Genomic DNA, 230,164 nt, shown 5'->3' with positions numbered 1-230,164 from the left:
AGAATCTTGAATTAACCGGTGCAACAATGAGCCATAGCCTTGAAGCCTCGCTGGTTTTCAACGATTCGCTGGCGGCCAATGAAACGCTTGCAGCCCTGGGTAAACAGGGCCAGTTTGCCGTGGCTGAGGTTACCAACGCCCATAAAAAGCGGTTTGCTTACTGGTCCTGGAACCCGGAGGATAATAACGACACGCTGGGCGCACTGGTCAGTCGCTGGCTTTTCCCCGTACCGGTTGCGCAGCCCATCATGCATAACGGCGCGATGATCGGCGAAATTCACCTTACCGCGCGCGACAGTCTCATCAGTCATTTTATCTGGATGTCGTTTGCCGTTCTGACCGGCTGCATTCTTTTTGCTACCGTCGTCGCGCTCACCATTACCCAGTCCTTGCATCACGGCATGGTAACGGCTCTGCAAAACATTACCGACGTCGTGCATGATGTTCGCACTAACCGCAACTTCTCCCGACGGGTGAAAGACGGCCGTATCGAAGAATTTCACCAGTTTGGTGAAGACTTCAACAGTCTTCTGGACGAGATGGAAGAGTGGCAGCTGAAACTCCAGGCGAAAAACGCCCAGCTGTTGCGTACCGCCATGCACGACCCGCTCACCGGCCTTGCCAACCGTGCTGCGTTTCGTAACAGCATTGCGGCCTTAATGAACGACCCCTCTGCCAAAACAAACTCGGCCCTGCTTTTCCTCGACGGTGACAACTTTAAGTTTATCAACGACACCTGGGGACACGCGGCAGGAGACTGCGTGCTGATTGAAGTCGCCAGCAGGATGACGGAGTTTGGCGACAAACGTCATCAGTCATACCGCCTTGGCGGTGACGAGTTTGCCATGGTGCTCTACGGCGTGCACTCCGAGCTTGAGGTTCAACACATTTGTGCTGCGCTATCGCAGCAGTTTATCCGTCCGTTTGATCTTCATAACGGACAAAAAGCATCAATGTCACTCAGCATTGGCTTTGCTCTGGCATGGGAAAATGCTTCCGTGGAAGCATTACTGGAGAGGGCTGACCGCAATATGTACCAGGTTAAAAACCAGCGTACCAAAACAATAAGTTAGAAAGGATACACTATGTTAAAACGATACTTCGCGCCGTTAGTACTGGCCTCACTGGTTCTGGCAGGCTGTCAGTCGCCGCCTGAAGGCAAATTCACTCCAGAGCAAATTGCGGCGATGAAGTCTTACGGTTTTAACGAACTGAACGGTGACTGGTCACTTGGTATGTCAGACACCATCCTCTTTGATAAAAATGACGCCAGACTGCGCCCGCAAAGTGACACACAGATCCAGTCCATGGCCTCTCGCCTGGCGAAAACCGGCCTGAACCACGCGCGAATGGACGGTCACACGGATAATTACGGTGAAGAAAGCTACAACGAAGCGCTGTCGTTAAAACGCGCGAATGCCGTGGCCGACGCCTGGGCGAAGGGAGCGAATATCCCGCGCAGCAATCTCACCACGCAGGGATTAGGTCAAAAATACCCGGTTGCGAGCAACAGTACCCCACAAGGGCGCGCTGAAAACCGCCGCGTCGCAGTGGTTATCAGCACGCCATAGGGTTATTTAGCGGAGGATTCGGCGAGCGCCATCCTGGTTGCCGCTCGCCAGCGCAGCCAGTCCACCAGAACAAACAGCGCCAGACTCACGCCCATAACAGGCAAGGCCAGCCCCAGCAACAGGCTAATCATCGCCGTCACGCCCCTTCCCCATCCCGAAAGCGCCAGCCAGCTCTGGCAAAGCGTCTGCACCGGATTCACTGCCGACTGCGCCGGACGACGCATCCACCACATCCGGTACCCCCAGATGATAAGCACGCACAGGGCAAGTCCGAAGGCCACGAGCAGAAGCTGATTCACCAGCCCAAATAAGATCCCCATATGGAAATCCACGCCCCAGCGGGTCAGTTTTGCCATTAACGGGAAATCCTCGAATCGGGTTCTGTCCAGAACCTGCATCGTAGAGGGATCAACCGCAACGGCATCCACCTGGGTCGGCCAGCTGCGATCGATTTCCGTCACGGTCCAGGCGCGATCCGCCGTTTTCGCCGGGCGGATCTCCAGCTTGTTGGCATCAATTCCCGCTTTGCGTGCCGCGCTTAACACCCCATCAAACCGCGTCAAATCCATCACCATTTCAGGCATCACCATTCCACCGTGATGGCCACGGTGTTCGGCATGTTCATCCACGATCTCGTGTTGACCGGAAAGCGTCGTGTTCACCTGCGGGGTTAGCCAGTCCATCTCTGCCCGCAGCTTATCAACGTTCCCCCCAGCCCACTGGGACCAGGTCAGGCCGGTTGCTGAGAACAGCAGCATTCCACCCAGCAGAGACCAGCCCAACGTCACATGCACGCGACGTCGGTTCTGGAAGCGATTGTTGATCCGCCGTTTGGGTCGGGTATAAAACCACAGGGCAATGCCCCCCAGCGCGGCGACCCACATCCAGGAGGCGGCCAGTTCGCTATACAGTCGACCAGCGTCGCCCAGCATCAGAGACGTATGCAGGTAATCAATGATCTGACGCAGCGGTAAAATCCCGCTGGTGCCGTATACCGTCATATCCCCCAGCACCGCCAGGCTTACCGGATCCACAAAGATAGCCCGGTTTTCCGATGGCCCAAGCGCCGGGTCAGCAAACATCACGCGGGTGGTTTCACCATCAACCAGCCCTGGACGGACGGCGTGCAAACGCAAATCGGTACCAATGGTTTTTTCCGCCACGGCGATTTGCTCCGCCAGAGGCTGCGGCACGCCCACGGAATCCGTGTGGAGCGCATGCCGGTAGAGCGCATTTTCCAGCTGCGGGGTCGCCACATACAGCGTACCGGTCAGCGCGGCAAAGAATATAAACGGGCCGACAAACAGCCCAATGTAGAAATGAAGGCGACGCAGCAGGTTTCCCCATGCCGCGCGCGGAGTGCAGGTAGTCATACTTTTCCTTTTTAAGGCAAAAAGTTATCGATTTTTTTAAAGGGAAAAAGCAGACTGCCGCGGCGGCGCGCGAGTATCAGGGTAAAGCCAGGGGAAAAAGTGCCAGTGGCTGACCACCTGACGCGGCGGTTTGACACGAAGTCTTTGCAGTACCACGCTGAGCAGGACGATCAGCGCCAGCATCACGCCTGGAACATGGGCTAACAGCACACAGTAGCCGCACGCTTCCGCATGGTCGACAGGCATCGTGTGAGGCATATCACCCTGATGCTCATCCATCGACATCATGCTCATGTCATGATGCATGCCCGGCATGGCGCTCATGGGATCTTTCTGCAGCGAGACGGAGATAAGCGGCGCCACCACGATCAGCAGGATCGCAAACAGCGCGGTCAAGGCCGCTGTGCGTTTCCGGTTATACTGATGCAGTACGTTATCCACTTCCCCTCCACTCAAGAGGCAAGCATTGTAAATGATTTATGACAAAAGGGTTAACGTGAGAGGTGCGCAGAGATAAAAAAAGGGCCAGCCTTTCGGCCAGCCCTTTCTAACAGGATGTCGCTTAAGCGAATCTTAGTTCAGACGCTCTTTAATACGAGCAGACTTACCAGTACGCTCACGCAGGTAGTACAGTTTAGCTTTACGTACAGCACCACGACGTTTAACAGCAATGCTGTCAACTACCGGAGAGTGAGTCTGGAAGACACGCTCAACGCCTTCGCCGTTGGAAATTTTACGAACAGTGAATGCAGAGTGCAGACCGCGGTTACGAATAGCGATAACCACGCCCTCGAATGCCTGCAGACGTTTTTTGGAACCTTCAACAACCCATACTTTCACTTCCACGGTGTCACCTGGACGGAAGGAAGGTACGTCCTGCTTCATCTGCTCTTGTTCAATTTGTTTAATGATGTTGCTCATAATTTAATCTCTTATCCTGGGTAAACTGATATTCGGGAGCGTATTACGCATTCCCATCATGTTCATGCTGCTGGTGCGCGTGTTCAGTTTTGAACTCGGCCAGCAACTTTGCTTGCTCTTCAGTCAGAGCCAGGTTTTCCAGAAGTTCAGGTCTTCTAAGCCAGGTTCGGCCCAGCGACTGCTTCAAACGCCAGCGACGTATCTCGGCATGGTTTCCAGACAGTAACACTGCCGGTACTTCCATCCCTTCTAACACTTCAGGACGAGTATAGTGTGGACAGTCCAGCAACCCATCGGCAAAAGAATCTTCTGTTGCCGAAGCTTCATGGCCCAGAACACCCGGAATGAACCGGGCGACGGAGTCAATCAGCGTCATCGCTGGTAACTCACCACCGCTGAGAACGTAATCGCCGATAGACCATTCTTCGTCAATCTCGGTTTGAATTACGCGCTCATCTATCCCTTCGTAGCGACCACAGACCAGAATCAGCTTTTGATTCGTCGCCAGTTCGCTGACGCCCGCTTGATCAAGCTTGCGTCCCTGAGGTGACAGATAAATCACCTTTGCGCCTTCACCTGCCGCGGCTTTTGCTGTGTGAATGGCGTCCCGTAAGGGTTGCACCATCATTAACATCCCCGGTCCGCCGCCGTAAGGACGTTCGTCCACGGTACGGTGCCGGTCATGCGTGAAGTCACGAGGACTCCAGCTCTGGATGCTCAGCAGGCCATTCTTTACTGCCCGGCCAGTTACCCCGTAATCGGTAATCGCGCGGAACATTTCAGGAAACAGGCTAATTATGCCAATCCACATAGCGCCGTCTTTTACCGTTTATCCGGAGAATTTAAAAACCAGGATCCCAATCTACTTCAATGGTTTGAGTAGCGAGATCGACTTTCTTGATAACCTGTCCATCGAGGAACGGAACCAACCGCTCCTTGATGCCAAATGCATCTTTCAGGTTTGCCTTAATGACGAGAACGTCATTTGACCCGGTTTCCATCATATCGATGACTTTCCCCAGGCTGTAGCCGTCGGTAGTGACCACCTGGCAACCCATAAGGTCTTTCCAGTAGTAGTCACCCGCTTCCAGCTGTGGCAACTGCGACGAATCCACGACAATTTCACAATTCGTCAGCGCATTCGCGGCATCGCGATCGTCAACGCCTTTCAGCTTGATGACGATATCCTGATTGTGGTGACGCCAGCTTTCCAGCTCGACCTCTTCCCACTTACCGGCCTTCTGGATAAACCAGGGCTGATAATTAAAAATGCTTTCAGCGTCTTCAGTGGAGGAAAACACTCTGAGCCAACCACGGATCCCGTAGCAAGAACCCATTTTTCCCAATACGATCGGTTCAACAGGTGCTTTATTGCTCATCATGACCACCGTGACAGATTAAGCTGCTTTGTTTGCTGCTTTGATCAGCGTAGCAACGCGATCGGAAACAGTAGCGCCCTGGCCAACCCAGTGAGCGATACGATCCAGATCCAGACGAGTTTCTTCTTCTGCGCCAGAGGCCAGTGGGTTGAAGAAACCAACGCGCTCGATGAAGCGACCGTTGCGTGCATTACGGCTGTCAGTAACAACAACCTGGTAGAACGGACGCTTTTTAGCGCCGTGACGAGCTAAACGAATAGTAACCATAACATCCTCTTGTGTGAATAAAACAACCGGGCCCCATCGAGGAACGGAGCCCGGGTGTCATATTAAAAGCCCGAAAATTTTACTGATTTCTGGGGAAAATGCAATCAGCATCTTGGATACTGAGCATTAAACACGGTTTATCGGCCAGGGAACCCTGGCGGCATCATGCCTTTCATGCCGCGCATCATCTTCGCCATGCCACCTTTCTTCATTTTCTTCATCATGCGCTGCATGTCGTCGAATTGTTTCAGAAGGCGGTTAACGTCCTGCACCTGCATGCCGCAACCGGCTGCGATACGGCGTTTACGGGAACCTTTGATGATTTCTGGCTTCGCACGTTCCTTCAGCGTCATCGAGTTGATGATCGCTTCCATACGCACCAGCACTTTGTCATCCATTTGCGATTTAACGTTGTCAGGGATCTGGCCCATGCCCGGCAATTTGCCCATCAGGCTCGCCATGCCGCCCATGTTTTTCATCTGACGCAGCTGCTCAAGGAAGTCGGTCAGATCGAAACCGTCGCCTTTTTTCAGCTTGCTGGCCAGCTTCTCGGCCTGCGCGCGGTCAACCTTGCTCTCGATATCTTCGATCAGCGACAGCACATCGCCCATGCCGAGGATACGGGAGGCAATACGATCCGGGTGGAACGGCTCCAGCGCTTCAGTTTTTTCACCCACGCCGAGGAATTTGATCGGCTTACCGGTGATGTGACGAATGGAGAGCGCCGCACCGCCGCGGGCGTCACCGTCCACTTTAGTCAGCACCACGCCGGTTAACGGCAGCGCTTCGTTAAACGCTTTCGCGGTATTCGCCGCATCCTGACCGGTCATGGCATCGACAACAAACAGGGTCTCTACCGGGTTGATAGAGGCATGCACCTGCTTGATCTCGTCCATCATCGCTTCGTCAACGTGCAAACGACCGGCGGTATCCACCAGCAGCACGTCGTAGAACTTCAGCTTCGCCTCTTTCAGCGCCGCGTTAACGATGTCGACAGGTTTCTGGGCCACGTCTGACGGGAAGAAATCCACGCCGACCTGCTCTGCCAGCGTTTCCAGCTGTTTGATCGCCGCCGGGCGATAAACGTCCGCAGACACCACCAGCACTTTTTTCTTGTGCTTCTCGCGCAGGAATTTACCCAGCTTACCGACGCTGGTGGTTTTACCCGCACCCTGCAGGCCCGCCATCAGCACCACGGCCGGCGGCTGAGCCACCAGGTTAAGCACCTGGTTCTCTTCGCCCATCGCCGAAACCAGTTCGTTACGAACGATTTTGACGAACTCCTGACCCGGGGTCAGGCTCTTGTTAACTTCATGACCAACCGCCTTCTCTTTTACGCGGTTGATAAAATCACGAACAACCGGCAACGCCACGTCTGCTTCCAGCAGCGCCATGCGCACTTCGCGCAGCGTTTCCTTGATGTTCTCTTCAGTAAGGCGTCCGCGGCCGCTGATGTTGCGCAGCGTGCGCGACAAACGATCGGTTAAATTATCAAACATTGTCTCTCGCCTGAGTAGAAACGTTGGGCCGCCATGGGCGACACATACACAGAATTTTGCCGGAGTATAACATGAAGGCGCCTTTGTTGTTATGCAACGGTTGGAGCAGGCGTCACGTAACGTTATACTGCTTCTCTTTCTTATTAAGACAACTGTCGATGCCTATATGCCTGTTTTCGCACTGATCGCCCTTGTTGCCTACTCTGTCAGCCTCGCGCTGATCGTTCCCGGACTGCTGCAAAAAAACAGCGGCTGGCGGCGCATGGCTATTCTTTCTGCGGTGATCGCACTGATTAGCCACGCGTTTGCGCTGGAATCACGCATCATCCCCGGCGACGGCAGCGTGCAAAACCTGAGCGTCCTCAACGTCGGCTCGCTGGTCAGCCTGATGATCTGCACGGTGATGACCATCGTGGCCTCTAAAAATCGCGGCTGGCTGCTGCTGCCGATTGTGTACGCCTTCGCGCTGATCAATCTGGCCTTAGCCACCTTTATGCCCAATGAGTTTATTACGCATCTGGAGGCCACCCCGGGGATGCTGGTGCATATCGGCCTGTCGCTCTTTGCCTACGCGACGCTGATCATCGCCGCCCTTTACGCCATGCAGCTCGCCTGGATTGACTACCAGCTGAAAAACAAAAAGCTGGCGTTTAACCATGAGATGCCGCCGCTGATGGTCATTGAGCGTAAGATGTTCCACATCACCCAGGTGGGCGTGGTGCTGCTGACGCTCACGCTCTGCACGGGTCTGTTTTATATGAAGAACCTGTTCAGCGTGGAGAATATCGATAAAGCGGTGCTCTCTATCATCGCGTGGTTTGTCTATATTGTCCTGTTATGGGGCCATTATCATGAAGGCTGGCGCGGTCGCCGCGTGGTCTGGTTCAACGTCGCGGGGGCGGGCATTCTCACCCTTGCCTATTTTGGCAGCCGCTTCATACAGCAATTTGCTGGCTAAGAAACAAAGGAGTTCCCCCTGGAACACATCTCTACCACCACGCTGATCGTTACGCTGATCGTCATGGTGGTCATCTCCGCCTATTTCTCAGGCTCGGAAACCGGCATGATGACCTTAAACCGCTACCGGTTACGTCATCGTGCTAAACAGGGTAACCGTGCCGCACGTCGCGTTGAAAAACTGCTCCGCAAGCCGGATCGCCTGATAAGCCTGGTGCTCATCGGCAATAACCTCGTCAACATTCTGGCCTCTGCCCTCGGAACCATCGTCGGGATGCGCCTGTACGGCAACGCCGGGGTGGCGATTGCCACCGGCGTGCTGACGTTCGTGGTGCTGGTGTTTGCCGAAGTGCTGCCGAAAACCATCGCTGCGCTTTACCCTGAGAAAGTCGCCTACCCGAGCAGCTTTCTGCTGGCACCGCTGCAGATCCTGATGATGCCGCTGGTCTGGCTGCTGAATATGGTGACGCGCTTACTGATGCGGATGGTGGGAATCAAAGCCGATGTCACCATCAGCAGCGCGCTCAGCAAAGACGAGCTTCGCACCATCGTGAACGAATCCCGCTCGCAGATCTCCCGACGTAATCAGGACATGCTCCTGTCGGTGTTGGATCTGGAAAAGGTGAGCGTGAACGACATCATGGTGCCACGTAACGAAATCGTGGGTATCGACATCAATGACGACTGGAAAGCCATCGTTCGCCAGCTGACGCACTCCCCGCACGGGCGCATTGTGCTATACCGCGACTCGCTGGATGACGCCATCAGCATGCTGCGCGTGCGTGAAGCGTACCGTCTGATGACCGAGAAAAAAGAGTTCACCAAAGAGGTGATGCTGCGCGCCGCCGACGAGATTTACTACGTGCCAGAAGGAACCCCGCTCAGCACGCAGCTGGTGAAATTCCAGCGCAACAAGAAGAAAGTCGGCCTGGTGGTTAACGAGTATGGCGATATTCAGGGCCTGGTGACGGTCGAAGATATTCTGGAAGAGATTGTCGGGGACTTTACCACCTCAATGTCTCCTTCCCTCGCGGAAGAGGTCACCCCGCAAAACGACGGTTCGGTGCTGATTGACGGAAGCGCGAACATTCGTGAACTCAACAAAGCGTTTAACTGGCATTTGCCGGAAGATGAAGCTCGCACGATTAACGGGATGATTCTGGAAGCGCTGGAAGAGATCCCGGCGGCGGGCACGCGAGTGCGTATTGAGCAGTACGATATTGATATCCTGGACGTGCAGGACAATATGATTAAGCAGGTCAAAGTCCTGCCCGTGAAACCACTGCGCGAAAGTATCGCTGAGTAAGGCTGTAGGCCGGGTGAGGCGAACGCCGCCACCCGGCACTACGAAAGGCAAATTACGCTTTCGCTTTCGCCACGGTCACCATTGCAGCACGAATGGTACGGCCGTTCAGGGTGTAACCTTTCTGCATTACGCCCAGCACTTTGCCGGCTTCCACTTCTTCTGACTCCACCATTGCAATCGCCTGGTGAACGTTTGGATCCAGCGGAACGTTGGTATCAGCAATCACTTCCACGCCAAACTTACGCACCACGTCGAGCATGGATTTCAGCGTCAGTTCGATACCTTCGATCATTGCCGCGTTGTCCGGATTCGCTTTGTCAGCCACTTCCAGCGCGCGATCGAGGCTATCAATCACCGGCAGCAGTTCGTTGACGAATTTCTCCAGCGCAAATTTATGCGCCTTCTCAACGTCCTGCTCGGTGCGACGACGCAGGTTTTCCATTTCCGCCTTAATACGCAGAACACCGTCACGTTCGCGATTCTGTGCTTCTACCAGTTGAGCTTCCAGATTCGCAATTTTTTCATCGCGCGGGTCCACCTGCTCAGCAGATGCGTCTGGCTCTACAGCCTCAACTTCATCGTGCTGTTCCGTGATAATTTCTTCAGGGGCTTGCCCCTCAGGCGTTTTCTGTTCTTTACTACTCATGAATTTCTCCGCGTTTTTCTGCATTCATCTCGCTAACTTCGCTTATTATGGGGATCAGTTTCCGGGATTCAAGGGAACAAGACAGATTGTCATCATTCATCAGGCACAAGGACCTCCAGAAAATGAATAATCATTTCAGGTGTATTGGGATCGTCGGGCATCCGCGTCACCCTACCGCATTGACGACACATGAAATGTTGTATCGCTGGTTGTGTAGCAAAGGCTATGAAGTGATGGTCGAGCAGCAGATTGCTCAGGAGCTGCAGCTGAAGAGCGTCAAAACCGGCACGCTGGCGGAAATAGGCCAACAGGCCGATCTCGCCGTGGTGGTGGGCGGCGACGGCAACATGCTCGGCGCGGCCCGAACGCTGGCGCGATATGACATCAAGGTCATCGGCATCAACCGTGGCAACCTCGGTTTTTTAACCGACCTCGACCCGGACAATGCGCAACAGCAGCTGGCCGACGTGCTGGAAGGTCATTATATCAGTGAAAAACGCTTTCTACTGGAAGCGCAGGTGTGCCAGCAGGACTGCCAGAAACGCATCAGCACCGCGATTAACGAGGTAGTGCTGCACCCCGGTAAAGTAGCGCACATGATCGAGTTCGAAGTCTATATCGACGAAATTTTTGCCTTCTCCCAGCGTTCCGACGGGCTGATTATCTCCACCCCGACCGGCTCAACTGCCTATTCGCTTTCTGCCGGCGGCCCGATCCTGACCCCCTCTCTGGACGCCATTACCCTGGTGCCGATGTTCCCGCACACGCTCTCCGCTCGCCCGCTGGTTATTAACGGCGACAGCACGATACGTCTGCGCTTCTCGCACCGCCGTAACGACCTGGAGATCAGCTGCGACAGCCAGATAGCGCTGCCGATTCAGGAAGGGGAAGATGTCCTGATTCGCCGGTGTGATTACCACCTGAATCTTATTCACCCGAAAGATTACAGCTATTTCAACACATTAAGCTCGAAGCTTGGCTGGTCAAAAAAATTGTTCTGATTTTGCATCCAGGACTTTACTGTATATAAAACCAGTTTATACTGTATGAAAACACAGTTATGGTTTTTCATACAGGAAAACAATTATGCTGGCACAACTGACCATCAGCAACTTTGCCATTGTTCGTGAGCTTGAGATCGATTTCCACAGCGGCATGACGGCGATCACCGGGGAAACCGGTGCAGGTAAATCCATTGCCATTGATGCCCTCGGCTTGTGCCTTGGCGGCCGTGCAGAGGGCGATATGGTGCGCATGGGCGCAAACCGTGCCGACCTGTGCGCCCGCTTCTCCCTGAAAGACACCCCTGCTGCCCAGCGCTGGCTGGAACAGAACCAGCTCGAAGATGGTCGTGAGTGTTTACTTCGTCGCGTGATCAGCAGCGACGGTCGTTCACGTGGCTTCATCAACGGCACGGCGGTCCCGCTCTCCCAGCTGCGCGAACTCGGCCAGCTGCTTATCCAGATCCACGGTCAGCATGCGCATCAGCAACTCGTCAAACCTGAACAGCAAAAAGCGCTGCTTGATGGCTATGCGGGTGAGTATGCGCTTACTCAGCTTATGGCAGAGCACTATCGCCAGTGGCATCAGAGCTGCCGCGAGCTCGCCCAGCACCAGCAGCAGAGCCAGGAGCGCGCCGCACGCGCGGAGCTGCTGGAGTACCAGCTTAAAGAGCTGAACGAATTTAACCCGCAGGCGGGTGAGTTTGAGCAAATTGACGAAGAGTACAAGCGCCTGGCGAACAGCGGACACCTGCTCTCAACCAGCCAGCATGCGCTCAACCTGCTGGCGGATGGCGAAGACGTGAACCTGCAGAGCCAGCTGTATAGCGTTCGTCAGCTGATTTCCGAGCTGACCGGCATGGACAGCAAACTCTCTGGCGTCCTGGATATGCTGGAAGAAGCGGCTATTCAGATCTCCGAAGCCGGCGACGAACTGCGCCACTACTGTGAACGTCTCGATCTCGACCCGAACCGCCTGTTTGAGCTGGAACAACGCATTTCCCGTCAGATTTCGCTGGCGCGCAAGCACCACGTCACACCGGAAGAGCTGCCGGGCTACTATCAGTCTCTGCTGGAAGAACAGCAGCTGCTTGACGACCAGGCTGACTCGCTGGAAACCCTCTCTCTGGCGGTGAACCTGCACCATGAACAGGCGCTGGCGACAGCGCAAAAGCTGCATCAAATCCGTCAGCATTACGCTCTGGAGTTAAGCCAACACATCACTGACAGCATGCATACGCTGGCGATGCCGCACGGCGTATTCACCATTGATGTTCGCTTTGAAGAGAACCACCTGACGGCAGAAGGTGCGGATCGCATAGAGTTCCGCGTTACCACCAACCCGGGTCAGCCGCTGCAGGCGATCTCCAAAGTGGCATCCGGCGGTGAGCTGTCGCGTATTGCGCTGGCGATTCAGGTGATCACCGCGCGTAAAATGGAAACTCCGGCGCTGATTTTCGATGAAGTGGATGTTGGGATCAGCGGCCCGACGGCGGCGGTAGTGGGTAAACTGCTGCGCCAGCTAGGCGAATCAACGCAGGTGATGTGTGTGACTCACCTGCCTCAGGTCGCGGGCTGTGGCCATCATCACTTTATCGTCAGCAAAGAAACCGACGGTGAAATGACCGAAACGCACATGAAGCCGCTGGATAAACGCGCGCGTCTGCAGGAGCTGGCACGCCTGCTCGGCGGCAGCGAAGTCACGCGTAACACGCTTGCGAACGCGAAAGAACTGCTGGCGGCATAAACTTTTTCGGGATCTCAGGGTCATACAGAACAACAAAAACGCCGCCAGACCGGTTTCAAAGTGGGGCAAGGTCTATTATCATCGGCATATTACATATGAGCCGCGTTCTGCTCGGGCCCGAAAAGGAATCAAATCATTATGCGTTGTAAAATGCTGACCGCTGCCGCAGCGGTTCTTCTGATGTTGACCGCAGGCTGTTCCACTCTGGAGAAAGTGGTTTACCGTCCTGACATCAACCAGGGGAACTACCTTACCCCTAACGATGTGTCCAAAATCCGTGTGGGGATGACACAACAGCAGGTCGCTTATACACTGGGAACCCCGATGATGTCCGATCCGTTCGGCACTAACACCTGGTTCTATGTATTCCGTCAGAAGCCGGGCCATGAAGATGCGACCCAGCAAACCCTGACGCTGACCTTCAGCAGCGCCGGCGTGTTGACCAACATCGACAACAAACCTGCCCTGACCAAATAATCAGGCGTCAGAAATGCAAAAAGGTGCTCATTGAGCACCTTTTTTGTGTCTGAACTCTTGCGCAGAATCGTAGCCCCAGTAAGCGCAGCGCCACCGGGGAAAGAAAGCGCTACTTACCCGCTTTCTCCGCACGCTGACGACGCAGCTCTTTCGGGTCGGCAATCAGCGGACGATAAATCTCCACCCGGTCACCCTCTTTCAGCACATCACCCAGCTTCACCGGACGGCTGTAAATCCCGACCTTATTCTTCGCAAGGTCGATATCGCTGCGAAGCTCAAGCATGCCGGAAGCGCGGATAGCCGCCTCGACGGTCGCGCCCTCTTCCAGCATCACGCGCTGCAGGTACTGCTTCTCCGGCAGCGCGTACACCACTTCTACAGCTATCTTATGCGACACTGTAAACCTCTTTGGCGCGGGTGGTGAACGCCTGAACCATATTCGACGCCAGCTCTTTAAAGATGCGCCCAAACGCCAGCTCAATCAGCTTATTGGTAAATTCAAAGTCCAGCTGGAACTCAATGCGACAGGCGTCTGCGCTCAGCGGCGTAAACTTCCAGCCCCCCATCAGGGTTTTAAACGGACCATCCACCAGATGCATCAAAATACTCTGATTGCTGGTCAGCGTATTGCGGGTGGTGAACGTCTTGCTGATCCCCGCTTTGGAGACATCCACCGCCGCAGTCATCTGCGTCGGGCCAGACTCCAGAACGCGGCTCCCGGTGCACCCCGGAATAAACTCTGGATAAGACTGAACATCGTTCACTAACTGATACATTTGTTCCGCGCTGTAAGGCACAAGCGCAGTACGGCTAATCTGAGGCATAGCATTTCCCATGGTCACACAACGGACAAATAATAACATTTATCACCTGTTAAAAAAACGCTAAGCCTCATCTCGTGCTAAGATAGCGCGTTAGACCTCACAGGACGCAATGAGGTGACTTTTTGAAATCAGATTACCGACGGCTTTACGACACTTATGACGAAGAAAAAAGCACATAAACCAGGCTCGGCGACCATTGCGCTCAACAAGCGTGCTCGCCACGAGTATTTCATTGAAGAAGAATTCGAAGCAGGCCTTGCGCTGCAGGGCTGGGAAGTAAAATCGCTGCGCGCGGGTAAAGCCAACATCGGCGATAGCTACGTGATCCTGAAAGATGGCGAAGCCTTCCTGTTCGGCGCGAACTTTACGCCGCTGACCGTTGCCTCTTCGCACTACGTTTGCGACCCAACGCGCACCCGTAAGCTGCTGCTGAACAAGCGTGAGCTTGAATCTCTTTACGGGCGTATCAACCGTGAAGGCTTTACCGTTGTTGCGCTCTCTATGTACTGGAAAAATGCCTGGTGCAAAGTGAAAATCGGCGTCGCGAAAGGTAAAAAACAGCACGACAAACGTACCGATCTTAAAGAGCGCGAGTGGCAGCTTGATAAAGCGCGTATCATGAAAAACGCAGGACGTTGATTCTGCACACTTATTGTACTATTCAATAAGTTAGCGTTTCGGGCTGGTATCCAGGAAGTGAAATCTGGTATACTCAGTTCAACACTATTGGGGCTGATTCTGGATTCGACGGGATTTGCGAAACCCAAGGTGCATGCCGAGGGGCGGTTTGCCTCGTAAAAAGCCGCAAAAAAATAGTCGCAAACGACGAAAACTACGCTTTAGCAGCTTAATAACCTGCTAAGAGCCCTCTCTCCCTAGCTTCCGCTCTTAAGACGGGGATCAAAGAGAGGTCAAACCCAAAAGAGATCGCGTGGAAGCCCTGCCTGGGGTTGAAGCGTTAAAACTAATCAGGCTAGTTCGTTAGTGGCGTGTTTGTCCGCAGCTGGCGTGCGAATGTAAAGACAAACTAAGCATGTAGTACCGAGGATGTAGAAATTTCGGACGCGGGTTCAACTCCCGCCAGCTCCACCAATTTTTGATATATTGAAGTTCAGTGAAGTCTATCAAGCCCGCATGGAACCAGCCTTGCGGGCTTTTTTATGTCTATAGTAGTCTACCGAGAATTGCTAGAATCTACTCGTTATGGCACCCTTTTTGGGACCCAACACAAAGGGTCCAAACATGAGGGTCCCAAACATGGCAAAAATTGCTAAGAAGCTCACTGACACTGAAATCAAAAGCACCAAACCTGCCGAGAAAGAGGTTAACCTTTTTGACGGCGATGGTTTGCTCCTGCGAATCGCCCCCTTGGCGAAGGGAGGAAAGAAAAATTGGTATTTCAGATATGCAGTGCCTGTGACCAAAAAGCGAACTAAGGTAAGCTTAGGAACCTATCCTTACCTTACACTTGCGAAGGCACGAGCTTTACGTGATGAGTACTTGTCGTTGCTTGCAAATGGTATAGACCCACAAGTTCATAACACCCACAAAGCCAATGCCCTTAAGGATGCCACGGAACATACATTTCAAGCAGTAGCCAAGAAGTGGCTTGATGAGAAAGTCAAAACGTCAGGCATCTCCCAGGATCATGCTAACGACATCTGGCGAAGCCTAGAGAGAAATATCTTTCCAACGTTGGGTGATACCCCCATTAAGGAGATTCGCCCTAAAATGCTTAAACAGCATTTAGAACCCATAGAAAAACGAGGTGTCCTTGAAACACTTCGCCGCATCATATCCCGCCTGAATGAAATTTTCCGCTATGCAGCAACAGAAGAACTCATAGAATTCAATCCGGCTGACAACCTGGGGCAACGGTTCAGCAAGCCAAAAAAACAGAATATGCCAGCATTACCCCCTTCCGAACTCCCCCGCTTTCTGGTTGCTTTAAACAATGCTTCTGTCCGTTTAGAAACAAGGCTACTGATTGAGTGGCAACTTCTCACATGGGTTCGCCCTGGTGAAGCTGTTCGCACAAGATGGTCAGATATTGATATAGAAACCGGCATGTGGAACATCCCGGCGGAGTTTATGAAAATGAAGAAACCTCACAAAGTTCCACTGAGCAAAGAAGCTTTGCGAGTCTTGGATTCAATGAAAGCCATCAGCGGGCATAGAGAGTGGGTTTTTCCCAGTATCAAAGCTCCACTCAATCACATGCATGAACAAACAGCTAATGCGGCTATAATCCGTATGGGCTTCGGAGGTGAGCTTGTAGCTCATGGTATGCGATCAATCGCCAGAACGGCTGCTGAGGAGTGTGGTAAGTTTAGAACTGATGTCTTAGAAGCCGCCCTTGCCCACTCGAAAAAAGATGAAATAATTGCAGCCTACAATCGTGCAGAGTATCTCACAGAACGTGTGGTTCTCATGCAATGGTGGAGTGACTATGTTTCGTCTCAAAAATACAAAGTTATTGCCGCATAACTCTTCCATGATGGGTTAACTATCTTGATTTATTTGAAGAATTAATGATCACACCATTAACCTATGTGGACTAAGCATAGCCATTTACGAATGGGTACCTTGAGGCCAAATAACGAAAACTGTCGGTCATATCAGCTAAATAATTCACATCTCTTCTCGATTATCATACACCTCGAAGATCTACCAAATTCGCTCTAATCAATGATAAAACAGTTGAATTCGGTTAAAATTTGATCAATTTTATCCTCTACATTGTATTGAATCATCCATGAGGTTTCGTGCATGGCTAGCGAAAATGACAAAAATCATAGAGTTAGGGTCGCACAGTACTTGAGGATGTCGACCGACCATCAGCAATATTCTTTACATAATCAGTCCGAATATATCAAAGATTATGCTGAAAAGAACAATATGGAAATCGCTTATACCTACGATGATGCAGGTAAGAGCGGAGTCAGTATCGTAGGCAGGCATTCTTTGCAGCAGTTACTTAGCGATGTAGAACAAAAGAAAATAGATATACAGGCTGTATTATTTTATGATGTGAGCCGTTTTGGTCGTTTTCAAAATAGTGATGAAGCGGCATATTATTCCTTTCTATTTGAGAGAAATGGTGTAGATCTTATATATTGTTCCGAACCTATACCCACTAAAGATTTCCCTTTAGAGTCCTCTGTTATACTGAATATAAAAAGATCTAGTGCTGCATATCACAGCAGGAATTTATCTGAAAAGGTATTTATAGGGCAAGTAAATTTAATAAAGCTTGGTTATCATCAAGGCGGTATGGCTGGTTATGGGCTGAGACGTCTTTTAGTAGACGAAAATGGCATAGCTAAAGAAATATTGAGTTTCCGTAAAAGAAAGAGTATTCAAACAGATAGGGTAATATTAATTCCGGGACCAAAAAATGAAATAAAAATTGTAAATAGAATATATGATCTCTTTATAGATAATAACGTCCCAGAATTCATTATTGCTGAGAGATTAAATGAACAGAACATACCTGCAGAAAATGGAACATTATGGACTCGTGCAAAAATACATCAAATTTTGACAAATGAAAAATATATTGGAAACAACATATATAACAAAACCTCATCTAAACTAAAAAGTAGGCTTGTAAAAAACCCCAAACATGAATGGGTTAGATGTGACAAGGCATATAAACCTATTATTTCAAAGAAAAAATACAATAAAGCTCAAGAAATAATTCAGCTCCGATCCATTCATTTGACTAATGAAGATTTATTAGAAAAACTAAAACAAAAATTAGAATCTAATGGAAAACTATCAGGCTTTATCATTGATGAAGATGATACAGGCCCTTCATCTTCTGTTTATAGAACCCGATTTGGTGGTCTTTTAAGAGCATATACTTTGATTGGTTATAAGCCAGAACATGATTACAGCTATCTCAAAATAAATGAAGCACTAAGATCATTTTACTCAGAGATAATTGAGGATTTTAAGGGTGAAATTTTAAAAAGTAACTGTCATATAGACGAGTATAAATATGCCCCAATGCTTTACATCAATGATGAGTTTTTAATTTCCGTCCTTGTTACTAAATGCATACATATGAAATCAGGTAAACTTAGATGGAAAGTCCGGTTTGATAACTCACAGAAAGCAGATATAACAATTGTTATACGAATGAATTCACAAAATATCTCACCTCTTGATTTTTATATCATACCAAAGATTGAAAACGAATATAATAAAATGTGCATGACGGAAACAAACAACATTCGATTAGATCTCTATAGATTTGATAATCTTGATAAACTTCTACAAATTATTACTCGCATGAAAGTGAGGGAACTATATGCTGCCTGAAAAAAATGAATTCCCAATAATTCAAATTGAGATTGCAAAAATAAAATTTCTTAACCCACGAACAAGAAATAAGGTAGTGCATGAAGAAATAAAGGAAAGCATAAAAAAAAGAGGATTAAGCAAGCCTATAAGCGTAAGAGCTATTGATGAAGGCGATTTCAAATATGCTTTAATTTGTGGTCAAGGGAGAATAGAGGCTCTCGTTGCATTAGGTGAAACTATTATTCCAGCAATTATAAGAGATGTATCAGAAGAAGATGCTTACGTTATGAGTTTAGTTGAAAACATTGCAAGGAGAAGACCACGTTCTAATGAGTTATTACAGGTGATTAAAGACATGAAAATCAGAGGACTTTCAGACTCCGAAATAAGTGAGATTACTGGATATTCATCGAACTGGGTGAGCAGTATTAATATGCTACTTGATAAGGGAGAGCATAAACTTCTCTCAGCAGTCGAACGGGGTAATTTGCCTCTGTATCTCGCAGTGCAATTTGCAAGATGTGAAACTGAGGAAGCACAAGATATTCTTACCGAAGCATATGATAAAAAATTAATAAAAAGTCGGGACATTATAAAGATAAAACACATTCTAAATCAAAGAACAGTTGGGAATAAAGGTGCAAAAGCAGCCGGATTTTATTATCACAAACCATCAAAAAGGATGACTGCAGAGGAGTTGATTGAGCTTTATGAAAATAGTATCGCTGAACATAAATCTGTTTATAACAACTCAAAATTCATAAAAACCAACCTACTAATAGTAAATGAGATTTTTAACATCATAATGATGAATAAAAGCTTTCAACATATACTTGAACAAGAGAATCTTTCAGAACTACCATCTCAGATATTAACCCCAGTAAACAAAGAGGTATTAAAATGATTCAGATACGTTTTGGCGATAATTTTATTTACCTGGAAACTAATAAGTTAATTCCATCTAAGGAATTATTAGAAAACGTAAAGCGAAGCCATAAATATCATCAAATAGTTACCTCTATCGAAAGCTTAGGTATTATTGAACCAATAATAGTATTCTATGACAAAGATAAAGATGTCACTAAGATACTTGATGGCCATTTAAGGGTTGAGGCTTTAAAAGACTTAGGTATAGAAAAAGCTCCATGTATACTTTCGAGCATAGATGATGCTTTCACTCCTAACAAACAAGTGAATCATATAAATGTAGTTGAAGAACATAGAATGATAATTAAGTCTCTGGCAAAAGTATCAATTGAAAAACTTAGTGCTGCTTTGGGCATATCTGTTGATGCCATAAAAGATAAAGCGAATGTGATGAACGGCATAGATCCAAGTGTAATTGCGAAACTTTCTGATAAACCTATACCTAAGGCTACATTTGACGTTTTGAGGAAAATGAAGCCAATTCGCCAAATTGAAGCAGTCGGTACAATGATTAATTTTGATAATTATAGTAAAAAATTTGCAATGAGCATCTTGGATGCAACACCGGCATCGATGATAGTAAATAAAGGGAAAAACACTCCCTATAAAAAGGACATAAAAAAAACCATACTTCGTCTGGAACAAGAAATGGCAACAACTTCGGAAGAAACGAAAAAGCTTCAAACCGAGTATGGTTCAGATATGTTGAAATTCGTTATAATCCAGTCATATATTAATAAATTACTTGGCAACTCTAAAGTTCTTCATTGGTTCTTAGAAAACGAGGTTGATTATCTTAATGAGTTAAAAAGAATTTCTAGAATAAATTCTTTGGATGATAAGACTCTTACTGAAAACAGCAAGTCATAGTCATGGTTTTATATAGCCTAAATAAACCAAGAAGTATACTTACACAACGACCTTCACGCCGAAGAAGCTGTCAGATACGCCAGCAACCAATGCATTACGTTTAAGTGTCAGTCATTGATACGAAGGGATAACTGCGTATCAGCAGCCGGACATTGAGTCGAATAAAGGCTGGTAGAGAGGGACAGTTCTGTGTCACCGGGAGATTAGTCAGAAACATCAGAGGCAGAACAGATGAACCAGCAATTGGTAGTGCACAGAAAACTCTCCAGTATTTAATTATTCAACTTAACACTAAAAAAAATCACATAGTTAATATCATAATTTTTCTTTGGTCTACGTATGCGAGAGATATTGTGGCTTTAACCGGGTATTAGGAGTCGTTTCAGATAAAAGATGTTCTTCGATTCGACTGGACTTGGTAATAGCAATAAGTAATCGTTAATATTGAAGGACGAAAGGCTACTTCAAAACAAAGTAACCTTTCCAATATTCCCATATATGGGACAAGTGGTACATTAACTGCACATAGTGCAGGATACATATGACATAAAACTTTTTATTTATGGCATACATTATAAATAACTTGTATTTTATGAATGTCAATAGGTTCTTGTTTAATACTTTTAAAATAATTAATTGATTGTTTTTATTATAGCTTCGCTTGTACAAGCGAAGATCCTATTGTTCTTTAATGAATAATGCCAATTATAAGAGAAGCAAGGGCTAACTCTACGAAGCCGCTGCGCTTGCTTCTCCGAGTTCCCCTTGCTTTTCAGCCCTTCGGTTAGAAAAGAACAGCCAGACCCAGTAAGCACATATCCATTGAACTGCGGCCAATGTTTTGCGACACATTACTATAGAAAGGTCGACTTTGGCACAGAGCGTTCAAGCTAAATGAGCTGAAGGTCCACTGTGAGCGAAAAGCGGACATCTTAAGTCGGTTTTTTTTATTTATACTATTACCTCTATGTAGCCATGTTATATGGCTACATTTATACAGCAGTAAGGATTAGTCTTTTCCTGGACCATAATTGAATTTTGTACCTTTACCAATGGCGTAAAACTGTCCGCCGGCTACGTAATGGACAGTACGTAATTCATCAGGCGCATCATCAAAAATCCAATGCCCATTTCTGAAAACACGGTCATCACTCCATGCTCCGACAATTTCCCCCATGAACAAGTTGTGCTGTTTTTCATTTTCTACATTGGGTATGACCTTACAGACTAGCCAGCCAGCGCAACCTTTAACTAAAGGAAGATCAAACTCTTTCTGATAAAATAGTGGGATTTTACTGTTTTTATCGGGTGTGTCAGAATAACTGTGGCCTCCAGCATATAAAACCATTTCCATCTGTTTTACTACTGGGATCTGGACAACGTAATATCCACTTTTTTCTACAAGTCCGCGAGTAAATGCCTGTGGACCTATAAAAGCCATCACTTTGTTATTACCTACTAACCCCACCCAGGCCGCTGCCATGACATTTTCAATGCCATCATTTTTAGCCGATATCATCGTCGTTGGCCCGACCTGCAATAAACGATAGGCTTTGTTTAACTCTACTGGTTGAATTGACATAATTTTCTCTTTTGAGTTCTGATAAAAATTAAGACAGGTTACTTATTTGATTGTTCGATTATATGACTGGAATAGTTGCAAATTAATTGCTAATATTAAAATACATTATTGCAATTTCCACAACAATCATGAACAAACTTGATGCTCTAAAGTTTTTTATTATCGCCTCTGAAACCCTGAACTTCCGCGAAGCAGCCGTCAAGCTGTCGGTTTCACCATCAGTAGTAACCCGAACAGTCGCTGAGTTGGAGAAACAGCTTGGTGAACCTCTTTTCAAACGTAATACTCGGTCGATCTTTCTCACCAGTTTCGGTGAGTTATTTTTACCCCAAGCGAAGCGACTGCTGGAAGATTCTGAAAAGTTATTTCTGATGGCGAAAGATGATAATGAAATGAAAGGTATTGTTCGCATCACATTACTTCGATTTCCAAATCATGAGCAAATCTTGTATGAACTGTTGACTGCACTGCGTCCATATCCTGAGTTATTTATCGACTGGCGTTTAGATATGATGAAACTTGATACTATCGAGCATCGTATCGATATAGGCATACGCGTAGGGCGAGAGCCTAATCCAAACTTTATCATTAAAAATATCGGGCAAGTTGAACATATTTTGGTTGCATCCCCTGAACTCATTGCGCGCCTGGGAGCACCAACTGATTTAGAAGATCTTCGACAGCGTTATCCATTTAGTGGTTTAATTAATCCTGAAACGGGGAAATCATTTGAGTTTATGAGTGACGCAGTGAATACTTTTGTCCCTCGTCATATTGAGTTTTATACTACAGATCCATACGCCGAAATTCAGGCTGCATTGGCCGGAAAAACGGTTGTACAATCCAGCGATTTTATCTGTAGGGAGTACTTAGCAAGCGGCCAACTTGTTCCCCCACTGCCAGAACTGCGACAGGAGAAATGGCAATTTTATTTATATCGACCTTACCAGCTGATTACTCCCAAAAGGGTCACGGTCGTTTTCTCGCTATTAGAAAAAATATTACGCAAATATTTCTCATCAAAATAATATTTTCCTCAACGTCCGCTCCTGGCACAAAGCGGACCTCCAGAAGCATTGCAAGGTCAGCTATGAGAGATATGCAACATTACTAACAGCATTCTATGTGAAACAACGGGGAGCAGTCACCGCTTCCCAACCCGTTATTTCAACGTGCCGAACTGTTTGTTCTTCAGTGCATATAGTCGGTCGAACTCAGCATAGGGCTCTCCCGTTTCAGCGGCGTGCCGGGTTTTAGCGTCCAGAAGGTCGGGTAAAGGGATCCCATGACTCAGTGAGTGGTAAAGATCATAACCACTGACACAGATAACACGCTTCCCTTTACCAAAAGCCGTCAGACCTTCAGGCGTAAACCCCATCCAGCTGATAAAAACGCCGCGTGTCCAGGTTGCCTTGGTACTGAGCTTTCCTTCAAATACATGGAGATCGGCAGCCGACGTTCTTTTCTGATGCCACTTTGCCTCCATCAGGTAAAATTCATCATTCAGTCGGAAACTTCCGTCAATCTGTTCGCCTGTATTTCGGAAAGCCGAACGGGGAGCAAGCGTAAAGATACTGAACAGTTCAGCAAGCCAGGCTTCAAACCGAAAACCACGTGGATGTGGCGGCAGAGATTTCATCTCGTTCATTTCAGCGATAAGTGAAGGCCAATCTACACCATGCCATGCCTGGACAGGCTTTACGCCTTTGGCTTCATCGGTGTCAGCGTTTTCTAAGCGGGAAATCAGTGCAAGATAGTCATTACGGCTTTGTTCAGCCTGTTCAGGCATGGATTCTGTTTTATACTGCCAGAGAGCGCCAAGAACCCGCAGAACGGTCTCTCGATCAGCCTGTTTCAGCAAGCATCTAACTCGTTTGGCTTTTGACGTCCCCTCTTCCTGATAACGTTCATCATCAATATCAATGTTCAGTTCTTCATCAAAAAAAGCAGACAAGGTGCGGTTAGAGAAATCCAGTATCCAGCCAGGATCGCTCTCAAACACGAGATTAAACAGCCTCAAATCCTGCATTTTCAGTTTCACGCCTACCTCCTTTTTTTTCACAGTATAACGGGATGAAAGTGGAGGAGGAAATGAGTCAGCACTTGTACACCAGCATTAGTGTGTTCCGCTATTGGCACAGAGTGGACGAGCTAACTGAGCAGAAGGTCCGCTCTGAGCGAGGAGCGGACGTTTTTATCTGAGCTGCTCATGCGCATTTGATAGCGACTAGATGTGATCGCTTCCATCTATTGTTCATTGCCGGAGTTTAGGTAACAGTTGCTGCAAAGTTGTTGGTGTCACCCACCATCGATGCGCCAGTAGAGCCGCAGAACTGCTGGAAGAGCAGGCTCTAAACCTATAATATGGTTTTCCTTCCCTCATTTACATAGGTATGTGTATATGGCTGAATTACTCACAAAAGAAGATATTATTGCTTTGGTTCAGAATGGATTGGAAATCTATAAAGAAAAGGAATTTCTAGAAGCCTACGGCATCTTTATGGGCAAAGCGCAATTGCTTGAATTTGGTCTAAAGAAAGTGCTTTTATCAATGCCAGGCGTTACTATTACCTCTGATAAACTGGAAAAATACACCCTGGGTCGCACACGTGCTGCATTAGAAGACAATAATTTACGTTCTGATTACATTCATTTATTAAAAATATTCGTCGAAAAGCGCAACAATATGGCGCATGATTTCTTGGCAGACTTTGCTCTCACACAACATATTCTTCAGCAGACAGGATTGCAGCATATGTTCATGGGTGATTTGTTCAGAGCCGCATATGAATTAGAACAACTCATAGTGCTATTTGATTACATCAATGAAGCAAATGATATTACTGCGTGGCTCGAACCAGAAGCGCAGTAATACCTTCACAGCCAATCACAGCGGCGTTCGTGATGCTCCCATCGGGAGCGGAATGTCGTAACGGCCATGCTCGCTATCATATCGACGGATGAAGACGTTCACCTGTCTGTCCAGTAGGTCAAACAGTGAGGTAAGCTCAGCGATAAGCTCTGCCACATAGCCCCCATCAATGACGATACGGTGTCGGATCAACCTAATACTTTTTTTTTGCTTACAGTAGTTTTCTATATCAGCTAGCCGCTCTGCCCTGTGTTTCTCAATCTCACCTTCGGAGTGAACCAGAACATGCCTGATTTGTTCCACTTTCAGCATATCCTCCCATCGTTTCCACAATAAATTTCCCTGATTCATATCAAAACAGGCTTCACGCCTCAAAAATTGACGATACTTTTTAATGCTTACATCATTGAATTTATACTTAGCACTCATATCCTGCGGAAGCAGCATGTTTATTTCGGTGCATAACGTTTTAATCTGATGCTCGAAGAAGTTGTACAGCGTTATCACCATTGCCTTGCGATGTATAGGGGGATAAATATCACCAAACTCCTGAATCGCCTGACTGTAACTATCAACAATATCCTCATGATACTCTTCACTGTTCTTTTTCAGTCGTTTGTTTATTTCATCACAAAGCATATCATTGCTTTTTTCAATATTATTTTCTAAGTATTTATTATATGCAGCGTAATTATGAAGATCTAATGTTGTGAAATGACAAAGATGAAAAAGGGTCGTGCCGAAGAAATCGATAACATTGGGGTAGCGAAATTCAGTTTCCAGTTCCATGCACATCCTTCATCGTATGACAGCCTTAAGCTGTTGCCGGTCGCATCGTTAAAGTAAGCATTTATCATAATTCCCGCCCGGATTGGACGTACAGCACTTTCTGTCCACTGCAGGCATTCCGTCACCAGCAGCTGCACGACCATCTGAATTACTGCTGACACAATCCGCCATCGAGACGCCGCTGCGGTGGCTGAACTGCTGGCAAACCTTCCCGTTTACTCAAAATTAGCTCTTCCTGGACGTACAGCGTATTCAGCTCAGACATGCAGAACTGCTACCGATACACCTTCGGAGTTCAAAGTTTCTGACTTGCAGCTTTGAGCGAGGAGCGGACGTTGAATTTGACGACTACATGCTCTCTGCCTCAGGTGTTCCCTGATGGAATACCAATTTCCATTGCCCGTTCTCAGAGATTTCCCAGCATGAAGAACGAAGGGATGCACGACTACCATCTGGATGGACAGTTCTGTAATGCAATATTGCGAAATTATCTCTAATGATGATAAGCCGGAAATCACTACTAAGAATATCTGGAACGCTGTCTTCCCTCGAAAGGGCTTCAATAGTCTGTGCACGATCAACTAATACTCCTGAGCGCGTTATTTCGCTAAATCTCTCATGGAGTATCTGTTCAAGCCATTTCCGATCTTTCCGCCTGCTGCCATGAAGAAAACATTCGAGTCTTTTTAACGTATCCAGTAGCATAGTATTTTTCTCTCATCACAATCGAACATTAACTCTTAAGGTGATAATCGGTGGAATGCAACGTCCGTCCCCGGCACAGATCTAATGTGAAATGCGGCGATGTGGATCTGCTATGAGCGGGTTAATCATCAAAATTACACTGTATCATCAATGGTATAATACGATGAATATAAGGACAAGATTAGCTCTACCCTCTGATATAGAGGGTATTTTTGACGTCAGGACTTCGGTAAAAGAAAATCATCTCAGTCGAGAAGAAATGGAGCGGATGGGAATTAGCGAGAGCGTTGTCACCGATATGATTGAAAAAAGTCTTTGCGCATGGGTTGCTGAAGATGATGGAAAAGTGACTGGTTTTTCAATGATTTTGCCTGATGAAGCATGCCTTTTTGCGGCATTTGTTCTACCTAAATATGAAGGCCGAGGTTTAGGCCGCAGACTTGTTGGACTAGCAGAGCAGGAATTATTCAAACATCATGAGGTTGCCTGGCTTGAAACCGACAAAAACAGTCGTGCGGCAGAATTTTATAGGCGGCTGGGCTGGATTGAGAAAGGAAATGTTAGCGAATCCGATATTAGATTAGAGAAAATTCGCTGCGTTTGAGCAAAGACCTCTTTCGTAAACGTCCACTCCTGGCACTAAGCGGACGAGCTTAGTGAGCTGAAGGTCTGCTGTGAGCGGGATAGGGTCATTCGCACCCTGAGAATTAGACTTTGAAGTGATTCAGGGTATGCGCTTACTGGTTACGAATATTGAGCGAGAATCACGTGAGGATCGCCGCTTTTCATTCGAGCAGTAGGTGCTCTGAACCTACCCACATGATGTGTACGCGGACTAAAGCGAGGTTCTGGTTTTCAAACTATTCCTGGCTGAGACCGATCCTACCTGCGAATATTGGACACGCGACTAAGAGAGTAGACCCTTTGCCAGTGCGCCGAAAATACCGCCCTTTTAATAGGAACGATTGTCCCTGAAGATCAACTATCGATCAGAGCAGTGGAGAAAGCAGACCATAAATGTTTTCTCAGATATGAATTTCTTAGCTTTATTGATACACCTATGAAAAATAGTTTGATTCGAATTAAAGGTTATACATGAGCACAGAATAATTGAGATGATATAAGCCAGTTTTTCTCCTCACTCTAACAATCACACCATGGATAGAGTTGAAGCAATTTTTATTGATGGAACAATGTTACTGAAAAACCTTCCTGATATATAAAATTTCGAAAAAAAACCCTGCCTGCTCGCTGAATAGTATATACCCCAATTTATACTCCTATCAACACCTGATATTTCCAGCCTCTACTCCTGACAATCATGTAATTTTCCCTATAAACAAACAAGCTCAGTGATGATCAATAAAAAATAGCACTTTTTGATAAATATTATATTACCTATATAAAACATCAAATTAAATTAATAAAATAAAAAGAAAACGCTTGCTTATTTTTATCATTAAAAATAAATTTGATTTTTACTTAATTAATAATATATATTCATTTCATTCAAACAATAAAGGAGAATAAAACAATGAAAAAACAAAATCACTCGACACTAACAAACTATCTTGCTAAAACAAATAAAAATGCAGATCTCTACAGGTTATATAATCCACAACATTCTGTATTTAGCAAAACAGCCAATGAAGAACAGGATTTTTATTTCCGCTACTTCTCCAGGCATATGATTACTCAGAGAAATATCTTAACCCTCTTTTCTATTCATACCTTTCTCTCTTACAACATAAGCAAGAAAGAGACAATTAAATCATTTGTTCATTTTCTCAGAAACGTCAACCGTGATACCTTCAACAATGCATTCCAGTTTCGCGGGTGTAATATCATTTACCAAAACAAGAAAAGAGAAGTAAAAGAGATCTCATGGTTTTCATTTTCACGAGTCTATGACGATATCGTAAAAATAAAAGAGTATGAAACCAACAACAACACTTACAACAAACTTGTAGCATAACAAAGGAGAATAACCATGAAAAAATACACAACAGACATATTATTTAACAGTCAATCCAGAGAGGACGTGCTGAAATGTATTAAAGCAGGAATAGATATTAATGAAATAAATGAATACGGTATGAATGCTCTTTTCTTTTGCCGCCATATGAATGCTGTAAAAGCAATGATTGAAGCAGGCATAGAGGTAAATCATACAGACTATGATGGTAATAATGCATTGTTTAGCAATCACAATCCACAAGTGCTTGAATTACTGATCCATTCAGGCGTTAATATTCAGCATAAAAATAATAAAGGCCAGTCCTGTCTTCACTGGCAGCGCTACGACATAGATTGTGCGGAACTCCTCATTAACGCGGGCGTTGATATCCACAGTACTGATAACGAAGGACAAACGCTTCTTTACAACCTCCACGATCATAACATTTTTGATTACTGGGTAAATAAAGGGTGTGACATAAACCACAGAGATTATAATAGCAAAGCGGTGCTGGAGCTTCCGACTGACGACGAGTGGTGGATATATGATTTCAGTATTAATGCCCTCAAACGCCATGTTGATAGAATAGACAGCACGCCAGTTTTATTTAAACATATTTCATCTGCGGCGTTGCCTCTGATTGCTTTGCTTCATGAAAAAGGGCGTAATATCCTTATCGCTGAACACTGTACCTTCGCATTATATGTCAAAAACATGAAGTCCTTCTTTACCTCACTGAAAAAACATACCGATATCAGTCATGTTCAGTTTTATAATTGTTATCATGACAGACATGTTGGTGCGTATACTGGTATTGAGACAGTAAAATGGCTTATTCGAAATGGTATCCGAGTGGACGACGATATACTGAGACAGCGTGCTGACTCTGATAAAGTTTTTGACTATATAACCGGAAGAGAGAAAAAAAATTTTCTCAAAATCATGAAACCAGAAATCATCCATGCACCGAAGAGAAAAAGAATGTGATAATTTAGCCATTTATTCAACCTGAGCAAATTTCATTTCATGATAACTAACCTGATAAATCCTGATAAGTAAGCCATTCAGCAAATGACTTACTCATTTTATTTTCTCTCATCAAATGCATTATATTTCACATGACGCATTGACTTATTTATATCATCCGTTATCTGTAGTAATAAATACACAATACAAGGATGACTATGAATAATGAAATAAATAATCATAATGACATAACAAGGTTATCAAGGCGTGGAAAATTCCATACTGACAAACTTCCACCTGATGAAATACGAAGCCACTGTGTCAGTGTCAGATTAAATGAAGAAGAATTAACTATTCTCGACAGTAAAAGAGGCCAGTATAAAAAAGGGGAATGGCTAAGAATGTCTTCCCTGGATAAACTCCCATCGATTCTGCCCGAAATAAATCGCGAAGCATGGATTAAACTCGGCATCCTTTCCCAAGATTTAAATTACCTGCTGAATCATCTTGACAAGAAAAGTCCTGACAGCGAACTAACCCGTACAGAGCTCTTTGCCCTGCGCAGACAAATCAAAACTCTTCGGGATCACCTTATTCCCTCAACATTTCTGGAGCCAGACCGATGAAAGGCATGCAGAAAATAAAGAGGGGTAAACAGTTTGCAGGCGTGGTGCTTTACAGCCTCAAATCCGGCCCACACCACAACGTTATGCCTTATGTCATCGGTGGTAATATGACCGGAAGTTCGGTGGCTGAGCTTATCAGTGGGTTTGAAAGTTCTAAACAATTGCGTCACGATGTCACCAAGCCCGTCTGGCATAATTCACTTCGCCTGCCAAATGGAGAAACACTGTCAGCCAGACAGTGGGCAGCATTCGCTGACGATTATATGACCCGGATGGGGTTCACTGAAACGCACCTTCGCTGTTATATCCTTCACGACGATGCCGACGGGCAGCATATCCATATCATTGCAAGTCGCATTAACATGGTCGGTGGAAAGCTGTACCTGGGGAAAAATGAAAATCTCATCAGCACCCGCATTATCAGCGAACTGGAGCGAATACACGGACTCACTGAAACAACACCTGCAACCAGTGGTCGCCCTCAGGCTAAAAGAAAACCCTCACGCAATGAGCTGATGATGGCAGAACGAACAGCAGCTCCCTGCCCTAAGTCTCAGTTGCAGACCCTGATTGATAATGTCTTAACGCATCGTCCCGATTTACTGACTTTTATCGACATGCTGGAACAGAAAGGTGTGACCTGTAAACCCAATATCGCGTCGACCGGAAAAATGAATGGATTTTCATTTCAGTACCAGGGCATTGCCTTTAAAGCATCTCAGCTTGGAAAAAAGTATGGCTGGTCTTCTCTGCAAACGCAGATTGATTTTACACCAGAGCGACTGGCGTTACTGAAAAAAGAGCAACAGCAGACTGTGCCAGTGCCAGTGCCAGTGCCAGTGCCAGTGCCAGTGCCAGTGCCAGTGCCAGTGCCAGTGCCATCATGCGAGCCTGAAGAACAGGTTGCAAACCGGGAAACGATTCTGGAGAAAATCCTTCAGCTTGAAGAAAAAATTCGCCTGGAAAGACAACAGGAAACAGTGAGAGTCATTCAACTCAGGAGCAAACTGCACAATACAGCTCGTCAGATACCCCGCCAGCGTCGGCTGTATTCGTGGCTTGCATTGCTTGGCCATATTGTGGCACTTCTCAGGCGCAGGGGTATGTCACTGTTACATGCCACTGCACATCCTTTCCACCAAATCCTGCACCTGCATCTTCTTAAACCCTGTCATTCCATGACAACAAATCCCATTAAAGAACAATTAGTTAAAAATAACTCCCATCCTGCACTATAAGTTACCTAGTCCATACTTTAGTCATAGTCAATAAAATATTGATCGTTTATATAGATCGATAATCTGGTTATAATAGCTATAACCTATCAACAGAGATCCATCGATCGGTACAAGCAATTTTACTAAAGCGGAGCATTCATCGAAAATGTTCAAAAATACATCACCTTAAATCAGGCCACGGAGTCATGATGGAAAATAAAACGATTAGCTGCCCCTTCTGCTTTACACAAAGCCCGCACGGCGTGCGGATTTGCAAAGGCTGCCATGCAAAAGTCGCCTACGGTGAGAGTCCGGTTAGTGTGGCATTCCTGTTTCAATTCGTGGCATTAGCTCTCGCCTGGTTAGTATTTTCATTGACTGGCAGCACTCCTGTCTCAGTCATTACGTTTTTTGCCAGCGCCATTATTCTTATCTGCATTATTAAAAAGAAATATGCAGACAGAGTTGTTTTTATACGGTGATATTAATTTCATACCACCGCAAACATAAAAAATTAATATGAGAGAACTTATGAACAGATTCATGATTTCTGTGTTTTTTATTTCTTCTTTACTTATTTCTGGCTGTTCAACATCAGGCAACCAGCATCTAAAAAAAGAAACATCACAAAGTCTGCAGTCGAAAATCATCAAAAATAAAACAACGAAATCAGAAATCATTACCGCATTCGGTCAGCCCGAAACCAAAACTACACTTGATAGTGGCAATGAAGAATGGACTTACTCGATGGACAACAATCAGTTTGATGCCACCACATTCATTCCCGTGATTGGACTGCTGACAGGGGGTTCACAGACGCAGGTCAAAACGCTGGAAATCGAATTTAAAGGCGAAACGGTCAGCAAGTGGACGTTCTCTGAAAACAGCAGCAAGATGAAAACCGGTCTTATTCAATAACGTACTCTACAGTCTGGGATTATTTTATGAAAACATATGCATTTACCACACTCATCGCTTCCATTTTTTTGCTGAGCGGCTGTACCGGTGAACCGTCTGAGCAGGATATTTACACTGCGATGAATAAGGTCGTGGAGCAGACGAATGCCATCGTTAAATCCATAGCGAGAAACGATATCACGCCTGACATGCTGCGGACGTTAAAATCAGTCAAAAAACACGACTGCGAAAAACTATCGGATAAAAGCTATAAATGCAATGTAACAGCTGTTGTCGATAACGAAAAACGCACAGCGGCTGTCACGCTGGTCAAAACGGATGATGGCTGGCAGGTCGTTGATAAGTAAGACCACAGTAAAACAATCCCGCTAGGCAGGACACCAAGTCGGTGGCTCCTGCCTTTTTAATGCCCGGTAATGTCTTGCGGGAAACGACTGCTTTTATGTCACTCTGCCTACTCTACCTTGTCCGGCGCATTTCCTCTGCCTCACAGCCTTTTCCTGATCACGGTTCCTGGTGGTGTATAAGCCAGAGAACGTGCAATGCGTTTCTTTTCATACTGTGCCAGTAAATCAGCATAAATGTGCTCTGCTTCATCCAGATTGCCTGAAATATAATTCACGAGCGAATTCAGGCAAAGCAGCAATGTGTCACTGTTTGCGAGTTGCCTGAGCAGAGGGGTCTTCAGGGTAGAAACGACACCCATAAACATCTGCATGATATTATCAACGTGATAACACGAATTGCGATATTGCGCCCGTGAATAAAAATACTTCAGATGGTATCCAGCGAAAAGCACATAAAGCTTTCTGTAAAAATTATTGTTATTAACACTGTCGCGATAGTGTGTTATATATTTATCAACAACAAATATAAACTTTTCTTCTTGTGATAAAACACAAATATTACTCATAACCCTCTCCTTTTTTGTTTTTATAATTAAGTACTATCAGCTTTAAAATTTAAATCAATGAAAAATTGAAAATTATTTATTTTAAAATGACAACTATTTATTTTGTTAATACTGGAAACAGCTTTCGCTGCTGCAATGTTGAGTCCGATCGATTGCATTACCGCTTTCTTTTTTCAAAAACCGGGTTGTTTCCAGATTTCAGATAAAACCCCCTCAGGAATTTTTTTGAGAGAGTGCTACGCACTGGCTCACGCCCCCGACGACAGATATATGTTGATTATTTTTACCCGTCAGATGAAAACCCAACGTTTAATCCCTCTTGCAGCGCCGCTGAGTGCCCACAGCACTCACTCGCTGAAGCAGAAATGATTTTTCCGAAAGGGTCCCGGCGTGAGCCGTATTAAGTAAACGGGTAAATCATGTAGTCGGGTCCGCTCTTCCGCTAAACTCAGCTTTCTGACATTTTGCGCGAAGCTTATTCATACTGACGGCTATCTGCCATGCTACGCGAAGCGTATTTCTACTGACAGTTAAACACTATAGAATGTTCTGAAGCCCAGTGGCGCAACACACAGGTGCGCAGGCTTAACTTCAGGAATAATATTACGAAGAAAAATCAGCAATGGCAGTGTTTATCAAACTGTGTACAAAGTAATTTTGTGTCAGTCTAAAGCAAAATTTCGGTTTCTTGTTTCTTTATCACTCTTTTATCTTGCAAATCCACAACGAAAATTAATAAATTATATCAACAAGTTAAGATGACATCTGGTTATATCTTTCAGAACCAAAAATTATTAATAACATAACAGGTGATGGTGAAATTTAGCACCCTTCGTAATAACTCTGACAACCATCAATATTCCACCCCAAAAAAAACACAGAGTAATATATAATATTTTTTGAATTTTTATTACTAATAATATTGACAAACAAATTTAATATGCCATATCTGTTATCACAATAATAAAAAAGGAGCCATTATGTCAAACACAAGTGTTATGTTAACTAAAGAACAAAAAGCAATTATTGCAGAAGCATTAAATGTTATGCCAGAAGATCTGGAAGAAATAAAAGTTAAAGCAAGTGCCTGTAAAAAGACATCCTTTCGTGACGATTTTTCGATGGTCTTTAAAGATAATACAGCCACACTCGCCAGAATGGTTCTGACACCGACGGCATTCAGAATTGTTATTTATCTCTTCTCAGTCATTGATTATGGAAATATTATCCCTGACTTTTCACAGTCACGTACTGCCAGAGAGTTAGGACTGAATAAATCTAATGTTTCACGTGCATTCAGAGAATTATTTGAGAGGAAAATACTGATCCGTAACGCTGAAGACGGTCAGGTTTACCTGAATTCTAATTTATGTGTAAAAGGCATCCCTCATCGTTTCAATGAAGATCTGATGGATAAATTCAGTAAATCCAGACTTGAGACTGAAGATTTTGCCACTTCATTCAACTTTTATCGCGCAGGGCGCAAAACAAAGCCTGTAAAAAAATCCAGAAACAGATATCCAACTGACGGCATTCCCTTTTAAAAGACATAACAGCGCTTGTGATTTTATGCCCCACGCCAGCGAAAAATTTAACAAAATAAAGGATATCTTTATGAAGAAAAGACTCCCTGCTTACCTTTACCAGTATAAATTATCAGATGAACAACGCAATCTGAACAATACTGCTCACAATGCATTTTGGCTTCTCACTTTAATCTCTTCATACACACCAGATAAAAGCACTGTTTACCTGAGTTTTCACCGTGCAACATCCATCGCACAACAGGAAGAGATACATATCACACCAGCCCGATTTTATCAGGCTATCGATAAACTGATTAATACAAATATTATTATGTGTACTGATTTTAAATACCAGTAGCGTTTAAACCCTGAATTTTTTCAGTTTTCCTAAATAAAACAATTTGGAAAACATTAAAACTATCTTTCCCAAAAACACTTTCCATAGCAAAATCCGCATATCCACTATAAATTACTATCAAAAGTATATCCATTCATTTTTACATCCCATTACCAGTAGAGTTAAAATAAAAAGGTACAGACTTATACTGTCTGTACCCATGATAATTCGTTGCAAATTTCACGAATTATTACATCCATTATTTTTTCTGATAATATTTTTTTCATTAATAATGTGCTCAATACATTTCTGCACTTCGTCATTAATGGAAACCTCAGCACCACCTACTTCAAGTATAGCATACAGCATAAAGATAAGGACACGATGAAACTCTATCTCTCCGATTGGATCCACATAATTACGATAACTTTCAATAGCCTCATAAAAACTATCCGGTGAGGTTACAAACGCACATACAAAATCTTTATCTTCCGGCACTCTGATTGAATTATTCATTTTAACTCTCCTGTACTTATTAATCTTGGATGTCATGGTAAAAAAGTCACCATGATTCTTACTACTAACTATTGCTAATACTGTCTAATACTAAAATTTGACCTGCTAATACTTATTAAGTATCAGGGGGGGCCTCTGCCCATTGCTGAATAGTACCATTTATTTTTAAACCCTGAATTTAACATTTTCATTATTAACTCCGTAATCAGGCTGCATTTTTACGTGAACGTTCAATTGCAGAAGCGATCCATTCATCAACTTCGCTTTCGACAAATGCAATTGCACGCGTGCCAATTTTTATCGGTTTTGGAAATAAGCCTTCACTAATCAAGCGATAAATCCATGCTTTGCCATAGCCGGTTCTGTTCATAACTTCTGGCAAGCGAATTAGGCGGGTATTTTGATTGTTCATTTTATTTTCCCTTTGTCGTTGTGATGGGATCACTATACGAACAGTGGGGAAAAGAAAGGAGCGAGCTTCCTAACTGCAGGGTTACGATCTGCCCTGCAGTAGTAGACTTCGGGAATTCGGGATCAGTTAGAATCAGAGAGTTTCATCACATCTGAAACTCTCATATTTTTCAGGTGGGGATTTCGGTTCATGAAAAAATTGAACTGCCTAATGAAGTCTATCGTTGCAGCTTTCATCGCAAGCGGTCGATCCGAGTCTTTAATGTGATATCCTAAACGGGTAGTTGTTTCTTCATCTTCATCAGTATAAAGAAGCCGGGAGAGGCGATCATCTGAGATTCTTAGTTCTTTCCTTTTTGCCCAAAGTAAAATGTCCAGCATCGCAACCAACCTGTAATTTATGATTTTTTTAATGGTTCCATAGCCGAAACGAACGATACCGGTTTCATTAACTTCCACTCCTTTTACCGATCTCCATTGTGGCAGGGCCGCTTTTATCGATTCAGCTATTTCATCGTCAGTACCACTACTAAGATCGATTTCAAGCAACACCGTTTTCTCACATAAGGGGGACAAGAGTTGGGACACATAAGCTTCGTGATGAGGCGCATTAACACAATATTCATCGTTTCCTTCCTCCCAAGTGAAAAGATTCACACTAAGGGCCATCACACTAAGTTCAGCAAGCCTGGTGATATCCGTGATAAAAATGTGTGGAGGACTGTAGAGAGTATCGTTAACTGTTGGATAATCGAGTTGCTTCCCTTTGAAAAGATGGGGGTTCCCACTGAAAATTTCAGTCATGTACACCCATAGCCCTTTCTTTTCTTCGTCTGTAGGCCCTGGCTTGAACAGAAGTGCTCTTGCCCAAAGTTCGTGATACAAGGCATTTAAACTGATGTATTCGAGCTTGCGATAGTTATCTATGTCAAGCCAAGCTTTGATTTCTTTAGTATGCTCTGGTGACCAGTTTTTCAAAATTCAAATCTCCTGCCTTCTTAAAGATTTAAGTCATACGAATAGAGTTCAGTTAGTTTGAAAAAACTACCGTATTCACTTATCGATGAAAAGCAGTTCCTGCCTGCAAGTTCACCTGTCAGAAGGAAGTTGAACGGAAAAATTTGTTATCGTTTAATGCACCTCGCCTGAGTGCACGCCCGGTTCTGAGAGAAGAGGCCGGGAAATAGTCCGACTACACTCTGCCTCTTACTCTGCTCTGGGCGCGAAAACACTGGGCGTATCTGCCGTTGTTCTCGACCTGTTCGTCAGAAAACCGGTGGGGGAGCAATGTCATTCTCACCTGATAGCAAACTCACCATCAAAGCACTGGAAATGGCCAGAAAGCGCCGGGGATCAACAACAGGAAACTTACTGCTTCCACCAACGACCTAATATCGATCCTGCTTGTTAACTCAGCAATAACACCGGATTTCCGTTTTTACTTCAGTCGATAGCTTTCTCCTTTTATTTGTACGACGTGTCAGTGATGTAAGGTCCGGTCCAACATTGCTGATGTAAGAACAGCATTTCCTGTGAAGGTTTGGTCCCATTGTCCGAATGGCAGGTTGCAGGCGTAAATTTACTGCAGGTGTTTCTGATGTATCCAAGAGTGGTTTGTTAAAATTTTACTCCCTTAAATCAGAAACGCCTGTCCCCGCTGTTGCATTTCACAGAATTTCTGATATCTAATAACTTAAAACATTTTTTCATGGGGGTGTTTATGGACTTATTAAAGTACTTATCAGAAAAGGGATTAACCGAAAGGGCTCTCGACTTTGTCACATCACAATTATTCTTCAATGCAGAGTCGCCTGATAACCTAAAGTACGCTTTAAAAGCGGGTTATGATATTAATACTGTTGATAGTAGCGGCAACAATGCTATTTTTGGCTGCAGGACACTGGAAGCACTTGATTTTCTACTTAACAATGAAGTCAATATACACCATATCAACAAGGAGGGACAAAATGCGCTCTTTCATCAAAAAAATCCAGAAATTCTGAAGAAACTGATTGAACTGGGTTTAGACACCTCGCATACAGATACTAAGGGCTGTACCTGCATTTTTGCACATTACAGGGACCCTGAAGGACTACAAGTATTACTTAATGCAGGTTGTGATATAAATCACGTCGATAACAAAGAAAGAAATATTCTCTTCCTGCCCCTCTCCCCGGAAGTTTTATCCATAGCAATAGATTCCGGATGCAATGTCAATCATATTAATCATGCAGGAAAAGGTTTTATTGAAGAGGAATATGACGATGAGTTGCATAATATTATCCTCTGCCATATTAATAAATTTGAAAGAAGAACGTTGCATGTCGATTTTTGCAATACCAACTCAGTATTATTTTTATATAAACTCTCTGAATTTGGATTCAAAATAGAGCTCAATAAAGACCGTTTCGTAATTAACAGTTACATTAGCGATTACAAAGATATTTTAAGCACTCTTGATTGTATCAGTGACATTCAAAATGTTAATTTCTATAATTGTGACGATATTCCTCTTTACAAAGATATAGATAAGCGAATTGTAAAGTGGATGATAAGAAATAATTTCCTCATTGATCTTACAAAAATTTCTGATGATAAAAATCATGAACATATATTAAAATACAAAACCAGTTACGAGCAAAAAGAAATATCCAGAAATTTAAAACATGCTGCAAATAAAATTGCAAAAGTCAAAAACGGTGGAAGGCTGTGATATTTATTCGCAGAGTGTTGTCTGAACCACCGAATTGAAGGCGTTGAGGGTATCCAGATCCGTTGTTAAGTCTTTATACATGTGGTCATACCTTTATCATTGATGGTGAAATATACAATTACCCTCCGAACATAAAGGGATGGGCATCATGACAAAACCCGGTGAAACAGATGATGATCTACTCACTCCAGACGAGGTATGCGAGCTCCTACGGATAACCCAAAAGACACTTTGTGAACGGAGCAATATGCACCGGCAACGCCAATTGCTGGCACCGTTCCGGTTTTCTGCGAAGGGGATGCGCTATGAACGGCGCAATCTGAAAGCGTTTATCGATAAATACCGCCGTAAGTATTAAATTTATTCTGGGGATGGGATTTTCCATCCCATAACTTCGAGTTCTCTACAAATGAATTGGTATGCAGGTAGTATCTCTTCCAGATTCGCATGTTTTTGTACGAAGATTGAAAAAGCCAGAACCGCACTCATTTTTTCTTTAAAGAAAAAGTATTGTCTTAGTGGATGTTTATCTTCGCCATATGCTGGAAATTCGATCCCAGTATACTTATCCCCCATATTTTTATAGAATTGGTCCAAGGTAAGATCATAGATCTTTGAATCAACCTCTACCCAAAAATGATGATATAGCCTATTACGAGTAGAGCCATGTACTACTTTTATGATATCGCGGGTAAAAAAGTGGCTAAGAAGCATCCCAAGAAATACAGATGCACCTTGGCAACAATTCTCAGGAAACATGCCGAAGAATGGCACACCCGACTCATCAAAATAATCGAAATTTTCTTCAAAGACACTCCGCAGGTCCTTGGCAAGCTTTGTAACTAATCCGTCCATGATTGTTTCTACTATAAAGAAGCCATGCATTTAACATGCATGGCTACGTGAACCTTAAGAATTAGAGCGCTTAGGTGGTCTCGTAAATTGTACCAAAGCTCCTTTATGCTCGTTAGCCTGCTCTTCACGCCGCTCGGCCAGCATAGATTTTAATTTTGCCAGATGCACAACAGCAGCCTTCTTGCCGGTCAGATAGCCCTCTGGTAAACCAACCATCATTTCGACATCGATAGCAGACAATCCCGCAAAGGCAGCAAGCCGTTCAACTGAAATAATTCCAGAAGACGCCAACAATTCAATAGTACGTTTCAACAAACGCGGTTTTTCAGGCTCACGATAATCATCTCCCGGCTCTGATTTCACTCCCCAACGTGCTGAACGGCGTTTATAAAGATTTTGTTTCTCTTCTTCAGTAATAATATTCAGCACATGCAAACGCATGATGCTTGCCGCGACAGAAATACCGTAGCGTTGTTTAATTAAAAGCAAGCTATCTAATGTGACCGGGGTTCTAATTTCTTCGGCAAACGTCTCGGCAGGAAGCAGCAGCGCCCCCGCAAATTTATGAGCCTGGCTTTCCTTCAGCTTATAACGTTCAGCTTCGAGCTCGTTGCCAACGTAGCGGTGAAGGATTAGATGTCCAATTTCGTGAGCAAGGTCAAATCTGCTGCGAAAAGCATTACCTTTATCCGAAGATAGGAGAACAAAAGGAACACTTAGAGTCTCACTCCAGGCGGAAAGCCCTTCAATCTGCGCGACACCTGTTTCCTCTCTGACAACAATAATACCGTTACTCTCTGCGGCTAAAGTAAGGTCTGGTATTTCCTTTGTACCAAGATTCCAAAGGGCACGGCACTCACTAGCGGCATCTTCGATATCTGCATCACTAATTTCATCGATGTTTGTAAAACTACGGTGCGGTAATTTTAGCTCCGGCAGATCTACAAACTCAGTCAGCTTAGTAACGAACTCATTAGCCCAATGGATTCGAGTTTCTAACATTGCTCGTGCTGCTACATGAGCTGATGCATTACTTCTGAACAGGGGCTTTGACATACCCGGCAACAGAGGGCGCGTAAACCATTCAGGAGTAACATTTACGACTGTAGCCAAGCGTTCTAAGGCCTCGGATTCTGGAGCCTGCTGGCCAGAACGCCATTTACTGATGGTAGCTGGCGATACGCCAACCATCGTAGCTAATTGAGTTTGGGATAGCCGCCGGGCGGCTAGTACTTGCACTAACCTATCCGGTTGAAATTCAGCGATGCCTCGGCTCATACTTCATCTTCCTCGGTTCCATCTTTTTTGATAATGCCCTTTTTGAGTGCAGAGAATGCATTATCTTCTTGGAATGGAACTACATCATATCGGGTTAAAAAAAGTTCAAGTGGCTCATGGAAAACCCAGCTCTTCCCGTCAGAACTTGGAACGACAAGCTCTATAGACATCGGGGCTTCGGGTTGATTCTGCAATGAACCGGAAAAACGGCATACTACGAACAGTGTAGCTTTCGGTACATCAGAACCATCGGAGAATAAATCCGGTTGTACCACTTTTTCCACAGAAACGTTTTCGGCAATGAGCTCTTGCTTACGTTTGCTGCGAAATAGTCTCTTCCACTGGTTATCATTGTAGCTTTCACGAACAATCGTGAAAATACCGCTATGGCCTTCTACAATACGGTTACCACGCAGCTTGCCGGGATTACAACCGTTGGCCTCAAACACCTCATAAATAGTTTCATTCAGGTTTAAATGACGATCATAACCAAGCGCGGTCGCTCTGTGGTCTAGCTTCTTCTTTTGCGCATAATCGTAAGAACGCTTTGATGCCGCGTAAATCGCGTCAGAAAGGGCCATGAAGAGTTGTTTTTGAACATGCTGAACAATGAGATCTGCCACTTTTGATTTTTTCACGACCATTTCCTATCACTGTCACTGATAGGCGTGATTTTACACCCATATTTTTTCGCGTGTCCACAAAAAAATATCAAAAAATTTCCTTTACGCGGAAAATGATATTGATGATGGTATTTATTTTATCGACCCGATAGTACCGAAGTTGTACTTTTGCTCTGAAATAAAGCGGTATAATAAGGGAATTGAGTCTATCCCGACGGGGAGAAAAGTGCTCACGCCTTGCAGCTTGCCTCACCTATTTTCTCAAGGTGGTGACGTGTAAGGCGAACATGCATGAGTGCTCTAGAAAACCTGTTGGAATACTATCCTCTGTCTCTTGCTGCTCAACTGCAATGAGTTTGCTTTTCTTCCTCAGTTTGTCGGTCCCACCCCGGATCCTGTCTGGCTGGAATTGTTTCCCTGAGGTCAGTCGTGAAGGCATCAGGAACATTTGAAAACTGGCTAGGTAAACACCCAGGCGTTGTCATGATAAGCCTCGGTATCCGCATGTTGTTTAGCGGGTCTGGTGTCGTATCGATATCTGCCAGTTAAGTTTTGCCGAAACGGTAAACCCAGTGTCCGCACCTAGCTCATAGCAGACATGACTACACTGGCATGTTATTTTGATTTCACTTGGCGTACTGGAACCATTCAACGTGCTATGGTTATATTTTAAGGTTCCTTTTTGGAACCCTCTACCAAATGAATTTAAATTTAAATATTAAATATCAACAAGATAAAACCCAAAGCACAGAGACGCCAGCCCACCAAAATTCTCCATCGGTGATTACCAGAGTCATCCGATGAAGTCCTAAGAGCCCGCACGGCGCAAGCCCTGCGGGCTTTTTTGTGCCTCCAGTTTCCGAAAGAATCACCAGCAAAATCACATCCCTACCAACTCTGGTTTCTTGTCATCCAGGTTAAAAATCATTATTGTTTTCAGGTACCTGATACAGCGGAATGTGGCGATGTATTCGATAAGTTTGCAGCCAGTGAAAACCTCAAATCCGCAGCCCGGGATGTCAACGTGGGCATTTAATCCTGATGAAGAGATATTTTCAGCCTCGCAAGAAATCCAATGCCTATCAGGAGTCCGGACAAAACTACAAAGCCCCAGCCTGTGGATGATCGCAAAAGTATGCCTCGCTACCGGCGCGCGCTGGAGTGAAGCTGACAATCTTCAAGGCCATCAGTTATCAAAATACCGGATCACCTATACCAAAACCAAAGGCAAGAAAAACCGAACTGTACCGATATCTCAGGAGCTGTATGACGAACTTCCCAAAAACAGGGGGAAGCTATTCACGCCATGCAGAAAAGCTTTTGAGCGCGCAGTAAAGCGGGCTGGTATCTCTCTTCCAGATGGACAATGTACTCATGTGCTGCGCCATACATTCGCCAGTCACTTCATGATGAATGGAGGAAACATACTGGTTCTTAAAGAAATTTTGGGGCATGCCGATATAAAGATGACAATGATTTATGCTCATTTTTCTCCGGCCCATTTGGAAGATGCCGTCCTGAAAAATCCTTTAACTAGTTTAAGGTATTAACTCAATGGTTATCGAAACTAAAAACAAGAAAATATCAAAAATCGCCTTAAAAAAACTTTTTAACACAATATTAAAAAAATCTTCAATTCGTCCTCCGATAGAAGTCAGTAAAAACAATGATCTCATTACTGATTTTTCTACAAAATGTGAAAGATTTAAAGATTGCTTGAAAGAATACATCGATAATAATAATGATGATATCTTAGCTAGTAGAGTTAAGAGTAGATTAAAAGTTATTGATTCCGTGCAAGAAGGCATCATAAATTGTTTAGAGTGCTATCTCTCCGGAGATATCAAGTCAGCCTATGATTCTTTTGAGGAAATGCTCGAACCAGATTTTGTATCAAGGCATATTAAAAATATCTGCATACACTTATCAGAGATATGTGGTAATGAAAAGCGTCTATTTAGAGTTAGGAAATCTGAACGTCCTTTATCAACAAGAAAAGATATCTTTCACATACCTTTCAATCAACGCCATCTGGTTAATGCACAACGCTACTCAGTTGCAGGTCTACCGTGCCTTTATTTAGGCACCTCATTATATATCTGTTGGCGCGAAATGGACAAACCCGATTTTGATAAGTTGTACATATCATCATTTACTACAAGCTCAGAGAGTGATGATTCGCTATTGTTAGATTTCAGTGCTGATTTCCTTTATAGAACAAAGCTATTCTTTACAACTAAAAAGGACTCTTCATCGGCAAAAGAGTTTTCTTCTGTTACCATGTTATCGTACCTAGCGTTATGGCCTTTAATAATTGCTTGCAACTATTTAAAAAAATATAGCAATGCATCTTTCATTCAGGAATATATAATACCAAACTTACTTATGCAGTGGATAAGCAGAGATATTAACGATTACAATATAGTAGGTATTGCTTATCGTTCAACAAAACTCCCTGCAAATGCTGATAGTGAGAGAGGGGTCAATGTCGTTCTTCCTCCAAAAGTTCGTTACGAAGACATGAAGGTTAACGAATTCTGCCCAGAGCTCTCCGCCTTATTTCACTGTCCCCCACCAGTATCATGGCAGGTTCTAAAAACTCTTGAATATGTACCATTGCGTCAATCCTTCTCTGATAGAGAGAGATTGAGTGATAGCCTCAGGAGCAAAAAGGACTGGGATGTAATGGGCAATCTTGATGACGAAATTTTGAGCATTTATAAATTATCAGACTTTTACAAGCTTGAAGTGTGTATGGATGAAATTCAGGTCTATGATGATATAAACGCATAAAGGATTGGCGACAATTTGGCGACAGAGTATTAAAAATACATAAAACCCATAAACACAACGTAACACTAATACATTGTTTTTCAACGCAAATTATTGTTTTACCTATGATATAAATGGTATGTAGAAATTTCGAACGCGGGTTCAACTCCCGCCAGCCCCACCAAATATAACGGTCTGATTCTCTTAGAGTTTCAGGCCGTTTTTCTTTGGGCGTGTGGCACAACTGTGACTCAGGATTGTACCATATGCCATCAAACAACATCCCCCATTAGGGAGTTGAATTCGCGTCCTAATTATCCCCTTCATCATCGCTCACATTTTGAAACAAATCTATTACCGCTCTATTGCTAGCTGCATGAATATGATCATAAAATGTCCCTGCTAGTACCTAGGAGAGAATTTCTCGCAAAAGCTTGATGGTCTGCTTGTCAGCCATCGTGGAGGTTTCGGCCTCTAATCTCTCCCCCACACGACGCATGCCAGGCTTGCTCTATGTTCCAACGTTACGATGCTACGCATCACCGACGCTCTGGTTCTTACCGGGACAGCTAGGATTGCTGGATTTGTGGCGAGAGGACGTCACTCTGTGACGTCGAAAACTGGGGTTAATTGCTGAACATCTCTTATTCCTGTCAGTTCAGGCGAGACTGGTGACCATGTTGGTCATCGGGAACTGAAAGGGAGATGTAATATGGGTCGTAAGACACGTAAAAGTCGAAAGACGCATACAAGTCGAAAGACACGTAAGAAATACCAGGCTAGTGTTCAGCAAACGTTTTGTGTGAAAGAGAAACTAAAGAAATACTCCAAAGATACCGGTAAGTACATCCTTGCCTTGGTTTTCAGCGAAGTGTTTTCTACGGTTTTTCATTCTGAAGCTGTTACCTCCTTCTTTGCATCCATCAAGGGATTCCTGTAATGGAGGCTATAATGGATTGGAGCAACGACGATGAAAAGCACAAAACGTACCCCTAGTCTTCAAAGATCCCCTAAGATTTACCCCTTGAATCAATCCCCTCTATTCAAACTTAAAACTAGAAAAAAGTTATTCGAGATCATAGGTCTATCAAAGAAGCAGGCTGATAAACTTATGCTTGACTCTGCGTACAAAGAATTCAAAAACGACGCAGGAAGGAAGATTCAGGAACCGATTGCCCAGCTCAAAGCGATTCATAGGAGGCTCGGCGTTTTATTAAGCAGAATCGAATTACCTCTATATCTTCACTCCGGTAGGAAGAAACATTCAACACTAACTAATGCAGAATCACATAAGCAGGCAACTGAACTTCTGAAGCTCGACATTCACAAGTTTTTTCCCTCGACTAGCGCTGCGAAGGTCTATAAAGCATTTGTTGAGAAATTTGAGATGTCACCTGATGTGGCTTATGTAATGACCAATCTAGCAACCTTTGCAGGAAAAGTGCCCACAGGCAGCCCGATAAGCATGGCTATGGCGTTTTGGGCCAATAAAGATATGTTCGACGAACTTAGCAACCTTGCAGCCTCAAACAGCCTAGTATTTACGGCATATGTTGACGATGTAGCGTTCTCTGGTTCGAAAATCCCAAAAGGATTTGCCGCCCAAGCTAAAAAATGTATTCGTTCTCATGGCCTCACCTCTAAAGACAAGAAAGAGCGATTTTATCCGTCTTCAGAGGGAAAACTGCTTACAGGGATAGTGATTCAGGATGGGGAACTTAAGGTTCGTTGGGCACACTATGATTCAATCGGAAAAGAATTCGCTACTTTGGCTGATGCAAAAGACAACGCTGCAAAAATAATCCATCTAGAAAAGCTTGCAGGTAAGCTGCATGCGGCCGGTCAAGTTGACTTCAGACAGAAAGATAGAGCTCGCTTCTTCACTCAGCAACTCAGAGCAGCCAAAAAGCAATCAACTCAGGGCAGTTAGGGCTATCGATCGTAACTAGTTGGATGTGCCATACTGCTGTGACATTGATTCCCGCTACATTGCTTAAAGAATCAGACAGTTAGTATTTGGTGTCGCTTTAAGCCAGCTCCACCAAAATTCTCCATCGGTGATTACCAGAGTCATCCGATGAAGTCCTAAGAGCCCACCCGGTGCAAACCTTGCGGGCTTTTTTGTACCCTCAACATGTCCTGCGAAGCCCATAAAATTCCCAGCCATACTGGAGCATCACGCTATAAAACGTTATTTCTCTCATGCTCAATGAGCCATTCTTTTCGAGAAATACCCCCTCCGTAACCTGTCATCGCGCCATCTTTCCCAATTATCCTGTGACAGGGGATCACAATCGCAATCCTGTTTGCACCATTAGCGGCAGCGACGGCGCGCACAGCATTTGGCTTATTAAGCCGTAGCGAAATGGCCTGATAATGTGAAGTATGTCCATAGGGAACGGCACGCAGCTCGTGCCAGACGGATTGTTGAAAATCACTCCCCGGGGCATCTACAGAGAGATCAAACTGTCGGCGCGCTCCGGCAAAATACTCGCTGATTTCTTTTACTGTCTGCCGGGTATGGCTGTTTTCTCCGGTGACAATTCTGGCGTTAAATAAACGCTGAATATCGCGAAATTCTGTTTCTAACATCCGGCGATCGGTAAACTCCAGCAGGCAGACTCCCCGCTCTGTTGCGCAGACAAACATAGGCCCAAGCGTGGTGGTAAATCGGTGAATGACAATCACCTGGGTTGTCTGAGTCGGCGCTGCGCCAGTAAGCCGCTTGTAGGTATAACCAAACCCGCTCAGGGATTCATAGCCATTGTCCAGCGCAACGTCAGTCGCAGTTCGTCCGCTTTTCAGCTCCTGCAGGGCAACGTTCACCCGCTGCATTCGCTGGAAAGCCTGAAAAGTAATGCCGTGATGTTGCAGGAACCAGCGCCTTACCCGCTCCGGACTGATTCCATGCTGACGAAGCTCCGCGTCTGCTACACGGGATTTAATATCGTGCCTGACAAGCGCAAGCGCCTGTTCAACAAATAATGGCGCGCTATGCGCATTTTCAGCAGGCCTGCAGACCTTACAGGGACGAAAGCCGGCCGCAAGGGCAGATTTGGCATCTTTATAAAATTCGACATTTTCACGTTTAGGCTTTCGTGCCCGGCATACCGAAATACAGAATACGCCAGTGGTTTTGACGCCAACAAAAAACACGCCAGTATATTCTGAAGCACGTTCCAGTAATGCCTGATACCAGATATCACATAAATTCTTATCGGTTATTTTCATCACCAAAAAGTCCTTCAAACGTCTGACGAGATCGGATCGCATGCATGACATCAGTCAGCGTTGACTGCATGGCTGAATGAACAAAATTGCCCATTGAAATGCGGCTTACCCCGGCCCGTTTCAGCCTGTCGAACGACGGAAGATCGGGCATACACATGACATTCAGAGGCAGGCCCGTTGCCTCTGCAATGAGGCTGATGTCTTTCTCTGACGTCAGGCAGGGAACAAAAAGGCCGTCAGCACCTGCAGCTTTATAGCTCTGACCCCGTAATATCGTCTCCTGCAACGCGTCTTCATGCCCGAGCAGGTAAGTATCAGTCCGAATGTTCAGAAACAGGCAATGATTTTCGCTTTTCAACGCATCGCATACTGTTTTCAGGGTACAGGAAAAATCAGAGGCATCGTCAAGCTGACGCACCCCGTTTATGACTCTGCTGTCTTCAATGTTAACGCCTGCTACGCCTGTATGAGTAAGGCGCCTGAGATTGGCTGTTATCTCTTCGGCTGAATCACCATACCCTGCTTCCATGTCAACGCTCAATGGCAGGTTGCTGACTGCCCGGATACGGGTGACCATATAAAATAACTCATCAAACGGCATTCCCTGCCCGTCTTCATATCCCAGTGTGGACGCAATTGCTGCGCTGGACGTTCCCAGTGCCTGATAACCTGCTTCTTGCGCTGCGACAGCACTGGCGGCATCCCAGACGTTAGCGATAAGAAGAGGTTCATACTGGTTGTGGAGTTCTGCAAAGTTCATATTCATATCCTCTCGATAGATTGAAAATGAATCTAAGCATTCCGTAAGACCGTCACAACCGAAATTCAGACGACCATTTTTAAGCAAATGTCGTCTGAACTCGGGGACGAACCAGACCGAAATCTTTCAGGTTCGGGTTCCAGCTTTCAGCATGGCAAGAACCGCCCAACGTGCCGCATCGTCTGCGATATTTTCCGGCAGCGCATCAGCTCGCAGATTGATATAAGCGTCAACAGCCTTTCTGATGGCCATGCTGACGGAGTCACTATCGTGCGTTGCCAGCGTGGAAGTCAGCAGATCATCAGGATCAATGCCATGGAATTCAATGCGGCGAACACCACGTTGCGGAAGATTTGCACGACGGAACAGCATAGGTCCCAGAACTTGCTCCCGGAAGAACGACAGCATGCCAATCGCTTCAAAGAGTTCGCCCCTTCCCAGTTTCACCACCGCATAATGAAGCCAAATCCAGGCTCGCGACTCAAACCACTCCGGCGTCATGTCAGGCCACTGAGCCTTAAATTTTGCCAGTTGGCACTCCAGAGCCAGGCTATCACGGGTAAACAGCACTGCTGGCTCTTCAACGCGTTGAGTAAGCATGTCCAGGGTGACAAATTTCAGATCGACGTGAAGGAGTTCGGGGCCATACAGGCAGATAAGCAGACGCGGCTCTCCGACATGTTCTCCGGTGAAAGCATGGAGCAGATGGCCCAGCGTTCCGGCGATCACAATACGCTGTGCCATGATGTTGTCATAGTAGTGAGGGTCTACCACAACGACAAAATCGAGATCGGAGTATTTATCGAACCCGCCATGAACAAGCGAGCCGCCAGCGAGAAGAGAGTGAATCCGCGAGTCAGACTGAAACTTAAGCTTGAATTGCTCTGCAAAACTTCTGTGTAAATCGGGTAACGTACTTAGCATACTTTTTCCTGTTCACAAAAAAGACAAAGCATTACAGAGTATCGAGCAATTTATATTAGGGCCAGGTATTTTTGATGGGGCAGTAATATCCCTGGGGGGTTTCTCCCGAAGCGATGAATTTCCCTTTAACCTACTGAATATTATATCTATGTAGGAAATCACCTCAACGCATTCCAGGGTACGAAAGGTCGCGGAGCACTCAATATCCACGCGGTGTGGAATAATGTATTTCACGTTCTTTGACAGATAATCACTGATAATAAAGACGTTTAAACTTGTTATGCCGAACTGCAGTAAAACATGAGTTTACCTACACTTTGGACAAACCTCTTTAGCTAGTTTTTGGATACGAGTTGTTCACTGACTGGCTACCAAAGAACGCTGAACCACTAAAGTGATTCCCTTTGACAACTGTTCATTCTTTTTTCTCCACCGATCGTGCATATTGAAAGCCGCGAAACCTCGTTCGTACCATATTGAAAACACACATAAAAATATTAAATTACAAGCTTAACTAATAAATATTAAAAAGACCTTTTGCCGATAATGTGCTAGAAATTTGTTCAACGCATCTCAGAGCCAATGACAGGAACAATGAGAGTATGGATACGACGTTGCTGAGCGCATTAGATACCGATGGACGCAATAAATTCGAAAGCGCTATGAATGCCTTGCAGGGCGATGTTTCCGCTGCGGCCGCGAGGTTGTCAGTTGATCCACGCTTACGCCTTGAGTACTCAAAAAGAATCAAAGAAATGTCCGCAGACTTACGCGCAAAGGCCAATGCTGGTGTGATCTCCTGGGACAAGGCTGCACGAGAGGCTCAGGAAACGAGAAATTTAATCATGGAGATGGTGCGATCACGCAGCACTCCACTCGGACGTGCGATGGCCGAACGGATAAAAAGCGAGGGTAAGACGCTTAATGAGTTGGTAGCGAAAAAAGCAAAAGCTTTATTCGGCCCGCAGGCTAATTTTAACAGCCTTTCGGAAGTACAAAAAAATCATATATATGCAGGTATCGTTGAATCCGCAGGCAAGTCTAACCCACAAGTAAACATGAAAATGATGCAGCTCTCGCGCATTGGACGGGGGTTAATAGTCCTTTCGATTGCGATTTCTGTTTACGAAATTTATACCGCTGATGATAAGTTTTCTGAATCAGGCAGGCAGATAGCGATTAATGGTGCAGGTATTGCCGGTGCTGCCGCAGGTGGCGCAATGGCGGGATTAATGTGTGGGCCAGGTGCACCTGTTTGCGTGCTTATCGGTGGCTTCGTCGGCGGCGCTCTTGCCGCATGGGAAATGGGACGTTTGTGGAATTGATTATGCAGCAGGTTAATTCAATAGCATTGGTTAAGGTTCGCGAAGCTACCGATGTATCCCAGGCTCAATCTGATGTTTTGCTCAATGGTAAAAGCACAGGCATTATTGTACCGGGACAAGTGCTTGAAGCCGCGGTCCAGGTTAATGAGCAGCGTTACATCCTGTTTCTGACTGATGACATTATTTTCGAGGAATCCCTGACGATTGCCCTTATTGACGTTCATGAAGGGCTTAAAGAAATTGTTCGTTTAGGAAATGAGTACTCGACCGGGAGTTTTGCGGATCTCAAGGTTACTGACAATAGCGTGGATTTCAGGTTTATTGGGGATTATATCTGGACATTGAAAGTGTCCGATTCACCTCGCCTGCGGCTTCCTTTTGCTTCCGATCCAAAAGGGGTTAAACGGGAGTCTGGTCTGAAAAAGTACATAACGATATCTGCCGCACCGGCGTCGGAAAACGTAAGCTGAAGTCATTATTAACAGAATGAAAAGGCTTTCCACTGAGCTGGATAAATGCTCCTGAAAGTCATGCAGACCCAGATCGCCAACCAGAATCTCCATCGGCAATATCCCTGTTCATCTGATGAAATACTGAAAGCCCACACGGTGCAACCCCCGTGGGCTTTTCAATATCATCACCACACCGTTCCCCATCCCTTTGACAAACATCAACACCCTTCCCCCTCTCCTGTGGAAAATAACCCACACCACCCAGCGCTACGGATTAGCCACCCCAACCCGGAAGGAACCCCAACATGTACAAACCCATAACCGTCATAATCTTCATTCTCCTGACCCTTGCCGCCCTCGCTGAAACAGGTATTTTATCCTTTGGATAATCCTCAGGCGAAATATCCCTCATCAGGGCACATTGATCTCATTACAGTTTTTTCCTAAAGCCACCCCGCTTCGTCTGTGCCATGCTGAATCACGCTCATAACCGATAACGTTAAATGAGGATATTATGAAAAAAACAATTATCGCATTATCTGCCGTTCTGCTGGCTTCCCCAGTATTTGCTGCGACCACACATGCAACTGACGATACCGTCGCGGCGGCGAACGCAAACGCCAACGAGGCGAAGCAAAAACTGCATGAAGAGCAGAACAAAGGCGAAGAGCTGAAGCTGAAACAAAAGCACGCTGCGGAAGGTAAAAGCGAAAGCTTTGGCAGCAAGGTCAGCGAAGATTCCCAGAAAGCCTGGCATAAAACCAAACAAGGCACCGAGAAAGGGTGGGATGCCACCAAGGAAGGCGCTGAGAAAGGCTGGAACAAAACCAAAGAAGGTGCCAGCGAGCTGGAAAAGAAAGTCACTGAGTAATACCTTCGAAAGGCCGCGCAAGCGGCCTTTTTTATTCCCTCCCGCTCTGCTTCCTGAAGGCTAAACTTGTCTCAGGAGGGCACCATCATGAGCCACGAAGAAACCGCACCAGCTACTCAGGGCGTTACCGTTGAATTACTTTCCATTGTCGATCTCGGCCCGGAGATCGCAGGCATGGACGGACGTCAGCTTCGTATGCGCAGGGTAACGCTCGCCCCCGGCGCGGTCTTTGGTCCGGTGCACGATCATATCGATCGCCCCGGTACCGTTTTTATCCTTGAAGGCACAATTACCGATCATCGTAACGGTATCGCCACCGACTACGGCCCTGGCGTCGGCTGGCCGGAAGACCATAACACGGTCCACTGGCTGGAAAACCGGGGGCCGGTTACCGCCGTCGAAATCTCGGTGGATATCGTTAACACAGCCTGTCGCAGAAAAGCCGAATAGATCCCGGGGGTGACGCGTTTACTCCCTGCCCTAAAAGAGATCCTGAGATGCTACGACGCCTGGTGATATTGCTGATTTTGGTTTGTCCGTGGGCGTTTGCCACCCCGAAAAGCTACATTATCGACACCGATAACACTGCCATTCGGCTATCGTGGCATGCCTTCGGCGGCATCCTCTCCTGGGCGACATTTAGCGGCGTAACGGGTGCCGTGACGCTCAACCCGGATAACGACGTTGACGACCACATCCACGTCACCATCCCCGTGGCAACCCTGGTGGCCTCAAACAAGCTGCTCACCTGGCAGCTGAAAAGCGACATGTTTTTTGAATCTGAACGCTACCCAACTATCGAGTTCATAAGCTCTCGCGTGGTCGACGTGGGCGCCGGACGGTTCAGGGTGTTCGGCACGCTGACCGTACGCAACATTGCCCGCCCGGTGATCCTGGAGGCCACCGTGAAAGACCCGCATGCGCTGGCCCTCACGCTTGATGCCACCACGGCGATTTCACGCTCGGCCTATGGGATGGATAAATTTGCGCTGGTCGTTGACGATCGTATTGCCATCGCCATTGCGATTCAGGCTCACGGCGTGCCCTCATCCTGAGATCAGGCGCTGTAGCTGCTCCGCGCTTCCCCGCAGGTGAGACGGCGGGTTGCGGCCAATCAGCACAAACTGATAGCCCGCATCGTGCCACCACGCCAGGTTCATGCTGTGCCGCTGCTCCTGGCGCAGAGAGGCCGTCGTCTTCTCATCAACAGGAGAGATACAGAGCGCCATTGGGCCATAGTCGGCATTGATCCACGCAACTTGCGCGATCGAGGTGGTTTCATAGCGCAGCATTCGCACCATTTTAAGCTCTGCGCCCTGCAGGGTAAGTTGCGACATGTTCAGCTTCATGCCGATATCCTGCGCAACCCGTTCCAACCCGCGCTGCAGCACAGGCGCTGCGCTGTCCATATCCAGCAGCGTCTCGACGCTATAGAGGGACATGTATTGCGCCTCGAGGTCGCGAATATGGGCATTCTCATCGTCAGGTGCCGAAGCGGGCCGCAGAAGATACCCCAACCCGGAACCGACCATCAAAAAACTGACCGAGGCCGCAATCAGCGACCGTCTGCTGACCCCAACCGACGTGGAGACATGCGGATCGGGAAGTGTCGCGAGACGCGCCTGCATCGCCCCGAGGGGAGCGTCATCCAGCAGAGAGGCAAACGCTCCGGCGTAATCCTGGCTGCTTTTCATCAGCTCGTCGGTTCGCCCGGCGAGGCGTTCGCCACGTTTCAACTGTTCTTCAAACTGCTGCGCGTCGGCGCGGCACATCTCGCCATCTATCCATGCCACGATAGCATCGTCGTTATAGGGCGGTGTAAAACGGTGCGAGTTCAAGAGCGTTTCTCCTTTACCGGAGGCAATGCGTCGACGGACCTGGCAAGCGTTGCCCGCGCCGTCGCCAGTCGGCTCATCACGGTACCGATCGGCACCGCCAGAGTCTCCGCCGCCTCCTGGTAGGTAAAGCCTTCGACATAAACCAAAAATACCGCGTTGCGCTGGGCTTCAGGCAGCGCATTGACGCGCTGCATCACCTTCAGGTAATGCAGACGCGTTTCATCCTGTTCACGGGTGTCCGGTGCCAGAAGCTCGTCGCTGGCCACAAACCCCTGCCCCTGACGAACGTGTCGTGCCCGAAGCTCAGAGATCCAGATGGAGTGCAGGATCGCGAACAGCCACCTGTCGATGCGCGTGCCCGGCGTATACTGGCTACTTCTTTCAAGCGCACGCACGCAGGTGGACTGAACCAGCTCTTCGGCGATATCCCTGTTTCGCGACAACACCAGCCCATAGCGCCAAAGACGCGGCAGATGTTCGGCTAACTGTTGACGAACCTCACGGGTAGCGATGTGTTTTCCCTCCACGAGAAAATCAGGATTCCGGATGTCCGTTGATGGCGGCCTGCAGGTCACGGTACTCCTCGCAGGACTGGCCACAAATACCGGCAATCACCTTCAGCTGTTCTTTCGCGAGGTCAGGTCGTCCTTTCACCATCCACGCTTCACCAAGATATTCCCGGGCTTTGGCATAATCCGGAGCGATAGCCAGCGCGCGCTGGTAGTAACCAATGCCTTCGTCCGTGCGGCCAAGCTTGCGCGTGGCGAACCCGCGATAGTTCCACGCTTCAGCCGTATTGCCATTTTTCAGCGAATCAAGCAGATTCAGCGCCGACTGGTACTCCCCTTTCTTCGCGAGATGGTACGCATAGTTGGTTTTGTCCTGGTCGCTGAGGCTGCTGCTCTTGTCCGGCACGCATTTCTGGGTTGCGCTGTCATACACCTGTCCGGAAGGACAGTCAGGCGTTTTGCTCTCGGTACTATTATTGCCCATGGCCAGCGCCAGTGGAGAGAGCAGGGAAAAAATCAGCACCGGAATCAAACGAAGCGAGGTCGTGTTCATATAAAACTCCAGGGTAAAAGGAAGTGACGTCAGTAAACGCCCGACTGATGATTTTTATTCGTTCTCCGGTGAAGTTTTTGCAGTGCAAAAATCATGCTTATGTCGTAATCACATTGAAAAAGAATGAAGTTATTTTATCCTTGCCTGCTCGTTGTTATTATCTCTCGCGTGATAGCAGAGTTTTAATCCTGCATAAGAATATATTTCACTTCACAAGTAACATAATATATCTTACATCAAAAACGTTACCCTAACTTAAATACGTATTAAGCACGCATAAACAATACCATTTTAAATTATATTCAAAGTGGCCCCTACCAATTATCACACTGCATCAATAGCATTAATACGCAGCCGTGAAAGGTAAAAAACAACACCATTCAAAACAACAAGATAAGAAAACAAAATTATAAACCACCTCAATTCATTAATGCCCTCTTCATTGTTTACCTCTCTATTTAAGAAAGCTTAAGTTGCACAACCAGAGTTTTCTGTCTATATCATTTTTATATCCTCAAAAACTAATTCCTCCATTAATTACAGGGTTTTATAAGACACAAAACACAAATAAAAACTGTTCTCTTTCATATGTAATTAGATTCGCTCTGATGTTGCCACTCTGAATCCTGGCGGGCATCGTGCGCGCTAAAAATAACGGTCAGTGCTGCGTTATAACAGCAACTGCGCCGGGGGCGCCCTTTACCTTCTGCAGAGATGGCTCGTCTTGCTCGCCGTTCATGACACTTCTGCTGGAGTAATGCCTAAATGAGCCAAATCTCTGTTATATCGAAACTTACTGGCGTGGAAACGACCACGGAAGGCACACAGGTTACCCTGAGCCATTCCTCTATCGTTGAGCTACATGTCGAGCGAGCGAGCGTCTCCCACTTCGCGCGAAGTGGTAACGATCTGGTCGTCACGCTGCACTCCGGCGAGGTGATTACCCTTAAAAATTTCTACGTGACTGACGCGCAGGGCGTGAGCCAGCTGGTTCTGCAGGACAGCGACGGTGCATTATGGTGGATTGAAGATCCTACCGGGGCCGCCACGTATGAATCGATTGCCTCTACGGACGTGTTGCTTGCCGCGTCAGGGAGTGATGCCGGTGGCGCGGCCATCTGGCCATGGGCGCTGGGAGGCATTGTCGCCGCGGGCGGGATCGCGGCTGCGGCGAGTGGCGGCGGAGGAGGTGGTGGTGGCGGCAATGACGATAATAACAACGGCACTAACCCCAACACGCCTACAGACCCTACCGATCCGGATACGACACCGCCGAATGCCCCAACTGGTCTTCAGTTCTCTTCGGATGGCAAAACCGTCTCCGGTACCGCCGAACCCGGCAGTACCATCACGCTGAAAGACACAAACGGCAATGTCATTGGTACGGGGAAAACCGGCAGCGACGGCAATTTTACCGTCTCTCTCGAAACACCGTTGACCAACGGCGAGCAGGTGACTGCCACCGCGACGGATAACGCCGGGAATACCAGCCCGGGCACAAACCTTACCGCGCCGGACACCACCGCGCCCGATGCGCCGGCAATCACCAGCGTAACGGACGATATTGACCCGCAGACGGGAACAGTCAGTAACGGCGGCAGCACCAACGATCAGCGTCCGCAGCTTACCGGTACCGGCGAAGCGGGCTCGACCGTGACAATTTATGACGGCGGAGTCGCCATTGGTACGGCGGTCGTCGCCAGCAACGGCACCTGGACCTTTACCCCGACAGTCGATCTGAGTGAAAGCAGTCACCAGATTACCGTGCGGGCAACCGACACCGCCGGCAATACCGGGCCAGCCTCACCGGTGTTCACCCTTACGGTGGATCTTACCCCGCCAGACGCGCCGACCGCGATTGTACTTACCGACGATACGGGCCAAGTCAGGGGGACCATTACGTCGGGTATGCCTACCGATGCTTCACTGCCGCTCCTGGCGGGAACCGGCGAGCCCGGCGGAACCATCACCATTTACGATAACGGCGTGGTAGTTGGCACAACGACGGTGCAGCCCAACGGCACCTGGAGCGTCACACCGAACGGCCCGCTCCCGGACGGGGCACACTCGATAACCGTCACTGAAACCGATGCTGCCGGAAACCAGAGCGCGGCATCAGAGCCTGTTAATTTCACCGTGGACACCACGCCGCCGACTGCCCCCGGTAATCTCGTCGTATCGAATGATGGCGGCACCATCAGCGGCACCGCGGAGCCGGGCAGCACGGTGACTATCCGTGAAGGCGACGTTATCCTTGGTACGCCCGTTGCCGATAGCCAGGGTAACTTCAGCCTGACGCTGACCCCACCGAAGCTCAACGGCGAAGTCCTGACCGCAGACGCCACCGATGCGGCAGGCAACACGGGACCCGCAACCGCCGCTGCGGCTCCGGACATTACCCCGCCGCAGACCCCAGTCATCGTTGCGGTTATTGATGACGTGCAGGCCACCACCGGACCGGTGGGCCAGAACGGGCTCACCAACGACCGGGCCCCGACCCTGAACGGTACAGGCGAGGCGGGTTCAACCATCACGATTTCTAACGGCAGCGATATCCTTGGTACGGTAGTTGTTCCCTCCTCCGGCCTGTGGAGCTTTACGCCGCCCTCACCGCTGGGCGATGGCACCTGGGTGCTGACCGCAAGGGCGGCTGATCCCGCCGGTAACCAGAGCGGCATCTCCAGCGCGTGGACGATCAACGTTGACGGAACCGCGCCTGCCGCTCCGGTGATTTCGCAGGTCGTGGATGATGTTCCCGGGCGCACCGGCTCGCTCGACATTAATGAAACCACCAATGATTCCACCCCGACGCTCAGCGGTACCGCTGAAGCAAACGCGACGGTCACCCTCCGAGTGGACGGCGTTGATATTGGTACGACCGTCGCCAATGGCCTTGGCGTATGGATCTTTACGCCTTCCTCACCGATTGGTGAGGGTCCCCATGCCCTGACCGCCGTCGCGACCGACGCGGCAGGTAACACCAGCGGCGTCTCCAACACCTGGACTCTGACGATTGACAGCGTCGCGCCTGCTGCCCCGGTTATTACCCAGGTGGTGGATGATGTGCCGGAGCGCCTCGGTGCGCTCAACCCTAACGACAGCACCAACGACACCCTTCCAACGGTCAACGGCACCGCTGAACCGGGCTCAATGGTCACCATTCGCCTGGATGGCACCGATCTTGTTACGCTCCCGGTCGACAGCAGCGGCACGTGGACATATACCCTCACCGCACCGCTTGGTGAAGGTCCTCATAGCTTTACCGCCGTCGCCACCGACGCGGCGGGTAACACCAGCCTACCGTCAACCGGCTTCACCCTGACAGTCGATACCACACCGCCAACAGCAGCAACCATCGCCACCGTCACCGATGATGTCGGCGGCGTTCAGGGCACGCTCAGCAGCGGTGATACCACGGATGACACCCAACCGCTGCTGCAGGGCTCCGCCCCGGCTGATGCGGTGATCACCATTTATGACGGTGCCACCCTGCTCGGCACCGCCACCCTTGACGGCAGCGGCGGCTGGCAGTTTACACCAGCGACCCCGCTCACCGACGGCCCGCATTCGCTGACGGTTCACGCCACGGATGCCGCCGGCAATACCACCATCTCCAGCCCGTTTAACCTGACGATAGATACCGTCGCGCCGGCCACGCCGGATATCCCGGCAATCACCGTCAATCCTGATGGCACAGTAACCTCGCTGAATCCGGGAGAAACCACCCGCGACACCACGCCGACCCTGAGCGGCACCGGCAATCCGGGCGATACCGTGACGATCTACAACGGCGGCGCCAAACTTGATGATGTCGTCGTGGACGGCACCGGCAACTGGAGCTGGACGCCAGCCACCCCGTTACCCAACGGCACCTATGACATCACCCTGACCGTCACCAACACGGACGGCACGGGTAACGAAAGCGCCCCGTCGCAGCCGGTAACCATCACCATTGATACCGACGCGCCGGCTACGCCTGCGGCACCGGTTATTACCGACAGCGTCACCCAGATCACCGGCCCCGTTCCCGATGGCGGAACCACCAACGATCCGCGCCCGGTCCTGAGCGGCACCGGCACGCCGAACGACGTAATCAACATCACTGACACCGTCAACGGCGGCACACCGTCCATCGTTGGCACCGTCACGGTGGACAGCAACGGCAACTGGAGCTGGCGCCCTGGCAGCGACATTGCGGAGGGCAGCCACGTCTATACCGCCACCGCCACCGATGAGGCGGGTAACGTCTCTGACCCGTCGCCGGCGATTACGATTACCGTCGATACTGTGGCACCGGCTACGCCGGTGATTAGCGCCGTGGGCGGCGAGCCAAACGGTGGCTACACCACGGATACCACGCCAACAGTGGGCGGAACCGGCGTCAATGGCGAGACGGTGATCGTCTATAACAACGGCGTCGCGCTGGGGCGTGTCGATGTGGTTAACGGCGAATGGAGCCTCATCCTGCCGACACAAACGGACGGCCCGCTGAACATCACCGTAGCGGGCGTGGACGCGGCGGGCAACGTCAGTGCGCCGAGTTCGGTCTTTACCGTCACACTGGATACCGTTGCGCCTGAGATCCCGCAGATCGACTCCATCACCCCCAGCACGCTTTCAGGCAATGTGCTCTACACGAAGGACAACACGCCGACCCTTACCGGGACCAGCGAACCCGGCACCAGCGTTATCGTCTCCGTCGACGGCACCCCGTCCGTGGTGCCGGTCACGATACAGCCGGACGGCAGCTGGAGCTGGACGGCCGGCACAACGCTGTCGGATGGCCCGCATACCTTCACCGTCTCGTCTGTCGATCCTGCCGGTAACACGTCAGGAAGTTCAGCACCGCTGAGCGTGACGGTGGATACCGCCGCGCCGGCTGACCCGATCAATATGGCCCTGGCTCAGGAAGGGACACCGCTGACCGGTACCGCCGAGGCAGGAAGTACCATTACCGTGAAAGACGGTAGCGTCGTCATTGGTACCGGCGTTGTCGCCAGCGACGGCAGTTTCTCTATTGCGCTGAGTCCGGCGCAGCTGGATCCGACCACGCTGACCGTGACCGCCACCGATGCCGCAGGCAATACCAGCCCTGGCGCGACGTTTAACGTTACCGATTCACCGCTCGACCTGCCGCAGGTGCCCGTTATCACGTCGATCGTTGATGACGTCGCTCCGATCACCGGCGATGTGAAAGACAAAACCACCAACGACACCACCCCTACCCTCACCGGCACGGCTCAGGCGGGAAGCCTGATCACCATCTATCAGGACGGTGGCGTGACGCCCGTGTCGACGGTCACCGCCGACGGCAGTGGCAACTGGAGTTATACGCCAGCCGCCCTTGGCGAAGGGCTGCACACCTTTGAGGTCACCGCGACCCTCAATAGCCAGACCAGCGGCCGCTCTCCGGCGGCCAGCGTCACCGTCGACCTCACCGCGCCGGGCACGCCGTCCATTGGCGCGGTGATTGACGACGTCGGCCCCGGTACCGGTCCGCTGACCAGCGGCCAGACCACCAACGACAACCAACCGACCCTTACCGGCACCGGCGCGGTGGGCGATACCATTTCCGTCTACAGCAACGGGACGCTGCTGGGCAGCGTGGTCGTCGGCAATACCGGTAACTGGAGCTACACAACGTCCGCCCTGGCAGAAGGCAATAATGTCCTGACCATCCGCGAGACCGATCCGGCGGGGAATCAGAGCGGTCCTTCAGCGGACTTCACTATTGTTGTAGATACAATTTCCACCACGCCGGTCATCACCAGCGTAACGGATAATGTGGGTAATGCCGCCACTACGGTCGTCAGCGGTGGCCCAACCAACGACGCCACGCCAACCCTTTCAGGGACAGCGGACGCAAACAGCGTGGTGACCATTTTCGACGGCGGCACGCAGATTGCCGTGGTGACGGCTGATAGCTCCGGCGCGTGGACGTTTACCCCTGACACCGCCCTCGGCGAAGGCCCGCACAGCTTTACCGTGCAGGCGACCGATCCGCAGGGCAACGTCAGCCTGGCGTCAAACGCCTGGAGCGTAGTGGTTGACCTGACGGCACCGACGGTTCCAACCCTGGATACGGTGAATGACAACGTCCCTGGCGGCGTCACAGGCAACCTCACCAGCGGGCAGGTGACCAACGACAATACCCCAACGATCGGCGGTACCGGACAGGCAGGCAGCACTATCCACATCATGAATAACGGGACGGAGATTGGTCTTGCGACCGTTGACGGAAGCGGGAACTGGTCCTTTATCCCAACCACGCCGCTGGGCGACGGGAGCTATACCCTTCGCGCTTATGCAACGGATGCGGCAGGCAACGCCTCGGCTAACTCGTCGGTCTTCGCCTTTACCGTCGATACCGCAGCCCCTGCAGTGCCGGTCGTCACCAGCGTGATTGACGATGTCGGTCCAGTGACCGGGACGCTCGCGTCGGGCAATACCACTAACGACGCGCGTCCGACCTTCAACGGTACGGGCGACGTAGGTGCCACGGTGCATGTCATTGTCGACGGCAGCGAAATCGGTACTACAGTGGTAAATGCCCTGGGCAGCTGGACCTTCACCCCGGCTACCGATCTGGGCGAAGGGCCGCACGCTATCACCTTCAACGCCACCGACGCGGCTGGCAATACCGGCAGCACGACGACGCCGTTTAACCTGACGGTGGATACGGTCGCGCCGTCAGCACCCGTCATTTCGACCGCGGGTGATAACGCGGGCAGCATTCAAACCCCGCTATCTTCCGGGCAGAGCACCGACGACACCACCCCGACGCTGAACGGCACCGCAACGGCCAACGCCACGGTTACCGTATATGAGAACGGGCAGCCTGTAGGAACCGTTCAGGCGGACGGCAGCGGTGCATGGAGCTTTACGCCGTCAACGCCGCTGGCGAGTGGCAGCCATACCTGGACCGCCACGGTCACCGATGCAGCGGGCAACGTCAGCCCGACCTCGCCGAACTTTACCCTGGTTGTTGATACCACGGCGCCAAACGCGCCGGTCATCAGCCAGGCAATAGACGACGTGGGCAGCATCACCGGCCCGCTCACGTCAGGGCAGACAACCGACGACACCGTACCGCGGCTTGTCGGAACCAGCGAACCGTTTGCCACCGTGAAGATCTATGAAGGAACCACGCTTGTCGGAACGGGCACCGCGGACGGCAGCGGGAGCTGGAGTATATTGCTCACCACCACGCTGGCGAGTGGTCCGCACAGCTTCACCGCGCAGGCCACGGATGCAGCAGGGAACACCAGCGTGTCGTCGGCAAACTTTAGCCTCACTGTCGACACCACGCCGCCGGCGCTGCCGGTACTGACCAGCATTGTGGATGACGTGGGCAATGCCGCCACGCCGATTGCCAACGGCGGCGTGACCAACGACGCGCAGCCTACTCTCACCGGCACGGCGGAAGCCGGGGCCACGGTGAAAATCTTTGATAACGGCGTGCAAATCGGCAGCGTGACGGCGACCGGCGGGGCGTGGAGCTTTACGCCATCACCGGCGCTGGGCAACGGTCCGCACAATTTGACCTTTACCGCCACCGATGCGGTGGGCAACGCCAGCGCGCCCACCACCGGGTATGTCATTAACGTTGATACCCTCGCGCCGGGCGCACCGGTCATCAGTTCAGTGATTGATGATGTCGGCAGCGTTACCGGGCCGATAACCGGCACGAACCCAACCAACGACACGCGTCCAACGCTGAACGGCACCGCCGAAGCGAATGCCACGGTCCGGATTTACGATGGCATTACGCTGGTGGGCACGGTCACCGCCGATTCCAGCGGCAACTGGACCCTGCCGCAAACCAGCACCACGCTGGCAGAGGGCACGCATAACTTCACCGCCACGGCCACCGATGCGGCGGGCAACACCAGCGTGGCTTCAGCCGTAACGACGATTATTGTCGATACGACCGCCCCAACGGCACCTACCGGGACCTTTAATGCCGACGGTAGCGTACTGACCGGGAATGCTGAAGCAGGCAGCACCGTCGCTATTCGCCTTGCGGATGGCTCGACGGTGACTGCCACCGCGGGCAGCAACGGTACGTACAGCTACACCTTCACCAACAAGCAGACCGAAGGCCAGACGCTGCAGATCACCGCCACCGACGCCGCGGGCAACACCTCGCTGCCCGGCTCCGCCCTTGCGCCGGTGGTGCCGCTCTCCGCCAGCAATAACGTCGAAGAGCTGAACCTCAGCACCACGGCGACCGTGACCAACAGCCAGTACAGCGATTACGGTTTCCTGCTGGTCGGCGCCGTGGGCAACGTCCTGACGCTGCTGGGGAATGACACCGCGCAGGTGAACTTCACGGTGGTCAGCGGCGGCAGCGCCGATATCGTAGTGAATGCCAACGCCACGGGGGCGGTGCTCTCTCTGCTCAACACCCTTGAGCTGGTGGTTCAGCATTACGTCAACGGCGCCTGGACCACCGTGGTAGATACCGGCCAACCGCAGTTTGCCGACCTGCTGACCCTCGGCGCCACCGGGGTAACGCTGAACCTGAGCGGGCTGGCCGACGGCGACTATCGCGTGCTCAGCTATAACACCAACCTGCTGGCAACCGGCTCCTACACCAGCCTTGATGTGGCGGTGAAAGAGACCGGTCCGGGTACGGTCACAGGTGAAACCAGCCTCAACGGCAATGTGATCCTGGATACGGATCCGACCGCCGGCAGCGACAACGCCCCGGCAGGAACCACTATCTCTGCGGTCACTAACGCGCAGGGCGTGACCACCAGCGTGAACGCCGACGGCACGGTGATCCAGGGCCAGTACGGTACGCTGACCATTAACCGCGACGGCAGCTACACCTACAGCCTGACCGACACCAGCGCCGCGATTATTGGCCGCACGGAGAGCTTCACCTACACCATCACCCATAACGGCGTGAACGCGTCGGCGAACCTGGTGCTGTCGCTCGGTGCCGGTACGGTAGTCAACGATATTGTGGCGGTGGACGACACGGCCTCGCTGACCTTTGACACTACCGTAAGCGAGATTAATAACGGTGCTTCATCTCAGGGCGGCTTTACTCTGGTGGGCATTAATCTCGGCAACACGCTGGGGCTTAACCTGCTCGACGACATGACTAACCCGATTATCTATAACGTGGAGGAAGGCACCACCCGCACCATGACCATCCAGGCCTCTGTTGGCGGCGTGGCGCTGGCGTCGGTGTTCGATCTGTACGTCTATAAGTTCAACAACGCGACCCAGACCTTCGAGCAGGTCCGCGTCGAGTCGGGCTGGCTGCGCGCCCCGCTGCTGGGAGGCACCTCGCCTCAGCTGACGCTGAACCTGCCTGCCGGGGAGTACCTGTTCTTACTCAATACCGCCTCGGGGATCGCCGTCCTGACGGGCTACACGCTGAGCGTCCTGCAGGATCATGTCTACAGCGTGGCGAGTATTAGCGAGGCGACCACGGGCGATGTACTGGCGAATGACCCTGTTCCGGCGGGTACCGTGGTCACGGAAGTGAACGGCGTGACGGTCAACAGCAGTGGAACAACCGACATTCAGGGGGAATACGGCACGCTGACCATTAATTCGTCCGGTCAGTACACCTATACCCTGAGAAGCGGCGTGGGTGCGGACCATATCAGCACGCCGGACACCTTCGTCTATACCGTTACCGCGCCTGACGGCTCGAAGGATACGGCATCGCTTAACATCACCCCAACCGCGCAGGCGATGAATGCGGTTAACGATGTCAGCACCACAATGGACCTCACCTCGGTGCACCACACGTCTGCCTATTCGGATACTACCGTGGGTACCGCCAGTTGGACGACGGCGCTGTTCTCGCCCACCCAGGGCAACGGGAACGGGACCTTCGTGGTGGATCCAAACACTGCGTTGCATAACGCGTCGCTGCACTTTGACGTGGCCTCGGTGCTGGCGCTGGGCGGACTCACGGTGAACTGGTCAATCAGCGACGGTACCAATGTTGTGCGCTCAGGCTCCTTCAGCGGTGGCTCTCTGGCACTTATTCCTCTGGTAGGCGGCAGTATCGACGTCCCGCTGACCGGGCTGGATCTCAACGCCGGGACCTATACGCTGAGCTATACCGGCAGCGTACCGGGGCTGAGCGTCGGGAGCATCACCATCACGCCAAGCGTAAACGGCACCACCTACTCGCTGAGTGATTTCGACGTCACCGGCAGCCATACCGTTAACGGCAATATCTTCGACGGCACCGACTCTGGCGGCGTGCTGGATCAGCTGCACTCGGTGGATACCCGCCTGAGCGTTACCGACTACAACGGCGTGGCCACCACGCTGGATCCTTACACCGGCAGCGCAACGGTGAACATCACCGGCCATTACGGCATCCTGGCGATCGGCGCGGACGGCCATTACACCTATACCCTCAACAGCGGGGTATCGCTCTCAACCATGACCACGAAGGAGACTTTCAACTACACCCTGACCGATGCCAACGGCAACACGGATACCGCCACGCTGACCATCAATATGGCGCCGCAGTTCATCAGCTCGGAGCATAACGACGCCATCACCGGTACGGCCTACGGCGATACGCTGATTTACCAGGTGCTGAACAGTACGGTGGGGAATGCCACGGCGGGTAACGTCAGCAGCACCGTGGGCGATCACTGGAACGGCTTCTCGCTGGCGCAGGGGGACAAAATCGACATCGGCGATCTGCTGGTGGGCTGGAACGGTAGCGCCTCGACGCTCGGAAATTATCTCCATGTCACTAATAGTAATGGCAATACCGTGATCTCCATCGACCGTGACGGTGCAGGGGGCACCTACACTAATACTGCACTCGTTACGCTTGATGGCGTTCAGACCACCTACGACGAGCTTGTTAACCAGCAACACATCATTACCTGATAGCACCTGCAACAGTTGACCCGGGCGCACAGCGCCCGGGCATAACAATAAAGCTGTACTTATTTTATTAGGGACATGACATGGGAATGAAGATGCCTTACTGGTGGCTCTCGTGCTGCCTGATATCTGTGCCCGCTCTGTGCGCGAACCCGGCGGCAACGATCAATACCGGACAGCTTCGCGAAACGCAGGAACTCCCCTCGCTCAACGGCCGCGTGGCCCCGGTGGCTGGCAAAGCCGCTCCCGGTTCGTTACAGCTTGGCGACGCCGTCAACCGTGCCGTCACCTGGCACCCGGCCATCAGCGAAGCGGTGGGAAAACTCTACGAGCAGAGCGAAGAGGTCGACGTCGCTAAATCAAAATACTATCCGCAGATTAATGCCGGCGTGGACAACGGTTACTCCCACGACGGCGACCAGAACGGCTTTACGCCGTCGCTGGTGCTCTCTCTCTCACAAATGCTCTACGACTTCGGCAAGGTGGCAAGCCAGGTGCGCGCCGAGAGCGCCGGCGTTGCCCAGCAGCAGGCCAACGTGCTGGTGAGCATCGACACTATCGCCCACGATACCGCCATCGCCATGGTACAGGTGCAAACGTGGCAGCAGATGGTTGATACCGCCAAAGAGCAGCTTGAGGCCCTCTCCTCCATCGGCACGCTGACCCGCCAGCGTAATGACGAAGGGGCCACCTCGCTCTCTGACGTTGTGCAAACCGATGCCCGTATCGAAGGCGCGCGCGCCCAGCTGATGCAGTACCAGGCCAGCCTGGACAGCGCCCGCGCCACGCTGATGAGCTTTCTCGGCTGGAACAGCCTGAACGCGATCAGCAATGATTTCCCGCAAAAGCTGGGCCGGAGCTGCGACATCGCCGAGCCGGACGACCGTCTGGTTCCCGCGGTACTCGCCGCCTGGGCGCAGGCTAACGTCGCGCAGGCTAACCTCGACTACGCCGACGCGCAGATGACGCCAACCGTCTCGCTGGAGCCGGAGGTGCGCCACTACATGAACGATCGCTATGCGGGCAGCGACACGCGGGATCGCACCCAGTATTCCGCATGGGTAAAAGTGCAGATGCCACTCTATCAGGGCGGCGGCCTCACCGCCCGGCGTAACGCCGCCGGACACGCGGTGGAAGCGGCGCAGTCCACCATTCAGCGCACGCGTCTTGATGTCCGCCAGAAGTTGCTGGAAGCCCGCAGCCAGGTGATGAGCCTGCAAAGTACGCTGCAAATTCAGGGCCGCCAGGAAGCGCTCAGCGCCCGCACCCGCGAACTCTACCAGCAGCAGTATCTCGATCTCGGCTCGCGCCCGCTGCTCGACGTGCTCAACGCCGAGCAGGAGGTCTACCAGGCGCGTTTCACCCAGCAGCAGACCCTTGGCCAACTGCACCAGCTCCAGCTCAACTGCTTATATAACACAGGACAATTGCGTCATGCGTTTGATCTTGATAACCGCACCATCCAGACCGTGGAGATCCAGCCATGAAGCAGCGTGATATCCCGCAAGGTGAAAACATGACGGATGAGGCCCTGGCCCAGTGGGCGCAGGCCTTTGGCTTTGTCGCCACGCGCTACCGCGTCGCCTGCTCTCCCGGCGCGCTGCTGGCGGGTGCGCCGTGGCTGAAGGGCAAACCGATGGTACCCGCCCTCACCCAGCTGGCACGCGAGGCGGGGCTGTCGTTTCAGCTGCTTACCGGCGGCCAGGAGACGATCAACAGCTGGCGTTTGCCGGTAGTGGTGGCGATGGACGACGGCAGGATCGGCGTGATCGAGCATTTCGACGGAGACGATACGCTGGAGGTCAGCTTTTTCGGCGATGAGACCTACACCAACCGGCTGTCGATGACAGCGATGCTGCCCGCCATCCGCCACGTTATTGCCCTGCGACCTCTCGCCGCGCTGAAGGACAGCCGCGTGGACGCCTACATCTCAAAATATCGCCCGGACTGGCTCTACCGGCTGGTGATGCGCGACCTGCGGCCCTACAGCTGGGTGATGCTCGCCGCGCTGTTTATCAACGTGCTGTCGCTCTCCGGGATCGTCTTTTCCATGCAGGTGTACGACCGGGTGATCCCCGCCCAGTCCTACCCGACGCTTTACGTCCTGACCATCGGGGTGCTGATTGCCACCCTGTTTGGCTTCGTGCTGCGCGTGGCGCGCGGACACATTATGGATCTGCTGGGCAAACGCTCGGACATGCGCGTTTCGGATCGCGTCTTCGGCCATGCCCTGCGGCTGCGCAACAGCGCTATTCCCCGCTCCACCGGCAGCTTTATTTCCCAGCTGCGCGAGCTGGAGCAGATCCGCGAGATGGTGACCTCGTCCACCATCTCGACGATTGTCGACCTGCCCTTCTTTTTACTGTTCGTGGTGGTGCTGGCGATCATCGCTCCGCAGCTGGCGTGGATCGCGCCGGTCGCGGCGGTGATCATGGTTCTGCCCGGCCTGCTGCTGCAGAAGAAGCTGGCAGAGCTGGCGAAGCAGTCAGCCCATGAATCGACCCTGCGCAACGCGGTGCTGGTGGAGAGCGTGCAGGGGCTGGAGGACATCAAGCTGATGCAGGCGGAAAACCGCTTTTTGCAGCAGTGGAACAGCTATATCCAGATCACCGCGGAATCCGGCCTGCGCACCCGCGAACTGACGCAGAACCTGATCAGCTGGGGGATGACCATCCAGAGCCTGGTTTACGCCGCCGTGATCGTGGTCGGCGCGCCGATGGTGATCGACGGCACCCTGACCACCGGTTCGGTGGTTGCCGCGTCGATGCTGGCCTCCCGCATGATTGCACCGATGGCGACGCTGTGCGGCGTGCTGGCCCGCTGGCAGCAGGTCAAAGCGGCAAAAGAGGGGCTGGACAGCATCATGCAGCTTCCCACCGAGAACCAGCGCGAAGAGACGCCAATTCGCCAGGACGTGCTGCGCGGGCACTATCTTTTTGAACAGGCGCAGTTCCGCTATCACCCGGAGGATCCGCGCATGGCGCTGCGCATTAACCGTCTGGAGATCAGGCCGGGCGAAAAAGTGGCGATCCTCGGGCGCAACGGCGCCGGGAAATCGACCCTGCTGCAGGCCATGGCGGGCGGAATGGATCTGGCGGCCGGCGAACTGCGGCTCGACGGCTTCAGCCTGCCGCATCTCGACGTCGCCGACGTCCGGCGCAACGTCGGATTTATGACCCAGAACGCGCGGCTGTTTTACGGCACCCTGCGCGAAAACATCACCCTCGGCATGCCGCGCGCCACCGACGAAGAGATTTTCGAAGCGCTGGAACTGACCGGCGCGGCGGGCTTCGTGCAGAAGCTGCCCAAAGGGCTGGACTACCCGATCATGGAAAACGGCGTGGGGCTTTCCGGCGGTCAGCGCCAGTCGATTCTGCTGGCGCGTATGCTCCTGCGCGATCCGAATATCGTGCTGATGGATGAACCCACCGCCTCGCTGGACGAGCACACCGAGCGGGAATTTATCCAGCGGCTGGGCGACTGGCTCGGCCACCGCACCCTGATCGTCGCCACCCACCGCGTACCGGTGCTGGAACTGGTGGAGCGGGTCGTGGTGCTGAAAGAAGGGATGCTGGTGATGGACGCGCCAAAAGCTCAGGCGCTGAACAACAGCCGCATGCAACAGCAGCAGCAGGCAGCAACCGGACGGGAGTGGAAAAATGAAAATCAGTCAGCGTGACGTTGCCGCAATGGACGATCTGGATAACGCCCTCGACTCCGAAAGCGGCTACACCGGCGCGCGACGGATCGTGATCTTCTCGCTGCTGATGTTTGTGGTGCTGGGCGTCTGGGCGTGGTTTGGCGTGCTGGATGAGGTTTCAACCGGCTCCGGGAAGGTGATCCCCAGCTCACGAGAGCAGGTGTTACAGTCGCTGGACGGCGGGATCCTCACCGAGCTGAACGTCCACGAGGGCGATCAGGTGCAGGCCGGGCAGGTGCTGGCGCGGCTCGATCCGACGCGTTCCGAGTCGAACGTCGGCGAAAGCGCGGCGCGCTACCGCGCGTCTTTGGCCTCCAGCGCACGTCTGAATGCCGAGGTCAACGATCTGCCGCTGAAGTTCCCCCCTTCGCTGGCTCAGTGGCCGGATCTGATCGCCGCCGAAACGCGGCTCTACAACTCCCGCCGCGCGCAGCTGGAGGATACCCAGCGGGAGCTGCGCGCCGCGCTCGATCTCGCCAATAAGGAGCTGGCTATCACCCAGCGGCTGGTGAAAACCGGGGCCGCCAGCCACGTGGAGGTGCTGCGCCTGCAGCGGCAGAAAAGCGACCTGGAACTGAAGCTCACCGACGTGCGTTCGCAGTATTACGTTCAGGCACGCGAGGCGCTTTCCAAAGCCAACGCGGAGGTGGATATGGTCTCCGCCATCCTCAAAGGTCGTCAGGATTCCGTCACCCGTCTGACGGTAAAATCCCCGGTGCGCGGGATCGTGAAAAACATCAAGGTCACCACCATCGGCGGCGTGATCCCGCCCAACGGTGAGCTGATGGAGATTGTGCCGGTGGACGATCACCTGCTGATCGAAACCCGCCTGTCGCCGCGCGACATCGCCTTTATCCACCCGAACCAGGAGGCGCTGGTCAAAATCACCGCCTACGATTACGCCATTTACGGCGGGCTGCACGGCGTGGTCGAGACGATATCCCCGGATACCATCCAGGACGAAGCCAAGCCGGAGGTGTTCTATTACCGGGTGTTTATCCGCACCAGCCAGGATTACCTGGTGAATAAGGCCGGCAGGCACTTCTCAATTGTGCCCGGGATGATTGCGACGGTGGACATTAAGACCGGAGAAAAAACGGTGCTGGATTATATGATTAAGCCGTTTAACCGGGCGAAGGAGGCGCTGAGGGAGCGGTGAGCATGGATTGCCGGGTGGCGACTTCGCCTTACCCGGCCTACATGCCCGTAGGCCCGCGCAAGCACAGCGCCGCCGGGCATTAAACCGCACGCAAGAAGTGGAGTCCACCTCGAAGAATTAACCTTTAGTCATGCATCCCACTTCCCTTCAGCCATCACCAGGGTAATATTACCCGCAGACAAAATGCACTTGCGCACAGTGCAAGAGTGCATTACTATTCACTCAGCTTCATGGACTGGAGCTTATCAGCATTATGATTAATCATTTTCGGGATCAATGGCTTGAGGATTTTTTTCTTTACGGTAGATCGAGCAATGTTATTCCTTCAAATCTGGAGACAGCGCTTGCGAGAAAGCTCGACATCATCAACGCAGCTACCTCGCACCGGGATTTGCGATCGCCACCGGGCAATATGTATGAAGCATTGAATCCTCCGCTGAAGGAATATTCCTCAATCCGGGTAAACAGGCAATACAGGCTCGTATTTCTCTGGAAAGAGGGTAAAGCAGAAGATCTCTACCTCTCTCCACACAGGTACACGCAACACAAGTGAGGCATCACCTATGACACTTCAACAGGCACTCCGCAAACCCACCACACCGGGCGACGTGTTGCAGTACGAGTATCTTGAACCGCTCAATCTGAAAATCAGCGATCTGGCGGAGATGCTTAATGTACACCGCAATACCATCAGCGCGCTGGTCAATAACAATCGCAAGCTTACTGCCGATATGGCGATAAAACTGGCAAAAGCCTTTGATACCACTATTGAATTTTGGCTGAACTTACAGCTGAACGTTGATATATGGGAAGCGCAATCTAACTCCCGGACGCAGGAGGAGTTAAGCCGTATAAAGACCGTTGCGGAAGTCATGGCTAAGCGAAAATCTGGCCATCCGGATGTTGCCTGACCCGAACAGGCGCGGAGATCTCACTCCGCCGGGCGCGGCGCGGCACTGTTATACACCCCAACATAGCGCGCAAACTTCCCAAGAAACACGCCGGCAAACACGCCGCCGGAGACGATCGCCAGCGCGCTCATAGCGGGCTGCTGCATCGTCTGGGGAGAGACCGCGCTCATCACGCCCAGCACATACTTCACCCCGAATGCCAGCATCATAAACGGCAGTGCGGTGTAATCTGCCTGGCGGTAAAGGCTGCGTGGCGCCTCTGCGCGGGTGATAACCGCCTGCTTAATCAGGATATACCCCAGCGCTGCACCGGCAAGGATCCCCGCCGTCCACAATGCGACAGTTTCGGGAGTCAGCGTGCGATAGACCATCAGATCGTAGATATCCCAGATAAGAAAGATACCCGGAATGATGGCAAGCCGCTCCAGCGTAACGGTGGCGGGCTTGCGGGCTTTAATGCCGCGGGAGATAAGGAAGACAAACAGCACCCACACCCAGGCGGGCGTGTGCGTAACGACACCGAGCAGAAATTCAAACATGGAGATCTCCATGGACGATCGCGGCCCCTGCCGCCCTGAACGCGTATTGCGCATAACGGCAGGAACGCCATTATGCGCAGGTCTTTTACAGCGATTTTTTCAGGCGTTGAACCGCTTCTTTCAGCTCTTCATCCGTTGGCGTGACAAACGACATACGCAGCGTCGAATGGTCTGGCTCGTTGCAGTAGAAAAATTCGCCCGGCACAAATACTACGCCGTTACTTAACGTCTTTTCCAGCCAGCGAGTGGTATTACTACCATTTTTCATCTTCGCCCACAGGAACATACCGCCCTTCGGCTTGTGGAACGACATCACATCGCCCAGTTCCGCCTCCAGTTCTGTTGCGAACGTCTGGTATTTCTGGCGATAGGCTTCGCGGATCGTTTTGATCTGATCGGCCAGGCGGCCGGTTTTCAGGTATTCGTACGTCATCAGCTGCGACAGCGTGCTGGTGTGCAGATCGGTGGTTTGCTTAAGATTCACCACCGCGCGCTTCAGCCATTCCGGCACCAGCACCCAGCCTACGCGGGTGCCCGGCGCGAGGATTTTAGAGAAGGTTGAGGTATACACCACGTTCTCTTCGTTACCGATATCTTTGGCATGGGCAATTAACGGGCGGAAGACTTCATCGGTATAGTTAATTTCGCTGTACGGATCGTCTTCGATAATCACGAAGTCATGGCGCTTCGAGAGTTCCACCAGCTTTTTACGACGCGCTTCAGAAAGCGTCACGCCGCCAGGGTTACCAAAGGTTGGAACGATATAAACCGCTTTAATGGCTTTTTTGGCCACCAGCGCTTCGAGCTCGTCGACGTTCATTCCGTCGCCATCGGTGCCAACGGATTCAAAATTCGCCTGCGCCAGGCCAAATACCTGCAGCGCGGCAAGATAGGTTGGACGCTCAACGACAACGGTATCGCCCGGGTTAATCAATGCGCGCGCCAGCACGTCGAGCGATTGCTGCGAACCAGAGGTCACAACCACCTCATCCGCCTTGCAGCGTATGCCGCGCCCTTCACAGATGCGCTGAATTTCTTCACGCAGCCCAGGCACACCTTCGGTCAGACCGTACTGAAAGGCCTCACCAAAATGCTGTGATAATACGGCATCAGCGGCAATTTTCAGGCCTTCGCGATCGAACAAGGCTGGGTTAGGAATCCCCCCACCCAGCGAAATGACGCCGGCCATTTTGCTATGTTTTAATAATTCACGGATGGCAGATGATTGCAGGCCCTGCGCGCTGCTGGCGAGTTTATTCACAGACATTCTTTGCTTACCTTCTTTTTTTATATTGTGCCCAATCTTAGCAGAATATGGGCGATAAATTCCGTAAGCTTAGGGAGCGGCCGTAAATCCTGGCGCCACAGCAGGTGCACGGGTCTCGGCGCCGGAATGTACTCCTCCAGCACCGGCACCAGCCTGCCGCTTTCCAGATCTTCCGCCACCAGCACTTCCGGCTGCAGCAGCAGCCCCGCCCCGGCTCTTGCGGCCATCCGCAGCCCGTAGCCGTCGTTGCATCTTAAGACCGCATCCCGCTTCCAGCGCACCTCGCCTTCAACACCCGGCAGTCGCCACTCGTTGCGTGCGGTCCATACGCTGTGGGACAGGCAAAGATGATCCACCAGGTCGGCAGGGTTTTGCGGCGTACCGTAGCGCGCCAGATAGTCCGGGGCGGCGCAGATCACCATCCGGTAGGGGCAGAGGTATTTCGCCACCAGATCGTCGTTGTGAATATCGCCAATACGAATGGCCAGATCAATGCCCTCCTCCACCAGATCCACCATCCGGTTGGTCAGATCCAGCTCAACGCGCACGTCCGGGTAGCGTTGCAAAAAGGTGGCCGTCAACGGCGCGATGGCGCTGCCGCCAAACGAGGTGGGCGCCGTCACCCGCAGGGTACCAGACGGTGCGACACGCAGGCGTTCAACCGCGCTTTCGGCAATCGCCACCTGCTCCAGCACCCGCTTCGCCTCGTCGAAATAGACCCGTCCGGCATCGGTCAGGCTCTGGCGACGCGTGTTACGCTCCAGCAGGCGGGTGCCGAGCTGAGATTCCAGTAGCGCAACGTACTTCCCCACCATCACCGCCGACATCTCCAGCCTTGCCGCCGCGCCGGTGAAACTGCCGCTTTCCACTACCGCAATAAAGGTCTCCATGCTGCGAAGCTTATCCATATTCCAAACCCCTGGTTAGTAATCTTCTAACTTTAGCCCAGTTTATCTGCATTTTAATTTATTAAAGAATGAAGGCTCACAACATAAGGAGTCGGCTATGAAAATCGTCATTATTGGTGCCAGCGGTACGGTCGGTCGTGCAGTAGCGGAAGAGTTGGGTCGTCGTCACGAGGTCATCCGCGTCGGCCGCACGCAGGGCGACTATCAGGTGGATATCACGTCGCAGGCGAGCGTCCAGGCGCTGTTTGAGAAAATCGGCCCGGTGGATGCCATTGTCTCCGCCAGCGGCGGCCTCTACTTTGGCCCACTCGCGACCATGAAGGACAGCGATTTCAATCAGGGCCTGCAGGATAAGCTGCTCGGGCAGGTGCGCCTGGCACTGACCGGCCAACATTATCTGAACGAAGGCGGATCGATCACCCTGATTAGCGGCATCGTGGCGCACGAGCCGATTGCCCAGGGCGTGAACGCCACCACGGTGAATGCCGCGCTGGAAGGGTTTGTTCGCGCCGCGGCCTGTGAACTGCCGCGCGGGATCCGCATCAACCTGATTAGCCCGACGGTGCTCACCGAATCCGTCGAAACCTACGACGGCTTCTTCCCGGGCTTTGAAAGCGTCCCCGCGGCGACCGTGGCACAAGCCTACCGCCGCAGCGTGGAGGGTGTGCAGAGCGGACGGGTGTATAAGGTCGGGTATTAAGCCTTACGCGCGGCGATCAATACCAGCATCGGGCGTTCCGCCTCTTCGGCCAGCGCGGGCCAGGCGTCAATCTGCGCCTGCGTTGGTCCCCACTCGTTGACTTCGCTTATCGTTAACCCGGCCCTGATGAGCGCGTTAAGCGTGGTGCCCAGCGTACGGTGGTACTTGATCACCCCGTCTGCCAGCCAGTTGCTGACGCGCTTGCCTTCGTCCTGATAGTGATTCACCCCCCAGAACCGCTCGCCGTTATCGTCGGTCAGCCAGCCCTGGCGCGTGGCGCTGGTGTAAATGGGGTGCTCCATCGAAAAGACCAGGCTGCCGCCGGGCTTGAGCGCGCGCTGAACCTTTGCAAACAGGGTGTCCAGCTCCGGCAGGTAGTGCAGCGCCAGGGAGCTATAGACCAGATCGAGGCTGTTCTCGTTAAGCGTCAGCGATTCGAGATCGCTACGCTGGTAGTGGATCCGGGCGTCATGAGTTAGCTCAGCGGCGCGGGCGAGCATCTTTTCCGAGATATCCACGCCGGTCACTTCAGACGCGCCCAGTTCACGCGCGGCGCGGCAGAACCAGCCGTAGCCGCAGCCGAGATCGACAATCGATGTGCCGGTGAGATCGGGCAGCATGTTTTTCAGCGCGGGCCACTCCGGCGCGCCGTCCAGACCCTGCACCGAGCGCGGAAGCTGGGCGTAGCCTTCGAAAAACGCCGGATTGTCGTAGATGTTTTGTGCCATGGCAGATCCCTCTTTAAGAATGTGCATAGCAGTATACTGCATTGTCGGGTGGCGGCTTCGCCTTACCCGACCTACAAAATCTCCGAACCGTAGGCCGGGTAAGGCGAAGCCGCCACCCGGCACCACATTAGCCCACCGAGCCCCAGACGAGGTTGCCCTTATGGAACGTCGCGGTACGTGGGGAGATACGCGCCACGGCTTCGGCGGAACAGGAGGCGTCCACCAGCACAAAGCTGGCGTCGTCCTGCGCTTTCGGCCACACGCGTTCGCCTTTGTCGTTCAGCGGCAGCACATCGCCGGTGGCAATACCTAATGCGCGGGAAAGCGTTTGCTCGTTCGGGCGGATGTAGAGCTGGGCATAAAGATTGGCTTTTTCCAGCATGTCCCCCAGACCGTACGGCGACCAGTGGTCGATCACGCTGTCGGTGCCCGTCATCACAAATACGCCTTTATCCCGCAGTTGCTTCAGCGGCATATGCAACGTGCCAATTGGCACGGTGGAGGCGATGGTCACCTGCTGCGCCGCCATGCGGGTGGCGATCTCATCCACCTGCTGTTCGTTAAGCGTTGCCAGCGCGAAGGCGTGGCTGATGGTCAGTTTGCCCTTCAGCGCCGGCGTTTTTTCCACGATTTTCACCATGTAATTCACCGCCGCCACGCCCGCCGGGCTGGTTTCGTGCAGGTGAATGTCCACGCCTTTGTCGTAGTCCAGCGCAATCTGGAACATCAGATCGAGGGATTTCTCCATCGCGCCGTCAACGTTGGTTGGATCCAGCCCGCCCACGTAGTGCGCTCCGGCCTGCATCGCCTCGCGCATCAGTTTTTCTGAGTTTGACAGCAGCAGCCCGTGCTGCGGGAAAGCGACGATTTCACAGTCAAAGCCGGGCTTACGGCGCGACAAAACCGCCTGCAGATTTTCGAGATTCTTCAGGCCGGAGGTCGGCTCGATATTGCAGTGGCTGCGGGCAATGGTGGAGCCTTTCGACTGGATCAGGTCGATCAGCTTTTCCGCCCGCTCCTGGGTATACGGCTGCAGCTCCGGCAGCAATTTTTGCTCGAGGCGGATCATGTCCTGAATGGTGGTGCCCGCCGGGCGGTTCAGGGAGCGCCACGGACCGCCGTAAAAGGTTTTATCCAGGTGGATGTGCATGTCGCGCATCGCCGGAAGCATCAGTTTACCGCCGGCGTCATAGTGCGGCAGCGTGGCGTCCGCGTGGCTTTTATTGTCGCGCAGGGCGACGATCTTCCCGTCTTTGATTTCCAGCGTTTTCAGCTCGGTGCGAGTGCTTGTCGCCACGCTGCCATCAACGTTAAACCCGGCTTCGAGCAGCACGTTGTCCAGATAGTAATGTTTCGCGGTGATGTTCATCGGTTTGCCGGTCTCGCAGGTTGGCTTTGCTGAGTCAGCAGCATACGCGACGGATCCGGTCGCGCCAAACAGCGCGCAGGCGGTGACCATTTTGCCGCTCTGGCTGATGAATTCGCGGCGGCTTTTATTTTCACTCATCTTATCTTCCTTCATTAACAATATGGGTACCGGTTTCCCCACGCAGCGCCGCGGGCAGGCAGTCCGGCGAGGTGATAATCACGCGCTTGCCGCCGTGGTGTAAAAACTCCAGCGAGGCGACGATTTTGGGCAGCATGCTGCCCGCCGGGAAATGGCCCTCTTCCCTATAGCGCGTCATCTGCGCCACGGTGACGGTGTCCAGCGCCTGCTGGTTCGGCTTGCCGAAGTTGACGCACACCTTCTCCACCCCGGTGGTGATCACCAGCACGTCGGCGCGGATCTCGCGCGCCAGCAGCGCGGTGGAGAGATCTTTATCAATCACCGCATCGACGCTCTGGTAATCGCCCTGCGCCGAGCGCACAACGGGGATCCCGCCGCCGCCCGCGCCGATCACCACAAAGCCTTTTTGCGTCAGGGTCTTGATGGCCTCCGATTCCACAATCCGCAGCGGCTGGGGTGAGGCCACCACGCGACGATAGCCCCGGCCAGAATCCTCAACAAAACGCCAGTCCGGGTGGGCGATTTGTAGTGCATCGCGCTGCGCCTCGCTGAAGAAGGCGCCGATCGGTTTCGTCGGGTGTGTGAAACCGGGATCGTTTTTATCCACCTCTACCTGCGTGACGACCGTGACCGCTTTTTGCTCTCCGCGCGCGGCCAGGCGGTTGTTTAGCGCCTGCTGGATCAGGTAGCCGATACCGCCCTGGGTGTCCGCCACGCAGTTTGCCAGCGGCGTCAGCGGGAGCCCTTCTTGCTCATGCGCAATTTCAGCGCGGCGCAGATCCAGTCCCACCTGGGGGCCATTGCCGTGCGTGAGCACAATGTCATAGTCAGATGCCAGCATCTCCAGCACCGACTCTGCCACCGCTTTTACCGCCTGCGCCTGATGTTCAACCGACTGGCTGGCGTTGTCTTTGATAATGCTGTTGCCGCCAATGGCGACGACCATAAGCTCTTTCATACGTTTTCCTTCGCAACGGTGCCAGATTCAGCGCTCGCAACTTCCCGGCTATCGAGAAAATGCTTCACCACAAACATGCCGCCCATCATCAGGTAGGCCGTGACGAACATCAGCGAGCTGCCTTCAGCAAAGCCGACCACCGGGGCGTGGATCACGCCAAACAGCGCCAGCAGCGCCCCAACGGCGGCGGCGACAGCTCCGCGCAGCGGTTTGTTGATGATGGCAAAGATGGCGATACAGCCCCACAGCATGCTGGCGAGCGGCGCGCCGTTGCCGAGATGCATCAGACCTTCGTAGTAGATGCCTTTGCTGTGCAGCACGTCGGTGCCGATTTTCGCCGCGCTGGTGCCCGCCGCGCCCATCACGCTGTTCATCATGGTCAGCGCCCAGTTGGCGATCCACGGGAACAGGCAAATGAAGATGACGGGAACCTCGACTTTGGGCGTTTCCCTCACCACCTGGTTGGCGGTGACGACGCCGATAAACACCAGAATCGGCACGATGGCGGTCATCGGAATAATGGCGAGCATAAACGCCCCCAGCCCGAACAGCGGCACGATGAACATGGTCACACCGGAGGCCAGGGTGTAGCCGATGCTCGCGCCCATCGCTTTCCAGCCAGGGTGGCCGACGTAGACCGTCACCGGGAACGGGTTCCCCATCAGGCAGCCGAGCATGGAGGCCAGACCGTTCGCCAGCATCACCTTACGCGTCGGGTAGGCATCCCCCGCCGCGTGGGCGCTTTCGATGTTCTCCAGGTCAAAGATGTAGTTTGCCAGGCCCAGCGGAACCGCCGAGGCGAGATACGGCAGCGCGTGCGGCAGGCCCTGCAGGAAACCTTCCACGTGCACCTGCGGCGGGTTAAAGCCGAACGACGACATCGAGGCTTTGATGGCGTCCGGGCTTTGCAGACCGGAGATCCACGCCAGGGCCGTGCCGGCAATCAGCAGCAGCAGACCGGTCGGGATTCTGGCGAAAATCGGCTTTTTGCCGAACCAGTTAATGAAGATCAGCAGCAGGACGATGAACGACACGGTGGGCGCTTCGAACGCCTGCAGCATCGGGTTCATCGCCAGCAGCAGCAGGCCCAAACCGGACAGGCACGACAGCAGCACGGTGCGCGGGATCATCTTGCGGATGGTTTCCCCTAAAAACGAACCGCCTGCGAGGATCATCGCCTCAACAAAGCACCACACCAGGCCAATCTGAATGGCGAACTCCGCATCGCCCGTTTGCTGGTATACCGGCATCAGGACCAGGAAGGTCACGGTAAAAATCGACGGCGCGCTGGGGCCGGACGGCAGCGCGGTCACATCCGTGCGCCCGGTCTGACGCGCCATCTGCATGCCGAACCACGCGTAGCAAATACTCGCGGCCAGCACCGCCAGCCCGAAGGCCGGCGCGATGCGTCCATAAACAATCTCCTTCGGGATGCCGACGACAAAAATGAGCAGCCCCATCATGGTCAGCAAATTGGTCAGGTTGTTGGTCATCAACCCGAAATAGGCCGCCCAGTCACCTCTTTTCCACTCCAGTTTCATGTTTTTCATGGATGCTTGCCTTATAAAAAGTAGCGATCGCGGAAGGTCAACAGCGCCTTTTCAAAACAGCTAAACGGCGGGTGAACGATGCCCGCCCCAATCATGCCGATGCCCGCATCTTTATGGGCAATGGCGGTATTGATGACCGGCAGAATGCCGGTGCCGGCGACTTTGGTGATGTCGATGGCGGTCGGTATCCCCATAAACGAAAGCAGCGGAATGGTGACGTTCGGGTTTTCGCCGAGGGTGATTTCGCGCATCTGGCGCGAGAAGTCGATGGCTTCCTCAACCGTGCCGCCCACCAGGGCGACAATCGCCGGGGCCGTTGCCATTGCAAAGCCGCCGATGCCGTAGGTTTCGGTAATCGCGCTGTCGCCAATGTCCAGCCCGGAGTCTTCCGGCTTATAGCCCGCGAACATCGGGCCAATCACCTGCTGCGCCGGGCCGGTGAACCACTGCCCCGGCAGGCCGGAGATGCGCAGGCCGAACTCGTAGCCGTTGCGCGCCATGGTGGTGACCACGGTGCTGTACTCAATGCAGTGAGCGGCATCCAGCGCGGCCTTACACATTGCCATCCACGTCGGGCCGGAGAAGTAGTCGCTGCTGGCGACAAACTCGAACACCTCGCGCTGCTGCTCGACCGGGTAGCCCGCCTGAATCAGTCCCGGCGTCAGCGCCTGGCTCAGCAGCGTGGTGCCCGCGTTGTTACGGTTGTGGCACTCGTCGCCCATGTGCAGCGCCTGGGCCAGCATCAGGCGCAGGTCGATTTCGCCGATAATCTTCATGGCGTCGCGCAGCATCGGGCCGAGTACGTCGCGCATCCAGATCAGGCGGTCGATAACGCTCTGGTCGTTGGCGCCCATGCGCAGGATCTTCGCCATCTGCTCGCTGAGGTTGGTGAACGCGCGGTTGCCGTAGGTTTTGTTCTCAACGATATGCATAAACATCGACGCGGAGGTGACGCCCGCCATGGAGCCCACGCAGTCGTGCTCGTGGCACGGCGAGAAGATGATGTCGCCTGAAGCCGCCAGCCTTGCCGCGTCCTCCAGATCCGTCGCCAGCCCTTCGAACACCAGCGCCCCGGTGACCGCGCCCTTCATCGCCCCGCACATGTTCTCCCAGGAGACGGGCGGACCGGCGTGCAGAATGGTGGTGCGGGTCATCCCCGGCACAACGTTAATGGCCTGGTCATAGCCCACCAGCACCGGATGAGACTGAATAATGCGCTCAAGGGCAATTTGGTTGGCGGCGGCGATTTTCTCCGCCAGCGGTTTTTCAGCCAGCTGGTCGAGCGCCTCGACAACCTGCATGTTGCCCTGCCCCGGCGGCGTCCAGTCGAGCTGGGTGACGGGAACGTGCTGCTTTTTGAGATCGTCACTGAACATCGCAATTCCCACGTTAATCACGTTCAGCGGCTGGTTAAATAAGGTCGTCATTATGCTTTCTCCCCTTTGCAGACAAATTCACGGGCCAGTAATCCGGTGTTGGTGCTGCTGCTGGCCCAAATCACGCCGGCATCGGTGAGCAACTGGCACTGCTGCGCCAGTTGCTGTGGATCCTGATCGGTACCCAGCACGTAGCCGAGAATTTCCAGCGGGCGGTTATCGGCTTTCGCAATCGCCTGCGCCTCTTTAATGGCGTCGAGCATCACCCCTACAGGGTCCTCGTGCGCGCCAAAGCCCAGCACGAAGTCCATCACAATTACCCCGACTTCCGGGTCGCGGGCCTCCTGCAGCAGGCGGCTGATGCGGTTGGTCGGGTCGATCATCGGGTGCGGCTTGCCGTTGGTGAAATCGTCATCGCCAAAGTCGAGGAAGGTATGGGCCAGGCTGACGCTGATGTCTTTCAGCCGTTTAGTCGGATCCGGCTGGATGTTGCTGTAGACGTCGTCGAATTTCGCAAGCGACGCAAACATCGCCTCATCGCACAGGGTGCCGCCGCAGAACAGGCCGCGAATGTACTTCTGCTGCGGGGTCAGGCGGGCGCGCACCTCTTCAATCAACGGCCAGTTGAGCGGATGCAGGTCAAGGGACTCTTTTTTGATGCCGGTGAGCAGGACGGCCTTCAGGGCCGCCTCTTTGGTACCGCGCGCGAACTGCAGGCCGTCTTCATCGGCGTGCAGTTCGCTGCGGCCGAGGAAACACGCGACGACGGGCTTGCGGCAGGCGCGCGCGCGGGCCAGCACTTTCTCAGCTACCGCCGGGGCCGGCGGCTTGGAGATGAGAGCAATGACCTGAGTCTCCTCGTCGGCTTCGAGCATTCCGATAGCGTCCAGCATCATCAGGCCGCCAATTTTCTCGCTGAGATCGCGCCCGCCGGTGCCAATCAGCTGCGACACGCCGCCGCCGAACTCATGAATGCGCACGCTCAGCTCCTGGCTGCCGGTGCCGGATGCGCCGACAATACCAATCGGTCCGCGGCGTACCGCGTTGGCGAAGCACAGCCCCGCGCCGTTGATAATGGCGGTGCCGCAGTCCGGCCCCATCATCAGCAGCCCTTTCTGGTGCGCGAGCTGCTTCAGCGCCAGCTCGTCGTCGAGCGACACGTTGTCGGAGAACAGCATCACGTTGAGGTCGTTTTCCAGCGCCTGACGCGCTTCACGCGCGGCGAAGGTACCGTTGACCGAAATGACCGCGAGGTTTGCGTCAGGACGATGGGCTTTGGCGCTGGCAATTGTGGCGTAACGCGCTTCATGGGAGCCTGCGCTCTCTTTACGGGTGAACAGCGCCTCAATAGCGGCCAGGGTTTCATCATTGGCCGCGTCGCCTTTAATAACGATCATCAGGTCGCCGTTTTTAGCCTCATTTAATTCCGGCGTTAATAGCCCGAGATTTTTTAAGACGCCTTTATTCATCTCCGTCGCCATAGCCACAAAGGCTTGCTCGACGCCCGGTAATTTATTGGCTTTGGTGGAAACGGACATTAATGAAACGGAGTCAAAATAGGTGTTCTTTTTAATCACGATTTTCGTTGGCATTATTTGCACCTGTTTGCGGATAAAAGAGGGCCGCCGTCGTGCAAAATGCACGTCGGTAAATACGCTTTTTAAATTAACGGCCAGCCGGAGGCGGCTGACCGATTGCTTTACGCGCCCGCCGCCAGCAGCAGGTCGGCTATCGCATCGAAGCCTTTTTCCCGCGCCAGCTCGAGCGGGGTTTTGCCGTATTTATCGGTCATGTGCGGGTTCGCACCGTGATCCAGCAGCAGCTTGACGATCGCCTGCTGCTTCGCGCCGCCGTCGTTTAACACGATGGCTTCCAGCAGCGGCGTCCAGCCTACAAAGTTGGTGTGGTTAACGTTAATGTCGGTTTTTTCCAGCAGCTCACGCACGATCTCCACGTGTCCTTTTTCACTGGCAGGCGTAATGCCCACGCCGCCAAAGCGCGTCAGGCGGTCGAGATCCGGATTTGCCGGAAGGACAAGGCGCAGCAGGGTGATATCGTTGGTCAGGCAGCTAATCAGGAAGGGGTTAAAGCAGGTCTGGTCCTGTTTATCAATATCCGCACCGGCAGCAATTAATAACTCCACACAGGCATAATGCTTTTTGAGGCTGGCAATAATAACCGCCGTTCTTTTCTGGCGGTTGGTGGCGTTAATATCCACTCCTTTCTCCAGACAGGCTTTTAGCGCATCGCTATTGCCCTCTTCTGCCGCCAGCAGAAATTCAGTAACGAGTTCAGTTGCAGACATATTCAGACTCCCGATGTTTTTATTTCTGTTGACCTGAGAATAGCAACAGCCTGGTCATAAAAGAATCCGCTTAAAAATGATTCATCGACAGTCAATTCATTATTGAGTTAAATTCAACAATTCAGCCAAAACGTGCGGCCGTGCAACCTTTTCCTTATGTTTTCGGGCTTTTTTACGCTCAGAGCTGCATTCTGCTTATGCCTGACGAAGCCTTATATTTCGCGGCCTGGCGTTAAACATCAGAACTGTGATCGACGTCAAATGCATTGTAACGGCGCTGTTAAAATATGTTCAAAACTGATGGCTCACGGGAGCAGCGATATGAATTCCATCTTTACCGAAGAGAACCTGCTGGCCTTTACCACCGCCGCACGCTTCGGCAGCTTCAGCAAGGCGGCGACCGAGCTGGGGGTTACCACCTCGGCCATCAGTTACACCATCAAGCGGATGGAAACCGGGCTGGACGTGGTGCTGTTTGTCCGCAACACGCGCAGCATTGAGCTGACCGAGTCCGGGTTTTACTTTTATCGCAAAGCGACCGACCTGCTGAATGATTTTCATGCCATCAAGCGCGGCATAGATACCATTTCTCAGGGCATCGAGGCGCGGGTGCGCATCTGTATCAATCAGCTTTTGTACACGCCGCGCCATACCGCGCGGCTGCTGCAGGTGCTGAAAAAGCAGTTCCCTACCTGCCAGATCACCGTCACCACCGAGGTGTATAACGGCGTCTGGGACTCCATCATTAACAACCAGGCCAACATCGCCATTGGCGCGCCGGACACGCTGCTCGACGGCGGCGGGATTGATTACACCGAGATCGGCGCCATCCGCTGGGTGTTCGCCATCGCGCCGGAACATCCGCTGGCCTTCGTCCCGGAACCGATAGCGGAAAGCCAGCTGCGCCTGTACCCCAACATCATGGTGGAAGATACCGCGCACACCATTAATAAGAAGGTCGGCTGGCTGCTGCACGGACAGGAGGCGATTCTGGTACCGGACTTTAACACCAAATGTCAGTGCCAGATCCTGGGGGAAGGGATAGGTTTTTTACCGGAGCATATGGCACGTGAGGCGGTAGAGGCGGGGCTGCTGGTGACGCGACGGATTAATAACCCGCGTCAGGACTCGCGCATGCTGCTCGCCACGCAGCATGCCGCGACCGGCCAGGTGACGCGCTGGATCAAACAGCAGTTTGGCCCAGCAGGGGTGCTGACCCACATCTATAGCGATCTCCTGTGGCGCGAAGCCACAAATTAGTTTAGCATTTACTTAATTAAGCAAATACTAAACTACAATGACTGAACTTGAACAACTCCAGGCCAGCGCTGAGCAGGCCGCCGCACTCTTAAAAGCGATGAGCAACCCGCGTCGGCTGCTGATCCTCTGCACGCTCTGCGGTGCCCCCGGCACCAGCGCGGGGGAACTGGCGCGTGCGACGGGGCTCAGTCCTTCCGCCACGTCACAGCATCTGGCGCGCATGCGTGAGGAAGGCCTTATCGACAGCACCCGCGACGCGCAGCGCATTCTTTATTTCATTAAAAACGATGCGGTACATCAGCTTATCAGCACCCTGAAAACCCTTTATTGCCCGTAAGGAGCCGCCATGTCACTTCCTCTTCTTTCCCCGCACCAGGCCAGTGCCCGCGTCGCTGAAGGCGCAAAACTGATTGATATTCGCGATGCCGACGAGTACGCACGCGAGCATATTCCCGTTGCGCAGTCGGTGCCGCTGGCTACCCTACCCGACGGGCTTAAAGCGCACGCGGGTGAAACGGTAATTTTTCACTGCCAGTCCGGCGCCCGAACGTCGGGGAATGCCGATCGCCTTGCACAGGCTGCCGCGCCCGCCGAGGCATTTGTGGTCGAAGGTGGCATTCAGGGCTGGAAGCAGGCCGGGCTTCAGACCGTCGAAGACAAATCCCAGCCGCTGCCGCTGATGCGTCAGGTGCAAATTGCCGCCGGGCTGCTCATTCTCTGCGGTGTGGTGCTGGGCTATAGCGTCTCAAGCGGCTTTTTCCTGCTCAGCGGTTTCGTGGGTGCCGGGCTGATGTTCGCGGGGGTGACGGGTTTTTGCGGTATGGCGCGAGTGCTCAAAGTGATGCCCTGGAACCGGCGTACCTCATAAGCAGTAATCGATGAAATACGCTGTACCCACCGTCGTACGTGGGCTAAGGTGAAGATCGCTAAAACGATGAGGAGGTAATATGTTTTCTGTCGGTGATTATGTGCAACCGCTTAAAGGCGGCCCGAAGCTGAAAGTGCTCGAAGTGAATGGTGACAGCATTGTGGCGGTACAGGCCAGCAATGAACAAGGTGAGACATATACCCTTAAAGCCGCCGATCTGTCGCTGTATACCGAAGACGGTGATTTTGGCGTCTGCTGAACAGTTAACCGGGCGGAGTGTTCCGCCCGGTTCACGCATTACATCAGAAAATCATCCAGTGATTTACCGTTCGCCAGCGCGCTGGCAATAGGCTTCGGCGTGCGGCCCTGGCCGGTCCACGTTTTCTCTTCACCGTTCTGGTCAATAAAGCGGTATTTGGCTTCACGCGGCTTGCGCTTTTTCGCTGGCTTGCCTGCCTGCACCAGCTCAGAGCCCAACAGGTCTGTCGGTGAAATACCATCGGCTTTCATCAGTTCCAGCAGAGCATTAATTTTCTCCTGCTGCTCAGCGCGTTGCTGCTCTAATTCCGCCAGTTCACTACGTTTCTCTTCGGCAACGACCCTGACCTTTTCCAGCATTTCCTCAAGAACGTCCAGGGATAATTCGCGGGCCATGGCACGCAGAGTTCGGATATTATTAAGATTCTGTAACGTCAAAGACATATTATTTGAAAACCTTTTCTTTAGGGTAAATAGATAAATCCCCAACAGAATAATTCATTTCTGTCGAAATATCTACCCGCGGGGCCGCCCCGCCAATAATGTCAATATGTTTAAATATCGCCAGTAATATTACCTTATGACGCATGTAGGATACGTGCGAATTCAATACTGACGTCAATATAAATGGTCAGCTTTAATCCAAATATCAGCATTCTTCGCTACCCGCACGAAAGATGATTCGCACCTCAGCTCCGTGAATATCAAGCATATGATTTTTATATAAAAATTGCTAAGCGAGACAGATTATAACGAACCGAACAAAAAACAATCAACTTTAGAGAATTTTGTGGACAAAACGCGATTAAATAAAGATTAATCACTAGTTGTTAGTTCAAACACAGAGATATACGCTATACATGTCAAACAAACCAACCTAAAGCACTAACTGCTTAGGGAAAATCGTTTCTTTTGTGTTCTTCTCAAGGAGTTCAGACATGTTCTCACCGCAATCACGCCTTCGCCATGCGGTAGCGGATACTTTCGCGATGGTTGTCTACTGTTCCGTCGTGAACATGCTGATTGAAATATTCCTCTCCGGAATGACCTTCGAGCAGTCACTTTCTTCTCGCCTGGTGGCGATCCCGGTCAATATTATTATTGCCTGGCCTTACGGTTTATACCGCGATGCGGTAATGCGTTTCGCCCGTCGTATCAGCCCTGCAGGCTGGGTGAAAAACCTGGCGGACGTTCTGGCGTATGTAACGTTCCAGTCTCCGGTTTACGTGGCCATTCTGCTGACGGTAGGTGCGGACTGGCACCAGATTGCTGCGGCGGTCAGTTCGAATATTGTGATTTCAATGCTGATGGGTGCGGTATACGGCTATTTCCTCGACTATTGTCGCCGCCTGTTTAAGGTCAGCCAGTACAGCCAGGCAAAAGCGTGATGTGAAGCGACTGGCGCACGCCAGTCGCAAATTTACTGTACGTCGCCAAACAGTCCCTTCAAAAACCGCTCCAGCGCCATACGCGAGCTGAAGCCATGCGGAATACCATAATGCTCATGCGTTTCTCCGCCTAAATAGAGCGGGAATTGCTGATAATGATCGCAGGTTTTAATATCCGAGGCAGGCTCAGCAAAGGACAGACTTCTGTCTTTCAGCGTCGGGTGAATAATGAGAGCGGTACGTCCCATTCTTGCTTCACGATTAACGTAAACATAATTCTCGCCACGGCGATATCCATACGCTTTTGATGTCACCTCATCCATGGTGAATCCCTCTTTTTCAAGAACGCGCGCCACCTCATCAGGTCGTAAATACATATCTTTTCCTCGTTATCTTTTCCTGCCCGGCAACCTTACAGTATTCAGCATTAGCAGGGCTTTCAGAATAATCCATAAACTGCCGGATAACGCGTGATGCGCTTCAGATATTAAATTTCTGAACTAAACTGAACGGGAACGCAAAATTACGGAGGATCGTATGTTTAACAGACCGAACCGAAACGATATTAATGACGACGCTCAGGATATTCGTAATGATGTCAGCCAATTAGCGGACACGCTGGAAGAAGTGCTGAAATCCTGGGGAACCGACGCAAAGGACGAAGCGGATGCCGCAAAACGTAAGGCTCAGTCTCTGCTCCGTGAAACCCGCGCGCGTTTGAACGGACGCACGCGGACGACTCAGGCGGCCTGCGATGCGGTGAGCTGCGCAACGACGTTCGTGCGTGAAAAACCGCTCTGTACGTTGGGCACAGTCGCGGCAGTCGGTATCTTCGTAGGTGCCCTGCTCAGCCTGCGTAAATAACGCCCCCTCACACGTTTCTCTGCCCCGGCGGTCAGCGGCTGTCGGGGCTTTTCTTTGCCTGATGGCCTGAAAAACCCGCACAGCCTGCCCTGCCCCGCTGAGCTCATCATAGAGGCGATATCAATCTGAATTTCCCATATCTTGTATGGTTGAAACTTAAGACAACTACATCTAGTATTCCTTTTAGCAAGACACACACAACCTGACGCGATGATTCGCGCCGCTCTCTCATTTTAAATGGAAATACGAATCATGAGCATTATTATTTACACTCGTAACGATTGTGTTCAGTGCCACGCCACAAAACGCGCGATGGAAAGCCGCGGAGTGGCTTTTGAGATGGTGAATATTGACCAGCAGCCCGAGGCCGCCGATACCCTACGTGCGCAGGGTTTCCGTCAGCTTCCGGTTGTTGTCGCCGGGGAGCTCAGCTGGTCTGGCTTCCGCCCGGACATGATCAACCGCCTGAGCGCTCAGGCCGCTCGGGCATGAGTGGGCTGGTTTTCTTCTCCAGCAGCTCGGAAAACACGCTCCGTTTTATTGAGCGCGTTGGGCTGCCTGCGGTGCGCATTCCGCTGAACGAGCGGGAGCGGATCCGGGTAGAGGAACCTTACATTCTGGTGGTGCCCAGCTATGGCGGCGGCGGTACGGCGGGGGCCGTCCCCCGTCAGGTGATCCGCTTTCTGAACGATCCTCATAACCGCGGGCTGATTCGCGGCGTGATCGCGGCGGGCAATCGCAATTTCGGCGATGCCTTTGGCCGCGCCGGGGACGTCATCTCTAAAAAATGCGGCGTGCCGTACCTCTATCGTTTTGAGCTGATGGGGACACAGCAGGACGTCGAAAACGTGCGTAAAGGAGTGAACGAATTTTGGCAACGACAACCGCAGAACGGGTAATTCAGGCGACGCCGGATTACCACGCATTAAACGCGATGCTTAACCTCTACGATCGTCAGGGGCGCATTCAGTTTGATAAAGACAGAGAGGCGGTGGACGCCTTTTTCGCCGCCCATGTGCGGCCCAACAGCGTGACCTTCGCGAACCAGAATGAGCGTCTCGACTATCTGGTTAAAGAGGGCTACTACGAGGAGCGCGTCCTGGTCCGCTACGATCGCTCCTTCGTGGTAAGACTGTTTGAACGCGCCCACGCCAGCGGTTTTCGTTTCCAGACCTTCCTCGGCGCGTGGAAGTACTACACCAGCTACACCCTGAAGACCTTCGACGGTAAACGCTACCTAGAAAGCTTTGAAGATCGCGTGGTGATGGTGGCGCTGACGCTGGCCCAGGGTGATGAAGCGCTGGCGGAGCAGCTAACCGATGAGATCCTCTCCGGGCGCTTCCAGCCCGCCACGCCGACCTTCCTCAACTGCGGCAAAGCCCAGCGCGGCGAGCTGGTCTCCTGCTTCCTGCTGCGCATCGAAGACAATATGGAGTCGATTGGCCGTGCGGTGAATTCTGCGCTGCAGCTTTCCAAACGCGGCGGCGGCGTGGCGTTTTTGCTCTCCAACCTGCGTGAAGCGGGCGCGCCAATCAAGCGCATCGAAAACCAGTCCTCCGGCGTGATCCCGGTGATGAAGATGCTGGAAGATGCGTTCTCCTATGCCAATCAGCTTGGCGCGCGCCAGGGCGCGGGCGCCGTTTATCTGCATGCGCACCACCCGGACATTCTGCGGTTTCTGGATACCAGGCGCGAAAACGCCGACGAAAAAATTCGTATCAAAACTCTGTCGCTGGGGGTGGTGATCCCGGATATCACCTTTAAGCTCGCCAGAGAGAATGCCGACATGGCGCTCTTCTCGCCGTATGACGTTGAGCGGATTTACGGCAAAGCCTTTGGCGACGTGGCCATCAGCGAACTCTACGAGGAACTGGTGGCCGACGATCGTATTCGCAAAAAATATATCAACGCCCGCGATTTCTTCCAGACGCTGGCGGAGATCCAGTTTGAGTCCGGCTATCCGTATATCATGTACGAGGACACGGTGAACCGCGCGAACCCGATTGCCGGGCGCATCAACATGAGCAACCTGTGCTCAGAGATTTTGCAGGTCAACAGCGCGTCCAGCTATGACGAGAACCTGGACTATGCGGATATCGGCAAAGATATCTCCTGTAACCTCGGGTCGCTGAATATCGCCCATACCATGGATTCCCCCGACTTTGGCCGCACGGTGGAAACGGCCATTCGCGGCCTGACGGCGGTGTCGGACATGAGCCACATCCGCAGCGTGCCGTCTATTGAAGCGGGTAATGCCGCGTCGCACGCCATCGGCCTCGGGCAGATGAACCTGCACGGCTATCTGGCGCGGGAAGGTATTGCTTACGGCAGCCCGGAAGGGCTGGATTTCACCAACCTCTATTTTTACACCATAACCTGGCATGCGCTGCACACCTCGATGATGCTGGCGCGCGAGCGCAACCAGCGCTTCGCGGGCTTTGAGCAGTCCCGCTACGCCAGCGGGGAGTATTTCAGCCAATACCTTGAAGGCGACTGGCAGCCAAAAACGGCGCGAGTACGTGAGCTGTTTACCCGCGCCGGGATCGTTCTGCCCACGCGCGAGATGTGGCAGCAATTGCGTGATGACGTGATGCACTACGGCACCTACAACCAGAACCTGCAGGCCGTACCGCCGACCGGTTCAATTTCCTACATCAATCACGCCACGTCGAGCATTCACCCGATAGTGTCAAAAATTGAAATTCGTAAGGAAGGCAAAACCGGGCGCGTCTACTACCCTGCGCCGTTTATGACGAATGAAAATCTGGCGCTGTATCAGGATGCGTATGAGATCGGCCCGGAAAAAATTATCGATACCTATGCCGAGGCGACAAAACATGTGGATCAGGGGCTGTCGCTGACGCTGTTTTTCCCGGATACCGCCACCACACGGGATATCAACAGGGCGCAGATCTACGCCTGGAAGAAAGGCATTAAAACGCTCTACTACATTCGCCTGCGCCAGCTTGCGCTGGAAGGCACCGAAATTGAAGGCTGCGTGTCCTGCGCGCTGTAAGGAGAAAGGATGAAACTGTCACGCGTAAGCGCCGTTAACTGGAACAAGATCCAGGACGACAAAGATCTGGAAGTGTGGAACCGGCTGACCAGCAACTTCTGGCTGCCGGAAAAGGTCCCGCTCTCTAACGATATCCCGGCCTGGCAAACGCTCAGCCACGCCGAACAGCAGCTGACGATACGCGTCTTTACCGGTCTGACGCTGCTGGACACCGTTCAGAATACCGTGGGGGCGCCCGCGCTAATGCGTGACGCGCTTACACCCCACGAAGAGGCGGTAATGTCCAACATCAGCTTTATGGAGGCGGTGCACGCCCGCTCCTACAGCTCGATTTTTTCGACGCTGTGTCAGACCAAAGACGTGGATGCCGCCTACGCCTGGAGTGAAGAGAGCGAGTCATTGCAGCGAAAGGCGGATCTGGTGCTGGAATATTACCGGGCCGACGAGCCGCTGAAGAAGAAGATCGCCAGCGTGTTTCTGGAATCCTTCCTCTTCTATTCCGGCTTCTGGCTTCCCATGTACTGGTCGAGCCGGGGAAAGCTCACCAACACCGCCGATTTGATCCGGCTTATCATCCGCGATGAAGCGGTACACGGGTATTACATCGGCTATAAGTATCAGAAAAGGCTGGAGAAAGTCAGTGAGGCAAAGCGTGAGGAACTCAAAGGGTTTGCCCTCGATTTGCTGATGGATCTGTACGACAACGAGCTGAGCTATACCGAGGAACTGTACGCCGGTACCGGCTGGGAGGAAGACGTGAAGGCCTTCCTCTGCTACAACGCCAACAAGGCGCTGATGAATCTCGGTTACGACGCGCTATTCCCGCCTGAGATGGCGGAGGTGAACCCGGCAATTCTGGCCGCGCTGTCGCCCAACGCCGACGAAAACCACGATTTCTTCTCCGGGTCGGGTTCATCGTATGTGATAGGCAAAGCGGTGGAAACGGAGGATGAAGACTGGGATTTTTAATAAACGCTAACGTTCGTTAATTTAATATAAACCCAACAATTTTCTCTCTAATATTTACAAAACAACTACACTGTCATTTCCGCGTCATATTCGCCTGAATCGTTCGATTCAGGCGAAATTTCCCGATGCTGCAGCAAAAAAAAGAGAAAAATTCAAATCGCGCTCAGCCCTTTACTCATGGGAAATTCAGCCGTTTCGCTTCCCTGAAAATTCACATCATAAGCAAACCCAGGGTTGTCTCAGATTCTCAGTATGTTAGGGTTATGCCCGTTAACAATTTACCATGGTAATCATATCGACATAAACAAATAACAGGACACTCTCTATTGCATGGCAATTAAATTAGAAGTGAAAAATCTTTATAAAGTATTTGGCGAGCATCCACAGCGCGCATTCAAATATATTGAGAAAGGCCTTTCGAAAGAGCAAATTCTGGAAAAAACCGGGCTATCGCTTGGCGTTAAAGACGCCAGTCTGGCCATTGAAGAAGGCGAGATTTTTGTCATCATGGGATTATCCGGTTCGGGTAAATCCACTATGGTTCGCCTTCTCAATCGCCTGATTGAACCCACCCGCGGGCAGGTGCTGATTGACGGCGTGGATATCGCCAGAATATCAGACGCAGAGCTTCGCGAGGTGCGCAGAAAGAAGATTGCGATGGTGTTCCAGTCATTCGCGCTGATGCCGCACATGACGGTGCTGGATAATACCGCCTTTGGTATGGAATTAGCCGGCACACCCGCTCAGGAACGTCAGGAAAAAGCCCTTGATGCGCTGCGTCAGGTTGGGCTGGAGAATTATGCGCATGCGTACCCGGATGAACTTTCCGGCGGCATGCGCCAGCGCGTAGGATTAGCCCGCGCATTAGCCATTAATCCGGACATATTATTAATGGATGAAGCCTTCTCGGCTCTCGATCCATTAATTCGCACCGAGATGCAGGATGAGCTGGTAAAATTACAGGCTAAACATCAGCGAACCATTGTATTTATTTCCCACGATCTGGATGAAGCGATGCGTATTGGCGACCGTATTGCCATTATGCAAAATGGTGAAGTGGTGCAGGTCGGCACGCCGGATGAAATTCTCAATAATCCGGCCAATGATTATGTCCGCACCTTCTTCCGCGGCGTGGATATTAGCCAGGTCTTTAGCGCCAAAGATATCGCCCGTCGAACGCCAAACGGCATTATCCGTAAAACGCCAGGTTTTGGCCCGCGCTCAGCCCTTAAGCTGCTGCAAGACGAAGACCGTGAATACGGTTATCTGGTTGAACGCGGCAATAAATTTGTTGGCATTGTCTCCATCGACTCTCTGAAAAACGCACTTAGCGAAAACCAGGGAATCGATGCGGCGTTAATTGACGCTCCGCTTGCCGTGGACGCCGAAACGCCGCTCAGCGAGTTGCTCTCTCACGTGGGTCAGGCGCCGTGCGCCGTGCCGGTCGTGGGCGAGGAACAACAGTACGTCGGCATCATCTCAAAACGCATGCTGCTGCAGGCTTTAGATCGCGAGGGGGCAAACAATGACCGATCAATCTAACCCGTGGGGTACACCTGAAGCAGCGGACAGCGCTGCGCAATCTGCCGATGCGTGGGGTTCCACGCCAGCGCCTGCCGACGGCGGCGGTGCGGCAGACTGGCTGAACAGCGCACCCGCGCCTGCGCCAGAACACTTCAATATTATGGATCCGTTCCACAAGACGCTGATCCCGCTGGACAGCTGGGTCACGGAGGGGATCGACTGGGTGGTCACCCACTTTCGTCCGCTCTTCCAGGGGATCCGCGTCCCGGTGGATTACATCCTCAACGGTTTCCAGCAGCTGATGCTGGGCATGCCGGCCCCGGTGGCCATCGTGCTGTTTTCCCTGATCGCCTGGCAGTTTGGCAGCGCTGGGATGGGGATCGCCACGCTGATCTCGCTGATTGCCATCGGCGCGATTGGCGCCTGGTCGCAGGCGATGATCACCCTGGCGCTGGTGCTGACCGCCCTGCTCTTCTGCGTGGCGATCGGCCTGCCGATGGGGATCTGGCTGGCGCGCAGCCCGCGGGCGGCGAAGATTATTCGTCCGCTGCTGGATGCGATGCAGACCACGCCGGCGTTCGTGTATCTGGTGCCGATCGTGATGCTGTTCGGCATCGGTAACGTGCCGGGCGTAGTGGTGACCATTATCTTCGCCCTGCCGCCGATTATTCGTCTGACCATTCTGGGAATAAACCAGGTGCCTGCGGATCTGATCGAAGCATCACGCTCGTTCGGCGCCAGCCCGCGCCAGCTGCTGTTTAAGGTTCAGCTCCCGCTGGCGATGCCGACCATCATGGCAGGGGTTAACCAGACGCTGATGCTGGCGCTGTCGATGGTCGTCATTGCCTCGATGATCGCCGTAGGCGGTCTGGGGCAGATGGTGCTGCGCGGCATTGGCCGTCTCGACATGGGGCTGGCAACCGTCGGCGGCGTCGGGATTGTGATCCTCGCCATTATTCTTGACCGCCTGACCCAGGCTGTCGGTCGTGATTCACGCAGTCGCGGCAATCGTCGCTGGTATACCACCGGCCCTGTCGGGTTACTCACCCGTCCATTCACAAAATAAGGAACAACGATGCGACATAACGTACTTTTTGCCACAGCGTTTGCGACCCTTGTCTCCACCAGCGCGTTTGCGGCGGACCTGCCGGGCAAAGGCATTACCGTACAGCCGGTGCAGAGCACCATTTCGGAAGAGAGCTTCCAGACTCTGATCGTCAGCCGTGCTCTGGAAAAACTGGGCTATACGGTCAACACGCCAAGTGAAGTGGACTATAACGTGGGCTACACCTCGATTGCCTCCGGTGATGCCACCTTTACCGCGGTTAACTGGCAGCCGTTGCATGACGATATGTATGCCGCCGCGGGCGGTGATAAGAAATTCTACCGTCAGGGCACCTTCGTGACCGGTGCGGCGCAGGGTTACCTGATCGACAAGAAAACCGCCGACCAGTATCACATCACCAATATTGCACAGCTGAAAGATCCGAAGATCGCCAAGCTGTTCGACACCAACGGTGACGGCAAGGCCGACATGATGGGCTGCTCGCCGGGCTGGGGCTGTGAAGCGGTGATTAACCACCAGAACAAAGCCTTCGACCTGGCGAAGACCGTCGACGTGAGCCACGGCAACTATTCGGCGATGATGGCCGACACCATTGCCCGCTTCAAAGAGGGCAAACCGGTTATCTACTACACCTGGACGCCGTACTGGGTCAGCGACGTGCTGAAGCCGGGTAAAGACGTGGTGTGGCTGCAGGTACCGTTCTCCTCCCTGCCGGGCGAGCAGAAAGATATCGACACCAAGCTGCCGAACGGCATGAACTACGGCTTCCCGGTGAACACGATGCACATCGTCGCGAACAAAGCCTGGGCAGAGAAAAACCCGGCGGCGGCGAAGCTGTTCTCGGTGATGAAGCTGCCGCTGGCGGACATCAACGCCCAGAACGCGATGATGCATGCGGGCAAATCGTCTGAGGCCGATGTCAAAGGTCACGTCGACGGCTGGATAAAAGCCCACCAGCAGCAGTTTGATGGCTGGGTGAAAGAGGCGCTTGAGGCGCAGAAGTAAAACATTTTCCCTCACCCCAGCCCTCTCCCGAAGGGAGAGGGTTAGGGTGAGGGGTTAAACCGCACAAACACACACATAACAATCCCCCAACATTCACCATCATTGGTTATTATGGTTTCCGGAAAAATAATCACTCAACTAATGATTCCTGAAACCCATGACCAAAACAACTCAAGGGCTTAGCCCCTCACTCATCCTTTTAATGTCCGTGGCAACGGGTCTGGCGGTCGCCAGCAACTATTACGCGCAACCTCTTCTCGACACCATCGCCCGCGCGTTCAACCTCTCTGCCAGCTCCGCAGGCTTTATCGTTACGGCCGCGCAGCTTGGCTATGCCGCCGGGCTACTGTTCCTGGTGCCGCTTGGCGATATGTTTGAACGGCGAATGCTGATCGTCTCCATGACTTTGCTGGCCGCCGGCGGGATGTTGATCACCGCCAGCAGCCAGTCGCTGACGATGATGATCGTCGGTACCGCGCTCACGGGGCTGTTCTCCGTGGTGGCGCAAATCCTGGTGCCACTCGCCGCGACACTCGCCTCTCCGGAAAAGCGCGGCAAGGTAGTGGGCACCATTATGAGCGGCCTGCTGCTGGGGATTTTGCTCGCGCGTACCGTTGCGGGGCTGCTGGCAAGCCTCGGTGGCTGGCGCACCGTTTACTGGGTGGCAAGTGTATTGATGGTTGTTATGGCCCTGGCGCTGTGGCGCGGCCTGCCGAAGGTGAAGCAGGAAAACCACCTGAACTATCCGCAGCTTCTGGCCTCCGTGTTCAGCCTGTTCACGCAGGATAAACTCCTGCGCACCCGCGCCTTGTTGGGCTGTTTCACCTTCGCTAACTTCAGCATTCTGTGGACGTCGATGGCGTTTCTCCTTGCCGCCCCGCCGTTCAATTATTCCGAAGGGGTGATTGGCCTGTTCGGTCTGGCCGGTGCCGCAGGTGCACTGGGCGCACGTCCCGCAGGCGGACTGGCCGACAAGGGAAAATCTCACCTGACCACCTCCGCAGGGCTGGTTTTACTCCTGCTCTCCTGGGCGGCGATCTGGTACGGACACGTCTCGGTGCTGGCGCTGATCGTCGGTATTCTGGTGCTCGATCTCACCGTGCAGGGCGTTCACATCACCAATCAGACCGTGATTTATCGCGTGAAGCCTGAGGCGCGTAACCGCCTCACGGCCGGATACATGACCAGCTACTTTATTGGCGGCGCAGCGGGTTCGCTCATTTCCGCCTCAGCGTGGCAGCATGCCGGCTGGTCCGGCGTGTGCGGGATAGGGGCCATCGTCGCCGCGCTCAACCTTCTTGTATGGTGGCGCGGCTATCATCGTCAGGATGCAATTCATTAAGTTTTACATTGCGTTGGGCCTCTTAGGGTGTAAAGAGGCCCTTCAGTCTGTTAATGTAAACGTAATCATTTATCCCAGAAATTTTAATGTGGGTGACATATTTACAATCGGCATGAATAGTTCAGACCCCCGTCCTCACATCCTCTCTCCAGCGGGTTCACACCCTACGCTTTCTGTGCTCACCGGGTCACGGACTTACCCGGCGCTTTCTGATGGTGATATTAATTTGGCGGATATAACCGCACAAATAATTCATTTACATTATTTGTCACCATCGTTACTATATCGGCTGTAATTAATGAGGTTATGCCCAAATGGATAGTTCGTTTACGCCCATTGAACAAATGCTTAAATTCCGCGCCAGTCGCCATGAGGACTTCCCGTATCAGGAAATCCTGCTGACTCGCCTGTGCATGCACATGCAGGGTAAGCTACTGGAAAACCGTAATAAAATGCTGAAAGCTCAAGGGATTAACGAGACGTTGTTTATGGCGTTGATTACGCTGGAGTCTCAGGAAAACCACAGCATTCAGCCTTCCGAGTTGAGCTGCGCGCTGGGCTCCTCCCGTACCAATGCGACCCGTATTGCCGATGAGCTTGAAAAGCGTGGCTGGATCGAGCGCCGTGAAAGCGACAACGATCGCCGCTGCCTGCATCTGCAACTGACCGATAAAGGTCACCAGTTCCTGCGCGAGGTGCTGCCACCTCAGCACAATTGCCTGCACAAACTCTGGTCTGCCCTCAGCTCCGCCGAGCGCGACCAGCTTGAGCACATCACTCGCAAGCTGCTCACCCGTCTGGATCAGATGGATGAAGACGGCGCCGTTCTTGAGGCGCTGCGCTAACGCGACGACACGCTCAACATTCCAGATTTATAAGAAAACCGACAGGCCAGCACGTCACACTGCTGGCCTTTCTGACAACAGGTCGGCTCAGCCGATGTGAAAATAAGAAGATCGTGGAGAACTACAATGAGCGCAAATGCGGAGAGCACTACCCCGCAGCAACCGGCCAACAAGAAAGGCAAACGTAAGAGCGCCCTTCTTCTGTTGACCTTGCTCTTTATCATTATTGCCGTGGCATATGGGATCTATTGGTTTTTAGTCTTGCGTCATGCTGAAGAGACTGACGACGCCTACGTGGCAGGGAACCAGGTACAAATTATGGCGCAGGTGTCGGGCAGCGTGACGAAAGTCTGGGCTGACAATACCGACTTTGTGCAAAAAGGCGATGTGTTGGTGACCCTCGATCCAACCGACGCCCAGCAGGCGTTTGAGAAAGCACAGACCGCGCTGGCCTCCAGCGTCCGTCAGACCCGCCAGCTGATGATCAACAGTAAACAGCTGCAGGCCAACATCGACGTGCAGAAAACCGCACTCGCACAGGCGCAGAGCGACCTGAACCGTCGCGTGCCGCTCGGCACCGCCAACCTGATTGGCCGTGAAGAGCTGCAGCACGCGCGCGACGCCGTTGCCAGCGCTCAGGCACAGCTGGATGTGGCTATTCAGCAGTACAACGCTAACCAGGCGATGGTGCTGGGCACCAGCCTGGAAAACCAGCCAGCCGTACAGCAGGCGGCGACCGAAGTCCGCAACGCATGGCTTGCCCTGCAGCGTACCAAAATCGTCAGCCCGATGACCGGCTATGTCTCCCGTCGTTCCGTCCAGCCAGGGGCACAAATTAGCCCAACCACGCCGCTGATGGCGGTCGTGCCGGCGGACAATCTGTGGGTAGATGCCAACTTTAAAGAGACGCAGCTTGCCCATATGCGTATCGGCCAGACCGCGACGGTCGTCAGCGACATCTACGGCGATGACGTTAAGTACACCGGGAAAGTGGTCGGTCTGGATATGGGGACCGGCAGCGCCTTCTCCCTGCTGCCGGCGCAGAACGCCACCGGTAACTGGATCAAAGTGGTTCAGCGTCTGCCTGTACGTATTGAACTGGATGCCAAACAGCTGGCGGATCACCCGCTGCGTATCGGCCTCTCAACGCTTGTGACGGTCGACACCGCCAACCGCGACGGTCAGATCCTGGCAAGCCAGGTGCGTAGCAGCCCGGCTTATGAAAGTAACGCCCGTGAAATTAGCCTCGATCCGGTCAACAAGCTGATCGATGACATCGTGAAGGCAAACGCCGGTTAAGCCGAAGGTGAGCGTTATGCAACAGCAAAAGCCGCAAAAACCGCTGGAAGGCGCGCAGCTGGTCATTATGACCATTGCGCTGTCGCTGGCGACATTCATGCAGGTGCTGGACTCCACCATCGCAAACGTGGCGATCCCCACGATCGCCGGGAACCTTGGCTCGTCGCTGAGCCAGGGGACCTGGGTTATTACCTCGTTTGGGGTGGCAAACGCCATCTCCATTCCGATCACCGGCTGGCTGGCGAAGCGCGTCGGTGAAGTGAAGCTGTTCCTCTGGTCAACGGTACTGTTCGTTCTCGCCTCCTGGGCGTGCGGCATGTCCAGCAGCCTGACGATGCTGATTTTCTTCCGCGTCATCCAGGGGATTGTTGCCGGGCCGTTGATTCCGCTGTCGCAGAGCTTACTGCTGAACAACTACCCACCGGCAAAACGCTCTATTGCGCTGGCGTTGTGGTCGATGACCGTGATTGTTGCGCCGATTTGCGGGCCGATTCTGGGCGGGTATATCAGCGATAACTACCACTGGGGCTGGATCTTCTTTATCAACGTTCCCATTGGTGCGCTGGTGGTACTGATGACGCTGCAGTCTCTGCGCGGTCGCGAAACGCGTACTGAACAGCGGCGCATTGACGGTGTGGGACTGGCGTTACTGGTTGTCGGCATTGGTAGCCTGCAGATCATGCTCGACCGCGGTAAAGAGCTCGACTGGTTTGCCTCTTCGGAAATCATCGTCCTGACGGTGGTCGCTGTCGTCGCCATTAGTTTCCTGATTGTCTGGGAGCTGACGGACGACAACCCGATAGTCGACCTGTCGCTGTTTAAGTCGCGAAACTTCACCATTGGCTGTCTGTGTATCAGCCTCGCCTACATGCTCTACTTCGGCGCGATCGTTCTGCTGCCGCAGCTATTGCAGGAGGTATATGGCTATACCGCAACCTGGGCAGGCCTTGCCTCCGCGCCTGTCGGGGTGATCCCCGTCCTGCTGTCGCCGATTATCGGCCGGTTCGCCCACAAGCTCGACATGCGCAGGCTGGTGACGTTCAGCTTCATCATGTACGCGGTCTGCTTCTACTGGCGTGCGTACACGTTCGAACCGGGAATGGACTTTGGCGCCTCCGCGTGGCCGCAGTTTATTCAGGGCTTTGCCGTGGCGTGCTTCTTTATGCCACTGACCACCATCACGCTTTCCGGCTTGCCGCCTGAGCGTATGGCGGCGGCATCAAGCCTGTCGAACTTTACCCGAACGCTGGCGGGCTCGATTGGGACGTCCATTACTACGACGCTGTGGACCAACCGTGAATCATTGCACCATGCGCAATTGACCGAAGCGGTGAACCCGTTCAACCCCAATGCTCAACAGATGTATAGCCAGCTTGAGGGCATGGGGATGACGGAGCAGCAGGCGTCAGGCTGGATCGCCCAGCAGATCACCAACCAGGGTCTGATTATCTCTGCCAACGAGATTTTCTGGATTTCGGCAGGGATCTTTATCGTCCTGCTGGGGCTGGTGTGGTTTGCCAGACCGCCGTTCGGTGCCGGTGGCGGGGGTGGTGGCGCACACTAGTCCTCTGCGCTGGTTGCCGGGTGGCGCTGCGCTTACAAGTCCTGTAGGCCGGGTAAGGCGTAGCCGCCACCCGGCAACCATCGCGACCGTTGTCCAGAACGCGACAGCGATTGTCAGTTCCGATAAAGCAGCGCTCCTGAAATCCCTTCACGATAGTGAAAAGACAACAGGAGCGCATCATGCTGAACACACCCGCCGACAAGTACCAGCCCTATCCCACGCTTTCCCTGCCCGACCGTCGCTGGCCGGAGCAACGCATCACCCGCGCGCCGCGCTGGCTCTCCACCGACTTACGCGACGGCAACCAGGCCCTTGCCGAGCCGATGGACAGCGCGCGCAAGCTGCAGTTCTGGGACTTGCTGCTGAGCTGCGGGTTTAAAGAGATCGAGGTCGCCTTTCCTTCGGCCTCGCAGACGGATTTCAACTTTGTTCGCCAACTGATTGAAGAGAACCGCATTCCGGAGGATGTCACCATTCAGGTGTTAACCCAGGCACGGGAAGACCTGATCGTCCGCACCTTTGAGTCCCTGCGCGGTGCCAAACAGGCCACCGTACACCTCTATAATGCGACCGCCCCGCTGTTCCGCCGTCTGGTATTTGGCATGGAGAAAGCGCAAATCATCGAGCTCGCAACGCGCTCCACGCGCTTTATCCGCACGCTGTGTGAAGAGCATCCTGAAACCCGCTGGCAATACGAATACTCGCCGGAAACCTTCTGCTTTACCGAGCCAGAATTCGCGCTGGAGATTTGTGAAGCGGTGGCGGAAATCTGGCAGCCCTGCGCCGAACGCCCAATGGTAATCAATTTACCGGCCACCGTCGAAGTGAGTACACCGAACGTGTATGCCGACCAGATTGAATATTTTTGTCGCCACTTTAGCCGCCGCGCGGATGTTTGCATTAGCGTGCATCCGCATAACGATCGCGGCACCGGCGTGGCGAGCGCAGAGTTAGCCATCATGGCTGGCGCCGACCGCGTGGAAGGCTGCCTGTTTGGCAACGGCGAGCGCACGGGCAACGTTTGTCTGGTCACGCTGGCGATGAATCTCTACAGCCAGGGGATTAGCCCTGCACTGGACTTCAGCGATATGAATCGGGTGGTAGACGTGGTGGAAGCCTGTAATCAGCTGCCGGTACATCCGCGCCATCCGTGGGCTGGACGCCTGGCCTACACGGCTTTTTCCGGTTCCCATCAGGATGCAATTAAAAAAGGATTTGATGCCCGCAAGCCCGGCGAACGCTGGGAGATGCCCTATCTGCCCGTCGATCCGCAGGATATCGGCTGTACCTACGAAGCGGTCATCCGCGTGAACAGTCAGTCCGGAAAAAGCGGCAGCGCCTGGCTCATTGAGCAGAATCACGGTTTGAAATTACCCCGCGCCCTGCAGCAAGATTTTAGCCAGCATGTGCAGCAGGAAACGGACAAATACGGTAAAGAGATGACGCAGAATGCGCTGTGGCAGCTTTTTCGCAGCCGCTACGGACTGGTGGAAACACCCCATTTTGCCCTGCGGTCGTACCGCAGCGATAGCCAGCAGGACGGTCAGCTGCGCCTGACAGCAAGCGTAGCCACGCAAGGCGGAACGCGTCAGCTTGATGGTCAGGGGAACGGGCTGCTGTCCGCCGCCGCGAGTGGCGTAAGCCGCTGGGTTAACATGCCGTTCGTGATTAAGGATTATCACGAACATACGCTGGGTGAACGCAGCGACAGCCGCTCTGTGGCGTACATTCGCTGTCTGTTCCAGGACGGCAGCAGCCGCTGGGGCGTGGGGATTGACAGCGACGTCTCGCGCGCCTCGCTTCAGGCGCTTTTTAATGCGGTTAGCTGTCTTTGAAGTATTCGCTGGGTGAAATGCCCATCACCCGACGAAACATTGCCGTAAAGGCGCTGTGGCTGCCGTAGCCCAGTTCCAGCGCCACGCGTAACACAGGCTGGCCCTGCGCCAGCCGCTGGAGCGCTTCCAGTAAACGTGCCCTTCTCACCCACTCGCTATAGTGCAAACCTGTCTGCTGCTGAAAGTGACGGTTCAGGGTACGCTCACTCATGCCGATAAGGTTCGCTGCCAGGGAGCTGCTCCAGCTTTCCCCTGGGGCCTGCTGAATTTGCTGGCAAAGCCTGCGTAACGGTTCGCTTTGCGGCTCTGGCAGATTAAACGGCAGCACCGGCATCAGGCGGAGTTCATCAAGAATCAGCTCATACACCCGTTCGGCGCGGCTCCCTGGCGAATACGATTCGGGAAGCGAAAGCGACGCGAGGATCAGCTCGCGTAACAGCGGTGAGATCTGCACGATCTGACACGTTGCGGGCAGATCGGCGCGGGCCAGCGGATCGATAAACAGCGTGCGGGCCGCCACGTTGCCGGTGATGCGCAGGGAGTGCCGGGTGCCCGCAGGCAGCCAAACGCCCCGCCCGGGCGGCACGACCCAACAGCCAGACGCGGTATCCACCCTCACCACCCCACTCAGGCTGTGCAACAGCTGCGCGCAGTCGTGCTGGTGCCACGGCTCGCCTTCACCATGACGGTAGTCATGCGCAAACGGAACGAGGGGGCGATGGGTAAAGGAGAAGGTTGCGGTTGTGGTCAAAGGAGGCACCAACACAATGTAGGCCCGGTAAGCGAAGCGCCACCGGGCATCCACAGGCACAATACTAGATGTGCAGTTCCTGCAGTTTTTCTTTTGGCAGGGCCAGCTCTTCGTTGCTGTTCACGCGAACATCACGCTCGATGATGTGACGCGCGATTTCCTGCGCTTCTTCCAGAGAGTGCATCTGGTAAGTGCCGCACTGGTAAACGTTCAGCTCAGGGATCTGGTTCTGCTCTTTCACCTTTAGCACGTCTTCCATAGCCGCTTTCCAGGCATCCGCGACGCGCTTCTCATCAGGCACACCAATCAGGCTCATGTAGAAACCGGTACGGCAGCCCATCGGAGAGATATCGATGATCTCAACGCCGTTGCCGTTCAGGTGGTCACGCATGAAACCGGCGAACAGGTGCTCCAGCGTATGAATGCCTTTCTCTGGCATCACTTCTTTGTTTGGTACGCAGAAACGCAGATCGAATACGGTGATCGTGTCGCCGTGCGGAGTGTGCATGGTCTTCGCCACGCGGACTGCAGGTGCTTCCATACGGGTATGGTCGACAGTAAAGCTATCTAATAACGGCATACGTCACCTCCGATAGTGATTTTTTTTAAAATAAACTGAACTCTTCTACAGAATGCACGTCTGAGTATATGAAAGACGCGCATTTGTTATCATCATCCCTGAATTCAGAGATGTATATTTTGGCCACAGCGATGTGGCCTTTTTCTTTTCTGCTTAAGCCTGCCTCGCCAGAAACGCCTCAAACGACTCCGTATCCGCCGCTTCAACCTCTTTCTGGCGCGCAACGGACGCATCGCGTTCCGCTACAAAATCCGCTTCGCTCAGGATTTCTAATGGCTCCTGCATCAGCATCTCACGGTATTCCGCCGCAAGCGATCGTCCGGTACCGCCAATGCCCTGATCAATCATAGAACGCAGAATGCGTGCTGAGAACGTCAGTTCCGGGTTATCAAAGCATTCCACCAGCTGGTCGCAAATCTGTTGATACGCGTCGCCACCGTCGATGCTGTCCATCGTCCGGGCAACACGCTTCAGGTCACGGAACAGATCTTTACCGACTTTGGTCAGTGGGAACTGTGCCGTTTCACAGCCGATACCCAGCGTCAGACCCGGTTTACGCCCTTCCAGAATCACGCGGTTCCAGTTTGTACGGGTACAAAGCAGTTCGTCTGCACTCATTTCAGGCGCATCCGCCAGCACGCACCAGACCATAAACAGATCCAGGAAGCGAATCTGCTGTTCATCAACGCCAACCGGTGAGAACGGGTTGATATCCAGCGAGCGCACTTCAATGTATTCAATCCCGCCGCGCTGCAGCGCATCCGACGGGGTTTCACCGCTGCGCGTCACGCGCTTAGGACGAATAGGCGCATACAGCTCGTTTTCAATCTGCAGGACATTGCTGTTGATCTGCAGACGTTTACCGTCTTTTTCGAGGCCGATTTTCTCGTACTCTTCCGACGGGGTTTTGATCGCCCGCTTCAATCCTGCCACATATTCGTGCAATTCGTTAAACGTAATACCGAGATTGCTTTGCGATTTATTGGTATAACCGAGATCGCTCAGGCGCAGAGAGGTCGCATACGGCAGGTAGTACATCCCGCATTCTGTCTTCTCGAACGGTAGCGTGGTCGGTTTCCCCTGCAGGAACGATGAGCAAATGGCAGGCGATGCGCCGAACAGATACGGGATCACCCAACCGAAACGGTAATAGTTGCGGATCAGGCGGAAGTAGCCTTCCGAGATCGCGTCTTTATCGGTTTCCCCCCCTTTCGCCTGCCAGAATGCCATCGGCAACGAGAAGTTGTAATGCACGCCAGAGATGGTCTGCATCAACGCGCCGTAGCGGTTTTTCAGTCCTTCGCGATAGAGCGTTTTCAGCCGGCCGATATTTGACGTGCCGTACTGCGCCAGCTCAATCTCCTGGCCCTGCTCGATATAGCACGGCATGCTGAGGGGCCACATACGCTCGTCGCCCATGTTACGCGCGGTGTAGCGATGGATATCGCGCATGATCGTCAGCATATGATCAATATCACCCTCTACTGGGGTGATGAACTCCAGCAGCGCTTCAGCGAAATCGGTTGTGATCCATTTATGTGTCAGCGCCGAGCCTAACGCCTTCGGGTGACCCGTCGTCGCTAAGCTACCGTCCACGTTAACGCGCAGCGTTTCACGCTCAAGACCACGCTGAATACCCTTCAATGCCTGAGGGTGGTTTTCCAGCCAGGCCAGCGCCTGAGATACGTCCGGGATCAAATTGACCTCCCGCCTGTCAAAGTAATGTTACTCAGCATAATTGTAATGGTTGACGATTGAAGGTCGCTTATTCATTCCACCAATTAGTGCCACCACGTCATACCCTGCAGCGTTGCCCATGCCACGAGGACATAACGCACCGCCTTGCCAAGGCACAAAAAAAAGAGCACCGGTCCCCAGGAGATGCGCATCCATCCCGCCAGCAGACACAGCAAATCGCCTATTACAGGCATCCAGCTTAATAACAGCGTGGCAGCGCCATAGCGTTTTAGCCAGCCGACTGCCTTTTCCTGCCAGCGCGATTTTTCGCGTAGCGGAAAGAAACGTCCAAGAATAACGTTAGTCAGCCCTCCAAGGCTATTACCCATTGTTGCTATTAATACCAGCAACCAGGGCTGACTTACGCCGGACAACAGCATCGCCACCAGCACCACTTCCGAATTTCCCGGTAACAGCGTGGCGCTTAAGAAACTGCTGGCGAATAATGAGGCAAGTGACAGCGCGTCACTCACAGTAAGCGCACATCCACCGCGGCCATGCCGGCATCACGCGCGGCCTGAATACCGAAATCGGCATCTTCAAACACGACGCATTTTTCCGCCGGGACACCCATTAATTCTGCACAGAGCAGGAAGGTGTCTGGTGCGGGCTTGTGATTTTTAACATGATCGGCGGCAACCACGGCAGAAAAATAGTGGCGCAGGCCAAGATGGTTGAGCAAAGCCTCTGCAATCGCGCTTTCGCTGCCCGTCCCCACTGACATCGGGCGACGTCCGTGCCACTCTTTCACGACATCAATCAGCGGAAGCGGGCGTACGGTATCTAAAAGCATGGCTTTTACCGCATCGGTTTTTTCACGCGCGAGCAGGTGCGGGTCGAGATCGGCCTGATTCATTTCAATCACGGCCTGCGCAATACGCCAGGTTGGGGATCCGTTAAGGGCAATCATCGCCTGAAGGTCGAAACGCATACCGTAGCGGCCCAGGACGTCAGTCCAGGCTTGACGATGCGTGGGTTCGGTATCCAGGATGGTGCCATCCATATCGAAGATCAAACCGTCATACTGTGCGTACATCGTGCTCTCGCTAAACGATTAACAAAGCATTACTTTATCGCAAAAGGTTTTTTTTGTCGCTGATTGAGAGTGTGATTGCTGACGGAACGTCGAAGGAATAAACAAAGAAAGGGAAGATGGTGCATCCGGGAGGATTCGAACCTCCGACCGCTCGGTTCGTAGCCGAGTACTCTATCCAGCTGAGCTACGGATGCATCGGGAAATGCTTTTAGAAACAGTAAATGGTGCATCCGGGAGGATTCGAACCTCCGACCGCTCGGTTCGTAGCCGAGTACTCTATCCAGCTGAGCTACGGATGCATCAGGGAACTGCTTTCAGAAATAGTAAATGGTGCATCCGGGAGGATTCGAACCTCCGACCGCTCGGTTCGTAGCCGAGTACTCTATCCAGCTGAGCTACGGATGCATCGGGATTTACTACTGTACTGCTCGATATTCATATCACTTCTAAAGCAATATGAAGTAATAGATGGTGCATCCGGGAGGATTCGAACCTCCGACCGCTCGGTTCGTAGCCGAGTACTCTATCCAGCTGAGCTACGGATGCAAAATGGCGGTGAGGCGGGGATTCGAACCCCGGATGCAGCTTTTGACCGCATACTCCCTTAGCAGGGGAGCGCCTTCAGCCTCTCGGCCACCTCACCACACAACGCCTCTTTCGAGTGCTTCGAGTAACTCGTTAAGAGCTTCTCGTCGCTGCGTGGCGCATATATTACTTTCTGGGACTTATAAGTCAAACAATTTTCCAAAAGCTTTTATCGTTTGCACAAATCACACGCAATTCGCATGTAAAAGCCGCAAAGAGGGTGTTTTATAAGCGGATTTTGCAGGCATCTTCACAGAAAACCTGTGCAGAAATGGCGGTGTTGAGACGAGTTAAGGCTAACGGAGTGGTTAAAAAGAGAGCGATTGAAATTAAACGGTAACTTTGAGCAGGAAAAATGACAGGAGGGTTGCGTCTCGCCCGACAGCGAGACGCGACAATATCAGTAACTGGACTGCTGGGATTTTTCAGCCTGGATACGCTGGTAGATCTCTTCACGGTGGACAGATACTTCTTTAGGAGCGTTAACACCAATACGTACCTGGTTACCCTTTACCCCTAAAACTGTCACGGTGACCTCATCCCCAATCATGAGGGTCTCACCAACTCGACGAGTCAGAATCAGCATTCTTTGCTCCTTGAAAGATTAAAAGAGTCGGGTCTCTTGTATCCCGGCATTATCCATCATATAACGCCAAAAAGTAAGCGATGACAAACACGTAAAGTGTAAGCAGTCACGGCATCACATTCTGTTAAACGTAAGTTTAGCCGATATACACAAACTCAACCTGACTTTATCGTTATCGATAGCACAGTGAACAAGACGCCATAACGTTACCGCTATGGCGTCTGCTTGCGCTTTGTAGTTATTACAGTTTCGCGCTTACCCAGCTTTCAACGCTGGCCAATGCTGCAGGGAGTGCCGCCGCATCCGTACCACCGGCTTGCGCCATGTCCGGACGACCGCCACCCTTGCCGCCCACCTGCTGAGCGACCATACCAATCAGTTCCCCTGCTTTTACGCGGTCGGTCACATCCTTAGAGACGCCCGCAATCAGAGAAACCTTACCTTCTGCCACTGTCGCCAGCACGATAACGGTAGAACCAAGCTGGTTCTTGAGATCGTCGACCATAGTACGCAGCATCTTAGGCTCAACGCCCGCCAGATCGCTGACCAGCAGTTTGACACCCTTAATGTCTACAGCCTTGCTGGAGAGGTTTGCACTCTCCTGCGCCGCAGCCTGCTCTTTCAGCTGCTGCAGCTCTTTTTCCAGCTGACGCGTACGATCCAGCGCAACGCGCACTTTCTCGCCCAGGTTCTGGCTATCGCCTTTAAGCAGCTGTGCGATGTCGTGCAGCTGATCGCTCTGCGCATGCAGACTGGCAATAGCGCCTTCACCGGTCACCGCTTCAATACGACGCACACCAGCCGCCGTACCCGACTCGGAAACAATGCGGAACAGGCCGATGTCACCGGTGCGGGATGCGTGAGTACCGCCGCACAGTTCGGTAGAGAAGTCGCCCATGCTCAGTACGCGAACACGTTCGTCATATTTCTCACCAAACAGCGCCATTGCACCTTTCTTCTTCGCCGCCTCGAGATCCATGATATGGGTTTCGATTGGCAGGTTACGGCGAATCTGCGCGTTCACCAGATCTTCCACCGCACGGATTTCAGACGGTTTCATCGCTTCAAAATGCGAGAAGTCGAAACGCAGCACTTTGTCGTTAACCAGAGAACCTTTCTGTGCAACATGAGTACCCAGCACGTCGCGCAGGGCTGCATGCATCAGGTGGGTTGCAGAGTGGTTCAGACGGATGCGTGCACGGCGAGCTTCATCAACGTTAGCCTGTACGCCCTCGCCCACTTTCAGAGAACCGGAAACCAGCTTGCCCTGATGACCAATCGCCTGACCGTATTTCTGGGTGTCGCTGACGCTGAAGCTGAAGCCATTGCCTTTCAGTTCGCCTTTATCGCCAACCTGACCGCCGGATTCCGCATAGAACGGCGTTTTATCCAGAATAACAACGGCATCCTGACCTGCGCTGATGCTGTCCACGGCTTTACCGTCAACAAACAGGGCGGTCACTTTGCCGGTCAGTTCCAGCGCTTCATAACCTTTAAATTCTGACGCGCCATCAACGCGGATCATCGCGTTGTAGTCCGCACCGAAACCGCTGGATTCACGCGCACGACGACGCTGCTCTTCCATCGCGGCTTCGAAGCCCGCTTCGTCAACTTTGATGTTGCGCTCGCGGCAAACGTCCGCCGTCAGGTCAACCGGGAAACCGTAGGTGTCGTACAGGCGGAAAGCGGTTTCGCCATCCAGCGTGTCGCCTTTCAGTTTCGCCAGTTCTTCATCCAGCAGTGCCAGACCGCGCTCCAGCGTACGCGCAAACTGTTCTTCTTCGGTTTTCAGAACCTGCTCTACCTGCGCCTGCTGGCGTTTCAGCTCATCACCGGCAGCACCCATCACACCAATCAATGGCCCAACGAGTTTATAGAAGAAGGTGTCCTTCGCGCCCAGCATGTTGCCGTGACGGATTGCACGACGAATGATACGACGCAGCACGTAGCCACGGTTTTCATTCGACGGGATAACGCCGTCGGCAATCAGGAACGCACAGGAACGAATATGGTCCGCGATAACGCGCAGCGATTTGTTGTTCAGGTCGGTCGCGCCGGTGACTTCCGCAACGGCTTTGATCAGGGTGCTGAACAGGTCAATCTCGTAGTTGGAGTTAACGTGCTGCAGAACAGCGGCAATACGCTCCAGACCCATACCGGTATCAACGGAAGGCTTCGGCAGCGGTTCCATCGTACCGTCGGCCTGACGGTTGAACTGCATGAAGACGATGTTCCAGATCTCAATATAGCGATCGCCGTCTTCTTCCGGGCTGCCAGGAGGGCCACCCCAGATGTGGTCGCCGTGATCGTAGAAGATCTCGGTGCACGGACCGCAAGGGCCGGTGTCACCCATCTGCCAGAAGTTGTCAGACGCGTATGGCGCGCCTTTGTTATCACCGATGCGAATAATACGCTCGCGCGGGATCCCGACTTCTTTTTCCCAGATTTCGTAGGCTTCGTCATCGGTTTCATAAACTGTAACCCACAGACGCTCTTTCGGCAGGTTGAACCAGTTTTCACCGGTCAGCAGTTCCCATGCGTACTGGATAGCATCGTGTTTGAAGTAGTCGCCGAAGCTGAAGTTACCCAGCATTTCGAAGAAAGTATGGTGACGCGCGGTGTAACCGACGTTTTCCAGGTCGTTGTGTTTACCGCCCGCACGTACGCAACGCTGTGAGGTTGTGGCGCGGGAATAATTACGCTTGTCGAGACCAAGGAACACATCCTTGAACTGGTTCATCCCGGCGTTGGTAAACAGCAGAGTCGGATCGTTGTTCGGTACCAGGGAGCTGCTGGCAACAACCTGGTGTCCCTTACTATGGAAAAAATCGAGAAACGCCTGACGGATCTCAGCGGTGCTCTTGCTCATAATTATCCTGAAATCAAGCTAACGAAATGTCGTAGCCAGCCTGTATCGGTAAACCGTTGGACAGACCAGCTACTGGAAAAAGTGGGAATAAGATAAGTTTTCTTTGGAGGGAAGTAAAATCCCGCATGCGTTCAATCGGCAAAATTACGCCAGATATCCTGAATATCTTCCATCAGAAAGCCGCGGTAGAGCAAAAAGCGCTGGATTTTGACTTTTTCTGAAAATTCACGCGGCAGCGGTTCACCGTATTTACGCATGGCCTGTTCTTTTGCCAGCGCGCACCACTCAATGTCGCATTCGCGCATCGCTTTTTCGATGGCCTCCCGGGCCACCCCTTTCTGGTTCAGCTCCTGGCGGATGCGCGCGGGTCCATATCCTTTGCGGCCGCGGCTGGCGAGAAACCGTGAGGCGAAACGCTCGTCATCGAGATAGTGATGCTCGTAGCACCAGGCAATTACGCGGTCATAATCTTCCGCGGTGGCATCAATCTCTTCCGGCCCGTTTTTACTCATCACCGGAGCCGACAGTTTTCGCCGTAGCTCCTGTTCACTGTGGTCACGGACGGCAAGAATACGTACCGCACGATCCAGTAAGCGTGAGTATGCCGGTCGACGTGATGTAGGTTCACTCATAAAAAACCTGCTGATTCAGAAATGCAAAAAGGGCCGCATCAGCAGCCCTTCATCGTTAAACGAGAGAATTAAAAGTCTTCGTTAGTTTCTTCAGCATCCGCGGCATCCACCACGAAATCAGGTTTGGAGTCCTGGTTGTTCAGCAGAAGCTCACGCACTTTTTTCTCAATCTCTTTCGCCGCAGCCGGGTTATCTTTCAGCCAGGAGATCGCATTCGCTTTACCCTGACCAATTTTGTCACCGTTGTAGCTGTACCAGGCGCCCGCTTTTTCAATCAGCTTCTCTTTCACGCCGAGGTCAACCAGCTCGCCGAGGAAGTTGATCCCTTCGCCGTAGAGGATCTGGAATTCAGCCTGTTTGAACGGTGCAGCGATTTTGTTCTTCACAACCTTGACGCGGGTTTCGCTACCGACGACGTTCTCGCCCTCTTTCACCGCGCCGATACGGCGGATATCCAGACGGACAGAGGCGTAGAATTTCAGTGCGTTACCACCGGTCGTGGTTTCTGGGTTACCGAACATCACACCAATTTTCATACGGATCTGGTTGATGAAGATCAGCAGCGTATTAGACTGCTTCAGGTTACCCGCCAGCTTACGCATCGCCTGGCTCATCATACGTGCCGCGAGGCCCATGTGAGAGTCACCGATTTCACCTTCGATTTCGGCTTTTGGCGTCAGCGCAGCAACGGAGTCGACTACGATAACGTCAACGGCACCAGAACGCGCCAGCGCATCACAAATTTCCAGCGCCTGCTCACCGGTGTCCGGCTGAGAACACAGCAGGTTGTCGATATCTACACCCAGCTTACGGGCATAAACAGGGTCCAGCGCGTGCTCGGCATCGATAAACGCACAGGTTTTACCTTCGCGCTGTGCCGCGGCAATCACCTGCAGCGTCAGGGTGGTTTTACCGGAGGACTCTGGCCCGTAGATTTCTACGATACGGCCCATAGGCAGACCGCCAGCGCCCAGCGCGATATCCAGAGAAAGCGAACCGGTGGAGATGGTTTCCACATCCATGGAACGGTCTTCACCCAGGCGCATGATGGAGCCTTTACCGAATTGCTTTTCGATCTGGCCCAGTGCTGCCGCCAACGCTTTCTGTTTGTTTTCGTCGATAGCCATTATTACTCCTGTCATGCCGGGAGAAGCGACTGTGCTTCACCGTGGATTTCTGTTCTGTTGGTGCAATTATACTGTATGGTCATACAGTATCAAGTGTTTTGTAGAAATTGTTGCCAGAGCGTTTTTAACGCATAAACGGTGGCCTGACGACGCACGCTTTCGCGATCGCCGCTAAAGCACTCCCGGCGGGTGATCCCCTCCCCTTTGGCGGTGGCAAACCCAAACCACACGGTGCCGACAGGCTTTACGTCGCTGCCGCCGTCCGGGCCTGCGATGCCGCTTATGGAAATCGCGTAATCTGCCCGAGCCTCTTTGAGCGCACCAATGGCCATCTCGATCACCACCGGTTCGCTGACCGCGCCATGCTGTTCCAGCGTGGATTCACGTACGCCAATCATCTGTGCTTTAGCTTCGTTACTGTAGGTCACAAAACCGCGTTCAAACCAGGCGGAACTGCCGGCAATATCGGTAATCGCTTTCGCCACCCAGCCGCCGGTGCAGGATTCCGCTGTGGTGATTGTCGCGCCACGCTGCTTAAGCGCAAGGCCAACTATCTCGCTCAGCTGCATCAATTCATGGTCAGTCATTCTCGCTCCAGGCATCAGAAAAACGTGCTGCACAAGATAGCACTTTCTCGTCAGATATGGGGATACGCTTCAGGTTTTACGAGGGGGCTTCAGAAAAAAGCCGGTGCGGGCGCACCGGCCAGCAAGAAGGTTATTTCATGCTGTCTGCGAGGGTGTTCACATTGTGGCGAAACGCCTTAACGTAGGTGTCTGCCACTCCACCTTTTGCCGACAGCGCTTCCGGGTAAAGTTCGCCCCCCGGCTGTGCGCCTGTCGCCGACGCAATCTGTTTCACCAGACGCGGATCGAGCTGGTTTTCCATAAACCAGGTTTTCACACCGTCGGCTTTAATCTGATTGATAATCTCTGCGACCTGCGCCGCGCTGGCCTCGCTCTCAGACGAGAGCCCCTGCGGCGCCATAAAGGTCACGCCATAGGCACGGCTAAAATAGCCGAACGCGTCATGGCTGGTCAGCACATTACGCTTCGCCTGCGGGATCTGGCTGAAGCGCGTTTTAGCCCAGCTATCCAGCTGGTTAAGCTGCGCGATATACGCTTTTCCAGAGGCTTCCAGCGCGGCTTTATCTTGCGGATCGGCTTTCACCAGCCCGTTCAGAATATTTTGTGCATAAAGCGCCCCGTTCGCCGCGCTGTTCCACGCGTGCGGATCGGTCACGGTTTTGCCCTCTTCTTCCAGGGTGTGCGTTTTCACCCCGGTCGATGCCACCACAAGCTGTCCTTTAAATCCGGAGGCCTTCACCAGACGGTCGAGCCAGCCCTCCAGACCCAGACCGTTCACCACCACCACATCAGCCTTGCTCAGCGCCGCGCTGTCTTTCGGTGACGGTTCGAAGGTATGCGGATCGCCGTCCGGCCCAACCAGCGTCGTCACGTTGACATGGTCACCGCCCACCTCCTGCGTGATGTCCCCCAGTATCGAAAAGCTGGTGACCACATTCAGCGTTTTCGCCATCACGCCGTGCGACATCATCCCCAGCGCGAGCGCCATAATTAATCCTGTACGTTTCATCGTTTCCCCTTGCGTTAAAAAAGCGCGCGCAGACTGCCAGCGAGCCTGCTTCGCGTACCCAATAAAATGGAAATAAAGAACAGCGCGCTGGCGGTGAGCACGATGGATGGCCCGGCAGGTAAACTCATCGCCCAGGAGAGGCTCAACCCCAGCCATGCGCAGAAAATACCGCTGATGCCCGCCATCAGGAGTAACCCTGGCAGCGTGCGCACCCAGCAGCGGGCCGCCACGGCCGGCAGCATCATCAGCCCGACGGCCATCAGCGTACCGAGGACCTGAAAACCCGCCACCAGGTTAAGGACCAGTAGCGCCAGAAACAGCCCGTGCAGCAGGCCAGGCAGCCAGCGGGCGTTCACCTGTAGCCAGGCGGTATCAAACGCTTCCGTGACCAGCCCGCGATAGAAAATCGCCAGCGTGATAAGGGTGAACATGCAAACGCCCGTGACGAACAGCGCGGCGTCATTGTCCACGGCGAGGATGGATCCAAACAGCAGATGCAGCAGATCGACATTCGACCCGCGAAGCGACACCAGCGTAACGCCCAGCGCCAGCGAGCCAAGATAAAACCCGGCAAAGCTGGCATCCTCTTTAAGCGGCGTGCGTCGGCTGACCAGACCGGCCATCAGCGCTACGGTAATTCCCGCGATAAAACCGCCAATACTCATCGCCAACAGCGACATGCCGCTGAGCAGGTATCCCACGGCGACACCCGGCAAAATGGCGTGAGAAAGCGCGTCGCCCATCAGGCTCATGCGACGCAGCTGAAGAAACACGCCGAGTGCGGTGGTGCTGACAGAAAGCGCCAGGCAAACCACCAGCGCGCGACGCATAAAGCCGTACTCAATAAACGGCTGAAAAAAGAGATGCCAGATCATGCCACCCTCACCCGTTCGGTTTTCCATTGGGGAATGTCAGCGTCCAGCCGTAACGTCTGCGGGAAGTGGCGCGACACGCGCTCGCTGTCGTGGAGTACCGCGAGCAGCGTTTGCCCCTGCATATACATTTCCAGCATCAAATCCATCAGCACGTTGCAGGTGGCTTCATCGACGCCGGTAAAGGGCTCATCAAGCATCACCAGCGGCGCCTGCTGCACCAGGACGCGGGCAAACAGCATGCGCTGAAACTGACCGCCGGAAAGTTCATCGATGGTGGATAACGCCATGGATTCCAGCCCGACGCGCTCCAGCGCGCTCCTGATGCGCAACCGCGTTTCGCGGCGAAACCCGGAAAAAAGCGAAATACCCGGCCAGCAGCCCATGCTTACGACGTCCTGTACGGTCAGCGGAAACTGCGCCTCCAGCGCGTGACGCTGCGCCAGCCAGCCAATCACCGGGCGCTTTCCCTGCCAGCGAAAGCCGCCGCTCACGGGAGGAATAAACCCTGCCAGCGTTTTTAGCAGCGTGGATTTCCCGCAGCCGTTAGCGCCGATAATGGCGGTCATACTTCCCCGTTCAATCACACCCGAAAGAGGACGCGTAACGGATTCTCGGTCATAACCCGTCGTGAGCGCATTCATCACAATCATGGCAGTGCCACCGCCCAGCGCACGGCCAGCCCGATGAAAACAACAAGTACCAGCGCCAGCAAAAGCCGAACCAGCGCAGAGAGAGAAAAAAGGGACGTTGACATCTCGACACCACATTAAATGTTATAACATAACAATAATAAAAGGCGATTGAGATGTAAATGGCGCGTTTGAAAAGGGAGTGTGGCGAAATGTTTCTGAAAAAACCTGGATGGCCGCGGGGTGCCCTCACCCCAGCCCTCTCCCAAAGGGAGAGGGAGGAATAAGACGACTTACTGACTAAAAGGCGACGCTGCCGGAACGCGGGCCTGCGATACCGCCAGCCCCAGCTGCCACACCGCCATTGCGTAGTGGGTGCTGTGGTTATAACGGGTGATGGTGTAGAAGTTCGGCATGCCGTACCAGTACTGATAGCCGGTTCCTACGTCCAGACGCAGCAGGCTCACCTGATCAACATTGCCCAGCGGCTGGGTTGGCGTTAAGCCCGCCGCCGTCAGCTGTGCGACGCTGTACTTAGTTTTGAAGCCGTTGTCCAGACCAAACGCCTCGCCGTTAGCCTGCACCGCCACCTGTCCGCCCGGCGTCCAGCCGTGCGCTTTAAAGTAGTTCGCCACGCTGCCGATGGCATCCACCGGATCCCACAGGTTGATATGACCATCCCCGTTAAAGTCGACGGCATATTCTTTATAGGAGGACGGCATAAACTGGCCGTAGCCCATCGCACCGGCAAACGACCCTTTCAGATCGAGCGGGTCGTCCTGTTCGCTTCGCGCCATCAGCAGGAAGGTTTCCAGCTCGGAAGAGAAATACTCCGCACGGCGTGGATAGTTAAAGGAGAGCGTCGCCAGCGCGTCGAGGATGCGGGTTTTCCCCATCACGCGGCCCCAGCGGGTTTCCACGCCGATAATCCCGACTATGATTTCCGGCGGTACGCCGTACACCTGCCACGCGCGGTTAAGCGCATCTTCATACTGATTCCAGAACGCCACGCCGTTTTGCACGTTGTCCGGGGTAATAAACTGTTTGCGATAGCGCAGCCACGCACCGTTCGGCCCGCTCGGCACCTGAGCCGTCGGCGCCTGCCTGTCCATCAGGCGCAGCACGTAGTCCAGACGCTTGGCCTGCGACAAAATTTCGTGCAACTGCTGTCTGTCAAAGCCGTGTTTGCTCACCATTTTATCGATGAACTGCTCGGCCGCCGGGTTATTCGCGAAGTCGCCGCCCATCTGCATCATATTGTGCTGCGGCTCCAGCAGGAATCCCCCGGAAGGCGCGCCCGCCGTTTGCTGAACGGCTTCGGTCTTAGGTTTGCTACTACAGGCAGACAGCAGAATAAGCGCAGGCAACAGCGCTGCATAACGACGCTTGAACATGAGACATCCATTTAACGGGTTCGATAAGAACCCAGTATGGTAAAGCATCCGCAACACCTCAAGGAAGCGGTACGCACCTCCCCAATGCAAATCCGCGTTTTTTTCCACCGAAAACCATTTCCCCCATCAATAAACTTTCAAAATAATCCATTTTTCTTTCATTGTGAGATCTAACTAACACTTTAAAACCTTTCAAAGTGATTATTATTAACCGCAGTCAGACAAAAACAAAAAAGCCCCACAGGAGAGAAGAATGATAGAAACCATCACCCACGGCGCCGAGTGGTTCATCGGGCTGTTTCAGAAAGGCGGAGAAGTGTTCACCGGCATGGTGACCGGGATCCTGCCCCTGCTGATCAGCCTGCTGGTGATCATGAACGCGCTGATTAACTTTATCGGCCAGCAGCGCATCGAACGCTTCGCCCAGCGCTGCGCCGGGAACCCGCTGTCCCGCTACCTGGTTTTACCCTTCATCGGCACCTTCGTGTTCTGCAACCCGATGACCTTAAGCCTTGGTCGCTTTATGCCGGAAAAGTACAAGCCGAGTTATTACGCCGCCGCCTCCTACAGCTGCCACTCCATGAACGGCCTGTTCCCGCACATTAACCCCGGAGAGCTGTTTGTCTACCTCGGGATCGCCAGCGGTCTCACCACCCTTGGCCTGCCGCTCGGCCCGCTGGCGGTGAGCTATCTGCTGGTTGGTCTGGTGACCAATTTCTTCCGCGGCTGGGTGACGGACCTCACCACCGCTATTTTCGAGAAAAAAATGGGCATCCAGCTTGAACAGAAAGTCCATCTTTCAGGAGCCACAGCATGAACCGGATCCGCATTGAGAAAGGCACGGGCGGCTGGGGCGGCCCGCTGGAGTTCGACGCCACCGAAGGAAAAAAGATCGTTTACATCACCGCGGGCACGCGCCCGGCGATCGTCGATAAGCTGCGCGAGCTGACCGGCTGGGAAGCGGTCGACGGCTTCAAAGAAGGCGAACCGCCGGAAGCGGAAATCGGCGTGGCGGTCATCGACTGCGGCGGCACCCTGCGCTGCGGCATCTACCCGAAGCGTCGCATTCCAACGGTGAATATTCACTCCACCGGAAAATCAGGCCCGCTGGCGCAGTACATCCTTGAAGACATTTATGTGTCTGGGGTGAAAGAGGACAACATCACTCTGGTGAATGGCACTCCCGCGCCGCAAAAAGCGGCACCGCGCGAGTACGACACCAGCAAGAAGATCACCGAGCAGAGCGACGGGCTACTGGCGAAGGTCGGGATGGGCATGGGTTCCGCCGTGGCGGTGCTGTTCCAGTCCGGGCGCGACACCATCGACACGGTGCTGAAAACCATCCTGCCGTTTATGGCGTTCGTCTCGGCACTCATCGGCATCATCATGGCGTCCGGCCTGGGTGACTGGATTGCCCACGGCCTCGCCCCGCTCGCCAGCCACCCGCTTGGGCTGGTGACGCTGGCGCTGATCTGCTCCTTCCCGCTGCTGTCGCCGTTCCTCGGCCCGGGCGCGGTGATTGCCCAGGTCATCGGCGTGCTGATTGGCGTGCAGATTGGCCTGGGCAACATTCCCCCGCACCTCGCCCTTCCCGCTCTGTTTGCCATTAACGCCCAGGCGGCGTGCGACTTCATCCCCGTTGGGCTGTCGCTGGCTGAAGCGCACCAGGACACCGTGCGCGTGGGCGTCCCGTCCGTACTGGTCAGCCGCTTCCTGACGGGCGCACCGACGGTGCTGATTGCCTGGTTTGTCTCCGGCTTTATTTATCAATAAGAGGTTCCTGCCATGACCGTGATTTACCAGACCACCATTACCCGCATCGGCCAGAGCGCCGCCGACGCGCTGAGCGACCAGATGCTGATCACCTTCCGGGAAGGCGCCCCGGCGGATATCGAAGAGTTTTGTTTTATCCACTGCCACGGCGAGCTGAAGGGAGAACTGAAGGCCGGTAGCCAGCTGGAGCTGGGCGAGGCGCGCTATGCCGTGACCGCCGTTGGCGACGTGGCCGAGCAAAACCTGCGCGAGCTGGGCCACATCACCCTGCGTTTCGACGGCCAGCCGCAGGCGGAGTATCCCGGTACGGTTCACGTGACGGGCCCGGTTCCGCAGGCTGTCACCCCAGGCTGCACGTTAAAATTTGTTGCGTAATTTAAGGAGAAACACATGAGTCAGGTTGCCGTTGTCATTGGTGGAGGACAAACCTTAGGCGAGTTCCTCTGCCGTGGGCTTGCCGCAGAGGGTTACCGCGTGGCGGTAGTGGACATTCAGAGTGAAAAAGCCGCCCGCGTGGCGGATACCATCAACACCGAATTTGGCGAAGGGATGGCGTACGGGTTTGGTGCCGACGCCACCAGCGAGCAAAGCGTAATGGCGCTGGCCCGCGGCGTGGACGAGATTTTTGGACGTACCGATCTGCTGGTCTACAGCGCGGGAATTGCGAAAGCGGCCTTTATCGGCGATGTCGAGCTGGGGGATTTTGACCGCTCGCTGCAGGTGAACCTGGTGGGCTATTTCCTCTGCGCCCGCGAGTTTTCCCGTCTGATGATCCGCGACGGCATTCAGGGGCGCATCATTCAGATCAACTCAAAATCAGGGAAGGTGGGCAGCAAGCACAACTCCGGCTACAGCGCGGCGAAGTTTGGCGGCGTGGGGCTGACGCAGTCTCTGGCGCTGGATCTGGCCGAGTACGGCATTACCGTTCACTCGCTGATGCTGGGCAACCTGCTGAAATCGCCGATGTTCCAGTCTCTGCTGCCACAGTACGCTACCAAGCTTGGCATCAAAGCAGAAGAGGTGGAGCAGTACTACATCGATAAAGTGCCGCTGAAGCGCGGGTGCGACTATCAGGACGTGCTGAACATGCTGCTGTTTTACGCCAGCCCAAAAGCCTCGTACTGCACCGGGCAGTCGATCAACGTGACCGGTGGGCAGGTCATGTTCTAACTCCCTTCCCCGGTGGCGCTGCGCTTACCGGGGCTACAATACCCATAGGCCGGGTAAGGCGCAGCCGCCACCCGGCATGTAAGGAGTGAAATATGGTAACCGCGCTCATCACCGTCGCCGCCCTCGCCTGGATCTGCCAGATGGCGTTTGGCGGTTGGCAGATCCACCAGTTTAACCGCGCGTTTAATGCCCTGTGTCAGAAGGGTCGAGTGGGCGTCGGACGTTCCGGCGGACGCTTCAAACCGCGCGTGGTCGTCGCCGTTGCGCTGGACGAGCACGACCAGGTGTGCGATTCCCTGATCATGCGCGGCATGACCGTCTTCGCCAGACCGGTGAAAATCCAGGCAATCAACGGCATTTCGTTGCAGGAATTGCGGCCTGATGTGATCTTTCCCCATGATCCACTCTGTCAGAATGCACTATCATTAGCGCTTAATCTGAAACATGGATAATTTCGTTGTGAAAGCTATAGACTTGCGAAATTATCATTTCGCAACCTAAGGAACGAAGCGCCTATGAAACCTCGTCAGCGGCAGGCGGCCATTCTCGAGCATCTGCAAAAACAGGGAAAATGCTCGGTAGAGGATCTGGCCCACTACTTTGACACCACCGGCACGACAATACGCAAGGACCTGGTATTGCTCGAAAACTCTGGCGCCGTTATTCGAACCTACGGCGGCGTGGTGCTCAATAAGGACGAAGCGGACCCGCCTATCGATCACAAAACGCTGATCAACACCCACCAGAAGGCGCTGATCGCCGAAGCGGCGGTGAAATTTATCCACGATGGCGACTCCATTATCCTCGACGCTGGCAGCACCGTCCTGCAGATGATCCCCCTGCTCAACCGCTTTAATAACATCACGGTGATGACCAACAGCCTGCACATCGTCAACGCCCTGTCGGAATTCGACAGCGAGCAAACTATCCTGATGCCCGGCGGCACCTTCCGTAAAAAATCCGCGTCGTTTCACGGTCAGCTGGCCGAGAACGCCTTTGACCACTTCAGCTTTGATAAACTGTTTATGGGCACCGACGGCATCGACCTGAGCGCGGGCGTCACCACCTTCAACGAGGTATTCAGCGTCAGTAAAGCGATGTGCAACGCCGCGCGGGAAGTAATCCTGATGGCAGACTCCTCGAAGTTTGGCCGTAAAAGCCCCAACATTGTCTGTAGCCTGGAAAGCGTCGACAAACTGATTACCGACGCGGGTATCGACCCGGCGTTCAAGAAAGCGCTGGAAGAGAAAGGCATCGACGTGATCGTAACCGGAGAGAGAGATGAGTGATTTTCTGTTAGAAACGGGCCGCCAGACGCTGATGCTGGAGCTGCAGGAAGCCAGCCGCCTGCCGGAACGTCTGGGCGAGGATTTTGTCCGCGCCGCCAACACCATTATCCACTGCGAGGGTAAAGTGATTGTGGCGGGTATCGGGAAATCCGGCCATATCGGCAAAAAGATTGCCGCGACGCTGGCCAGCACCGGGACGCCCGCTTTCTTCGTGCATCCGGCCGAAGCGCTGCACGGCGATCTGGGGATGATCGAAAGCCGCGACGTAATGCTGTTTATCTCCTACTCCGGTTCGGCTAAAGAACTGGATCTCATTATTCCACGCCTGCAGGAAAAGTCGGTCGCTCTGCTGGCGATGACCGGGAAGTCCCGCTCGCCCCTTGCGCTGGCCGCCAAAGCGACGCTGGATATTTCCGTTGAGCGCGAAGCCTGTCCGATGCACCTCGCTCCCACCTCCAGCACCGTCAACACGCTGATGATGGGCGACGCGCTGGCGATGGCGGTGATGCAGGCGCGCGGCTTTAACGAAGAAGATTTTGCCCGTTCGCATCCGGCCGGAGCGCTTGGGGCACGCCTGCTCAATAAGGTTCACCACCTGATGCGAACTGACGATGCCATTCCGCAGGTCAAACTCGATACCAGCGTCATGGACGCGATGCTGGAGCTCAGCCGCACTGGCCTGGGCCTGGTTGCGGTCTGCGATGACAACGGGAGCGTCAAGGGCGTGTTCACCGACGGCGACCTGCGCCGCTGGCTGGTTGGCGGCGGCAGGCTGGAAACAAAAGTGTCGGACGCCATGACCAAAGGCGGACTGACGCTCAACGCCGAGAGCCGCGCCATTGAAGCCAAAGAGGTGCTGATGAAGCGCAAGATCACCGCCGCGCCGGTGGTGGATGACACCGGCAGGCTGTGCGGTGCTATTAACCTGCAGGATTTCTACCAGGCCGGGATTATCTAACTCTTCAGCCCGAGACGCTTCGCCAGCCGGTGCAGGTTGGCGACGTCCATCTCCAGCGCCCGCGCGCACGCCGCCCAGCTGCGGTTGTTCTGCTCCAGCGCACGGGTAATCATTTGGCGCTGGAACGCTTCCGTCGCCTCGCGTAGGTTCTCATTTACACTCTCTGGCACACGCTGAGCCACGGTCTGTACGGCGTCATCGTGCAGCGCAAAATGACGCGCGTGGATCACCACCTCATCACCCGAACGCGCCGCCCGCGCCAGCACCACCGCGCGGTGAATCGCATGCTCCAGCTCGCGCACGTTGCCCGGCCAGCCGTAGCTCAGAAGATGCGCTCTCGCCCCCGGGCTTAGCACCACGCGAGACAACCCCATCCTGAGCCGACACTGCTCGCAGAAAAAGCCCGCCAGCAGCAGCACATCGTCCCCGCGTTCGCGCAGCGGCGGCACGGTTAGCGGGAACACGCTCAGGCGGTGGAACAGGTCAGCGCGGAAGTTCCCGGCCAGCACCGCTTCACGCAGGTCGCGGTTCGTCGCCGCCAGCACGCGCACGTCCACTCTGTGGCTGCGGTCATCCCCCACGCGCTGGATATCGCCGTACTGCAGCACGCGCAGGAGTTTGGCCTGTAACGACAGGGAGAGCTCGCCAATTTCATCCAGAAATAGCGTGCCGTTATCAGCCATTTCAAACTTGCCGCTGCGGTTGCTGATGGCCCCGGTAAACGCCCCTTTGACGTGACCAAACAGCTCGCTTTCCGCCACGCTCTCCGGCAGCGCGGCGCAGTTGAGGTACACCAGCGGATTCACCGCGCGCGGCGAGGCTTCGTGAATGGATTTCGCCACCAGCTCTTTACCGGTACCCGTTTCCCCGAAGATCAGCACGTTCAAATCGGAGGCGGCGACAATCTCAATCTCCTTTTTGAGCTGCGTCATGCCCGACGAAAGGCCGATCATCTCCGTGTGCGCCACCTGCTCAAACGCCGCCGGGCTGCCGGGAAGAATGTTCTGGCTCTCAAGCTGTTCAATCAGCAGGGCGTTGTTCAGCGCCCCGGCGGCCAGCGCGGCAATCAGGCGCAGCTCTTCGTCGCTGAAGGTGTCGAACTGGTCCGGCGACATACCGTCGAGCGTCAGTGCCCCAATCAGGTTTTGCCCGGCAAACAGCGGCAGGCCGATACAGGCGTGCACCTTCAGGCTCTCCTGGCCAGGAATGAGGCCGTCGTACGGGTCGGGCAGATCGCTGTCCGCCGGGAAACGCACCACGTCCCCCGCCCGGGCGATGGTCTCCAGCCGCGGATGACCCTCAAGGGCAAAACGCCGCCCGAGAACGTCCCTGGACAGCCCGTCGATAGCCAGCGGAATAAACTGCCGCCCCTCGTAGCGCAGCAGCGCTGAGGCATCGCACGCCAGCACGTGGCGCAGCGTGGAGATCAGCCGCTGAAAGCGGTCCTGATGGCCGATACCGGTTTGCAGTTCAATGGCGATCTTCGCCAGCACCTCTACGGAAAAGCTCATGTCTGCCTCGCTGTCATTTTGACAATCGATATTGTCATATTGACTGCAATCTTGATAGTCATAATGACTACCCATTAAGAGTCATGAAAATAATAACCTATTAAAATCAATAGAATAAAAGTTGGCATGCAACTTGATATAAGCAAGCCATCTTATTTGAAAAACGCGATATTACGCTGAGGTTGCTATGTCTATTCTGGTTAAAAATAACATTCATTGGGTGGGTCAACGTGACTGGGAAGTACGCGATTTCCACGGGACGGAGTACAAAACGCTGCGCGGCAGCAGCTACAACAGCTATCTCATCCGGGAAGGTAAAAACGTGCTGATCGATACCGTCGATCACAAATTCAGCCGCGAGTTCGTGCAGAACCTGCGCAGTGAAATCGACCTGGACGCCATCGACTACATCATCATCAATCATGCAGAAGAAGATCACGCCGGCGCGCTGACCGAGCTGATGTCTTACATTCCGAACACCCCGATCTACTGCACCACCAACGCCATCGACTCGATCAACGGCCACCACCACCATCCGGAGTGGAACTTCCACACCGTGAAAACCGGCGACGCGCTGGATATCGGCAACGGCAAACAGCTGATCTTCGTGGAAACCCCGATGCTGCACTGGCCGGACAGCATGATGACCTACATGACCGGCGACGCGGTGCTGTTCAGCAACGACGCCTTCGGCCAGCACTACTGCGACGAGCGCCTGTTCAACGACGAAGTGGACCAGACCGAGCTGTTCGAGCAGTGCCAGCGCTACTACGCCAACATCCTGACCCCGTTCAGCCGTCTGGTCACGCCTAAAATCACCGAGATCCTCGGCTTTAACCTGCCGGTGGATATGATTGCCACCTCCCACGGCGTGGTGTGGCGTGAAAACCCAACCCAGATTGTGGAGCTGTACCTGAAATGGGCGGCGGATTATCAGGAAGACCGCATTACGATTTTCTACGACACCATGTCCAACAACACCCGCATGATGGCGGACGCCATTGCCCAGGGCATCAACGAAGTGGATCCGAACGTGGCGGTGAAGATCTTCAACGTGGCGCGCAGCGATAAAAACGACATCCTCACTAACGTCTTCCGCTCTAAAGGCGTGCTGGTGGGTACATCCACCATGAACAACGTGATGATGCCGAAAATTGCCGGTCTGGTGGAAGAGATGACCGGCCTGCGCTTTCGTAACAAACGCGCCAGCGCCTTTGGCTCCCACGGGTGGAGCGGCGGCGCGGTAGACCGTCTCTCCACCCGTTTACAGGATGCGGGCTTTGAGATGTCCATGAGCCTGAAGGCCAAGTGGCGCCCGGATATCGATGCCCTGGAGATCTGCCGCCAGCACGGCCGCGATATTGCCCGCCAGTGGGCGCTCGCACCGCTTCCACAAGCTGCGAAACCGACCGAACAGCAGGAGGCCTGTGCCGCGGCCGCCGATCTCGGCCCACGCATGCAGTGCAGCGTCTGCCAGTGGATCTACGATCCAGAGCTGGGCGAGCCGCTGCAGGACGTCGCACCGGGCACGCCGTGGAGTGACGTGCCGGACAACTTCCTCTGCCCGGAATGTTCACTCGGTAAAGACGTCTTTGACGAACTGGGTACGGAGGCAAAATGAGCAACGGCATCGTCATCATCGGCTCGGGTTTTGCCGCCCGCCAGCTGGTGAAAAATATCCGCAAACAGGATGCTAACGTACCGCTGACGGTGATTGCCGCCGACAGCATGGATGAGTACAACAAGCCTGATTTAAGCCACGTCATCAGCCAGAATCAGCGCGCTGAAGATCTCACCCGCCAGACGGCGGGGGAGTTCGCGGAGCAGTTTAACCTGCGTCTGTTTCCGTACACCTGGGTCACCGATATCGACGCCGCCGCGCACGTGGTGAAAGCGAAGGAGAAAACCTGGCAGTACGACAAGCTGGTGCTGGCCACGGGGGCCTCTGCTTTCGTACCGCCGGTTGCAGGCCGCGAGCTGATGATAACGCTCAACAGCCAGCTGGAGTACCAGGCCAGCGAAACGGGGCTTCGCGACGCGAAGCGCGTAATGATTGTCGGCGGTGGTCTGATTGGCACCGAACTGGCGATGGATTTCTGCCGGGCAGGTAAAGCCGTTACCCTGGTTGACCACGCGGCAAGTATTTTGTCGGCGCTGATGCCCGCAGAGGTTAGCAGTCGATTACAGCATCGACTGACCGATATGGGCGTCCATCTGCTGCTCAAATCTCAGCTGCAGGGCCTCACTAAAACCGAAGGCGGCATTCGCGCATCGCTTGACGGCGGCCGCAGCGTTGAGGTGGATGTCGTGGTTGCCGCGACGGGACTACGCCCGGAAACCGGGCTGGCTCACCGTGCCGGCGCGGAAACACAGCGCGGCGTGAAGGTAGATAGCTACCTGCAAACCACGCAGCCCGATATTTACGCGCTGGGGGACTGCGCTGAAATTAACGGTCAGGTGCTGCCTTTTTTACAGCCAATTCAATTAAGTGCGATGTATCTGGCGAAAAACCTGCTCGGCGGCAGCGCGCCGCTGAAATTACCCGCCATGCTGGTTAAAGTCAAAACGCCGGAATTACCGCTGCATCTTGCCGGTGAAACACAGCGTCAGGATCTGAACTGGCAAATAACCCTCGAGCCAGAAGGAATGGTCGCGCGAGGCGCGGATAACGAGGGCCAGATGCGCGCCTTTGTCGTCAGTGAAGACCGGATGAAGGAGGCTTTCGCTCTGCTGAAACTGTTACCTTCTTAACCCTCGCTTTGCCGGGTGGTGCTTCGCTTACCCGGCCTACAGCACGGCCACGCTTACTTAACCTTTGGATTTTATTGTCCGCCGCCCCGCTGTCCCGGGGCTTTTTTTTGCGCATTCTATTCACCAAATAAATACAAAACAGATAAATCATCGCTATTCATCCCTAATTTATTATTTCCATTAATACTTAAATGCGGAACAGCTGAAAAACATCACCCTGTTTTATTATTCGCACCCGGCTTACGCTGAAAAGGTATTAATCAGCCGGAGGCGAATCATGGCGACTTTTAATAAAGAACTCAATTATCTTTCTCGTTATTTTCAGCAGACGAAGAATGCGGAACATATTTTATTCCGCTGGCTTTATCTGAGCCCGGAAGCCCGCATTGAGCGTCTGCGCGAGTTGATAGAACCAGTAAGTAAACCTGAGCAGTAATTGCCGGGTGGCGCTACGCTTACCCTGCCTACAAAGCCCGTAGGCCCGCGCAAGCGTAGCGCTGCCGGGCAAAAAACCGGAACACTTTATTCATCCCGGCCTTATTTATTCCGCAAAAAGCCCTACACTCTCATCATCCTTCTTTTTCGGTATGCCGCTATGCGTCAGCTTCAGAAAATCCGTCAGTATCAACGGCTTTATCAGCACTACGGCGCTGTGCCAATGCCCACGACCATCGCGGAAGTCGCGGAGGTTGCGCTGTGCAGCGAACGCCATGCGCGCACCCTGTTGCGCCAGCTCGCGCAAAGCGGCTGGCTGAGCTGGAACGCGCAGCCGGGACGCGGGCATCGCGCCATCCTGCACTGCCTGACGACCACCAGCGAGCTGAGCGCGCCGCTGATGCACGCCTGCCTGGAGAAAGGGGATTACCAGAGCGCGCTGCAGCTGGCCGACGGCGACCCCGCCAGCCTGCACCACATCATCACCCCGTTTTTAGGCGGTAAATGGCTTAAACACCAGCCGACGCTGCGCATTCCGTGGTATCGCCCGCTCACGTCGCTGCATCCGGCGCTCCAGCGCCGCCGCGCCGAACAGCATATTATCTGCGCGGTCCACGCTGGGCTGACGCGCTACGCGCCAGGCAACCCGCAGCCGGTTGCGGATTTAGCCCATCACTGGGATACCCGCGACGACATGCGCTGCTGGCGTTTTTATCTGCGCAGCGGCGCGCACTGGCACAACGGGCAAGCCATCAGCGATGAAGATATTCTCGCCGCGCTGCACCAGCTGCTGGCCGACCCGGCACGCAACGCGGGGCTCGCGCACGTTCAGCAGGTGTCGCTTGTCGCCCCCTGGTGTCTGGAGATCGCACTCAACGCCCCCGATGCCATGCTGGCGCATCGTTTCGCGCATCACGCCTGTCGCCTGCCGCATCCGCAGCAGCCGACTATTGGCGCAGGTCCTTTTGCTATCGCCCATCACCACTCGCACTACCTGCGCCTTGAGCGCCAGCCGTGGTACTTTGCGGCGCACCCGCTGCTGCATGCAATAGAGTTCTGGCGAACCCGCAGCGAGACGGAAAAACCTGCGTGGATAACCGTAGGTAAAGGAGAAAACGCCCGGGAGTCCGTCACCTCCACCAGCGGAGGATTCGCCTGGCTGATGCTGAACGCCGGGCTATCACAGCCGCTGGCTGCCTGGCTGCGTCAGGAAATTCAGCATATTAATCAGGAGTACATCCGCCGGGATGATATCGACACCCGTACGGAAATTCTGCCCGGCATCGCGACGCCCGCGTTTGCGGAGACGTCCGACGTCACCCTTCCCGCCACCCTGTCGCTGGTCTGCTACCGCGCGCCGGGACTGTGCGATCTGGCCAGCATGCTGCAAACGCGCCTGAAAAAGCGCGGCTGCGACGTCACCATCCGCTGGAAAGACCGTGAGGCGTGGCATGCCCCCGACGCGCTGGCGCAGGCGGATATCTTACTGGGGGATTATCTGGCGGGTGAGGTGCCGGAGTTTGCGCTGGCAGAGTGGTTTACGGAAGAGCCCGCGTGGGCCACCGCGCTGGGGAAGGTCCCGTGGCAAAAGGCGAAGCAGACGCTGATGACCTATTGCGAAAGCGAAGAAAGCCTACAAACGCATCTCCCCACCTTCTTTCAGCACCTACTCGAAAGCGGCGCCTGCACGCCGCTGTTCCACTACCGCTATCGTCTTAATACCCTGGAAAACGTGCAGGGCATTGTGCTGACCGCCAGCGGCTGGCTTGATTTTACCCGCGCCTGGCTGCCGCCCGCTCAGGAACGTACCACCAGCGCGTCGTAGCCGCGCCAGCGGTAGTTGACCATGGAGATCAGCCAGCAGGCAACAAACAGCCCGACCACCACAAACCCGGCGTTGCCCAGGTTGTCGTTTACCGCGCCAATCACATCCCAGACGCCGCCGCTGAGGGCGAATTTATCCATCAGCAGACCCAGCGCTTCCAGCCCGCCGATAAACAGCGCCACCACCACGGAGGTGCCGGTAATGGTCATGTTGTAGTAGAGCTTGCGCTGCGGCTTGTTAAACGCCCAGCCGTAGGCGCCCACCATCAGCAAATTGTCGAGGGTATCCACCAGCGCCATGCCGCTCGCGAAGAGCGCCGGGAAGATCATGATTGCCCAGACCGACATCCCGTGAGAGGCGCTGGCGGCAGAAATGCCCAACACGCCAATTTCGGTCGCGGTATCAAACCCCAGGCCAAACAGAAAACCGACCAGGTACATCTGCCAGCTTTTATTCACCAGGCGGAACGTCGCGCCAAACAGCCAGTTCATCACCCCGCCCTGCGCCGGGAGCGTAACGTCCCCCTGCACCGGCCTGCCGTTTTTCAGCGCCTGGAAACTGCGCCAGACGCCGCGCAGGATCACCATATTCACCAGCGCCATCGCCAGCAGGAAGGTCGCCGACACCGCCGTGCCGATCAGGCTGCCGGTTTCGTGGAACCATTCCATGTTTTTCTGAAACGCCGTGGCGGTCGCAGCGATGGCAATCGAGGCCAGTACCACGATGGTAGAGTGCCCCAGCGAGAACCACGCCCCCACGCCGGACGGGCGTTTCCCCTGCTGCATCATCTTACGCGTCACGGTATCAATGGCTGCAATGTGGTCGGCATCCACCGCATGACGCAGCCCGTAGCACCAGGCCAGCAGGCTGGCCGCCATCAGCGCCGTGCTGTCGCTGAAGGTGTGCCATGCCCATCCCCAGGCCAGCAGGTTTGCCATTACCAGAGCCAGCAGCAGAAGCGCGGCGCGAGGTTCATTGCGTAATAGTCGTAACATTTTAAGTCCTTTGTGAACATGACCGGGCGGCGGCGATCGCCGCCTGCCCGAAGGAGATCGCTCCGTCGCCTGCAGGCAAGCGCGAAGGAAAAAGAAGCGTAAAGTCAGAAAGATAATGACGCAGGCGCGCGCGCAGCAAACGGTTGTGCAACACGCCGCCGCTGAGGCAGATTGTCGATAGCGACAAGCGTCGGGCATGGAACGCGGCGAGATCCGCCAGCCCTTTTGCCAGCGAATCGTGAAACGCCCACGCGCGCTCGCGCGGCTCCGCCTGCCAGTTCAGCCACTGCTGCCAGAAGCGCGCGAGGTTATCCACCGCAAGCGTAACCGGGTGTTCCACTCCGTTGCACTGTGCCGCCAGCGCTTCCAGCCGGCAGGCCGCTTCACCTTCCCAGGTTTGCGAGACGATACCCAGCGCACAGGCGACCGCATCAAACAGGCGACCGCACGACGAAGCCCGCGGCGCGTTGACGCCGCGCTGGATAGCCGTCGCCAGCAGCGGCCAGTTCTGGCGCTGTACCGCGCGCGTTTCCGGGTATTGCTGCCAGTCAGGGACAAACTCCAGACAGTGGGCGAGCAGATTGCGCCACGGCTGCCGCGCCGCGAGATCGCCGCCCGGCAGCGCAACGGCTGGCAGCCCTCCCAGACGTTCGCACTCGAGATAGTTCACCCGCAGGCACTCCCCGCCCCACAGCGCGCCGTTCTCGCCCATGCCGATCCCGTCCAGCATCAGGGCGATCGCGTCTCCGCCCTCACGCGGCCAGCCGTTTTCCGCCAGGCACGCCGCCGCGTGGGCGTGATGGTGCAGTACTGTTTCGGCCGGCAGGGCATGCGCTTGCGCCCATCGTTGTGTGTGATAGCCCGGATGGGCATCGCACACCACACGCTCCGGCTGAAAGGCGTAGATGTCCTGCATCGTCGAGAGCGCACCACACCACTGCGCTTCGACACCTTCGTCACTGAGATCGCCAAAATGCTGGCTCAGCACCGCCTGGTTCCCCCGCACCAGACAAAATGTATTCTTCATTTCGGCACCGGTAGACAATATGGCGGGGATATTGTCAAAACCCGCAGGCAACGTGATGGCATCGGGCACAAAGCCGCGCGCGCGGCGCAGCATCGTGCCGTCCCGATCCATCACCGAATCATCCATTCTCTGCAGGATGTCGCGGTTGTGAAGCAGAAAGCCGTCCGCAATGTCGCCAAGTTCATCCAGCGCCTGTTGATTACTGATGGCAGGCGGTCTGCCGCTGAGGTTGCCGGAGGTCATCACCAGCGGGCGCTGGCAGTCCATCATCAGAAGATGCTGCAGCGGATTGGCGGGCAGCATGATGCCCACGCTATCCAGACCCGGTGCGATAGTCTCAGGGAAGTCAGGCAGCCAGGCTTTCGGCGTGAGCACGATGGGTGCAGCGGGTGAGCCGAGCAGCCTCTGGATCGACTCGGGTAACGCGTCGGCATTTGGGATCATCACCGCCAGCGGTTTACCCGGGCGTTGCTTACGTGACCGAAGCGTCGCAACCGCCTGGGGATTCAGTGCATCACAGGCGAGGTGAAAGCCCCCCAGCCCTTTGATGGCAACAATACCGCCGTTTTTCAGCGCCTTCACCGCCGCGCTCAGCGCAGCCTCGCGGGCAGCAGTAACGTCGCCCGCCCGCCACTCAAGCGCGGGCCCGCAGTCCGGGCAGGCCACCGGCTGGGCGTGAAAACGTCGGTCGGCAGGGTTGCGGTACTCCGCTTCACACGGCGCGCAGAGCGGGAATGCCGCCATCGACGTCGCCGGGCGGTCATAGGGCATGGCGCGAATAATGGTAAACCGCGGCCCGCAGTGGGTGCAGTTGATGAACGGGTAGCGATAGCGACGCTCGCGCGGATCGCGCATTTCAGCCAGACACGCCGGACAGGTCGCGGCATCCGGCACAATCTGGGTGTCCATCGCCCCGCCCGCGCTGTGGCGGATGGTAAACTCCGTCGGCACACGCGTCCAGGTGAAGGGCTGCGCGTCGATGGCGTCAATACGCGCCAGCGGTGGACAGTCCTGGCACAGCCTCGCGGTAAAGGCCCCCCCATTACCCGCGAGGCGCACCAGCACGCCCTCTCCGTCATTGCAGACGTCACCGGTCAACTGAAGCGCCTGCGCCAGCTGCCAGACGAAGGGACGAAACCCCACGCCCTGCACTTTACCGCGCACGCGCAACTGTATGCCGTTACTGCACATGACGGCTCAGAACAGCAGCGATGAGGAGGTGTCGAACGCCGCGCGACGGCGCTTTTCGGCGCTCATCTGTTCCAGCTTGTCGCGATCCACGCAGACCAGCGCGTGCGTCGGACAAGCTTCCATGCAGGCCGGGCCGGCGTCGCGGTGGTAGCAGAGGTCGCATTTGTTAGCTTCGGCTTTGTCCGCGCGCACGCTCAGCCCCATCCCGCTGTTGCGGACTACCGGACGGACTACCACCTCCATCGCGCCGTACGGGCAGGCGACCACGCAGGTTTTGCAGCCAATGCAGCGCTCCTGCATCACGTGCACAAAGCCTTTCTCGCGTTTGATCGCCCCGTTCGGGCAGACGTTCGCGCACGGGGCGTCTTCGCACTGACGACAGATGGCGGCGGTGGAAATATTCACGCCTTTAATGACGTGGATGCGCGGCAGGAAGGTGTCAGGGGTAAGCGACGCACAATCCTGCTCCGCCTGATGGGAAACCACGCACGCTACTTCACAGGTACGGCAACCAATACACTTACTGGCATCGGCCATAATAAAACGGTTCATCTGCTTCTCCAGCATTACAGTTATGCGCGGAGATATTCATAAACCGTGCCAATTATTAACCTGTTGATTTAATGATATTTTATAAATCACACTGGCGCTGTCATCGTCACTTATGACGATGACAGCTGTCGACATCAGCGGTGCGGGCCGTCAATAACCGAGTCGCGCAGGATAAGCTCGCCTGAGAAGGTTTGCTGATATTTAAACTCACCGCCGTCGAGCATGAAGATCAGGCGGCTGATGGTTTCTTTGATCATCTCCGTCACCGGGATGCGAACGCTGGAGAGCGACGGCACGATATAAGGCGCGATGGCCACGTCGTCGAAACCGATCACCGATACCGCGTCAGGAGTGGCAACGCAGCTGTCGTGCAGCTGCTTCATGGCGCCGATTGCCATGTCGTCATTACTCGCCACCAGCGCCGTAAAGCGTTCACCGCGAGCAAGCAGTTCGGACACCGCCGCCGCACCGCTGGCGGGGTTCCACTTCCCCTGCGCAATCAGCTCCTCGCGCAGCGGAATACCGTGCTGCGCCAGCGCGTCTTTGTAGCCGGAGAGACGCTCAACCCCGGTGGGGGAATCCAGCGAGCCGGTAATAAACGCGATCTCCCGGTGCCCTTTCGCAATCAGCTGTGCCACCGCGTCCTGGCTGGAGGCTTTATGATCGGACCAGACGCTGTGGCTGCTGTTTTTCCGCAGGCGGCGGTTGAGCACCATAATGGGCTGCTCACACTTCTCGACGATCTCGTCCATCTCTTCCACGCTCAGGAAACGCGGATAGATGATCACCGCGTCGCAGCGCATATCGAGCAGGTACTGGATCGCCTCGCGCTCTTCATCCGCGCTGTGCTTGCCGTCCGCGAGGATCAGCTGCCGCCCTTTCTCTTCGGTCATGCGCGCGGCGTGAAACAGCAGTTCGCTAAAGTAAACGCCGTGATAAAGGGTGTTCGTCACCACCAGCCCCAGCGTCTGGGTACGTTTGGTCGCCAGGTTGCGCGCCAGTAAATTCGGGCGATAGCCGCTCTCTTCAATGGCCTGAAACACCCGGTCTTTGGTCTCCTGGCTGACATAGCCATTTCCCGACAGCACCCGGGACACCGTGGCTTTCGAAACGCCTGCCCGCTTCGCCACTTCAAGCATCGTGGTCATGTTGTTATTCCGTCTGAATCTGATGGAGCGCAGTGTACTGCACCGCAGGGAAATTGTCGTAGCGGCGAAATCACGCTTTTGGTGCCCCATTGCGATCTGCATCACGAAACAAAAAAATGGTTAAAAAGCAATCTTGTTTCATTCAAAGAAACTCATGATGATTATGTGGAACCGGTTTCCTACATTTCTCACAACGATAACAGGATCACATCCGATGGCCAAAAATTACGCCGCGCTGGCGAACGACGTTGTCAGCGCGCTGGGCGGCAAAGAGAACATCGTCGCCGTCACCCACTGCATGACGCGTTTACGCTTCGTTCTGAAAGACGAAAGCCTTACCGACGCTGCACGCCTGAAAAGCATCAGCGGCGTGCTCGGCGTGGTGCGCAACGACAACCAGTGCCAGGTGATTATTGGCAACACCGTTTCTCAGGCGTACCGCGAAGTGGTGAGCCTGCTGCCCACGGACCTGCAGCCCGCGGTGCCGGAAGGGCCGCAGAAGATGACGTTACGCCGCATTGGCGCCGGGATCCTCGATGCGCTGATCGGCACCATGTCGCCGCTGATCCCGGCGATCATCGGCGGCTCGATGGTCAAGCTGCTGGCGATGATCCTTGAGATGACCGGCGTGCTGCCAAAAGGCGCGCCGACGCTCACCATTTTGACCGTCATCGGCGACGGCGCGTTCTTCTTCCTGCCGCTGATGGTGGCGGCCTCGGCGGCGGTGAAATTCAAAACCAACATGTCGCTGGCAATAGCCATTGCGGGCGTGCTGGTCCACCCGAGCTTTATCGAGCTGATGGCGAAAGCCGCGCAGGGCGAGCACGTTGAGTTCGCCTTTATTCCGGTGACGGCGGTGAAATACACCTACACCGTCATCCCCGCGCTGGTGATGACCTGGTGCCTGTCTTACATCGAACGCTGGGTCGATCGCATTACCCCGGCAGTGACGAAAAACTTCCTCAAGCCGATGCTGATCGTGCTGATTGCCGCCCCGCTTGCCATCGTGCTGATTGGGCCGCTGGGCATCTGGATCGGTAGCGCCATCTCCGCGCTGGTGTACACCATTCACGGCTATCTGGGCTGGCTCTCCGTCGCCATCATGGGCGCGCTGTGGCCGCTGCTGGTCATGACCGGGATGCACCGCGTCTTTACGCCGACCATCATTCAGACCATTGCCGAAACGGGCAAAGAGGGGATGGTGATGCCGTCGGAAATCGGCGCCAACCTGTCGCTCGGCGGCTCGTCGCTGGCGGTGGCGTGGAAAACCAAAAACCCGGAGCTGCGTCAGACGGCGCTGGCGGCAGCGGCCTCCGCCATTATGGCGGGGATCTCTGAACCGGCGCTGTACGGCGTGGCGGTACGCCTGAAACGTCCGCTGATTGCGAGCCTGATCAGCGGCTTTATCTGCGGCGCGGTGGCTGGTATGGCAGGCCTTGCCAGCCACTCAATGGCGGCGCCGGGGCTGTTTACCAGCGTGCAGTTCTTCGACCCTGCCAATCCGATGACCATCGTCTGGGTGTTTGGCGTGATGGGGCTGGCAGTGGTGCTGTCGTTTGTTCTGACCCTGATACTCGGCTTTGAGGATATCCCGATTGAAGACGACGCCGAAAAAGCGCGCGCCCTGCAGACCGCACCGGTTCAGGCCAAAACAGCACAAGCATAAATTGAAAGCGAGGTAAGAATGTCTGTTTTTCCACAAGGATTTTTATGGGGCGGCGCGCTTGCCGCTAACCAGAGTGAAGGGGCTTACCGTGAAGGCGGCAAAGGGCTGACGACGGTCGATATGATCCCCCACGGCGCGAATCGCCTGGCGGTGAAGCTCGGTAAGGAAAAGCGTTTTTCGCTGCGTGACGACGAGTTCTACCCAAGCCACGAGGCGATTGATTTTTACCATCGCTATAAAGAAGACATCGCCCTGATGGCGGAGATGGGCTTTACGGTGTTCCGCACCTCGATTGCCTGGAGCCGCCTCTACCCGAACGGCGACGAGCCGCTGCCGAATAAAGAGGGCATTGCCTTCTACCGCGCGGTATTTGAAGAGTGCAAAAAGTACAACATCGAGCCGCTGGTCACGCTCTGCCACTTCGACGTCCCGATGCATCTGGTGACGGAGTACGGCTCCTGGCGCAACCGCAAGATGGTCGATTTCTTCGCCCGCTACGCCCGCACCTGTTTTGAGGAATTTAACGGGCTGGTGAAATACTGGCTGACCTTCAACGAAATCAACATCATGCTGCACAGCCCGTTCTCCGGCGCGGGGCTGGTGTTCGAGGAAGGTGAAAACGAAGATCAGGTGAAGTACCAGGCCGCGCACCACGAACTGGTGGCAAGCGCGCTGGCAACCAAAATCGCCCACGAGGTGAACCCGGAAAACCAGGTGGGCTGCATGCTGGCGGGCGGCAATTTCTACCCGTACTCCTGCAAGCCGGAAGACGTGTGGATGGCGCTGGAGAAAGATCGCGAGAACCTGTTCTTTATCGACGTGCAGGCCCGCGGCCGCTATCCGGCCTACTCCGCCCGCGTGTTCCGCGAAAAAGGGGTGGTGATTGTCAAAGACCCGGGCGATGACGAACTGCTGAAAAACACCGTCGATTTTGTCTCGTTCAGCTACTACGCCTCGCGCTGCGCGTCGGCGGACATGAATGCAGGCAACACCAGTGCGGCGAACATCGTGAAATCCCTGCGTAACCCGCACATTCAGGTGAGCGAATGGGGCTGGGGCATTGACCCGCTCGGCCTGCGCATCACCATGAACATGATGTACGACCGCTACCAGAAGCCGCTGTTCCTGGTGGAAAACGGCCTCGGGGCGAAAGACGTGATTGATGAAAACGGCGAGATTAACGACGACTATCGCATCAGCTATCTGCGCGAGCATATCCGCGCAATGGGCGACGCCATCGAGGACGGCGTGCCGCTGATGGGCTACACCACCTGGGGCTGTATCGACCTGGTGGCAGCCTCAACGGGGGAGATGAGCAAGCGCTACGGCTTTGTCTACGTTGACCGCGACGACGCGGGCAACGGCACGCTGGACCGCAAACGCAAGAAATCGTTCGGGTGGTATAAGAAGGTGATTGCGAGTAACGGGGCGGATCTGGAGTAGCCTGTTCTGCCGGGTGGCGGCTTCGCCTTACCCGGCCTACAAAACCGTAGGCCCGGTAAGCGTAGCGCCACCGGGCGCTGCTCAGAGCCGGGAAAATCCCCCGTTCCCAACCCACCCGGCAAGCCGTGAATACACCCTCTCCACCGCCTCTTTCACCGGCGGCGTCATCGGGTAATAAAACCCGACAATGTCCGGCTGAATGCCCAAAAACAGCACCTCACCCACGTCGTCCTTGATCTGATCCACGAGGTAGTTGAGCGGCATATTGTGGGTGGTCATCATAAACATCTCGGCGATGTCGTCCGGGTCAATCAGACGGATCTCGCCGGGGTTGAGCCCCATATCGGTGGCATCGACGATTAACAGCCTGTCCGGATGCAGCTCGCGAATGGCGACCACGTCGTTTTCCGGCGCGCTGCCGCCGTCAATCACTACCCAGCTGCCCTGCGGGTTCGCGGCGCACATCTCTGCGAGCAGCGGGCCCGCGCCGTCGTCGCCCATCATGCTGTTGCCCACGCACAGTAAAACGTCAGTCACGTAATCTCCTCACCATCAGGTAGATGGCGCTCTCCTGATGAATATCATGCAGCATGCCGAGCAGCGTTTTGCTCCACGCCTGCTGCTCGGGGGTTTGCCTGCTCAGCGCCGCGTCAAAGGCGTTGGCGAGCATGGCAATGTGGTTGGCGTCGATAACGATCTCGCCGTATTTCGGCACGCCCTCCATTTTGCGCCGCGCCGTACTGCCCTCCTCCAGCGTGGCAATCCACGCCAGGTACTCAGGCCACGGGCAGCTCAGCGCCGCCTCCAGGCAGTCAATCACCCCGAGGTGATGCCCAATCGCCAGGCTGTAATAGACCACCTGCTGCGCCGCATCCGGCGTGGCATCGTTCTCATCAATAAACTTACGGCTCAGCTGGCTGAACACCACCGTTTCACTCATCGGATACGCGCCTCATCCACTACGCTGTTCAGGTTCGCCACAATCTCATTGAGACGCGGATCGTTTTCCGCCTCCAGCCAGCGCGCCACCTGATGCTCGCCCTGGCTCAGCAGGCGCAGATAATCGTCGGCAATCTGGCGGCCATAGCGATAACCTGCCAGCCTGCGCGCCGTGCGGTCCACTTTCACCCGCAGCGGCTGCACCATGTCCGGGTGCAGGATGGCCGCAGGCTGGTTATCCAGCTCGCCCGGCTCGCGGGCGTGGATTTTCTGCTCCAGCAGGCCGAGCGCCATGGCAAAGCCATACAGCGTCGCGGCAGGCGTCGGCGGACAGCCCGGAATGTAGACATCCACTGGCACAATTTTGTCGGTGCCGCCCCAGACGCAGTAAAGGTCGTGGAAGATGCCGCCGCTGTTGCCGCAGGCGCCGTAGGAGATGCAGATTTTCGGGTCGGGTGCGGACTGCCAGGCCCGCAGCGCCGGCGAGCGCATGGCGCGGGTCATCGCCCCGGTGAACAGCAGGATGTCGGCATGACGCGGTGACGGCACCACTTTGATGCCGAAGCGCTCGGCGTCAAACAGCGGCGACAGCGTGGCGAAGATCTCAATCTCGCAGCCGTTGCAACCGCCGCAGTCCACGCGGTAGACGTAGGCCGAGCGTTTGATTTTTTTCAGCAGCGACGCCTTCATGCTGGCGATGGATTCGTCCACCGTCATCGGCACCGGAATGCCGTTGGCGTCGCGCGGGCCCAGTAGGTTTTCCATCAGCTGGCCTCTCTCATATGGCGGGTGATATCAATACGGTCGGACGGCAGCAGGCACTTCTGACGCTTGCACTCCGGACAGGTTTCGAAGCTTTCACGATGGTGTTCCGCGCGGGCGTCACCGTTGTGCTGCAGCAGGGCGATGGCATAGTCGATCTCTTTTTGCACCGCGAACGGACGCCGGCAGATGCGGCAGTTGCACAGGTCAAAGCGCGACTGCTGGAGGAAATCCTCTTTTTTCCACACCGCCAGCTCGTACTCCTGAGACAGGCGAATGGCGACCGTCGGGCAGACCTCTTCGCAGCGGCCGCAGAAGATGCAGCGCCCGAGGTTAAACTGCCAGGCCAGCTCGCCGGTTTTGAGATCCGTTTCCACCGTCAGCGCATTCGACGGACAGGCGTTGACGCAGGCCGCACAGCCGATGCACTGCTGCGGGTTGTGCTCCGGCTTGCCGCGAAAGTTTTTATCGACCGGCATCGGCTCCAGCGGATAGCGGCTGGTGGGCGTGCCGGTTTTGATCACTTTTTTGATAAAGGTAAACATGGCGAGTCCTTATTTCAGCGGCGAGTTCTTACGCTCGATGCTGTAGCGCTCAAGCTCTTTGTACGGCACCACCTGGCTTTTCTTCTTGCGAACGTCCACGACGGTCATGCGGTCGGTGCAGGAGTAGCACGGGTCAAGGCTGCCGATGATCAGCGGGGCGTCAGAAACGGTGTTGCCGCGCAGCATATAGCGCAGGGTTGGCCAGTTGGCGTAAGTGGCCGCACGGCAGCGCCAGCGGTAGAGTTTCTGGTTGTCACCGGTCATGCTCCAGTGGATATCGTCCCCGCGCGGCGCTTCGGCAAAGCCGAGAGCGAAGCGGTTCGGAATGTAGGTGAAGCCCTCCACCATCAGCGGGCCGCCCGGCAGGTTGTCCAGACCGAAGTCGATCATATTCAGCGCGGTGAACACCTCGTTGATGCGCACCTTCAGGCGAGAGATGACGTCGCAACCCTGCTCGCTGTGCACGGTCATCGGCAGCAGGCCGTAGCCGACAAACGGGTGATCGGCGCGGGTATCGCGGGCGTGGCCGCTGGCGCGCACCATCGGGCCGACATTGCTGAAGTCGCGGGCGATTTGCGGGTCAAGACGGCCGATGCCTACGGTGCGCTGCTCGATGTTTGGCGTGCTGAGCAGCATGTCCACCAGCTCCTGCACGTCGCGGCGCATCTGCTGGGCAAGCTGACGGGTCTGGATCATGTCGTCTTTCAGCAGGTCGCGGCGGATCCCGCCGATCAGGTTCAGGCCGTAAGTTTTACGCGCCCCGGTGAGGATCTCCGCCATCTTCATCGACGCTTCGCGCACGCGGAAGAACTGCATAAACCCGGAATCAAAGCCCACAAAGTGGCAGGCCAGGCCGAGGTTCAGCAGGTGCGAGTGCAGGCGCTCCACCTCCAGCAGAATGGCGCGGATCATCTGCGCGCGTTCCGGCACCACAATCCCCATGCCGTTCTCCACCGAGGTGGTGTAGGCGGTACTGTGGGCGAAGCCGCAGATGCCGCACACGCGATCGGAAAGAAACGTGACTTCGTTGTAGCCCATGCGGGTTTCCGCCAGCTTTTCCATGCCGCGATGGACGTAGAACAGGCGGTAGTCGGCGTCGATAATGTTTTCGCCGTCAACGAACAGGCGGAAGTGGCCCGGTTCGTCGGAGGTGACGTGCAGCGGGCCAATCGGCACCACGTTGTTCTTCTTGCTGCCCAGCTCGTTAATGAATTCGTAGGTTTCGCTGTCGGTGGTCGGTGCCGGGCGCTGACGGTAGTCCATGCTGTCTTTGCGCAGCGGGTAGAGTTCATCCGGCCAGTCGTCCGGCAGCACCAGACGGCGCTCGTCCGGCAGGCCGACAGGCACCAGGCCGTACATGTCGCGCACTTCGCGTTCGCCCCAGACGGCGGCGGGCACGCGCGGCGTGACGGACGGGTATTCCGGCTTATTCGGATCGACTTCGACGCGCACGGTGAGCCAGCACTTCTCGCCCTGCTCCATCGACATCACGTAGTACACGGCGTAATTGCCGCACAGCTGGCGCTCGTCGTTACCGAACAGCACCGACAGCCAGCCGCCCTGCTGGTAGTAGAGAAACTCCACCACTTCCGGCAGATAGTTCACCTTTACGGTGACGGTTATCTGGTCTTTGGTTTGCCAGGACTCCTCCAGCACCACGCCGGGGAAAGCCTGATGCAACGCGGCGAGATACTGCTGACCTTTCTTTTCTTCAGACATAAAAACTCTCTTTAATCACGCCACCAGCAAGGAGACGAACGCTAAAAATGCAAAACCAAAACCGGCCCAGGTGATGCGCGACGTTTCCACAAAACGCAGGCGCGCCATGCTGTTTTCAAACAGGGCAATCACCAGCACGCCAACCAGCAGCTTAAGGACGGCAACCAACACGGCCAGCACCAGACCGCCAGCGGAGAAGTGCGTCATCTGCCCCCACGGGAAAAAGACGCCGACAAACATCTGCAGCACCACCAGCTGTTTGAGGCTGATGCCCCACTTCAGTACCGCAAAGCCGTAGCCGCTGTACTCGGTCAACGGTCCTTCCTGTAATTCCTGCTCGGCTTCCGCAAGGTCGAACGGCAGTTTGCCCATCTCGATAAACGTGGCGAACGCGCAGGCGCACAGCGCCAGCACCAGCGGAATGGAGCGGGCAACCGGCCAGTGGTAAACGGTGTGGGTGATAAAGCTGATATGGGTTGAGCCCGCGACCTGCGCGGCAACCCACAGCCCCAGCAGCAGGATCGGCTCAACCAGCACGCCCAGCATCGCCTCGCGGCTGGCACCGATACCGGTAAACGGGCTCCCGGTGTCCAGGCCCGCAATAGCAAAGAAGAAGCGGGCAATGGCGAAGAGGTAAATCAGCGTAATCAGATCCCCGAGCGCCGGCAGCGGCGAGCCCACCGTCACCACCGGCAGCGCTGTGGCGATGGTCAGCATCACGCCCACCATCACAAACGGCGTCAGGCGGAAGACCCAGCCGGCGGCGTCCGGAGCCACGCTCTGACGAGAAAGCAGTTTGAAGAGATCGCGGTACTCCTGAAGCACGCCAGGCCCGCGACGGTTGTGCATCCGGGCACGCGCCACGCGGCTCACCCCGGAGAGCAGCGGCGCAACGGCGAAAAGCACCAGCGCCTGAAGTATTGCCAGTAACAGACTCATGTCAGGCTCCTCGTGAAAACACAATCACTACCAGCACCGCCAGCTCGATGACCGCCAGACGGCGGAACAGCGCAGGCGCGGCGGCGCTCTGCCATCCCGGCACCCACGCCACCGGGTTCAGCCAGTGGCGCAGCTTCAGCACGGCGGCAAAGTTCTCTTTCACCGGCATGGCGAAACCGTGGGCGGTGATGACCATCGACTGTTCATGCTCGTAGCCGCAGGCCCACGCCGCACCGCGCGAGCGGGAGGTAAGTCGGTCGCGTTTGAAGAACAGCATCAGGATGAGCGGCAGCAGCGGTGCGCCAATCAGCAGCAGCGCGATCGTGGGCTGAGAGACGGTGGTATTCGCGACGGTCAGCGGCAGCGGAATAGCGCTTCCCAGCAGCGGCAGCAGCCACGGTGCAGCCACGCCGCCCGCGATGCAGCACAGCGCCAGCGCAACCACGCTCACACCCATCAACACCGGTGCACAGCAGGCATTTTCAGCTTCGCGGGTGCGCGGCGCGCCGAGGAAAGTGACGCCGTAGACTTTCGCCATACACATCACCGCCAGCGCCCCGGTAATCGCCAGCCCGACCGCCAGCAGCGGCCCCAGCAGACGGGCGATAAACGCGTCGCTCTGGCCGAGCGCGAAGAAGGACTGATAGATCACCCACTCCCCGGCAAAACCGTTCAGCGGCGGCAGCGCGGCCATCGCCATCAGCCCGACCAGCATCGCCAGTGAAATCACCGGCATCTTTTTGCCAATCCCGCCGAGCTTTTCAATATCCCGATGGCCGGTGCGGAACCAGACGCTTCCCGCGCCCAGGAACAGGGTGCTTTTAAACAGGCTGTGGTTGACGAGGTGATAGAGACCGCCGATAAAACCGGCGGCAATCAGCGCTGGTTGATTCAGCGCCAGCCCGGTCACGCCCGCGCCAATACCGAGCAGAATGATGCCGATATTTTCCAGCGTGTGATACGCCAGAAGACGCTGGATATTGTGCTCCATCAGCGCGTACAGGCCGCCGACGAACGCGGTAATCATTCCGGCGACCAGCAGCACGACGCCCCACCACAGCGGCGGTTGTCCGCCGGTCAGCGTAATCGCCAGAATCCCGAACAGACCCACTTTCATGACCACCACAGAAAACAGCGCGGCGGCGGGCGCGGAGGCATTTGCATGCGCCTGCGGCACCCAGCCGTGCAGCGGGATGATTCCGGCGAGCAGGCCAAAGCCGATCACGCTCAGCAGCCAGACATCATTCCCCAGCGGATGGCCATTGAGCGCAGCGAAGTCCAGCGTGCCGAAGCGTTGCCACACCAGCCAGCAGGCCAGCGCCAGCAGCAGCGTCCCGAGGCGTCCCAGCGCAAACCACAGTTTGCCGGAGGCGCTGCAGCCCGTCAGGAACACGGCGCAGAGCGCCATGATCTCCGCCATCACCACCAGCGCGCCGAGGTTGCTGGCGATAACGGTGCAGACCGCCGTCGCCATTAAAAGGTTGACCAGCAGGCCGTTGGCTTTAGCGTGCGGGTGGCGGTGCCAGTCAATATTGAACAGGCTGATAAACAGCCCGCACAGGCCAAACGTCACCAGCCAGATGGCGTTCAACGGCGTGATCTCAATGGTGTGGCGAATCAGCGGCATTAGTGCGTCAACGGATTGCCCGCCGAGCAGAACAACACCGCCTGCTGCCAGCGTCATCAGGCTACCTACCGCCCCGCCGATCCCGGCGATCCAGCCGCTGAGGGCTTTATGGAAAGAGAAGAGCTGCGCCAGAACAGCGGCGGCAGCAAAATAGGCAACCGCGCTGGTAATCATCATCGCCGCGTTCATTTCGCCCCCTCGTTAAGCGTCTGTAGCAGAGAAAGGTCGCCAAAATCACTGTTGATGGTCAGCTCGCGTTTACGCTTGCTGGTACGCGCGATGTCGCGAATGTTAACCAGAATCAATGCTTTGGTTGGGCAGGTGCGCACGCAGGCCGGTCCCTGCTCATCGAAGCTGCACAGATCGCACTTCACCGCAACGGCGCGGATCCCAGGCACCCAGTCCAGCAGCGTGCTTACGCGTGCAGGCGCCGGCGGCGCGGGCGGGGCTTTTGGCGAGTTGGCATTCGCCGGAATATGCAGCGGGCGGCTGCCGGAAAATTCAATCGCGCCGAACGGGCAGGCAATGCCGCACAGCTTGCAGCTTACGCACAGGCTTTCGTTCAGCTGGACAGCGCCATCAACGCGGGTGATGGCATTGACAGGACAGACGCCCGCACAGGGGGCATCTTCACAGTGATGGCAGAGCTGCGGGGCAGACTCTTTTTCATCACGCATGACGTGCAGGCGCGGCATGGACTGCAGCCCATGCAGGCGATGCGTTTCCGAACACGCCGCCTCACAGGTTCGACAGCCAATGCAGACCGTCGAGTCAGCAATTACAAAACGGTTCACCGGGTCATCCTCTGGTGATAGTCATTTTTGACGAAAAACTGTCTAGTCGACACTTCTCGACACGCATGGGTCAGGCCACGTTCGCTGAGGCATTTCCATCCATCAGCTGCTTCAGGTTGACCGGGAGATCGTGCTCAACGGCGGCGTACAGGCCGTTATAAACCGGCGCGATTTTTTCCAGATAGTGCTCCAGCACCTGCTGGCGATCGCGGTTGCTGACGTGGCCGTCCACCATGCCATCGGCCATCAGCTGCGCCTTCGCAATACACTGTTTTTCACCGTCTTTTGTCTCGAGGAGATACTCAATAGTGTGGCTGTTGAAGTTATCCGCCAGGGTAACGTTGATGATGAAATGGCCGAAGAGGACAAAGCGCATGTCGCCCTGCGCCGCGCAGCTCATCGCGTGGTGCAGACGCGCTTTCGAGAGGGTGATGCCCTGAACCAGAGAGTTGCAGTAGAGGTGCCACTGATCCTGTAACTGCTGATGACGCTGCGCGATGTAATCCGCTTTTTCGCTGATTTCCCAAATAGTCATAGAAGGTTTCCGTTTAATGGAGATAGCGGCTGTTAAGCAGATTCCATGCCAGTTTTTATGCTTCTGATTTTAAATAGATTTAATTACAAAACCGCTGTCAACGCTGCGGTGTCGACGTGTCATTTCGACAGCGTTGACATCGTCACGCCTTAACAAAAATCAAGCTGGCACTGTTATTGCATTACCGGGGCAATTCATTGAGGAGGCGTCATGCACGAAATCACCCTCTGCCAGCGGGCTCTGGAGCTTATCGAACAGCAGGCAGTGCAAAACCACGCGAAACGCGTCACCGGCGTCTGGCTGAAGGTCGGGGCGTTTTCCTGCGTCGAGACCAGCGCCCTGAATTTCTGTTTTGAGCTGGTGTGCCGCGGCACGCTGGCGGAAGGTTGCGAACTGCATATTGAAGAGCAGCAGGCGGAGTGCTGGTGCGAACAGTGCCAGCAGTACGTCACCCTGCTGTCATCGAAGGTTCAGCGCTGTCCGCGGTGCCAGAGTACCGGGCTGCGCATCGTGGCGGATGACGGCATGCAGATCCAACGCCTCGAAATCGAGAAGGAGTAAAGTATGTGTAGTACTTGCGGTTGCGCCGAAGGCAACCTGTATATAGAAGGGGATGAACATCACCCCCATTCCGCGTTTCGCTCCGCGCCCTTTTCACCTGCACCACGTCCTTCTGCGGCACTGACCGGTATCACTTTCTCTGTGCAACAGTCCGCTGCGGGCGATCTCCACTACGGCCACGGCGAAGCGGGTACCCACGCGCCGGGCATCAGCCAGCGCCAGATGCTGGAGGTGGAAATCAACGTGCTGGACAAAAATAACCAGATCGCCGCCCGCAACCGCGCCCGCTTTGCCACCCGCAATCAGCTGGTGCTGAACCTGGTCTCCAGCCCCGGCTCCGGCAAAACCACGCTGCTCACGGAAACGCTCAAACGCCTGAACGAACGCGTCTCCTGCGCGGTGATAGAAGGCGACCAGCAAACCGTTAACGACGCGGCGCGCATTCGCGAAACCGGCACCCCGGCGATTCAGGTCAACACCGGCAAAGGCTGCCACCTGGATGCGCAGATGATTGCCGACGCCGCCCCGCGTCTGCCGCTGGCGGATAACGGCATCCTGTTTATTGAAAACGTCGGTAACCTGGTCTGCCCGGCGAGCTTCGACCTGGGTGAACGGCATAAAGTCGCGGTGCTTTCGGTGACCGAAGGCGAAGACAAGCCGCTGAAGTACCCGCATATGTTTGCCGCCGCGTCCATCATGCTGCTGAACAAAGTCGACCTGCTGCCGTACCTGAATTTCGACGTGGATAAGTGTCTGGCCTACGCCCGCGAGGTGAATCCGGAGATTGAGATCCTGCTGGTCTCCGCCACGCGCGGCGACGGCATGGACAGCTGGCTACACTGGCTGGAGAACGAACGATGTGCATAGGCGTACCGGGACAGATTCACTCCATCGACGGTAACCAGGCCAAAGTCGAGGTCTGCGGCATCCTGCGCGACGTTGACCTGACGCTGGTGGGCAGCACCGATGAAAGCGGCGCTTCGCGTCTCGGCCAGTGGGTGTTAGTGCATGTGGGGTTTGCCATGAGCGTGATTAACGAAGCAGAAGCCCGCGACACGCTGGATGCGCTACAGAATATGTTCGATGTGGAGCCGGACGTGGGCGCGCTGCTGTACGGCGAGGAGCGGTAGCATATGCGTTACGTTGATGAGTACCGCGCGCCCGAGCAGGTGTTACAGCTTATCGGGCATCTGAAAACGCGCGCAGCGCTGCTGGAGTACACGGCGGAAAACCCGCTGCGGATCATGGAGGTGTGCGGCGGGCACACGCACGCCATTTTCAAATTTGGCCTCGACCAGCTGCTGCCGGACAACATCGAGTTTATCCACGGCCCCGGCTGCCCGGTCTGCGTTCTGCCGATGGGGCGCATCGACAGCTGTATTGAGATTGCCAGCCAGCCCGACGTCATTTTCTGCACCTTTGGCGACGCGATGCGCGTGCCGGGGAAAAATGGCTCGCTGCTGCAGGCAAAAGCGCGCGGGGCAGACATCCGGATCGTCTATTCGCCGATGGATGCCCTGACGCTGGCAGCAGATAACCCTGCGCGCAAGGTGGTATTTTTTGGCCTGGGGTTTGAAACCACCATGCCCGCCACCGCCATCACGCTGCAGCAGGCGAAAGCGCGCAGCGTCGATAACTTTTTCTTTTTCTGCCAGCACATTACGCTCATCCCCACGCTGCGCAGCCTGCTGGAAGAGCCGGAAAACGGAATTGATGCCTTTCTGGCACCGGGGCATGTCAGCATGGTGATTGGCACAGATGCCTACGGTTTTATCGCTGAACAGTACAATCGTCCGTTAGTGGTCGCTGGTTTCGAACCACTTGATCTACTGCAAGGTGTCACCATGCTGGTTGAGCAGAAAATAGCGGCCCTGAGTGCAGTGGAAAACCAGTATCGCCGCGTGGTACCGGATGCGGGAAATGAACGGGCACAGCAGGCGATAGCCGACGTGTTTAGCGTCGAAGGCGACAGCGAATGGCGTGGCCTGGGGCTGATTGCCGAATCCGGCGTACGCCTGACGCCGGCCTATCGCGCGTTCGACGCCGAAGCGCATTTTCGCCCGCAGCCGCAGCAGGTTTGCGACGACCCGCGCGCCCGCTGTGGCGAGGTGCTCACCGGTAAATGCAAGCCTCATCATTGCCCGCTATACGGCAACATTTGTAACCCGCAAACGGCGTTTGGCGCGCTCATGGTCTCTTCCGAAGGGGCGTGCGCCGCGTGGTACCAGTTCCGTAATCAGGAGTGTGAAGCATGAAGACGGTTGAAATGGCGCACGGGAGTGGTGGCCAGGCGATGCAGCAGCTGATTAACCAGCTCTTTTTGGAAGCCTTTAACAACCCCTGGCTCGCCGAGCAGGAAGACCAGGCGCGCATTGACCTCGCGACCCTCACCGCGCAGGGCGACAGGCTGGCCTTCTCCACCGACAGCTATGTGATCGACCCGCTGTTCTTCCCGGGCGGTGATATCGGCAAGCTCGCCGTCTGCGGCACGGCAAACGACGTCGCCGTCAGCGGAGCCATTCCGCGCTACCTCTCCTGCGGGTTTATTCTCGAAGAGGGGTTACCGATGGAGACGCTCACGGCGGTGGTCAACAGCATGGCGCAGACCGCACGCGAGGCAGGAATTGCTATCGTCACCGGCGATACCAAAGTGGTACAGCGCGGCGCGGCCGACAAGCTGTTTATCAACACCGCCGGCATGGGGGCGATCCCCGCCGATATTCACTGGGGCGCACAGCGCCTCAGCGTGGGCGACGTGCTGATCGTGACCGGAACGCTGGGTTGCCACGGGGCGACCATCCTGAACCTGCGCGAAGGTCTGGGGCTGGACGGCGAACTGCGCAGCGACTGCGCGGTACTCACCCCGCTGATTCAGACGCTGCGCGCGATCCCCGGCGTGAACGCCCTGCGTGACGCCACGCGAGGCGGCGTAAATGCCGTGGTCCATGAGTTTGCGGCAAGCTGCGGATGCGGGATTGAACTCACCGAGCGCAGCCTGCCCGTGAAGCCCGCCGTTCGCGGCCTTTGCGAACTGCTGGGGCTTGACCCGCTCAACTTTGCCAACGAGGGCAAACTGGTGGTTGGCGTTGAACGCGCCGCGGCACAAGCCGTGCTTGAACAGCTGCGGGCGCATCCGTCAGGACGCGAGGCGGCAATCATTGGTGAAGTGGTTGAGCGCAAAGGGGTGCGCCTGGCCGGGCTTTATGGCGTGAAACGAACGCTGGATTTGCCGCACGCTGAACCCTTACCCCGTATTTGCTAGAACCGCGCCAAAAGCGGTCAGCATTGAATGTCTCTTTTTTGCCAGTTTCTATTGGAAAGCAATATGCCGTATACACCGATGAGCGATCTTGGCCAGCAGGGCCTGTTTGACATCACGCGCACACTTTTACAGCAGCCCGATCTCGGCGCGCTAAGCGATGCCCTGACGCGGCTGGTCAGGCAATCGGCGCTGGCCGACAGCGCCGCGATTGTGCTCTGGCATAGCGGAACGCAGCGTGCGAGCTACTACTCAACGCGTGATAATGGCAAAACGTTTGAATACGAAGACGAAACGTACCTGGCGCATGGCCCGGTGCGCCGCATTCTCTCCCGGCCTGAAGTGCTGCACTGCAATTTTGAGGAGTTCCGGCAGGCGTGGCCGAGGCTGGCGGAGAGCAACCTTTATCAGCCTTTCGGGCATTATTGCATGTTGCCGCTGGCGGCAGAGGGCCAGATTTTTGGCGGCTGCGAATTTATCCGCACCACCGACCAGCCCTGGAGCGAGGAGGAATACGAACGCCTGCACACTTTTACCCAGATTGTGGCCGTCGTCGCGGAGCAGATCCAAAGCCGCGTCACCAATAACGTCGATTACGACCTGCTGAGCCGCGAGCGCGACAACTTCCGCATACTGGTCGCCATCACCAATGCCGTGCTGTCACGGCTCGACATGGATGAGCTGGTCAGCGAAGTTTCAAAAGAGATCCACCACTATTTCAAAATTGACGCTATCAGCATCGCGCTGCGGGGTCATCGCAAGGGCAAGCTGAATATCTACTCCACCCACTATCTTGATGAGGCCAACCCTGCCCATGAGCAGAGTGAAGTGGATGAAGCGGGCACCCTTTCTGAGCGGGTCTTCAAAAGCAAAGAGATCCTCCTGCTCAACCTGAACGAGCAGGATCCGGTCGCGCCGTATGAGCGGATGCTGTTCAACACCTGGGGCAACAAAATTCAGACCCTGTGTCTGCTGCCGCTCATGTCCGGCAATACCATGCTGGGCGTGCTGAAGCTGGCGCAGTGCGAGGAAGGCGTGTTCACCACCGCCAACCTGAAACTGCTGCGCCAGATCGCCGAGCGCATTTCCATCGCCCTGGATAACGCTCTCGCCTATCAGGAAATTCATCGTCTGAAAGAGCGGCTGGTGGATGAGAACCTGGCCCTGACCGAACAGCTCAACAACGTGGACAGCGAGTTTGGTGAAATCATCGGGCGCAGCGATGCCATGTACAGCGTGCTCAAGCAGGTCGAGATGGTGGCGCAAAGCGACAGCACGGTGCTGATTCTGGGCGAAACCGGCACGGGTAAAGAGCTGATTGCCCGCGCCATCCACAACCTGAGCAACCGCAACAGCCGTCGGATGGTGAAGATGAACTGCGCCGCGATGCCTGCGGGTCTGCTGGAAAGTGACCTGTTCGGCCACGAGCGCGGCGCGTTTACCGGGGCCAGCAGCCAGCGGCTGGGCCGTTTTGAACTGGCGGACAAAAGCTCGCTGTTCCTCGACGAAGTGGGCGATATGCCGCTGGAGCTACAGCCGAAACTGCTGCGCGTTCTGCAGGAGCAGGAGTTCGAGCGCCTGGGCAGCAACAAGCTTATCCAGACCGACGTGCGGCTGATTGCCGCCACCAACCGCGACCTGAAAAAAATGGTCGCCGACCGCGAGTTTCGCAGCGATCTTTACTATCGCCTGAACGTGTTCCCGATCTTCCTGCCGCCGCTGCGCGAACGCCCGGAAGATATCCCCCTGCTGGTCAAAGCGTTTACCGCGAAGATTGCGCGCCGGATGGGGCGCAACATCGACAGTATTCCTGCCGAGACGTTACGCACCCTTTCATCGATGGAATGGCCCGGCAACGTGCGCGAGCTGGAAAACGTCATTGAGCGCGCGGTGCTGCTCACGCGCGGTAGCGTGCTGCAACTCTCCCTGCCTGAGGTTACGCTTCCTGACGTGACCGCGCCCGCCGCCGAGACAGCAAAAGAGGGAGAAGATGAATATCAGCTCATTATGCGCGTGCTGAAAGAGACCAACGGCGTGGTCGCCGGGCCTAAAGGTGCCGCCCAGCGCCTGGGGTTAAAACGCACTACCCTGCTGTCGCGCATGAAGCGGCTTGGGATTGATAAAGAGAGCCTGGTTTAAAGCCTCATTCCGGCGGTGTTTTCTGACACCGCCTTTCGTTACCCTGCGCAATTGTCCCTCATTGACACCAAATCGTTTCCTCTGTATAAAATTCCGCCTTAATAATGAGTTTCATTTGCAACAACAATAATGTTAATGAAGGGTCGTGTTTAATGAAAAAGGTCATCTGCGCGTTAGGCCTGGCGATTGCGTCGGTCGGTTCTGCTCTGGCAACCACATATCCCCTGACGATTGAAAACTGTGGCTATAAAGAGACGTTCACCAAAGCGCCGGAACGCGTCGTGGCCCTGGGTCAGAACACCGTCGAAATATTGCTCCTGCTGGGCCTGGAAGATAAGGTGAAGGCCAGCGCCTTCTGGCCAACCAAAGTGCTGCCGCAGCTGGCGGAACAGAATGCAAAAATCAAAACCCTGACGGTTGAAATCCCGACCCTTGAATCCGTTCTTGCGCAAAATCCTGACTTTGTTCCCGCGCAGTCCCCGCTGCTTCTGGGGCCTGAAAGTAAGGTCGCAAAACGCGACGATCTGCTGACCCTGGGCGTGAACAGCTACGTGTCCCCGGGCATGTGCGCGACCAAAAAAGCCACCGGCGACATGTACGGCAGCCGCCAGAAACTGTGGGACATGACGTATCTCTATAAAGAGATTGAGGATTTTGCCAAAATCTTTAACGTTGAAGATCGCGGTCAGGCCGTTATTGCCGATTTCAAAAAACGCGAGGCCGACCTGCGTAAGGAATTCAGCAAGAATAAAAAAGACCTTTCGTTTGTCTTCTGGTTCTCCAGTTCATCCCCTTCTGCGGACGCCTACGTAGGCGGAAAAAATAGCCCCTCTGGATTTATCGCCAGCCTGATGGGCGGCCATAACGCCATCACCTCGGAGACCGAATGGCCAACCGTAGGTTGGGAAAGCATTATTGCCGCAAATCCGGATGTCATCGTGGTATCCAGCCTCGACCGCAACCGCTGGGCGCTGGATAACGCGGAAGAAAAAATCAAATTCCTGAAGAGCGATCCGGCGGTCAGCCAGCTGGACGCGGTGAAAAAAGGCCATATCGTGGTGATGGACGGTCAGGCGATGAACCCGACGATCCGCACGATTTACGGGGCTGAGCAGGTCGGCGAACAGCTCAGAAAACTGGGGCTGAACTGATGACAACCGCTGTTCTTCAGGCCCGGCAGAGTCTGGTTCTGACGAGCTCGTGCCTGCTCGCCTTTGTCCTGTTATTTCTGGTTATCGCGCTGAGCGTCAGCGTTGGCGAGCTGTCGATCCCGCTGCAGAATGTCTTTTATGCCATCAGTAATAAAATGGGGTTCACCGGGGTTCCGCTCAACCGCATCTATGAAAGCGTTATCTGGGACTTTCGCCTGAGCCGCGCGCTGGTGGCAGCCTGCTGTGGCGCGGGGCTGGCCATCTGCGGTGCCGTATTGCAGAGCCTGCTGAAGAATGCCCTGGCGGAGCCGTACGTGCTTGGCGTGTCCGCAGGTGCCTCGACCGGGGCGGTATCCGTCGTGGTGTTGGGGATCGGCACCGGCGCGGTGTCGCTCTCCGCAGGTGCTTTTGCCGGAGCGTTCGCCGCCTTTGCGTTTGTCGCGTTTCTGACCAACGGCGCGCGCGGAGGGAATGAACGAACTATTCTGGCAGGCGTAGCTGCCTCCCAGCTTTTCAATGCCATTACCGCCTACACCATCAGCACCTCCGCCAGCGCCCAACAGGCGCGCGACGTGATGTTCTGGCTGCTGGGCAGTTTCAGCGGCGTACGCTGGCCTGAATTCCAGCTGGCGCTGGTGGTGGTGCTGATTGGCTTAGCCGTTTGCCTCTACTATTCCCGGGCGCTGGATGCCTTTACGTTTGGTGATGACGCCGCGGCATCGCTGGGCATTGCCGTCCCCTGGGTGCGCCTGGCGCTCTTTACCACCACCGCACTGATTACCGCGACCATCGTTAGCATGGCGGGCTCAATCGGCTTTGTCGGACTGGTGGTGCCGCACGTCATGCGTTTCCTGTTCGGCCCTCTGCACCGTACGTTGCTGGTTGCCAGCGCGCTGGCAGGCGCGATCCTGATGGTGCTGGCAGATATCGCCTCGCGCATGCTGATTGCCCCGCAAAGCCTGCCCGTCGGCGTGGTGACCGCGCTGGTGGGCGTGCCCTTCTTTGCCGTGATTATCTACCGCTCAAGGAATAAGTGATGAGTATCTGCGCTGAAAATATTACCTGGAAGGTAGGTAAAAAAGTCATCGTTGATGACGTCTCGCTGAAGGTTTCCCGGGGGGAAACGGTAGGATTGCTTGGCCCAAACGGCTGCGGTAAGTCTTCGCTTTTACGTATCCTCGCGGGGCTGCGTCGCCCGGACAACGGCAACGTCACTCTGGACGGGCAGGACATCGCCCGCATCGCCAAAAAACAGCTTGCCCGCCGGGTCGCCTTCGTTGAACAGCACGGGATGACCGACGCCAATATGCACGTGCGTGACGTGGTGAAGCTCGGGCGTATTCCGCATCACTCTCCTTTTTCCAACTGGAGCACGCACGATGACGAGACCGTCACCGCGGCCCTGCAACGCGTGGATATGCTGGATAAAAGTGACCAGGGCTGGCTGAGCCTTTCAGGCGGTGAACGCCAGCGCGTACACATTGCCCGCGCGCTGGCCCAGACCCCGACTGAAATCCTGCTGGATGAACCGACCAACCACCTGGACATTCATCATCAGATGCAGCTGATGCATTTGATCAGCGAATTACCGGTCACCAGCATTGTCGCAATCCACGATCTCAATCACGCCTCAATGTTCTGTGACTCGCTGATTGTGATGCAGAAAGGGCAAATTGTGGCGACGGGAACACCGCAGGACATTTTATCCGAGTCGTTGCTGTGGGATGTTTTCAGAGTCAAAACCAAAATTGAGATCTCGCCGTTCCATGGCAAAAAGCACATTCACTTTATCGTTTAGGGGCGAGTGAACGACGATGCCCCTTCGCCCTGCCACCACGCTCTGGCCGCCCGTTTTACTGGGTAGCCAGTTTGTTTTTAACATTGGCTTTTACGCCGTTGTCCCCTTCCTGGCGATATTCCTGCGCGACGATATGCTGCTCTCCGGCGGGCTTATCGGTCTGATCCTGGGCCTTCGCACGTTCTCCCAGCAGGGGATGTTTATCATCGGCGGCGCGCTCTCAGACCGGTTTGGCGCGAAAGTCGTTATCCTGAGCGGGTGCATGATTCGCGTCGCGGGTTATCTGCTGCTGGCGTTCGGGCACACACTCTGGCCCATCATTCTTGGGGCGTGCCTGACCGGCATCGGCGGCGCATTGTTCTCCCCCTCGATTGAGGCACTGCTGGCAAAAGCAGGGACGCACAGCGAGGCGAAAGGAAAACGCAGCCGGGCGGAATGGTTTGCCCTCTTTGCCGTCTGCGGTGAACTCGGCGCGGTATTGGGCCCGGTTGCCGGAGCACTGCTGACGGGGCTTGGGTTCCGCCAGGTGGCGCTGGCGGGTGCAGGGGTCTTTATTATTGCCTTACTGGTGCTTTACTTCTTTCTTCCTGCTTCCCCCCACCGCTCTCAGACGCTAAACATACAGCCCTGGTGGACGACGTTCCGCCAGCCGCGCTTTGTCGCCTTTATCATTGCCTACAGCTCGTGGCTGTTAAGCTATAACCAGCTCTATCTGGCGCTGCCGGTGGAGATCCAGCGCTCTGGCGGTAACGAGAAAGATCTTGGCCCCCTGTTTATGCTGGCCTCGGTGCTGATCATCACTTTGCAGCTTCCTCTGGCGCGTTTTGCCCGACGCGTGGGGGCGGTGAGAGTTCTGCCGGTAGGCTTCCTGCTGCTCTCCGCCGCCTTTGCGAGCGTGGCGATGTTTGCGGCGACAGAACCGCCGGAGGGCTGGCTGCGGCTTATGCCGTCGGTATGTTTTGTGACGCTGTTGACGCTGGGACAGATGCTGCTGGTGCCATCGGCAAAAGATCTCATCCCGCGCTTCGCCGAGGAATCAACGCTGGGGGCGCACTACGGCGCACTCTCCACCGCCGGAGGCATCGCGGTACTGGCCGGAAATTTTTTGTTTGGCAGTCTGCTGGATCGCGCGCTGGTGCCTTCAATGCAGGCGATATACCCCTGGCTGCTGCTGGCCCTTTTCCCACTCTGCAGCGCGCTGGCCCTAAACGTGATTTGCCGCCCGCTGAGACGCTGAAGCGGTCACTTTTTCGGACGGTACTTCTCCGGCAGTTCCGGCACGGGACGACGATCATCAATCAGATGACGAACGGTCAGGATGGGATGACGCCATAGCATACGCGGGCCTGCCCAGCGCATAACCTGCTTCATCTCTTCACGTCTGGCAGGCTGGTAGCAGTGTACCGGACACTGTTTGCAGGCCGGCTTTTCCTCGCCAAAAATGCATCTATCCAGTCGCTTATCCGCATACGCGTTGAGCGCCTGATAATGCCCTTCGTCCTGAGAAGCCTGCGGGCAGCGCTTTTCATACAACGCGATCATCTTCGCGATGGTCTCTTTTTCTCGTGATATGCGTTTACCTGACATAACGGTTCACCGAATAATAAAGTGCATTAATAATACATTTTTAAGCACCGGATTTCAGTTGTTGCATGCCATTTTCTGAAGCCTGATTCCAGTTTTTGCCCTGCACCGCCCGACAATCACTGGTATTTTATACAGGCATCAGAAATGACCTTTGTCCGTGTTGTCGGGAGACCCTATGCAAGAGAGAGCGATCAGCAAACCCTATCGCCATTTAAAAGTGGGATATTTTAGAAAGCGCCATGAAGACCGCAATACCAAGATACCGAAGCGTTATAGCGTGCATGCGGCGCTGAGCTTAAAAGGTGACTGGCTTGAACAGGCGGGGTTTACCACTCATTCCCGGGTCAGAGTGGGCGTGGAGCACGGTAAAATCATCATCGAGCTTATGTCGGAAGGCACCTCGTAAAGCGACGACATTTTTCTGCGCCGTACCTTTTTTTCATGCGACAATAGAGGGAACAAACGGCCACTGAGCCGCTCAAAACGGTTTATTTTCAAAGAAATGGACATCATAACTCCATGAGCACAATCGACAATTTCGACGCACATACGCCGATGATGCAGCAGTATCTGAAGCTGAAAGCACAGCATCCTGAAATCCTGCTGTTTTACCGTATGGGCGATTTTTACGAGCTGTTTTATGACGATGCCAAACGTGCATCGCAGCTGCTCGACATCTCGCTGACCAAACGTGGCGCATCGGCAGGCGAGCCCATTCCCATGGCTGGCATCCCGCATCACGCGGTAGAAAATTACCTGGCGAAGCTGGTGAATCAGGGTGAGTCCGTCGCCATCTGCGAACAGATCGGCGATCCGGCAACCTCTAAAGGTCCGGTTGAACGTAAAGTCGTGCGCATCGTCACGCCCGGCACCATCAGCGATGAAGCCCTGCTGCAGGAGCGCCAGGATAACCTGCTGGCCGCGCTGTGGCAGGACGGGAAAGGGTTTGGCTACGCGACGCTGGACATCAGCTCCGGACGTTTTCGTCTGAGTGAACCGGCTGACCGTGAAACGATGGCAGCCGAACTGCAGCGCACCAACCCGGCAGAATTGCTCTATGCCGAAGATTTCGCCGAGACGGCGCTCATTGAAGGCCGTCGCGGGTTGCGCCGCCGTCCGCTGTGGGAATTCGAAATTGATACCGCGCGCCAGCAGTTGAATCTGCAGTTTGGCACCCGCGATCTGATTGGCTTTGGTGTGGAAAATGCCCCACGTGGGCTGTGTGCGGCAGGTTGCCTCCTGCAGTACGTAAAAGATACCCAGCGCACCGCCCTGCCGCATATCCGCTCTATCACCATGGAGCGCCAGCAGGACAGCATCATCATGGATGCAGCAACGCGCCGTAACCTGGAGATAACCCAGAACCTGGCGGGGGGCGTAGAAAATACGCTCGCGTCGGTTCTCGACAGTACGGTAACGCCAATGGGCAGCCGCATGCTGAAACGCTGGCTGCACATGCCGGTTCGAGATACCGAAACGCTTGTTTGCCGTCAGCAGACGATTGCCGCCTTGCAGGACCGCTATACCGAACTGCAGCCGGTGCTGCGCCAGGTAGGCGACATGGAGCGTATCCTGGCCCGTCTGGCTCTGCGAACAGCGCGACCACGCGATCTCGCGCGGATGCGTCATGCTTTCCAGCAACTGCCGGAACTCCGTGCTCAGCTGAGTGACGTTGACAGCGCGCCGGTACAGAAGCTCCGCGAAACCATGGGCGAATTTACCGAGCTTCGCGAGCTGCTTGAACGCGCCATTATCGATGCGCCTCCGGTTCTGGTGCGTGATGGCGGAGTGATTGCCCCAGGCTACAACGAGGAGCTGGACGAGTGGCGCGCGCTGGCCGACGGCGCGACGGACTACCTTGATAAACTGGAAATCCGCGAGCGTGAGCGTCTTGGGCTGGACACTTTGAAAGTGGGCTATAACGCGGTACACGGTTATTACATTCAGATCAGCCGCGGACAGAGCCATCTGGCACCGATTCACTACGTGCGTCGCCAGACGTTGAAAAACGCTGAACGCTATATTATCCCCGAGCTGAAAGAGTACGAGGACAAAGTTCTCACCTCGAAAGGCAAAGCGCTGGCGCTGGAAAAACAGCTGTATGAAGAGCTGTTTGACATGCTGATGCCGCATCTTGCCGACCTGCAGCTGAGCGCCAGCGCGCTGGCGGAACTGGACGTGCTGGTGAATCTGGCAGAACGCGCTGAAACGCTGAACTATACCTGCCCGACCTTTATCGACAAGCCCGGCATTCGCATCACTGAAGGCCGTCATCCGGTGGTTGAGCAGGTGCTGAACGAACCGTTCATTGCCAACCCGCTGAGCCTGTCACCGCAGAGAAGAATGTTGATCATTACCGGTCCGAACATGGGCGGTAAAAGTACCTATATGCGTCAGACGGCGCTGATCGCCCTGCTCGCGTATATCGGCAGCTACGTTCCGGCGCAAAAAGTGGAGATTGGCCCTATCGACCGTATCTTTACCCGCGTCGGAGCTGCGGACGATCTGGCAAGCGGCCGCTCAACCTTTATGGTCGAAATGACCGAAACGGCTAACATTCTGCATAACGCGACGGAGCATAGCCTGGTGCTGATGGACGAAGTCGGACGCGGTACGTCAACCTATGATGGACTGTCGCTGGCCTGGGCCTGTGCCGAAAGCCTCGCGAATAAAATCAAGGCCATGACGCTGTTCGCCACCCACTATTTTGAGCTGACGCAGCTACCGGAAAAAATGGAAGGGGTGGCTAACGTCCATCTTGATGCGCTGGAACACGGCGATACCATTGCCTTCATGCACACGGTGCAGGATGGCGCGGCGAGCAAGAGCTATGGTCTGGCCGTCGCGGCGCTGGCGGGTGTTCCTAAAGAGGTGATCAAGCGCGCGCGTCAGAAACTGCGCGAGCTGGAAAGCCTGTCGCCGAATGCAGCCGCGACGCAGATTGACGGTACGCAGATGTCGCTGCTGGCACCTGCGGAAGAGACATCACCGGCGGTGGAAGCGCTGGAGAACCTCGACCCGGATTCCCTGACGCCGCGACAGGCGCTGGAGTGGATTTATCGGCTGAAGAGTCTGGTTTAGTTTTCTGCGGTCTGTTTTGTCGGGTGGCGGCTTCGCCTTACCCGACCTACAAAACCCGTAGGCCCGGTAAGCGCAGCGCCACCGGGCAAAAGACCGCACGATGTTATCGCCCGGTAAGCGTAGCGCCACCGGGCTTTTTTACAGCAACGGTGGAATGGTCGGCACCTGCGGTGCCTCGTCAATATCCTTCTGCGTCATGCGAAACGCTTCAGGGTAGTGCTCGCGGCTGGTACGACGCAGCGGTTCGGTATCGCGCCAGGTATACAGACAGTGCTGGCACTGATAAACCGTCCAGACCCCTTTCACCGGCGACGTCGCCATCACTTCAATATGCTCATCGGCACAACGTGGACAAATCATCTTTTCCTCCTTATTGACGTGCAGCCAGCATGGCGGTCAGTTTTTCAGCCCAGGCTTTGGTTTCAGGGAGATCCTGTACCGGCTGGCTATAGTGACCACGGGTGTCCGGCGCGACAGGCGTGGTGGCATCGATAATCAGTTTGTCGGTAATGCCCGCCGGGCTGGAGCCCGGGTCGAGTTCAAGCACCGACATGTTCGGCAGCTGCACCAGATCCCCTGCCGGGTTCACTTTCGATGACAGCGCCCACATCACCTGCGGAAGGTTGAACGGGTCGACGTCCTCATCCACCATAATCACCATCTTCACGTAGCCCAGACCGTGCGGCGTGGTCATGGCGCGTAAACCGACCGCGCGAGCAAAACCGCCGTAACGCTTTTTGGTGGAGATAATCGCCAGCAGACCGTGGGTGTACATGGCGTTCACCGCCTGCACTTCAGGGAATTCCGCTTTCAGCTGCTGGTAAAGTGGCACACAGGTGGCTGGCCCCATCAGATAGTCAATCTCGGTCCACGGCATGCCGAGGTAGAGGGATTCGAAAATCGGTTTGGTACGGTACGAGACTTTATCAATACGGACGACCGTCATATTACGACCACCCGAATAGTGGCCGGTAAACTCACCGAACGGTCCTTCGATTTCACGTTTACGGCTCTCAATGACCCCTTCCAGAATCACTTCAGAGCCCCAGGGTACATCAAAGCCGGTCAGCGGCGCGGTCGCAATGGGGTACGGACTTTCACGCAGCGCTCCTGCCATTTCATACTCGGATTGATCGTATTTCAGCGGCGTCGCGCCCATCAGGGTGATGATCGGATCGTTGCCCAGCGTAATCGCAATCGGCAGGTCTTCACCACGCTCTTCCGCTTTGTGCAGATGCAGGGCGATATCGTGCATCGGTACCGGCTGCAGGCCAAGCTTACGCTTGCCCTTCACTTCCATGCGGTAGATCCCGACGTTCTGCTTGCCGAAGTTATCCGGGTCGAGCGGATCGCGCGAGACAACGCACGCTTTGTCGAGATAAAAGCCCCCGTCCCCGTCGTTCAGGCGAAACAGCGGCAGGATGTCGAACAGGTTAATATCTTCACCGTCGACCGTATTCTGCGCCCAGGCCGGGTTGGCGCGGCGCTCCGGTGTGACGGGGAATTTATCCCAGCGGCGAATAAACTCGTCGATCTGCTTTTTCACCGGAGTATTCGCCGGTAGCCCCATCGAAATGGCGTGGTTCTGCCAGGAGCCAATCGTGTTCATCACCACGCGGGCATCGGTGAAACCGCGAATATTATCGAACCACAGCGCAGGCGCACCGTCACCGATGCGTCCCGTCGCGTTGGCTGCCGCCGCCAGATCCGGCTCGGCACTTACCTCTTCCTCAATTTTCAGCAGTTGCCCTTGCTCATCGAGCGCCTGCAGGAAGCTTCTCAAATCATCAAATGCCATCTTTAGTCTCCTGTGAAAAATGTTTCGCCTCGCGCAGCCCGTTCCAGCGGCGCGCTTTTTTATGCTCCAGACCAAACTGGTCGAGTACGCGCGTCACGATATGCTGGGTAATGTCATCGACGGTTTGCGGATGGTTGTAATAAGCAGGCATGGGAGGCACCATCGCCACGCCCATGCGGGAAAGCGCAAGCATGTTCTCCAGATGAATGGTACTCAGCGGCGTTTCACGGGGAACCAGCACCAGCTTGCGCCCCTCTTTCAGCACCACGTCTGCCGCGCGGCCCACCAGCCCTTCGGCGTAGCCGGCGCGGATACCCGCCAGCGTTTTCATGCTGCAGGGAATGACAATCATGCCGTCGGTGCGAAACGAACCGGAGGAGATGGTGGCGGCCTGGTCAGCCGGACTGTGGACAACGTCAGCCAGGGCAGCAACGTCCTGCGCAGTGTAGGGTGTTTCCAGCTCAATGGTGGTTTTTGCCCACTTCGACATAACCAGGTGGGTCTCCACCTCCGGCATTTCCCGCAACGCCTGTAGCAGCGCCACGCCCAGCGGAGCGCCCGTCGCTCCCGTCATTCCCACGATCAATCTCATTCAGCACCTCAATCATTTTGTTCGCACACGAACGTTATGAATAAACTACTCCCGGATCGTTTTTCTGACAAGATCGTTCGCATACGATCACACTAATGGCTAAAAAATGCCGCGTTAAAATCCAGAGCAATAGCGGCTATCATAGAGGGAGATTTTTTCCGTCGGAGTGTTCATGGAACTAAGACAAGAGGCGTTCCACCTGTTACGTCAGCTTTTTCAACAGCATACCGCGCAGTGGCAACATGCCTTACCGGAACTGACCAAGCCGCAGTATGCGGTTATGCGCTCAATTGCCGAGCACCCGGGTATTGAACAGGTGGCATTGACCGAAGTGGCGGTTAGCACGAAAGCGACCCTGGCGGAAATGCTCGGCCGCATGGAGGCGCGCGGGCTGGTCAAACGCGAGCACGATCCAGCAGATAAGCGCCGCCGGTTTGTGTTCCTGACGCCAGAAGGTGAAGCCCTGCTTGCAGGCTGTAAACCGATGGGCAACGCGGTGGATGAGGCGTTTTTAGGACGTCTCACTCAAGCCGAGCGGGAGCAATTCTCCGCGCTTATCAAAAAGATGATGCACGGTTAATTCACGCTGGTGCGCATAAAATCAATAAAGGTGCGCACTTTCGCTGGCACATGTCGGGCATCAGGATACACCGCATAGATGCCCTGCTGTGCAAAGGTATATTCCGGTAAAACCGGGACCAGTTTTCCCGCATCAAGCGCATCGCGCGCCAGCCATTTCGGCAGTAACGCTACCCCACCACCCGCAAGCGCAAAGGCCATGAGCGCCTGAGCGCTATCGGCAAACAAACGCGGCGCTTTTTTTATCTCCAGCGTTTCAGGCGCGCCGCTGGCGTCTTTCACCTGCCAGCGCAGCGGCGAGGCCAGGCGCTCGTGAATAATCCAGTCGGCCTGCGCCAGCTGCGCAAGCGATTCGATGGGATGATTAACGAGCCACTCGGGCGTCGCGACGGGGAGAACAGAAAAGTGCGAAATCAGCGCGGCGTGGTAGCGCGAATCGGCAAGCGTTCCCAGCCGGATAGCCACGTCAAAGCGCTCCGAGATAAGGTCGGCGTGTAGTGACGACGAAACATGGCGGACGCGAAGGTCCGGATGCTGGTGACTAAACCTGGCCAGCAGCGGCACCACGACCTGTGCGCCATACTCAGGCGTAGTCGTGATCCTCAGTTCTCCCGTGAGCCCCGCATGGTTGGCGCGGACATCATCCTGCAATTGCTCGGCGTCCTTCAGAAGCGCGACGCTGCGTTGATGAAACAGCGCGCCCGCCTCGGTTAACGTCAGACGGCGGGTGGATCGCAGCAGCAGGGTGACGCCAAGTTCAGCTTCGAGCTGGCGAATATTGAAGCTGACCACCGCTTTTGTCAGGCCCATCGCATCCGCTGCCGCCGTGAAGCTGCCGGTATCGGCCACCGCAACAAACATCTGCGTGCGCTGTAAGTTAATCATCGTCACTCTTTTTACTGTCAAAATAGTTTTGACAGTATATCGCGCTTTGTCAGGTTTATCCGCGCTCACCCGGCCGATACGATACGCCTCCTCACCGGAGGATCCATCATGACGTATCGCAGCAAAGTTGCCGCAGTCTATCTGCTGGGCTTTTTTCTTGATCTGATCAACATGTTTATTGCCAGCGTCGCCTTTCCGGCGATGGCTCACGATTTTAACGCCACGCCTTCAGCGCTTGCCTGGGTCAGTAATGGGTACATTGCCGGTCTGACGCTGGTGATCCCGTTCAGCACCGTGCTGACGCGCCGCATCGGGCCAAAGCGCGTCATCCTGCTCTCGCTTTTTCTGTTCAGTGTAGCCTCAGCCGCGGCAGGCTTGTCTGCAACGCTTGAAAGTCTGATCGCCTGGCGCGTGCTGCAGGGCGTGGGTGGTGGCTTATTGATCCCCGTGGGACAGGCGCTGACCTGGCAACAGTATAAGCCTCACGAGCGTGCCCGACTCTCCTCCGCGGTCATGCTGGTTGCATTGCTTGCTCCCGCCTGCTCCCCTGCTATCGGGGGTCTGCTGGTGCAAACGTTAAGCTGGCGATGGATATTTTTCGCCACGCTCCCGGTTGCCATCGTGACCTTTGCTCTGGCCTGTCTGTGGCTCAAACACGAAATTCCCACGATGAAAGCGGCCAGACTGCTAAACCTGCCTTTGCTCGCGGACCCGCTTTTGCGATTTTCCATGCTTGTCTATGTCTGCGTGCCCGGTATGTTTATTGGGGTGAACGTCACGGGGATGTTTTATCTTCAGCACGAGGCGAACATGAGCCCGGCCGCAACGGGAATACTCATGCTGCCGTGGTCCGTGGCATCGTTTATAGCCATCACGGCGACGGGACGTTATTTTAACCGTATCGGCCCCCGTCCGCTGATCGTCATCGGATGTCTGTTGCAGGCGACGGGTATCCTGCTTTTGATTAACGTCAGTTCGGCTGCACTGCTACCTGTTGTGGCGTTTACCCTGATGGGCGCCGGGGGAAGCCTTTGCAGCAGCACGGCTCAGAGCAGCGCTTTTCTGACGACGCGCCGGGAAGAGATGCCGGATGCCAGCGCCCTGTGGAATCTCAATCGTCAGTTGAGCTTTTTTGTCGGTGCCTTGCTGCTGGCACAGGCGCTGAACCTGGCGCAGGTCTGGCTGACACCGCTCGCCGCATGGCATGGGATGTTTATTTTTGCCGCAGGCATGACCTTGCTGCCTGTACTGTATGTTTTTCGTCTTAACAATACGCAGGTGCTCACCCAGCTGCGACAGGAGAATTCATGACGCCTTTCGAACACGACATTATCGACCTTCACATTGCGCTTGAAAACTGGTTAGGCAAAGGCGAAGGCGATTTCGATACCCTGCTCGCCCGTTTCCATCCCGATTTTCTGATGATTCCGCCGGGTGGTATCCATTTCGACTATCAGGCCCTGGCCCGTTTCCTGGAGAGCCAGCGCGGAAGCCGTCCCGGCCTGAAGATCGTCATTGATGAATTAACCACCCGACAGGCGTGGACCAACGGCGCGGTCCTTCATTATCGGGAGACGCAAACCCGGCCGGACCAGCCCGTCAATGTGCGCTGGTCAACCGCGGTGCTTAATCAGGAAGGCGAACGGATAACGTGGCGTCTGCTCCACGAAACGGCACAGCCGTAGCCCAAAAGAAAAAGGCCCGTCTCACGACGGGCCTTTTTTGACGAAAGGTTGCTTATTCGCGGAACAGCGCTTCGATATTCAGACCTTGCCCCTGCAGGATTTCACGCAGGCGGCGCAGACCTTCAACCTGAATCTGACGAACACGTTCACGGGTCAAGCCAATTTCGCGGCCGACGTCTTCCAGTGTTGCAGCTTCATACCCCAGTAAACCGAAACGACGCGCCAGCACTTCACGCTGTTTGGCGTTCAGTTCGAACAGCCATTTGACGATGCTCTGTTTCATGTCATCGTCCTGCGTGGTGTCTTCCGGGCCGTTGTCTTTTTCATCGGCCAGGATGTCCAGCAGCGCTTTTTCGGAGTCGCCACCCAGCGGGGTGTCAACGGAGGTAATGCGCTCGTTGAGACGCAGCATACGGCTTACGTCATCAACGGGTTTATCGAGTTGTTCGGCAATTTCTTCTGCGCTTGGCTCGTGGTCCAGTTTATGGGACAACTCGCGTGCGGTACGCAGATAGACGTTCAACTCTTTGACGATGTGGATCGGCAGGCGAATCGTACGGGTCTGGTTCATAATAGCCCGTTCGATGGTCTGACGAATCCACCAGGTCGCGTAGGTTGAGAAACGGAACCCGCGTTCCGGGTCAAACTTCTCAACTGCGCGGATGAGACCTAAGTTGCCCTCTTCAATCAGATCCAGCAGAGCCAGACCACGATTGCCGTAACGGCGGGCAATTTTCACGACCAGTCGCAGGTTACTTTCAATCATGCGACGACGCGAGGCAACATCACCACGCAAAGCACGACGTGCGAAATAGACTTCTTCTTCGGCCGTTAGCAGTGGGGAGTAACCAATCTCCCCAAGGTAAAGCTGAGTCGCGTCCAGTACACGCTGTGTGGCGCCCTGCGATAACAGCTCTTCTTCAGCCAAATCGTTATCACTGGGTTCCTCTTCTACTAAGGCTTTTTCGTCAAAAGCCTCTACTCCGTTCTCATCAAATTCCGCGTCTTCATTTAAATCATGAACTTTCAGCGTATTCTGACTCATAAGGTGGCTCCTACCCGTGATCCCTGAACGAGACACCCTGGCTGGCATGCCCCGTCAAATTATCGCTGCGGCAAGTACTGCAGCGGGTTTACGGATTTCCCCTTGTAACGAATTTCAAAATGCAAGCGTGTAGAACTGGTTCCGGTGCTACCCATGGTAGCGATTTTTTGCCCCGCCTTAACTTCTTGTTGTTCCCGGACCAGCATTGTGTCGTTATGGGCGTAGGCACTCAGGTAATCATCGTTATGTTTGATGATAATAAGATTACCGTAACCGCGCAGAGCGTTACCGGCATACACAACGCGCCCATCTGCGGTCGCGATGATAGCCTGTCCTTTACTCCCTGCGATATCGATCCCTTTATTTCCCCCTTCGGAGGAAGAGAAGTTTTCGATAACCTTACCGTCAGTTGGCCAGCGCCATGCAGAGATTGGCGAACTGGATGTCATACTGCTGGCAGTCGGTTCAGTAGAGCTAACCACAGGTGCCGTCACCGGTGCTGTGACAACAGTCGCAGTCCCTTTATTATTCGGCAACATTTTGTTAGCAGTCTGATCACCTGAATCCTCAGAATACGTAATTACAGGTTGTGAAGCAACCACCGTGGTGGATTTTTGTGCAGGCTTAACGCTGTTGTTTTGCGCAGTCACATCGGCCGCAGAAACGGTGTTGCCAGGCGTAAGTGGCGTACCCGTTGCGTTGCCTACCTGAAGCGTTTGCCCGACTTCCAGACCGTACGGGGCCTGGACATTATTGCGCTGGGCGAGATCGCGGAAATCGTTCCCGGTGATCCACGCAATGTAAAACAGCGTATCGCCGCGCTTGACGGTATAGGTACTGCCACCGGTATAGCTACCTTTCGGAATGTTCCCATACTTACGGTTATAGACTATGCGGCCATTCTGGGTCTGAACAGGCTGATCCACTGGCTGAATCTGTGTCGGCTGCGTTATCGGACGTTGAACCGGCTGAATAGGCGGATTTTGTTGTGCCGAAGCAGTGCCCATTTTAGGCGGAGGTGTGATCAACATTCCGCTGGACGTGTTACCGGAGCCGCTATTTCCGCCGACGGAACTGACGGGCGCAGGAGCATTGTTAGAACTTGTACAGCCTGCCAGCCAGAGCGAAACCAGTGATAATGCCGCAACACGGCTGATGGTGAATTTAGGGCTTCCCGCGCTCATTTATCCCCCAGGAATGTGTTAACTACCAGTGACTTAAAATTTACCGTGATGGCACGAATCTTTCGCGCCACACCATACGCTGAATTTGCCTTAATAACCCTGGATAATTCCGAGTCTCAGGCCAACTCCCCCTTTACCAGAGGCACAAAGCGCACGGCTTCCACGGTGTCGATAATAAACTCGCCGCCGCGCCGACGAACGCGCTTCAAAAGCTGCTGCTCGTCCCCGACAGGCAGAACAAGAATGCCCCCCTCATCCAGCTGCGACAACAGTGCAGCAGGGATTTCAGGCGGGGCCGCCGTCACGATGATAGCGTCAAACGGGGCGCGAGCCTGCCAACCCTGCCATCCATCACCGTGTCGTGTCGAAACATTATGTAAATCAAGTTGTTTCAGGCGACGACGCGCCTGCCACTGTAACCCTTTAATCCGCTCAACGGAGCACACATGATGCACCAGATGCGCCAGGATCGCGGTCTGGTATCCTGACCCGGTGCCAATCTCCAGCACGCGGGAGTCGGGCGTCAGCTCCAGCAGCTCCGTCATGCGCGCCACCATATAGGGCTGTGAAATCGTCTGGCCTTGCCCGATAGGCAGCGCCACGTTTTCCCACGCTTTGTGTTCAAACGCCTCATCTACAAATTTCTCACGCGGAACCTGAGCAAGTGCTTCAAGCACGTGCTCGTCGCGGATCCCCTGCGCGCGTAATTGTTCCAGAAGAGTTTGTACACGTTTGTTTACCATTGCGCGTTCACTCCTGCGCGATCCAGCCAACCCGACACCACATCATGCGCGCTATACGCGGTTAAATCTACGTGCAGCGGGGTGACCGAAACATAGCCTTCATCCACGGCAGCAAAGTCGGTATCAGGACCCGCATCGCACTTATCGCCGGGAGGACCAATCCAGTAAAGCGTGTTGCCGCGAGGATCCTGCTGCGGGATCACCTGATCGGCCGGGTGCCGGCTCCCGCAACGGGTAACGCGAATGCCTTTAATGTCATTCAGAGGCAGGTCCGGCACGTTGATGTTGAGGATCCGCCCGGTGCGCAGCGGCTCGCGGCTAAGCGCCCGCAGGATCGAACACGTCACCGCTGCGGCGGTGTCGTAGTGCGTGTGGCCATTTAACGAGACCGCCAGCGCCGGAAACCCGAGATGGCGCCCTTCCATTGCGGCCGCCACAGTACCGGAGTAAATCACGTCATCGCCAAGATTGGGCCCGGCATTAATGCCGGAAACGACGATATCCGGACGCGGTCGCATCAGCGCGTTCACGCCCAAAAAAACGCAGTCGGTTGGCGTGCCCATCTGCACGGCAATATCGCCATTTTCAAAGGTAAAGGTGCGAAGCGACGACTCCAGCGTCAGCGAGTTAGACGCTCCACTGCGGTTACGATCGGGTGCCACGACCTGCACATCCGCAAATTCGCGAAGGTGTTTCGCCAGCGTCTGAATGCCTGGCGCGTGGATCCCGTCATCGTTACTCAGCAATATTCGCATAATCACCCGAGGTGTTGATAAGTTCCCTGACAACACTGGTGGCAAAGCTACCTGCCGGCAGCCAGAAGCGTAACTCAACGGTCACGTCATCCCACCAGTTCCAGCTTAACTGCTGCGGATAGAGCAGCATCGCGCGGCGTGCTGCTTCGACTTTTTCCCGCACCAGCAATGATTGTAATTCTGGCGCATCCGCGACGGCAGATTGCTCAGCCGCCAGCGCATCGCCCTGCGGACCCCAGTCGCCCATACCGGGCAGCGCGGCGGTAATCATCAGCGCTTTGGCGTCCACGCGCGACTGAACATCGGCCATTTCTTCTGCCGTTGCCACAAACCAGCTTCCGCGTCCCGCTAATTGTAGCGCATCGCCAACAACAACTTGATTCGCGTCCGGTTTTTTCAGTCTTTCGCTCACAATCTGATTAAACAACGCACTACGGGCTGCCGACAACCAAAAACTGCGTTTATTCCTGTCGCGAACCGGCGCATCGCTTTGCGCCCAGCGCAACGCTCCCTGCAGGTTGCTGCCGCCGATACCAAAGCGCTGCGCGCCAAAGTAATTCGGTACGCCCTGCGCGCTGATGGCATTCAGGCGTTTCTCCACGTCATCGCGGTCGGTCACTTCACGCAGCACCAGCGTAAAGTCGTTCCCTTTCAACGCGCCCAGACGCAGTTTGCGCTTATGGCGGGCAAACTCCAGTATCTTACAGCCCTCAAGCTCAAATTTACTTAAATCGGGCATCGTATTGCCCGGAACGCGCGCGCAGAGCCACTGTTCAGTGACGGCGTGTTTATCTTTCTGCCCGGCAAAGCTCACTTCGCGGGCATGAATTTTGAGGAATTTTGCCAGCGCGTCGGCCACAAAACGGGTATTGCAGCCATTTTTCAGAATACGCACCAGGATATGCTCACCTTCGCCATCCGGCTCAAAGCCCAGATCCTCCACCACAAGGAAATCTTCAGGGCTGGCTTTCAGCACCCCTTTCCCCTGCGGTTTACCGTGCAGGTATGTCAGGTTGTCGAAGTCTGTCATTTGCTTGCCTTCACCAGCAGCGCTACGGCTTCACAGGCAATCCCTTCGCCGCGGCCGGTAAAGCCCAGCTTCTCGGTGGTCGTCGCTTTGACGTTGACGTCGTCCATATGGCAGCCCAGATCTTCTGCAATAAACACGCGCATCTGCGGAATATGCGGCAGCATTTTCGGCGCCTGAGCGATAATCGTCACATCGACATTACCCAGGGTGTAGCCTTTAGCCTGGATGCGGCGCCACGCTTCGCGCAGCAGTTCGCGGCTGTCCGCCCCTTTAAACGCCGGGTCGGTGTCCGGGAACAGCTTGCCGATATCCCCGAGCGCAGCCGCGCCCAGCAGCGCGTCGGTCAGCGCATGCAATGCCACGTCGCCATCAGAATGCGCCAGCAGTCCTTTTTCATAAGGAATGCGCACGCCGCCAATGATAATTGGGCCTTCTCCGCCAAAGGCGTGTACATCAAAACCGTGTCCAATTCGCATTATGCCTTCTCCTGATGGGTCGAACGGGTAAGATAGAATTCCGCAAGCTGTAAATCTTCCGGACGCGTCACTTTGATATTATCAGCGCGCCCTTCAATAAGCTCAGGATGAAAACCGCAATACTCCAGCGCCGAGGCTTCGTCCGTGATGGTCGCCCCTTCTTTGAGCGCACGCGTTAAGCAGTCGTGGAGTAACTCGCGGGGGAAAAATTGAGGCGTCAGCGCGTGCCATAAATCGACGCGATCGACAGTGTGGGCGATGGCCCGTTTGCCCGGCTCGGCACGCTTCATGGTGTCACGCACCGGGGCGGCCAGAATGCCACCCACTTTACTGGTTTCGCTCAGCGCCAGCAGGCGCGCAAGATCGTCCTGATGCAGACACGGACGCGCAGCGTCATGCACCAGCACCCACTGTGCGTTTCCGGCAGCCTGAATGCCCGCCAGCACGGAGTCGGCGCGCTCGGCGCCACCGTCAACGACGGTAATCTGCGGATGATTTGCCAGCGGAAGCTGCGCGAAGCGCGCATCGCCAGGACTGATAGCAATGACCACGTGCGTCACCCTGGGGTGCGCCAGCAGCGCCGCCACGGCGTGCTCGAGGATCGTTTTATCGCCAATAGAGAGGTACTGCTTGGGACATTCTGTCTGCATGCGCCGGCCAAAACCTGCGGCCGGCACCACGGCGCATACGTCCGAAAAAGTTACTGCCATGTCGTAATCCTGGGCCTGATTATCGATTGTTTTGTGCTGAGCCCTGATTGCGTTTAGACGCATCCGGAACCAGACGATAAAAGGTTTCGCCCGGCTTAGTCATACTGAGTTCATTGCGTGCGCGTTCCTCAATCGCCTCTTGCCCGCCATTGAGGTCATCAATTTCAGCAAAGAGTTGATCGTTTCGCGCCTTAAGTTTGGCGTTTGTTGCCTGCTGAGCCGCGACGTCATCGCTCACCCGGCTATAGTCGTGCAGTCCGTTCTTACCGAACCACAGCGAATATTGCAGCCAGATTAGCAAAGCCAGCAACAGCAGCGTTAGTTTACCCATCCTGCCCCCTGAAAAACGGCATCATCATCCCAAGACTTCCCCAGAGCACTACGCCGGGGTAACAGAGATGCCGCAACATCGCGGGCAAATGTACCACATTTTTTCCGCAGAATCGTCCTGCACAATATCGTTACACAGTTGGTTACGGTTTGAATTATGGCTGAAGTTAGCCCATGAGCCACAAAAATAACAGACCAAACATCAGAACCACCGTCACAATCGTGACCACGGTGCTGTAGAGGAGCTTACCGTTGAGCAGCGAGTGCAGCGCAATGCCGACGACAACCGCCACAGGCATCAACGCCAGGAAGAAAGGCCAGGTGTAGAGAAAGAAGAACAGCGTGTTACCGCCGTAGATGAGAAACGGAATGCCAAGCGCCAGCAACCATGAGACGAAGCCAATGATGGCCCCAGGAAATGACCAGGTCGTTTCGTCGTCGGTCGCTAGCGGCTCCGACCCGGTGGTGATGATAAAATTTTCACTGTTGCGCATAGCTAATCCTGTGACCGTGACTCATCGTTCGGGAAGACAGCTCCCGAACGATACCGTCTCAGGATCTGATAATATCGTCCCGTCTGAGCAGGTCTAATAATTGGCTTACTAAATTTGTTACCAATTGTTGACCCTCCAGGTGAATTTCAGGCGATTCAGGCGCTTCGTATACCGCGTCAATTCCGGTGAAGTTGCGCAGTTCACCGGCACGGGCTTTTTTGTACAGCCCTTTCGGATCGCGGGCTTCGCAAACTTCCAGCGGGGTGTCGACAAACACTTCGATAAAACGATCCTGACCCACGCGCTCGCGCACCATCTGGCGCTCGGCGCGGTGCGGAGAGATAAACGCAGTCAGCACCACCAGCCCGGCGTCTGCCATCAGGCTGGCGACTTCCCCGACCCGGCGGATGTTCTCTTTACGATCGTCGTCGCTGAACCCTAAATCGCTGCACAGGCCGTGGCGCACGTTGTCACCATCCAGCAGGTACGTGCTTACGCCCTGCTGATGCAACGCCTCTTCCAGCGCGCCTGCAACCGTCGACTTACCCGAGCCCGATAGCCCGGTAAACCACAGCACAACTCCACGGTGACCGTGGAGTTGCTCGCGCTGGGCGACGGTGACCGGATGAGGATGCCAGACGACGTTCTCATCATGGGCGGCCATTACTTGCCTCCCAGCAGATCGCGTGCGCCCCAGTGCGGGAAGTGCTTACGCACCAGCGCGTTCAGCTCCAGCTCAAAGGCGCTGAATTCAGATGCCAGGTTCGCCTGCTCGTTTGGCTCACGCACCATGCCCGCGCCGACGGTGACGTTCGTCAGGCGGTCGATAAAGATAAGCCCACCCGTCACCGGGTTCTGCTGATACGGATCCAGCACCAGAGGTTCGTCAAAGGTCAGATCCACCAGACCAATACCGTTCAGCGGCAGTTCGGTGACCTCGCGCTGGGTTAGGTTGTTGATATCCACCTGGAACTGAATGCCGTCCACGCGGGCGCGGGTTTTCTTGCCGGCAATTTTGATGTCATAGCTCTGACCAGCAGTCAGCGGCTGCTCCGCCATCCATACCACGTCCACGGAAGCACCCTGCACGGCGGCCAGCGTTTCCTGGGCATCTACCAGCAGGTCGCCCCGGCTGATATCTATTTCGTCTTTCAGTACCAGGGTTACCGCTTCACCGGCGCCCGCTTCCTGCAGGTCACCATCGAAGGTGACGATACGGGCGATAGTCGATTCCACGCCGGATGGCAGCACCTTAACACGCTGCCCCACCTTCACGGAGCCTGATGCGAGGGTACCGGAAAAGCCGCGGAAATCGAGGTTCGGACGGTTCACGTACTGCACCGGGAAGCGCATCGGCTGAGTGTCGACCACACGCTGAATTTCAACGGTTTCCAGCACTTCCAGCAGCGTCGGGCCGCTGTACCACGGCATATTCGCGCTCTGGGACGCGACGTTATCCCCTTCCAGCGCCGAGATCGGCACAAAGCGAATATCGAGGTTGCCCGGCAGCTGTTCGGCAAAGGTCAGGTAGCTCTGGCGGATCTCCTCGAACTTATCTTCGCTGAAGTTCACCAGATCCATCTTGTTGACCGCCACCACCAGGTGTTTGATCCCCAGCAGCGTGGAGATAAAGCTGTGGCGACGGGTCTGATCCAGCACGCCTTTACGGGCGTCGATCAGCAGGATCGCCAGCTCGCAGGTCGACGCGCCGGTCGCCATATTGCGGGTGTACTGCTCGTGCCCCGGGGTATCGGCGATAATAAATTTGCGCTTCTCGGTGGAGAAGTAGCGATAGGCCACGTCGATGGTGATGCCCTGCTCGCGCTCCGCCTGCAGGCCATCCACCAGCAGCGCCAGATCCAGCTTTTCGCCCTGGGTACCGTGACGTTTACTGTCGTTATGCAGGGAAGAGAGCTGGTCTTCGTAAATCTGGCGCGTATCGTGCAGCAGTCGGCCAATCAGGGTACTTTTCCCGTCATCTACGCTGCCGCAGGTCAGAAAACGCAGCAGGCTTTTATGTTGTTGGGCGTGCAGATACGCTTCCACGCCGCCTTCGTTGGCAATTTGTTGAGCAATAGTGGTGTTCATGGCGGTTCCTTAGAAATAACCCTGACGTTTCTTCAGCTCCATGGAGCCTGCCTGGTCGCGGTCAATCACGCGCCCCTGTCGCTCGCTGGTGGTCGACACCAGCATCTCTTCGATGATCTCCGGCAGCGTCTGCGCGCTGGATTCCACCGCGCCGGTCAACGGCCAGCAGCCAAGGGTACGGAAACGCACCATCTGTTGTTTGATCACTTCGCCCGGCTGCAGGTCGATGCGATCGTCGTCGATCATCATCAGCATGCCGTCGCGCTCCAGCACCGGACGCTCAGCGGCCAGATACAGCGGAACGATTTCGATGTTTTCCAGATAGATATACTGCCAGATATCCAGCTCGGTCCAGTTGGAGAGCGGGAAGACGCGGATGCTTTCGCCTTTGTTGATCTGGCCGTTGTAGTTGTGCCACAGCTCCGGACGCTGGTTTTTAGGGTCCCAGCGGTGGAAGCGGTCGCGGAAGGAGTAGATACGCTCTTTGGCGCGGGATTTCTCTTCGTCACGGCGCGCGCCGCCGAAGGCCGCATCAAAACCGTATTTGTTCAGCGCCTGCTTCAGCCCTTCGGTTTTCATGATATCGGTGTGTTTAGCGCTGCCGTGCACGAACGGGTTAATGCCCATCGCCACCCCTTCCGGGTTTTTATGCACCAGCAGCTCGCAGCCGTAGGCTTTTGCGGTACGGTCGCGGAATTCGTACATCTCACGGAATTTCCAGCCGGTATCCACATGCAGCAGCGGGAACGGCAGCGTACCTGGGTAAAACGCTTTACGCGCCAGATGCAGCATGACGCTGGAATCTTTACCGATGGAGTACATCATCACCGGGTTAGAAAACTCGGCGGCCACTTCGCGGATAATATGGATACTTTCCGCTTCGAGCTGCCGCAGGTGTGTAAGACGTTTTTGGTCCATAACCGTTCCTTAAGCCAAATTTATGACAGAAGCGCCGAAGCCTTCTGTGTCGGTTGTGTGCTGAAACCAGGCGAGCGTGCTGTGCAACTGCACCACTTCCCCCACCACGATCAGGGCGGGCATAGGGGCGTCTTTCGCCAGGGTTGCAAGATCGTTAAGCGTGCCGATAGCAACGTGCTGATCGACGCGCGTACCGCGAGAAATGACGGCAACGGGCGTCGTCGCTGCGCGACCGTGCTGAATAAGTTGTTCGCTGATGTCCGCCGCCTTCATCGTGCCCATGTAGATAGCCAGCGTCTGTCGGCTCTGGGCGAGGTGCGACCAGTCAAACGGCGTGCTGTCGGCCTTGTAGTGGCCGGTCACAAAGGTCACGCTCTGGGCGTAATCGCGGTGGGTCAGTGGAATACCGGCGTAGGCCGTTACCGCAGAGGCCGCCGTGATGCCTGGCACCACCTGGAACGGCACCCCGGCTTCGGCTGCCGCCTGCAGCTCTTCGCCGCCGCGGCCGAAGATAAACGGATCGCCACCTTTCAGGCGCACCACGGTTTTCCCCGCTTTGGCGGCGTCAATCAGCATCTGGTTGGTGTCGTGCTGCGGGACGGAGTGTTCGCCAGCCCGTTTGCCAACACAGATTTGCTCCGCGTCGCGACGGATCAGTTCGCGCACGCCATCGGTGACCAGATGGTCATAGAACACCACGTCCGCGTCCTGCAGCACCTGCAGGCCACGCAGCGTCAGAAGCCCGGCATCGCCCGGCCCTGCCCCCACCAGAATGATCTCCCCGCCCGTACTGCCGGGGTTGTCCAGTTCGTCTTCGAGGATTTTTTGCGCCGCCGTCTCATTTCCGGCATGCATCAGGCTGGCAAAGCGGCCGCGAAACACGCGCTCCCAGAAGCGACGGCGTTCCGTCACGCTGGTCAGGCGGGTTTTCAGATGGTTGCGCCAGTAGCTGGCTTTTTCCGCCATACGCCCAAGGCTGGTTGGCAGCAGCGCTTCGATTTTTTCACGCAGCACGCGCGCCAGCACCGGTGCGGTGCCGCCGGAAGAGATGGCGACCAGCAGCGGAGATCTGTCGACAATCGACGGGAAGATAAACGAGCACAAAGGCTGGTCGTCGACCACGTTCACCAGGCGGTAACGCGCCTGAGCGGCGTCGGAGACGCGCCGGTTCAGCTCGCGATCTTCGGTCGCCGCAATCACCAGCACCACGCTGTCGATTTGTGATTCATCGAAATCCGCCTCTGTGACGACCTGCACCTGCGCACCTGCGCGCTTGAGAAACGCGATTTTGCGATCGGCAATCTCACCCGTACCGACAACCAGTACCGGTTTCTCTTTAATCGCAGCAAATAAGGGCAGATAGTCCACAAGCAACAACTCACTAACAGCAAGGAATAGAGGGACTATAGGGGGCGGCTTAGACTGAATGAAATTACGAATTGGAATGAGTAGTTACTCAATGGAATAACGCGATGAAAAAGCAAATATCAAAAAGTGCTTAACACGCGAAATTTCGGGCATTTAAGAGCAATTCAAATTGTGTATGGGCGATCACAGTTTCATACTAGGCGGGTTAAAATTTTGCTCTGTTTTTAAGGACTCACTATGTTTTCCGCAACGCGCCACCGTATCGTAGCCCTGGCGCTCGGCGTTTGCTTTATCCTTCCGGCTCAGGCAAAAAATCAACCGTATGGTGAAATCGCCAATCTACAGGCGCGGCATATTGCCACCGTCTTCCCTGGGCGCATGACCGGCTCACCGGCGGAAATGCTCTCCGCTGATTATATTCGCCAGCAGTTTGCCGACATGGGTTACCAGAGCGATATCCGCACGTTTCACAGCCGCTACGTTTATACCTCCAGAAATAAAAGCAAAAACTGGCATAACGTGACCGGCAGTACGGTTATTGCGGCGCATGAAGGTAGCGCGAATGAGCAGATTATTATTATGGCGCACCTGGATACCTACGCCCCGTTGAGTGACGCCGATACGGATAACAACCTCGGCGGGCTGACGCTACAGGGTATGGACGATAACGCGGCAGGCCTGGGCGTGATGCTCGAACTGGCCGAGCGGATGAAAGATATTCCAACCCAATATGGCATTCGTTTCGTTGCCACCAGCGGTGAAGAAGAGGGCAAACTCGGCGCTGAGAACCTCCTGAAGCGCATGAGCGCTGAGGAGAAGAAAAATACGCTGCTGGTGATCAACCTCGATAACCTGATCGTCGGCGATAAGCTTTATTTCAACAGCGGGCAGAGCACGCCGGGTACCGTGCGGAAACTGACGCGCGACCGGGCACTGGCGATTGCCCGCAGCCATGGGGTTTATGCCACCAGCAACCCTGGCGGTAACCCGGGCTATCCCCGAGGTACGGGCTGTTGCAACGACGGGGAAGTGTTCGATAAGGCAGGCATTCCGGTGCTGTACGTGGAAGCGACAAACTGGGCATTGGGCAAGAAAGATGGCTATCAGCAGCGGGCCAAATCGAAAGCCTTCCCGAACGGGACAAGCTGGCATAACGTGATGCTGGATAATCAGCAGCACATTGATAGCGCCCTGCCGCAGCGCATTGAACACCGCAGCCGGGATGTAGTGAAAGTGATGCTGCCGCTGGTGAAAGAACTGGCAAAAGCGGGGAAAGCCTGAGGTTTTTAAGTATAGCGAGGCCTGATGCCCTCACCCCAACCCTCTCCCACAGGGAGAGGGAGGAAATGGGAATCACCCTTCGTGCAACCCGCACTCGCGCTTCAGCCCAAAGAATCGCGTCTCTTCTTCCGCCATTCCCGGTTCCCATTTACGCGTGGTGTGGGTATCGCCCACTGACAGGTAGCCCTGATCCCACAGCGGATGGTACTTCAGCCCGTGTTTTTGCAGGTACTGGTACACCGTCCGGTTATCCCAGTCGATAATCGGCAGCACTTTAAAGACCCCGCGCTGCACCGCCAGCACAGGCAGCGTGGCGCGGCTGCCGGACTGTTCGCGGCGTAAACCCGCGAACCACGTCTGTGCATTAAGCTCTTTCAGCGCCCGGTTCATCGGCTCGACTTTGTTGATCTCATTGTATTTCTCAATGCCCTCAACGCCTTGTTCCCACAGTTTGCCGTAGCGTGCCTCCTGCCAGGCCGCGCTTTCCGTCGCGCGATAGACTTTCAGGTTCAGCTTGAGCTTGTCCGTCAGCTCATCGATAAACTGGTAGGTTTCCGGGAACAGGTAGCCGGTATCGGTGAGGATCACCGGAATGTCCGGACGGATCTGATTCACCAGGTGCAAACTGACCGCCGCCTGAATACCAAAGCTCGACGACAGCACGTAGTCTCCCGGCAGGTTTTCCAGCGCCCACGCCACGCGCCCTTCGGCGTCCAGCTTTTCCAGCTGGGCGTTGGTTTCTGCGAGTGCCAGAATGCGTTCGACTTTTGGCAGTTCGTTAAGCGCGTTTAGATCGAGTACGGACATAATTACCTCTCGTGGTTACTCCCAGAAATCCCTGGCGGGATCGAGCACCGGGCGAATGATGCCCGCACGCACCGTAAAGTCGCCGAAGCCTTCACCCGCTTCGCGCTCTTTCGCCCAGCGCCCGACAAGCTCGTCGATGGAATCGAGAATTTCCGGTTCCGTGATATTTTCGCGATACATCCGCGGAATACGCGTCCCCATACGGTTACCGCCGAGGTGTACGTTGTAGCGACCCGGCGCTTTACCCACCAGCCCCAGCTCGGCCAGCATCGCACGACCGCAGCCGTTCGGGCAGCCGGTGACGCGCATAACAATATGCTCGTCCGGAATGCCGTGTTTTTCCAGAATCGCTTCCACTTTGTCAGTAAATGACGGCAGGAAACGTTCCGCTTCGGCCATCGCCAGCGGGCAGGTCGGGAACGACACGCAGGCCATCGAGTTTTCACGCTGCGGTTTGACCGCATCCATCAACCCGTGCTCGCGCGCCAGCTTCTCGATCTTCGCCTTCTGGCTCTCAGGCACGCCGGCAATAATCAGATTCTGGTTAGCGGTAATGCGGAACTCGCCTTTATGGATCTTCGCAATTTCCAGCAGACCGGTTTTCAGCGGACGGCCCGGATAGTCCAGGATACGGCCGTTTTCGATAAACAGCGTCAGGTGCCATTTATTGTCGATGCCTTTGACCCAGCCAATACGATCGCCGCGCCCGGTGAATTCGTAAGGGCGAACAGGCTCAAATTTGATCCCCGCACGACGCTCCACTTCCTCTTTGAACATCTCAACGCCCACGCGCTCCAGGGTGTATTTGGTTTTCGCGTTTTTACGGTCGGTACGGTTGCCCCAGTCGCGCTGGGTGGTGACCACCGCTTCCGCCACGGCCAGCGTGTGCTCCAGCGGCAGGAAGCCGAACTCGCTCGCAGTGCGGGCATAGGTTTTCTTGTTACCGTGCTCAATGGACAGGCCGCCGCCCACCAGCAGGTTAAAGCCCACCAGCTTGCCGTTTTCTGCAATCGCCACGAAGTTCATGTCGTTGGCATGCAGGTCGATGTCGTTCTGCGGCGGGATCACCACCGTGGTTTTGAACTTACGCGGCAGGTAGGTCTGACCGAGGATCGGCTCTTCGTCCGTGGTGGCAACTTTTTCCTGATCGAGCCAGATCTCCGCATAGGCGCGGGTGCGCGGCAGCAGGTGCTCGGAGATCTTCTTCGCCCACTCGTACGCTTCGGCGTGCAGCTCGGACTCATACGGGTTAGAGGTACAGAGCACGTTACGGTTCATGTCGTTGGCAGTCGCCAGCGCGTCCAGCCCGACGGAGTGGAGCATCTGGTGCACCGGCTTCACGTTCTTCTTCAGAATGCCGTGGAACTGGAAGGTCTGACGGTTGGTCAGACGGATGCTGCCGTAAATCGTGTTTTCACCCGCAAACTTGTCGATGGCCTGCCACTGTTTGGTGGTGATCACCCCGCCCGGCAGGCGGCAGCGCAGCAGCATCGCATGACGCGGCTCCAGCTTCTGTTCAGCACGCTCGGCGCGGATGTCGCGGTCATCCTGCTGATACATGCCGTGGAAACGGATTAGCAGGAAGTTGTCACCTTTGAAACCGCCGGTGAGACCGTCATTCAGATCTTCAGCAATGGTGCCGCGCAGGTAGTTGCTTTCCAGCTTCATGCGCTCGGCGTCTGTCAGTTTACCTTCGACCACCAGTGGCCCTGGATGTTTTTCGCTCATTAGTAGACATCTCGCTGATAACGGCGCTCAACGCGCAGCTCACTTAAAAATTCATCCGCCGTTTCGGCATCCATACCGCCGAATTCGGCAATCACTTCCAGCAGTGTCTGCTCAACGTCTTTCGCCATGCGATTAGCGTCGCCGCAGACATAAATGTGGGCACCGTCATTGATCCAGCGCCACAGCTCTGCGCCCTGTTCGCGCAGTTTGTCTTGTACGTATACTTTTTCTTTCTGGTCGCGGGACCAGGCCAGATCGATGCGGGTCAGTACGCCTTCTTTCACGTAGCGCTGCCACTCAACCTGGTAGAGGAAATCTTCCGTAAAGTGCGGGTTGCCGAAGAACAGCCAGTTTTTACCCGGCGCGCCGTCCGCCGCGCGCTGCTGCATAAAGGCGCGGAACGGCGCAATGCCGGTGCCCGGGCCAATCATGATGACAGGGGTTTCCGGGTTCGTCGGCAGACGGAAGTTGTCGTTGTGCTCAATAAAGACGCGCACTTCACCCTCTTCTTCCACGCGGTCCGCGAGGAAGCTTGATGCCCCACCCGCGCGGGCGCGGCCTTCGATGTCATAACGCACTACGCCCACGGTGATATGCACTTCGCTTTCCACCTCTGCCTGGGAAGAGGCGATGGAGTACAGGCGGGGAGCCAGCGGACGCAGCAGGCCGATCAGCGCGTCGGCATCCAGCTGCGCCGGAGAGAAACGCACCATATCGACAATTGGCGTGGTCGCAGCGTAATGATGCAGTTTCGCTTTGTCGCCTACCAGCGGCAGCAAGGATTCGCTGCGCGTTAAGGTGGCATAATTTTCGACGATATTTGGGGTGTTCACCGTCAGCTCAAAATGCCACTGCAGCGCTTCGGAAAGCGGCTGGGTTTTCCCGTCAACGGTGACGGGCTCCGTGCCTTTCAGCCACAGCAGCTCAACCAGCTCTTTCACCAGCGCCGGATCGTTCTGATACCAGACGCCCAGGGCATCGCCAGGCTGGTAGCGCAGGCCGGAGTCGCCGAGATCGATTTCGATATGGCGGACGTCTTTTTCCGAATCGCGGCCGGTGATCTTTTGATTCACCGACAGGCTCGCGGCCAGGGGTGCCTCTTTGGTGTACGGACTGGTGTGAATGTCGTTAACGGCACCCGTCGCGGTGAACGCGGCCTGTGCCGGCGTCTCTTTCGGCACGCGGGCTTTCAGCACCTCAACGATGCGCGCACGCCATTCCGCGGCGGCGGGCTGGTATTCAACATCCGCGTCAACGCGGTCCAGCAGGCGCTCTGCGCCCAGCTCCGCCAGCTTGCTGTCGAAGTCTTTACCGGACTGGCAGAAGAATTCATAAGAGGTATCGCCCAGGCCAAAGACGGCAAACGCGGTGCCATCCAGTTTTGGCGCTTTTTTCGAGAACAGGAACTTATGCAGCGCCACCGCTTCTTCAGCGGGTTCACCTTCACCCTGGGTAGAGGCGACCACCACCAGCAGTTTTTCCGACGCGATTTGTTTGAATTTATAATCCCCGGCGTTGACCAGGTTCACGTTCAGTTTGGCGGCCAGCAGGTCGTCACGCAGCGCCTCGGCCACGCGGCGGGCATTGCCCGTCTGCGAGGCGGAAATCAGGGTAATGGCCGGAATTTCAACGGCCGTTGCCGGTGCACCCGCCACAGTGCCAGGCTGCTGGTTGAGCATTCCCCAGAAATAGCCGGAGACCCAGGCAAGCTGAGTGGGAGAAAAATCAGAGGTGGCAGCCTGAAGGCGCGCTAGTTGCTCCGGGTTCAGGGGAAGCAAATTTGAAGGTGGGGCCTGTGTTGTCATGCGTTGTTATGTTCCAGTAGCAAAGCGGAATTTATGCAAAAAGACCAAACTAGAGATAAGGTTAACGGCGAGGATAATAACAATTAAAGAAGGGATGGAAATAATAAATAACCAAATGGACTAACCTGTTTTAGTTGTCATACTTAGCGATAAAACCGATTAATTAACCTATTGAAAATTATCGATAAAAACCACAAAAAACGCCTGTTAACGAGACGCCAGGCTTCAGAGCCGTTTTAGTTAATGCTAAAAATTGTGCTTTCCGGTACTATGCGGCGGTTTTTTCCGCATTACTGAGAGCGATCATGTCCACCACACTGTTTAAAGATTTCACCTTCGAAGCCGCCCATCACCTTCCGCATGTTCCTGAAGGGCATAAATGCGGCCGTTTGCATGGGCATTCGTTTATGGTGCGTCTTGAGATCACCGGTGAAGTTGATCCGCATACCGGTTGGATCATGGATTTTGCCGAACTGAAGGCGGCGTTTAAACCGACCTACGATCGTCTGGATCATTACTACCTGAATGATATCCCGGGCCTTGAAAACCCGACCAGCGAAGTGCTGGCGAAATGGATTTGGGATCAGATGAAGCCGCTGGTGCCGCTGCTGAGCGCGGTGATGATCAAAGAGACCTGTACCGCTGGCTGTATCTATCGCGGGGAGTGATGCTTGCCGGGTGGCGCTGACGCTTACCCGGCCTACAAAAGCCTCGAACCGTAGGCCCGGTAAGCGCTAGCGCCACCGGGCTTTTTTTTAGGCAATATTCAGGTATTTGTGCGTCTGCATCGACAGGCGCCAGTTGCGCGCAATACAGGTTTCAATACACAGGCGCGTCGCGTCCTCTTTCTGACTGATAGGCTGCAGGGCAATGACCCGCTGCTTTTCGTCCGCCAGTGTAGCCAGCAGTTCATCCAGCGCTTCGATATCACGCACGCGCCCGACAGGGTGCTTGATCTCATCCGCGCGCTCCAGTGCCTGAGACAGCACATCATATCCGCCGCGCATATTCACTTTTGGCGAGACCGTCACCCAGGTGGCGTGCGAGCAGCGCACTTCATGGGTGCCGCTGGTTTCAATCTGGCAGCTGTAGCCGTTCTTTTCGAGCAGCTCGGTCAGCGGTGTCAGATCGTGGATGCAGGGTTCACCGCCGGTGATCACCACGTGGCGCGCCGTCCAGCCCTGTCGACCAATAATGGCCAGCAGATCTTCTGAACTGCCCGCGCCCCACTTATCGCTCTCTTTGGTTTTCGCCAGAATGCTAAACAGCGACACTTCCCGATCTGCGAGCTTATCCCACGTATGTTTGGTATCACACCAGGCACAGCCAACCGGGCATCCCTGTAAACGGATAAAGATAGCGGGAACGCCGGTAAAGTAACCCTCGCCTTGCAGGGTCTGGAACATCTCGTTAATCGGGTACTGCATAGTCATCTCAGTAAAGGGGATAAACGATAAGTATCGCAGATCCCCGCCGGATGGTCATGCTCCATCGGTGCTTTGCGCGCCAATCGCCGTCATAAACCGTTCGGTAATTTGCTGGGGACGGGTGATCGCACCGCCGACAACAACCGTATGCGCGCCCAGCGCCAGACACCTCGCCGCACGCTCGGGGGTATCCACATTGCCTTCGGCAACCACAGGAACCGTAACGGCTGCCAGCACCGCCTTCAGGAACGCACAGTCATTATCGGGCAAGGCACGGCCCGCGGTGTCCGCCGTATAGCCATAAAGCGTGGTTCCGATGCAATCAAAACCCAGCGCCTGCGCCATCTCGGCCTCGTCTACAGAGGAAATGTCCGCCATCAGCAGCACCGAGGGATAACGTGAGCGGATGCGCGTAACCAGCGCGCCCAGGGGTTCACCCCCGGGGCGTTCCCGCGCCGTCGCGTCAAGGGCAATGATCTCCGGAGAGACGGTCATGAGCTCATCCACTTCTTTCATCGTCGCGGTGATAAACACCTCGCTCCCGGGATAATCCCGTTTGATGATGCCTATAACAGGCAACGACACCTGCTGTTTAATGGCCTCGATATCCACCACGCTGTTGGCGCGAATGGCGGCAGCACCGCCATGCGCCGCCGCCAGCGCCATTCGCGACATAATAAACGGGCTGTGCAAGGGTTCGTTTTCCAGCGCCTGACAGGAGACGACCAGTTTTCCCTTCAGGTTATCCAGTACAGTTTTCATTACGATAAGATCTCTTCCACTTCGTTTTTGATAATCGTGACGTGCGGGCCATAAATGACCTGAACACCGTTACCGCGCACGATAACGCCGCGCGCGCCGGTGGCTTTCAGCGCCGCGTCATTCACCTTGCTGCCGTCTTTGACCGTGACGCGAAGACGCGTGGCGCAGCAGTCCACCTCTTCCAGATTGTCTTTTCCGCCTAATCCGGCGATCACCGCCATGGCACGTTCGCTTTGCGGGAGGGTAACCTCGTCAGCTACCGCCTCCTTTTCACGGCCCGGCGTAGCGAAATCGAAGCGGTTAATCAGGTAGCGGAACGTGAAGTAGTAAAGGAAGAACCACGGCACGCCGACCAGCGGGACGAACATCCAGTGGGTTTTGGCCTCGCCCTGCAAAATGCCGAACAGCACGAAGTCGATAAAACCGCCGGAGAAGGTTTGTCCGATGGTGATATGCAGCATGTGCGCGAGCATAAATGCCAGCCCGTCAAACAGCGCATGGATGACGTAGAGCACCGGCGCAATAAACAGGAAGGAGAACTCGATGGGCTCGGTAATCCCGGTCAGGAACGAGGTTAATGCCGCAGAGAGCAGCAGCCCGGCAACGCGTTTTTTATTCGCGGGTTTTGCCGTGTGGTACATCGCCAGACACGCGCCGAGCAGGCCAAACATCATCGTAATAAAGCGCCCGGACATGAAACGTGACGTGCCTTCGTAAAACTGACGCGTGGTGGGATCGGCCAGTTGGGCGAAGAAGATCCGCTGTGTGCCCTCAACAAGGTGACCGTTGACAATCTCACTGCCGCCGAGCGCGGTGGTCCAGAACGGCAGATAGAAGATGTGGTGCAAACCAAACGGGCCCAGCATGCGCAGAATGAAGCCGTACAGCAGAGTACCCAGATAGCCGGTAGCATCCACCAGCCCGCCCAGACCAAAAATCAGTTTCTGGAAATGCGGCCAGACCACGGTCATTGCGGCCCCGACGAGTATCGCCGCCAGCGAGCTGATAATGGGGACAAAGCGTGAGCCGCCAAAGAACCCGAGAAACTGCGGAAGCGCGATTTTATTAAACCGATGATGGAGCGCGCAGGTCACCAACCCAATCACCACGCCGCCAAACACGCCGGTTTCCAGCGTCTGAATACCCAGCGTCATGCCCTGCCCCACGGCACCCGGGTTCTCATGCGCCAGTTTTCCGGTGAGGATCAGCAGCGCGTTGATGGTGGCATTCATCACCAGAAACGCGAGCAACGCCGCCAGCCCAGCCGTGCCCTTATCGCTTTTTGCCAGCCCGACGGCCACCCCAACCGCAAACAGCACCGAGAGGTTCGCAAAGACGATTGAACCTGCGCTGCTCATGATGGTGAAAATCGCCTGCAGCCAGCCCACATCTAAAAATGGATAAGCCGTCAGCGTATTCGGATTCGATAACGCGCCGCCTATCCCCAGCAGCAGACCCGCCGCAGGCAACACGGCGATAGGCAACATAAAGGATTTGCCAAAGCGCTGCGCTTTTTCAAACCATCCGCCCGAAGAAGCTCCACTGAACATTTGCATCATTTTTTTATCCCCTCGCTTAACGATGAAAATTTTTACCATATAAATATTTAATAGTGAAAATTATCATCAATAACCAGGAGGCCGATCATACTTTTTCAAAATGACTGGCATCTTTCCCCCGCTTTCCGCCACACTAGGCGCAGAGAAATACTTTAAGGACCTGGCATGTCGGATCATGAAAACCTGCTGCTGAAGCTCCGCCAGGAGGCTTCCGGGTACAGCCCAACACAACAAAAACTCGGTGAGTTTGTCCTCAACGATCCTGCCCGGGTGCTCTACCTGACGATCACGGAACTGGCGCGCGAGAGCCACACCAGCGAGGCCAGCGTAACGCGTCTTTGCCGCACGCTGGGCTGCAAGGGCTATAACGAATTTAAAATGGCGCTTGCGCTGGATATTCAGCAGGGCCAGCCCGCACGTCAGGCGGGGGATGAAATTGATAATGTCGTGGATGAATCGGTGCAGGCTCTGCAGGATACCGCCAGGCTCCTCGACCGCACGCTGCTTGAAAAGGCCGCACTGGCGCTGCATCAGGCGCAGTCCGTACAGATTTATGGTGTCGCGGCCAGCGCGATCCTCGGGGAGTATCTGCACTACAAGCTGCTGCGGCTGGGCAAACCCGCACAGCTGTTTAGCGATATGCACCGCGCAGCCATGAACGCCACAACGCTCTCGCAAGAGACCCTGGTCGTGGCTATCTCCAGCTCGGGTTCAACGCGGGATTTGCTCCACGTGGTGAAACTTGCCCGCAAGCGCGGCGTTAAGGTTCTTGCACTCAGCAATACACCCCGCAGCCCGCTGGCGTCCCTGAGCGATATGCAGCTGGTTGCCGCCAAACCTGAGGGGCCACTGAGCGCAGGCGCGCTCAATGCTAAAGTTGGGGTCATGCTGTTGGTTGAGTTGCTGACCACATCCATGATAGCGCTGGATGGCCATTACGGTGACGTTAGCCAGCAAACAGCCAGTGCCACACTTCCCCTGTTGCTCTAAAAACCCTTCGCAGGCTAAATAAAATAGCCTGCGGTTTACGTCGTCTGATTTTAGTTAAGTGGTATTTATATCATTAACCCGGTAAATGTTTGGTGTAACAAAGTATTATATTTATTACATTCTGAATTAATGTTCCTGAGCTGAAGTAATGCTTAAAAATCATTTAAAATCAATAAATTAAAATATAAATATTAATAAATTGAATTTTTATCCTGCCCGCAATGTCCAATAACTCCACCTGATTTCCTTTCCTTAAAATAAGCTTAAGATGCTGTCGGTTTCGGCGTTTTATTATTTAAATGCCGTTTACTTTTGCACGCCTACAATCCGCCTTATCAATCATAATGAGACGGTATTAATGAAAATGTTATTGATTACAGGCGTGACCGGATTTCTGGGCGGTGCAGTACTTGAAAAAATCCTGACTAACGATCAATCCGTAAAACTCCTTTTGCTTGCGCGTGCCGGCGATCCGCAAAGCGGGCTGGAGCGCGTGCAGGAGAACATGCGCAAGTTCAACGTTCCCGAGGAAAAACTGGCCTCTCTGAGTGTGGATAACATCCTCATTGGCGATCTCAGCCAGCCTGAAGATTTTCTGAACGATCCACGTCTGGACCAGGTAACGCATGTCGTTAACTGTGCGGCTGTCGCCTCATTTGGTAATAACCCGCTGATCTGGAAGGTCAATGTAGAAGGTACGCTTGCGCTGGCGCGCCGCATGGAGCAGGTTTCAACGCTACAGCGTTTCCTCCACGTTGGCACTGCAATGTCATGCACGCCGGAGCAAGATTCCCTGGTCGCCGAAAGCGCTGAATTCAGAGAGAATGCTGAGCACCTGGTGGAATATACTTTTTCGAAGTCAACCATCGAACAGCTGATGCGCCAGGAGTGTCCGAACCTGCCGCTGCTCATCGCTCGTCCGTCCATCGTTGTCGGCCATACCCGCCACGGCTGCACGCCGTCGAGCAGTATTTTCTGGGTCTTCAGCATGGGCCTGATGCTGCAGAAGTTTATGTGCTCAATGGAAGACAGAATTGACGTTGTTCCGGTGGACTATTGTGCCGACGCGATGTTAATGCTGCTCAACAGCAACGCTCGTCCGGGAGAAGTGGTACACATTTCTGCGGGGGAAGAGAACAGCGTTCGCTTTGCGGATATCGATCAGGCTATGGCGCAGGCGCTGGAGAAAGCTCCGGTCGGTGATAAATATGCCCAGGTCAGCTATGAAACGCTGGTCAGAATGCGCCGCGAGTTGAAAACTATTTTTGGCCCGTGCAACGAACGTCTGATGCTGAAAGCCATGCGGTTATACGGTGCATTTGCCACACTTAACGTGCGCTTCAGCAACGATAAGCTGCTGAGCATGGGGATGCCAAAACCTCCCCGGTTTACGGATTACATCGCTCGCTGCGTACAAACCACCCAGGGACTGACCATTCCGGAGCAAATGGCTGTCGATTTCAAATAGCCAAAAAAAATGCCAGTCATATGACTGGCATTTTCATTTTAAGGCTTAAGCAATTATGCCTGGCCTTTGATCTCTTTCAGACCGTTGTATGGTGCTTTTTCGCCCAGCGCTTCTTCGATACGAATCAGCTGGTTGTATTTAGCAACACGGTCAGAACGGCTCATAGAACCGGTTTTGATCTGGCCTGCAGCGGTACCAACAGCCAGGTCGGCAATGGTAGCGTCTTCAGTTTCGCCAGAACGGTGAGAGATAACAGCGGTGTAGCCAGCGTCTTTCGCCATTTTGATCGCAGCCAGAGTTTCGGTCAGAGAACCGATCTGGTTGAATTTGATCAGGATGGAGTTAACGATGCCTTTCTCGATGCCTTCTTTCAGGATCTTGGTGTTGGTTACGAACAGGTCGTCACCAACCAGCTGGATTTTGTCGCCCAGTACTTTAGTCTGGTATGCGAAGCCAGCCCAGTCAGACTCGTCCAGACCGTCTTCGATAGACACGATTGGGTACTGTTTGGTCAGGTCTTCCAGGAAGTGAGTGAACTCTTCGGAGGTGAACGCTTTGTTGCCTTCGCCAGCCAGAACGTATTTACCGTCTTTGTAGAATTCAGATGCTGCACAGTCCATCGCCAGGGTGATGTCTTTGCCCAGCTCGTAGCCAGCAGCTTTTACTGCTTCTGCGATAACAGCCAGTGCTTCTGCGTTAGAACCCAGGTTTGGCGCATAGCCCCCTTCGTCACCCACAGCAGTGTTCATACCTTTAGCTTTCAGAACTTTAGCCAGGTTGTGGAACACTTCAGAACCCATACGTACGGCTTCTTTCAGGGATTTCGCGCCAACTGGCTGAATCATGAATTCCTGAATATCAACGTTGTTGTCTGCGTGCTCACCACCGTTGATGATGTTCATCATCGGTACAGGCATGGAGTATTTGCCTGGGGTGCCGTTCAGTTCAGCGATGTGCTCGAACAGTGGCTGGCCTTTCGCTGCTGCTGCTGCTTTGGCGTTAGCCAGGGAAACAGCCAGGATTGCGTTCGCACCGAAGTTAGATTTGTTTTCAGTACCGTCCAGATCGATCATGATCTTGTCGATGCCAGCCTGGTCTTTGGCGTCTTTGCCAAGGATTGCCTGAGCAATAGGACCGTTTACAGCGCCAACCGCTTTCAGTACGCCTTTGCCCATGAAGCGAGATTTGTCGCCATCGCGCAGTTCCAGCGCTTCGCGGGAACCAGTAGAAGCACCTGATGGAGCAGCAGCCATACCAACGAAACCACCTTCCAGGTGAACTTCGGCTTCAACGGTCGGGTTACCACGGGAGTCGATGATTTCACGACCGATGACTTTAACGATTTTGGACATTAGATTTTCCTCAGTACAAGTTAAACTAAAACTCCAGACAAACAACGCGTACCCAAGGTACGCGTTGCCGTTCTAACTTTTTTTACTTCGCCTGACGCTTTTGGTAGTCGCTGGCGGCTTTCACGAAGCCTGCAAACAGCGGATGCCCGTCACGTGGCGTAGAAGTAAATTCCGGGTGGAACTGGCAGGCGACAAACCACGGATGGTTTGGCACTTCAATGATCTCGACTAACTGATCATCCCCGGAGCGGCCCGCAACACGCAGGCCCGCGGCTTCAATAGGTTTCAACAGCATGTTGTTGACTTCATAGCGGTGACGATGGCGCTCGGTGATGACCGGCTCGCCATACAGCTTGCGAACCACGCTGTCGTCAGAAAGCTGGCAGGCCTGTGCGCCAAGACGCATGGTACCACCCAGATCGCTCTTCTCAGTACGGACTTCGACGTTACCTTCTTCGTCACGCCATTCAGTGATAAGCGCCACTACAGGGTACTTACAGTCTGGCACAAATTCCGTAGAGTTCGCGTTTTCCATTCCCGCTACGTTGCGCGCAAATTCGATCAGCGCAACCTGCATACCCAGGCAGATGCCGAGGTATGGAATATTGTTTTCACGCGCATAGCGCGCGGTGGCGATCTTGCCTTCTACACCACGGTAGCCGAAGCCGCCAGGGATAAGGATAGCATCCAGATCTTTCAGGATTTCAACGCCACGCGTTTCAACATCCTGTGAATCAATCAGCTTGATGTTCACAGAGACACGGTTCTTCAGACCACCGTGTTTCAGCGCTTCGATAACAGACTTATAGGCGTCCGGCAGTTCAATGTACTTGCCGACCATACCGATAGTCACTTCGCCTGCCGGGTTGGCTTCTTCGTAAATAACCTGTTCCCATTCAGACAGGTTAGCTTCCGGACAGTTCAAGCTGAATCGTTTACAAATATAATCGTCCAGGCCCTGCGATTTCAACAGGCCCGGGATTTTATAAATGGAATCGACGTCTTTCATTGAAATAACGGCTTTTTCAGGCACGTTACAGAACAATGCAATTTTCGCACGTTCATTCGCCGGAACGGCGCGATCGGAACGGCAAACCAGGATATCTGGCTGAATACCAATGGAGAGCAGCTCTTTCACAGAGTGCTGAGTCGGCTTGGTTTTCACTTCACCTGCGGCTGCCATGTAAGGCACCAGCGTCAGGTGCATGAACAGCGCGTTTTCACGGCCAATATCTACCGCCAGCTGACGAATCGCTTCCAGGAATGGCAGGGATTCGATATCACCCACGGTACCACCGATTTCAACCAGCACCACGTCGTGGCCTTCGCCACCCGCAACAATGCGTTCTTTGATTGCGTTAGTGATGTGCGGAATAACCTGAACGGTTGCACCCAGATAGTCACCACGGCGCTCTTTACGCAGAACGTCGGAGTAGATGCGGCCAGTCGTAAAGTTGTTACGACGGGTCATTTTGGTGCGGATGAAACGCTCGTAGTGGCCAAGATCCAGATCGGTTTCAGCGCCGTCTTCAGTAACGAACACTTCCCCGTGTTGGATTGGGCTCATGGTGCCAGGATCGACGTTGATGTACGGATCCAGTTTCATCATGGTCACATTGAGGCCACGGGCTTCAAGAATGGCTGCGAGGGAGGCTGCGGCAATGCCTTTACCCAGAGAGGATACGACCCCGCCGGTCACAAAAATATAGTTCGTTGTCATGCTGAACCTGAGAAGTTAGGGTGAAACGATGGAATAACCAGGACGGGAAAGTAGTATACCCGAACACGGCGAGCGCCACAAACTTTCATTCTCCGTCTCCATTCCAGGCCATGACAAACATAAGGAGTGAGAAAATAGCCCCTTTTGGGTAAATGTTTTTGACGCAAATCAAGCGCTTGTCATTTAAAAAATCACACAAATTGCGCTTGATCGCAAAATTTCGTTAGAGATCAGATTCCTGGCGTTTTACTTCCTGCCAGACTTCTTCCATCGCCTCGAGGTCAATTCCGCTCATTTCCAGGCCACGCGAGGCCACTATCCGCTCAACTTCGCGAAAGCGTCGTTCGAATTTTATGTTGGCTTTTTGCAGCGCGGTTTCCGCTTTTACACCCAAATGGCGCGAAAGGTTGACGGTGGCGAACAGCAGATCACCCATCTCTTCTTCCAGCCTGGCTTCGTCAATAACAGCCTGCTGCGCTTCGTGCATCACTTCGTCGATCTCTTCGTGCACTTTATCCAGCACCGGGCCGAGGGAGTTCCAGTCAAATCCCACGGTGGAGCAGCGTTTCTGAATTTTATGCGCGCGCATCAGCGCGGGCAGGCTCATCGGGATATCATCCAGCGCCGAGTGTTGGGATTTTTCTGCACGTTCGGCGCTTTTTATTTGCTCCCAGCGGGCCAGCACTTCGGTGCTGTTCCCTGCGGTAGCATCACCGAAAATATGGGGATGACGGCGCTCAAGCTTGTCGCTGATGGCAGCGCAGATATCATCAAAGTTAAAGCGCCCTTCTTCCTGCGCCATTTGCGCATAGAACACCACCTGGAAGAGCAGATCGCCCAGCTCGCCGCGCAGGTCGTCAAAATCTTCGCGGGAAATGGCGTCCAGCACTTCATAGGTCTCTTCGAGGGTATACGGGGCGATGGTGGCAAAAGTCTGCTCTTTGTCCCACGGGCAGCCGTTTTCCGGGTCGCGAAGACGTTTCATGATGCCGAGCAGGCGGTCGATTTGAGTCATAATCTGTTCCATTAAAAAACAAGCCGGGTGGCGGCGAAGCCTTACCCGGCCTACATAAGAAAGTGCAGTTAACCGCCGTGCAGACGACGCGCGTCAATCACATCCGGCACCTGGTTCAGTTTGCCAAGTACGCGGCCCAGCACCTGCAGGTTATAGATTTCGATGGTCATATCGATAGTGGCAAGCTGCTCGCGGGTATCGCTGCGGCTGGCAACGCCCAGCACGTTGACCTTCTCGTTAGCGAGAATGGTGGTGATATCGCGCAGCAGACCGCTGCGATCGTTGGCGGTAACGCGTACCACCAGCGAGTAACCCGCAGAGTAGCTCTCACCCCAGACGGCTTCCACGATGCGCTCCGGTGCGTGTGATTGCAGCTCAGCGAGCTGGTCGCAGTCGGAGCGGTGAATAGAAATGCCGCGCCCCTGGGTGATAAAGCCGACGATGTCGTCCCCCGGAATAGGCTGGCAGCAGCGGGCAATGTGGTGCATCAGATTGCCCACGCCCTCGACCACCACGCGACCGTTGTCTTTGCTGCGCTGCTGCGGCGCGTAGGTTTTCTGCTGCAGCTGCTTCAGCGCCGCCGCGTCCTGCTCTGCTGCGCTTGGCTTATTGAACTGCGCCTGCAGGAAGTTCACCATCTGATTCAGACGGATATCACCGCCGCCAATGGCCGCTAACAGCTCGTCAAGCTCGTTGAAGTTGTAGCGCGGCAGCAGGAATTTCTCCGCCTCTTTCAGGCTTATCCCGATATGCTCCAGCTCGTCGTCAAGGATCTGGCGACCGGCAAGGATATTCTTGTCACGATCCTGCTTGCGGAACCAGGCGTGAATTTTCGAGCGCCCGCGGCTGGTGGTGACATAACCCAGGTTCGGGTTAAGCCAGTCCCTGCTCGGGTTGGGCTGCTTCTGGGTAATGATTTCAATTTGGTCACCCATCTGCAGTTGATAGGTGAACGGTACGATACGCCCGCCAATTTTCGCCCCGATGCAACGGTGCCCCACATCGCTGTGGATGTGGTAGGCAAAATCGAGCGGCGTGGAGCCGGCTGGCAGGTCGACAACGTCCCCTTTCGGGGTAAAGACATACACCCGATCGTCAAAGACCTGGCTGCGCACTTCGTCGAGCATCTCGCCAGAGTCGGCCATCTCTTCCTGCCACGCAATCAGCTTACGCAGCCAGGCAATGCGGTCTTCATGGCCTGAACGCGCCCCACCGGAGGTGCCTTCTTTGTATTTCCAGTGTGCAGCGACGCCCAGCTCAGCGTCTTCGTGCATCTGTTTGGTGCGGATCTGAATCTCGACCGTTTTGCCGCCAGGGCCAAGCACAACGGTATGGATAGACTGGTAGCCGTTAGGTTTGGGGTTGGCGACATAGTCATCGAACTCATCCGGCAGATGGCGGAAGTGAGTGTGTACGATCCCCAGCGCGGCATAGCAATCCTGCAGACGTTCCGCCACGATACGCACGGCGCGCACGTCAAACAGCTCGTCAAAGGCGAGGTGCTTCTTCTGCATTTTGCGCCAGATGCTGTAGATATGCTTTGGTCGGCCGTAGACTTCGGCGCGCACGTTCTCTTCTTTCATCGCCTGGCGCAAACCGCCGACAAATTCATCGATATAGTGTTCGCGGTCGATACGGCGCTCATGCAGGAGTTTGGCAATACGTTTGTATTCCGCCGGATGCAGGTAGCGGAAGCAATAATCTTCCAGCTCCCACTTCAGTTGACCAATCCCCAGGCGGTTCGCCAGCGGTGCATAAATGTTCGTACACTCTTTGGCAGCCAGCACACGCTCGTCTTCCGGTGCATCCTTCACTTCACGAAGATGGGCAATACGCTCAGCAAGCTTGATGACCACGCAGCGGAAATCATCCACCATGGCCAGCAGCATCCGGCGTACGTTGTCGACCTGTTCTGAGGAGACGGAATCTGTATGCGCGGCTTTTAGCTGGCGAATGGCTGCCATATCGCGCACGCCGTGGATAAGGGCAACGACGGATTTCCCGACGCTGTCGCCCAGCACATCTTCGCTGACCACGTCCGCATCTGCGAGGGGGAACAGAAGCGCGGCCTGCAGCGTTTCGATGTCCATGTTCAGCATGGATAAGATTTCAACCATCTCCACGCCGCGCCACAGGAGAAGATCGGCGTCGGAATGCCCCTGCGTGGTGCGCAGGCAATAGGCCCAGGTTTCGGTTAAGCGTTCACACGACTGCTGGCTGGAAATTCCCAGACTTGCGATCCATTTTTGTGGGTCAAATTCCCCAGCTTTATTAAGATGTGCACTTCTTACCGCAACCATTGTCCTCTCCTTTAGGGACCAGGGCCTGTCGAAGTCGACAAGCCAAACTCATTAAATGTGCTCGAACAACACCATCGATTCCAGATGCCCAGTGTGCGGGAACATGTCCAGCATTGCCAGACGCTGAATCTGGTAACCCGCGCTGAGTAATGCCTCGCTATCTCGGGCAAGCGTTGCCGGGTTACAGGAAACATAGACCACACGCTTCGGCGCGAGTTTAATAATATGCTGCATTACACCCGGGGCACCTGCACGCGCCGGGTCGAGAAGAATTTTATCAAAGCCCTGCTTTGCCCACGGCTGTTGAGTGACATCTTCCTCAAGATTTTGATGAAAGAATGTCACATTTTGCAAGCCGTTCTGTTGTGCGTTCTCCTGCCCTTTCGCTACCAGCGCGTCAACACCTTCCACGCCGACGACGCTGGCCGCTTTTCGCGCCAGCGGCAGCGTGAAGTTGCCCATTCCGCAGAACAGATCGAGTACCCGATCGCTTTTCTGGACATCCAGCCACGCCAGCGCTTTCTCAACCATCTGCTGGTTAACGCCATCATTCACCTGAATGAAATCCCGCGGGCTGAACGTTAAGCGTAGCCCGTTTGACGCATACCAGGGCGCATCACCGGTAACCTGCTCAAGTATCTCGCTTTGCGGTGCAAGGAAAAGCGCCAGGTCGTGGGAATGCGAAAAGCGTTCCAGTTTTTCACGATCTTCTTTCGACAACGACGCGGTATGGCGCAGGACCATCAGCGGGCCATTGTTTGCCATGACCAGTTCGACATGACCAAGGTGACGAACGCCGTCCAGTTCGGAGAGGCAGGTGCGCACGTCCGGAAGCAACGCCTCAAGATGGGGCACCAAAATGGGGCACTGCTTCACATCAACGATTTCGCTTGAACCGGCCTTGCGAAAACCCATCTCCAGCCGCGCCTTTTTTGGCTGATAGCTCAGGCTCAGGCGCGCGCGGCGGCGATAGCCCCAGGGCTCGTCGGCGAGGATCTCATTAACGTCGTGTTTAAGCAGACGCGCCAGAGCGTTGCTTTTGCTTTTTTGCTGTAATTCTGTGCTCGCATGCTGTTGCTGGCAGCCTCCACAAACGCCAAAATGCGCACAGCGAGGCTTGACGCGTTCCGGGCTATCGTTGAGGCGACGCTTAACCTGCCCGCGCGCGAACTGGCGTTTATCTTCCGTCAGCGTAATTTCTGCTCGTTCTGTAGGCAGCAAACCTGTTATAAACAGAGCCTTACCGTTGTGACGTGCCACCCCCTGACCAAAAGGATCGAGGTCCGTGGCTTCAACGGTTATGATTTCACGCGTCGTCACGCGTCGCTTTGCAGAGTAGAATTGCGCCATCGCCGAGATTTTTCTCAAATAAACATAATTATCTTAATTGTCCCATAACGGAACGCCATGACCAACTACAGCCTGCGCGCGCGCATGATGATTTTGATCCTCGCCCCCACCGTTCTCATCGGTTTGCTGCTGAGTATCTTCTTTGTGGTGCACCGCTATAACGATTTGCAGCGGCAACTCGAAGATGCAGGAGCCAGCATTATCGAACCGCTTGCCGTCTCCAGCGAGTACGGTATGAACCTGCAAAATCGCGAATCCATTGGTCAGTTAATCAGCGTACTCCACCGCCGTCACTCTGACATCGTACGCGCCATCTCCGTATACGATGAACATAACCGCCTGTTTGTGACCTCGAATTTTCATCTCGATCCGGCGGCTCTGAAGATCCCGGACGGTACGCCATTCCCACGCCACCTCACCGTACTGCGGCGCGGTGATATCATGATTCTGCGCACGCCGATCGTTTCGGAAAGCTATTCCCCCGATGAGTCCGCGCAATCCGACGCCAAATCCAGCGATAACATGCTGGGATATGTGGCGCTGGAGCTGGATCTTAAGTCGGTCCGGCTACAGCAGTACAAAGAAATCTTTATCTCTGGCGTAATGATGCTGTTCTGCATTGGTATCGCGCTGATCTTCGGCTGGCGCCTGATGCGCGATGTGACAGGGCCCATTCGCAACATGGTCAATACGGTTGACCGCATCCGCCGGGGACAGCTCGACAGCCGCGTGGAAGGGTTTATGCTGGGCGAGCTGGATATGCTGAAAAACGGCATCAACTCGATGGCCATGTCGCTGGCGGCGTACCACGAAGAGATGCAGCACAACGTTGACCAGGCCACGTCCGACCTGCGCGAAACGCTGGAGCAGATGGAGATTCAGAACGTTGAGCTCGATCTGGCGAAAAAGCGCGCTCAGGAAGCGGCGCGTATTAAATCTGAATTCCTTGCCAATATGTCGCATGAGCTGCGTACGCCGCTCAATGGCGTGATCGGCTTTACCCGCCTGACCCTGAAAAGCGAGCTGAACCCTACTCAGCGCGATCATCTGCACACCATTGAACGCTCGGCCAACAACCTGCTGGCAATCATTAACGACGTGCTGGATTTCTCCAAGCTGGAAGCGGGCAAGCTTATCCTGGAAAGCATTCCGTTCCCGCTGCGCAGTACGCTCGATGAAGTGGTGACGCTGCTCGCGCACTCGTCGCACGACAAAGGCCTTGAGCTGACGCTCAACATTAAAAACGACGTGCCGGATAACGTCATTGGCGATCCGCTGCGCCTGCAGCAGGTCATTACCAATCTTGTCGGGAATGCCATTAAATTCACCGAAAGCGGTAACATCGACATTCTGGTAGAGAAACGCTCCATTAGCAGCAATAAGGTCCAGATCGAAGTCCAGATCCGCGATACCGGCATCGGTATTCCGGAACGGGATCAGTCGCGTCTGTTCCAGGCGTTCCGTCAGGCGGACGCCAGTATCTCCCGCCGTCATGGCGGCACCGGCCTGGGGCTGGTGATCACGCAACGCCTGGTGAACGAGATGGGCGGCGATATCTCTTTCCACAGCCAGCCGAACCGCGGTTCAACCTTCTGGTTCCACATTAATCTGGACCTCAATCCGAACGTGCTGACCGATGGTCCGGTGACGGACTGCCTGAAAGGCAAGCGTCTGGCCTACGTCGAACCGAACGCGGCGGCAGCGCAGTGCGCACTCGATATCTTAAGCACCACGCCGCTGGAGGTGGTCTACAGCCCCACCTTCTCAGCCCTTGCCGTTGAGCATTACGACATTCTGCTAATGGGGATCCCGGTCACCTTCACCGGCGAACTGACCATGCAGCAGGAGCGGCTGGCGAAAGCCGCGTCGATGACCGACTATCTCCTGCTGGCGCTGCCTTGCCACGCCCAGCTCAATGCAGAAGAGTTGAAAAATGACGGGGCAGCCGCATGTCTGCTTAAGCCGCTCACCTCGACCCGCCTGCTGCCCGCGCTCACGGAGTATTGTCGTCTTAGCCAGCATGCCCTCCCGCTGATTAACGACGAGCAAAAATTGCCGATGAGCGTAATGGCGGTGGATGATAATCCGGCAAACCTGAAGCTCATTGGCGCATTGCTTGAAGACCAGGTACAGCACGTTGAGCTGTGCACCAGCGGCGCGCAGGCGGTTGAACAGGCTAAGCAGATGCAGCTCGACTTAATCCTGATGGATATTCAGATGCCGGGTATGGATGGCATTCGGGCCTGCGAGCTGATCCATCAGCTGCCGCACCAGCAGCAAACCCCGGTTATTGCGGTCACCGCGCATGCGATGGCCGGCCAGAAAGAGAAGCTGCTGAGCGCCGGGATGAATGATTATCTGGCGAAGCCAATCGATGAAGAGAAACTCCATAACCTGCTGTTACGCTATAAGCCGGGTCATATAGGCGGGACGTACACGGTTTCCAGTGAGCCCGTTGAAATCAGCGTCAATCAGAACGCAACCTTTGACTGGCAGCTTGCCCTGCGCCAGGCGGCAGGTAAACCTGATTTGGCCCGGGAAATGCTGCAAATGCTGGTCGCGTTTCTGCCGGAAATTCGTAATAAGGTTGAGGAGCAGCTGGTGGGTGAAAACCCGGAAGAACTGCTGGAAGCGATCCACAAGCTGCACGGTAGCTGCGGGTACAGCGGCGTTCCGCGGCTGAAAAACCTCTGCCAGCTGCTGGAGCAACAGTTGCGCGCCGGTACGCCGGAATCGGAGCTTGAACCGGAGTTCCTGGAACTGCTGGATGAAATGGATAATGTGACGCGGGAAGCGATGAAGGTGTTAGGAAACTGAGGTAAAAGCCCGGTGGCGCTACGCTTACCGGGCCTACAGGTGCACTAACGTAGGCCGGGTAAGGCGAAGCCGCCACCCGGCAATGACAGCTAAAATGCCTGCCCGACTTTCAGCACCGCCGCGATATTCCTTGCGGCCATCCTGACGTTCTCGCTGGCATTTTCCAGCGCATCTTCGAGCGAGCAGATGGTGTAAATGACGCTAAACACCGCCTCAATACCGTGATCGTGTACTACGCCAACGTCCGCCGTCAGGCTACCTGCAATGCCGATGACGGGTTTGTTAAAGCGTTTCGCCACTTTCGCCACGCCCACCGGGACTTTGCCGTGGATCGTCTGGCTGTCGATGCGACCTTCCCCCGTGATCACCAAATCCGCATCGGCCACCTGGTCAGCCAGGTGTAGCGCATCGGTCACGATCTCAATGCCCTGGCGCAGCTGCGCGCCACAAAAGGCGTACAGTGCTGCCCCCATGCCGCCCGCCGCGCCGCCGCCAGCAAGGTTTAGCACATCGATATCCAGATCCCGGGCAATGACTCTCGCATACTGTGCAAGCGCGTTGTCCAGGGTAACGATCATCTCGGGTGTAGCCCCCTTTTGCGGACCAAATACGGCTGATGCGCCATCCTTTCCGGTCAGGAGATTGGTCACGTCGCAGGCGACCTCTATCCGGCACTCCGCCAGACGTTTGTCCAGCCCGCTCAGGTCGATACGGGCAAGTTTTCCCAACTCGCCCCCACCCTGTCCAAGGGGCTGTTCACTGGCGTCCAGCAGCTTTGCCCCCAGCGCCTGCACCATTCCTGCTCCGCCGTCGTTGGTCGCACTGCCGCCAATGCCAATAATGATATGCTTAACGCCTGCATCCAGCGCGTGACGAATAAGTTCGCCTGTGCCCCAGGAGGTCGTTTTCAGGGGATTACGCTGCGAAGGAGCGACCAGCTCCAGGCCGCTTGCAGCCGCCATTTCAATAAAAGCACTCTGCTCGTCACCGGATAAGCCATAAAACCCTTCCACGCGCTCACCCAGCGGACCGGTCACCGGAACATGTACAATGCGTCCCTGCGTTGCCGCGATCATCGCCTCAACCGTTCCTTCGCCACCATCCGCGACCGGCAGTTTGACGTAAACCGCCTCGGGAAAGATCTCGCGAAAACCACGCTCTATCGCTGTCGCAACCTCAAGCGCACTCAAACTTTCCTTATACGAGTCCGGTGCGATAACAATTTTCATAAGCCATCCTTACGCATAGTCGTTACGTTAAGCATACACCACGTAAAAGACCGCTCATGGGAGCGGTCCCAATGCGTTTATCGTACCATGCACGGACGTTTATTGTCGAATGCCCAGTCCGGGATCAGATACTGCATCGCCATCGCGTCGTCGCGTGCGCCCAGACCGTGTTTCTGATACAGCTCGTGGGCCTTCATGAGCTGGTCCATATCCAGCTCAACCCCCAGCCCCGGCGTTGAAGGCACCTGCACCATGCCACCTTTGATCTCAAACGGCTGCTTAGTCAGACGCTGATTACCTTCCTGCCAGATCCAGTGCGTGTCGATAGCGGTAATCTTGCCCGGCGCGGCGGCGGCAACGTGAGTGAACATCGCCAGCGACACGTCAAAGTGGTTGTTGGAGTGCGAGCCCCATGTCAGGCCAAACTCGTGGCACATCTGCGCTACGCGCACCGACCCCTGCATCGTCCAGAAATGCGGATCAGCCAGCGGAATGTCGACAGACTGTAATGACAGGGTGTGTCCCATCTGACGCCAGTCGGTGGCAATCATATTCGTCGCGGTCGGCAACCCCGTGGCGCGACGGAACTCCGCCATCACTTCCCGCCCAGAGAAGCCTTGCTCAGCCCCGCATGGATCTTCCGCGTAGGCCAGGACGCCTTTCAGCTGCTTGCCGATCGCGATCGCTTCCTCAAGCGACCAGGCCCCGTTCGGATCGAGCGTCACGCGCGCCTGCGGGAAACGTTTTGCCAGTGCGGTGACGGCTTCCGCCTCTTCCTCACCGGCCAGCACGCCGCCCTTCAGTTTGAAATCATTGAAGCCATATTTTTCGTACGCGGCCTCCGCCAGACGCACCACCGCATCCGGGGTCATCGCCTCGTCGTGGCGGAGCCGGTACCAGTCGCACTGTTCGTCCGGCTGGCTCTGATACGCTAAAGGCGTCAGTTTGCGGTCGCCGACAAAGAACAGATAGCCCAGCATTTCCACTTCGCTGCGCTGCTGACCCTCACCTAACAGCGACGCAACGTTAACGCCCAGATGCTGTCCCAGCAGATCCAGCATCGCGGATTCAATACCGGTCACCACGTGGATTGTGGTGCGCAGATCGAAAGTTTGCAGACCACGGCCACCGGCATCGCGATCGGCAAAGGTATTGCGCACGGTATTGAGAACATTTTTGTACTCACCCAGCGTTTTGCCCACCACCAGTGGAATGGCATCTTCCAGCGTTTTGCGGATCTTCTCCCCGCCTGGGATTTCACCCACGCCGGTATGGCCGGCATTGTCTTTGATAATCACAATATTGCGGGTGAAGAATGGCGCATGCGCGCCGCTCAGGTTCATCAACATGCTGTCATGGCCCGCAACCGGAACGATCTGCATGGAGGTGACTACAGGGGTAGAAAAAGTACTCATCGTTCAATCCTTTTATCAGTGACGTCCGAAAACAGGGCGCTTACGGTCAAATGTCCAGCCGGGAATAAGGTACTGCATTGGGCCTGCATCGTTACGCGCGCCGCCCGGCAATTTTTTATACGCCTCATGGGCTTTATGGATCTGATCCCAGTCAAGCTCCACGCCCAGGCCCGGCGCATCCGGTACGGCAATCTTGCCATTTTTGATTTCCAGCGGATTTTTCGTCAGGTGGGCTTCACCCTCCTGCCAAATCCAGTGGGTGTCGATGGCGGTCGGGTTACCCGGCGCTGCTGCGCCAACGTGGGTAAACATCGCCAGCGAAATATCGAAATGATTGTTCGAGTGGCATCCCCAGGTCAGGCCCCACTCATCGCACAGCTGTGCCACACGCACCGCGCCTGAGAGCGTCCAGAAGTGTGGGTCCGCCAGCGGAATGTCGACGGCATTCAACATCACCGCATGACCCATTTCGCGCCAGTTAGTGGCAATCATATTAGTCGCCACCGGCATCCCGGTAGCACGACGGAACTCGGCCATCACTTCACGGCCCGAATAGCCCTGCTCCGCGCCGCAAGGGTCTTCCGCATAGGTCAGGACATCCCCCAGCCCTTTGCACAGGCCAATCGCTTCATCCAGCAGCCATGCGCCGTTCGGGTCAACGGTGATGCGTGCATCCGGAAAGCGCTTCTTCAGCGCCCGGGCCGTTTCAATCTCCTGCTCGCCGGGCAGCACGCCGCCCTTCAGTTTGAAATCCTTAAAGCCGTAGCGATCCTGCGCGGCCTCGGCCAGCCGGACCACGGCCTCCCCGGAGAGCGCCTCCTGATGGCGCAGCTGATACCACTCGTGGCTGCCCGGGGTGCATTCCAGATAGGTCAGGTCGGTTTTAGTGCGATCGCCGATATAGAACAGGTATCCCAGCACCGTCACCGCATCGCGCTGTTTGCCAGGCCCCAGCAGCTCGCAGACCGGGACATTCAGCGCCTGGCCCAGTAAATCGAGCAGGGCCGCCTCCAGCGCGGCGACCGCGTTGACGCGCAGTTCGAACGTCCAGGCACCTTTACCGAACGTATCAAAGTCTGCCGACTGATTGCCCTTATGCACCCGCTGAACCACCTTGTTCAGACGGCCGATCTCCTGGCCCACCACCTGCGCAATAGCGGCGACCAGCGTCTGGTAAATCACCTCCCCGCCTGGCGCTTCGCCCACGCCGGTATTCCCTGCGCTGTCTTTCAGCACGACGATATTACGGGTAAACCAGGCATTATGGGCACCGCCAATATTGAGCAGCATGCTGTCCTGCCCGGCCACCGGAATGACCTTCATCTCCGTGACGATTGGGCTCGATTGCGTTGTCATCATCCACGCTCCGCAACAGGTTTAAGTTCGACGCGTTTGATATCTCCCACGAGCACCAGGTAACTCAGTACCGCCACCAGCGCATGCACACCTACGTAAATCAGCGCACCGTTAAAAGAGCCGGTCGTGCCGACGATGTAACCGATAGCGATTGGCGTAACAATGCCGGAGATGTTGCCGAACATGTTGAACAGGCCGCCGCTCAGGCCGCTGATCTCCTTCGGTGCCGTATCCGCCATCACCGCCCAGCCCAGCGCGCCAATGCCTTTGCCAAAGAAGGCCATCGCCATAAAGCCGATAATCATCCACTCCGCGCTGACGTAGTTACAGAACACCATGGTCATGGAGAGCAGCATGCCGAGCACAATCGGCGTTTTACGCGCGATGTTCAGTGAACCCGTGCGGCGCATCAGCCAGTCGGAAATCACCCCGCCGAGCACGCCACCGACGAAGCCGCAGATTGCCGGGATCGAGGCAACAAAACCTGCTTTCAGAATCGACATGCCGCGGGCCTGCACCAGGTAGACCGGGAACCAGGTAATGAAAAAGTAGGTTAAGGCGTTAATACAGTACTGGCCCAGATAGATGCCGATCATCATCCTGGAGCCGACGAGCTGTTTGATCTGCGCCCATTTCTGACTGAACGGAACTTTAGCCGCCGCGGCTTTCTGATCCATGTTGATCAGCGCTCCGCCCTCAGCAATGTACTCCAGCTCTTTTTTGTTTACGCCAGGATGCTGGTTGGGTTCGTGGATCACTTTCAGCCAGACGAAGCTGATAACGATCCCAAGCCCCCCCATGAAGAAGAAGACGTGCGACCAGCCCACCTCATGCGTCAGCCAGCCCATAATCGGCGCAAAGATCACCGTTGCGAAATACTGGGCAGAGTTAAAAATAGCCACCGCCGTTCCCCTCTCCTGCGCCGGGAACCAGGCCGCCACAATGCGGCTGTTGCCGGGGAAGGAAGGTGCTTCCGCTAAGCCCACCAGGAAGCGCAGCGTAAAGAGCGCCACGATAATGCCGAAGCCGTTGAAGATATCGACGAAGCCCTGGAGCAGGGTAAAGGCAGACCAGATAAAGATGGACCAGAAATAGACGCGTTTAGAGCCAAAACGGTCCAGCAGCCAGCCGCCAGGAATTTGCCCGATGACGTAGGCCCATGAGAATGCGGAGAAAACGTAACCCATGCCCACGGGATCAAGGCCGATATCTTTTGCCATTTCCGAGCCGGCAATCGACAGCGTGGCGCGGTCACCATAGTTAAAGGATGTGACGATAAACAGCATCACCACTATCCAGTAGCGGGCATTGGTGCGCTTTTCAGCGCTGCTCGCTGCGTGGCTTAATGTACTCATTGTTGCACTCCTGAAACATAGCTTTCGCCTGGTTCATTCTGTACAGCACCGGTAGGGTAATCAGAATGAGATTTGTGTTTTGTCGTTTTGGTACGGCCTGAAGCCGTTTTATAGTGACCGGGAAAGTATATGAAGGAGTGACACGTTCTCTCACCGTGCAAAAACACAGTATTGAAGGGTGTATGAGAGGTTGTTTATGGCATAAGCCCAGGGGAGTGGAAGGTGGTTCACGGAATTGGCGTTTGGTGCGATATGTAGCGCCGGGTGGCGGCTCCGCCTGACCCGGCCTACGAAACCCGTAGGCCCGCGCAAGCGAAGCGCCGCCGGGCAGAGTGTTATTTGAGAAGAGAGGCCCAGTGCTCCACCCACGGGTTCGATTCGCTTTCGGGTTCAGGATGCTCACCAGCGTCAATCAGAAGCATCTCGCCGACGCGCTGGGCGCTCTGTTCCTGCAGGAGCGCATCGAACTGCTTACCACCGCCGCAGAAGTTGGCGTAAGAGCTGTCGCCGAGGGCAATGATGCCGTAGTGCACGTCCGGCTGATAGCCAAGCTGGTCCTTAATTCCCTGGAATAGCGGCACGATGCTGTCCGGCAGATCGCCCTGCCCGGTGGTGGAGGTCACCACCAGAATGTATTTATCTTTATACTTTTCCCAGTCTGCCAGTTCCGGGTCTTCATAGACCGTGGCTTTATGGCCCTGGCTGGCGAGTATTGCCTCAGCCTCTTCCGCTACCAGCAGCGAGTTGCCGTACATTGTGCCGACAAAAATGCCTACTTCAGCCATGCTATTTTCCCATAATGAATGCGCTTACTGTTCATCCTGAACGTTGCCCGGTACAAACTCAACCCTTTCATTTTTGGGGAGTTGCCCCATCCAGCCAAACTGTGACAGGGCCTGCATCCAGACGTCATCCAGCCCCGCGTGGATAGTCAGCGGTTCGCCGGTAAACGGGTGCGTCAGGCTGAGCTCGCTCGCGTGTAGCATCAGACGGCCGCAGCCAAAATGTTCGGCCGCACTGCGGTTCTGACGCAGATCGCCGTGTTTGCTGTCGCCAATAATCGGGTGGCGCAGGTGCGCAAGATGCCGCCGCAGCTGGTGCTTACGCCCGGTTTTGGGCAGAAGCTCAACCAGGCTGTAGCGTGTGGTCGGAAATTTGCTGGTGGCCACCGGCATTTCGGTCGTCGCCATGCCGCGATAATCCGTCACTGCGGGCTGCGGACCTTTGTCATCGCGGGCAAATTTATCGGCGATTTTGTCCAGCTCCTCCACCAGCGGGTAGTCCAGCGTGGTGGACTCGGTCAGCCAGCCACGGACTATCGCATGGTAGCGTTTCTGGATCTGGTGCTGTTCGAACTGCTGTGACAGCAGACGGCCTGCTTCGCTGGACAGCCCCATCAGCAGCACGCCGGAAGTCGGTCTGTCGAGACGATGAGCGGTAAAAACATGCTGGCCAATCTGATCGCGCACGGTCTGCATCACCACCACTTTCTCGTCGCGATCCAGCCAGCTTCGGTGCACCAGCCAGCCTGACGGTTTATTTACCGCCACCAGCCACTCGTCCTGATAGAGGATCTCAAGCGTCATGCATTTTCACCGGCAAACAGGACATCCAGTTTTTCCAGTTCGACCAGCATCACGTCGCGCGCAGGATGCGTCGCCTCGAGCGCCATTTCATAATAGGGAGAGACAGCAAATGCCTGCGGCAGCGGATGACCGCCCTCAAGCAAGGCGTGCAAACGCGGAATTAACACCCACTGCAGCCACTCGAACGGTGCCAGCGTATCCAGGCAGAAGGGCTGAGTGCTCGCGAACGCTTCGGGCTGCGGCGCGGTCTCCTGCCACAGCTGATGTTGGCGCAAAAGGGCTTCGATGGCGTGCAACTGAGCACGAACGCTATCGTGTTGCGTCATGGTAACCTCAACTGAAAAAGTGAACGGCGCGCAGCATAGCATTGCGGACGGCAGAAATAAAAAAAGGGAGCACTGTAAAAACAGTGCTCCCGGTTCGTTTCGCAGCATTCCAGCTACAATTCGTGCTCCCTGCTCATCCGTGACAACTTTTCCTGAGCCCGAAGGCCTGGTCATCCGTAAACCTGTGCGTCATGCACACATCTTCCTGACGTGTTTGTTTCATCCTGAAACGTCCTGGTCTTCCTGACCCACCGACCATCCCGACCGGTTCTCGTTCTCCTTCCTGGAGGTGTCCCTTACGCATCCTGCGTTATCCCTTTGCTTCATCCTGAAGCCTTCCTGCAGCGCCATCCTGACGAGTCCTGAGTGAGAAACGCCATCATCCTGATGTTCGTTTCTCGTGTCGGCTTCCTGTCGACGGAGATAGAATCCGCTATTCCGCTTCGTCTTACAACCCACCCTGTCAGCGTTGTGAGCCGTAAGAAATCCCTAAAAAAGAGCGTAAGAGCAAGTAATCCATTGAAAAACAGTGTGATATTAATCTGAATTAAATAAGGCGATACTGAATGTTCCAGCGATCTCTCACAAACCTTGTAAGAGATCTCTCACACGCGCTATAGCATCATGGATTACAGAAGTGGCTCAAGTCGGGTGAGGAAATCCGCAAGAGAGGGGGCGAGAGTCTCGCGATTGCGGGTACCGATAGTCTCTTTAATGACTTCGCCGGACAGGTTACAGACAGAGATAACATCCAGTTCGCTGTCGAGCGTGGCGATAAAGAGCGTCGGAGAAAGCTTAAGGCGTTTTTGCGTGACCAGGTGACCAATCAGGTTTTCCTGAACACGCTGCAGATCGTCTTCGCTCCAGGTCTGCAACAGCGTCAGCGTGATATCAGCAAAGCGCGCGGGCATATCCCCTGCAAACTGCGTGGCATAAAACGCATGAACCGCTGGTTGTACCACAAGGTCCATTGCCCGTTCAACCGCATTTACATTTTGCGAACCAGCATTGGGCTTTGGCTGCCAGATAACGTAATCGTCGGATGAAGAGATAATGCACGGCGAGGGGACGCCATATAAATCAGCGCTTTGCGGCCACGAGCCCTGCTTTTCATGCCATGCATCGCAATAGCGGGTTGTGAAGGTAGTGAGGGCATTTGCAGTTTCGATGTCCACCGATTTCTCTCTTCTTGTCAGACAGGATAAACTCAGGCCATAAGTGTACCTGTAAAGTGGCTATGAAACATGTCTTACGAAAATCATCAGGCGTTAACCGGCTTAACGCTGGGTAAATCGACCGACTACCGCGATACCTACGATGCAAGCCTGCTGCAGGGCGTGCCGCGCAGCCTGAATCGCGATCCTCTGGGTCTGCATGCGGACGCGCTGCCGTTTGTCGGCGGTGATATCTGGACGCTGTACGAACTCTCGTGGCTCAACGCGCGCGGACTGCCGCAGGTGGCGGTGGGCCACGTTGAGCTGGATTACGCCAGCCAGAATCTGGTGGAATCCAAAAGCTTTAAGCTCTATCTCAACAGCTTTAACCAGACCAAATTCGCCCACTGGGACGATGTTCAGCACACCCTTGAACGTGATTTAAGCGCCTGCGCGCAGGGCAAGGTGAGCGTTTCACTGTATCGCCTGCACGAGCTGGAAGGCCAGCCGATTGCCCACTTCAATGGGACCTGCATCGACGATCAGGATATCGAGGTGGAGAATTATGAATTCAGCGCCGATTACCTCGAAAATGCGGCAAGCGGAAAGGTGGTCGAAGAGACGCTGGTCAGCCATCTGCTGAAGTCCAACTGTCTGATTACCCACCAGCCGGACTGGGGTTCAGTGCAGATCCAGTATCGCGGCCCGAAAATTGACCGGGAAAAGCTGCTGCGCTATCTGGTGTCGTTCCGCCATCACAACGAATTCCACGAGCAGTGCGTGGAGCGCATCTTTAGCGATATTCAGCGTTTCTGCCAGCCAGAAAAATTGAGCGTTTACGCGCGCTATACCCGCCGTGGCGGTCTGGATATCAACCCGTGGCGGACCAATACCGACTTTGTCCCTGCTACGGGCCGGCTGGTACGCCAGTAATATAAATATTTTCACAATATGCGCGGTATCTTCCGCGCTTTAGGTTGTGAAACGTCACGCGGCAGGGCTATTGTAATCAACAGGGAAAGACGATAATCGTCCCGTAAGGAGCTCACTTGATTACACATATTAGCCCGCTTGGCTCAATGGATATGTTGTCGCAGCTGGAAGTGGACATGCTTAAACGCACGGCCAGCAGCGATCTTTATCAACTGTTTCGTAACTGTTCACTTGCCGTACTGAACTCCGGAAGCCTGACAGATAACAGCAAAGAACTGCTGTCCCGCTTCGAAAGCTTTGATATCAACGTGCTGCGCCGCGAGCGTGGCGTGAAGCTTGAAGTCATCAATCCGCCGGAAGACGCTTTCGTCGATGGACGCATCATTCGTTCACTTCAGGCTAACCTGTTTGCCGTGCTGCGCGACATTCTGTTTGTAAACGGGCAGATCCATAACGCAGGACGTTTCCAGCATCTCGACCTGGAAAGCTCGGTCCATATTACCAACCTGGTGTTCTCTATTTTGCGCAATGCCCGTGCCCTGCACGTCGGCGAAGCGCCGAACATGGTCGTCTGCTGGGGCGGTCACTCCATTAACGAAACCGAGTATCTCTACGCCCGTCGGGTAGGGACGCAGCTCGGCCTGCGTGAGCTGAATATCTGTACCGGCTGTGGACCGGGGGCGATGGAAGCCCCCATGAAAGGAGCGGCGGTTGGGCATGCGCAACAGCGTTACAAAGAGGGGCGATTTATCGGGATGACCGAGCCGTCAATCATCGCCGCTGAGCCACCTAACCCACTGGTTAACGAGCTGATTATCATGCCGGATATCGAGAAACGTCTTGAGGCGTTTGTCCGTATCGCCCACGGTATTATCATCTTCCCGGGCGGCGTGGGCACAGCAGAAGAGCTGCTCTATCTGCTGGGTATTCTGATGAACCCGGCCAACAAAGATCAGGTTCTGCCGTTGATCCTGACCGGGCCAAAAGAGAGCGCCGACTACTTCCGCGTGCTGGACGAGTTTATTGTGCACACCCTGGGCGAAGCCGCTCGTCGTCACTATCGCATCATCATTGATGATGCCGCGGAAGTGGCGCGTCAGATGAAAAAAGCGATGCCGCTGGTGAAAGAGAACCGCCGTGATACTGGGGATGCCTACAGCTTTAACTGGTCCATCCGTATTGCGCCGGATCTGCAGATCCCGTTTGAACCCTCGCATGAGAATATGGCGAACCTGAAACTCTACCCTGACCAACCGGTGGAAGTCCTGGCGGCCGATCTGCGTCGTGCCTTCTCCGGGATTGTGGCGGGCAACGTCAAAGAGATGGGCATCCGCGCGATTGAGCAGTACGGTCCGTACAAGATCCACGGTGACCCGGAGATGATGCGCCGTATGGATGACATGCTGCAGGGCTTTGTCGCCCAGCACCGCATGAAGCTCCCTGGCTCCGCATACATTCCTTGCTACGAAATCTGCACATAACGCTTAGCAACATCTCATCAAAGCCGGGTCGCCCTGTCGCGCGTCCCGGCTTTTTTTATTACTGAGGCAATTCATACGCATCACTTATGTCTTTTACAAACTATGCGCAAACGCAAACGATTACCTGGTTTTTACAACCGTAAATTATCAGCCTTAATCCAAATTACCTGCCAGAAAATACTAAAAACCCATTTCTTTACAGCTAAAGACACCTATATCACTGGTCAGTCTTTCAGCTCACATGTCGTTGGTGGTAGCCTTCGCGCCCGTAAATTCTCTTTGATGTTTTTTTAACAGATAAATGGTCTAAAGATGCCCACATCATAAGTGGATTATTGCATTTGGGATCAGGATCACTGATAGATTCATAACTAGAATGTATCTTTCCGCCCGCCAATAGTTACGGGTGAAAATTATTAAAAAACCGTCACTGAACGAATTTCATATTACCGTTAGGTACTTTTTCATCGGATTTGACTAAAAACCTGACAATTTGCTTCCTCCAGGAGATACAGATGGAAACCACTCAAACCAGCACCGTTGCTTCGATTGAATCCCGAAGTGGTTGGCGCAAAACGGATACCATGTGGATGCTTGGCCTTTACGGCACAGCAATCGGCGCTGGTGTACTGTTCCTTCCTATCAACGCAGGCGTCGGCGGTCTGATCCCGCTGATCATCATGGCTATCATTGCTTTCCCGATGACCTTCTTCGCACACCGCGGTCTGACCCGCTTTGTGCTGTCCGGTAAAAATCCGGGTGAAGACATCACTGAAGTGGTTGAAGAGCATTTCGGCGTTGGCGCAGGTAAACTGATTACTCTGCTCTACTTCTTCGCGATTTACCCAATCCTGCTGGTCTACAGCGTGGCGATCACCAACACCGTTGAAAGCTTCATGACGCACCAGCTGCACATGACGCCGCCTCCGCGTGCGATTCTGTCTCTGATCCTGATTGTGGGCATGATGACCATCGTGCGCTTCGGTGAGCAGATGATTGTGAAAGCGATGAGCGTACTGGTCTTCCCGTTCGTGATTGCTCTGATGGTACTGGCCTGCTACCTGATCCCACAGTGGAACGGTGCAGCGCTGGAAACCCTGTCCCTGAGCAGCGCATCTGCAACCGGTAACGGCCTGCTGATGACCCTCTGGCTGGCGATTCCGGTGATGGTCTTCTCGTTTAACCACTCTCCAATCATCTCTTCTTTCGCCGTTGCGAAACGTGAAGAGTACGGTAATGGCGCAGAGAAGAAGTGCTCCAGCATCCTGGCACGCGCTCACGTCATGATGGTACTGACCGTTATGTTCTTCGTCTTCAGTTGCGTACTGAGCCTCGCTCCGGCGGATCTGGCGGCAGCGAAAGAGCAGAACATCTCTATTCTGTCTTACCTGGCGAACCACTTTAACGCACCGCTGATTGCATGGATGGCACCTATCATCGCGATTATCGCCATCACCAAATCCTTCCTTGGCCACTACCTGGGCGCACGTGAAGGCTTCAACGGTATGGTGATTAAATCTCTGCGCGGTAAAGGCAAGAGCATTGAAATCAGCAAGCTGAACAAAATCACTGCACTGTTCATGCTGCTCACCACCTGGGCGGTAGCAACGCTGAACCCAAGCATCCTGGGCATGATTGAAACCCTGGGCGGCCCGATCATCGCGATGATTCTGTTCCTGATGCCGATGTACGCGATTCAGAAAGTCCCTGCTATGCGTAAGTACAGCGGTCATGTAAGCAACGTCTTTGTGGTTATCATGGGGCTTATCGCTATCTCTGCGATCTTCTACTCCCTGTACACCATGTTCTGATTATCACCCGCGCCGTCCCCGGACGGCGCACTCCTTCCTCTCTGACTGAAAGCAATGGACGCATCATGATTAGCGTATTCGATATTTTCAAAATCGGTATTGGTCCTTCCAGCTCTCACACCGTCGGACCAATGAAAGCCGGTAAGCAGTTCACGGATGACTTGATTGCACGCGGCATCTTGCACGACATCACCCGCGTGGTTGTCGATGTGTACGGCTCGCTTTCCCTGACCGGGAAAGGCCACCATACCGATATCGCCATTATTATGGGCCTGGCGGGAAATCTGCCGGATACCGTTGATATTGATGCGATCCCAGGCTTCATCCAGGACGTCAATACTCACGGTCGCCTGCTGCTGGCAAACGGCGAACACGAAGTGGAATTCCCGGTTGACCACTGCATGAATTTCCATGCCGACAACCTGTCGCTGCACGAAAACGGTATGCGTATCACTGCGCTGGCGGGCGACAAAGCGGTATACAGCCAGACTTACTACTCTATCGGCGGCGGTTTTATCGTTGACGAAGACCACTTTGGTCAAACCAATACCTCATCTGTCGAGGTGCCGTATCCGTACAAAACGGCGGCGGATCTCCAGCGTCACTGCCAGGAGACGGGCCTGTCCCTCTCCGGTCTGATGATGAAAAACGAGCTGGCTCTGCACAGTAAAGAAGAGCTGGAACAGCACTTCACTAGCGTCTGGGAAGTGATGCGCGGCGGCATTGAGCGCGGTATCACCACCGAAGGCGTTCTGCCGGGCAAGCTTCGCGTGCCGCGTCGTGCAGCAGCGCTGCGCCGTATGCTGGTGAGCACCGACAAAACGACAACGGACCCGATGGCGGTCGTCGACTGGATCAACATGTTCGCCCTGGCGGTGAACGAAGAGAACGCTGCGGGTGGCCGTGTGGTCACTGCGCCGACCAACGGTGCCTGCGGCATCGTTCCAGCGGTGCTGGCGTACTACGACAAGTTTATCCGTGAAGTGAACGCGAACTCTCTGGCGCGCTACCTGCTGGTCGCCAGCGCGATTGGTTCCCTGTACAAGATGAATGCGTCCATTTCCGGTGCGGAAGTGGGCTGTCAGGGTGAAGTCGGCGTGGCGTGCTCCATGGCGGCGGCGGGTCTGGCCGAACTGTTGGGTGCAAGCCCGACACAGGTGTGCATTGCTGCGGAAATCGGCATGGAACATAACCTGGGACTGACCTGTGACCCGGTTGCCGGGCAGGTACAGGTGCCGTGCATCGAGCGTAACGCGATTGCCTCCGTGAAGGCGGTGAACGCGGCACGTATGGCGCTGCGCCGCACCAGCGAGCCGCGCGTCTGTCTCGATAAGGTTATCGAAACCATGTACGAAACCGGTAAAGATATGAACGCCAAATACCGCGAAACCTCTCGCGGCGGCCTGGCGATGAAGATCGTGACCTGCGATTAAGCCTCTCAGGAAGCCTCGTTTTGCGAGGCTTCTTCCTGTTTTTCCTCATGCTATTCGTTTCCTCCTGCCGACAGTGATACCCTTTACCCATTAGATTTAAGGGAGATTATCTGTGGCTGTTCATTTGCTTATCGTCGACGCGCTCAACCTGATTCGCCGGATCCATGCGGTACAAGGCACGCCCTGTAAGGACACCTGTCTGCATGCGCTGGAGCAACTTATCCGCCACAGCGAACCGACGCATGTCGTGGCCGTTTTTGATGATGAAGCACGTAACAGCGGCTGGCGACATCAGCGCCTGCCAGACTACAAGGCAGGACGCGCGCCGATGCCCGATGATTTGCACGCCGAAATGCCCGTTATCCGTGCCGCCTTTGAACAACGCGGCGTTCCCTGCTGGGGTGCGCACGGCAATGAGGCTGACGACCTGGCTGCCACCCTTGCCGTAAAGGTTGCCAGCGCCGGGCATCAGGCGACGATCGTCTCAACCGATAAAGGCTACTGTCAGCTCCTCTCCCCCACGATCCGCATTCGCGATTACTTCCAGAAGCGCTGGCTTGATGCCCCCTTTATCGCCAGCGAGTTTGGTGTCTCACCTGAGCAACTTCCCGACTACTGGGGTCTGGCGGGGATAAGTAGCTCGAAGGTGCCGGGGGTGGCAGGCATAGGACCGAAGAGTGCTTCCCAGTTACTGACGGATTTTCAGAGTCTGGAGGGGATATACGCCAGGCTGGATGAGGTATCGGAAAAATGGCGCAAGAAGCTGGAAGCGCATAAAGAGATGGCGTTTATCTGCCGGGATGTGGCGACGCTACAGACGGATTTGCAGCTGGACGGGAATTTACAGCAGTTGCGGTTAGAACGCTAAAACGACTATACGGTTTTGTAGGCCCGGTAAGCGCAGCGCCACCGGGCAAAACAAAGCACGTACTATCGCTCGTCGCGACGCCCGCCTACGGCTGCCCACCAGCGACGAATATGCACCGTCACCTCTTCACGATCGTGGTACAGCTGACGCGCCTGAATGACCACGTTAATACCGTGTTCGTCCATCTGCTCCTGAATGTAGGCCAGGTTCTGAGAGACTTCCTCGTAGCGCTTTTTCATCGGCAGCTTGAGGTTGAAAATCGTCTCACGACACCAGCCGTTCACCAGCCAGGAGGCCATCAGCGCGGCCACTTTTGCCGGTTTCTCAACCATATCGCACACCATCCACGAGATGTTGTTACGGTTCGGACGATAGCGGAAGCCGTCTTCACGCAGCCAGGTGACCTGCCCGGTGTCCATCAGGCTTTGCGCCATTGGGCCGTTATCAACGGACGATACCCACATATTGCGTTTCACCAGCTGATAGGTCCAGCCACCCGGGCACGCGCCGAGATCGACGGCGTACATGCCGTTTGCCAGACGCTCATCCCACTCATCCGCCGGGATAAAGACGTGGAACGCCTCTTCCAGCTTGAGCGTGGAACGGCTTGGCGCATCGGCCGGGAAGCGCAAACGCGGGATGCCCATAAAGAAGGGAGAGTTGTTGGTGGTATACGAATAGCCTGTATAGCAGCAGCCCGGCGCGATAAAGAAGATATGCACCACCGGACGCTTCGGCGTTTCGTAGTTCGTCAGCACGCCCGCATCACGCAGCGCCGCACGCAGCGGCACGGTGAACTTACGGCAGAACTTCATCAGCTCTTTACTTTCGTTGGTATCCGCGACTTCAACGCGCAGATCGCCGCCCTTCTCCACCACACCCTGCAGCATGCCGACGATTGGCGTGATGCGATCTTCCTGCGGAAGATCCTTCAGCAGCTCGCCCGCGACAAACATCTGGCGGGCAAAGATCAGCGAGCTGAACGGCAGTTCGCGCGCCAGCTTATCGGCATCTTCAGGCTGATAGCATTCGAATATCACATAGCCCGCATTCTCTTTCACGCGTGCAAAGCCGAAGACTTCGCGCTTTGCCGCTTTGTCGGTAATTTCCGCGGCGCACTCTTTCTCAAACCCCGGGCGACAATATAAAACAACCTTATTCATGAACAACGCCCTTGCGTTTCAGACGGATAGCTCCGATAAACATTAATACCCAACCCGCCAGGAAGCTGACGCCACCGACAGGTGTAACAAACGCCCACAGGCGTAAATGCGAAAGTGCCAGACAGTAAAGGCTGCCGCTGAAAAGCACCGTTCCCAGCGCCATAAAGACGCTGCTCCAGTAGAACCAGATGCTGATACGGCGCTGCATCGCCACCGCCAGCCCAAAAATAGCCAACGTATGGAACGCCTGATATTCAAGGCCGGTCTGGATCCAGCCCATCTCTACTGCGCCCAAAGACTTGCTTAATACATGTGCGCCAAAGGCGCCCAGTGCAACAAAAATAAAGCCACTCACCGCGGCAAAAATCAGCATGAATCGGCTGGTCATGTTTAAGTCCTGAATTGATGCGTGCCCGGCACACAAACGTTATTGCTCATACCTGAAGCGGAATTTTTCTTGCTCGCTTGCCGCTTTCGCCAGTATCCACTGCCGGAAAGCGGCTATTTTACCCAGTTCTGCCTGACTGTCATGACAAACCAGATAAAACGCATTCTTGCTGACCAGTACATCATTAAAAGGGCAAACCAGACGGCCTGCCTCAATTTCGGACTGCGCCATGACGTTGTTCGCCAACGCCACGCCCTGCCCGTGAATGGCAGCCTGTAACACCATCGCACTGTGGCTAAAAATGGGTCCCTGCTGCACGTTTATATGAGTAAGACCTAATTGACGGGTATAAGTTTGCCAGTCGCGGCGAGATGCATCATGCAAAAGCGTATGCTTAGCCAGGTCAGCGGGTGACTTCAGCGCCTTATCGCCCGTTAACAGCAGGGGAGAACAGACCGGCAGGAGATATTCTGCGTATAATTTCTCGACGCGCAAGCCCGGCCAGTTACCGCGACCATAAAAAATGGCGACGTCCACATCATCGGCCAGCTTGTCTTCCTGACGATCCACCGCCTGGATTCGAACGTCGATCCCCGGATAAGCTGAGTTAAAGCTTGAGAGTCTGGGCACCAGCCATTGAATGGCAAAACTGGGCAATAAACTGACAGTCAGGGCACCTTTAGCACTACGGGCCTGAAGCTTACGCGTGGCTTCAGTAAGCTGGGAAAAAATGTCTTTAATATCCTGAAAATAACTCTGCCCCTCTTCGGTCAACAGCAACGATCGGTTGCGTCGACGAAACAGCTTAAGGCCCAGAAAATCCTCCAGAGACTTGATTTGGTGACTTACTGCGGCCTGTGTCACAAAAAGCTCATCTGCTGCGCGGGTAAAGCTCAGGTGACGTGCTGCTGCATCAAAAACACGTAATGCATTGAGGGGTGGCAATCGCTTCGACATGGTTATCTGGCTTAGATGTTAACGGAATTTAACAAACAGGAAACAACGTTTAACCTATTAGTTTTTTTTATCTGAGCCATTATAATTTGTCCGTTGAGGAACTACCAGCAAATACCTATAGTGGCGGCACTTCCTGAGCCGGAACGAAGAGCTTTTTTCGGAATGCGTGTTCTGAAGGGCTTTTGGCTTACGGTTGTGATGTTGTGTTGTTGTGTTTGCAATTGGTCTGCGATTCAGACCACGGTAGCAACGCTACCAATTTTTCACTTCCTGTACATTTACCCTGTCTGTCCATAGTGATTAATGTAGCACCGCCAATTTGCGGTGCTTTTTTTTCGCCTGCGATCTGTTAATGCTCGATCTCTTTCATCTCTTTCACGTCCGTGCGGTTGATCTGCTGCTTGTTCCCGTTAGCATCTTTGTATGAAATCATCCCGGTATCGTTATCGGTTGTCGGTTTCCCTTCCGAAACGATAGAACGACCATCGTTGGTGTGCATCACGTAGTTGTTACCAGAACAGGCGCTCAGGGCAAAAGTAAACGCACAGGCAGAAATGATTGCAGCTGTCTTATTCATGATTATTCTCCTTTAGCAATTAATGCTATTCAAACCTCGATTTATAACAGGCTAAAACATCCGCCTAACACTATTTAGCATAACCTGCTTTTTCAGGGTCATTGGGATAAGCAGACAATTCTGATAGATATCAACCTCCTTGCCCTGCCGCTGAAATTGCGCGACGATCGCATTATTGATATGAGGAATCCCATGAACGCTTTCAGTCCTGCGCAGTTCCGCGCCCAGTTTCCGGCGCTGGCCGATGCCGGTATTTACCTTGATAGCGCCGCCACCGCCCTTAAGCCACAAGCGGTGATTGAGGCGACGCAGCAGTTCTACAGCCTCAGTGCTGGCAACGTGCATCGCAGCCAGTTTGCCGAAGCGCAGCGATTAACCGCACGCTATGAAGCCGCACGCGATCAGGTCGCGCGCCTGATTAATGCCGAAAGCGGGAAAAACATCGTCTGGACGCGCGGCACGACCGAGGCCATCAATATGGTGGCCCAGTGCTACGCGCGCCCATTGCTTCAGCCGGGCGATGAGATCGTCGTTAGCGAAGCGGAACATCACGCCAACCTGGTGCCGTGGCTGATGGTGGCCGAGCAAACGGGTGCACGCGTGGTCAAACTCCCGCTGGGAGCAGACCTTCTGCCCGATGTGGCCCGCCTCCCTGAGCTGATTACCCCCCGCAGCCGCATTCTAGCGCTCGGGCAAATGTCGAACGTCACCGGCGGCTGCCCGGACCTGGCGCAGGCCATTCGCATCGCGCATGCCAGCGGCATGGTCGTGATGGTCGACGGCGCGCAGGGCGTGGTGCATTTCCCTGCAGACGTGCAGGCGCTTGATATCGATTTTTATGCCTTCTCAGGACATAAGCTCTACGGGCCAACCGGTATTGGGGCCCTGTACGGTAAGCCGGAACTGCTGGCGCAAATGACGCCGTGGCTCGGTGGCGGCAAAATGATTACCGAAGTGACCTTCGAGGGCTTTAAAACTCAGGAGATACCTTACCGTCTGGAGGCGGGTACGCCGAACGTGGCCGGCGTCATTGGCCTCAGCGCCGCACTTGAATGGCTCGCTGAAACAGACATTATTCAGGCTGAAAGCTGGAGCCGGGGACTGGCTACGCTTGCAGAGGAAGAACTTAAAAAGCGCCCGGGTTTCCGCTCGTTCCGCGTGCAGGACTCGAGCCTGCTCGCCTTTGATTTTGCGGGCGTGCATCATAGCGACATGGTGACGCTGCTGGCCGGGTACGGCATTGCCCTGCGTGCCGGCCAGCACTGCGCCCAGCCGCTTCTGGCTGCGCTTGGTGTGAGCGGTACGCTGCGCGCCTCGTTTGCGCCCTACAATACGCAAAGTGACGTCGACGCGCTGGTTGCGGCCGTCGATCGCGCCCTTGAGATACTGGTGGATTAATGACTCACGCAGATTTAGCCGGACATCCGTTTGGCACCGTCATCACAGAAGAGACCTTAAAGCAGACCTTCGCCCCGCTTTCGCAGTGGGAGGATAAGTATCGCCAGCTGATCCTTCTCGGCAAGCAACTGCCGGCCCTGTCTGACGAACTCAAAGCGCAGGCAAAAGAGATCGCAGGCTGTGAGAACCGCGTCTGGCTGGGCGTAAGCGTCTCTGGCGAGAAGCTGCATTTCTTTGGCGACAGCGAAGGACGTATCGTACGCGGGCTGCTGGCGGTACTGTTAACCGCCATAGAGGGAAAAAGCGCGGCGGAACTGCTGACGCACTCGCCGCTGGCGCTCTTTGATGAGCTGGGACTGCGCGCGCAGCTGAGCGCCTCGCGCGGCCAGGGCCTCATTGCGCTAAGCGAAGCCGTGCAGGATGCCGCACGTCAGGTTCAGGCCTGACGTTCAGCTTTCGCCATCATCTTCTTCAGAGCATGAGACACCGCCACAAAGCCAAAGGAAGCGGTCACCATGGTGGCCGCGCCAAAGCCTGAGGCGCAATCCATTCGTTTTGGTCCTTCCGCCGTGCTTTTCATCGCGCAGACTGAACCATCCGCCTGCGGGTAGACCAGCGCTTCGGTCGAGAACACGCAGTCAACGCCCAGCTTGCCTTTGCTGTTCTTCACGACGTTAAAGTCGCTCTTCAGGCGTTCACGCAGCTTGGCCGCCAGCGGATCCTGAATGGTTTTCGCCAGATCGGCCACCTGGATCTGCGTCGGATCGATTTGCCCGCCCGCGCCGCCGGTCGTCACCAGTGGAACCTTGTAACGACGACAGTACGCGATCAGCGCCGCTTTTGGACGCACGCTATCGATGGCGTCAATCACATAGCTATAGCCTTTACTCATGTATTCGGCGACGTTATCTGCCGTCACAAAATCATCAATCACCGTTACCCGACATTCAGGGTTGATCAGCCGAATACGTTCCGCCATGACCTCAGATTTTGCCAGGCCGACGCTATCACGCAAGGCATGGATTTGACGGTTGGTGTTGGTGACGCATACGTCATCCATATCAATCAGCGTGATTGCGCCAATACCGGTTCTCGCCAGCGCTTCTGCCGCCCACGACCCCACACCACCAATGCCCACGACGCAGACATGCGCATCCGCAAACAGCTGCAGGGCTTTTTCACCATAGAGACGTGCCGTACCGCCAAAACGCTGGCGCCAGGCATCGCTGATTACCACAGACATAAAACCTCAGATGTAAAAAGGGTGAGGTTTTTCCTCACCCTGAACAGTAATCCGTATTCCGCTCAGAATACCACAATCAGCCGCTGAATACGTTTCCGGCGCCAGGCGCTGCTTTCAGCACCCATACGCGTCCGTAGTGGTTATACCAGCCTGCACGGTGGCCAGCATCCGGGCCAATTCCCTGATAGATATCGAAGTGCTGGCCTTTAATCGCCCCGCCCACATCCAGCGCCACCATCAGACGCAGCTCATACTGACCGTTGAATTTGCCGTTATGATCCAGCAGTGGCACTTCCGCCAGCAGCGTAGTACCCGCAGGGATAATGGAACGATCCGATGCCACCGACGCCCGGCCAATCAGCGGAACGGCGCTGGCGCCTTTCACCGGGGCAAAGTTTTGCGGTTTGAAGAAGACGAACGACGGGTTCTGCTCCAGCAGCTCACGCACCTCGGCTTCACTGTGTTTTTCGCCCCACTCGCGGATCGCCTGCATCGACATGTCTTCTTTCTTCACTTCGCCGCGGTCGATCAGCACCTTGCCGATGCTGCGATAGGCGTGGCCGTTTTTACCAGAATAGCTGAAGAAGTTAAGTGGCGAACCGTCGCCGAAATCAATGTAGCCGCTGCCCTGTACATCCATGATGAAGTTATCCATCAGGGAGTTGCTGTAGGCCAGAACGTAGTTTTCGCTCAGCGCACCAGCGTAAATCTCGGCGCGGGACGGCAGACGGCCGCGTTTTGGCGGCATACGGTAGATAGGATACTGGAACTCGCCCTGACGGGAGTGTCGCGCCTGGATAACCGGAGTGTAATAGCCGGTAAACTGAACGTTGCCGTAGTTATCGGCCCCTTCCATCTGCCAGGCATCGATACCAAACTGGCGCATGTTGCGCGTATCGCCGCCTGCACGCAGCCAGTCCTGTACCGCGCTATAAACACTGTTCTGTGAGCTATACAGACGCGGCGACGCGTTGCGGATCTGGTAGACCTGCTCGGAGAAATCACCGGCATTAATCGGTGCGCCGACAGCATCAGGCTGATTAACTAAAGAGAAAGGCTGGGATAACTTCCCGTCTTTATACTGTTGACCGCGATCGGTCGGTTTGGAAGAACAGGCCGCAAGAATCGCTACCATTGCGCCCGCCATCAGATACTTCGCCCAACGTCCTTTCATTATATCTCGTCTTTAAGTTGCCCATTTCCGCGTGATGAAGATAACAAACCGCCAGGGCTAATGAAATGCGATCGCATGCCCTTTGGCAAATTTTGCGCAAAAAATAGTCCAAACAGGGCCATGTCGTTCAATTTGCATACAAAATCATGATTTATGTGAAAAAGGGGTTGCATCACAAACCTATCCGAGTATAGTGCGCATCCACGGACGCGGGGTGGAGCAGCCTGGTAGCTCGTCGGGCTCATAACCCGAAGGTCGTCGGTTCAAATCCGGCCCCCGCAACCAATTAAAATTTGATGAAGTATCTTCTACGACTGTAGAAAGACGGACGCGGGGTGGAGCAGCCTGGTAGCTCGTCGGGCTCATAACCCGAAGGTCGTCGGTTCAAATCCGGCCCCCGCAACCAATCAAATTTGAAGAAGTAAGTTTCTACAAGAGTAGAAAGACGGACGCGGGGTGGAGCAGCCTGGTAGCTCGTCGGGCTCATAACCCGAAGGTCGTCGGTTCAAATCCGGCCCCCGCAACCAATACTTCTAAAAACAATAAACACCCTCAAGGGTGTTTTTTTGTATCTGTCGTTTGTGAATTTGCCGGGCGTTTACCCGGCTGAAAGATTTACCCGCGTCGCGCCAGCGTCGCCCCGTCAGAGAAATACGCCCTTATCCCCGCCAGAATCGACTCCGCAACTTCCTGCTGGAATTTTGCCGTCTTGAGCTTACGCTCCTCTTCAACGTTACTGATAAACGCGGTTTCTACCAGAATAGACGGGATATCAGGTGCCTTGAGTACCGCAAACCCGGCCTGTTCAACGCTGTTTTTATGCAGCTTATTGATATTGCCCAGCTTGCCCAGCACCGCTTTACCAAACTTCAGACTGTCGTTAATGGTCAGCGACTGCACCATATCGAACATCGTGTGGTCGACGTAGCGGTCGCCGCTTTTGCTCACGCCACCAATGAGGTCAGAGGCGTTCTGGCTGTCAGCCAGAAATCTTGCTGCGGTACTGGTCGCGCCTTTAGTTGAGAGCGCAAACACTGACGAGCCGCTTGGCTGGCGGCTGGTAAACGCATCCGCATGGATCGACACGAACAAATCTGCGCGCTGCTTCTGCGCTTTCGCCACACGGACTTTCAGCGGAATAAAGACGTCTTCATTACGCGTCATATAGGCGCGCATATTGCCTTCTTTATCAATCAACGCCTTCAGACGACGGGCAATTTGCAGCACCACGTCTTTTTCACGCGTGCGATATTTCCCCACCGCACCGGAGTCTTCGCCGCCATGGCCGGGATCGAGCATGATCACAATCGGACGATCGCGCCCTGCTTTCCCCGGCTGCGGACCGCTTTGCGCAGGCGGAACCTGACGCTGCAGATCGCCTTTGTTGTAATCCTCCAGCAGCGCAAGCAGCGGATCCTGAATATCCGTCGCATTTGCCGGGTAGAGATCCATCACCAGACGCTCTTTAAACGTGGCGACAGGCGCGAGGGCAAACAGCTGCGGCTTAACGTTCTGCTTCAGCTCAAATACCATGCGCACGGTTTGCGGATCAAACTGCCCGACGCGCGCCGATTTAATAAACGGATCGTCGCCGCGGATCTGCGCCGCCATCCCTTTTAGTACGGAGTTGAGGTTAACGCCTTCGAGATCCACCACCACACGTTCAGGGTTACTGAGGGCAAATTGCTTATATTTCAGCACGCGATTGGATTCGACCGTCACGCGCGTATAGGTCGACGACGGCCAGACGCGCACCGCCACTACCTGACTCGTGGCGGCAAGGCCGACCTGACTGACGCTAAGCAACCACATTGCCCCGGCCCCTTTTAACAAACGGCGGCGGCTTATTGCTGAATTGGATCCCGACATGCTTCTCCCGAGCAAGAACACTGACTGATATACAAAATGTCCAGATTGACCGAAAACTTTAACGAATGACGCATAAACTGTCATCTATAAAAGGGTAAACAATCATACGCTAACGCACGGATTACTTATCAATTTCTGTGGGTCGCGGAAAATTTGCGCTTGCACACACGCCCACAATCGAATAAAAATACAGAAATTACGAATAAACATTCATTAAGGGTTGTGCCATGGTGAAGGAACGTAGAACCGAACTGGTCCAGGGATTCCGCCATTCTGTTCCCTATATCAACGCCCATCGGGGAAAAACGTTTGTCATCATGCTTGGCGGCGAAGCCATTGAGCATGAAAATTTTTCCAGCATCGTCAATGACATTGGCCTGCTGCACAGCCTCGGGATCCGCCTGGTGGTGGTCTATGGCGCGCGTCCGCAGATTGATGCCAACCTGGCCGCTCATCACCACGAGCCGATTTACCACAAACACACCCGTGTGACGGACGCGAAAACCCTGGAACTGGTGAAACAGGCGGCGGGTCTGCTGCAGCTGGATATTACGGCTCGCCTGTCGATGAGCCTGAACAACACGCCGCTGCAGGGGGCGCATATCAACGTCGTGAGCGGCAACTTTATCATTGCCCAGCCGCTCGGCGTGGACGATGGCGTCGATTACTGCCACAGCGGCCGCATTCGTCGTATTGATGAAGAAGCCATTCACCGCCAGCTGGACAGTGGTGCCATCGTGCTGATGGGCCCGGTGGCGGTTTCCGTCACCGGTGAAAGCTTTAACCTCACCTCAGAAGAGATTGCCACGCAGCTGGCGATCAAGCTGAAGGCAGAGAAAATGATTGGGTTTTGCTCCTCCCAGGGGGTCGTGAACGATGAAGGAGCGATCGTGCCAGAACTCTTCCCAAATGAAGCCCAGGCCCGTGTGGAAGCCCTGGAGGAAGAAGGAGACTACCACTCAGGTACCGTGCGTTTTTTGCGTGGTGCGGTGAAGGCCTGCCGCAGCGGCGTGCGCCGTAGCCACCTGATCAGCTATCAGGAAGACGGGGCCCTGCTGCAGGAGCTGTTCTCCCGCGACGGTATCGGCACCCAGATTGTGATGGAGAGTGCGGAGCAGATACGCCGCGCCACCATCAATGACATCGGCGGCATTCTGGAGCTGATCCGCCCGCTCGAACAGCAGGGTATTCTGGTGCGTCGTTCGCGCGAGCAGCTGGAGATGGAGATCGACAAATTCACCATTATTCAGCGCGATAACCTGACCATTGCCTGCGCCGCCCTTTATCCGTTCCCGGAAGAGAAGATCGGTGAAATGGCCTGCGTGGCGGTGCACCCTGATTACCGAAGCTCTTCGCGCGGCGAAATGCTGCTTGAGCGCGTGGCAGTGCAAGCGCGCCAGATGGGCCTGAGCAAGCTTTTCGTTCTGACGACGCGCAGTATTCACTGGTTCCAGGAGCGCGGATTTACGCCTGTAGATATCGATTCTCTGCCGGAAACGAAGAAAGAGATGTACAACTATCAGCGCCGCTCAAAAGTGCTGATGGCTGACCTGGGATAATATCTCCTTTGCCGGGTAGCGCTGCGCTTACCCGGCCTGTATTTCTGGCGTCGTTCAGAGGGACTCAAATATCGCACTCAGCCCGCTTCGGCGTTCCGTTCGGGTGGCGATCGCCTGCACCAGCACCCGTTCATCTGCATACAGCGACAGGCGCTGACGCGCGCGGGTAATGGCGGTATAGATCAGCTCGCGGGTAATGACGGGTGAAAGCTGCGTGGGCAGGATCAGCGCCGCATGGTTAAACTCGGAGCCCTGGGACTTATGCACCGTCATCGCCCATGCGGTTTCATGCTCAGGCAAACGGCTGGGCTGGAAAGACTTCACGCTACCGTCCGGCATCTGAAACCAGACGCGTAGCCCCTGACCGCGATCGAGCGCAACCCCGATATCCCCGTTAAACAACCCCAGCGCGCTGTCGTTGCGGGAGATCATCACCGGACGCCCTTCATACCAGCGCGAATGCGGGGTACGGTATATTTTACGCTTTTGCGCCAGCAGCTGTTCCAGCCTGTCGTTCAGGCCGCTGACGCCAAATGGCCCTTCCCGCAGCGCACAGAGCAACTGGTATTCGCCAAATGCGGCAATTACCTGCTCTGGCGAGCCTTGCTGTTGTACGCCCGTCAGGAAGTGCTGATACCCCAGCAGGGCATCATCAAGCATCGCCTGATACTCTTCTCCGCTTTGCAGCGATTTTTTCTCAATATCCGTAAAGGTGCCGTCAAATACCGCGCAGGTTGTGTGCCGGTCACCCCGGTTCACCGCTGCCGCAAGCTGGCCGATGCCGGAGCTGCTGCCGAAACGGTAGCTCTTTTGCAGCAGACACAAACTGTCGCGCAGCGCCCCCGCAAGGGAATGGTTTTCAGAGACGAGCGAACACCCGGTAAGTCGGGCCAACTCCTGCGCGCGTTCAGCGGTATACCCCAGGCTGGCATACGTACAGATATCACCCAATACGGCTCCCGCCTCCACGGAGGCAAGCTGATCGCGATCGCCGAGAAAAATGACGCGCGCGTGGGGCGGCAACGCATCAATCAAACGCGACATCATCGTTAGATCAATCATCGATGCCTCATCCACCACCAGCACATCAAGGTGCAGGGGATTACCGGCGTGATAACGCAGACGCTGGCTGCCAGGCTGTGCGCCAAGCAACCGGTGCAGCGTGCTGGCTTCGTTGGGGAAAAGCGCAAGCTGATCAGCAGTAAGAGGCAGTTTTTGCAGCGCGCCGCCTAACGACTCCGTCAGACGGGCCGCCGCTTTACCGGTCGGGGCCGCCAGGCGAATACGGCATTTTTGCTCACCCGATAGCTGAATCAGCGCAGCGAGCAGTTTTGCCACGGTGGTCGTTTTCCCGGTGCCCGGGCCGCCAGAAATGACCGAGATCCGTCGCGTTAACGCCACGGCTGCCGCTACTTTCTGCCAGTCTGTTGCGTCATCAGAGGTAAACAGCGTATCCAGCACCTGTCGAAGCTGCGCTTCATCGCAGGGAAGCGGGGCGTTGGTCTCACTGAAAAAGCGCGCTACCGTCAGTTCGTTACGCCACAGCCGGTTAAGATACAGACGCTCGCCGATAAGGATCATCGGCGTCCCGGTATCGGTTCCGCTAACGGCAGGTGAACTGAGTAATACAGCTTCCCAGTTCACGATTTCACCCAGCAGAGCGAAACAGGCCTGTAAAGCCGGCGGCATTTTCTCGTCCACCGCCAGACGCGACAGAGGCAGACACACGTGCCCTTCCCCCGCGTCTTTACTCAGAATCGCGGCGGCGAGCATCACGGCAGGCTCTTCGCCAGCCACCATCATGGCGAACTGCACGTCAAGGTGGCGCAGTAATCGTTGTTCAACCGCTTCCAGCAGTAGTGACTGCATCGTCATGCCACTTCCTCCGTGCTTGCAGCAAACAGGTTATCCATTTTTTCAATCAGTTCCGTAGCCGGACGCGTACTAAAGACGCCGGAATGCGGGTCGTTAGCATCCACGCCGCGCAGGAACAGGTAAATTACGCCGCCAAAATGGTCTTCGTAGCGGTAATCAGCGATGCGATGGCGCAGATAACGGTGTAGCGCCAGGGTGTAAAGCTGATACTGCAGATCGTAGCGATGCATTTGCATGGCTGATGCCATCGCCTGTTGGGTATAGGCTTCGCTGTTTTCACCCAGCCAGTTCGATTTGTAATCCAGCAGGTAATAACGCCCCTGATGGCGGAAAACCAGGTCGATAAAGCCTTTTAACATCCCCTGCACCTGGCGGAAGTTCAGCGGCGGGCACCCGGCGGATAACGGATCGTACTCGCGGATAAGCGCATCAAGCGCCTCGGCCCTTAGCGGGCTGGCGATGGGGAGATAAAACTCCATCTCCACCTGTTTATCTTTGGCGGTCAACTGGCTGAGGGCGATCCCCTGCTCCGTGAGCGGAGCGTGCAGAACAGCGTGGATCCAGTCACGCAGAACCGGCTGCCATTGCGCGTCATAGCCTCCACTCTGTAACATTTTCAGCACCCACTCTTCACTGACAGGCTGGGTAAAATCCAGCGCTTCAAACAGGCTGTGCAAAAACGTGCCCGGAGAGGCACCGCGCGGGAACTGGTGCGGCGTAAGCACCGGCTCAACGGGTACGCTACCGGTCCCCGCCGCATCCACGTCCAGTTTTGGCATCAGATCCTGCGCAATACTCTGTCCGTGCTGCTGTAAACCAGAGTAGCTGGTAACACGCCAGTCATCGGCAATCGTGCGGACAACCTGGCGGGCATGCAACTCTGACTCATGCGACTCCGGCATTTGCCAGCGATTATTATCAGGCTGTTCCGGAATATGCAGGGCAACATGCTCTGTGCAAAGCGATTCGATACACTGCCGCAGGCCCGCTGCGTCTTTGGGTTCACCACGCTGAATAAGGCGCCCCAGCGCGCTCAGGTGAAAATCGCTCTCCCCTGTTTTTTCGCCACGACGGCGGAACAGAGGCGCAACGCCCAGGCTGCAGTGCCAGATCGAACGGGTCAGCGCCACGTAGAGCAGACGTAAATCTTCCGCCAGACGTTCGGCCTCTGCCAGCTCAACGCTGGACTCCGCATTGCTGAGATCGAGCACCGCCTCGAACGACTCGCGATCGTGGTAAAAGGCCTGATCCTGCACGCGATAATTGGCGATAAACGGCAGCCAGACCAGCGGATACTCCAGCCCTTTTGACTTGTGGATGGTGACGATCTGCACCAGATGCTTATCGCTCTCAAGGCGCATCTGCTGGCTGGACGAATTGCTGTTCGGGTCGGCAATCTGCTGCGCCAGCCAGCGCACCAGAGCGTGTTCGCTCTCCAGCTGGGTGCCCGCTTCCTGCAAGAGTTCGCTGATATGTAAAATATCGGTCAGCCGACGCTCGCCGCCCGCTGTCGCCAGCATATTCTCCGCAATGTGACGCTGCGCCATAAGCTCACGCACCATTGCCATCACGCCGCGCTTCTGCCATTTCTCCCGGTAGTGAACAAACTCTTCCACCACGGCATCCCACGCGGCCTCGTCATTGTTGAGCGCATCGATATCACGCGCGTTCAGCCCGAGCATCGCGCTGGCTAATGCGCTGCGCAGCGTGCTTTCCCGCTCCGGGGCCAACACGGCCTGCAGCAGCCATAGCATCTCCTGCGCTTCCAGCGTTTCAAAGACGCTATCGCGGTTTGAAAGGTAGACGGAAGGAATATTCAGTAACGTCAGGGCATCACGGATAAGCGAGGCCTCCTGACGGCTACGCACCAGCACTGTGATATCCGATGCCTTTACAGGGAGTGCATCCTGGCCTTTCCAGAGTACCGCCTCGCCGCGAGCGCCCGCACTGAGCCAGTCACGGATTTGCGCGGCACAGTGCTGGGCCATAGCATTTTGATAGTCGGCGACGCCGCAGCCTTCCCCGTCCAGCAGCCAGAAGCGCATGGCCGGTTGCGTCTCGCCGTTAAATTCGAAGCGCAACGAGGCATTTTTCTCGGCAAACTTTACCGGCTGGAACGGGATCTCCCGGAACATAAACGCCGTATCCATGCGGTTGAACAGCGCATTGACACTTTCCACCATGCCGGGAGATGAACGCCAGTTGGTATCCAGGGTGTAGTGCGCTTCAACTTCGCTGCGGGCCTTCATGTAGGTGAAAATATCCGCACCGCGGAAGGCGTAGATGGCCTGTTTAGGATCGCCGATTAACAGCAGCGCGGTGCCGGGCTGCTGGCGCCAGATACGGCGAAAAATACGGTATTGTTGAGGGTCGGTATCCTGGAATTCGTCAATCATCGCCACCGGAAAGCGGGTGCGAATCGCAGCGGCAAGCGTTTCGCCATTTTCACTGCACAGCGCCGCATCGAGGCGGCTCAGCATATCGTCAAACCCCAGTTCACCGCGGCGGCGTTTCTCACGGGCGACGGCTTCGCGGATCTCCGTCATGGCGCGGACGATCATAAGGTCGTTGAGCGTTAAGGGCTCAGCCAGCAGGATTTCAATCGCCTCAAACAGGGGATGCTCGGGCACAATACCGTCAGGTTTGGTTCGCTCAACCAGGAAACGCCGGGAGAATTTCTCCAGCGCGTCCGGGAGCTGGTAGCCCCGCGTCTCTTCCTGCGCCCAGGCGCTGATCTTGTCGATCCATTTCCCCTGGTTGCCGCGGTTAAACTTACGACGGTCAATGCCGGAATTTTCGATGATTGCGTCAACTTCGCCGACTGACTCAATCCATTTTTGCTTGATGTCGACAATTCGCGCGATGATTTTTTCGTGGCGTGACGCCAGGGTTTCATCCGCCGGCGGCGGAGATTTGATCGCTGGCGCTTCCCCCTGAAGATAGCGATCGATCGCGCGCAGTAGCGCTTCAGGGCCTTTCCACAGCGCGTGTACCGCTTCGGCGATATCACGCTGTAACGGGTAGCAGTGGCGACGCCAGAAGTCCGCGCAGGCCTGATAGCGAAGCACGGTTTCATCTTCAATGAGCTGCTGTTCAAACAGCATGCCTGACTCAAACGCATTCAGGCTCAGCATGCGCTGGCAAAAACCGTGAATGGTGAAGACGGACGCTTCATCCATCTGCCGTTCGGCCAGAAGCAGCCACTGCGCGGCCTGCTGCTTGTCGGCAATTTCTTCCAGAAGACTGGCGTAGAGGGGGTTATCCGTACTCTGACGCAGACAGGCGATGCGCAGCTCGTGGATATTGGCGCGAATACGGCCGCGCAGCTCTGCGGTGGCGGCCTCGGTGAAGGTCACCACCAGCAGCTCCTCCACGCTCAATGGACGGGGAAAAGCGGCGTTGCCGCCGAGCCCTAACAGCAGGCGCAGATAGAGCGCGGCGATGGTGAAGGTTTTTCCCGTTCCCGCTGAGGCTTCAATCAATCGTTCACCCTGCAGAGGTAAACGTAAGGGATCAAGGGGCTCAGCGGTATCGGTCATTCTTTCTTACTCCAGGGCATAGATTGCTGCAGCGCGCTGACGCTCTTCCAGACTTTCCAGCCATGCGGGTTAACGTACTCCGTTTTCCCGTTCTGGCTACCGGAAACCTGAGACAGAATCGTCATTCCCTGCGGTTTAATAACCGCCTGATGGAAGAAGTCGGCAACCTTCTGCGGCGTCAGCTGTTTTATCTCGGCCACTACTTTATCACGCGAATCAAATTTCAGATTACCGCGATCGAAATCTTTGCTCAGCTGCGAGGCTTCTTCACCCAGCGTTTGCGGCGGCTGCATCACCTGCGCGATGACGGCCTGCTGGATCTGGGCGAACTCTTCCGGCTTCATGGCGCGCAGTTTTGCTTCCACCTGCGGGAAGAAGGCCTGATAACGCTTCCAGAGATACGCCGGTTGTTTATCGCTGCTTTGCAGCAGGAAACCCAGCCCCCACTGACGACCGACGTTCATGGAGAAAGCGAACACCGCGTAGCCAAGCTGCTCTTCCGTGCGTAACTGGTTATAGAACCACGGCTGAATAATTTGGCCCAGCACGGCACTCTGCGCCGAACTGGAGAATTCATCATAACCCGTTGGCACAAATACCGCGGCCAGGGCGGAATCCGTGCTATTACCCGCCTTTTCAAATATCACATTCTGTTTTTTCTCAACCAGTACATCCTGGTTGCGGCACCACTCGTCGCCTTTCGAACCGAGCTGAGTGCGCACGTTCTCCGCCAGCGTTTTGGCCTGATCCTCGCTCATATTACCGACAATCAGGAACTCCGGGCGCGTATTGGTTTTCAGCGCGTCACGGTAGGCCAGCACGTCTTTTAACGTGATAGAAGGCAGTAAGGCGCGGCGATCTTCCCGCTGGAAATAGGGAATTTGCGACAGCATTTGCGCCGGCATAAGCGCCAGATCGTAAGCTTTGCCCTTCTCCGCAGAATCCATCATCTGTGCATACCACGATTTGGCCTGCTCAAGCTGCTCCTGGGTCGGCGTGTAGCTGAAATAGCCCTGCAGCAGTGCCTGGAACAGCTGAGGCAAACGCTGGGTATAGCCGTTTGCATTGAGCATCAAACCGTTGTTGGCGTTGGTGGAGAAGCTGATCCCTCCAACAGCCGCCTGGTTACTAAGCTGATCGAGCGCAATCCCGGCGAGATAATCATTGAGTGCGAACATCACCTGATTTTTGGCGCTGTTCATCGCTTTCGGGTTACGTAACACCACGCTGACGTCGGCCTTTGGCTCACTGGCGAAATAGCGGCTTGGGGTATAGACCACGCGCAGCGTCGGCTCATCAATGATGAGCGCCGGGTGTGGGTAATCTTTAGTCGTTTTGGTCAGCGAGAAGTCATCCGGAATATAGGGGTTCAGCTCCGGCAGCGTCAACGCAATCTCACCAGCCTTCTTCTGCCAGTCGGCGAAGGTCTGAGCGCTAATTTTATCCACCTGATAGGGGGCATCGACAAAATAAGCCGTCTTGTTATGCGGTTCGTTCGGGCTGATGTACCAGATACGGGCATTTTCCGGCGTCATCATCGCCAGGCGCGCTTTTACCGCATCGGCATCATACCGGTCGGCAATATTGACCGCGTCGAGGGTGTGTTCCACCGGCACGCGAATCATGGTATCCGCCAGCCACTCCACGTAATCCATGTCGCGGGTAATGGACGGGTAACGGAAATCAAGATCCAGCACGTGCGCGAGTTCATCAAAATAGTGTTTATCGACGCCTTTCTCACGCAGTAAAGAGAGGTAGCTGAAGATCGCCGCTACCACTTCATCACGGTTTGCCAGCCCTTTGTCGGTCAGGGTGGCGGAGATCGCCAGCACGCCGCTATTACCGTTCACCACCGGATCGGAGTCAGCGCGAATACCTTCAACCAGCCCCTGTTTTTGCAGCCAGTCAGAAAGTGTACCCGGGCTACGGTTACCAATCAGATAGGTCACCAGCTCATCGGTTTTACTGCGAAACTGCGCCGTGTTGTTATCAATGCGGAATTCAACGCGCAACACTTTGCGCGGCAGGGCGGGCACGTAGTGGATCACAATGCCTTTCTGCGCATCCGTCACCACCGGAACATTTATTTGCGGCAGGTCGATGTTTTTATTTGGCACCCGGCCAAACGTTTTGGCCGCCATGTCGGCCAGCTCTGGCAATGGTTTGTTACTGTAGATGACCGCTTTCATCAGGTTGGCGGAGTAGTATTTATCGCGAAACGCGTGCAGGGCATCAAGCACCGGGCTGTTCGGTTTGTCGCTTAACGTCTCCAGGTTACCGCCGGAGAAACGCGAACCCGGGTGTGCTGGGTTGATGGTTTCGGCGCTCACCTGGGCCATGCGCATACCGTCTCGCGTACGGGCCATGGTCAGCTCGGCATTCACCGCATTGCGTTCACGGTCGGCGTATTTTTTATCCAACAACGGGGCGGCGATGGAATCAGCAAGGCGATCGACCGCGCCTTCCAGCGCATCATTTTCGACTTCAAGATAAAAGGCCGTGCGGTACGGTGCCGTGCTGGCATTGTGGCTTCCGCCATGCATCTTGAGAAATTCAGACAGGCTATCTGGCTGCGGGTATTTTTTTGACCCCATCAGCGTCATATGTTCCAGATAGTGTGCAAGCCCAGGATGGGTTTCAGGATCTTCCAGCGACCCAATCGGCACCACCAGTGCAGAGAGCGATTTTACCGCCTGCGGATCGGAAACCAGCAGTACGGTCATGCCATTATCAAGACGAATAGCCTGATATTGGCGGGTATCTTTTTCGCTTTTACGAATAGTTTCCTGAACGGGTTGCCAACCGGTGTCTGCCTGAGTGACAGGTACCCAGAGGGCGAAAAACAAAACAAACGCTTTAAACAAGGTGCTACCTCTTTATCACGGCTACATCATTAACACATTGCGTGCTGGACACGCCAACATCTCTTTATTGGGTACATCAGTCCGTGATAAGAAGTGCATCATAAATGAACACCCTATGCTGCGCAATTTTTATACAGCGCTCAGGACTGATTAAATTTGAACAACGGTAACAGGTAGCGCTGCGCCTCTTCCTTGATAGTCTCGAAGTACTCTGGTTCAAGCGTGCGCCATAAGCGCTGATACCAGACATCTTCACCTTCGCCGCGCACCATCATGTTTCCT

At 54.7% G+C, this 230,164-nt stretch carries 214 protein-coding genes, 8 tRNA genes, 1 other RNA gene and 4 pseudogenes (2 of these 227 cut by a window edge); 106 read left to right on the top strand and 121 right to left on the bottom strand.

Features of this window, described 5'->3' with window-relative positions; genetic code table 11:
• Positions 1-1,073: the 3' portion of a diguanylate cyclase DgcN gene (dgcN, locus tag PYW49_RS12660; protein ID WP_320386587.1), read on the top strand. 148 nt of this gene lie to the left of the window's left edge; 1,073 of the gene's 1,221 nt are visible here — the last part of the coding sequence; the start codon falls outside the window, past its left edge; it ends in the stop codon at positions 1,071-1,073.
• 12 nt (positions 1,074-1,085) lie between these two features.
• Positions 1,086-1,571 (top strand): OmpA family protein, encoded by a 486-nt coding sequence (locus PYW49_RS12655; RefSeq protein ID WP_134347264.1) that lies wholly within the window; start codon positions 1,086-1,088, stop codon positions 1,569-1,571.
• A gap of 2 nt (positions 1,572-1,573) precedes the next feature.
• Here PYW49_RS12655 and PYW49_RS12650 read toward each other — a convergent pair whose 3' ends face one another.
• The 7 genes from PYW49_RS12650 to ffh form a co-directional block, all read right to left on the bottom strand.
• Positions 1,574-2,944 carry a PepSY-associated TM helix domain-containing protein gene (locus PYW49_RS12650; RefSeq protein WP_320386586.1) on the bottom strand — a complete coding sequence of 457 codons (1,371 nt, stop codon included), beginning with the start codon at positions 2,942-2,944 and terminating at the stop codon, positions 1,574-1,576.
• Between the two features lie 36 nt (positions 2,945-2,980).
• On the bottom strand, positions 2,981-3,385 hold the full coding sequence (locus tag PYW49_RS12645) for a DUF2946 domain-containing protein (protein ID WP_320386584.1): 405 nt from the start codon (positions 3,383-3,385) through the stop codon (positions 2,981-2,983).
• Positions 3,386-3,517: 132 nt separating this feature from the next.
• Positions 3,518-3,865 (bottom strand): 50S ribosomal protein L19, encoded by a 348-nt coding sequence (rplS, locus tag PYW49_RS12640; RefSeq protein WP_006178051.1) that lies wholly within the window; start codon positions 3,863-3,865, stop codon positions 3,518-3,520.
• Positions 3,866-3,908: 43 nt separating this feature from the next.
• Complete coding sequence (gene trmD, locus PYW49_RS12635) at positions 3,909-4,676, bottom strand: tRNA (guanosine(37)-N1)-methyltransferase TrmD (RefSeq protein ID WP_134347261.1); 768 nt, start codon at positions 4,674-4,676, stop codon at positions 3,909-3,911.
• Positions 4,677-4,707: 31 nt separating this feature from the next.
• Positions 4,708-5,247, bottom strand: a complete 540-nt coding sequence (rimM, locus tag PYW49_RS12630; protein WP_134347260.1) for a ribosome maturation factor RimM — start codon at positions 5,245-5,247, stop codon at positions 4,708-4,710.
• A 15-nt stretch (positions 5,248-5,262) separates the two neighbouring features.
• The gene (gene rpsP, locus PYW49_RS12625; RefSeq protein WP_022649067.1) at positions 5,263-5,511 is read right to left on the bottom strand and encodes a 30S ribosomal protein S16; all 249 of its coding nucleotides are present in this window, start codon (positions 5,509-5,511) and stop codon (positions 5,263-5,265) included.
• A gap of 137 nt (positions 5,512-5,648) precedes the next feature.
• On the bottom strand, positions 5,649-7,010 hold the full coding sequence (gene ffh / locus PYW49_RS12620; RefSeq protein WP_320386583.1) for a signal recognition particle protein: 1,362 nt from the start codon (positions 7,008-7,010) through the stop codon (positions 5,649-5,651).
• A 166-nt stretch (positions 7,011-7,176) separates the two neighbouring features.
• Here ffh and PYW49_RS12615 point away from each other — a divergent pair, with 166 nt between their 5' ends.
• Positions 7,177-7,968, top strand: a complete 792-nt coding sequence (locus PYW49_RS12615) for a cytochrome C assembly family protein (protein WP_047348200.1) — start codon at positions 7,177-7,179, stop codon at positions 7,966-7,968.
• An 18-nt stretch (positions 7,969-7,986) separates the two neighbouring features.
• Complete coding sequence (locus PYW49_RS12610; protein WP_047348141.1) at positions 7,987-9,273, top strand: HlyC/CorC family transporter; 1,287 nt, start codon at positions 7,987-7,989, stop codon at positions 9,271-9,273.
• Positions 9,274-9,325: 52 nt separating this feature from the next.
• Here the strand turns inward: PYW49_RS12610 and grpE are convergent, their stop codons facing one another.
• The gene (gene grpE, locus PYW49_RS12605; RefSeq protein ID WP_023333122.1) at positions 9,326-9,919 is read right to left on the bottom strand and encodes a nucleotide exchange factor GrpE; all 594 of its coding nucleotides are present in this window, start codon (positions 9,917-9,919) and stop codon (positions 9,326-9,328) included.
• 122 nt (positions 9,920-10,041) lie between these two features.
• On the opposite strand from grpE, the gene nadK reads away from it, so the two are divergent.
• The 3 genes from nadK to bamE all read left to right on the top strand — a co-directional run bounded on the left by nadK (position 10,042) and on the right by bamE (position 13,144).
• The gene (gene nadK / locus PYW49_RS12600) at positions 10,042-10,920 is read left to right on the top strand and encodes an NAD(+) kinase (RefSeq protein WP_008502500.1); all 879 of its coding nucleotides are present in this window, start codon (positions 10,042-10,044) and stop codon (positions 10,918-10,920) included.
• Positions 10,921-11,005: 85 nt separating this feature from the next.
• Positions 11,006-12,667, top strand: a complete 1,662-nt coding sequence (gene recN, locus PYW49_RS12595; RefSeq protein WP_320386582.1) for a DNA repair protein RecN — start codon at positions 11,006-11,008, stop codon at positions 12,665-12,667.
• Between the two features lie 138 nt (positions 12,668-12,805).
• Positions 12,806-13,144 carry an outer membrane protein assembly factor BamE gene (bamE, locus tag PYW49_RS12590; RefSeq protein ID WP_023308883.1) on the top strand — a complete coding sequence of 113 codons (339 nt, stop codon included), beginning with the start codon at positions 12,806-12,808 and terminating at the stop codon, positions 13,142-13,144.
• A 109-nt stretch (positions 13,145-13,253) separates the two neighbouring features.
• On the opposite strand, the gene PYW49_RS12585 is transcribed toward bamE, so the two are convergent.
• On the bottom strand, positions 13,254-13,541 hold the full coding sequence (locus PYW49_RS12585) for an RnfH family protein (protein WP_320386581.1): 288 nt from the start codon (positions 13,539-13,541) through the stop codon (positions 13,254-13,256).
• Positions 13,531-13,968: a type II toxin-antitoxin system RatA family toxin gene (locus PYW49_RS12580; protein ID WP_024908332.1), complete on the bottom strand. Its 438-nt coding sequence runs from the start codon at positions 13,966-13,968 to the stop codon at positions 13,531-13,533. The genes PYW49_RS12585 and PYW49_RS12580 overlap by 11 nt, the downstream gene beginning before the upstream one ends.
• A 156-nt stretch (positions 13,969-14,124) precedes the next feature.
• Here PYW49_RS12580 and smpB point away from each other — a divergent pair, with 156 nt between their 5' ends.
• The 6 genes from smpB to PYW49_RS12550 all read left to right on the top strand — a co-directional run bounded on the left by smpB (position 14,125) and on the right by PYW49_RS12550 (position 20,073).
• The gene (smpB, locus tag PYW49_RS12575; RefSeq protein ID WP_063956759.1) at positions 14,125-14,607 is read left to right on the top strand and encodes an SsrA-binding protein SmpB; all 483 of its coding nucleotides are present in this window, start codon (positions 14,125-14,127) and stop codon (positions 14,605-14,607) included.
• A gap of 89 nt (positions 14,608-14,696) precedes the next feature.
• Positions 14,697-15,060: a transfer-messenger RNA gene (gene ssrA / locus PYW49_RS12570) on the top strand.
• Positions 15,061-15,225: 165 nt separating this feature from the next.
• Complete coding sequence (locus PYW49_RS12565; RefSeq protein WP_079776824.1) at positions 15,226-16,455, top strand: integrase domain-containing protein; 1,230 nt, start codon at positions 15,226-15,228, stop codon at positions 16,453-16,455.
• Between the two features lie 282 nt (positions 16,456-16,737).
• The gene (locus PYW49_RS12560; RefSeq protein ID WP_000135615.1) at positions 16,738-18,294 is read left to right on the top strand and encodes a recombinase family protein; all 1,557 of its coding nucleotides are present in this window, start codon (positions 16,738-16,740) and stop codon (positions 18,292-18,294) included.
• On the top strand, positions 18,284-19,180 hold the full coding sequence (locus PYW49_RS12555; RefSeq protein WP_000936465.1) for a ParB/RepB/Spo0J family partition protein: 897 nt from the start codon (positions 18,284-18,286) through the stop codon (positions 19,178-19,180). The genes PYW49_RS12560 and PYW49_RS12555 overlap by 11 nt, the downstream gene beginning before the upstream one ends.
• A complete protein-coding gene (locus tag PYW49_RS12550; protein ID WP_000614783.1) occupies positions 19,177-20,073 on the top strand; it encodes a ParB/RepB/Spo0J family partition protein in 897 nt (298 codons plus the stop codon). Before PYW49_RS12555 ends, PYW49_RS12550 begins: the two co-directional genes overlap by 4 nt.
• Before the next feature lie 1,009 nt (positions 20,074-21,082).
• Here PYW49_RS12550 and PYW49_RS12540 read toward each other — a convergent pair.
• Positions 21,083-21,655 (bottom strand): flavin reductase family protein, encoded by a 573-nt coding sequence (locus PYW49_RS12540; protein WP_109080920.1) that lies wholly within the window; start codon positions 21,653-21,655, stop codon positions 21,083-21,085.
• A gap of 128 nt (positions 21,656-21,783) precedes the next feature.
• On the opposite strand from PYW49_RS12540, the gene PYW49_RS12535 reads away from it, so the two are divergent.
• On the top strand, positions 21,784-22,683 hold the full coding sequence (locus PYW49_RS12535; protein ID WP_042715747.1) for a LysR family transcriptional regulator: 900 nt from the start codon (positions 21,784-21,786) through the stop codon (positions 22,681-22,683).
• 134 nt (positions 22,684-22,817) lie between these two features.
• On the opposite strand, the gene PYW49_RS12530 is transcribed toward PYW49_RS12535, so the two are convergent.
• Positions 22,818-23,696, bottom strand: coding sequence for a restriction endonuclease (locus PYW49_RS12530; RefSeq protein WP_079776820.1), 879 nt, complete (start codon positions 23,694-23,696; stop codon positions 22,818-22,820).
• A 360-nt stretch (positions 23,697-24,056) separates the two neighbouring features.
• Between PYW49_RS12530 and PYW49_RS12525 the strand changes: the two genes are divergently transcribed.
• Positions 24,057-24,527, top strand: a complete 471-nt coding sequence (locus PYW49_RS12525; protein ID WP_099216957.1) for a hypothetical protein — start codon at positions 24,057-24,059, stop codon at positions 24,525-24,527.
• 15 nt (positions 24,528-24,542) lie between these two features.
• On the opposite strand, the gene PYW49_RS12520 is transcribed toward PYW49_RS12525, so the two are convergent.
• Positions 24,543-25,316 carry a hypothetical protein gene (locus PYW49_RS12520; protein ID WP_320386580.1) on the bottom strand — a complete coding sequence of 258 codons (774 nt, stop codon included), beginning with the start codon at positions 25,314-25,316 and terminating at the stop codon, positions 24,543-24,545.
• Positions 25,317-25,664: 348 nt separating this feature from the next.
• Complete coding sequence (locus PYW49_RS12515; RefSeq protein WP_320386579.1) at positions 25,665-26,021, bottom strand: DUF4440 domain-containing protein; 357 nt, start codon at positions 26,019-26,021, stop codon at positions 25,665-25,667.
• Between the two features lie 163 nt (positions 26,022-26,184).
• Here PYW49_RS12515 and PYW49_RS12510 point away from each other — a divergent pair, with 163 nt between their 5' ends.
• The 8 genes from PYW49_RS12510 (at position 26,185) to PYW49_RS12475 (ending at position 32,052) form a co-directional block, all read left to right on the top strand.
• Positions 26,185-26,625, top strand: coding sequence for a GNAT family N-acetyltransferase (locus tag PYW49_RS12510; RefSeq protein ID WP_407057610.1), 441 nt, complete (start codon positions 26,185-26,187; stop codon positions 26,623-26,625).
• A gap of 930 nt (positions 26,626-27,555) precedes the next feature.
• The gene (locus PYW49_RS12505; protein WP_268162935.1) at positions 27,556-27,996 is read left to right on the top strand and encodes a hypothetical protein; all 441 of its coding nucleotides are present in this window, start codon (positions 27,556-27,558) and stop codon (positions 27,994-27,996) included.
• A 15-nt stretch (positions 27,997-28,011) separates the two neighbouring features.
• Positions 28,012-28,965 carry an ankyrin repeat domain-containing protein gene (locus PYW49_RS12500; RefSeq protein WP_320386577.1) on the top strand — a complete coding sequence of 318 codons (954 nt, stop codon included), beginning with the start codon at positions 28,012-28,014 and terminating at the stop codon, positions 28,963-28,965.
• Between the two features lie 197 nt (positions 28,966-29,162).
• On the top strand, positions 29,163-29,570 hold the full coding sequence (locus PYW49_RS12495) for an ATP-binding protein (protein WP_320386576.1): 408 nt from the start codon (positions 29,163-29,165) through the stop codon (positions 29,568-29,570).
• Complete coding sequence (locus tag PYW49_RS12490; RefSeq protein ID WP_320386575.1) at positions 29,567-30,808, top strand: relaxase/mobilization nuclease domain-containing protein; 1,242 nt, start codon at positions 29,567-29,569, stop codon at positions 30,806-30,808. Before PYW49_RS12495 ends, PYW49_RS12490 begins: the two co-directional genes overlap by 4 nt.
• Positions 30,809-30,996: 188 nt before the next feature.
• Complete coding sequence (locus PYW49_RS12485; protein WP_099216951.1) at positions 30,997-31,269, top strand: hypothetical protein; 273 nt, start codon at positions 30,997-30,999, stop codon at positions 31,267-31,269.
• Between the two features lie 49 nt (positions 31,270-31,318).
• Positions 31,319-31,705 (top strand): hypothetical protein, encoded by a 387-nt coding sequence (locus PYW49_RS12480; RefSeq protein WP_320386574.1) that lies wholly within the window; start codon positions 31,319-31,321, stop codon positions 31,703-31,705.
• A 26-nt stretch (positions 31,706-31,731) separates the two neighbouring features.
• Positions 31,732-32,052 carry a hypothetical protein gene (locus PYW49_RS12475; RefSeq protein WP_060633416.1) on the top strand — a complete coding sequence of 107 codons (321 nt, stop codon included), beginning with the start codon at positions 31,732-31,734 and terminating at the stop codon, positions 32,050-32,052.
• Positions 32,053-32,192: 140 nt separating this feature from the next.
• Here the strand turns inward: PYW49_RS12475 and PYW49_RS12470 are convergent, their stop codons facing one another.
• The gene (locus PYW49_RS12470; protein ID WP_320386573.1) at positions 32,193-32,618 is read right to left on the bottom strand and encodes a hypothetical protein; all 426 of its coding nucleotides are present in this window, start codon (positions 32,616-32,618) and stop codon (positions 32,193-32,195) included.
• A 980-nt stretch (positions 32,619-33,598) separates the two neighbouring features.
• Between PYW49_RS12470 and PYW49_RS12465 the strand changes: the two genes are divergently transcribed.
• Entirely contained in the window at positions 33,599-34,162 is a 564-nt protein-coding gene (locus tag PYW49_RS12465) for a helix-turn-helix domain-containing protein (RefSeq protein WP_079777213.1), read from the top strand.
• A 70-nt stretch (positions 34,163-34,232) separates the two neighbouring features.
• Complete coding sequence (locus tag PYW49_RS12460) at positions 34,233-34,502, top strand: hypothetical protein (protein WP_320386572.1); 270 nt, start codon at positions 34,233-34,235, stop codon at positions 34,500-34,502.
• A gap of 219 nt (positions 34,503-34,721) precedes the next feature.
• Here the strand turns inward: PYW49_RS12460 and PYW49_RS12455 are convergent, their stop codons facing one another.
• From PYW49_RS12455 to PYW49_RS12445, 3 genes are all read right to left on the bottom strand, one after another.
• Positions 34,722-34,997 (bottom strand): hypothetical protein, encoded by a 276-nt coding sequence (locus PYW49_RS12455; protein WP_320386571.1) that lies wholly within the window; start codon positions 34,995-34,997, stop codon positions 34,722-34,724.
• 205 nt (positions 34,998-35,202) lie between these two features.
• Positions 35,203-35,409, bottom strand: coding sequence for a helix-turn-helix transcriptional regulator (locus PYW49_RS12450; RefSeq protein ID WP_058648858.1), 207 nt, complete (start codon positions 35,407-35,409; stop codon positions 35,203-35,205).
• A gap of 122 nt (positions 35,410-35,531) precedes the next feature.
• Complete coding sequence (locus PYW49_RS12445) at positions 35,532-36,386, bottom strand: DUF6387 family protein (RefSeq protein WP_060633420.1); 855 nt, start codon at positions 36,384-36,386, stop codon at positions 35,532-35,534.
• Between the two features lie 245 nt (positions 36,387-36,631).
• Between PYW49_RS12445 and PYW49_RS12440 the strand changes: the two are divergent.
• Positions 36,632-36,761, top strand: a pseudogene (locus tag PYW49_RS12440) (IS3 family transposase); the annotation flags it as partial.
• A gap of 85 nt (positions 36,762-36,846) precedes the next feature.
• Here the strand turns inward: PYW49_RS12440 and PYW49_RS12435 are convergent.
• A pseudogene (locus tag PYW49_RS12435) lies at positions 36,847-36,987 on the bottom strand (ATP-binding protein); the annotation flags it as partial.
• A 141-nt stretch (positions 36,988-37,128) separates the two neighbouring features.
• On the opposite strand from PYW49_RS12435, the gene PYW49_RS12430 reads away from it, so the two are divergent.
• Complete coding sequence (locus tag PYW49_RS12430; protein WP_320386570.1) at positions 37,129-38,121, top strand: ankyrin repeat domain-containing protein; 993 nt, start codon at positions 37,129-37,131, stop codon at positions 38,119-38,121.
• A gap of 360 nt (positions 38,122-38,481) precedes the next feature.
• Here the strand turns inward: PYW49_RS12430 and PYW49_RS12425 are convergent, their stop codons facing one another.
• The 3 genes from PYW49_RS12425 to PYW49_RS12415 are packed head-to-tail and all read right to left on the bottom strand — an operon-like array spanning position 38,482 to position 40,898.
• Positions 38,482-38,976: a hypothetical protein gene (locus PYW49_RS12425; RefSeq protein WP_142374204.1), complete on the bottom strand. Its 495-nt coding sequence runs from the start codon at positions 38,974-38,976 to the stop codon at positions 38,482-38,484.
• 54 nt (positions 38,977-39,030) lie between these two features.
• The gene (locus PYW49_RS12420; protein WP_064161439.1) at positions 39,031-40,254 is read right to left on the bottom strand and encodes a helix-turn-helix domain-containing protein; all 1,224 of its coding nucleotides are present in this window, start codon (positions 40,252-40,254) and stop codon (positions 39,031-39,033) included.
• Positions 40,251-40,898: a hypothetical protein gene (locus PYW49_RS12415; RefSeq protein WP_064161440.1), complete on the bottom strand. Its 648-nt coding sequence runs from the start codon at positions 40,896-40,898 to the stop codon at positions 40,251-40,253. The genes PYW49_RS12420 and PYW49_RS12415 overlap by 4 nt, the downstream gene beginning before the upstream one ends.
• 334 nt (positions 40,899-41,232) lie before the next feature.
• Between PYW49_RS12415 and PYW49_RS12410 the strand changes: the two are divergent.
• The 5 genes and pseudogenes from PYW49_RS12410 to PYW49_RS12390 all read left to right on the top strand — a co-directional run.
• A pseudogene (locus PYW49_RS12410) lies at positions 41,233-41,426 on the top strand (LysE family translocator); the annotation flags it as partial.
• A gap of 509 nt (positions 41,427-41,935) precedes the next feature.
• Positions 41,936-42,427 (top strand): annotated as a pseudogene (locus PYW49_RS12405) (tyrosine-type recombinase/integrase); the annotation flags it as partial.
• Between the two features lie 4 nt (positions 42,428-42,431).
• Entirely contained in the window at positions 42,432-43,670 is a 1,239-nt protein-coding gene (locus PYW49_RS12400; RefSeq protein WP_320386569.1) for a hypothetical protein, read from the top strand.
• A 691-nt stretch (positions 43,671-44,361) separates the two neighbouring features.
• Complete coding sequence (locus PYW49_RS12395; RefSeq protein WP_047499518.1) at positions 44,362-44,589, top strand: hypothetical protein; 228 nt, start codon at positions 44,362-44,364, stop codon at positions 44,587-44,589.
• A gap of 30 nt (positions 44,590-44,619) precedes the next feature.
• A complete protein-coding gene (locus PYW49_RS12390; RefSeq protein ID WP_320386568.1) occupies positions 44,620-45,579 on the top strand; it encodes a reverse transcriptase family protein in 960 nt (319 codons plus the stop codon).
• Between the two features lie 251 nt (positions 45,580-45,830).
• Here the strand turns inward: PYW49_RS12390 and PYW49_RS12385 are convergent, their stop codons facing one another.
• The 3 genes from PYW49_RS12385 to PYW49_RS12375 all read right to left on the bottom strand — a co-directional run bounded on the left by PYW49_RS12385 (position 45,831) and on the right by PYW49_RS12375 (position 48,564).
• Positions 45,831-46,880, bottom strand: coding sequence for a bifunctional transcriptional activator/DNA repair enzyme AdaA (locus tag PYW49_RS12385; protein WP_320386567.1), 1,050 nt, complete (start codon positions 46,878-46,880; stop codon positions 45,831-45,833).
• A complete protein-coding gene (locus tag PYW49_RS12380; protein WP_320386566.1) occupies positions 46,864-47,640 on the bottom strand; it encodes an isocitrate lyase/PEP mutase family protein in 777 nt (258 codons plus the stop codon). The genes PYW49_RS12385 and PYW49_RS12380 overlap by 17 nt, the downstream gene beginning before the upstream one ends.
• A 126-nt stretch (positions 47,641-47,766) precedes the next feature.
• A complete protein-coding gene (locus PYW49_RS12375; RefSeq protein WP_320386565.1) occupies positions 47,767-48,564 on the bottom strand; it encodes a nucleotidyltransferase domain-containing protein in 798 nt (265 codons plus the stop codon).
• 602 nt (positions 48,565-49,166) lie between these two features.
• On the opposite strand from PYW49_RS12375, the gene PYW49_RS12370 reads away from it, so the two are divergent.
• From PYW49_RS12370 to PYW49_RS12350, 5 genes are all read left to right on the top strand, one after another.
• Positions 49,167-49,889 carry a globin family protein gene (locus PYW49_RS12370; protein ID WP_320386564.1) on the top strand — a complete coding sequence of 241 codons (723 nt, stop codon included), beginning with the start codon at positions 49,167-49,169 and terminating at the stop codon, positions 49,887-49,889.
• Between the two features lie 2 nt (positions 49,890-49,891).
• Positions 49,892-50,359, top strand: a complete 468-nt coding sequence (locus PYW49_RS12365) for a hypothetical protein (RefSeq protein WP_320386563.1) — start codon at positions 49,892-49,894, stop codon at positions 50,357-50,359.
• A gap of 496 nt (positions 50,360-50,855) precedes the next feature.
• Positions 50,856-51,212: a hypothetical protein gene (locus tag PYW49_RS12360; RefSeq protein ID WP_047348115.1), complete on the top strand. Its 357-nt coding sequence runs from the start codon at positions 50,856-50,858 to the stop codon at positions 51,210-51,212.
• 87 nt (positions 51,213-51,299) lie between these two features.
• Positions 51,300-51,662, top strand: coding sequence for a cupin domain-containing protein (locus PYW49_RS12355; protein WP_320386562.1), 363 nt, complete (start codon positions 51,300-51,302; stop codon positions 51,660-51,662).
• A 47-nt stretch (positions 51,663-51,709) separates the two neighbouring features.
• A complete protein-coding gene (locus PYW49_RS12350) occupies positions 51,710-52,267 on the top strand; it encodes a YceI family protein (protein ID WP_320386561.1) in 558 nt (185 codons plus the stop codon).
• On the opposite strand, the gene PYW49_RS12345 is transcribed toward PYW49_RS12350, so the two are convergent.
• From PYW49_RS12345 to PYW49_RS12335, 3 genes are read right to left on the bottom strand one after another with little or no spacing between them, the layout of a single operon-like run.
• Positions 52,259-53,050 (bottom strand): anti-sigma factor family protein, encoded by a 792-nt coding sequence (locus tag PYW49_RS12345; RefSeq protein WP_320386560.1) that lies wholly within the window; start codon positions 53,048-53,050, stop codon positions 52,259-52,261. The genes PYW49_RS12350 and PYW49_RS12345 overlap by 9 nt on opposite strands.
• Complete coding sequence (locus PYW49_RS12340) at positions 53,047-53,577, bottom strand: RNA polymerase sigma factor (protein WP_134347236.1); 531 nt, start codon at positions 53,575-53,577, stop codon at positions 53,047-53,049. Before PYW49_RS12340 ends, PYW49_RS12345 begins: the two co-directional genes overlap by 4 nt.
• 7 nt (positions 53,578-53,584) lie before the next feature.
• Entirely contained in the window at positions 53,585-54,112 is a 528-nt protein-coding gene (locus tag PYW49_RS12335; RefSeq protein WP_134347235.1) for a tetratricopeptide repeat protein, read from the bottom strand.
• A gap of 765 nt (positions 54,113-54,877) precedes the next feature.
• Here PYW49_RS12335 and PYW49_RS12330 point away from each other — a divergent pair.
• The 6 genes from PYW49_RS12330 to PYW49_RS12305 all read left to right on the top strand — a co-directional run bounded on the left by PYW49_RS12330 (position 54,878) and on the right by PYW49_RS12305 (position 70,760).
• Positions 54,878-64,993: a BapA/Bap/LapF family large adhesin gene (locus PYW49_RS12330; RefSeq protein WP_320386559.1), complete on the top strand. Its 10,116-nt coding sequence runs from the start codon at positions 54,878-54,880 to the stop codon at positions 64,991-64,993.
• Positions 64,994-65,073: 80 nt separating this feature from the next.
• Positions 65,074-66,477, top strand: coding sequence for a TolC family outer membrane protein (locus PYW49_RS12325; protein ID WP_320386558.1), 1,404 nt, complete (start codon positions 65,074-65,076; stop codon positions 66,475-66,477).
• Positions 66,474-68,669: a type I secretion system permease/ATPase gene (locus tag PYW49_RS12320; protein WP_320386557.1), complete on the top strand. Its 2,196-nt coding sequence runs from the start codon at positions 66,474-66,476 to the stop codon at positions 68,667-68,669. Before PYW49_RS12325 ends, PYW49_RS12320 begins: the two co-directional genes overlap by 4 nt.
• A gap of 10 nt (positions 68,670-68,679) precedes the next feature.
• Positions 68,680-69,849: an HlyD family efflux transporter periplasmic adaptor subunit gene (locus PYW49_RS12315; RefSeq protein WP_320386609.1), complete on the top strand. Its 1,170-nt coding sequence runs from the start codon at positions 68,680-68,682 to the stop codon at positions 69,847-69,849.
• Between the two features lie 253 nt (positions 69,850-70,102).
• Entirely contained in the window at positions 70,103-70,402 is a 300-nt protein-coding gene (locus PYW49_RS12310) for a type II toxin-antitoxin system RelE/ParE family toxin (protein WP_134347231.1), read from the top strand.
• Positions 70,403-70,412: 10 nt separating this feature from the next.
• Positions 70,413-70,760: a HigA family addiction module antitoxin gene (locus PYW49_RS12305; protein WP_320386556.1), complete on the top strand. Its 348-nt coding sequence runs from the start codon at positions 70,413-70,415 to the stop codon at positions 70,758-70,760.
• Between the two features lie 20 nt (positions 70,761-70,780).
• Here PYW49_RS12305 and PYW49_RS12300 read toward each other — a convergent pair whose 3' ends face one another.
• The 3 genes from PYW49_RS12300 to PYW49_RS12290 form a co-directional block, all read right to left on the bottom strand.
• Complete coding sequence (locus tag PYW49_RS12300) at positions 70,781-71,299, bottom strand: DUF6622 family protein (protein WP_320386555.1); 519 nt, start codon at positions 71,297-71,299, stop codon at positions 70,781-70,783.
• 85 nt (positions 71,300-71,384) lie between these two features.
• A complete protein-coding gene (locus tag PYW49_RS12295) occupies positions 71,385-72,566 on the bottom strand; it encodes an aminotransferase-like domain-containing protein (RefSeq protein ID WP_320386554.1) in 1,182 nt (393 codons plus the stop codon).
• A gap of 20 nt (positions 72,567-72,586) precedes the next feature.
• A complete protein-coding gene (locus PYW49_RS12290; RefSeq protein ID WP_320386553.1) occupies positions 72,587-73,474 on the bottom strand; it encodes a LysR family transcriptional regulator in 888 nt (295 codons plus the stop codon).
• Positions 73,475-73,571: 97 nt separating this feature from the next.
• Between PYW49_RS12290 and PYW49_RS12285 the strand changes: the two genes are divergently transcribed.
• The gene (locus PYW49_RS12285) at positions 73,572-74,174 is read left to right on the top strand and encodes a short chain dehydrogenase (protein ID WP_134347227.1); all 603 of its coding nucleotides are present in this window, start codon (positions 73,572-73,574) and stop codon (positions 74,172-74,174) included.
• On the opposite strand, the gene PYW49_RS12280 is transcribed toward PYW49_RS12285, so the two are convergent.
• The 7 genes from PYW49_RS12280 to PYW49_RS12250 form a co-directional block, all read right to left on the bottom strand.
• A complete protein-coding gene (locus PYW49_RS12280; RefSeq protein WP_320386552.1) occupies positions 74,171-74,902 on the bottom strand; it encodes a class I SAM-dependent methyltransferase in 732 nt (243 codons plus the stop codon). The two genes, PYW49_RS12285 and PYW49_RS12280, sit on opposite strands and share 4 nt — an antisense overlap.
• Before the next feature lie 127 nt (positions 74,903-75,029).
• Complete coding sequence (locus PYW49_RS12275) at positions 75,030-76,409, bottom strand: amidohydrolase family protein (protein ID WP_320386551.1); 1,380 nt, start codon at positions 76,407-76,409, stop codon at positions 75,030-75,032.
• A gap of 1 nt (position 76,410) precedes the next feature.
• Positions 76,411-77,367 carry a carbamate kinase family protein gene (locus PYW49_RS12270; protein WP_320386550.1) on the bottom strand — a complete coding sequence of 319 codons (957 nt, stop codon included), beginning with the start codon at positions 77,365-77,367 and terminating at the stop codon, positions 76,411-76,413.
• Positions 77,364-78,917, bottom strand: a complete 1,554-nt coding sequence (locus PYW49_RS12265) for a xanthine permease (RefSeq protein WP_320386549.1) — start codon at positions 78,915-78,917, stop codon at positions 77,364-77,366. Before PYW49_RS12265 ends, PYW49_RS12270 begins: the two co-directional genes overlap by 4 nt.
• Positions 78,918-78,928: 11 nt before the next feature.
• Positions 78,929-80,344, bottom strand: a complete 1,416-nt coding sequence (locus PYW49_RS12260) for a YlbE family protein (protein ID WP_320386548.1) — start codon at positions 80,342-80,344, stop codon at positions 78,929-78,931.
• The gene (fdrA, locus tag PYW49_RS12255; RefSeq protein ID WP_320386547.1) at positions 80,344-81,885 is read right to left on the bottom strand and encodes an acyl-CoA synthetase FdrA; all 1,542 of its coding nucleotides are present in this window, start codon (positions 81,883-81,885) and stop codon (positions 80,344-80,346) included. The genes PYW49_RS12260 and fdrA overlap by 1 nt, the downstream gene beginning before the upstream one ends.
• A gap of 107 nt (positions 81,886-81,992) precedes the next feature.
• Positions 81,993-82,598, bottom strand: a complete 606-nt coding sequence (locus PYW49_RS12250) for an ankyrin repeat domain-containing protein (RefSeq protein WP_134347220.1) — start codon at positions 82,596-82,598, stop codon at positions 81,993-81,995.
• Positions 82,599-82,919: 321 nt separating this feature from the next.
• Between PYW49_RS12250 and PYW49_RS12245 the strand changes: the two genes are divergently transcribed.
• The 4 genes from PYW49_RS12245 to PYW49_RS12230 all read left to right on the top strand — a co-directional run bounded on the left by PYW49_RS12245 (position 82,920) and on the right by PYW49_RS12230 (position 84,985).
• Complete coding sequence (locus tag PYW49_RS12245; protein ID WP_134347219.1) at positions 82,920-83,858, top strand: LysR substrate-binding domain-containing protein; 939 nt, start codon at positions 82,920-82,922, stop codon at positions 83,856-83,858.
• Positions 83,859-83,895: 37 nt separating this feature from the next.
• Positions 83,896-84,195 carry an ArsR/SmtB family transcription factor gene (locus PYW49_RS12240; protein ID WP_134347218.1) on the top strand — a complete coding sequence of 100 codons (300 nt, stop codon included), beginning with the start codon at positions 83,896-83,898 and terminating at the stop codon, positions 84,193-84,195.
• Between the two features lie 9 nt (positions 84,196-84,204).
• The gene (locus tag PYW49_RS12235; protein ID WP_320386546.1) at positions 84,205-84,726 is read left to right on the top strand and encodes a rhodanese family protein; all 522 of its coding nucleotides are present in this window, start codon (positions 84,205-84,207) and stop codon (positions 84,724-84,726) included.
• 79 nt (positions 84,727-84,805) lie between these two features.
• Positions 84,806-84,985 carry a hypothetical protein gene (locus tag PYW49_RS12230; protein WP_320386545.1) on the top strand — a complete coding sequence of 60 codons (180 nt, stop codon included), beginning with the start codon at positions 84,806-84,808 and terminating at the stop codon, positions 84,983-84,985.
• A gap of 38 nt (positions 84,986-85,023) precedes the next feature.
• Here the strand turns inward: PYW49_RS12230 and stpA are convergent, their stop codons facing one another.
• Positions 85,024-85,428, bottom strand: a complete 405-nt coding sequence (stpA, locus tag PYW49_RS12225; protein ID WP_134347215.1) for a DNA-binding protein StpA — start codon at positions 85,426-85,428, stop codon at positions 85,024-85,026.
• A gap of 494 nt (positions 85,429-85,922) precedes the next feature.
• Between stpA and alaE the strand changes: the two genes are divergently transcribed.
• Entirely contained in the window at positions 85,923-86,372 is a 450-nt protein-coding gene (gene alaE / locus PYW49_RS12220; protein ID WP_023617655.1) for an L-alanine exporter AlaE, read from the top strand.
• Positions 86,373-86,404: 32 nt separating this feature from the next.
• Here alaE and PYW49_RS12215 read toward each other — a convergent pair whose 3' ends face one another.
• The gene (locus PYW49_RS12215) at positions 86,405-86,749 is read right to left on the bottom strand and encodes a DUF2002 family protein (RefSeq protein WP_006811693.1); all 345 of its coding nucleotides are present in this window, start codon (positions 86,747-86,749) and stop codon (positions 86,405-86,407) included.
• Between the two features lie 160 nt (positions 86,750-86,909).
• Between PYW49_RS12215 and PYW49_RS12210 the strand changes: the two genes are divergently transcribed.
• From PYW49_RS12210 to leuA, 13 genes are all read left to right on the top strand, one after another.
• Positions 86,910-87,236 (top strand): DUF883 domain-containing protein, encoded by a 327-nt coding sequence (locus PYW49_RS12210; protein WP_023333166.1) that lies wholly within the window; start codon positions 86,910-86,912, stop codon positions 87,234-87,236.
• Between the two features lie 252 nt (positions 87,237-87,488).
• Positions 87,489-87,728: a glutaredoxin-like protein NrdH gene (gene nrdH, locus PYW49_RS12205; RefSeq protein WP_025759730.1), complete on the top strand. Its 240-nt coding sequence runs from the start codon at positions 87,489-87,491 to the stop codon at positions 87,726-87,728.
• Complete coding sequence (gene nrdI, locus PYW49_RS12200; RefSeq protein ID WP_320386544.1) at positions 87,725-88,135, top strand: class Ib ribonucleoside-diphosphate reductase assembly flavoprotein NrdI; 411 nt, start codon at positions 87,725-87,727, stop codon at positions 88,133-88,135. Before nrdH ends, nrdI begins: the two co-directional genes overlap by 4 nt.
• Positions 88,108-90,252: a class 1b ribonucleoside-diphosphate reductase subunit alpha gene (gene nrdE, locus PYW49_RS12195; RefSeq protein ID WP_320386543.1), complete on the top strand. Its 2,145-nt coding sequence runs from the start codon at positions 88,108-88,110 to the stop codon at positions 90,250-90,252. Before nrdI ends, nrdE begins: the two co-directional genes overlap by 28 nt.
• 9 nt (positions 90,253-90,261) lie before the next feature.
• The gene (gene nrdF / locus PYW49_RS12190) at positions 90,262-91,221 is read left to right on the top strand and encodes a class 1b ribonucleoside-diphosphate reductase subunit beta (RefSeq protein WP_320386542.1); all 960 of its coding nucleotides are present in this window, start codon (positions 90,262-90,264) and stop codon (positions 91,219-91,221) included.
• Positions 91,222-91,551: 330 nt separating this feature from the next.
• Positions 91,552-92,763 carry a glycine betaine/L-proline ABC transporter ATP-binding protein ProV gene (gene proV / locus PYW49_RS12185; protein WP_320386540.1) on the top strand — a complete coding sequence of 404 codons (1,212 nt, stop codon included), beginning with the start codon at positions 91,552-91,554 and terminating at the stop codon, positions 92,761-92,763.
• On the top strand, positions 92,747-93,811 hold the full coding sequence (gene proW / locus PYW49_RS12180; RefSeq protein WP_320386539.1) for a glycine betaine/L-proline ABC transporter permease ProW: 1,065 nt from the start codon (positions 92,747-92,749) through the stop codon (positions 93,809-93,811). Before proV ends, proW begins: the two co-directional genes overlap by 17 nt.
• A gap of 9 nt (positions 93,812-93,820) precedes the next feature.
• Positions 93,821-94,816, top strand: a complete 996-nt coding sequence (proX, locus tag PYW49_RS12175; RefSeq protein WP_134347209.1) for a glycine betaine/L-proline ABC transporter substrate-binding protein ProX — start codon at positions 93,821-93,823, stop codon at positions 94,814-94,816.
• 157 nt (positions 94,817-94,973) lie between these two features.
• A complete protein-coding gene (locus PYW49_RS12170; RefSeq protein ID WP_134347208.1) occupies positions 94,974-96,158 on the top strand; it encodes an MFS transporter in 1,185 nt (394 codons plus the stop codon).
• Positions 96,159-96,472: 314 nt separating this feature from the next.
• On the top strand, positions 96,473-97,003 hold the full coding sequence (mprA, locus tag PYW49_RS12165; RefSeq protein WP_134347207.1) for a transcriptional repressor MprA: 531 nt from the start codon (positions 96,473-96,475) through the stop codon (positions 97,001-97,003).
• A 126-nt stretch (positions 97,004-97,129) separates the two neighbouring features.
• The gene (gene emrA, locus PYW49_RS12160) at positions 97,130-98,302 is read left to right on the top strand and encodes a multidrug efflux MFS transporter periplasmic adaptor subunit EmrA (RefSeq protein WP_045909303.1); all 1,173 of its coding nucleotides are present in this window, start codon (positions 97,130-97,132) and stop codon (positions 98,300-98,302) included.
• A 16-nt stretch (positions 98,303-98,318) separates the two neighbouring features.
• The gene (gene emrB / locus PYW49_RS12155; protein WP_134347206.1) at positions 98,319-99,866 is read left to right on the top strand and encodes a multidrug efflux MFS transporter permease subunit EmrB; all 1,548 of its coding nucleotides are present in this window, start codon (positions 98,319-98,321) and stop codon (positions 99,864-99,866) included.
• A gap of 179 nt (positions 99,867-100,045) precedes the next feature.
• Positions 100,046-101,701 carry a 2-isopropylmalate synthase gene (leuA, locus tag PYW49_RS12150; RefSeq protein ID WP_320386538.1) on the top strand — a complete coding sequence of 552 codons (1,656 nt, stop codon included), beginning with the start codon at positions 100,046-100,048 and terminating at the stop codon, positions 101,699-101,701.
• Here leuA and PYW49_RS12145 read toward each other — a convergent pair.
• From PYW49_RS12145 to mltB, 19 genes are all read right to left on the bottom strand, one after another.
• Positions 101,688-102,452 carry an AraC family transcriptional regulator gene (locus tag PYW49_RS12145; protein ID WP_320386537.1) on the bottom strand — a complete coding sequence of 255 codons (765 nt, stop codon included), beginning with the start codon at positions 102,450-102,452 and terminating at the stop codon, positions 101,688-101,690. The genes leuA and PYW49_RS12145 overlap by 14 nt on opposite strands.
• A 64-nt stretch (positions 102,453-102,516) precedes the next feature.
• A complete protein-coding gene (luxS, locus tag PYW49_RS12140) occupies positions 102,517-103,032 on the bottom strand; it encodes an S-ribosylhomocysteine lyase (protein WP_047646219.1) in 516 nt (171 codons plus the stop codon).
• A 153-nt stretch (positions 103,033-103,185) separates the two neighbouring features.
• On the bottom strand, positions 103,186-104,730 hold the full coding sequence (gene gshA, locus PYW49_RS12135) for a glutamate--cysteine ligase (RefSeq protein WP_320386536.1): 1,545 nt from the start codon (positions 104,728-104,730) through the stop codon (positions 103,186-103,188).
• Between the two features lie 83 nt (positions 104,731-104,813).
• A complete protein-coding gene (locus tag PYW49_RS12130) occupies positions 104,814-105,242 on the bottom strand; it encodes a YqaA family protein (protein WP_134347202.1) in 429 nt (142 codons plus the stop codon).
• The gene (gene yqaB, locus PYW49_RS12125) at positions 105,239-105,805 is read right to left on the bottom strand and encodes a fructose-1-phosphate/6-phosphogluconate phosphatase (RefSeq protein WP_134347201.1); all 567 of its coding nucleotides are present in this window, start codon (positions 105,803-105,805) and stop codon (positions 105,239-105,241) included. Before yqaB ends, PYW49_RS12130 begins: the two co-directional genes overlap by 4 nt.
• Before the next feature lie 117 nt (positions 105,806-105,922).
• A tRNA-Arg gene (locus PYW49_RS12120) sits at positions 105,923-105,999 on the bottom strand.
• Between the two features lie 28 nt (positions 106,000-106,027).
• Positions 106,028-106,104: transfer RNA gene (locus PYW49_RS12115), tRNA-Arg, on the bottom strand.
• Between the two features lie 29 nt (positions 106,105-106,133).
• Positions 106,134-106,210, bottom strand: a tRNA-Arg gene (locus PYW49_RS12110).
• Positions 106,211-106,274: 64 nt separating this feature from the next.
• Positions 106,275-106,351, bottom strand: a tRNA-Arg gene (locus PYW49_RS12105).
• A gap of 4 nt (positions 106,352-106,355) precedes the next feature.
• A tRNA-Ser gene (locus PYW49_RS12100) sits at positions 106,356-106,448 on the bottom strand.
• Between the two features lie 342 nt (positions 106,449-106,790).
• Positions 106,791-106,976: a carbon storage regulator CsrA gene (gene csrA, locus PYW49_RS12095; protein WP_000906486.1), complete on the bottom strand. Its 186-nt coding sequence runs from the start codon at positions 106,974-106,976 to the stop codon at positions 106,791-106,793.
• A gap of 241 nt (positions 106,977-107,217) precedes the next feature.
• Complete coding sequence (alaS, locus tag PYW49_RS12090; protein WP_320386535.1) at positions 107,218-109,845, bottom strand: alanine--tRNA ligase; 2,628 nt, start codon at positions 109,843-109,845, stop codon at positions 107,218-107,220.
• 131 nt (positions 109,846-109,976) lie between these two features.
• Positions 109,977-110,477 (bottom strand): recombination regulator RecX, encoded by a 501-nt coding sequence (recX, locus tag PYW49_RS12085; RefSeq protein ID WP_134349752.1) that lies wholly within the window; start codon positions 110,475-110,477, stop codon positions 109,977-109,979.
• 68 nt (positions 110,478-110,545) lie between these two features.
• A complete protein-coding gene (gene recA, locus PYW49_RS12080; RefSeq protein ID WP_047646223.1) occupies positions 110,546-111,604 on the bottom strand; it encodes a recombinase RecA in 1,059 nt (352 codons plus the stop codon).
• An 89-nt stretch (positions 111,605-111,693) separates the two neighbouring features.
• Entirely contained in the window at positions 111,694-112,191 is a 498-nt protein-coding gene (gene pncC / locus PYW49_RS12075; protein ID WP_109844694.1) for a nicotinamide-nucleotide amidase, read from the bottom strand.
• 130 nt (positions 112,192-112,321) lie between these two features.
• Positions 112,322-113,200, bottom strand: a complete 879-nt coding sequence (locus PYW49_RS12070) for a metal ABC transporter substrate-binding protein (protein WP_134349753.1) — start codon at positions 113,198-113,200, stop codon at positions 112,322-112,324.
• Between the two features lie 14 nt (positions 113,201-113,214).
• Positions 113,215-114,075 (bottom strand): metal ABC transporter permease, encoded by an 861-nt coding sequence (locus tag PYW49_RS12065; protein ID WP_059312443.1) that lies wholly within the window; start codon positions 114,073-114,075, stop codon positions 113,215-113,217.
• Positions 114,072-114,725 (bottom strand): metal ABC transporter ATP-binding protein, encoded by a 654-nt coding sequence (locus PYW49_RS12060; RefSeq protein WP_320386534.1) that lies wholly within the window; start codon positions 114,723-114,725, stop codon positions 114,072-114,074. The genes PYW49_RS12065 and PYW49_RS12060 overlap by 4 nt, the downstream gene beginning before the upstream one ends.
• A gap of 272 nt (positions 114,726-114,997) precedes the next feature.
• The gene (gene mltB / locus PYW49_RS12055) at positions 114,998-116,098 is read right to left on the bottom strand and encodes a lytic murein transglycosylase B (protein WP_208527919.1); all 1,101 of its coding nucleotides are present in this window, start codon (positions 116,096-116,098) and stop codon (positions 114,998-115,000) included.
• A 253-nt stretch (positions 116,099-116,351) separates the two neighbouring features.
• Here mltB and srlA point away from each other — a divergent pair, with 253 nt between their 5' ends.
• The 7 genes from srlA (at position 116,352) to gutQ (ending at position 121,288) form a co-directional block, all read left to right on the top strand.
• The gene (srlA, locus tag PYW49_RS12050; protein WP_023333189.1) at positions 116,352-116,915 is read left to right on the top strand and encodes a PTS glucitol/sorbitol transporter subunit IIC; all 564 of its coding nucleotides are present in this window, start codon (positions 116,352-116,354) and stop codon (positions 116,913-116,915) included.
• Complete coding sequence (gene srlE / locus PYW49_RS12045; protein WP_320386533.1) at positions 116,912-117,871, top strand: PTS glucitol/sorbitol transporter subunit IIB; 960 nt, start codon at positions 116,912-116,914, stop codon at positions 117,869-117,871. The genes srlA and srlE overlap by 4 nt, the downstream gene beginning before the upstream one ends.
• Before the next feature lie 12 nt (positions 117,872-117,883).
• Positions 117,884-118,246: a PTS glucitol/sorbitol transporter subunit IIA gene (gene srlB / locus PYW49_RS12040; protein WP_047646227.1), complete on the top strand. Its 363-nt coding sequence runs from the start codon at positions 117,884-117,886 to the stop codon at positions 118,244-118,246.
• A gap of 15 nt (positions 118,247-118,261) precedes the next feature.
• A complete protein-coding gene (srlD, locus tag PYW49_RS12035; protein WP_320386532.1) occupies positions 118,262-119,041 on the top strand; it encodes a sorbitol-6-phosphate dehydrogenase in 780 nt (259 codons plus the stop codon).
• A gap of 92 nt (positions 119,042-119,133) precedes the next feature.
• Positions 119,134-119,493 carry a transcriptional regulator GutM gene (gutM, locus tag PYW49_RS12030; RefSeq protein WP_320386531.1) on the top strand — a complete coding sequence of 120 codons (360 nt, stop codon included), beginning with the start codon at positions 119,134-119,136 and terminating at the stop codon, positions 119,491-119,493.
• A gap of 63 nt (positions 119,494-119,556) precedes the next feature.
• Entirely contained in the window at positions 119,557-120,330 is a 774-nt protein-coding gene (srlR, locus tag PYW49_RS12025) for a glucitol operon DNA-binding transcriptional repressor SrlR (RefSeq protein WP_134349757.1), read from the top strand.
• On the top strand, positions 120,323-121,288 hold the full coding sequence (gene gutQ / locus PYW49_RS12020) for an arabinose-5-phosphate isomerase GutQ (RefSeq protein WP_320386530.1): 966 nt from the start codon (positions 120,323-120,325) through the stop codon (positions 121,286-121,288). The genes srlR and gutQ overlap by 8 nt, the downstream gene beginning before the upstream one ends.
• Here the strand turns inward: gutQ and norR are convergent.
• Positions 121,285-122,799, bottom strand: coding sequence for a nitric oxide reductase transcriptional regulator NorR (gene norR, locus PYW49_RS12015; RefSeq protein WP_320386529.1), 1,515 nt, complete (start codon positions 122,797-122,799; stop codon positions 121,285-121,287). The two genes, gutQ and norR, sit on opposite strands and share 4 nt — an antisense overlap.
• A gap of 187 nt (positions 122,800-122,986) precedes the next feature.
• On the opposite strand from norR, the gene norV reads away from it, so the two are divergent.
• The 4 genes from norV (at position 122,987) to PYW49_RS11995 (ending at position 127,810) form a co-directional block, all read left to right on the top strand.
• On the top strand, positions 122,987-124,420 hold the full coding sequence (gene norV / locus PYW49_RS12010) for an anaerobic nitric oxide reductase flavorubredoxin (protein WP_320386528.1): 1,434 nt from the start codon (positions 122,987-122,989) through the stop codon (positions 124,418-124,420).
• The gene (gene norW, locus PYW49_RS12005) at positions 124,417-125,550 is read left to right on the top strand and encodes an NADH:flavorubredoxin reductase NorW (protein WP_320386527.1); all 1,134 of its coding nucleotides are present in this window, start codon (positions 124,417-124,419) and stop codon (positions 125,548-125,550) included. The genes norV and norW overlap by 4 nt, the downstream gene beginning before the upstream one ends.
• Before the next feature lie 277 nt (positions 125,551-125,827).
• Positions 125,828-125,986, top strand: a complete 159-nt coding sequence (locus PYW49_RS12000; RefSeq protein ID WP_166790956.1) for a hypothetical protein — start codon at positions 125,828-125,830, stop codon at positions 125,984-125,986.
• Between the two features lie 159 nt (positions 125,987-126,145).
• Positions 126,146-127,810: an SgrR family transcriptional regulator gene (locus PYW49_RS11995; protein WP_320386526.1), complete on the top strand. Its 1,665-nt coding sequence runs from the start codon at positions 126,146-126,148 to the stop codon at positions 127,808-127,810.
• Here PYW49_RS11995 and PYW49_RS11990 read toward each other — a convergent pair.
• From PYW49_RS11990 to PYW49_RS11975, 4 genes are all read right to left on the bottom strand, one after another.
• Complete coding sequence (locus PYW49_RS11990; protein ID WP_320386525.1) at positions 127,783-128,805, bottom strand: HoxN/HupN/NixA family nickel/cobalt transporter; 1,023 nt, start codon at positions 128,803-128,805, stop codon at positions 127,783-127,785. The genes PYW49_RS11995 and PYW49_RS11990 overlap by 28 nt on opposite strands.
• Position 128,806: 1 nt before the next feature.
• The gene (hypF, locus tag PYW49_RS11985) at positions 128,807-131,023 is read right to left on the bottom strand and encodes a carbamoyltransferase HypF (RefSeq protein ID WP_320386524.1); all 2,217 of its coding nucleotides are present in this window, start codon (positions 131,021-131,023) and stop codon (positions 128,807-128,809) included.
• A gap of 6 nt (positions 131,024-131,029) precedes the next feature.
• Entirely contained in the window at positions 131,030-131,575 is a 546-nt protein-coding gene (gene hydN, locus PYW49_RS11980) for an electron transport protein HydN (RefSeq protein ID WP_029739520.1), read from the bottom strand.
• Positions 131,576-131,709: 134 nt separating this feature from the next.
• Positions 131,710-132,723: a LacI family DNA-binding transcriptional regulator gene (locus PYW49_RS11975; protein WP_320386523.1), complete on the bottom strand. Its 1,014-nt coding sequence runs from the start codon at positions 132,721-132,723 to the stop codon at positions 131,710-131,712.
• Between the two features lie 214 nt (positions 132,724-132,937).
• Between PYW49_RS11975 and ascF the strand changes: the two genes are divergently transcribed.
• Positions 132,938-134,389 carry a PTS cellobiose/arbutin/salicin transporter subunit IIBC gene (ascF, locus tag PYW49_RS11970; RefSeq protein WP_320386522.1) on the top strand — a complete coding sequence of 484 codons (1,452 nt, stop codon included), beginning with the start codon at positions 132,938-132,940 and terminating at the stop codon, positions 134,387-134,389.
• Positions 134,390-134,407: 18 nt separating this feature from the next.
• Positions 134,408-135,832: a 6-phospho-beta-glucosidase gene (locus tag PYW49_RS11965; RefSeq protein WP_320386521.1), complete on the top strand. Its 1,425-nt coding sequence runs from the start codon at positions 134,408-134,410 to the stop codon at positions 135,830-135,832.
• An 81-nt stretch (positions 135,833-135,913) separates the two neighbouring features.
• On the opposite strand, the gene hycI is transcribed toward PYW49_RS11965, so the two are convergent.
• The 9 genes from hycI to hycA form a co-directional block, all read right to left on the bottom strand.
• Positions 135,914-136,369, bottom strand: coding sequence for a hydrogenase maturation peptidase HycI (gene hycI / locus PYW49_RS11960; RefSeq protein WP_320386520.1), 456 nt, complete (start codon positions 136,367-136,369; stop codon positions 135,914-135,916).
• Complete coding sequence (locus tag PYW49_RS11955; RefSeq protein WP_032660335.1) at positions 136,362-136,772, bottom strand: formate hydrogenlyase maturation HycH family protein; 411 nt, start codon at positions 136,770-136,772, stop codon at positions 136,362-136,364. The genes hycI and PYW49_RS11955 overlap by 8 nt, the downstream gene beginning before the upstream one ends.
• The gene (gene hycG, locus PYW49_RS11950; RefSeq protein ID WP_134349769.1) at positions 136,769-137,536 is read right to left on the bottom strand and encodes a formate hydrogenlyase subunit HycG; all 768 of its coding nucleotides are present in this window, start codon (positions 137,534-137,536) and stop codon (positions 136,769-136,771) included. The genes PYW49_RS11955 and hycG overlap by 4 nt, the downstream gene beginning before the upstream one ends.
• Positions 137,536-138,078, bottom strand: a complete 543-nt coding sequence (locus tag PYW49_RS11945) for a formate hydrogenlyase complex iron-sulfur subunit (protein WP_320386518.1) — start codon at positions 138,076-138,078, stop codon at positions 137,536-137,538. The genes hycG and PYW49_RS11945 overlap by 1 nt, the downstream gene beginning before the upstream one ends.
• 9 nt (positions 138,079-138,087) lie before the next feature.
• On the bottom strand, positions 138,088-139,797 hold the full coding sequence (hycE, locus tag PYW49_RS11940; protein WP_134349771.1) for a formate hydrogenlyase subunit HycE: 1,710 nt from the start codon (positions 139,795-139,797) through the stop codon (positions 138,088-138,090).
• A 15-nt stretch (positions 139,798-139,812) separates the two neighbouring features.
• A complete protein-coding gene (locus PYW49_RS11935; protein WP_320386517.1) occupies positions 139,813-140,736 on the bottom strand; it encodes a respiratory chain complex I subunit 1 family protein in 924 nt (307 codons plus the stop codon).
• Position 140,737: 1 nt separating this feature from the next.
• Entirely contained in the window at positions 140,738-142,552 is a 1,815-nt protein-coding gene (hycC, locus tag PYW49_RS11930) for a formate hydrogenlyase subunit 3 (RefSeq protein WP_320386516.1), read from the bottom strand.
• Entirely contained in the window at positions 142,549-143,157 is a 609-nt protein-coding gene (locus tag PYW49_RS11925) for a 4Fe-4S dicluster domain-containing protein (RefSeq protein WP_320386515.1), read from the bottom strand. The genes hycC and PYW49_RS11925 overlap by 4 nt, the downstream gene beginning before the upstream one ends.
• A gap of 70 nt (positions 143,158-143,227) precedes the next feature.
• Positions 143,228-143,692, bottom strand: a complete 465-nt coding sequence (gene hycA, locus PYW49_RS11920; RefSeq protein ID WP_134349775.1) for a formate hydrogenlyase regulator HycA — start codon at positions 143,690-143,692, stop codon at positions 143,228-143,230.
• Positions 143,693-143,902: 210 nt separating this feature from the next.
• On the opposite strand from hycA, the gene hypA reads away from it, so the two are divergent.
• The 10 genes from hypA (at position 143,903) to PYW49_RS11870 (ending at position 153,837) form a co-directional block, all read left to right on the top strand.
• Complete coding sequence (gene hypA / locus PYW49_RS11915) at positions 143,903-144,253, top strand: hydrogenase maturation nickel metallochaperone HypA (RefSeq protein ID WP_320386514.1); 351 nt, start codon at positions 143,903-143,905, stop codon at positions 144,251-144,253.
• A gap of 3 nt (positions 144,254-144,256) precedes the next feature.
• Complete coding sequence (gene hypB / locus PYW49_RS11910) at positions 144,257-145,120, top strand: hydrogenase nickel incorporation protein HypB (RefSeq protein WP_320386513.1); 864 nt, start codon at positions 144,257-144,259, stop codon at positions 145,118-145,120.
• On the top strand, positions 145,111-145,383 hold the full coding sequence (locus PYW49_RS11905) for a HypC/HybG/HupF family hydrogenase formation chaperone (protein WP_316380143.1): 273 nt from the start codon (positions 145,111-145,113) through the stop codon (positions 145,381-145,383). The genes hypB and PYW49_RS11905 overlap by 10 nt, the downstream gene beginning before the upstream one ends.
• Positions 145,384-145,386: 3 nt before the next feature.
• On the top strand, positions 145,387-146,508 hold the full coding sequence (gene hypD, locus PYW49_RS11900; RefSeq protein WP_320386512.1) for a hydrogenase formation protein HypD: 1,122 nt from the start codon (positions 145,387-145,389) through the stop codon (positions 146,506-146,508).
• Positions 146,505-147,515 (top strand): hydrogenase expression/formation protein HypE, encoded by a 1,011-nt coding sequence (gene hypE, locus PYW49_RS11895; RefSeq protein ID WP_320386511.1) that lies wholly within the window; start codon positions 146,505-146,507, stop codon positions 147,513-147,515. The genes hypD and hypE overlap by 4 nt, the downstream gene beginning before the upstream one ends.
• Before the next feature lie 63 nt (positions 147,516-147,578).
• Positions 147,579-149,651, top strand: coding sequence for a formate hydrogenlyase transcriptional activator FlhA (flhA, locus tag PYW49_RS11890; RefSeq protein ID WP_320386510.1), 2,073 nt, complete (start codon positions 147,579-147,581; stop codon positions 149,649-149,651).
• Positions 149,652-149,803: 152 nt separating this feature from the next.
• Entirely contained in the window at positions 149,804-150,802 is a 999-nt protein-coding gene (locus PYW49_RS11885) for a siderophore ABC transporter substrate-binding protein EitA (protein ID WP_320386509.1), read from the top strand.
• A complete protein-coding gene (locus tag PYW49_RS11880) occupies positions 150,802-151,839 on the top strand; it encodes an iron chelate uptake ABC transporter family permease subunit (RefSeq protein WP_320386508.1) in 1,038 nt (345 codons plus the stop codon). The genes PYW49_RS11885 and PYW49_RS11880 overlap by 1 nt, the downstream gene beginning before the upstream one ends.
• Positions 151,839-152,600, top strand: coding sequence for a siderophore ABC transporter ATP-binding protein EitC (locus tag PYW49_RS11875; RefSeq protein ID WP_320386507.1), 762 nt, complete (start codon positions 151,839-151,841; stop codon positions 152,598-152,600). Before PYW49_RS11880 ends, PYW49_RS11875 begins: the two co-directional genes overlap by 1 nt.
• A gap of 16 nt (positions 152,601-152,616) precedes the next feature.
• Positions 152,617-153,837 carry an MDR family MFS transporter gene (locus PYW49_RS11870; RefSeq protein ID WP_320386506.1) on the top strand — a complete coding sequence of 407 codons (1,221 nt, stop codon included), beginning with the start codon at positions 152,617-152,619 and terminating at the stop codon, positions 153,835-153,837.
• A 5-nt stretch (positions 153,838-153,842) separates the two neighbouring features.
• Here PYW49_RS11870 and PYW49_RS11865 read toward each other — a convergent pair whose 3' ends face one another.
• Positions 153,843-154,187, bottom strand: coding sequence for a nitrous oxide-stimulated promoter family protein (locus PYW49_RS11865; RefSeq protein ID WP_320386505.1), 345 nt, complete (start codon positions 154,185-154,187; stop codon positions 153,843-153,845).
• Between the two features lie 175 nt (positions 154,188-154,362).
• Between PYW49_RS11865 and PYW49_RS11860 the strand changes: the two genes are divergently transcribed.
• Both PYW49_RS11860 and mutS read left to right on the top strand, forming a co-directional pair.
• On the top strand, positions 154,363-154,593 hold the full coding sequence (locus PYW49_RS11860; RefSeq protein WP_109082219.1) for a SymE family type I addiction module toxin: 231 nt from the start codon (positions 154,363-154,365) through the stop codon (positions 154,591-154,593).
• Positions 154,594-154,706: 113 nt separating this feature from the next.
• Positions 154,707-157,268 carry a DNA mismatch repair protein MutS gene (mutS, locus tag PYW49_RS11855; protein WP_320386504.1) on the top strand — a complete coding sequence of 854 codons (2,562 nt, stop codon included), beginning with the start codon at positions 154,707-154,709 and terminating at the stop codon, positions 157,266-157,268.
• 138 nt (positions 157,269-157,406) lie between these two features.
• Here the strand turns inward: mutS and PYW49_RS11850 are convergent, their stop codons facing one another.
• Genes PYW49_RS11850 through PYW49_RS11840 form a run of 3 tightly spaced genes read right to left on the bottom strand, consistent with a single transcriptional unit; the run spans position 157,407 to position 159,658 of the window.
• Positions 157,407-157,628, bottom strand: a complete 222-nt coding sequence (locus PYW49_RS11850) for a non-oxidative hydroxyarylic acid decarboxylases subunit D (protein ID WP_003862116.1) — start codon at positions 157,626-157,628, stop codon at positions 157,407-157,409.
• Between the two features lie 10 nt (positions 157,629-157,638).
• On the bottom strand, positions 157,639-159,066 hold the full coding sequence (locus tag PYW49_RS11845; RefSeq protein ID WP_320386503.1) for a non-oxidative hydroxyarylic acid decarboxylases subunit C: 1,428 nt from the start codon (positions 159,064-159,066) through the stop codon (positions 157,639-157,641).
• Positions 159,056-159,658 carry a non-oxidative hydroxyarylic acid decarboxylases subunit B gene (locus PYW49_RS11840; protein WP_320386502.1) on the bottom strand — a complete coding sequence of 201 codons (603 nt, stop codon included), beginning with the start codon at positions 159,656-159,658 and terminating at the stop codon, positions 159,056-159,058. Before PYW49_RS11840 ends, PYW49_RS11845 begins: the two co-directional genes overlap by 11 nt.
• Positions 159,659-159,830: 172 nt before the next feature.
• Here PYW49_RS11840 and PYW49_RS11835 point away from each other — a divergent pair, with 172 nt between their 5' ends.
• On the top strand, positions 159,831-160,238 hold the full coding sequence (locus PYW49_RS11835) for a MarR family winged helix-turn-helix transcriptional regulator (RefSeq protein WP_134348908.1): 408 nt from the start codon (positions 159,831-159,833) through the stop codon (positions 160,236-160,238).
• Here PYW49_RS11835 and PYW49_RS11830 read toward each other — a convergent pair.
• On the bottom strand, positions 160,235-161,122 hold the full coding sequence (locus PYW49_RS11830) for a LysR family transcriptional regulator (RefSeq protein ID WP_320386501.1): 888 nt from the start codon (positions 161,120-161,122) through the stop codon (positions 160,235-160,237). The two genes, PYW49_RS11835 and PYW49_RS11830, sit on opposite strands and share 4 nt — an antisense overlap.
• 108 nt (positions 161,123-161,230) lie before the next feature.
• On the opposite strand from PYW49_RS11830, the gene PYW49_RS11825 reads away from it, so the two are divergent.
• Both PYW49_RS11825 and PYW49_RS11820 read left to right on the top strand, forming a co-directional pair.
• Entirely contained in the window at positions 161,231-162,433 is a 1,203-nt protein-coding gene (locus PYW49_RS11825) for an MFS transporter (protein ID WP_320386500.1), read from the top strand.
• Complete coding sequence (locus PYW49_RS11820; RefSeq protein ID WP_320386499.1) at positions 162,430-162,807, top strand: DUF4440 domain-containing protein; 378 nt, start codon at positions 162,430-162,432, stop codon at positions 162,805-162,807. Before PYW49_RS11825 ends, PYW49_RS11820 begins: the two co-directional genes overlap by 4 nt.
• Before the next feature lie 52 nt (positions 162,808-162,859).
• Here PYW49_RS11820 and rpoS read toward each other — a convergent pair whose 3' ends face one another.
• The 13 genes from rpoS to cysG form a co-directional block, all read right to left on the bottom strand.
• On the bottom strand, positions 162,860-163,852 hold the full coding sequence (gene rpoS / locus PYW49_RS11815; protein WP_008499600.1) for an RNA polymerase sigma factor RpoS: 993 nt from the start codon (positions 163,850-163,852) through the stop codon (positions 162,860-162,862).
• A gap of 59 nt (positions 163,853-163,911) precedes the next feature.
• Positions 163,912-165,036 (bottom strand): murein hydrolase activator NlpD, encoded by a 1,125-nt coding sequence (gene nlpD / locus PYW49_RS11810; RefSeq protein ID WP_134348904.1) that lies wholly within the window; start codon positions 165,034-165,036, stop codon positions 163,912-163,914.
• 116 nt (positions 165,037-165,152) lie between these two features.
• Complete coding sequence (locus PYW49_RS11805; RefSeq protein ID WP_134348903.1) at positions 165,153-165,779, bottom strand: protein-L-isoaspartate(D-aspartate) O-methyltransferase; 627 nt, start codon at positions 165,777-165,779, stop codon at positions 165,153-165,155.
• Positions 165,773-166,534 (bottom strand): 5'/3'-nucleotidase SurE, encoded by a 762-nt coding sequence (gene surE, locus PYW49_RS11800; RefSeq protein WP_134348902.1) that lies wholly within the window; start codon positions 166,532-166,534, stop codon positions 165,773-165,775. Before surE ends, PYW49_RS11805 begins: the two co-directional genes overlap by 7 nt.
• The gene (gene truD, locus PYW49_RS11795) at positions 166,515-167,564 is read right to left on the bottom strand and encodes a tRNA pseudouridine(13) synthase TruD (RefSeq protein ID WP_320386498.1); all 1,050 of its coding nucleotides are present in this window, start codon (positions 167,562-167,564) and stop codon (positions 166,515-166,517) included. Before truD ends, surE begins: the two co-directional genes overlap by 20 nt.
• Positions 167,561-168,040 carry a 2-C-methyl-D-erythritol 2,4-cyclodiphosphate synthase gene (gene ispF / locus PYW49_RS11790; protein ID WP_008499607.1) on the bottom strand — a complete coding sequence of 160 codons (480 nt, stop codon included), beginning with the start codon at positions 168,038-168,040 and terminating at the stop codon, positions 167,561-167,563. The genes truD and ispF overlap by 4 nt, the downstream gene beginning before the upstream one ends.
• Positions 168,040-168,750: a 2-C-methyl-D-erythritol 4-phosphate cytidylyltransferase gene (gene ispD, locus PYW49_RS11785; protein WP_320386497.1), complete on the bottom strand. Its 711-nt coding sequence runs from the start codon at positions 168,748-168,750 to the stop codon at positions 168,040-168,042. Before ispD ends, ispF begins: the two co-directional genes overlap by 1 nt.
• 19 nt (positions 168,751-168,769) lie before the next feature.
• The gene (ftsB, locus tag PYW49_RS11780) at positions 168,770-169,081 is read right to left on the bottom strand and encodes a cell division protein FtsB (protein ID WP_008499609.1); all 312 of its coding nucleotides are present in this window, start codon (positions 169,079-169,081) and stop codon (positions 168,770-168,772) included.
• A 166-nt stretch (positions 169,082-169,247) separates the two neighbouring features.
• Entirely contained in the window at positions 169,248-169,574 is a 327-nt protein-coding gene (locus PYW49_RS11775) for a DUF3561 family protein (RefSeq protein ID WP_134348899.1), read from the bottom strand.
• A gap of 58 nt (positions 169,575-169,632) precedes the next feature.
• Positions 169,633-170,238, bottom strand: coding sequence for an adenylyl-sulfate kinase (cysC, locus tag PYW49_RS11770; RefSeq protein ID WP_021241908.1), 606 nt, complete (start codon positions 170,236-170,238; stop codon positions 169,633-169,635).
• Positions 170,238-171,662: a sulfate adenylyltransferase subunit CysN gene (cysN, locus tag PYW49_RS11765; RefSeq protein WP_320386496.1), complete on the bottom strand. Its 1,425-nt coding sequence runs from the start codon at positions 171,660-171,662 to the stop codon at positions 170,238-170,240. Before cysN ends, cysC begins: the two co-directional genes overlap by 1 nt.
• Positions 171,663-171,671: 9 nt before the next feature.
• Complete coding sequence (gene cysD / locus PYW49_RS11760; protein ID WP_010434549.1) at positions 171,672-172,580, bottom strand: sulfate adenylyltransferase subunit CysD; 909 nt, start codon at positions 172,578-172,580, stop codon at positions 171,672-171,674.
• Between the two features lie 9 nt (positions 172,581-172,589).
• Positions 172,590-173,948 carry a siroheme synthase CysG gene (gene cysG / locus PYW49_RS11755; RefSeq protein WP_407057609.1) on the bottom strand — a complete coding sequence of 453 codons (1,359 nt, stop codon included), beginning with the start codon at positions 173,946-173,948 and terminating at the stop codon, positions 172,590-172,592.
• 237 nt (positions 173,949-174,185) lie between these two features.
• Here cysG and PYW49_RS11750 point away from each other — a divergent pair, with 237 nt between their 5' ends.
• Complete coding sequence (locus PYW49_RS11750) at positions 174,186-175,229, top strand: aminopeptidase (RefSeq protein ID WP_134348896.1); 1,044 nt, start codon at positions 174,186-174,188, stop codon at positions 175,227-175,229.
• 72 nt (positions 175,230-175,301) lie between these two features.
• On the opposite strand, the gene cysH is transcribed toward PYW49_RS11750, so the two are convergent.
• From cysH to cysJ, 3 genes are read right to left on the bottom strand one after another with little or no spacing between them, the layout of a single operon-like run.
• Entirely contained in the window at positions 175,302-176,036 is a 735-nt protein-coding gene (cysH, locus tag PYW49_RS11745) for a phosphoadenosine phosphosulfate reductase (protein ID WP_134348895.1), read from the bottom strand.
• 15 nt (positions 176,037-176,051) lie between these two features.
• Complete coding sequence (gene cysI, locus PYW49_RS11740; RefSeq protein WP_320386495.1) at positions 176,052-177,764, bottom strand: assimilatory sulfite reductase (NADPH) hemoprotein subunit; 1,713 nt, start codon at positions 177,762-177,764, stop codon at positions 176,052-176,054.
• Positions 177,764-179,569: an NADPH-dependent assimilatory sulfite reductase flavoprotein subunit gene (cysJ, locus tag PYW49_RS11735; protein WP_320386494.1), complete on the bottom strand. Its 1,806-nt coding sequence runs from the start codon at positions 179,567-179,569 to the stop codon at positions 177,764-177,766. Before cysJ ends, cysI begins: the two co-directional genes overlap by 1 nt.
• 305 nt (positions 179,570-179,874) lie before the next feature.
• On the opposite strand from cysJ, the gene queD reads away from it, so the two are divergent.
• Entirely contained in the window at positions 179,875-180,237 is a 363-nt protein-coding gene (gene queD, locus PYW49_RS11730) for a 6-carboxytetrahydropterin synthase QueD (RefSeq protein WP_023309002.1), read from the top strand.
• Between the two features lie 87 nt (positions 180,238-180,324).
• Here the strand turns inward: queD and queE are convergent, their stop codons facing one another.
• From queE to PYW49_RS11715, 3 genes are read right to left on the bottom strand one after another with little or no spacing between them, the layout of a single operon-like run.
• Complete coding sequence (gene queE / locus PYW49_RS11725; RefSeq protein WP_134348892.1) at positions 180,325-180,996, bottom strand: 7-carboxy-7-deazaguanine synthase QueE; 672 nt, start codon at positions 180,994-180,996, stop codon at positions 180,325-180,327.
• Between the two features lie 54 nt (positions 180,997-181,050).
• Complete coding sequence (locus tag PYW49_RS11720; protein ID WP_320386493.1) at positions 181,051-181,758, bottom strand: N-acetylmannosamine-6-phosphate 2-epimerase; 708 nt, start codon at positions 181,756-181,758, stop codon at positions 181,051-181,053.
• Positions 181,758-183,317 carry a PTS transporter subunit EIIC gene (locus PYW49_RS11715; RefSeq protein WP_320386492.1) on the bottom strand — a complete coding sequence of 520 codons (1,560 nt, stop codon included), beginning with the start codon at positions 183,315-183,317 and terminating at the stop codon, positions 181,758-181,760. Before PYW49_RS11715 ends, PYW49_RS11720 begins: the two co-directional genes overlap by 1 nt.
• 165 nt (positions 183,318-183,482) lie before the next feature.
• Between PYW49_RS11715 and PYW49_RS11710 the strand changes: the two genes are divergently transcribed.
• Both PYW49_RS11710 and PYW49_RS11705 read left to right on the top strand, forming a co-directional pair.
• The gene (locus PYW49_RS11710; protein ID WP_134348889.1) at positions 183,483-184,307 is read left to right on the top strand and encodes a MurR/RpiR family transcriptional regulator; all 825 of its coding nucleotides are present in this window, start codon (positions 183,483-183,485) and stop codon (positions 184,305-184,307) included.
• Positions 184,308-184,665: 358 nt separating this feature from the next.
• Positions 184,666-185,775, top strand: coding sequence for an SDR family oxidoreductase (locus tag PYW49_RS11705; RefSeq protein ID WP_320386491.1), 1,110 nt, complete (start codon positions 184,666-184,668; stop codon positions 185,773-185,775).
• 53 nt (positions 185,776-185,828) lie between these two features.
• Here the strand turns inward: PYW49_RS11705 and eno are convergent, their stop codons facing one another.
• From eno to rlmD, 5 genes are all read right to left on the bottom strand, one after another.
• Positions 185,829-187,127, bottom strand: coding sequence for a phosphopyruvate hydratase (gene eno / locus PYW49_RS11700; RefSeq protein WP_134348887.1), 1,299 nt, complete (start codon positions 187,125-187,127; stop codon positions 185,829-185,831).
• An 82-nt stretch (positions 187,128-187,209) separates the two neighbouring features.
• Positions 187,210-188,847 carry a glutamine hydrolyzing CTP synthase gene (gene pyrG / locus PYW49_RS11695; RefSeq protein ID WP_063144726.1) on the bottom strand — a complete coding sequence of 546 codons (1,638 nt, stop codon included), beginning with the start codon at positions 188,845-188,847 and terminating at the stop codon, positions 187,210-187,212.
• Positions 188,848-189,070: 223 nt separating this feature from the next.
• Complete coding sequence (gene mazG / locus PYW49_RS11690) at positions 189,071-189,862, bottom strand: nucleoside triphosphate pyrophosphohydrolase (protein WP_134348886.1); 792 nt, start codon at positions 189,860-189,862, stop codon at positions 189,071-189,073.
• A gap of 68 nt (positions 189,863-189,930) precedes the next feature.
• The gene (gene relA, locus PYW49_RS11685; protein ID WP_320386490.1) at positions 189,931-192,162 is read right to left on the bottom strand and encodes a GTP diphosphokinase; all 2,232 of its coding nucleotides are present in this window, start codon (positions 192,160-192,162) and stop codon (positions 189,931-189,933) included.
• A 51-nt stretch (positions 192,163-192,213) separates the two neighbouring features.
• Positions 192,214-193,512, bottom strand: a complete 1,299-nt coding sequence (gene rlmD, locus PYW49_RS11680) for a 23S rRNA (uracil(1939)-C(5))-methyltransferase RlmD (RefSeq protein ID WP_320386489.1) — start codon at positions 193,510-193,512, stop codon at positions 192,214-192,216.
• Positions 193,513-193,569: 57 nt separating this feature from the next.
• Between rlmD and barA the strand changes: the two genes are divergently transcribed.
• Positions 193,570-196,329 (top strand): two-component sensor histidine kinase BarA, encoded by a 2,760-nt coding sequence (barA, locus tag PYW49_RS11675; RefSeq protein ID WP_134348883.1) that lies wholly within the window; start codon positions 193,570-193,572, stop codon positions 196,327-196,329.
• Between the two features lie 89 nt (positions 196,330-196,418).
• Here barA and PYW49_RS11670 read toward each other — a convergent pair whose 3' ends face one another.
• From PYW49_RS11670 to syd, 8 genes are all read right to left on the bottom strand, one after another.
• On the bottom strand, positions 196,419-197,558 hold the full coding sequence (locus tag PYW49_RS11670) for a glycerate kinase (RefSeq protein WP_320386488.1): 1,140 nt from the start codon (positions 197,556-197,558) through the stop codon (positions 196,419-196,421).
• 77 nt (positions 197,559-197,635) lie between these two features.
• The gene (gene gudD / locus PYW49_RS11665; RefSeq protein ID WP_320386487.1) at positions 197,636-198,973 is read right to left on the bottom strand and encodes a glucarate dehydratase; all 1,338 of its coding nucleotides are present in this window, start codon (positions 198,971-198,973) and stop codon (positions 197,636-197,638) included.
• 15 nt (positions 198,974-198,988) lie between these two features.
• Positions 198,989-200,329, bottom strand: a complete 1,341-nt coding sequence (locus tag PYW49_RS11660) for an enolase C-terminal domain-like protein (protein ID WP_320386607.1) — start codon at positions 200,327-200,329, stop codon at positions 198,989-198,991.
• Positions 200,329-201,684, bottom strand: coding sequence for an MFS transporter (locus tag PYW49_RS11655; protein WP_320386486.1), 1,356 nt, complete (start codon positions 201,682-201,684; stop codon positions 200,329-200,331). The genes PYW49_RS11660 and PYW49_RS11655 overlap by 1 nt, the downstream gene beginning before the upstream one ends.
• Before the next feature lie 335 nt (positions 201,685-202,019).
• Entirely contained in the window at positions 202,020-202,469 is a 450-nt protein-coding gene (locus PYW49_RS11650; RefSeq protein ID WP_248229192.1) for a flavodoxin, read from the bottom strand.
• Between the two features lie 24 nt (positions 202,470-202,493).
• A complete protein-coding gene (gene truC / locus PYW49_RS11645) occupies positions 202,494-203,270 on the bottom strand; it encodes a tRNA pseudouridine(65) synthase TruC (protein ID WP_320386485.1) in 777 nt (258 codons plus the stop codon).
• Positions 203,267-203,596: a YqcC family protein gene (locus PYW49_RS11640; protein WP_320386484.1), complete on the bottom strand. Its 330-nt coding sequence runs from the start codon at positions 203,594-203,596 to the stop codon at positions 203,267-203,269. The genes truC and PYW49_RS11640 overlap by 4 nt, the downstream gene beginning before the upstream one ends.
• Before the next feature lie 629 nt (positions 203,597-204,225).
• On the bottom strand, positions 204,226-204,771 hold the full coding sequence (gene syd / locus PYW49_RS11635; RefSeq protein ID WP_320386483.1) for a SecY-interacting protein: 546 nt from the start codon (positions 204,769-204,771) through the stop codon (positions 204,226-204,228).
• A 69-nt stretch (positions 204,772-204,840) separates the two neighbouring features.
• On the opposite strand from syd, the gene queF reads away from it, so the two are divergent.
• The 5 genes from queF (at position 204,841) to xni (ending at position 211,276) form a co-directional block, all read left to right on the top strand.
• On the top strand, positions 204,841-205,683 hold the full coding sequence (gene queF, locus PYW49_RS11630; RefSeq protein WP_134348876.1) for an NADPH-dependent 7-cyano-7-deazaguanine reductase QueF: 843 nt from the start codon (positions 204,841-204,843) through the stop codon (positions 205,681-205,683).
• A gap of 116 nt (positions 205,684-205,799) precedes the next feature.
• Entirely contained in the window at positions 205,800-207,164 is a 1,365-nt protein-coding gene (gene ppnN, locus PYW49_RS11625) for a nucleotide 5'-monophosphate nucleosidase PpnN (protein ID WP_134348875.1), read from the top strand.
• 515 nt (positions 207,165-207,679) lie between these two features.
• Positions 207,680-208,975 carry an HAAAP family serine/threonine permease gene (locus PYW49_RS11620; protein ID WP_320386482.1) on the top strand — a complete coding sequence of 432 codons (1,296 nt, stop codon included), beginning with the start codon at positions 207,680-207,682 and terminating at the stop codon, positions 208,973-208,975.
• Between the two features lie 65 nt (positions 208,976-209,040).
• Positions 209,041-210,408 (top strand): L-serine ammonia-lyase, encoded by a 1,368-nt coding sequence (locus PYW49_RS11615; RefSeq protein WP_134348873.1) that lies wholly within the window; start codon positions 209,041-209,043, stop codon positions 210,406-210,408.
• Between the two features lie 112 nt (positions 210,409-210,520).
• A complete protein-coding gene (gene xni, locus PYW49_RS11610) occupies positions 210,521-211,276 on the top strand; it encodes a flap endonuclease Xni (RefSeq protein ID WP_320386481.1) in 756 nt (251 codons plus the stop codon).
• 62 nt (positions 211,277-211,338) lie between these two features.
• On the opposite strand, the gene rlmM is transcribed toward xni, so the two are convergent.
• The 4 genes from rlmM to PYW49_RS11590 all read right to left on the bottom strand — a co-directional run bounded on the left by rlmM (position 211,339) and on the right by PYW49_RS11590 (position 214,361).
• Positions 211,339-212,439: a 23S rRNA (cytidine(2498)-2'-O)-methyltransferase RlmM gene (gene rlmM / locus PYW49_RS11605; RefSeq protein ID WP_134348871.1), complete on the bottom strand. Its 1,101-nt coding sequence runs from the start codon at positions 212,437-212,439 to the stop codon at positions 211,339-211,341.
• The gene (locus PYW49_RS11600; RefSeq protein WP_028014272.1) at positions 212,432-212,827 is read right to left on the bottom strand and encodes a DUF423 domain-containing protein; all 396 of its coding nucleotides are present in this window, start codon (positions 212,825-212,827) and stop codon (positions 212,432-212,434) included. Before PYW49_RS11600 ends, rlmM begins: the two co-directional genes overlap by 8 nt.
• Positions 212,828-212,866: 39 nt before the next feature.
• Positions 212,867-213,784, bottom strand: a complete 918-nt coding sequence (gene gcvA / locus PYW49_RS11595) for a glycine cleavage system transcriptional regulator GcvA (RefSeq protein WP_134348870.1) — start codon at positions 213,782-213,784, stop codon at positions 212,867-212,869.
• A gap of 349 nt (positions 213,785-214,133) precedes the next feature.
• On the bottom strand, positions 214,134-214,361 hold the full coding sequence (locus PYW49_RS11590; protein ID WP_008499648.1) for a YgdI/YgdR family lipoprotein: 228 nt from the start codon (positions 214,359-214,361) through the stop codon (positions 214,134-214,136).
• 192 nt (positions 214,362-214,553) lie between these two features.
• Between PYW49_RS11590 and csdA the strand changes: the two genes are divergently transcribed.
• Together csdA and csdE are read left to right on the top strand one after the other, a co-directional pair.
• Positions 214,554-215,759, top strand: coding sequence for a cysteine desulfurase CsdA (gene csdA, locus PYW49_RS11585; RefSeq protein WP_134348869.1), 1,206 nt, complete (start codon positions 214,554-214,556; stop codon positions 215,757-215,759).
• Positions 215,759-216,205: a cysteine desulfurase sulfur acceptor subunit CsdE gene (csdE, locus tag PYW49_RS11580; protein WP_320386480.1), complete on the top strand. Its 447-nt coding sequence runs from the start codon at positions 215,759-215,761 to the stop codon at positions 216,203-216,205. Before csdA ends, csdE begins: the two co-directional genes overlap by 1 nt.
• On the opposite strand, the gene tcdA is transcribed toward csdE, so the two are convergent.
• Both tcdA and mltA read right to left on the bottom strand, forming a co-directional pair.
• The gene (tcdA, locus tag PYW49_RS11575; protein WP_008499651.1) at positions 216,196-217,002 is read right to left on the bottom strand and encodes a tRNA cyclic N6-threonylcarbamoyladenosine(37) synthase TcdA; all 807 of its coding nucleotides are present in this window, start codon (positions 217,000-217,002) and stop codon (positions 216,196-216,198) included. The genes csdE and tcdA overlap by 10 nt on opposite strands.
• Before the next feature lie 76 nt (positions 217,003-217,078).
• Positions 217,079-218,176 carry a murein transglycosylase A gene (gene mltA, locus PYW49_RS11570; RefSeq protein WP_134348867.1) on the bottom strand — a complete coding sequence of 366 codons (1,098 nt, stop codon included), beginning with the start codon at positions 218,174-218,176 and terminating at the stop codon, positions 217,079-217,081.
• A 208-nt stretch (positions 218,177-218,384) separates the two neighbouring features.
• Between mltA and PYW49_RS11565 the strand changes: the two genes are divergently transcribed.
• From PYW49_RS11565 to PYW49_RS11555, 3 genes are all read left to right on the top strand, one after another.
• Positions 218,385-218,461 (top strand) — tRNA-Met (locus PYW49_RS11565).
• Positions 218,462-218,505: 44 nt separating this feature from the next.
• A tRNA-Met gene (locus tag PYW49_RS11560) sits at positions 218,506-218,582 on the top strand.
• 44 nt (positions 218,583-218,626) lie between these two features.
• Positions 218,627-218,703: transfer RNA gene (locus tag PYW49_RS11555), tRNA-Met, on the top strand.
• 88 nt (positions 218,704-218,791) lie between these two features.
• Here PYW49_RS11555 and amiC read toward each other — a convergent pair.
• Entirely contained in the window at positions 218,792-220,045 is a 1,254-nt protein-coding gene (gene amiC / locus PYW49_RS11550; protein WP_134348866.1) for an N-acetylmuramoyl-L-alanine amidase AmiC, read from the bottom strand.
• A 227-nt stretch (positions 220,046-220,272) separates the two neighbouring features.
• Between amiC and argA the strand changes: the two genes are divergently transcribed.
• A complete protein-coding gene (gene argA / locus PYW49_RS11545) occupies positions 220,273-221,604 on the top strand; it encodes an amino-acid N-acetyltransferase (RefSeq protein ID WP_134348865.1) in 1,332 nt (443 codons plus the stop codon).
• Between the two features lie 54 nt (positions 221,605-221,658).
• Here the strand turns inward: argA and recD are convergent, their stop codons facing one another.
• From recD to recC, 4 genes are all read right to left on the bottom strand, one after another.
• On the bottom strand, positions 221,659-223,479 hold the full coding sequence (gene recD / locus PYW49_RS11540) for an exodeoxyribonuclease V subunit alpha (protein ID WP_320386479.1): 1,821 nt from the start codon (positions 223,477-223,479) through the stop codon (positions 221,659-221,661).
• Positions 223,476-227,018 (bottom strand): exodeoxyribonuclease V subunit beta, encoded by a 3,543-nt coding sequence (gene recB, locus PYW49_RS11535; RefSeq protein ID WP_320386478.1) that lies wholly within the window; start codon positions 227,016-227,018, stop codon positions 223,476-223,478. Before recB ends, recD begins: the two co-directional genes overlap by 4 nt.
• The gene (gene ptrA / locus PYW49_RS11530; protein ID WP_320386477.1) at positions 227,015-229,882 is read right to left on the bottom strand and encodes a pitrilysin; all 2,868 of its coding nucleotides are present in this window, start codon (positions 229,880-229,882) and stop codon (positions 227,015-227,017) included. Before ptrA ends, recB begins: the two co-directional genes overlap by 4 nt.
• A 140-nt stretch (positions 229,883-230,022) precedes the next feature.
• Positions 230,023-230,164 carry the 3' portion of an exodeoxyribonuclease V subunit gamma gene (gene recC, locus PYW49_RS11525; RefSeq protein ID WP_320386476.1) on the bottom strand. The gene runs 3,233 nt beyond the window's last position, so only the last 142 of its 3,375 coding nucleotides appear in the window; its start codon lies beyond the right edge, outside the window — the gene reads right to left on this strand; it ends in the stop codon at positions 230,023-230,025.

This window comes from Enterobacter chinensis (assembly GCF_034008295.1).
Taxonomy (GTDB): Bacteria; Pseudomonadota; Gammaproteobacteria; order Enterobacterales; family Enterobacteriaceae; genus Enterobacter; species Enterobacter chinensis.
The sequence above is the reverse complement of the archived record's forward strand: the minus strand, read 5'-3'. Positions and strand labels throughout refer to the sequence as shown.

Excerpts from the sequence above, each read along its gene's own strand:
- PYW49_RS12655 (WP_134347264.1), top strand. The coding sequence starts at position 1,086 with ATGTTAAAACGATACTTCGCGCCGTTAGTACTGGCCTCACTGGTTCTG.
- PYW49_RS12650 (WP_320386586.1), bottom strand. The coding sequence starts at position 2,944 with ATGACTACCTGCACTCCGCGCGCGGCATGGGGAAACCTGCTGCGTCGC.
- rplS (WP_006178051.1), bottom strand. The coding sequence starts at position 3,865 with ATGAGCAACATCATTAAACAAATTGAACAAGAGCAGATGAAGCAGGAC.
- trmD (WP_134347261.1), bottom strand. The coding sequence starts at position 4,676 with ATGTGGATTGGCATAATTAGCCTGTTTCCTGAAATGTTCCGCGCGATT.
- rimM (WP_134347260.1), bottom strand. The coding sequence starts at position 5,247 with ATGATGAGCAATAAAGCACCTGTTGAACCGATCGTATTGGGAAAAATG.
- rpsP (WP_022649067.1), bottom strand. The coding sequence starts at position 5,511 with ATGGTTACTATTCGTTTAGCTCGTCACGGCGCTAAAAAGCGTCCGTTC.
- ffh (WP_320386583.1), bottom strand. The coding sequence starts at position 7,010 with ATGTTTGATAATTTAACCGATCGTTTGTCGCGCACGCTGCGCAACATC.
- PYW49_RS12615 (WP_047348200.1), top strand. The coding sequence starts at position 7,177 with ATGCCTGTTTTCGCACTGATCGCCCTTGTTGCCTACTCTGTCAGCCTC.
- grpE (WP_023333122.1), bottom strand. The coding sequence starts at position 9,919 with ATGAGTAGTAAAGAACAGAAAACGCCTGAGGGGCAAGCCCCTGAAGAA.
- nadK (WP_008502500.1), top strand. The coding sequence starts at position 10,042 with ATGAATAATCATTTCAGGTGTATTGGGATCGTCGGGCATCCGCGTCAC.
- recN (WP_320386582.1), top strand. The coding sequence starts at position 11,006 with ATGCTGGCACAACTGACCATCAGCAACTTTGCCATTGTTCGTGAGCTT.
- bamE (WP_023308883.1), top strand. The coding sequence starts at position 12,806 with ATGCGTTGTAAAATGCTGACCGCTGCCGCAGCGGTTCTTCTGATGTTG.
- PYW49_RS12580 (WP_024908332.1), bottom strand. The coding sequence starts at position 13,968 with ATGCCTCAGATTAGCCGTACTGCGCTTGTGCCTTACAGCGCGGAACAA.
- smpB (WP_063956759.1), top strand. The coding sequence starts at position 14,125 with ATGACGAAGAAAAAAGCACATAAACCAGGCTCGGCGACCATTGCGCTC.
- PYW49_RS12565 (WP_079776824.1), top strand. The coding sequence starts at position 15,226 with ATGGCAAAAATTGCTAAGAAGCTCACTGACACTGAAATCAAAAGCACC.
- PYW49_RS12560 (WP_000135615.1), top strand. The coding sequence starts at position 16,738 with ATGGCTAGCGAAAATGACAAAAATCATAGAGTTAGGGTCGCACAGTAC.
- PYW49_RS12555 (WP_000936465.1), top strand. The coding sequence starts at position 18,284 with ATGCTGCCTGAAAAAAATGAATTCCCAATAATTCAAATTGAGATTGCA.
- PYW49_RS12550 (WP_000614783.1), top strand. The coding sequence starts at position 19,177 with ATGATTCAGATACGTTTTGGCGATAATTTTATTTACCTGGAAACTAAT.
- PYW49_RS12540 (WP_109080920.1), bottom strand. The coding sequence starts at position 21,655 with ATGTCAATTCAACCAGTAGAGTTAAACAAAGCCTATCGTTTATTGCAG.
- PYW49_RS12535 (WP_042715747.1), top strand. The coding sequence starts at position 21,784 with ATGAACAAACTTGATGCTCTAAAGTTTTTTATTATCGCCTCTGAAACC.
- PYW49_RS12525 (WP_099216957.1), top strand. The coding sequence starts at position 24,057 with ATGGCTGAATTACTCACAAAAGAAGATATTATTGCTTTGGTTCAGAAT.
- PYW49_RS12520 (WP_320386580.1), bottom strand. The coding sequence starts at position 25,316 with ATGGAACTGGAAACTGAATTTCGCTACCCCAATGTTATCGATTTCTTC.
- PYW49_RS12515 (WP_320386579.1), bottom strand. The coding sequence starts at position 26,021 with ATGCTACTGGATACGTTAAAAAGACTCGAATGTTTTCTTCATGGCAGC.
- PYW49_RS12510 (WP_407057610.1), top strand. The coding sequence starts at position 26,185 with ATGAATATAAGGACAAGATTAGCTCTACCCTCTGATATAGAGGGTATT.
- PYW49_RS12505 (WP_268162935.1), top strand. The coding sequence starts at position 27,556 with ATGAAAAAACAAAATCACTCGACACTAACAAACTATCTTGCTAAAACA.
- PYW49_RS12500 (WP_320386577.1), top strand. The coding sequence starts at position 28,012 with ATGAAAAAATACACAACAGACATATTATTTAACAGTCAATCCAGAGAG.
- PYW49_RS12495 (WP_320386576.1), top strand. The coding sequence starts at position 29,163 with ATGAATAATGAAATAAATAATCATAATGACATAACAAGGTTATCAAGG.
- PYW49_RS12490 (WP_320386575.1), top strand. The coding sequence starts at position 29,567 with ATGAAAGGCATGCAGAAAATAAAGAGGGGTAAACAGTTTGCAGGCGTG.
- PYW49_RS12485 (WP_099216951.1), top strand. The coding sequence starts at position 30,997 with ATGGAAAATAAAACGATTAGCTGCCCCTTCTGCTTTACACAAAGCCCG.
- PYW49_RS12480 (WP_320386574.1), top strand. The coding sequence starts at position 31,319 with ATGAACAGATTCATGATTTCTGTGTTTTTTATTTCTTCTTTACTTATT.
- PYW49_RS12475 (WP_060633416.1), top strand. The coding sequence starts at position 31,732 with ATGAAAACATATGCATTTACCACACTCATCGCTTCCATTTTTTTGCTG.
- PYW49_RS12470 (WP_320386573.1), bottom strand. The coding sequence starts at position 32,618 with ATGAGTAATATTTGTGTTTTATCACAAGAAGAAAAGTTTATATTTGTT.
- PYW49_RS12465 (WP_079777213.1), top strand. The coding sequence starts at position 33,599 with ATGTCAAACACAAGTGTTATGTTAACTAAAGAACAAAAAGCAATTATT.
- PYW49_RS12460 (WP_320386572.1), top strand. The coding sequence starts at position 34,233 with ATGAAGAAAAGACTCCCTGCTTACCTTTACCAGTATAAATTATCAGAT.
- PYW49_RS12455 (WP_320386571.1), bottom strand. The coding sequence starts at position 34,997 with ATGAATAATTCAATCAGAGTGCCGGAAGATAAAGATTTTGTATGTGCG.
- PYW49_RS12450 (WP_058648858.1), bottom strand. The coding sequence starts at position 35,409 with ATGAACAATCAAAATACCCGCCTAATTCGCTTGCCAGAAGTTATGAAC.
- PYW49_RS12430 (WP_320386570.1), top strand. The coding sequence starts at position 37,129 with ATGGACTTATTAAAGTACTTATCAGAAAAGGGATTAACCGAAAGGGCT.
- PYW49_RS12425 (WP_142374204.1), bottom strand. The coding sequence starts at position 38,976 with ATGGACGGATTAGTTACAAAGCTTGCCAAGGACCTGCGGAGTGTCTTT.
- PYW49_RS12420 (WP_064161439.1), bottom strand. The coding sequence starts at position 40,254 with ATGAGCCGAGGCATCGCTGAATTTCAACCGGATAGGTTAGTGCAAGTA.
- PYW49_RS12415 (WP_064161440.1), bottom strand. The coding sequence starts at position 40,898 with ATGGTCGTGAAAAAATCAAAAGTGGCAGATCTCATTGTTCAGCATGTT.
- PYW49_RS12400 (WP_320386569.1), top strand. The coding sequence starts at position 42,432 with ATGGTTATCGAAACTAAAAACAAGAAAATATCAAAAATCGCCTTAAAA.
- PYW49_RS12395 (WP_047499518.1), top strand. The coding sequence starts at position 44,362 with ATGGGTCGTAAGACACGTAAAAGTCGAAAGACGCATACAAGTCGAAAG.
- PYW49_RS12390 (WP_320386568.1), top strand. The coding sequence starts at position 44,620 with ATGAAAAGCACAAAACGTACCCCTAGTCTTCAAAGATCCCCTAAGATT.
- PYW49_RS12385 (WP_320386567.1), bottom strand. The coding sequence starts at position 46,880 with ATGAAAATAACCGATAAGAATTTATGTGATATCTGGTATCAGGCATTA.
- PYW49_RS12380 (WP_320386566.1), bottom strand. The coding sequence starts at position 47,640 with ATGAACTTTGCAGAACTCCACAACCAGTATGAACCTCTTCTTATCGCT.
- PYW49_RS12375 (WP_320386565.1), bottom strand. The coding sequence starts at position 48,564 with ATGCTAAGTACGTTACCCGATTTACACAGAAGTTTTGCAGAGCAATTC.
- PYW49_RS12370 (WP_320386564.1), top strand. The coding sequence starts at position 49,167 with ATGGATACGACGTTGCTGAGCGCATTAGATACCGATGGACGCAATAAA.
- PYW49_RS12365 (WP_320386563.1), top strand. The coding sequence starts at position 49,892 with ATGCAGCAGGTTAATTCAATAGCATTGGTTAAGGTTCGCGAAGCTACC.
- PYW49_RS12360 (WP_047348115.1), top strand. The coding sequence starts at position 50,856 with ATGAAAAAAACAATTATCGCATTATCTGCCGTTCTGCTGGCTTCCCCA.
- PYW49_RS12355 (WP_320386562.1), top strand. The coding sequence starts at position 51,300 with ATGAGCCACGAAGAAACCGCACCAGCTACTCAGGGCGTTACCGTTGAA.
- PYW49_RS12350 (WP_320386561.1), top strand. The coding sequence starts at position 51,710 with ATGCTACGACGCCTGGTGATATTGCTGATTTTGGTTTGTCCGTGGGCG.
- PYW49_RS12335 (WP_134347235.1), bottom strand. The coding sequence starts at position 54,112 with ATGAACACGACCTCGCTTCGTTTGATTCCGGTGCTGATTTTTTCCCTG.
- PYW49_RS12330 (WP_320386559.1), top strand. The coding sequence starts at position 54,878 with ATGAGCCAAATCTCTGTTATATCGAAACTTACTGGCGTGGAAACGACC.
- PYW49_RS12325 (WP_320386558.1), top strand. The coding sequence starts at position 65,074 with ATGGGAATGAAGATGCCTTACTGGTGGCTCTCGTGCTGCCTGATATCT.
- PYW49_RS12320 (WP_320386557.1), top strand. The coding sequence starts at position 66,474 with ATGAAGCAGCGTGATATCCCGCAAGGTGAAAACATGACGGATGAGGCC.
- PYW49_RS12315 (WP_320386609.1), top strand. The coding sequence starts at position 68,680 with ATGGACGATCTGGATAACGCCCTCGACTCCGAAAGCGGCTACACCGGC.
- PYW49_RS12310 (WP_134347231.1), top strand. The coding sequence starts at position 70,103 with ATGATTAATCATTTTCGGGATCAATGGCTTGAGGATTTTTTTCTTTAC.
- PYW49_RS12305 (WP_320386556.1), top strand. The coding sequence starts at position 70,413 with ATGACACTTCAACAGGCACTCCGCAAACCCACCACACCGGGCGACGTG.
- PYW49_RS12300 (WP_320386555.1), bottom strand. The coding sequence starts at position 71,299 with ATGTTTGAATTTCTGCTCGGTGTCGTTACGCACACGCCCGCCTGGGTG.
- PYW49_RS12295 (WP_320386554.1), bottom strand. The coding sequence starts at position 72,566 with ATGTCTGTGAATAAACTCGCCAGCAGCGCGCAGGGCCTGCAATCATCT.
- PYW49_RS12290 (WP_320386553.1), bottom strand. The coding sequence starts at position 73,474 with ATGGATAAGCTTCGCAGCATGGAGACCTTTATTGCGGTAGTGGAAAGC.
- PYW49_RS12285 (WP_134347227.1), top strand. The coding sequence starts at position 73,572 with ATGAAAATCGTCATTATTGGTGCCAGCGGTACGGTCGGTCGTGCAGTA.
- PYW49_RS12280 (WP_320386552.1), bottom strand. The coding sequence starts at position 74,902 with ATGGCACAAAACATCTACGACAATCCGGCGTTTTTCGAAGGCTACGCC.
- PYW49_RS12275 (WP_320386551.1), bottom strand. The coding sequence starts at position 76,409 with ATGAGTGAAAATAAAAGCCGCCGCGAATTCATCAGCCAGAGCGGCAAA.
- PYW49_RS12270 (WP_320386550.1), bottom strand. The coding sequence starts at position 77,367 with ATGAAAGAGCTTATGGTCGTCGCCATTGGCGGCAACAGCATTATCAAA.
- PYW49_RS12265 (WP_320386549.1), bottom strand. The coding sequence starts at position 78,917 with ATGAAAAACATGAAACTGGAGTGGAAAAGAGGTGACTGGGCGGCCTAT.
- PYW49_RS12260 (WP_320386548.1), bottom strand. The coding sequence starts at position 80,344 with ATGACGACCTTATTTAACCAGCCGCTGAACGTGATTAACGTGGGAATT.
- fdrA (WP_320386547.1), bottom strand. The coding sequence starts at position 81,885 with ATGCCAACGAAAATCGTGATTAAAAAGAACACCTATTTTGACTCCGTT.
- PYW49_RS12250 (WP_134347220.1), bottom strand. The coding sequence starts at position 82,598 with ATGTCTGCAACTGAACTCGTTACTGAATTTCTGCTGGCGGCAGAAGAG.
- PYW49_RS12245 (WP_134347219.1), top strand. The coding sequence starts at position 82,920 with ATGAATTCCATCTTTACCGAAGAGAACCTGCTGGCCTTTACCACCGCC.
- PYW49_RS12240 (WP_134347218.1), top strand. The coding sequence starts at position 83,896 with ATGACTGAACTTGAACAACTCCAGGCCAGCGCTGAGCAGGCCGCCGCA.
- PYW49_RS12235 (WP_320386546.1), top strand. The coding sequence starts at position 84,205 with ATGTCACTTCCTCTTCTTTCCCCGCACCAGGCCAGTGCCCGCGTCGCT.
- PYW49_RS12230 (WP_320386545.1), top strand. The coding sequence starts at position 84,806 with ATGTTTTCTGTCGGTGATTATGTGCAACCGCTTAAAGGCGGCCCGAAG.
- stpA (WP_134347215.1), bottom strand. The coding sequence starts at position 85,428 with ATGTCTTTGACGTTACAGAATCTTAATAATATCCGAACTCTGCGTGCC.
- alaE (WP_023617655.1), top strand. The coding sequence starts at position 85,923 with ATGTTCTCACCGCAATCACGCCTTCGCCATGCGGTAGCGGATACTTTC.
- PYW49_RS12215 (WP_006811693.1), bottom strand. The coding sequence starts at position 86,749 with ATGTATTTACGACCTGATGAGGTGGCGCGCGTTCTTGAAAAAGAGGGA.
- PYW49_RS12210 (WP_023333166.1), top strand. The coding sequence starts at position 86,910 with ATGTTTAACAGACCGAACCGAAACGATATTAATGACGACGCTCAGGAT.
- nrdH (WP_025759730.1), top strand. The coding sequence starts at position 87,489 with ATGAGCATTATTATTTACACTCGTAACGATTGTGTTCAGTGCCACGCC.
- nrdI (WP_320386544.1), top strand. The coding sequence starts at position 87,725 with ATGAGTGGGCTGGTTTTCTTCTCCAGCAGCTCGGAAAACACGCTCCGT.
- nrdF (WP_320386542.1), top strand. The coding sequence starts at position 90,262 with ATGAAACTGTCACGCGTAAGCGCCGTTAACTGGAACAAGATCCAGGAC.
- proV (WP_320386540.1), top strand. The coding sequence starts at position 91,552 with ATGGCAATTAAATTAGAAGTGAAAAATCTTTATAAAGTATTTGGCGAG.
- proW (WP_320386539.1), top strand. The coding sequence starts at position 92,747 with ATGACCGATCAATCTAACCCGTGGGGTACACCTGAAGCAGCGGACAGC.
- proX (WP_134347209.1), top strand. The coding sequence starts at position 93,821 with ATGCGACATAACGTACTTTTTGCCACAGCGTTTGCGACCCTTGTCTCC.
- PYW49_RS12170 (WP_134347208.1), top strand. The coding sequence starts at position 94,974 with ATGACCAAAACAACTCAAGGGCTTAGCCCCTCACTCATCCTTTTAATG.
- mprA (WP_134347207.1), top strand. The coding sequence starts at position 96,473 with ATGGATAGTTCGTTTACGCCCATTGAACAAATGCTTAAATTCCGCGCC.
- emrA (WP_045909303.1), top strand. The coding sequence starts at position 97,130 with ATGAGCGCAAATGCGGAGAGCACTACCCCGCAGCAACCGGCCAACAAG.
- emrB (WP_134347206.1), top strand. The coding sequence starts at position 98,319 with ATGCAACAGCAAAAGCCGCAAAAACCGCTGGAAGGCGCGCAGCTGGTC.
- leuA (WP_320386538.1), top strand. The coding sequence starts at position 100,046 with ATGCTGAACACACCCGCCGACAAGTACCAGCCCTATCCCACGCTTTCC.
- luxS (WP_047646219.1), bottom strand. The coding sequence starts at position 103,032 with ATGCCGTTATTAGATAGCTTTACTGTCGACCATACCCGTATGGAAGCA.
- yqaB (WP_134347201.1), bottom strand. The coding sequence starts at position 105,805 with ATGTACGCACAGTATGACGGTTTGATCTTCGATATGGATGGCACCATC.
- csrA (WP_000906486.1), bottom strand. The coding sequence starts at position 106,976 with ATGCTGATTCTGACTCGTCGAGTTGGTGAGACCCTCATGATTGGGGAT.
- alaS (WP_320386535.1), bottom strand. The coding sequence starts at position 109,845 with ATGAGCAAGAGCACCGCTGAGATCCGTCAGGCGTTTCTCGATTTTTTC.
- recX (WP_134349752.1), bottom strand. The coding sequence starts at position 110,477 with ATGAGTGAACCTACATCACGTCGACCGGCATACTCACGCTTACTGGAT.
- recA (WP_047646223.1), bottom strand. The coding sequence starts at position 111,604 with ATGGCTATCGACGAAAACAAACAGAAAGCGTTGGCGGCAGCACTGGGC.
- pncC (WP_109844694.1), bottom strand. The coding sequence starts at position 112,191 with ATGACTGACCATGAATTGATGCAGCTGAGCGAGATAGTTGGCCTTGCG.
- PYW49_RS12070 (WP_134349753.1), bottom strand. The coding sequence starts at position 113,200 with ATGAAACGTACAGGATTAATTATGGCGCTCGCGCTGGGGATGATGTCG.
- PYW49_RS12065 (WP_059312443.1), bottom strand. The coding sequence starts at position 114,075 with ATGATCTGGCATCTCTTTTTTCAGCCGTTTATTGAGTACGGCTTTATG.
- PYW49_RS12060 (WP_320386534.1), bottom strand. The coding sequence starts at position 114,725 with ATGATTGTGATGAATGCGCTCACGACGGGTTATGACCGAGAATCCGTT.
- mltB (WP_208527919.1), bottom strand. The coding sequence starts at position 116,098 with ATGTTCAAGCGTCGTTATGCAGCGCTGTTGCCTGCGCTTATTCTGCTG.
- srlA (WP_023333189.1), top strand. The coding sequence starts at position 116,352 with ATGATAGAAACCATCACCCACGGCGCCGAGTGGTTCATCGGGCTGTTT.
- srlE (WP_320386533.1), top strand. The coding sequence starts at position 116,912 with ATGAACCGGATCCGCATTGAGAAAGGCACGGGCGGCTGGGGCGGCCCG.
- srlB (WP_047646227.1), top strand. The coding sequence starts at position 117,884 with ATGACCGTGATTTACCAGACCACCATTACCCGCATCGGCCAGAGCGCC.
- srlD (WP_320386532.1), top strand. The coding sequence starts at position 118,262 with ATGAGTCAGGTTGCCGTTGTCATTGGTGGAGGACAAACCTTAGGCGAG.
- gutM (WP_320386531.1), top strand. The coding sequence starts at position 119,134 with ATGGTAACCGCGCTCATCACCGTCGCCGCCCTCGCCTGGATCTGCCAG.
- srlR (WP_134349757.1), top strand. The coding sequence starts at position 119,557 with ATGAAACCTCGTCAGCGGCAGGCGGCCATTCTCGAGCATCTGCAAAAA.
- gutQ (WP_320386530.1), top strand. The coding sequence starts at position 120,323 with ATGAGTGATTTTCTGTTAGAAACGGGCCGCCAGACGCTGATGCTGGAG.
- norR (WP_320386529.1), bottom strand. The coding sequence starts at position 122,799 with ATGAGCTTTTCCGTAGAGGTGCTGGCGAAGATCGCCATTGAACTGCAA.
- norV (WP_320386528.1), top strand. The coding sequence starts at position 122,987 with ATGTCTATTCTGGTTAAAAATAACATTCATTGGGTGGGTCAACGTGAC.
- norW (WP_320386527.1), top strand. The coding sequence starts at position 124,417 with ATGAGCAACGGCATCGTCATCATCGGCTCGGGTTTTGCCGCCCGCCAG.
- PYW49_RS12000 (WP_166790956.1), top strand. The coding sequence starts at position 125,828 with ATGGCGACTTTTAATAAAGAACTCAATTATCTTTCTCGTTATTTTCAG.
- PYW49_RS11995 (WP_320386526.1), top strand. The coding sequence starts at position 126,146 with ATGCGTCAGCTTCAGAAAATCCGTCAGTATCAACGGCTTTATCAGCAC.
- PYW49_RS11990 (WP_320386525.1), bottom strand. The coding sequence starts at position 128,805 with ATGTTACGACTATTACGCAATGAACCTCGCGCCGCGCTTCTGCTGCTG.
- hypF (WP_320386524.1), bottom strand. The coding sequence starts at position 131,023 with ATGTGCAGTAACGGCATACAGTTGCGCGTGCGCGGTAAAGTGCAGGGC.
- hydN (WP_029739520.1), bottom strand. The coding sequence starts at position 131,575 with ATGAACCGTTTTATTATGGCCGATGCCAGTAAGTGTATTGGTTGCCGT.
- PYW49_RS11975 (WP_320386523.1), bottom strand. The coding sequence starts at position 132,723 with ATGACCACGATGCTTGAAGTGGCGAAGCGGGCAGGCGTTTCGAAAGCC.
- ascF (WP_320386522.1), top strand. The coding sequence starts at position 132,938 with ATGGCCAAAAATTACGCCGCGCTGGCGAACGACGTTGTCAGCGCGCTG.
- PYW49_RS11965 (WP_320386521.1), top strand. The coding sequence starts at position 134,408 with ATGTCTGTTTTTCCACAAGGATTTTTATGGGGCGGCGCGCTTGCCGCT.
- PYW49_RS11955 (WP_032660335.1), bottom strand. The coding sequence starts at position 136,772 with ATGAGTGAAACGGTGGTGTTCAGCCAGCTGAGCCGTAAGTTTATTGAT.
- hycG (WP_134349769.1), bottom strand. The coding sequence starts at position 137,536 with ATGGAAAACCTACTGGGCCCGCGCGACGCCAACGGCATTCCGGTGCCG.
- PYW49_RS11945 (WP_320386518.1), bottom strand. The coding sequence starts at position 138,078 with ATGTTTACCTTTATCAAAAAAGTGATCAAAACCGGCACGCCCACCAGC.
- hycE (WP_134349771.1), bottom strand. The coding sequence starts at position 139,797 with ATGTCTGAAGAAAAGAAAGGTCAGCAGTATCTCGCCGCGTTGCATCAG.
- PYW49_RS11935 (WP_320386517.1), bottom strand. The coding sequence starts at position 140,736 with ATGAGTCTGTTACTGGCAATACTTCAGGCGCTGGTGCTTTTCGCCGTT.
- hycC (WP_320386516.1), bottom strand. The coding sequence starts at position 142,552 with ATGAACGCGGCGATGATGATTACCAGCGCGGTTGCCTATTTTGCTGCC.
- hycA (WP_134349775.1), bottom strand. The coding sequence starts at position 143,692 with ATGACTATTTGGGAAATCAGCGAAAAAGCGGATTACATCGCGCAGCGT.
- hypA (WP_320386514.1), top strand. The coding sequence starts at position 143,903 with ATGCACGAAATCACCCTCTGCCAGCGGGCTCTGGAGCTTATCGAACAG.
- hypB (WP_320386513.1), top strand. The coding sequence starts at position 144,257 with ATGTGTAGTACTTGCGGTTGCGCCGAAGGCAACCTGTATATAGAAGGG.
- PYW49_RS11905 (WP_316380143.1), top strand. The coding sequence starts at position 145,111 with ATGTGCATAGGCGTACCGGGACAGATTCACTCCATCGACGGTAACCAG.
- hypD (WP_320386512.1), top strand. The coding sequence starts at position 145,387 with ATGCGTTACGTTGATGAGTACCGCGCGCCCGAGCAGGTGTTACAGCTT.
- hypE (WP_320386511.1), top strand. The coding sequence starts at position 146,505 with ATGAAGACGGTTGAAATGGCGCACGGGAGTGGTGGCCAGGCGATGCAG.
- flhA (WP_320386510.1), top strand. The coding sequence starts at position 147,579 with ATGCCGTATACACCGATGAGCGATCTTGGCCAGCAGGGCCTGTTTGAC.
- PYW49_RS11885 (WP_320386509.1), top strand. The coding sequence starts at position 149,804 with ATGAAAAAGGTCATCTGCGCGTTAGGCCTGGCGATTGCGTCGGTCGGT.
- PYW49_RS11880 (WP_320386508.1), top strand. The coding sequence starts at position 150,802 with ATGACAACCGCTGTTCTTCAGGCCCGGCAGAGTCTGGTTCTGACGAGC.
- PYW49_RS11875 (WP_320386507.1), top strand. The coding sequence starts at position 151,839 with ATGAGTATCTGCGCTGAAAATATTACCTGGAAGGTAGGTAAAAAAGTC.
- PYW49_RS11870 (WP_320386506.1), top strand. The coding sequence starts at position 152,617 with ATGCCCCTTCGCCCTGCCACCACGCTCTGGCCGCCCGTTTTACTGGGT.
- PYW49_RS11865 (WP_320386505.1), bottom strand. The coding sequence starts at position 154,187 with ATGTCAGGTAAACGCATATCACGAGAAAAAGAGACCATCGCGAAGATG.
- PYW49_RS11860 (WP_109082219.1), top strand. The coding sequence starts at position 154,363 with ATGCAAGAGAGAGCGATCAGCAAACCCTATCGCCATTTAAAAGTGGGA.
- mutS (WP_320386504.1), top strand. The coding sequence starts at position 154,707 with ATGAGCACAATCGACAATTTCGACGCACATACGCCGATGATGCAGCAG.
- PYW49_RS11850 (WP_003862116.1), bottom strand. The coding sequence starts at position 157,628 with ATGATTTGTCCACGTTGTGCCGATGAGCATATTGAAGTGATGGCGACG.
- PYW49_RS11845 (WP_320386503.1), bottom strand. The coding sequence starts at position 159,066 with ATGGCATTTGATGATTTGAGAAGCTTCCTGCAGGCGCTCGATGAGCAA.
- PYW49_RS11840 (WP_320386502.1), bottom strand. The coding sequence starts at position 159,658 with ATGAGATTGATCGTGGGAATGACGGGAGCGACGGGCGCTCCGCTGGGC.
- PYW49_RS11835 (WP_134348908.1), top strand. The coding sequence starts at position 159,831 with ATGGAACTAAGACAAGAGGCGTTCCACCTGTTACGTCAGCTTTTTCAA.
- PYW49_RS11830 (WP_320386501.1), bottom strand. The coding sequence starts at position 161,122 with ATGATTAACTTACAGCGCACGCAGATGTTTGTTGCGGTGGCCGATACC.
- PYW49_RS11825 (WP_320386500.1), top strand. The coding sequence starts at position 161,231 with ATGACGTATCGCAGCAAAGTTGCCGCAGTCTATCTGCTGGGCTTTTTT.
- PYW49_RS11820 (WP_320386499.1), top strand. The coding sequence starts at position 162,430 with ATGACGCCTTTCGAACACGACATTATCGACCTTCACATTGCGCTTGAA.
- rpoS (WP_008499600.1), bottom strand. The coding sequence starts at position 163,852 with ATGAGTCAGAATACGCTGAAAGTTCATGATTTAAATGAAGACGCGGAA.
- nlpD (WP_134348904.1), bottom strand. The coding sequence starts at position 165,036 with ATGAGCGCGGGAAGCCCTAAATTCACCATCAGCCGTGTTGCGGCATTA.
- PYW49_RS11805 (WP_134348903.1), bottom strand. The coding sequence starts at position 165,779 with ATGGTAAACAAACGTGTACAAACTCTTCTGGAACAATTACGCGCGCAG.
- surE (WP_134348902.1), bottom strand. The coding sequence starts at position 166,534 with ATGCGAATATTGCTGAGTAACGATGACGGGATCCACGCGCCAGGCATT.
- truD (WP_320386498.1), bottom strand. The coding sequence starts at position 167,564 with ATGACAGACTTCGACAACCTGACATACCTGCACGGTAAACCGCAGGGG.
- ispF (WP_008499607.1), bottom strand. The coding sequence starts at position 168,040 with ATGCGAATTGGACACGGTTTTGATGTACACGCCTTTGGCGGAGAAGGC.
- ispD (WP_320386497.1), bottom strand. The coding sequence starts at position 168,750 with ATGGCAGTAACTTTTTCGGACGTATGCGCCGTGGTGCCGGCCGCAGGT.
- ftsB (WP_008499609.1), bottom strand. The coding sequence starts at position 169,081 with ATGGGTAAACTAACGCTGCTGTTGCTGGCTTTGCTAATCTGGCTGCAA.
- PYW49_RS11775 (WP_134348899.1), bottom strand. The coding sequence starts at position 169,574 with ATGCGCAACAGTGAAAATTTTATCATCACCACCGGGTCGGAGCCGCTA.
- cysC (WP_021241908.1), bottom strand. The coding sequence starts at position 170,238 with ATGGCCGCCCATGATGAGAACGTCGTCTGGCATCCTCATCCGGTCACC.
- cysN (WP_320386496.1), bottom strand. The coding sequence starts at position 171,662 with ATGAACACCACTATTGCTCAACAAATTGCCAACGAAGGCGGCGTGGAA.
- cysD (WP_010434549.1), bottom strand. The coding sequence starts at position 172,580 with ATGGACCAAAAACGTCTTACACACCTGCGGCAGCTCGAAGCGGAAAGT.
- PYW49_RS11750 (WP_134348896.1), top strand. The coding sequence starts at position 174,186 with ATGTTTTCCGCAACGCGCCACCGTATCGTAGCCCTGGCGCTCGGCGTT.
- cysH (WP_134348895.1), bottom strand. The coding sequence starts at position 176,036 with ATGTCCGTACTCGATCTAAACGCGCTTAACGAACTGCCAAAAGTCGAA.
- cysI (WP_320386495.1), bottom strand. The coding sequence starts at position 177,764 with ATGAGCGAAAAACATCCAGGGCCACTGGTGGTCGAAGGTAAACTGACA.
- cysJ (WP_320386494.1), bottom strand. The coding sequence starts at position 179,569 with ATGACAACACAGGCCCCACCTTCAAATTTGCTTCCCCTGAACCCGGAG.
- queD (WP_023309002.1), top strand. The coding sequence starts at position 179,875 with ATGTCCACCACACTGTTTAAAGATTTCACCTTCGAAGCCGCCCATCAC.
- queE (WP_134348892.1), bottom strand. The coding sequence starts at position 180,996 with ATGCAGTACCCGATTAACGAGATGTTCCAGACCCTGCAAGGCGAGGGT.
- PYW49_RS11720 (WP_320386493.1), bottom strand. The coding sequence starts at position 181,758 with ATGAAAACTGTACTGGATAACCTGAAGGGAAAACTGGTCGTCTCCTGT.
- PYW49_RS11715 (WP_320386492.1), bottom strand. The coding sequence starts at position 183,317 with ATGATGCAAATGTTCAGTGGAGCTTCTTCGGGCGGATGGTTTGAAAAA.
- PYW49_RS11710 (WP_134348889.1), top strand. The coding sequence starts at position 183,483 with ATGTCGGATCATGAAAACCTGCTGCTGAAGCTCCGCCAGGAGGCTTCC.
- PYW49_RS11705 (WP_320386491.1), top strand. The coding sequence starts at position 184,666 with ATGAAAATGTTATTGATTACAGGCGTGACCGGATTTCTGGGCGGTGCA.
- eno (WP_134348887.1), bottom strand. The coding sequence starts at position 187,127 with ATGTCCAAAATCGTTAAAGTCATCGGTCGTGAAATCATCGACTCCCGT.
- pyrG (WP_063144726.1), bottom strand. The coding sequence starts at position 188,847 with ATGACAACGAACTATATTTTTGTGACCGGCGGGGTCGTATCCTCTCTG.
- mazG (WP_134348886.1), bottom strand. The coding sequence starts at position 189,862 with ATGACTCAAATCGACCGCCTGCTCGGCATCATGAAACGTCTTCGCGAC.
- relA (WP_320386490.1), bottom strand. The coding sequence starts at position 192,162 with ATGGTTGCGGTAAGAAGTGCACATCTTAATAAAGCTGGGGAATTTGAC.
- rlmD (WP_320386489.1), bottom strand. The coding sequence starts at position 193,512 with ATGGCGCAATTCTACTCTGCAAAGCGACGCGTGACGACGCGTGAAATC.
- barA (WP_134348883.1), top strand. The coding sequence starts at position 193,570 with ATGACCAACTACAGCCTGCGCGCGCGCATGATGATTTTGATCCTCGCC.
- PYW49_RS11670 (WP_320386488.1), bottom strand. The coding sequence starts at position 197,558 with ATGAAAATTGTTATCGCACCGGACTCGTATAAGGAAAGTTTGAGTGCG.
- gudD (WP_320386487.1), bottom strand. The coding sequence starts at position 198,973 with ATGAGTACTTTTTCTACCCCTGTAGTCACCTCCATGCAGATCGTTCCG.
- PYW49_RS11660 (WP_320386607.1), bottom strand. The coding sequence starts at position 200,329 with ATGACAACGCAATCGAGCCCAATCGTCACGGAGATGAAGGTCATTCCG.
- PYW49_RS11655 (WP_320386486.1), bottom strand. The coding sequence starts at position 201,684 with ATGAGTACATTAAGCCACGCAGCGAGCAGCGCTGAAAAGCGCACCAAT.
- PYW49_RS11650 (WP_248229192.1), bottom strand. The coding sequence starts at position 202,469 with ATGGCTGAAGTAGGCATTTTTGTCGGCACAATGTACGGCAACTCGCTG.
- truC (WP_320386485.1), bottom strand. The coding sequence starts at position 203,270 with ATGACGCTTGAGATCCTCTATCAGGACGAGTGGCTGGTGGCGGTAAAT.
- PYW49_RS11640 (WP_320386484.1), bottom strand. The coding sequence starts at position 203,596 with ATGACGCAACACGATAGCGTTCGTGCTCAGTTGCACGCCATCGAAGCC.
- queF (WP_134348876.1), top strand. The coding sequence starts at position 204,841 with ATGTCTTACGAAAATCATCAGGCGTTAACCGGCTTAACGCTGGGTAAA.
- PYW49_RS11620 (WP_320386482.1), top strand. The coding sequence starts at position 207,680 with ATGGAAACCACTCAAACCAGCACCGTTGCTTCGATTGAATCCCGAAGT.
- PYW49_RS11615 (WP_134348873.1), top strand. The coding sequence starts at position 209,041 with ATGATTAGCGTATTCGATATTTTCAAAATCGGTATTGGTCCTTCCAGC.
- rlmM (WP_134348871.1), bottom strand. The coding sequence starts at position 212,439 with ATGAATAAGGTTGTTTTATATTGTCGCCCGGGGTTTGAGAAAGAGTGC.
- PYW49_RS11600 (WP_028014272.1), bottom strand. The coding sequence starts at position 212,827 with ATGACCAGCCGATTCATGCTGATTTTTGCCGCGGTGAGTGGCTTTATT.
- gcvA (WP_134348870.1), bottom strand. The coding sequence starts at position 213,784 with ATGTCGAAGCGATTGCCACCCCTCAATGCATTACGTGTTTTTGATGCA.
- PYW49_RS11590 (WP_008499648.1), bottom strand. The coding sequence starts at position 214,361 with ATGAATAAGACAGCTGCAATCATTTCTGCCTGTGCGTTTACTTTTGCC.
- csdA (WP_134348869.1), top strand. The coding sequence starts at position 214,554 with ATGAACGCTTTCAGTCCTGCGCAGTTCCGCGCCCAGTTTCCGGCGCTG.
- csdE (WP_320386480.1), top strand. The coding sequence starts at position 215,759 with ATGACTCACGCAGATTTAGCCGGACATCCGTTTGGCACCGTCATCACA.
- tcdA (WP_008499651.1), bottom strand. The coding sequence starts at position 217,002 with ATGTCTGTGGTAATCAGCGATGCCTGGCGCCAGCGTTTTGGCGGTACG.
- mltA (WP_134348867.1), bottom strand. The coding sequence starts at position 218,176 with ATGAAAGGACGTTGGGCGAAGTATCTGATGGCGGGCGCAATGGTAGCG.
- amiC (WP_134348866.1), bottom strand. The coding sequence starts at position 220,045 with ATGTCGGGATCCAATTCAGCAATAAGCCGCCGCCGTTTGTTAAAAGGG.
- argA (WP_134348865.1), top strand. The coding sequence starts at position 220,273 with ATGGTGAAGGAACGTAGAACCGAACTGGTCCAGGGATTCCGCCATTCT.
- recD (WP_320386479.1), bottom strand. The coding sequence starts at position 223,479 with ATGACGATGCAGTCACTACTGCTGGAAGCGGTTGAACAACGATTACTG.
- recB (WP_320386478.1), bottom strand. The coding sequence starts at position 227,018 with ATGACCGATACCGCTGAGCCCCTTGATCCCTTACGTTTACCTCTGCAG.